We start from the raw sequence: 229,703 nt of genomic DNA on the forward strand, positions 1-229,703 counted from the left end.
GCCAAGGCCGTCAGGTCTTCGCCGTAGATCTTCACCGCCACGTCGCTGCGCACACCACCGATCAGCTCGTTGAAGCGCATCTCGATCGGCTGCGTGGCGTCGTAGTTGTTGCCCACCAGGAACGCGGTCTTCTCGCGGATGCGCTCGATGACCTGCTCTTTGGTCTTCACACCATCAGGCCACTGGTCCTTCGGTTTCAGGATGACGTAGTTGTCCGATGCGTTTGGCGGCATGGGGTCTGCGGCAAGGCTCGCCGTACCCGCCTTGGAGTAGACGGTCTGCACCTCGGGAAGCGTCAGCACAGCCTTCTCCAGGGGAAGATCGATGGCTACCGACTGTTCGATGGAGGTGGAGGGAATACGAACGGAGGACAGGTTCAGGTTCTGCTCGTCCAGTGTCGGCATGAACTCACGTCCGACGAAGGAGAACGCCACCGCGCCGGCCAGCAATACGCCCAATCCGCCGGCAAGATATGGCATCGGTTGCCGGATCGCATTGCGCAGCAACGGCTGGTAACGGCTCTTCGTGGCCGCCACTACACGCACTTCCTTCTCGGAGATGTGGCCCTTCAACATGACCGCGACCATCGCCGGAACGAATGTCAGCGAGAGGACAAAGGCCGATGCAAGCGCCAGCATCAGGGTGATCACCATCGGCGAGAACATCTTGCCTTCCACGCCCTGGAACGTCAGGCACGGAACAAAGACGAGGAAGATGACCGCCTGTCCGTAGATCGTCGGGCGGACCATCTCCTTGGAGGACGCGATGGTCTCGTGCAGGCGCTCGCTCAGAGTGAGGATTCTACCTTCGGCATGCTGACGCTCGGCCAATCGTCGCAGTGAGTTTTCGACAATGATCACAGCACCGTCGATGATCAGTCCAAAATCCAGCGCTCCCAGGCTCATCAGGTTGCCGGAGATGCCCAGCTTGTTCATGCCGATGGCGGTGATGAGCAGGGACAACGGAATTACCAGTGCAGCAATCACTGCCGCACGCCAGTTACCCAGCAACGCGAACAGGATGACCACCACCAGCAGCGCGCCCTCCGTCAGGTTCTTGGCGACGGTCTTGATGGTCGCCACCACCAACTGCGAGCGATCCAGCGTCGGGACGATGCTCACGCCCGGCGGCATGGTCTTGCTGATCTCCTTGAGCTTGTCGCCGACGGCGGCGGCCACGGTGCGGCTGTTGGCGCCCACCAGCATCAGCGCGCTGCCCACTACCGTCTCGTAGCCGTTGCGACTGGCGGCACCTCGCCGCAGCTCGCCGTCGATCACCACCCGCGCAACATCACCCACCGTGACCGGAACACCGTTGCGGTTACCCACCACGGCCCGCGCGATCTCATCCACCGAACGGATACGGGCATCAGCTCGCACCAGATAGGATTCGCCAGAGCGCTGGATGTAGTCCGCACCCACCGAAAGATTTGCATCCTGCAGCGCGTTCGCCAGGTCGGTGTAGGAGAACCCATACTCAGCAAGCTTGGCTGCATTGGGCTCGACCACATACTCCTTCACATAGCCGCCCAGGCTGTCGACGTCAGCCACGCCCGGCGTCGTGCGCAGCTGCGGGCGCACGATCCAGTCCTGTACCGTGCGCAGGTACGCTAGGCGCGCCATGTCATCGGCCAGGCGATCGCCCTGATCGGTCAGGAACGAGCCATCGCTCTGCCATCCGGGCTTGCCATCGTTGCGTGGCGCGTCCTTGCCATCGGGGTGTGTGAACTCGACGCTGTAGTGGAATACCTCGCCCAGGCCAGTGGAAACCGGCCCCATCAGCGGCTCGGCGCCTTCGGGAAGCTGCGGCCGGGCCTGGGTCAAGCGCTCGGTGACCTGCTGGCGCATGAAGTACAGATCGGCACTTTCATCGAAGATGACCGTCACCTGGCTGAAACCGTTGCGCGAGAACGAACGCGTGTTGGCAACGCCGCGCAGGCCCGCCATCGCGGTCTCGATGGGATAGGTCACCCGCTTTTCCACTTCCACCGGGCTGAGCGTGGGGATGACGGTGTTGATCTGCACCTGCTTGTTGGTGATGTCCGGGGTGACATCGATCGGCAGCATGTTCAACTGCCAGGCACCGATGACCGAGATCACCAGCGTGATGAACAACACCAGCCAGCGGTGCCGCACGGCACCTGTAAGCACCTGTTCGATCATCACTCGTCTCCGCCGGACTTGTTCATTTCCGCCTTCACCAGGAAGGCGTTGCGGGTTGCTACGCGGGTTCCTGCGGAAACACCGGAGAGGATCTGCGCCATTCCACCACTACGCACGCCTACGAACACGGGCTGGGCGTTGAACCCCTTCTCCGTGCGCACGAACAGCACGTCTTTGCCATCGATGTTCTGCACGGCTTCTTCGGGAACGGACATGCCACCGGACTGCCCGGCTGACGCCACAAGGCGCACCTGCACGCCGTCACCGACGACAAGTCCGGCGCCAGCGTTTTCCGGCGTAATCACCACGGTTGCAGCTCGAGTCAATCCTCCCACCGCCGTCGCTACAGAACGGACCTTGCCTGATACCACGGTGCCGTCAGAGCGCACGATGGTGGCAGGATCACCGGAGCGGATCCGGCTGGTATCACCCGCGCGCACCGATGCCTGCACCTCCACGCCGTTCGAGCCGGTGACGCGATAGAGGGTGGCCTGTGGTTCAACGAATACACCCAGTGTGGCCTGGGAACTGCTGATGGTCCCGGCGATGGGGCTGACCACCGAAACGCTGCCGCCGCCATCGACGTTGGCGGTGCGAGCCACCAGCGCAGCCCGTTGCGCTTCGGCCTGTGCCGACAGGTAGGCAGCTTGGCTGGCTTCGGCCTCCTGCCGGGCAAGCACCCCCTGCGCCAACAGCGACTGGTCCCGGCTGGCGTTCTTCTGCGCCAGGGAAAGACCGGCATTGGCCACGCGCAGATCTGCTGCAATGCGTGCGCCATCAGGGCTGGCGACCCGTGCAAGGACATCGCCCTTGGCGACCTTGTCGCCCACCTGGCGAAGCACCTCGGTCACGTTGCCTGCGGCCCTGGATACCACCACGGCTTCACCACCCGGAATGGCAACGACGGAGCCTGCTGCGCCAATGTTGGCTGCCACGTCGGCAGAGGTGACAGCCTCAACGGCAATACCGGCTGCTCCAAGATATGCATCGGGAATGGCAACGACCTGCACGCCGCCGTTATCTTCAGCGGCAGTGGGCGCAGCGTCTGCCGGGGCAGGCGCGCTGGAGGACTGCGAAAGGCGGGCGATGCCGAAGCCTGCGCCAAGCGCCAGCGCGGCGACGCCGAGCATGCCCAGAGTATTCACGGAAGGGGTGTTTCGCTTCATTCAACGGTCTCCGAAGACGATCTGGCCATTGGCCATTGCAAGTGATGCGTAGGCACGGACCCGGGCAAGGCGCGCATCGACCACGGTCAGCCGCGCTTCTGTCAACGTGCGGCGGCTGAGCAGCAGTTCCACCAGGGGCGTGCGGCCGGCCTCATACCCCAGACGGCCCATGCGGTAGGCCTCGGCCGCGGCTTTTTCACCCTCGGCAGCTGCCTCGAGGCCGCGTCGCGCCGCAGCCACCTGGGACAACGCGGTAGCGCGATCTGCCTGGCTCTGCAGGCGCGCAGCGTCCAATCGCGCCCTGGCCGCGTCGGTACGGGCACGGGCGGCGCTGATGCCGCCACTGTTGCGGTCGAACAGCGGTACGGACAGCGAAAGGCCCACGACCAGCGCGTCCCCACCTGCTGCAAAGCTGCGACGCCCTGCAGACACGCTCAGGTCCGGCGCACGCTTGAGCCTTTCGATACGCAGTTGGGCTTCGGTAGCGTCCACGTCCGCCTTGGCTGTCAGCACCGCCGTGGCATCGCCTGCGGTTGCGCCCACCGTTGGCCAGTCGCGCTCTAGAAGGGACTGGCCCACACCTGAGTACGTCTCGGTCTGGCCGGCCAGCACCGACAACTGCTCAAGAGCAGCCGTCGTCTCGGCATCGCGACTGGCAGCAGCCGATTGCGCCGCGCTCAGGCCGGCCTGGGCTTGGGCGGAACGAAGGCTGGCCTCTTTGCCAGCTTCCACCAGAGCCTTGGCCGCACGCAGGTCGCCCTCGGCGCGCTCCACATCCTCCTGCGCGATTGCCCGGCGAATCAGGCTGGCCTCGGCAGCGGCGTAGGCCACCGCCAGCGCTGCCGAGAACTCAACCTGCGCTTGGTGTTGCCGAGCTTCGGCCGCCTGCAGGCCCTTCTCGCCCGCCTGGATACGCGCGCTCCGCTGGCCGAAGATCTCCAGCGGCTGGGTCAGGGTGTAGGTCGTCTGGCGCTGGCTGCTGCCATTGCTTAAGGGTGCGTTGAGATTCTCGACAAGGCCGTCGATAGTGGGGTTGCGCAATGCTCTGGCCTGCCGGGCATCGCCGGCGGCCGCTGCGGTGTCGAAGCGCTTTTCCTGCAGGTAAGGCGATTGCGCCCTGCTCTGTTCCAGTAGATCTTCGTAGGTGGGCGCGTCGGCGGCCCACGCCACCGATGTGCCGAACAGCGCCAGCAGTGTCGACAAGGCAAGCAATGAGTACTTCATCCAGGGGTCCAGTGCAGTGATGCCGCATCAGCGGTCGTCTCATGCACTACGCGGCCTGTGTGCCGCTCCCCTCACATCTGGGAGATTTTTTTCTAACGACCCAACGCCGAGGCCAGTTTTGCCCGGGCGCGAAGTACGCGGCCTTCGATCGTTTTCAGGCTGATTCCCAGCGCAGCGGCCGCTTCAACCTGGGACAGACCGACGAATGCCGTCAGCACCAGTGCCTCGCGTAAGGCGGGATCGATGCTGTCGAGCACGCGCATCACGCTGGCGAGTTCAAGGCTGGAACTGGCGCTCTGTTCCGGGCCGGCCTGATCCGATACCAGCGTCCGGCCCTCTTCATCGTCGATGGGCCGGGCCTTGAATAGGAAGTAACGCACGCGGCGGAAACGCTGGGTATCGCGAACCTTGTTGATTCCGATACGCATCAACCACGGAAGCACTGGGCGAGCGGGGTCATACTCAGCCAACGCGCGCCACGCCGACACGAAAGTTTCCTGAACGACGTCGTCCACGTCGGTTTCCGGAACGCCCATGCCTCGCACCATCTGTGTGATGGTCGGCGAGTGCCTGCGCACCAGGCGCGCGAATGCCGCTGGGTCACCCGCAGCAGCTTCGACGGCCCAGTTGTTGTCTTCCTCGATCGTCACGCTCAGGCCATGCTTTCAAGGGGAATCGTTGCGCAGTGCGTCCAGCAGCGCCTTGTCGTAGGCAGCGCGGTGATCGGGCTTCAGCCCTGCACGCATCTCGAAGACGTGCTCCAGCGTGATACGCTGCAGATCACCCGCCGCACGCTCGACCTCCCTGCTTGCCGCCTCTACCTGCGGACTCCAGCGAGGATCGGCCGCAATGGCATCGGCAAGTTGACGGTTGGCGATTCGCAAGCGCGCCTCGATCTCGCCCCTGCGCGTCGCAAAGAGCTGCTCTTTGGCCTGCAGGATGTCCTTCTCCGAATTGTCCAGGGGCACCACGGCGTGCAGCCGTTCATGCAGGTCGCTGTGGCCAGGGTTGAGGTAGTGCCAGCCCCAGCCGATCCCCAGGGCGCAAACCACGCCGATGACCGCGCCGGCCAAGGTCGCCAAAGGCAGGCGCATGGCGGTTCCGATAGCCATCAGCGTTCCACCAGCAGGGCGTAGGGGGACATGGCAGACGGCGCCGCGACCCAAGTGGGCCGCGGGTTGGACTGGGTGACGAGGAATGCAGAGCCCACCCCGCCACAGGTCAGCACCGCAGACAACGCAGCACAGGTCACAGCGCGGCGGAGCTCGCGGCGTCCCGCCCACTTGGCAGGTGGCGGCTCCTGGGCCAGGCGGGCCAGCAGCGCATCGGTTCCCGCGCTGGCATCTGCGCGCGTTGCGTTTGCGGCTTTTGCAAGCCAGTCATCAAGGTTGTTCATCTGCAGATCTCCTCGTCCACATACTTCATACGGCTGCCAGGGCGGCTTCCCCTCGAACACTAGCAGTTGATGAACGTGGTTTCTGAATAGGCCTTCCGGGAGCTCTGCCCCAGCGGGATTCGTCAACGATGTCTGCTTTCGGCCATAAGCGATCGTCTAACCCGGGCTAGACACCGCCCTACTCTGCCAGCGGAGCGAACGATGCTTGGCTTGGCGTCCCCATGACTTTCTGGACAAGCTCGTAACCAGAAACCTCCTCGTACCGTGAGGGTATTCTTGCCTTTAGCCCATGGAGGCGCCGGTTTGCTGTCAATGCGAGCTGGTTGTAAGTGGTCGCTGTTACCCGTCCGCGCTGGGCTCCGTTGTATTCCCGGTTATTGACAGTTGGGATATTGGATGCGACCGAATGGCCGACCACGAAGGCATGGAAGAAAGGCCCACCCTGTATGCCTCCGCTGGAGACAAGTTCATCGACATACTCTGCCGCCTGATTCATTTCTTTGCGACCGATTTCAGAACGCCCTTTTTTCAACTCGATGAGCAGGACATCGCGCATCATCACGAGCTGATCCTTGCCGGTATCAAAACTTTCCGTCCCGACGATTGAGAGAGTGGCATCGGAGAGGACGACGATGTCGGGGCGCTTCGCAGCATTAGCAAAGGTCTGATTCTGCTTTCTCGCTTTGAATAGACTGGTGGCGACTGTTCGCAGGGTGTTGTTCGATGCATACTCCGAACTGTCGAACTCCGGCCCAAATAGCCAACGCGCCTGCGTCACGAGCGGATGAAGGGTATGCAACTCGTCAGCTTCCGGGTCGCCGCTGAGCTTCTCCATGGCGGCAATGATGGACAAACGACTGTCGATCTCATCCAGAACCGTGAGCGCATCCTCCACAGTCCACTGTCCTAGCAATCGATCCAGCCCGTCGATGTCGTGCTCATCCAGCTGCATCAGCTTGTCAAGGAAACTTGAACCGCTTCGTGCCTTCTGAATCTTGATAACCGCTTTGACGACCTTGTTGAGGGTCTCCGGCGGTATCCCTGGCTGGTCATGCACCACGGTCTTTGTGAACTGGGCTACTTCAAGCATGGATCGCCTAGGTAGCGTCCGCAGATCCTCTCGATTCTTGTAGAGCGCGTCTTCTGAGTTCTCCTCGATCAGGTGGGCCGACAACTTCTCGACCATTTCCTGGGCATACCCGTTGGCCGCTTCGAAAAGGTGATCAGTTCGCTCCGTAGTCTTGAACTTCGACCAGTCTGGTTCGATTTCGGAAAGCCACTCCGATCCGCACTCAATCACGAGGGCATAGCGCTTGGCAAAGCGCACCCGCCCATCCAGAACGACCATCGGCCCAACGGTCCAACTCGGCAGCCCGACCAACCGATTGCTCACCCAAAACGCTACGCCTTGGTAGCGGGTGGATTTCGCTGTGCGTGTTGTGTCCACCACATACGCCGTGACATCAAAGCCAGGTTCGACCTGAATCTTGCGTTCCTCCAGAAGGCCCTCATGCTCAGACAGCGGGACGGACTGGCCGTTCACCGAAACGACGAACTGCGGATCGTGCAGGAAGCGTCCTGACAGGACCGTCCTGATCCGATCTGGATCTGGGCGGTGGCGTTCAACCTCCACCAACAACCGGGTGCCATGGCCCGAACGGGTGGCTGTCTCATGGCTTTGGATGTAGAACGGCGACGGCTGATTTCGGGTCCCAATCACGAAGGTAGAAAGAACGCCATTTGTCCAAGTTTCGACCGTGTAATGATCAGAAAAGCACAACAAGCCATGGCGACCAATACCGTTGCGTCCGAAGGCCATGCGTACCCAATCGTCGCGTTCGGAAGGAAACTGGACGTTCGCCCCTTGGCTTCGATGCCTGTTGTATCCCAAGGTCATCCAGCGCTTGCGAAACTGGTCCTCGGTCATCCCGTGGCCATCGTCTTCGACCGACAGCATGCCACTTGTTTCCTCCGGGATGATCACGGCAACCCTGGCAGCCCCTGCATCCCACGTGTTGGCCACCAGCTCAGTGAGCGCCATATCTGGGTCATAGCCAATCCGCCCGAGTGACCGCAGCACGTAGTCTTCCTCAAAGAGAGCTTGGTTGGCTGCCTTGCCCTTCTTGTCCATGGGAATATCCGCAAAGTACTTGATCGGTAATATGTGCAAGACTATGCCGCCTTCCGCCGAGTTTGGCAAAAAGCTAAGCCCAGCCCATCTCACCTGCCGCGACGCCAGCCGACGCGTGTGCTATTGCCGGAGCGCCGTTCAATCCCTCGCCCGCTCCGCTTGACCCACTTGGTAATCTCCGTCAGCACGCCGACCAGGAATGTGCCGTATAGACAGCCACTGAGCTAAGCGTCCGCTTTCGGCCAGAAGCGGATATCAGAGTTTCACGTCAGCAGCCCAGCTGCACCCGCTCAGCTGATGCGCTTTGGACTGGTTCCCGCGGGACGTTGAGCACAATCGGTATCGGCGCCAGCCCAAGCGCTCCTCCGGACTGTCCGGCCTCGCCCCCGCCCAAGCCGCTTTTCCAATGACCTCACCCATCCAAATAGAGTCAAATAGCGCTCCGAGAGCGGTTCGGTTCCGACCAGCAGCGCAACACGCGTGACCGAGCAATGCCTGGCCCAAGGCTCTGGGAACCTATAGCGAAGACGGTGCGGCCGACGATCAAGCACGCTACCGTTGCCCAGAATGCCTGAGCATCCAGCGGAGAGGGCACCGAGGGAAACGAGCTACACGCTCGAAGTACGACGCCAGCGAACAGCACGACCGCCAACGATTGAATTCCGGTCAGTGCAAGGGCGACTCGGAACGCGAACCATGTGCTTTCGGGCACTCACGCGCGCATCCATTATGGCTGTGAGCCCGTGTTGGTGATGCTTCGCTGGGACGCCTGGTGGGACGACCACAAGCGTGTGCATCGCATCCGCAAGGAAGAAGGCGCTTTTTACGGCGTCGCCGGCAACCGATCAAGGTGGTCACGACACCCAATACTCTGTAGGACATTCACTGTCCCCAGTGACGCCCTGTTCGATGGACGTCGCTTCCGGCTACTAGAGGTGCTGGATCGCCCGCACCACACCAACAGCAAAGGGCTCTCACCCATACCACCGGCGCCCCTGCACAAGCAGTTCATCCCAGCCCCATCCCTTGGTGGGCGAGTACACCCAGTTTCGGAGCCTTCTCAAGCTGCGAAGCAAGTGCGCTACGAACTCGGCTAAGCAGGGCTCTCCCTTCGGAGCTTTCTATCGCCGCTTCACCAAAAACCTCCAGTTCCCGGATGAGCTCGCCAATCTCCAAGGTCCCGCGGTTCTCGGCATCCGAGGCCATTTCCTGATAGGCCCAGTCAATGTAGTCCCACATGCTAGTAGGATTGGAGTGGCCGCTTAAAGAAGCCACCTGTGCGAGTACCGTTGCTGCTGCCTCAACGCCAAGAATCCCAATGTTTCGAAGCCTCTTGATCCGATCGATGACCTGAAGAGTTATGTACCTGTGTCGAAGCATATGAGCCGTAGCGCGCTCTGAAACTCCGGCAAGCGCCCGCAGATCCGAGAAAGTCTGGCTCACCGTTGCAGCAGCTAGCCTTGAACCGCTCTGAGAGCAGAAGACCCAACCCTTGTCGCGACTCCCCCGTCCGGACTTGGTATGGCGGCGCATATGCATTTCCCGTTGCACCCTGATGTACTTCATGACCTCCTGCAAAGTTAGTGCGGGAACAGGAACCAGACGTATAGGGTTCCCCCTCCTCTTCGAGGTCCGCACCTTCAGCATGCCATCACCCTTCGATGCATCAAGTACATCGGTGACCCTGATCCAAACAAGCTCTTCGCGCCTGATCCCGGTATCCGCGAGTATCAGGAGCATCGCGCGATTGCGACTCTTTACGAAGGTGCGCTTCGCGCTTCGCTCGCACTGCGCCAGGAGTCGGCGAAATACCTCAAGAGGCATTGGTCGTACGACTCGCTTTGCACCACTTGGAAGCATCGCTGCATGCCTGTCCGAGGACACCCGGTCCAGCCGTTTCGTCCTCACCACGCGCCTTTCAACCGTGATAATCGCCTGCTCACCAAGCCGGCCGATCTGGAAAGGGCCGAGACTGATACATTCGGCCCAGCCAATGAAAGCGAGAACACGTGAGAGGATACGATTGATGTGCCTTGCGCTGGACTCATCCCGAACCACCAGCCAATCAGCAAACTCGATCAGATGATCATCATCGATCTCTCTCAGCTCCAGGCGACGCAAGTACAGAAATCGTACCAGCAGGCTTAGCTCACTCGCATAGGTGGATATCGTACCTACCGTCAGCCCAAGGCGTCGGCAATGAACTAGGTACGCATTCACTTCCCAGCAAGAACGGCCGTTTGGGAAGAACACCACCTTCATGCCTCCTGCCGCGCCCCTATCGAGGAACGAGGTGACGCGTCCAACCCCCGGTAACCGGAATTGATTGCTGGCCCTCCTACACAAACCACCATCAATCTTCACTTCACTACCCGTAGGGAGCTAGAGCCGCGGTACCGATCGAAGTGTCGCTTTAGCTCATCGGCTGCGACCTCCGATCCAAGAGCCAGCCTCTTGAAGCGTTGCACGAGATCACTGTACCTAGCGGTCATGTCCAGAACAGCATCCTCCAGCCAAGCCTCATCTTCCTGCTGTGCAACAGGCTTCCTCGCGGCCCCCAGAAGCTCTCCGATGGCACGCCTAAACGCTTCCATCCCGCCTGGGTACAGCGATTCCACATTGTTCCTGAGTGTTCGAACCGACATCGGAAAGATGCCTCGAGCCTCATCATTCATCCCGGCAAGATCACTCATGCGTCTAAAGAGATCACTATGCTCTTCAAGAAGGGACCCAACTGCCACCGCCTCGTCCAGGATGGCGATGATGCCCCGAACACTCCGTTCAGCACGAAGCTGCTTGTCCCGCACACCCGCAGCTACCTGTCCTTTACTGAGCCTTGGCATCATTCCCCTCTGTGCGAAATGAGGATTGTGAACGTACTACGATCGCCGGTTGTAATCTGAATCGGCTTGACACTGATCTTTCGCTCCTCAGAGAGCATCTCCAGATACTCCAAGACATCATCATGATCGAGAACAGCGAGATCGTCGCTTCCGAAGTGCTCGAGAAGAAGCGCCTTCAATTTTTGGGCAGATTCCGAGCCATCACCTGAGTTCACAGCCGCCATCGCCAAACAGGCTTCTGCATGACTGATCTCCTTGCCCGTCATAGACTCCTTCACGTATCTCCAAGTCTCCTCGACATCATGATGACCCATGAGCCACGCGAGCGCAGGTAGAGATGACTCTTCCCCCTCCGAATGAAAGAATGTCATAGCAAAGCTCCTTCGCAGTTGATGAGGCTCAAGCACCCATCGCTTTCCGTCGGGGCCACGGAGATCAAAGTAGTCACTTATGAGCTGGAGAACGACGCGCGGATGATTCTCACTGAATGGCCTGATGCCCTGCATTCCGACGAAGAACATCACGCGATCATCCAGCAACGAATCCTCCCTGGGCATCACCCGAAGTAGTTGCGTCCTGAGATTGTTCATGATCGATATCGCCATGGCAACGATACGTGGCACAGGCTTGTCAAACCTCGGCCTCTCGTTCCCTTCCCCCCGCTTTGCCTGGTGAATCGTCAAGTGGTAGCGACCATCAGATGTCAGGAGCGCATGCAACCCCATGTCAATGATCTCGGATCTCCTTGCACAAGCAAACAAGGCCACAAGTCCAAAGCAAACACCTAGATGGATTCGGATCAGTCCGAGAACCAAAGGGAACAACCGATAGGGTTCCAAATCACAGTACCTGTCATCCCCTCTCTCCCTGAAACGCTGGGAAACGAACCTCGAACAGCGTACTAGTGGACCGGTTTCAATCAGCGCTTCCGCATCCTTCAACAATGCAGTTGGCGACCGGTGGCCAAGGTCACCACTTTGGGCGATTTCATCAATCAACCCTGCAAGGTGAGCCTCCAATGCAGGCGCCTCCTCAAGCATCCACGCACACGCTGACCTAACAAACTGCCTACAGACGGTCGGTGGCAATGTCGCCGTGCGGCCCGACTGTTCTCTGCGAAAAGGTCGGCAAGCATCGCGAACCTCGCGAACATTGCTCAAAGCCCACGCGCTTAGGGTCTGGACGGAGTGCGAGGCCTGAGCCAGTAGCGGAAAGATATCCGCATAGCCGCTGGTGGTACGAGCGCCGCGGCTTAAGTCGCGTTCTCCTCGGTACCCGTACTGGGTCAGATGGCTCCGAAATGCGGGACTACTGCGCAGCCTCTGCCAGTCCACCGATATAGCCGCGCCAATGGCGACCAAACTCAACTGGTTTGTTTCCGTCAAGCCAAAGTGGTTCCTAACCTCATCCGCGTCTAACCGTTCCAACGGAATCTCAGCCGAAAGGTAAGAGCTAAGGCGCTCAATGAACCGCCCCGTCCCGCAAGACCCCGCCTCAGCATAGGACTCCATGAATGCCTCTACGTCGTCCAGATGAGCGACTAGGAGTCCGTCACGCAGGAACTTCTCTTCGTACTTAAGGGCCAAGAACTCTGCGAAGAGAAACAGTGCGCCATGAACTGATCTGAGCGACCGGGTTGATCCACGTACCTTCGCTACGGCGATGATCAACGCCTTACATTGTTCACAGATAACTGCGTGAGATGATGTGCTCAATCGTCCCGTTGGTAGCAGTAGATCCCATCTCAGAACCTGCCCACCGCGACTCTTCTCACCGACTTGGCGCAGATCTCTCTTTCCCGTCTCAACTCTCCATACAGATTCGTGGACCGCGGATTTCAGCCACCACGGACGCACTAATGGGCTCAAACCGGTTTGGGTCCGACTGAAGAAGGACAGGACCTCCGAGGGAAGTTGAGCCATCACCGGATCTCCGGCAGCCGAATGCGAGAAATGATGACAGTCTTTCTAGCCAATGCACACTCGACAAGATCAGTGATCTCAATCAATGCCGGGGGCAATGGCGCGGTCAGCGCATCCACAAAGTCTCTCCAGAATCGCGGGGCAACTCCGGTCCGGAGATCAGGTCGATCCAGGAAGGTCGCACTGGCGCTTTCCAAGCGATCCCGGTAGAGCATTGCAACCGCCAGCGCATCAGGATCCTTACAGAGGATCAGTCCCGCGCCAGGAGAAGCGGCCTTGTACACACGGCGGGGAACCTGAGCTTCAGCAGCCTCGTCCGCGCTACCCGAGAGGAACAGGTGGAGGTCCTCAACCGTCGAGAAATCCGACACTTCAAGAAGCCGCTCGTGATCAGAAAATGCTTGAACGATCAGTCTGTTCTGGTGCCGCCTAACCTGCCTCTCAAACAAGGCGATGCGAAGGGCATTTGGGACGTAGTGCCCCAAGGTCGTCTTGACCGATCGGTGGCCAAATATCCTCGCCGCTACGACAAGATCACCATCTGCCTCAAGGAACTTTAGCACTCCGGAGTTCATTCGTAGATTCTTGTAGGTGAGCTTCTCTCTCCATGGAGCGAGCTCGGCATGGCGCTCCCCGAAGTTCGTTGCCCGGGTGACCATGCCGGCTCCCCTGACACTGCGCCAAGCTTCAGATGCACCAAGTGCATTCAGGAACGCTTTCTCCGAGAAGGCTTTCAAACGGTAGTCGAGGCTACTGATGCCAATCCAAAGATGGTTTGCATCCTTCCTTCTCCCTTCCTGGATCATCCGAGTACGTACGGGCTCGGTCCACTCGAAGACCTTCACAAGAACTCGCTGGGCAAGAGGCGAAAGCTCCACACTCTTCTCCTCGCCCGCACGCAGCTTCTCCACGCTAAAGCGGATACCCCCTTTTCCGACAAGACCATCGGAGGAGATGTAGGTTCCACCATGACGATCCCTTTCTATCCTGGCCCTGTACAACGCCACTGGGTTAAGAATCGGGTGTTCAATGAGTAGGATCAGTATGCAGACTGCCGCCTGCTTGCTACTCATGATGCCAAGGTATGGCAGGAGCTCGTTCTTTCCGAACGAAGAAACGAAGTCCCAGATTCTGCTAGACCCATCTAAGATGGATGCCTTGCTCGACTTCACATCGAATTTGCGTCGCTGCCTAGGAATCCCGCCCATATCAAAGACGCATATCCCCAAGGCAATCCTGAGACCCTTCTCATATCGCTCTTGATTCAGCAGGTGCCCCCAGTTCTCTCGGGAGAATCCGCCTCGGCGATGCGCCTTAAGCTCATGTAGTGAACCTACGTCGAAACGGCTAATTTCAGCCAAGCCTCTCTCTCGTTGAGCCACGAACTCCTCGAAGTCCTTCACTGCGCAGTGGAGAATCGTGTTTACTGCCTTCCCAAGTTTTTCCTGATAGCGATCTAGGTACTCTGCACTTCCATCAACGATTGAGATCGACTCGAAGAGATTGTCGTTGTATGAGTTCTGTGCCGAGTTCAAAGTCTTTGGGGCGTTGTTCAGGCACACTGGTGAGTTTGCAGCATGCTCCCTATCCGCAATGATGAGCGCGCGAGGCGGAGCGGAGATGGCAGCCAATTTCGATTCGACGAAGTTGATTGCACCGGTCTGAACAAGACAGGGGATGAATCGAACAAAGCTGGTCCACTGATTCGTGATCGTAGTTAGCGCGACTCCAACCGCCGCTCTGGCCGCGTAGAACTCACCCCGAAGATCAGACAGTTGCGCGACCAAGGCAGCGGAACTGATTCGACGACTTGGAGCCGGCCACCCCCTTCTTGCACCGAGGGCCTGCCAGAACTGAAGGACGCAGCGAACCGAGTACGTGTTCTGGGCCGCGACGTAGCGCCTTGATAGCTTGACAATTGCATCGACAAATGCGGCTTGACCGCGAGGTCCGATCCAACTCCGAAGAAATGTGAAGTCAATCGACGCTACTCCATGCGCCCGACCGATCGCCCTTACCGTGATCCAAAGTCCGTCCGGGCCCGTTTGGACCTCGCCGACACCCTTCTTCTTTCTAGTTGCCATGCAATGTGAGCTACCGTGGTGAGCAGAGCTAATTTGCCGCACCTTATCTTTTTTCCCAAGCACTATTCCTCACAAAACATCTGGATGAACCCTTGCCCGTGTGGCTGGGCCGGGGACCGTAGCAACCGCTGCCTGTGCAGCGACGAACGTATCAACCGCTACCGCGCGCGGGTGTCCGGTCCGTTGCTGGACCGTATCGACCTGCATATCAGCGTGGCGCGCATGGACGCGGTGGAGCTGCGGGAGAGCACGCCGCTGGGTGAGCCCAGTGCTGCGGTACGTGCACGAGTGGAAGCCGCCCATGCCCGGCAGCAGGCGCGTGGTGGGCTGAATGCCCATCTGCCACCGGCGGCGCTGCGTGCCTGTACCAAACTGAGCGAGGCTGATCAGGATCTGTTGGAGCAGGCGATTGAGCGTCTGCAACTTTCTGCGCGAGCGATGCACCGGATTCTGCGGGTGGCGCGCACGATTGCTGATCTGGCGGGTTGTGAAACGATCCAGACGGCGCATCTGGCTGAGGCGATCGGTTACCGGCAGTTGGATCGGGGGAAGCCCTAGGAGCACCGTTCGGAGTGGTCGTTGGTTGAGTCGACCGTTGGTCGACTCGCGCGCGAAGAGCAGTCGACTAGCAGTCGACTCTACCAACAGCGGGTCATGGCGACGGATGGTGCGATGGTGCCAGAGCGGGTCATGGCAGCTCGGCACGCCGATAGCAGCCCCCACGCATCACGCCGCGGAATCCACCCGCCCACGCCTCGCCAGCAACGCCACCCGACGGCTGACCAGCGCGTGCAGCTCCGCCAGCTCCGACGCCCGGTCAGCCGTCATGTTCCCGCCGAACAACACCCGCGACAACGCCGCCTCGTCGCTGTCGTCCGGGTGCTGCCACCGGTCCCGGTACACCTTCTGGCACACCAGCCAGGCCCGCCGCAGCCCGCCACCGGGCAACGGACGCACCACGCGCTCGTAGACGTGCCAGAACTGGTACTCGGTCTGCAGGTCGATCACAGGCGCCACGGACAGCGCCTGCCGGGGCCGTCCTGGGCCCCGGATGCCGAACAACGGTGATCGCGGGTTGTTCTGTGCCATGCCAACAGGATGACCCAGCAACATTGTGGGAACCTTGCGTCGCCGCCAGAAAATCGCTGCCCATTGCGCAAGACGGGTTTCTGGATGGGTTTGGGGTCGGATCCCTTTGCACCGCAAAGGGCTCTGACCCCCGCCCTTCGTTACCTCAGAACGCCATCGACGTACTGAACATCAGCTGCCGTGGCGCGCTGCGCTGCAGGGTCTGGTAATCCCCCGAGAACGACGAGCCGGCGATGGTGGCGGTACCGATGTTGTGGCGGTTGAACAGGTTGCTCACGTCCAGCCGCAGCTCCAGGCCGGGTACGGCGCTGTCCGCACCGAAGCGGTAGGCGGCATAGGTGTTGACCTGCCAGAAGGTCGGCACGCGGATGTCATTCTCGTAGGTGAAAGGCTGGCGCAGGTAGGAGGTGCTGGTGGCACCGAAGCGCCAGTCACCGAAATGCGCCGACAGGTCGCTGACCAGCGAGATCTGCGGATAGCCCGGCTGGGCGTTGCCCTTGATCGGGTACACCGTGTCGCCCACCACGAAATCGCTGTCGTAGTACGAACGGGCCACGGCCACGCCTTGGTAGAACTGCAGGTGGTCGGTCAGGTCAGCGGTGATGCCGAGGTCGGCACCGATCACGTGCATCTTCGGCATCAACCGCACGGTATTGATCTGTGCGAACTGGGTGCCGATGGCAGCCGACAGCAGTCGGTTGCGGATGTCGTTGTAGAACACATCGCCGGTGATCGTCAGCCGATCGAAGCGATGCGACGCGCCCACGGTGAGGTTCCAGTTCTTCTCCGGGCGCAGCGTGCCCGCCACGCGGTCGAACTCTTCCTGGTTGGTGATGGTCCATGCCGAGGCGGTGTAGCCGATGTTGCCGCGCTGGGCAACGCGATAGCCGTTCATGGTGTTGGCCAGGTCGATGAAGGCATCGGTGGATTCAGTCGGGCTCCAGAACAGCGAGACATGCGGCAGGAGGTTGCTTTTCGCGCGCAGCGTGCCGTTCACCGGCCGGTCCTTGGCATCGCCGAGGCCGCCGCCGCTGGTGCGGAAGTCCACGGCCTTGAAGCCGACACCCAACTTCAGCGTGTCGTTCAACACGATGTCGTCCTGCAGGTAGAACTGGCGCGAGCGGGTCACCCAGCTCGAAGCGTTGTCGGTCTTGAACGCAGGACCGTACACATCGAACGGACCGGTGGCCTTCAGCGGCGGGCCCTCACCCAGCAGTGGCTGCTGGTACCACTCGGTCTTGGCGGCGGCCTTGCTCTTCTCCCGCCAGAAACCGGCGGTGAAGGTGTGCGCGCCGGTCTCGAACTGCAGGCTGACCATGCCACCCAGCCGATTCACACGCGGCGTCTGCACCTGTTCGGAGAACGGCGCGCCGTTGGGCGACGGTACGGTCGGGTCGGTCAGCGTGGCCTGGGTGTGGCTGTTGGCGTTGTACAGCTGCACGTTGCCACTCAGCGCCGGACTGATCTGGAAACGATGGTTGATCGAGGACACGCGGTCACGGGTGGTCTGGCCGGTGTCGTACGGAATCAGTTCGGACAGCTCACCGCAGGTGTAGGCGCCGCAGGACTTGTCCGCATTCTCCGGCGAGGCCACGTACCACGCCCAGGCATAATCGGGATAGAAGATGTCGGCCTTCCAGCCCAGCTTGCGGATCATGTCGAACGAAATGTTGTTGTAACCCCAGACCTTGGCCTTGCTGTCGGACAGGAACACGGTGAAGTCGCCCCAGGCAACGTCCTGCTGCAGCTTCAGGTCGCCGCGCAGGAAGTTCTGGGTGCCCTCGCCCTGGTACTTGTCGGCGGACACGCGCTGCAGGTCGACCAGCACCTTCGGGCCGTGCTCACCGAGTTGGCCGCTCTGCCCGGACACGGTGGTGACCAACGTGTTGTTGCTGCCCACGCCCTGTTTCACGCGCAGGCTGGGCGTGTCCTGCAGCTCGCGCAGGCGGTATTCCAGGCTGCCGCCGTTGACGCTGCTGGAGAACACGCTGACCGGCGCGCCACCGGGGCTGACCGTGATCGCGCCGATGCCATCGGGCACGCCCACGTTCACCACGCTGGTGCCGGTGAGCGAGAGGAAGCCGTTGTCGTTCAGCGGCACGCCTTCGAAGGTGATGCCCATTTCGTTCATGCGGAAGCCGCGCACGAACAGGCTGGTGGCGGAGATATCCAGGCCAAGTCCGTCGGTGGCGGTGTAGCTGGCGCCCGGCACCTGCTTGAGCATGGCCAGGCCGTTGTTGCCGGTGACCATCGCGTCGAGGTCTTCAGCCTTGATGATGTAGCGGTTGGGGCCAACCACCTGGGTAGGCGCAACGGCCGCGCCGCGTGGCGTGGCGATGACCTGCAGCGCGTTCAAGGTGGTGGGGGTGTCATGTGTGGCATCGTGCGTTTCTGCGGCATACGCAGGTGCGGCGATGGCCGTGATGATGGCCAGTGCGAGGCGCGTCGTGGGTGGGGTGTTCATGGGCAGATCCAGGTGCAGGGAGAGAGCGGCGCAGGCGCACGCCCAGCGCGTTGCAGCACCGGTGTCGGCGCCCTGGCTGGCGATGCGATTGCGTTGAGGGAGTGACGGCGCGGTGCGCGCCGGTCAGCAGACGAGGACGATCATCTGCCGTGGGATTCGGTGGGGTGATTTCGACGTGCGAAATTCTTGCATCGCAGTGCCGCATTCGCCATTGCGCGGTGGTACAGCGCGGATGGCGATGGGGATGGGTGGGCTATACGCGGGTATAGTGCCGGCGTGGTGGGGGCCGACCCCTGGTCGGCGCCTACGGTCTACGTATGCCAACCAAGGTTGGCAACTACCTGGGCAGAGGGAGCCTGGTAGAGGCCGACCTTGGTCGGCGCATACGGTGTGCGTGCGCCAACCAAGGTTGGCACCTACCAGGGCATAGGGGCGCGCGGTTACTGCAGGACGAAACGCTCAATGGCGCGCGCCACGCCTTCGTCTGCATTGCTGGTGGTCTCGAACCCCGCCACCGCCTTTACCGCGTCGATGGCATTGCCCATCGCTACGCTGGTACCGGCGTACTGCAGCATGGTCAGGTCGTTCTCCTGGTCGCCGATGGCCATCACGTTGGCGCGGTCGATGCCCAGGTGTTCGGCCAGCTTCTGCAGGCTCGGCCCCTTGCCGGCGCGGTGGTCGAACACTTCCAGGAAGAACGGTGCGCTCTTCAATACCGCGAAACGCTCGGTCAGTTCGGTGGGCAGGCGCGCGATGGCGGCATCCAGCACGTCGGGTTCGTCGATCATCATCAGCTTGATGAAGGACATGGACGGATCCATGTCGGCCACGCGGCGGTACGACAGTGGCATCCGCGAAAGATGCGAGTCAGCCACGGTGTAGTAGCTGATGTCCTGGTTGGGCGTATACATGCGCTGGCTGTCCAGCGCCTGGAAATGCACGCCCACTTCGCGGGCCACCTGCTCGCAGAACAGGAAGTCGTCGAAGCTGAGCGGATACTCGACCACGGTTTCGCGCGTGCCGATGCGTTGCACCAGGCCGCCATTGCAGGCGATGCAGTAGTCGTCGTCGCCGGCGATGTCCAGCTCGTGCAGGAACGGTGCCAGGCCGGGAACCGGGCGGCCACTGGTCAGCACGATGTGCACGCCCAGCGCGCGCGCCTGCGCGATCGCCTGCTTGGCCCGGACGGTGAGCGTGTGGGTGGGGTCCAGCAGGGTGCCATCCATGTCGATGGCGACCAGTTCGATGGTCGATTGCCTGCGGCCCATATCCATTGCGTTCAACTCGTGCGGGGCACGCCAGTTTACCCCCTCATGCCCGGTTCACCTCGTTGCCCACGTTGGCCGGGATACTGCGGGAGCCTGTGCGTCCCCCACCGCAGGACGGCCCGCTGACCGCCCTTCCCTGGAGAACCTTGCGACGCATGACCTACCGTGCCCCCGAAACCAATGACAGCGCGCCCCTGGCCGAGCAGATCGAGCAGATGATCGACGAGCTGCCCGGTGAGCAGGTCAGTATCGGCACCCTGCTCAGTGCGCTGGGCGATGAAGGCCTGCTGCTGATCGTGATCCTGCTCTCGGCCATCTTCATCATTCCGGTGTCGATTCCCGGGCTGAGTACGGTGTTTGGTGCCTCGATCCTGCTGATCGGCCTGAGCCGCGTACGCAACCGCCCGCTGTGGGTGCCGCAGAAACTGGCGCGCCGCGAGATCGCCGAGCCCAGGCTCGGCTGCTTATGGCCTTCTGTAGAGTCGAGCCATGCTCGACTGCTGCTGGCAAAAGCAGTCGAGCATGGCTCGACTCTACACAGGCCAGTTCAAAGCAGTCGAGCGTGGCTCGACGCTACAGAACTACTTGGCCGACACCCGCCACACCACGTCGCCCACGTCGTCGGCGACCAGCAGTGCGCCTTCGGCATCCATCGCCATGCCTACCGGTGCGCCCATCAAGGTCTTCTCGTCCTTGGAGGCGAAGCCGCTGACGACGGTCTGCGGCCGCCCGGTCGGCTTGCCGTCCTTGAACGGTACGTAGACCACTTCGTAGCCGCTCAATGGTGAGCGATCCCAGCTGCCGTGCTCGCCGATGAAGGCGCCGCCGTGGTACTGCGCCGGCAGTGCCTGGCCGGTGTAGAACAGCAGGCCCAGCGGTGCCACGTGCGAGCCGATGGCGTAGTCCGGCGTGATGGCTTTCGCCACCAGGTCCGGCCGCTGCGGCTGCACGCGCTCGTCCACGTGCTGGCCGTAGTAGCTGTAGGGCCACCCGTAGAAGCCATCTTCCTTCACCGAGGTGAGGTAATCGGGCACCAGATCCGCACCGATTTCATCGCGTTCGTTCGCCACGGCCCACAGCGTGCCGGTGCTCGGCTCCCAGTCCAGTCCGGTCGGGTTGCGGATGCCCGACGCAAAGATGCGGCTGCCACGGGTGGCCACGTCCACTTCCAGCACCACTGCGCGGCGGTATTCAACGGCCAGGCCATTCTCGGTGATGTTGCTGTTGGAGCCCACGCCCACGTACAGCTTGCTGCCATCGCGGCTGGCCAGCAGTTCCTTGGTCCAGTGGTGGTTGATGGTGCTGGGCAGGTCGGTGAACTCGCGGCCCTTGTCGGACATGCGGGTTTCGCCCGGCACGTAGTGGTACTGCATGATGTTGCCGGTGTTGGCCACGTACAGCGTGTCACCGATCAGTTGGATACCGAACGGCGAATGCAGGCCTTCGATGTACACGTGCTGGGTCCAGGTGTTCGTGCCCGGTGTGCGGCGCAGCAGGGTGACCCGGTTGCCGCCCTTGCCGGCCTTGCCCGAGCGTGCCTTCACCTTGCCGGCGATCCACTGCTTGGGCGTGGTGACCGGCTCTTCGCCGGGGCCATTGCCCTCCACCACCAGCACATCGCCGTTGGGCAGAGTCAACAATCGCCGCGGATGCTGCAGGTTGGCGGCGATGCGTTCGATCTTCAGGCCTTCGGCCACCGTGGGTGACTGGCCGTCGGCCCAACCCACGCCTTTGGGCACCTGCATCGGCGGCATCAGGAAGTTCTTCGGTGCCGGCAGCGGCGGCTTCGCACCCGACTGGTCGGTGGGGTGGTATTCGGCCTTGCCGGCACAGGCCGACAGCATCACGGCCAGCGCCAGGGCGCCCACGGTAGGCAGGATGTGCTTAGCCATGACGACCTCCCTGCAGCACCGGCGGCTGCAGCGACAGCAGGATCAGGCCCAGCGCGATCAGGGCCACGGTCAGCGCCGACAGGATCGTGCCCGGCACGGCAACGGCATACGCATCGCGGCTGTGCACGAAGGCGTTCCAGATGGCCAGCAGCACCGCGACCAGGTTGAGGAAGAAGTCGATGCGGTCGATGCGGGTGGCGGTGCCGTTGCGGCGCCAGACCGCGAACAGGTTGATCAGGCGCGGAATGATGGCGATCAGCAGGCCGAAGGTGATCAGCCAGGCGGCGGACTTGCCCCACATCACCTCGGCGCTGTTGAGGTAGATCGCGTCGAAGATCAGCGCGCCGACGAAGAAGCCGAAGGGTATCGGGTTCAACAGGCTGAACAGCGTGGTGCCGAGGCCGCGATGGGCCTGGGCCAGCGGATTGACCATCATCGTGCTCCGATGCGGAAGGGTGCACGGGCTGTAGTAGCACAGCCGGATGTGAGGGCGCGCGATGACACCGGGTAGATCCACGCCATGCGTGTATACGCGTGCCAACCAAGGTTGGCACCTACCAGATGCAGGACACGGCAGTCGTCATTCCCCCACGGCATAAGTGTTTGTGACGCAATCGGCACATCTGCAGATTGGTTCCGTGAAGAGGTAGGGGGTTGTTCGTTGTGTCGCGTTTGGCTCGTTGCGATGGGGCAGTTCCGCCCCGCCGTCCTGCCATGCCGATTCACAACAGAAGGATTCGTGTATGAAGCGACACACGCAACGCTCCGCGCCACCGCGCTCCGCGCGCCTGGCCCTTGCCACTGCCCTGGTGCTGGGCAGCCTGGCCGCCACCGCCCAGGCCCAACAGGCTGATCCGCTGGCCGGGCGTCAGTGGCATCTGCTCAACACCGGACAGGCCGTACTGGGCGATACCCTGCCGGTGGCTGGCAACGATCTGAACGTGGATGGCCTGTTCCGCAATGGCATCCGTGGCCAGGGCGTCACCATCGCCATCGTCGATGACGGCCTGCAGATCGCACACCCGGACCTGGCCGCCAACGTTGCGGCGGTCGCCGGCAAGAACTTCGCCAACCAGAGCAACAACCCTTCACCGTCCAATCCCGACCGCGACAATCACGGCACCATGGTCGGCGGCATCGCCGGTGCGGTCGGTGCCAACAACCTGGGCGTGCGCGGCGTAGCCTCAGCGGCCACACTCAAGGGCTTCAATTTCCTGGCGTCCAATGCCCAGGGCAATTCGAATTCCAACATCGAGTACTCGTGGTGGGACGGCGCCGAAGTGGCCGACGTGGGGGTCTTCAACAACAGCTGGGGCTCCAGCCCGGGCAACCCCAACCTGCCGCTGGCCTACAGCCAGAACGACATCGCCGCCTATGAGCAGGCCATGTCCGGCACCCGTGGCGGCCGCGGTGGCATCTACGTGAAAGCCGCCGGCAACAACCACAACAACGGTGCACGCTCGGATGGCACCGACATCTGCTCGGCAGACACCAAGAACCGCAACACGGGTTGCATTCCGGCCGGCCGCGACCCGCGTAACAACCTGTTCAACGTGATCACCGTTGCCGCCGTGCGCGCCGATGGCGTGCGCTCGTCCTACTCGTCCACCGGCTCGGCGCTGTGGGTGTCCGGCTTCGGCGGTGAGAATGGTTGGCAGCGGCAGGTCGTGCCGGGGCAGCTGGCGATCCGCTACGATCCGGCCATCCTCACCACCGATGTCACCGGCTGCGCGCAGGGCAGCAACAAGAACACGAGCCTGCGCAACACCTTGGACGGCGACCAGTCTGCCATCGACAGCACCTGCAACTACACCGGCAAGATGAACGGCACCTCGGCGGCCACGCCGATGGTGTCGGGCGTGGCGGCACTGCTGCTGGAGACCAACCCGAACCTGTCCTACCGCGATGTGAAGTACATCCTGGCCACCACCGCCACCCGCACCGATCCGAACCGGGCAGCGGTGACCCACTCCGACGGCCGCGTGCTGGTGCCGGGCTGGACGGTGAATGCCGCCGGCCGTGCCTACAGCAACTGGTACGGTTTCGGTGTGGTCAACGCGGCACGCGCGGTACAGGTCGCAGAAGACTTCCAGCCGCTGGGTGCACTGGTGGATAGTGGCTGGCGCAACACGACGCGTACCGTGGCCATCGGCAATACCTCGGCGGCCGCGGCGCGCCTGACCTTCCAGCTGGCCAACGGTGCGCGCAACATCGAGAGCGTGCAGCTCGGCTTCCGCGTCAACCACAGCAACACCCGCCAGCTGCAGTTCGTGCTGATCTCGCCCAGTGGCACCCGCAGCGTGGTGCAGCCGGCATTCACCGCGATCGGCTCTGGCCTCAATGGTGTGCAGCGCAACTTCACCAACTGGGACCTGCTGTCCAGCAATGCCTTCCTGGATGAGAACGCCACGGGCACCTGGACACTGGAAGTAACCGACCTGGGGCAGGCCGCGAACGCTGCATCGCGTGGCAACCTCGAATTCTTCAAGATCCGCGTTCTGGGGCACTGATGATGAAGACGACCATTCTGTTGAGCACCCTCGCCCTCGCGGCGATGACCACCACCGCCTGGGCACAGAGCTCGGGCCAGACACCTCCGGCGAAGACCTTGTCGACCGTAGACACGCAGCAGTTGAAGGCGGAGGCCACCGGCCGTTCGTTCAATGTGGGCGGCTCGCGCTTCCAGCTGGCGCCGTCGGCAACCGTGCAGCAGGCCAGCGGCGGCCAGTTCAGGATCACCACCGGGGCTGATGCCAGCGCGGCGGCCGTCGGCACCCGCAGCAAGCGGTCCACGGATGCGTCTACCGGTGTGGCCGCACGTGCGGATGCCGGTGCCAGCAAATTTGCGGCCGCCGTCTCCAACGATGGCGCACCGGTCGTGGCGACCTCGCGGGTCAAGGTGTTCTTCACCGATGCGGCCTCCGCCCAGCGTGCGGCCACCGCCACCGGCGGCACCGTGGTGAAGGTGTCCAAGGCCTCGGGCCGCGCGATTGTGGAGTACCCGTCGGTGAATGCTGCACTGGATGCGACCACCAAGCTGCTGTCGACCGCCGGCATCAAGGCGGCCGAGCCGGACGTGGTGCAGTGGGAAGAAACCAAGTAAGGCGTTGAGTGGTGCCCCTGGCCGGTTGGCTCTCCTGGCCGGCCGGGGGATTGGTGTGTGGGAGTGTGCCGACCAACGGTCGGCACCCACCAGATTCATTCACTGCGTGTCGACCAAGGTCGCCCCCTACCGGGCGGCGAGCGTATCGCTGTGCTTGAGGTGGCAGCTGGCCAATGCATCGTTGCCGGCGGCCGGGTGGCCCGGCTCCAGCAGCAGGCGCTGCACGTCGGAGAACAGCTTGTCCACCGGCATGCCGTAGGGTGCGAACAGGCGGAGGCGGCCTTGGCGATCAAACACGTAGCCGCCGGCGATGTGGCTCATGGTGTAGGTCTCCGGCACCTGGCCGGGTTCCTTTTCGTAGAACGCCTTGAAGTCGCTGGCCATCGCGGCCAGTTGCGCTTCGTTGCCGACCAGTGCGATCGCCTTGGGGTCGAAGGCTTCCACGTAGGTGCGCGCAACCTCCGGCGTATCACGCGCTGGGTCGACACTGACGAACACTACCTGCAACTGGTCGGCATCCTTGCCCATCAGGTGCTTGACCTGGCTGAGCTCGACCATGGTCGTCGGGCAGACGTCCGGGCAACTGGTGAAGCCGAAGAACAGATAGGTCACCTGCCCCTGCAGGTCCTTCGGGCCGCGCACGGTGCCGTGGCTGTCGGGCATCGACCACTGCTGGCCGAGCTCTTCGCAGGCGATGTCCTTGGAATAGAAGTCCATGCGCGACTGCGAACTGCAGCCGGCCAGCAGGCCGATGGCCAGGCCTGCCAGCAGCGGCAGGCGGAAACGGGGAGAGAACAACGAACGGACAACAGCAGCAGGACGCTTCACGGGTACCACCAACGCAGGTGCGGGCGGGGTCTCGGTCAGGCCTGCCCTTGGGGGGAAAGAGGACGGAGGTGCCGGGGTGATCGTGCGGTCCATGCCGATCACCCCGGCCACGGTCAGTTGATCATCATGTGGTAGTGCATGCTCCAGATGATCCAGACCGACAGTGCGACGACGATGAACAGGATCACCAGGGTGAACACGAAGCTGGCCAGGTTCCAGCCACCTTCGGACTTGCGGTCCATGTGCAGGAAATAGACCAGCTGCACCAGGATCTGCGCCACCGCGAAGCCGACCAGCAGGAACAGCGTGAGCGGCCGCGACAGCACCGGGTTCATCACCAGCGCGAACGGCACCACGGTCAGCAGCGCGCACAGCACGAAGCCGATCAGGTAGGACTTGGTGGAGCCGTGCGCATTGCCGGCGCGCGAGGTTTCGACGTGGGCCATGTCAGAAGGCTCCGATCAGGTAGACGAAGGTGAAGACGCAGATCCACACCAGGTCCAGGAAGTGCCAGAACAGGCTCAGGCACGACACGCGGGTGATGTTGGTCGGGGTCAGGCCGCGGCTGTAGACCTGGTGCATGACCACCGCCATCCAGATCAGGCCGCTGGCCACGTGCAGGCCGTGGGTGGCGACCAGCGCGAAGAACGCCGACAGGTAGGCACTGGTGCTGGGGCCCGCGCCTTCGTGGATCAGGTGCGAGAACTCGTAGATCTCCATGCCGATGAACGAGGCACCGAGCACGAAGGTCACGCCCAGCCAGCGCAGCACCGCCGAGGTGTCGTGGCGATGCATCGCCAGCACGGCCTGGCCGTAGGTGATGCTGGAAACCAGCAGCAGGAAGGTCTCGGCCATCACGAACGGCAGCGAGAACAGGTCCTTGCCGGTGGGGCCGCCGGCGTAGGCGGTGCTGAGCACTGCATACGAGGCGAACAGCGAACCGAACAGCACCAGGTCGGACATGAGGTAGACCCACATACCGAACACCTTCATGCCGCCCTGTTCGTGGCCATGGTCGTGTTCGTGGTGGTCCTCGTGCGCCTGCGTGTCGCTGGCCAGCTCGGGGCGGGTCAACAGGTTCATGCGCGTACCTCCTTCAGCTTGGCAAGGTTGGCCGCTTCGGTGCGCGCCACCTCTTCGGAACTGACGTAGTAGTCCACGTCCTCGTCATAGGACCGCACGATCAGGGTCACGATCATCGCGATGAAGCTGGCCGCGGCCATCCACCAGATGTGCCAGACCAGGGCGAAGCACAGCACCAGGATCCAGATGTTGAGGATCAGCGGTACGCCGGTGTTTTTCGGCATGTGGATAGGCGCGTACTTCTTCGGCGGCGGCGGCAGGCCACGCTTCTTCGCTTCGTGGAAGGCATCCAGCTCATCGGCCTTGGGCACCACGGCGAAGTTGTAGAACGGCGGCGGCGACGGCGTGGCCCATTCCAGCGTGCGTGCATTCCACGGGTCGCCGGTCACGTCCAGGTTGCGCTTGCGGTCGCGCACGCTCACGTAGATCTGCACCAGCATCAGGATGATGCCCGCGAACACGAACAGTGCACCGATGAAGGCAGCGATCAGGTACGGCGTCCACGCCGGGTTGTCGTACTGGTTCATGCGGCGGGTCATGCCCATGAAGCCGAGCATGTACAGCGGCATGAAGGCCAGGTAGAAACCGATCACCCAGCAGGCGAACGACCACTTGCCCAGGCGCTCGTTGAGGGTGAAGCCGAACACCTTCGGGAACCAGTAGGCGAAGCCGGCCAGGTAGCCGAACAGCGCGCCGCCGATGATGGTGTTGTGGAAGTGCGCGACCAGGAACAGGCTGTTGTGCAGCAGGAAGTCCGCGCCCGGGATGGCCAGCAGCACGCCGGTCATGCCACCGATGGTGAAGGTGACCAGGAAGGCGATGGTCCACAGCATCGGCACGCTGAACTCGACGCGGCCGCCGTACATGGTGAACAGCCAGGTGAAGATCTTCACGCCGGTGGGGATGGCGATGATCATCGTCATGATGCCGAAGAAGGCATTGACGCTGGCACCGGAGCCCATGGTGAAGAAGTGGTGCAGCCAGACGATGAACGACAGGATGCCGATCGCCAGCGTGGCACCGACCATCGACTTGTAACCGAACAGCTTCTTTCGCGCGAACGTGGCGGTCACTTCAGAGAAGATGCCGAATGCCGGCAGCACCAGGATGTACACCTCCGGGTGGCCCCAGGCCCACACCAGGTTCACGTACATCATCGGGTTGCCACCCAACGTGTTGGTGTAGAAGTTGAAGTCCAGGTAGCGGTCCAGGGTGAGCGCACCCAGCGCCACGGTCAGGATCGGGAAGGCGGCGATGATGATCACGCTGGTGACCAGCACGGTCCAGGTGAACACCGGCATCTTCATCAGGGTCATGCCCGGCGCACGCATGCGCAGGATGGTGATGAACAGGTTGACGCCGGTCAGCAATGTGCCGATGCCTGAAGCCTGCAACGCCCAGATGTAGTAGTCGACACCGACCCCTGGACTGAACTCGATGCCCGACAGCGGCGGATAGGCGACCCAGCCGGTCATGGCGAACTCGCCAACGCCGAGCGAGATCATCATCAGCGCGGCGCCGACCACGAAGATCCAGAAGCTGAAGGCGTTGAGGAACGGGAACGCCATGTCGCGTGCGCCGATCTGCAGCGGCACGATGATGTTCATCAGGCCGACCACGAACGGGGTGGCCACGAAGAAGATCATGATCACGCCGTGCGCGGTGAAGATCTGGTCGTAGTGCTCAGGTGGCAGGAAGCCGTCACTGCCCGGGCCAGCCGCCGCCAGCTGCGCGCGCATCATCAGCGCATCGGCAAAGCCACGCACCAGCATGACCAGCGCCACCACCACGTACATGATGCCGATCTTCTTGTGGTCCACGGTGGTGAACCAGTCACGCCACAGCGGGCCCCACAGCTTGAAGTACGTTACCGCGCCAAGCAGCGCGAGGCCACCCAGCACCATGGCCGCCAGCGTGATCACCACGATCGGCTCGTGCAGTGGCACGGCCTCCCACGTCAATTTACCCAACATGTTCGTTACTCCTGGGAAACCTGGGCACCGCCAGCAGGACCCGCAGGGGCCGCAGCAGCGGTGTTCTCACCGACACCGATAAACTGGTCGATGACCTTCTTGAACAGCAGCGGTTCGACGCTGGAGAAGTGTTGTACCGGCGCGTTGCGCGACGGCGCGGCCAGCGCCTTGAACTCCGCGAAACTGAGTGCGTCCGGCGCGCTGCGCACCTCGGCCACCCAGCGCTCGAAGTCTTCGTTGCTGCTGGCGGTGGCGATGAACTTCATGTTCGAGAAGCCATGCCCGCTGTAGTTGCCGGACATGCCACGGAACTGGCCAGGCTCGTTGGCGATCAGGTGCAGCTGCGTGCGCATGCCGGCCATCGCGTAGATCTGCCCACCCAGCTGCGGGATGAAGAAGGTATTCATCGTCGAGTTGGAGGTGATGTTGAACGCCAGCGCGCGGTTGGCCGGGAAGTTGAGCTGGTTGACCGTGGCGATGCCCAGGTCCGGATACACGAACACCCACTTCCAGTCAGTGGCGATCACGTCCACATGCAGCGGCTCACCGGCGACGTCCAGCGGCTTGTACGGGTCCAGCTCGTGGGTGGAGGTCCACACGATCACTGCCAGCACCGCGATGATGATCAGCGGCACGCCCCAGACCACGATCTCCACCTTGGTGGAGTGCGACCAGTCAGGCATGTATTTCGCTTTGGTATTGCCGGCGCGGTAGCGCCAGGCGAACACGAAGGTCAGCACGATGGCCGGCACCACCACGATCAGCATCAGGCCGATGCAGATCAGGATCAGGTCGCGCTGGGCGATCCCGACCATGCCTTTCGAATCCAGCAGCACCCAGTCGCAGCCCGTCAGAGCGATGCAAGCCAGGGCGACCAGCGCCAGGCGGATGCGGTTCCAGCAGATATTCATTGGAGGTCAACCCTGTTGAAGAAGCGCGCTTGACCGGCTCGCCTGCGCGCAGCGCCCGGGCGTGGAGCGGCTACACTGTGGGTACGAGGTCGCCTACAAAAAGGTGAACCACTCCAATCAAGCCCATACAAGATACAGCATTGTATGGACTTTTGCATCTGCACGTATGGAAAAAACTGACCGATGACGCCACCTGCCGCCGGCCGCCGCCTGAAACACCCCAATCGCACCTGGGTTCGCCCCTTCCGCGAGGGCGCCGGTCCGCTGTATCTGCAGATTGCCCAGCAGGTGCGCGAGGCGGTGGATGACGGCGTGCTGCGCCCGGGCGACCGCCTGCCGCCGCAGCGCGACCTGGCCCAGCAGGTCGGCGTGGACCTGACCACGGTCACCCGCGCCTTCGCCGAGCTGCGCCAGGCCGGCCTGCTCGACGCCCAGGGCGCCGGCGGCACCTTCATCGCACTGTCGGCCGGCAACCGCAGCACCTCGGTCGACCTGAGCATGAACATCCCGCCGCTGCTGGGCAGCGCGCCGTTCGCACAGGGCATGGAGACCGGCTTCCAGCACGTCGGCCAGCAGCTGGGCCAGGGCGAATTGATGAGCTACCACGTCGGCGCCGGCACCCGCGAGGACCGCGCCGCCGCGGTGCAGTGGCTGGCGCCGATGCTGGGCGCGGTCGGCGCCGACCAGGTGGTGATCTGCCCCGGCGCGCAGACCGCGCTGTGCGCGCTGATCCTGGCCCGCACCCAGCCGGGCGAGCTGATTGCCGCCGAGCAGCTGACCTACCCAGGCCTGTTGGCTGCCGCGCGCGTGCTGCAACGGGGCGTGGTGCCGGTGGCGATGGACGCCGAGGGCATGCTGCCGGAGGCGCTGGAGGAGGCCTGCCAACTGCGCCGCCCGCGCCTGCTGTACCTGGTGCCGACCATCCAGAACCCGACCACGGCGACGATGTCGGCACAACGCCGGCAGGCCCTCCTGGCCGTCGCGAAACGCCACGATCTGACCGTGATCGAAGACGATCCCTACTGGTTGCTGGCCGGGGACGCCGCACCGCCGCTGGCCGCGCACCGCGACGCAGGCTGCCCGGTGTACTACATCTCCACCCTGTCCAAGTGCCTGGCACCGGGCCTGCGCACCGCCTACCTGGTGGTGCCGGCCGGCGAACCGATGGAACCGGTGCTGGACGCCCTGCGTGCGATCGCGCTGATGCCGACCCAGTCGATGGTGGCGGTGGCCTCGCAGTGGATCCGCAGCGGCCAGGCCCAGGACATGGTGCAGCGCTTCCAGCAGGAGCTGCGCGAGCGCCAGGCCATTGCCGCCCGTTACCTGCCGGCCCGCGCCCAGGCGCATCCCGCCGGCCTGCATGTGTGGCTGCCACTGCCGCCGCGGCTGGACCAGTACCGGTTGATCCAGGCCGCACAGGAGCAGGGGCTGGGCATTGCCAGCTCGGACGCCTTCAGCGTGGAAGAGCCGCCACCGGGCAACGCGATCCGCCTGTCGTTGGGTGGCGCGGTTGACCAGGGCGCGCTGGCCGGGGCGCTGGCCAAGCTGAACGAGATTCTGTCCGAAGCCCCCGAGGCCCGGCACAACGCCATCGTCTGAACCGGGTGCATGGCGCTTCATCCATACAAGATGGTATTTTGTATGCAATGTATGGATGAAGGGACGTGCATCGATGCGCGCCGAGAAACTGAAGTTCCACTTGGTGATGGCCGGGTGCGGTGGCTTTGTGGTGCTGATGCTGGCCGCGCTGGCCTGGGTCTGCCTGCAGCCGCAGACCGTGGACGTGCAGGCCGCCGAACGCCACGCCATCGAGCAGTGCGTGCAGCGCAGCGAGGATCCGTCGCGTAGCGAGATCCAGCGCCGCGCGCAGGCCGATTCCTGCCGCGAGATGCGCAAGCAGTACGTGCACAAGTTCGGCCGGGAAGATTCCTGATGGGCGCAGCCGCGCCGCGTCGCCGCTGGCTGCTGCCGACGATGATCGCCCTCGCCTGCCTGTTCATGGCCGGCGTCGCGGCTGCGCTGTGGCAGTACTTCGGCTACAGCGCGCAGTCCACCTTCACCGAACAGGCCATCGTCTTCGACGACTCGCAGCTGCGCCTGCCGGCCGACCTGGCCGGTGATACCGGCCGCATCCGCGTGGTGCATTTCTGGGACCCGGCCTGCGGCGTGTGCAATCGCGAGACCGGTGCGCACCTGAGCTACCTGATCAGCATGTACCGCCGCGCCGGCATCGACTTCTATGCGATCCGCCGCCCGGGTACGCAGGGCGAGCTGCCCGAGCCGCTGCGCAACAAGGTGATCAACCTGCCGACCATTGATGGCATCGAACACATCCCGGCCAGCCCCGCCGTGGCCATCTGGGACCGGCACGGCCACCTGGCGTACGCCGGCCCGTACAGCATCGGCATGGTCTGCAACTCGGCCAACAGCTTCGTCGAACCGCTGCTGGACAGACTGGTGCGCGGCGAGACCGTGCGCCCGAAAGGACTGCTTGCCGTGGGCTGCTACTGCCCCTGGCAGGCCAAGCGCTGAGGACGCGCAATGACATCACTGACGCTGGCCGGCGTGGCCGCCGCAAACAACAACGGCGGTCACCTGTCCGAACCGACCGATGGTTATGGACAGGCTCCCGCCGTTGGAAGCAACGATACGCCCCGACATGCTCCGTACATGCCGCGACCGGATGTCGCAGCCCGCGAATGGGTGCAGGACGTACTCGCGCACAGCGGGCCGATCTACCTGCGCATCGTCAACTCGCTGGAACGCACGGTGCGCCGCGGTGGTCTCGCACCGGGACAGCGCCTGCCTTCGCAGCGCGCGTTGGCGCAGCAGCTCGGTATCGACCTGACCACGGTCACCCGCGCCTTCGATGAAGCACGCAAGCGTGGCCTGATCGAGGCGCGCGGTCCGCAGGGCAGTTTCATCGCACCGCCCAAGGCCGGCTTCGACCAGGTGGTGGACCTGAGCATGAACGTACCGCCAGTGCCCGACGCCGATGCGCTGGCCGAGACCCTGCGCCGCGGTGCCGCCGCCGTGCTTGCACGCAGCAACGCGCCCAACCTGATGACCTATCACCTGGGCGGTGGCAACCCGACCGACCGCCACGCAGCGGCGCGCTGGCTGCAACCGATGCTGGGAAGGGTGGACGACGCCTGCCTGCTGCTGACCGAAGGCGCCCAGGTGGCGCTGGCCGCGATCCTGGTCAGCCAGGGCCGCGACGACGACGCGATCCTGTGCGATGCGCTGGTCTATCCGGGCCTGCTGCAGGCGGCCGCCGCACTGGGGCGGCGCTTGCTGCCGGTGGACAGCGACGAGCACGGCATGTGCCCCGAGGCGCTGGCGCGGTTGGCACGCGAAAGCGGTGCGCGGCTGGTCTATCTCAATCCCACCTGCCAGAACCCGACCGCACTGACCCTGCCGCTGCATCGGCGCGAAGCGCTGGCGCGTGTGCTGGAAAGCGAAGGCCTGCTGGCGATCGAAGACGATCCTTATTGGCATCTCGCCGAAGATGCGCCGACACCGCTGGCAACCCTTGCACCGCGTCAGGTGTTCTACGTGGCGACGCTGTCGAAGGTGATCAGCCCCGGCCTGCGCACCGCCTTCGTGCGTTGTCCGAGCGCGGCGCATGCCGAGGCGATGACGGCTGCACTGCGGGCAACGCGGTTGATGGGCCATCCGCTGGTCTCGGCGCTGGCCAGCCAGCTGCTGCTGGATGGTTCGGCGCAGTCACTGCTGGCGCAGGTGCGCACCGAGGCGCGCGAACGCGTGCGACTGGCGCGATATCTGCTTGCGCCTTCGCTGCTGCAGCGCGCTGAAGGCCTGCATGCCTGGTGCCGGATACCGGCACCGTGGACCGATGCCACCCTGGTGCGTACCGCACAGCTGCAGGGGCTGGCGATCGCGCCGTCATCGGCATTCTGCCCGCCGGGGGTATTGCATCAGAGTGGCGTGCGGCTGTCGCTGGGACTGGCGACGGATCGTCGGCAGCTGGAAAGTGCGCTGCAGAGGATCGACCGGTTGTTGCTGTCGGATGCGTTGCCGGCCATCGAGCGGTAGGCGCAATGCATCCACGCCATGCGTGGATGTGCGCTGGACCTGGTAGTGCCGGCCGCTGGCCGGCAACGGCATGCACGGATCATGAGGTTGCCGGCCAGCGGCCGGCACTACCCCAATGCCGCCAGCGCCTGCACCAGCGCATCCATCTGCTCCGGCCGGGTGAACACCGACGGCGTCACCCGCACGCAGGCGCCGGAGTCCAAACCGTCACGATGCGTGGTGAACACGCGATGCTCATCCAGCAGGCGCTTCTGCAGCGCGATGTTGTCGGCCACGCTGGTACGCCCGCGCAGGCGGACGCTGGCCAGAGCGCTGGCCAGCGCCGGGTCCGGTGAAGACAGCACTTCGATATGCGCCATCTGCCGCACCGGTACCGTCCAACGCTCGCGCAGGTAACGCAGGCGCGCCTGCTTGTTGGCTACGCCGATACGCTGGTGCAGGGAAATCGCTTCCGGCAGCGCCAGGTAGGCGGCGAAGTTGACCGTACCGGTATGCACGCGGCTGCCCACGCGGCCGTCGTCGGTCTCCCCCATGTACGGGTCAAGATCGGCCACACGGCCCTTGCGCACGTACATCGCGCCGACGCCGACCGGCGCACCGATCCACTTGTGCAGATTGATGCCGACGAAATCAGCCTTGAGCTGCGGCACCGCGTAGTCGATCTGCCCGAACCCATGCGCCGCATCGACGATCACGTCGATACCACGTGCACGCGCACGTTCGGCGATCTCGGCCACCGGCAGCACCAGTCCATGGCGATGGCTGACCTGGGTCAGCAGCACCAGCTTCAGACGCGGCAACCGCGCGAATGCGTCCTCATACGCCTGCAGGATCTGCGCGTGGTCCGGCACCGCCGGTAGCGCGATACGCTCGACCTGCACGCCACGGCGCTGTTGCAGCCAGCGCATCGCGCCGATCATGCTGTCGTAGTCGATGTCGGCATACAGCACCTGGTCGCCGGGCTGCAGGCGGTTGTAGCCGCCGATCAGCGCCAGCATCGCCTCGGTGGCACCACGGGTCAGTGCGATTTCATCAACGCCCACGCCCAGCAGCTCGGCCACCTGCCGCTGCACCGCCATGTACTGCGCCGGGAACTCGCGGCGACCATACCAGGCGTTGCTGCGATTCACCTCGGCGGTGTGGCGCTGGTAACTGGCCAGCGTCTCGCGGCCCATCGCACCCCAGTAGCCGTTCTCCAGGTGGTTCACTTCATCGGTGATATCGAAGTGACTGGCCACGGCGGCCCAGTAGCCTTCATCGCGGGCCAGCACGTCCGGCGCCACGGTCGTTGCGGGAATCTGCATGGGCGCAGCGTAACGCGCGGCGGCCATGGCGGGCAGTGAAGACAATGCGGCTGCGGCCGGCAGCAGGGTGCCGGCACGCAGCAGGGAGCGGCGCGTGCGGTCCATCAGAAGCTCAGCCGGTACTGCGCGTACAGGTTGGCGCCGTCGGTGTCGTACGGCGCGTTGCGCGAGTAGACCAGGCCGCGACTGGCCTGGAAGACCGCCTCATCCGGATAGCGGTCCAGCACGTTGTCTGCACCGACGCGCAGGCTGTGGTGCTCATTGATGCGATAGCCCACGGCCAGGTCGAGGAAGCTCATCGCACCGAAACGCTGGTAGATATCGCCCACTGCATTGCCGCTGGAGTCGGTCCAGGCACCGTAGTAGCGCATGCGCGCCATCAACGACCACGCGCCCACATCCCAGCTGCCGGTGAAGCTGCCCTTGTGCTCGGGCAGGCGGTCTTCGAACAGCACGCGCTGGGTTTCGTTGGTGGCCACCGAGGTGCTGCCGTTGTCCACGCGGGTGCGGTTGTAGTTGTAGGCCAGGGTCAGCGTCATGCGGCCGGCGCCAAGATCGCGCAGGTAGTTGCCGACCACGTCCACGCCGGTGGTGGTGGTATCGAAGTCGTTGGTGAAGTAGTTCACCGAGGTATAGCCCAGCGGATTGGGAGTACCAGCCGGAATGGCGAAGCTGGCCGACTGGCTGAAGCGGTCGGTGAGCTTGATCTGGTAGACGTCCACCGAACCGGACAGTCCCAGGTCGGTGCGCCAGGTCAGGCCCAGCGACGCGGTACGCGATTCCTCCGGCTTCAGCGGCCTGGCGCCCAGCAGCTGTGCCAGCGGATCGTTCGGCGACAGGCGGCCACTGGTGAAGATCTGCAGCGTACGCGTGTCCAGGCCCTGGGTGGTGCTGGTGGTGTTGAGCTGCGCGGGTGTCGGCGCACGGAAGCCGGTGGACACCGTGCCACGCAGGGCCAGATCCGGGGTGATCGCGAAACGCGCCGAGAGCTTGCCGTCCAGCGTGCTGCCAAAGCTGGAGAAGTCCTCGTAGCGGCTGGCCGCGCCGATGCTCCAGCGCTCGCCCAGCGGCATTTCCATATCCACGTAGGCCGCCTTGCTGCGCTGGCTCCACTGCCCGGCCTGGCTGGCCGAGAAGCCCGGCGCGCCGTTGGAGTTGGCTTCCAGGCCCGCCGCTGCGCCCGGCCCCACCGCGTACGAAGCCGGATCACCCGCGCGCACCTGGTAGGTCTCCTGGCGGAACTCACCACCGAAGGCGACGTTGATCGGCTTGGACAGCGCGCCCACGTCCCACTCGTAGTTGAAGTCGGCGTTGGCGTTCTTCTCGGTCTGGGTCAGGCGGCCGAGATCGAATGCGGTCGGGCTGGCCGAGCCGAGCGAGGCGTTGATCGAGTTCTTCAGGCTGTAGTCGATGGCGTTGCGGCCATATGAGGCGCTGACATCCCAGCGCAGCTTGGGCGTGATCTCGCCACGCAGGCCACCGGCCAGCTGCAGGTCGTTCTGGACGTTGCCGTACTGCGGGCTGAAGCCCACCGGATAGATCGAACGCAGGTTCCAACCGGGGAAGATCGCCGTGGTGCGATAGGCACCGGTGGTGGTGTCCGGGTTGCGCCAGTTGAAATCGCTGACACCATCGCTGTGGCTGTACAGGCCGAAGGCATAGAGCTCCAGCGTGTCGTTGGCGTTGGCCTTCACGTTGAAGCCGACGCGGCGGCTTTCCAGCTCCGGCTGGCCCCAGCGCTGTACCGGGTTGGGCACGTCCAGCTCCGGATGTGCAGCCTGGAAGGCGATGGCATCGGGGCGCTGGCGGGTGCGGGAGGTGGCGTCGGAGTTGGACGATTCGGCGAACAGCACCAGGCTGCCGTAGTCACCCAGCGACCAGCCGGTGCGCGCACTGAAATCGCGCGAGGTGCCATCGCCCTGTGCGTACTGCGAGTAGCCGGCGGTGATCTCGGTACCGGGTCCATCCTCGAGAATGATGTTGATGACGCCGGCGATGGCGTCCGAGCCGTACTGCGCCGAGGCACCATCGCGCAGCACTTCGATGCGCTTGATCGCACTGGTCGGAATCTGTGCCAGATCGGCCGCCTGCGCGCCACGGTTGCCGAGCAGCGCGCTGCGATGGAAGCGACGACCGTTGACCAGCACCAGGGTCTGGTCCGGCGACAGGCCACGCAGCGTGGCCGGGCGCACGAACACCTGGCCGTCCGCCATCGGCAGGCGCTGCACCACGAACGACGGCACCAGCTGCGCCAGCACGTCCTTCAGATCGGTCGACTCGACGGACTTGATGTCTTCCTTGGTGAACACGTCCACCGGCGCCAGCGTTTCGAACTGGGTGCGGTTGGAGGCGCGGGTGCCGGTGACCAGCATCGCGTCGAGCTGGGTGGGCGCCGCACGGCTGCTGCCCGCGGCATCGACCGCATCGGCCTCCGCTGCGATCGCGCCTCCTGCGCTGGCCATGGAAAGGGCAAGGAGGATGGAACGCGAAAGCTTCGAACGATGCACGGCAGGGCTCCGGGAGGACGCGACAGGGCCAGCACCTGTGCGGACACAACAGGCCTGGACAAGGCGCGCAGTCTCGGCGCGATGTGTGAAGGAGCCATGACGTCAGTACGACAGCTTGATGCTGCAAGGGCGCACGCGCAGGCAGTGGACGCAGCGCTGCGGCGATTTGGCCTGTCCCTGCGGTAGTGGCCGCCGGGCATGGCCCGGCGCTACAGTGGGTTCGTCCACGGAGGATCGATCATGCGCCTGCTGCACCTCACTCTGCCGGTATCCGATGTCGGTACCGTGGCCAGCTACTTCCGCGATGTACTGCAGCAGCGCGTGGTCGGCAATCATGTGCACATCGGCTGGAGCACGATCGAACTGCAGCCGGCCGGTGATCATCCGGTCGGTGGCGTGCACCTGGCCTTCAACGTACCGGACAACCGCTTCAGCGAGGCGATGACCTGGCTGCGCGAACGTACACCCCTGCAGCGCAACCCGGAAGGGTTGGACTACTTCGCGCTGGAAAGCAGCTGGCAGTCGCAGTCCGTTTACTTCACCGGTCCCGACGGCCTGATCCTGGAACTGATCGGCCGCCGCCGCTTGCCGGCCAGCGCGCGCGAAGGCGCGTTCCATGGCAGCGAGCTGACCTGCCTGAGCGAAGTCGGCCTGCCCAGCCACGACGTCGACACCGTGCGGGCACAATCACAACAGCGTTTCGGCCTGCAACCGATCAGTACGCCCTCGCCGCAGTTCGCGCCGATGGGCGACGACGAGGGCCTGCTGATCGTGGTCGCTGCCGATCGCCGCTGGTTCCCCGAACAGAAGGACCTGCCCAATGCACAGGGCCTGCAGCTGCGGGTGGGGGATGTCGCCGGCATCGGCGAACTCTGCGACGACGCACTGGGCTGGCGCGTTGCCTCGACCTGAGGCGACGCGCCAAGCGTGACGCGCTACTGCATGCGCGTGCCCTGCCCCGCCTCGATCTGCGCATGCAGCGCTTGCAGCTGCGCGGCGGTCTGGTTGAACACCTGCAGATCCGCGTCCACCAGGGCCTGCCAATCCGGTGCGTGGCCCAGCAGCTGTGCCACCTGTTCCTGCGGCGCGCGGTCGAAGCCTTCGCCCAGCACGCCGAGATAGCGTTGGCGGAACCCATCGGGGTCGCGCTGGTCCTGCACGTACAGCTGCACCGCCAGCAGCCCCGCATACAGATAGTTCACCAGATAGTTCGGGTCTTCATACATCAGGCGCTTGGCGATCCAACTGTTGCGCAGCTGCGGATAGCGCTCCGGTTGCTGGCCGAAGCGCGCCAGCACCTGCCCGGTCAGCGCGTCCAGGTCATCGGCGGTGCCCAACGTGCCTGCGGCAACGCCGCGATAGATCGACTGCTCCAGCTGCGCTTCCTCGGAAGAGGTGAACAGCTGCAGCACCATGTCGTCCAGCAGTGACTTCAGATAATAAGCTTTGGCACGCGGATCCTGTGCCTGCTGGTAAAGCTGGTCGCGGAAGCGCAGCTCGTTGTAGATCGCGAACGCCTCGGTCAGCCACTGGCTGCCATTGCGCTGCAGCGGCGACGCATGACCGCGCTGCATCCATTCACCATGCACGGCGTGACCGGCTTCATGTGCGATCTCGACATCGCTTTCCAGATCACCGCTACGCACGCCAACGAACAACATCGCCGGCACACCCGGAGCGCTCACCGAGAACGCGTCCTGGCTGCGGTCACCGCGTTCGGTGGCCAGATCCATACGCTGGTTGGCCGGATCGAGCAGCGCGCGCAGTTCGGCGACGTACGCAGGCCCCAGATGCTGCATGGCATCGGCGGCGTTGTCGCGCAGCTGCGCCAGCGTCAGCACCGGTGGCGTATAGCCGGCATCGGGCAGCGTGGTGTCCCAGATCTGCGGCGCGTCGATGCCGGATCGCGCAGCGTGGTGCAGCAGCATGTCCTGATAGGCGCGGCGGTCGCCGGCGTGATGTTCGATCGCTACCAGCGTTGCATCCACTGCGGCGGTGTCCAGGCCCATGCGCTGGTAGCCACGTGCCGGCGCCGAACCATCGCCCTGCAGGCGTGCGGCGGCGTCGTTCACCTGCACCAGCCCCAACATCACCGAGGCCATTGGCTCGCGGCGCGACTGCAGCCCCTGCCAGTAGCCCTTCCAGCCCGCTTCGCGCAATGCGCGATCCGGTTGCAGCGACAGTGCCCGCTTGTCGCGCCCAGCATCCCAGTGCCGACCATCACGCTCGATCTGCGGGTACTCGGCACTTCGCAGGATCTGCCCACGCAGGCGCGCGAAACTGTCCAACGCCGGATCGGCCAGCGCATCCACCGCCTCGTCCAGCGCGGCATTGGCCGGAGCGGCAGCCTCCTTCAGCCCACGCGCGCGCAGGAAACGGTAGGGCACGGCCCACGCCGCGTCCGCAGGCGCCTCGCGCAGGGCGGCGCGACCAGTGCGGGCGATGCGGCTGCACAGCCCCATTGCCTGCTCCATCGCCTGTGCCGGACGATGATCACGTGCGTTGCGGGCGGACTGCAGATGCAGGTAGGCGAGATGACGCAGGCACTGCGCTTCCAATACCTCGGCCTGCTGGAAGCGTTCCACCGGCGCGAGGGTGGAAGCGTGCTGCAGGGCCTCGACGCGCTTGCCCAGCGCATCACGCGCGGTCTGTTCAGCCGCGGCGTTGGCGAAGTAGACGCGATCGTCGGCATGCACCGACTGTGCCTGGGTGCCGCTGAAGGGGGCCATCGCCAATACAGCGGCGATGACGGTGGTGGTGGCGTGCTTCCTGAAAGCCTGCATCGGCGTCTCCCTGCCTGGACCAGGCCTCGAGCCTAGCAGCCGCTGCCCCGCCGTGCCTGTGCCGGATCAGGCCTCAGATCGACTCATCCTCACGCTTGACCAGCAGCCAGCAGGGCGACTGCGCGAAGGTATAGGTCTGCTGGTCGCTGCTGTCCGGCGTGCGGATCTGCACCTGGCGTTGCCCGTCAGCCAGCGTGCTGACCTGCATTTCGCGGCCCTGCCCGGCCAAGGCGGCGGGATCGGGCATCACCGGCCACTCGACATCGGCCCGCGCCAACCGGCTTTCCACCTTGCGCGGTTCCGGCTCGGCCTCGGCATCGATGTAGCTGTCCAGCAGCGGATCGGCGGTGGCCTTTTCCTGCAGGGTGATCTCGTTGCCGAAGTGCTTCAGGAACGCATCGAAGTCCGGGTACGGGCATTCACTGCTGGCAGGCACCGGTGCGGGCTGGATCGCTGCCGCCGTGGACGACGGCGCGGGACGTGCAGGTGCGGTTTCCGTGGGCGTCGATTGCGGAGCAGGTCTGCAGGCGACCAACGCTACGCCAACGGCGAGCACCAGCAGTGCCTGGAAGCGATATCGACGCATGGGCTCATCCTGAATCCGTTTCAGTCGCCCCATGCTACCGCGCGTCCTACAATTCCGGCATTCCGCCTGTCCGAGATGCCCCATGCACCGCCTCCTGCTCCTGATCGGCCTGCTGCTGCCCGCGACGGTGGCGATGGCCGTCGATGTCCGCCAAGGCGATCTGCTGTTCGTCACCGCCGGCCACAGCGGCCTCAGCGCCGCCATCGACGATGCCACCGGCAAGCAGGGCGCGCCCAGCTTCGATCATGTCGCGCTGGTCGCTTCCGCGCCGAAGGACTGGGAGGTATTGCATGCCGACGAGAAGGGATCGCGGCGGCAATCGCTGTCCGAGTTCCGCCAGGACGCGAGAGCAAAGCAGCGGCAGATCGTGGTCTATCGCCTGCGCGCACCGCAGCAGGCAGCAATCAAGGATGCAATCGCCACCGCGCGCACGATGCTCGGCAAGCCGTACAACACGTCGTATGTGTTGAACGAGGACAGCTACTACTGCTCGGACTTCATCGAACGTGCGTTCCGTGCGCACCACGTGTTTGCGCTGCAGCCGATGAACTTCCGCAACCCGCAGACCGGGGAGATTTCCCAGCACTGGATTGACCTGTATCGCGGCATGGGCATGGAGGTGCCGCAGGATCAGCCCGGCAGCAATCCGAACGACATGTCGGCGGCGCCGGTGTTGCAGCGCATTGGCGTGCTCGAATAAGCGAAGCCCCGCGCAAGGCGGGGCTTCACCGGTCACTCCGCATGCGCGGCGCGGTCATTCTTCTTCGTCGTTGCCGCCCTGCTGCTGGTTCTGGTTGCGCTTCTGCTGTTCCTGCTGCTGTTGCTGCTGCTGGTCACGGCCACGACCCTGCTGCTGATCCTGCTGGTTCTGCTGGCCCTGTTGCTTCTGGTTCGGGTTCTGGTTCTGCTGTGCCATGTCCGATCTCCAAAGCCACTCGCGGAATGCGGTGGACGTGGCCATCGTCTGCAGCGAATGGTTAATCACGCGTGGGTGGGCGGCTACATCTGTGTGTACGCCTGTGAATGAACGCGCAGAAGCCCTTGTGGCACAAGCGGCTGAAGGATTCATGCGGGTTCGGCATGTGTTCATGCCATCGTCGACGGTGCGCGCATTCATGGCGTTCGCAGCCGGAAACACGCGCTGAACGAGGCTGGCTTCCCGACCCGCGCAGGGAAGCCAGCCCTGCATTCAGGGCATCACCGGCGGCACATAGGCCAGGGTCATGCCCAGCAGCCACAGCAGGCCCAGCACCAGCGGGATGTGCACCAGCAGCTGGATGAAGGTGAAGCCGACGATGTCGCGCGCCTTCAGGCCCAGCACGCCCAGCAATGGCAGCATCCAGAACGGGTTGATCAGGTTCGGTAGCGCTTCGGCCGCGTTGTAGACCTGCACCGCCCAGCCCAGGTGTGCCTTCAGTTCGTTGGCGGCCTGCATCACGTACGGCGCTTCGATGATCCACTTGCCGCCACCGGAGGGCACGAAGAAGCCCAGCACCGCCGAGTAGACGCCCATCACCAGCGCGAACGTATCGGTGCTGGCTACGTGCACGAACAGGCTCGACAGCCGGTGCGCCAACGTCTGTCCATCGCCGCCGGCAGCGTGGGTGAGAATCATCGCGATACCCCCGTACAGCGGGAACTGGATCAGCACACCGGTGGTGCTCGGTACCGCCTTGGCGACCGCGTTGAGGAAGCTGCGCGGCCGCCAGTGCAGCAGCAGGCCCAGCGAAATGAACAGGAAGTTGTAGGTGTTGAGGTTGGCGATGGCCGTGACCAGCGGCTTGTTGGCGAACTCGTTGAACAGCCAGCCGAACGCCAGCAGTGAGAGCAGCACGGTCAGCAGCGGGCTGTATTCCAGCCATTCGCCCGGGCGCGTGCGGCGCTGCAGTGGTTCCGGCTCGGCCTGCGCGGCGCCGGGGAAGTCTTCAGCGGTGCGCGCACTGCCGGCCGCCGGCGCGGTCAGCCAGGCGATCAACAGCGAGACCAGGATCAACACCGCGGTCAGTGCGATCGACTGCCACAGGAAAATGGTTTCGGTGAACGGCAGGACGCCGGTGATCTCGACCAGCCCCGGCGGCATGCTGGCCGGGTTGGCCTGCAGCTGCGCGGCCGACGAGCTCAATCCCATCGCCCACACCGCACCCAGACCGAGATAAGCCGAAGCACCGGCGGCGCGGTAGTCCATGCGCAGCTCGGTACGGCGGGCCAGCGCGCGCACCAGCAGGCCGCCGAACACCAGCGAGAAGCCCCAGCTGAGCAGCGAGGCCAGCATGCTGACCAGGCCCACGTACACCACCGCACCACGGCCGGTACGCGGCACCCGGGCCAGGAAATCGATGAAGCGTGCGACCACCGGCGCGGTGGCCACGGCATAGCCACCGATGACCACGAAGGCCATCTGCATGGTGAAGGGAATCAGGCTCCAGAAGCCATCACCGAAGGCGCTGGCGGTGGCCTGCGGGGTCGAGCCGAAGCCCATCGCGGCCAGCGCGACGATGACCACGCCCAGCACCGCAAACACGTACGCATCGGGGAACCACTTTTCCGCCCAGGCGGCCGAGCGCAGCGCAGCGCGCGCCATCCAGCCGTCCTGTACTGCTGCCGTCGAGGCCATCGCCTACCCTCCCAGGTTCGATGGATCGATTCTGGGCGGTGAGGTGCAGGCTGTCAGCCACCTATTGGTCGTAGGTGGCGGAATGGTAGTGCCGGCCGCTGGCCGGCAACCTCGGGACCGCATGCGAAGGATCGTCGTAGGTGGCGGAGGCTGGTAGTGCCGGCTGCTGGCCGGCAACCGCGGGATCGCATGCGGGTGCAGCCGGCCAGCGGCCGGCTCTACCAAACTCAAGGATCGTCGTAGGTGGCGGAGGCTGGTAGTGCCGGCCGCTGGCCGGCAACCTCGGGACCGCATGCGGCTGCAGCCGGCCAGCGGCCGGCTCTACCAAACTCAAGGATCGTCGTAGGTGGCGGAGGCTGGTAGTGCCGGCCGCTGGCCGGCAACCTCGGGACCGCATGCGGCTGCAGCCGGCCAGCGGCCGGCTCTACCTCACCCTGGGCTCAGCGCAGCGCGAGGTCCACGGCGATGCCGGCGAACAGCGCGGCACCCACCCAGTTGTTGTGCAGGAACGCCTTGAAGCACGGGCCGCGCTCGCGGTTGCGGCAGATCCAGAACTCGTACACCACCAGCGCGGTGGCGACGGCCACGCCGGCCAGGTAGTACCCACCCAGCCCACCACGCACGCCGACCAGCGCCATGGTGGCCAGGAACAGCGCGTACAACACGCCCTGGATGACCAGGTCGAGGTCACCAAACAGGATCGCGGTGGAGTGCGAGCCCATCTTCAGGTCGTCCTCGCGGTCGACCATGGCGTACCAGGTGTCGTAGGCGGTGGACCACAGGATGTTGCCGGCATACAGCAGCCAGCCCAGCAGCGGCACCTCGCCCTGCACGGCGGCGAACGCCATCGGGATGCCCCAGCCGAACGACATGCCCAGGTAGACCTGCGGCAGATGGGTGTAGCGCTTCAGGTACGGGTAGCTGGCGGCCAGGAACACACCGATGAAGCTGAGGCCAATGGTCAGCCCGTTCAGGGTCAGCACCAGGCCGAACGCCACCAGCATCAGCACGGCGAACAACGCCAGCGCAGCGCGGCCACTGATCGCACCGGTGGCCAGCGGGCGCGCCTTGGTGCGCTCCACGTGCGGATCCAGCCAGCGGTCGGCGTAGTCATTGATGACGCAACCGGCCGAGCGGGTCAGCCACACGCCGGCGGTGAACACGAACAGCGTCCACAGCGGCGGCATGCCGCCCGCAGCCAGCCACAACGCCCACCAGGTGGGCCACAGCAGCAGCAGCGTGCCGATCGGGCGATCAGCGCGCATCAGACTCCAGTAATGCCGCCAACGCGGCGTCGCCGGCGACTGCGGCGAAGTGAGGGGGGTATCAGCCATGGCGATAGGATACTCCTGCCCCTCTGGCAGGGCTTTGCCCATGGGGGGAGATTTGTTCGGCGAAACTGGATAGAATGCCGGTCCCGCACCGCTTCATGGCGCTGCGATGCCCGCTCCGGCACTGGTCGGTGGCGCGGCGGTTCTACAACGCGCCCGTAGCTCAGCCGGATAGAGTAGTGGCTTCCGAAGCCATTGGTCGGGGGTTCGAATCCCTCCGGGCGCGCCATCTTCCCCTGCTCGTACCCGTCACTCCGGGCCTCTCGCTTGCGCTTCCACGTCAACGCGGCTCAGGAGCGAACGGCATCGAGCGATGTGCGCAACCTTGAAGATCGCGCACGACGATGGAAAGCTCCTGCCCTTTCTGCACCGCACCGGGCAGGAAGGCGCCCTTGCCGTCGTACAGGAAGGTTTCAATCTCACCACGTGCAACCACCAGGTCCGCAGCCGGCGGCTTGAGCTCTTCCAGAACAACACTGAAGGGACGCCAGGCCAGACCGTGTTCGTTGCGGATATCGGTCGATACTGCGTGTGCATGCGCCTGCCGATCCACGCTGGCCAGTGGCAGTCGTAGTGCCTGCGATCCCTCCGTACTGATCTGGAACCTGCCAAGGACCACGGCATCCACAGTTTCACTGCCGATGTAGGTGATCGTGGCCTCGGGGCACTGCACGGCATCGGCTGGGTGCGATGCACACGCGGCCAGGCTTGCGGTCAGGAGGGCAATGATCGGCCGGATCATGGGCTGGCACCTGGCACGTCGCTACCCTGCCCAGCGTTTGCAGCAGCGCGCGTAGTGGAAGCACCCGGCCTGCGCGCGTAGCTGTAATCCGGATCGCGGCAGGCGCGCATGATCGGACTTCGTGCGTGCCTGATTACGCCGGGGAACCAGCACAACGCCAGCACCACGGCCCAGATCACAGCCAACCAGAACCATCGGCCCAAGGCATAGGCCCAGATCATGGGCAATGCAGCCAGCAGCACGATGATCTGCGTATACAGCAGGTAGAGCGTGTGCAGGCCCAAGCGGGGATCCGAGCGCAGCATCACGCCACATCCCCTGCATGCCGTCTTCGCCTGCCGTCTCGATGCGGAAAGCAGCGGGAATCGCTGCCCGGCAGCGCCGCAAAGTGGACAGGTGAAGGTCAGCAGGCGCATCAGGCAAGCTCCTCTCTGTCGATTGACATCAACTGCCGGGCACGAAGCCGAGCCTAGCATGGGCCTGTTAGGGGGCGCCGCAAACAGCAACGCCGGGCATGGCCCGGCGTTGTGTTCAAAACAGTCGAGCATGGCTCGACTCTACAAGAGCGAATCAATACTTCCCGTCGAACGCGAAGATCGGCTTGCGCTGCTTCCACGCGCCAGCGGTGAAGTCCGGGAACTCCAGCGTCTGGAAGCTGTTGGCGATGGACTGCTCGCTCAGCGGCGTGATCGCACTCCAGGTCACTGCGTCGTAGATATCGATCGGCATCGGCGCCTTGGCCTTCAATGCTTCCACGAAGGCGTGGATGACGAACCAGTCCATGCCACCATGACCAGCGCTGGCAGCGGTCTCGGCATTCTGCTTCCACAGCGGGTGCTCGTACTCGTCCTGGTACTTCTTGAACTCTTCCCACTGGTGCGGCGGGCTGCGGCCTTCGATGTGGATCGAATGGTTCACATCCATCCACAGGCCCTTGGTGCCCTGCACGCGGAAGCCCATGGAATATGGACGCGGCAGCGAGGTGTCGTGCTGCAGCAGGATGGTCTCGCCGTTCTCGCAGGCCAGCGTGGTGGTCACGATGTCGCCCAGCTTGAACTTCACCTTGGTGCTGGGATGGGTGGTGCCGCCACTCTTTGCCACGGTGTATTCGTGCAGGCCGCGCGCCTTGGTCGCGAATGCATTGATGTGGGTGAAGCGATTACCGCGGTTGATGCCGGTGTACATCGCGCACGGGCCGATGCCGTGGCTGGGGTAGAGCTCACCATTGCGCTCCACCGAATGCTCGGTGCGCCAGCGGGCTTCGCTCCAGCCCTTGGGACCGAACTCCACGCCGCTGTCGTAGGGCTGGTTCGGGTCACCGGAATTGAACTTCACGCCGCGCAGGTCGTGCTGGTAGCCTGCCTGCAGGTGCACCAGCTCACCGAACAGGCCCTGGCGCACCATCTGCAGCGCGGCCATCACGTCGCGGCGGTAGCAGACGTTTTCCAGCAGCATGTACGGGGTGCCGGTGCTGAGCTGGGTCTTCAACACGTCCCAGTGGTCCTGCAGGGTGATGCCGGCCACTACTTCACAGCCCACCGCCACGCCGGCCTGCATCGCGGCGATCGCCATCGGCGCGTGGTACTCCCACGGAGTGGCGATGATCACGCCATCAATGCCCTTCTGTTCCAGCAGGCGCTTCCAGGCATTGGTGTCGCGATCCTGGCCATAGGTCTTCGGCGCCGGCTTGCCGGCCTTGGCCACCATTTCGGTGGCGCGGCCGAGCATGATCGGCTCGATATCGCAGACGGCGACCACCTCGACGTCGTCGCGGCGCACCAGTTCCTTCAGGAGCACCAGGCCACGCATGCCGGTACCGATCATGGCCAGGCGCACCTTGCGCCCGCGTGCCCAGGCCGGGGTCTGCGGCAGCAGACTGCTGGCGGCAACAGCGGCACTGGCCGCGATGAATTCCCTACGCTTCATGGCAAACATCTCTCCTCTTGGCAGCGTGCCGACCGAAGCCGGCACGCCAGGTCACGCAAACGGAATTACTTGAACCGGTAGCCGATGGTCACACTGTAACCACGACCGAAGATCGTTGCGTAGTCACTGGAGTCACCCAGGAAGCTGTTCGGGTCGTAGAACGGCAGGCGGTTGAACAGGTTCTTGACGGTGAAGCTCAGGTTCCACGCATCATCCGGGCGCCAGGTGACGCTCATGTTGGCGGTCCACCACGACGGTGCACCATCACACTTGCTCTTCTGCAGGGCCAGGTAGCCGCCGGTGCAGGTTTCCTTGTTGTTGCTCTTTTCGTCGACCTGGTCGGTGGCCCACTTGGTGCCGCCCACGTAGTTGACGAACATGCTGGTGGTCACCTGCTTGTAGGTCCAGTCGGCGTTGAGCGTGGCACGCAGGCGCGGGTTGTTGTAGTAGCCCACCACGTCGCCGTAGTACCAGCCGCTCGCTTCGTCCATGTAGAAGCGGTTGCGGTTGGCGATGGTGGCAGCCAGACCGATGTTCAGGTTGCCCCAGTCACCCAGCGAGAAGCGGCTGCGCGCATCGATGTCGAAGCCGTCGATCAGGGTCTTGCCGCGGTTCTTGTACTGACCCACCACGCTGGCCACGTTGCCGGCGGAGTAGCCCGGCAGTGCCGACGGGCAGTTCACACCGCTGGCCGGATCGGCACACATCGCCGCCAGCTGCGCCAGGTTGGCCCGGTCGCTGTCGGTGATCGGCGAACGCGACGAGGAGATGATGTCTTCCATGCGGCGGTAGTCCGGCGCGACGATTTCATTGTCGCGGTAGATGAACCAGTAGTCGGCCGACACCGACAGCCAGGTTGCCGGCTCGTAGACGAAGCCGAGGGTGGCGATCTTCGCCTTCTCCGGCTTCAGGTCCTTGTTCGGCTGGGTCATGCGTGCCACGGTGCGACTGCAATCGACGTTCAGCATGGTCTTGCCCAGATCGACATCGCCCGGCCGCTGCGACTTCAGCAGCAGGTTGGCAATGGCGTTGGTCTCGTTGCAGCGCAGCTCGTCACGGTAGCCGCCGAGCTGCGCGAACACGCCGCCGTTGCCGGATTCGGCCAGGCTCGGTGCACGGAAACCGGTCGAGTAGGTACCGCGCAGCATCAGCTGATCGAACGCCTGGTACTTGAAGCCGATCTTCGGCGCGACGTTGGCGCTGAAGTTCGGGTACTTGTCCACGCGTACCGCCGCGTCCAGTTCCAGCTTGTCGGTGATCGGCGCCACGGTCTCGGCGAACAGCGCGTAGGTGTTGCGCTTGCCGTCGAACCAGGAGCCGCCCTGCTGGGTGATCAGGCCGTTGGCCGCATCGGCGTTGCCCGGGGTGTAGAAGGTTTCTCGGCTGGCGTTGAAGCCGAACGCGGCGCGCATCTCACCGGCCGGCAGCTGGAACAACGGGCCTTCGATCTTGCCGTCCAGGGTGTGCAGGCGGGTCCACGACTGGATGTCGAAGGTCGGGAACGCTTCACGGATCAAGGCAGCGTTGGCTTCGCTGATCTCGCCGAACTTGTACGCCGGGTGGTCTGAGATGATCACGCGGCCGGTACCCGGATCGATCGTGTACGGACCGAAGGCCTTCTCGAAGCCCTTGGTGTTGACGTTGATCGTCTGATAGGTGGTGGAGTGGGTACCCGCACTGGCGAACGCGGTCTCCCAGTTCCAGTCACCCCTGCTGCCGCGTGCACCGGCCAGCACGCGGTAGCTCTTGTCGGTGTTGCGCTGGCCGAAGTAGTTGGCGCCGGCATCCTGCAGCAGGTAGTTCAGGCCGACCACGCCGCCCATCATCGCCTTCATCTGCGGGCTGGCGTGGTTGTACTCGTTGTTCGGGCCCAGGAACGGGTACAGGAACTGGTTGACGTTGTTGCCGGTGTTGCGCGAGAACCAGCTGGTCGGGTTGCCGGTGGTGGTGCCGTAGGTGCGCGGCGTGCCGCCATTGGCGCGCAGGTCGATGTCGGTGTAGGTCGCCTCGGCGAAGATCTCGGTGCTGTCACCCACCAGGAAGGTGCCGTTGAGGTAGGCGGTGTTGCGCTCGGACTTGGCGCCGGCATCGATCTCGTTGTTCATCCAGGTTTCCCAGACGCAACGCGGACCGGCCGCTTCACTGGTCAGCACGTTCTTGCAGCCCGGCGCAGCTTCCTGCACGCGGCGGCCAGTGACCGGATCGAAGGCGAAGTAGCTGCCCGGGTTGAACTCGCCCGGCTTGCTGCCCACGCCCAGGCGCAGGTCGTTGAGATAGTTCGGCTTGTTGACGTAGTACTGGTCAGGCCGCTTGTCGTAGAAGTCGCTCAGCGGAATCGCGTCGCGGCGGTACATGTTCACCGCGCCGTAGATGTTGAAGCGGTTCTCGGTCAGGTCGCCGAAGCCGGCGGTGATGCTGGCCTGGCGCTCGCCATAGGAGTCGATGCGCGAGGAGGTATCGTTGGTGAAGCTGACCTCGGCGCCCTGGAAGTTGCGCTTGGTGATCACGTTGATCACGCCGGCCACCGCATCGGTGCCGTACACCGCCGAGGCGCCGTCAGTCAGCACTTCCATGCGCTCGATGGCCGCAGCCGGGATCGCATCGATGTTGACGAACTGGGTCTGGAAGCCTGCCGGCGCACCGTAGTACGACAGGCGACGGCCGTTCAGCAGCACCAGCGTGCCCTGTGCACCGAGGCCACGCAGGTTGGCCTGCGATGCGCCATCGGAGCCGGTGAACAGCGAGCGCGAATCCTGCTGCGCTGGCCGCGCGGCCGGCAGGTTGTCGAGCACCTGCAGCAGCGTGCGCGCACCCATGTTCTGGATGTCCTGCTTGCTGATCACCTGCACCGGCGACGCGGTTTCAACGTCGGTACGGCGGATGTTGGAACCGGTGACCTCGATGCGGGCCAGGTCGGTGGCCTTGTCCTTGCTCTCTTGGGCAACGGCAGGAACGGCGACCGACAGCAGCACGCCGGCGATGGCCAGCGACAGCGGAGCGATCGAACGACAGGGGGGGCGGTGGTGGTGGGCGGGCAACATCGGGGTTCTCTCCTGGCAGGGGTGCGGCGCAACTGAGTGAGCGCGTGGGCGTTCGGCGGGCAAAACGCTCCCGGGCCACGGCCATGAGGGCCGTAGTCGGAATGGGCGGGGGAGGAGCGGTGTTACGTAGGGGTCATGGGGCGACGATGCTGGCGGAGTCGCCCTCCTGGCCGATCAGTACGGCGTTGGCCCAGTTGGCGCAGATCTGGGCGGGTTGGCTGCCCTGCGCACCCAGCGTGCGCAGGCTCAGGGTGGAAAGGCCTCGGATATCCAGCTCCGGCTTGACCACGCCGGGCGCCTTCACCAGGCCGCTGTCGTACAGCAGGCGGTTGTCACCCCAGACCTGGAACTGCAGGCCACCGGCGCTGCGGCAGGCGTCGTCGATGCCGAGATCGGCACGCAGCAGGTGCCAGCCGCCCTGCAGGCGCAGGTCGATGCGGCTGTTGGCGCCGACACCCAGGCCACGGCGGAACTGCAGCCCGTTCATGCGCATGCCGGCGCCGCCACGGAACGACTGGTCGGTGCGCAGCTGGCTGGCCAGCGCGGCCGGCACCGGCAGCTCGGAGAGATAGCGCTGCCGGGCCGGACGCTCCGGTTCCTGGTGTTCGAGGATGTGGAAGGTGGACAGCGCGATCGGGCCGACGTCGCGCGGCTGCAATGCATCGAACGCGCGAGCGCTGCCCTGTGCGGCAGTGACCATCGGGTCGGCGCTGCTGGCGCCGTCGCCTTCGGGGTTCTGCACGCTCAGCACGCGGAAACGCAGCAGGCGGCCGGCGTGGGCCGGGAAGTCGATGCGCTGCATGCCTTCCTTCAGCTGCAGGCGGCCGCGGGCGATCGGCTCGCCCCACTCGCCATTGCTGTCGCCGAGGTAGACCTCGTAGTCGCGTACCTGGCCGTGCTTCCAGTTCTTGTCGTTGCGCGGGGCAAGCTCGATGCCGTCGATCATCCTGCGCTCACCGAAGCCGATCACCCACTCATGTGCACCGGTGCGCACGGCCTGGTTGCGCACGCTGCGGAACCAGGTGCCCGGGTCATCGTCGAAGGCATTTTCCAATGCGTGGCCGGGCTCTTCGGCCGGGCGGTTGACCACCAGCAGGCTGTCGGCCGGCAGTTCGCGGCCCAGCACCGGCGCGGCCGGATAGGCATCGTCGGCAGCAGCGACGGCCACCGCAAAGTCCAGCTGCAGCTGCAGCGGCTGGCGGATGTCCTGCGTAGCGGTGCGCACATGCAGCGTGCCACGGCGCTCCTGGGCATCGAAGTACCAGCCTTCGGGCGCGTTGTTGAACGCAGCGGCGTCGGCCAGCGCCGGCAGCGCGCGGCCACCGGCCTGCACCGCGCGTGGCGCCTGGCGGCTGAGCACGCGCAGGCCATAACGACGCTGCGCCAGCTGGCCGTTGTACTGGCCCTGCACGGCATCAATCTGCACCTGCACCGGGCCGCTGCCCTGCGCCGGCGCCTGCACGCGGATTACCTGCGTGCTCGATTCGCCCTGCTGGTAGCGGCGGGTGTTGCCATCGTCTTCGTACAGCGTGTACTGCGAATCACCCTGCGGGTACAGGTCGAACGTCACTTCATCCAGCGGCTTCTCGCCGTCGAACAGCATCGACGGGTACATCGGCAGGATCGCACCGGCACGCACGAACACCGGCAGCGTGGCCAGGTCCACCTGGCGGTCGAGCTGGCGACCGTCGGCGGCGGCCTGCACGCGGCGGCCATCCCAGTAGTCGATCCAGCCACCAGCCGGCAGATGGATGTCGCGGCGCCAGCCACGGCTGGCCGCCTGGCTGCGGTACACCGGCGCCACCAGCAGGTCGCGGCCGAGCAGGAACTGGTACTTGTAGGTTTCATCCTGCGCATGCGGATCGCGCGGGTTGTCCCACATCAGGCCACGCACCGGCGGTGCACCGGTCTGCGCGGCCTCGTGCACCAGTCCGTACATGTACGGAGTCAGGCGCATCTTCAACTTCAGGTAATCGCGGTTGATGCTGCGGTAGGGCTCGTCGTACCACCACGGGTGCTTGCGCGCGTTCGACGACCAGCCGCTCATGCCCATCAACACCGGGGTGAACGCCTTCCACTGCAGGTCGCGGGTGAAGGTCTCGGCGCTGCCGCCGAAGATCGCATCGACATCGCCGCTGGCGTAGGCCATGCCGGACAGGCCCGAACCGACCAGGGTCGGCACGTGCCAGCGGATGTAATCCCAGCTGCTGCTCTGGTCGCCGGTCCAGGCCACGGCATAGCGCTGGATGCCGGCCCAGCCCATTACCGTCCACAGGAACGGGCGCGAATCGGAATTGTCGAGGATGCCGTTGAACGCCTGGCGGTTGGCATCCATCGCGAACTGGTAGCCCTTGCCGGTCCAGGCCACGTCCAGTTTCTGCACGCGGCTGCCGGCCTTGCCCACTTCCCAGGCGATCTTGTCGACGCCGTTCTCGGTCCACAGGCCGGTGCGGAAACCGTACCCGGCCAGGCCCTTCACCGTCTCCGGCAACTGCGTGTAGCCGCAGCCATAGCCATCATTGGGCAGGATCCAGCCACCGGGCATGTCGTGGGCGCGGTACTGCTTGGCCACGCTGTCGATCACATCCGGGGTGGTGCCGGTCGGGCCGTCGCTCCAGCCTTCGGGCACGGTGCCGGGCTTCTTGCTGTTGTCGCCGTCGTTGTAGCAATCGGCATCGCCGTAGGACAGCGCCCAGCGCGCCACCATGTTCGGGCGGCCGGTCAGCTGGGTATAGCGCTCGATCAGTTTCGGCAGATCGGCGCCGACGAAGTAGTACGCATCGAAGCGGTCTTCGCGGTGCAGCAGCGTGGCCTGGTCAGCCTCGCGCAGGTCGTAGCTGCCATCGCTCCACGTGTTTCGCAGCATGCCCCAGCCGCGGCTGCTCAGCAGCATCGGTGCCGGGCTGGGGCGGTCGCCCTCTTCCCAGCCGCCGGAATAGGACACTTCCAGCTCGCGGCCCTTGAACTGGTAACGGCCATTCTGCTGGCCACCACCGTAATAGCCTTCATCGGCCTGCGAGGACAGCACCTGCACGCTCTGCGTGGCATCCAGGTCCAGCGGCTGCAGTTCCTGCCACAGCGCGGTGGGCTGGCCGTTGTCCAGCCGTTCCAGGCGCATGCGCAGCGGCTGCCGCTGCACATGCAGCACCAGCGCATCGGTGCGCACGCGGATTTCCTGCGCGTCTTCTTCCAGCTGCGCCCGCACGTTCGCCTTGGGCTGCGGCAGTACGATCGGTGCGGCCTTTTCACCTGCACCGGTGAGCTTGCCGTTGCGGCCGGCCTGCACGCGGATGATGTCGGTGGCCGGCAGCTCGATGCGGATGCGCGCGCCCTTGTCGGTCTGCAGGTCCCAGCCCTGCACGCCGTCGCGGCTGTCGCTGGCGCTGACCGAACGCAGGTTGCCGACGGGCTCGGCCCGGGCCGGCATGGACGCCAGCATCAATGCCGGCAACAGGGCCAGCATCAGCGGCGAGCGACGAACGCAGATTTCCACGCGGACTCCCAACCCGTTCACCGGGCGTTTCGAAAGCGATTGGGCCGACTCTAGGGCAGCGATTCGAAAGATGTCAACAAATTGAAAGGAAAAAGGAAGATATATTCCATTGAAACGAAAGTTGTTGCGCCGCAGTACTTTGTGTAAGCGCTTGCAGGCGCCTGTTAAGCATTGTGCGATACGGCATTCGGCTCGTTCTTTCGTTTTTCGGAGCACTCCACGGCGGGAAAAGTCATCACCCCATTTTCTTTCTTTTTACTTTCGCTATTTGACATTTCGAAAGAAAACACAGATGGTGCGCTGGCCCAACTGGAACCTCCGAATGGACGTCACCCTGCTTTCCGATGTGTCCGCCTGGCAGCGCCTTGGCGGAGCCGATACCGCTACCGAAATCGCCCAGCAGCCTGCGCTGTGGGAAGCCCTCGCGCAGGACCTGTCGCGTGCCCGCGACCGCCTGCAGGCCTTCCTCGGCGACAGCCTCAACGATCCCAACCAGCGCGTGCTGTTCACCGGCGCCGGCAGCTCCGGCTTCATCGCCGAAATGGTGGCCGATGCCATCAACGCGCAATGGCCGGCCGATGTGCGCGTGGTGCACACCACCAGCCTGCTGACCCACCCGGGGCTGTACCTGCAGCGCGACCGCCCGACCCTGCTGGTCTCGTTCGGCCGCAGCGGCTCCAGCCCGGAAAGCGTGGCGGCGGTGGACCGCGTGCGCAGCGACGTGGATGACGCGCGCTTCCTCGACATCACCTGCAATGCCGATGGCGAACTGGCCCGTCGTGGCGCCGGCCGTGCCGATACCTGCACCCTGCTGATGCCGTCGGCCAGCTGCGACCGTGCCTTCGCCATGACCAGCAGCCTGACCTGCATGCTGCTGGCCGCACTGACCGTGTTCGATCGTTCGCCGTGGGATGCGCGTGTGGCGCGCTTGAAGCAGATCGCCGCGCTGGCCCGCGAAGGCCTGGCACAGTGGGATGCACCGGTGGCGGCGCTGGCACAGCGCCCGTTCAACCGCATCATCTACCTCGGCAGCGGCCCGCTGGAAGCGCTGGCACGCGAGTGCGCACTGAAGGTGCTGGAGCTGACCGCCGGCCGCGTGCTGGCGCTGGCCAACACGCCGCTGGGCTTCCGCCACGGCCCGAAGTCGACGCTGGACGGCAACACCCTGGTGGTGGTGGTGCGCAGCGTGCAGCCGCTGGCGCGCCGCTTCGAACAGGACCTGCTGGAAGAACTGCGCCGCGATGGCGTGGCCGGGCAGGTACTGGCGATCGGCCCGCATTCGGATATCGGCGCCGATGACGAGTACACCCTTACCGTACCGGCACTGGATGATCCGTGGCTGGCGCCGGTGTGGCTGGGCTTCGCGCAGCTGTTCGCGCTGCAGCGCTCGGCTGCGCTCGGCCTGACCCCCGACAACCCGTTCCCGGACGGCACCGTCAACCGCGTCGTCAAGGGCGTCACCATCCACCATGGCTGAGCTGATCGCCCACGCCTGCTACGGCATCGACATCGGCGGCACCAAGATCGAGCTGGTGGCGTGCGATGCGGCGATGCAGGTCACCTGGCGCCGCCGGGTGGCCACGCCGCAGGGCGACTACGACGGTTTCCTGCAGGCGGTGGTGACCCTGGTCGCCGAGGCCGATGCCGCGCTGGGCCGCAGTGATGCGGCCATCGGCATCGCTCTACCCGGCGTGCGCGACCGCCGCAGCGGCCGCCAGCTCAGCGCGAACGTGCCTGCGTTGACCGGGCACAGTGTGGCCGCCGACCTGCAGGCACGCCTGCAACGTCCGCTGCATTTCGGCAATGACCTGCAGTGCTTTGCCCTGTCTGAAGCACACGGCGGTGCGGCCGACGGCTATCCCAGCATGTTCGGCGCCATCCTCGGCACCGGCGCGGGTGGTGGTTTCTGCCTGCAGGGCCGCCTGCTGTCCGGTTTCAACGGGCTGGCCGGCGAATGGGGCCACTGGAGCGTGCCCGGTCATCTGCTGCAGCGCCACGGCCTGCCGCTGATCGACTGCGCCTGTGGCCTGCAGGGCTGCGTGGAGCGCTATGTGTCCGGCAGCGGCGTGGCGATGATCGAACGCCACCTCGGTGGCAGCGCCGCCGATGCCAGCGCGGTGATTGCATTGGCCGAAGCCGGCGACGCCCGCGCGCGCAAGGCGCTGGACATCCATCGCGACCTGCTCGGCCATAGTCTGGCCGCGCTGGTGCTGGCGCTGGACCCGCACGTGATCGTGCTCGGCGGCGGTCTTTCGCAGTACGCGCCGCTGTACCAGCAACTGCCCGACGCCATCGCCGCCCATCTGTTCAAGGGTGTGCAGGTGCCACCGATCGTGCCACCACGCTTCGGCGATGCCGGTGGCGCACGTGGTGCTGCCCTGCTCGCCTGCCAACCCTCGTTTTCCTGATGTCCGGAGCCTGACCATGTCCCCGTTGCAGACCCTGCTTGCTTCCCACCGCGCCGGCCATAACGTCGGCCTGTACAGCGTCTGCTGCAGCAACGAGCAGGTGCTGCGCGCGGCCATGCACGTGGCGCTGGCACACGGCACCGTGCTGCTGATCGAGGCCACCTCCAACCAGGTCGACCAGTTCGGCGGCTATACCGGCATGACCCCGCCGCAGTACCGCGACTACGTCGGCACCCTGGCCGATGAGGAAGGCTTCCCGCGCGAACGGCTGATCCTGGGCGGTGACCACCTCGGCCCGAATGCCTGGCAGAAGCGCCCGGCTGCCGAAGCGATGACCCACGCGCGCGTGCTGATCGAAGCCTACGTCGCCGCCGGTTTCCACAAGATCCACCTGGACTGCAGCATGTCCTGCGCCGATGACCCGGTGCCGCTGCCCGATGCAATCGTCGCCGCGCGTTCGGCCGAGCTGGCCGAGATCGCCGAACGCACCGCCGCCGAACACAGCCTGCCGCCGCCGGTCTACGTGATCGGTACCGAAGTGCCGATTCCCGGTGGCGAAGCCTCGCTGGCCGAAGGCCTGCAGGTGACCACGCCGGCCGCCGCCGCGCAGACCCTGGCCATCCACCAGCAGGCGTTCGATACGCCGCAGCTGCGCGAGGCGTGGCAGCGCGTGATTGCGATGGTGGTGCAGCCGGGCGTGGACTTCGACCACAGCAGCGTGCACGAGTACGACGCGGCCGCCGCCAGCACGCTGGCCGGCTTCCTCGAACAGCAGCCGCGCATCGTGTTCGAAGCGCATTCCACTGACTACCAGCGCGAAAGCGGCCTGCATGCACTGGTGCGCGACCACTTCGCCATCCTCAAGGTCGGCCCGGCCGCCACCTTCGCCTACCGCGAAGCACTTTTCGCGCTGGCCGCGATCGAGGCTGAACTGCTGCCGGCCGCACAGTGCTCGCGCCTGCCGCAGGTGCTGGACGAGGTGATGGTGGCGCAGCCGAAGTACTGGCAGTCCTATTACCAGGGCGATGAGGCCGCGCTGCGCCTGTTGCGCAGTTACTCCTTCAGCGACCGCTGCCGCTACTACTGGGGCGAGCCGGCGCTGGTGCAGGCGGTGCAGACTCTGTTCGCCAACCTGGAGCAGCATGCGCCGCCGCTGGTGCTGCTTAGCCAGTACCTGCCGGAGCAGTACCGCGCCGTGCGCGAGGGCCGCCGGGCCAACACGCCCACCGCACTGGCGCAGCACCGTATCGGCCTGTGCCTGGGCGAATACGCCCGCGCCTGCAGCGCCAACCAAGCCGGAACCCGCGCGCAGAACGCAGGTTCGGCTGCCGCCGTTGCTACGAACGGCTAATCTCCCCCCTTTCCCCGCGAAACCGAGAATGGCCATGCGCAACACCCGCTCCCGCCGGCAACAGATCCTGCAGCTGCTGATCGAGCACGGCTCGGTGCAGGTGGCCGATCTGGTCGAGCGCTTCGGCGTGTCGGCGGTGACCATCCGTGCCGACCTGACCCACTTCGAGTCGCAGGGCCTTGCCAACCGCACCCACGGCGGCGCCACCCTGGTACGCACGCCGCCACAGGAACAGGACATCCACGAGAAGGACGCGCTGAACCTGCCGCTGAAGGAATCGATCGGTGCGCGCGCCGCGCGCCTGGTACAGCCCGGCGACAACATCATCATCGATTCCGGCTCGACCACGATGACCTTGGCCCGCCACCTGCGCGCGCATCGCGACGTCACGGTGATGACCAACGGCCTGAACATCGCCTGGGAACTGGCCAATGCGGCCGGCATCACCGTGCTGCTGACCGGTGGTCTGCTGCGCCAGCAGTCGCTGTCGCTGCAGGGCAGCCAGGCCGAAGCCAGCCTCAACTCGTACAGCTTCGACACCCTGTTCCTGGGCGTGGATGGCCTGGACCTGCAGTTCGGCCTGACCACCCACGATGAAGCCGAAGCCCGCCTCAACCACCGCATGGTCGAGCGCGCGCGCCGCATCGTGGTGCTGACCGACGCCTCCAAATTCGGCCGCGTCAGCCTGCACCGCATCGCCCTGCTGGATCAGATCCACGCCATCATCACCGACGCCGGCATTGACGACGCAACCCGTGAGGGGCTGCAGCGGCTGGGCATCGAAGTGATCATCGCCGAGCCCACCGCATGACTGACACCCGCACTCTGCATGGCCGCATCCTCACCCCGCTGGGATGGCGGCGTGGCTACGTCCACTTCGATTCGCAGGTGCGCCAGCTGCAGGTGGACGACCACAGCGGTGCTGACGACCTGCAGCTGCCGGTGATCCTGCCCGGCTTCATCGACCTGCATGTGCATGGCGCGGCCGGCGTGGACCTGATGCAGGGTGGCGACGTCGCGCGAACCATCGCCCGCACCCATCTGCGCTTCGGTACCACCACGTTGCTGGCGACCACCATGACCGCCGGGCTGGACGAGATCGAGCACGCGCTGCAGGGCGTGGCCGCCACCATGGCGGCACCCGATGCAGACGCCGCCAGCATCGTCGGTGTGCATCTGGAAGGACCGTTCATCAGCCCGCAGCGTCTGGGTGCGCAGCCCAATCGTACGATCGAGGCGACGCTGGCGCTGGTGCAGCAGCTGCACGCACTGGCTCCGATCCGGGTAATGACGCTGGCACCGGAGATCGGCGAGCACACCGCATTGATTCCCGCGCTTTCGGCAATGGGCATCCGCGTGCAGCTTGGTCACAGCGCCGGCACCTACGAGGAAGGCGTGGCCGCGCTGCAGGCCGGTGCCTCCGGCTTTACCCATCTGTTCAACGGCATGACCGGCGTCGATCACTATCGCCCGGGCATCGCGGCGGCGGCGCTGGCACATGCGCAGTACGCCGAGATCATTCCCGACCTGCAGCACATCCATCCCGGCGTGATCCGGTTGGCCGCGCGCGCGATCCCGCGCCTGTACGCGGTGACCGACGCCACCGCCGCCACCGGCATGCCCGATGGCGAGTATGCGTTGGGCGAGCAGCGCGTGCACAAGTGTGGCGGCTGCGTGCGCCTGGCCACGGGTTCACTGGCCGGTAGCGCGCTGACCATGGACCAGGCGCTGCGCAACCTGGTGCAGGTCGGCCTGGAGCTGGCCGATGCCTCGCAACGTGTCTCCACCTTCCCGGCCGCGTATCTCGGCATGGACGATCGCGGCCGCATTGCGCCCGACGCCCGCGCCGACCTGGTGGTGCTGGATGCCGAACTGCGCCCGCAGCAGGTGGTGGTGGGCGGGCGGGTAGTTGATTTAAACGCCGCAAACGCCTGATATCTGCGTTTTTGTAGAGTCGAGCCATGCTCGACTCACCGCGCAGCGCGCGGTGCAGGGAACCTCGATATCGGAACGAAGAGCAGTCGAGCATGGCTCGACTCTACAGAAAGCAATCTGCGACGAACCGTCGCCGGGCATGGCCCGGCGCTACCACAGGAACTGCCGATGACCGCTTCCACCGCTCCGCGCTGGCCCGTACGCTACCTGCTCTTCATCGGCGGCCTGGGTGGCCTGCTGTACGGCATCGACATCGGCATCATCGCCGGCGCCCTGCCCTATCTTGAAGCCACCGCCAGCCACGCCTGGCAGCTCAGCAGCCAGCAGCTCGGCTTCGTCGTGGCGGCGGTGCTGCTGGGCAGCGTGCTGTCCTCGCTGTTCGCCGGCATGGTCGCCGACCTGATCGGTCGCCGCGGTGCGATGCTGCTGGCCGGCCTGCTGTTCACCGCCTCGATCCCGATCATGGCACTGGCCTCCGGCTACACGCCGCTGCTGCTGGGACGCCTGCTGCAGGGCATCAGTGGCGGTTTGATCGGCGTGGTGATTCCGCTGTACCTGGCTGAAGTGCTCAGCCCCGAGCGACGCGGGCGCGGCGCGGCCATGTTCCAGCTACTGCTGACCGTTGGCCTGGTGCTGGCGGCGCTGATCGGCCTCTATCACGCGCATGCGGTGGATGCCGCCACTGAAGCCGTGCGCTCACTGCCGGTGGCGCAGCAGGCGCAGGAGCTGTTTGCGGTGAAGGACCACGCCTGGCGCACCATCTTCTGGACCTGCCTGGCGCCGGGCCTGCTGTTCTGCGCCGGCATCTTCTGGCTGTCCGAGTCACCGCGCTGGCTGGTGCGCCGCGGCCGCATCGATGACGCACGCCGCAGCCTGCAGCGTGTGCTGCCCGCTTCGGAGGTCGAGCCGACGCTTGCACAGATCCAGGCACCGGAATCGAGCAGCAGCAGCGGAAAGCGCGACCCGCTGCTCAGCCGCCGCTATGTGGTGCCGTTCCTGCTCGCCTGCGTAGTGCTGGCCTGCACCCAGGCCACCGGCATCAACTCGGTGCTGGCCTACGCGGTGAACATCCTCAACCAGGCCGGCCTGTCCGGCTCGGTCGCCAACGGCGCCGACGTGGCGATCAAGCTGCTCAACGCGGTGATGACCGTGGTCGCGCTGCTGCTGGTCGACCGCAAAGGCCGCAAGTTCCTGCTGATGCTTGGCAGTGGCGGCATCTGCGTGGCCCTGCTGGCAGCGGCCACGCTGTTCTTCCAGGCCGAACGCGGTCGCACCGACGTGCAGCCGCAGCTGCAGGCGGCGGTCAGCGGCGATGGCCTGCAGCTGGTACTGGACGATACGCAGTGGCAGCGCTTGGGCGCTGGCATCGACAGCGAAGGCCGGCCGATGCAGCTGACCGTCTCCTACGCCTACGGTGACTTCACCAATGTGCGGTCCCTGCGCAGCGACAACCTGACCGACCGCGAGCTGCGCATCGAGCGCGCCGGTACCGTGCAGCCGGACAGTGTGATCGGCGCGTTCTTCCGCAAACTCCATCTGAACCCGTTCGCCGACCCGGCCGCTGCAGCGCAGGCGCCGCTACGCATCGAACAGGCCCGCATCGGCCCGGTGCCGCCACCGGCACACGGCTGGGCAGTGGCCGCCTGCATCCTGGTGTTCGTCGCGTTCTTCGCGGTCGGCCCCGGCGTATGCGTGTGGCTGGCGCTGTCGGAGCTGATGCCGAACCGCATCCGTTCCAACGGCATGAGCATCGCGCTGCTGATCAACCAGTTCGTGTCGACCACCATCGCCGCGATCTTCCTGCCCACCGTGGGCCACTACGGCTACGCCAGCATGTTCGTGTTCTGGGCGGCGTGCACCTTCGTGTTCTTCCTGGTGGCCGCGTTCTGGCTGCCGGAGACCAAGGGCAAGTCGCTGGAAGAGATCGAAGCGCGGTTCGCCCGGTAGCGGTCGACCTGGGTCGACCTCCGCGCGCAGCGCGGGGGTATTGGCGCGCCCGTCATTCGCCCGTGATGTGCCTGGCCAGCTCCCGCGCTTCGGCAACGCTGGACAACCCGCTCAGCATCATCGATTCACCGAACGGCCCCTGCACCGTCGCCACCATCAGCACGCGGCCATCCACGCTGAGCGCCGCACGCTGGCCCACCAAGGCAGCGGTGCCATCGTGGATGCGCTGATGTGCCTCCGGCCGATAGCGGATCTGCAAGCCGGGCTGCTGGCTGGCGTCCAGCACATAGCGCACATCGGCGATGTCGGCACTGCCGGCAATCGGCGGCTCGCGCAGGGCCAGAGTCTCGCCCTGCCATTGCGCCGGCCTGCCCTTGCCGGCCGCATCGACGGCGCTCAATCGCACATCAACGCCGGGGCGTGGCGCATGATCCTTGCCTGCCAAGGCACCGGGTGTGGCGCCTGGCATGCATCCGGTCAGCACCAGCGCCGCCCCCAGCAGGAACGGACGCGCGCCCCTCACTTCAGCTTCCGCAGCTTGAACGCCACCAGCACCTGCAACAGCCCGTACAGCAGGCTGCCGATGCCGATCCACAGCGTGGTCACCGCCACGCCTGCATACGGATTGGCAGCGAACAGCAGGCCCAGCACCACCGCCAGCACGCCACTGAGAATCAGCAGCCACTCGCCCTGGATCTGCTTGCGTACGCGGATCGCGAACACGATGCGATAGATGCCGGCCACCAGCAGCCATGCCGCCAGGAACAGCACCAGCACGCTGGCGGTGGCCAGCGGATTGATCACCGCCAGGATGCCGAAGCCCAGCGAGGCGATGACATACAGCGCCAGCCAGCCGCGCGAGGCACCACTGCCACCGCTGATCAGTGCGAACAGGCTGATGACGCCCTCGATGATGGCCATCACGCCCAGCGTCCAGGCCAATGCCATGGCCGCCGACAGCGGCCAGCCGATGGCGATGATGCCGAAGCCGAGAGCGACCAAGCCATACAGCAGGAGGATCCACCAGCTACGGCCAACCGCCGACAACAGGGGAGACAAGGGGGAATTCATCGCCACTCCTTCGATCCGTAATCAGGTTCATCGTAGCCCGTTGTGATGATGAGGGGGGTGATGGTGGTTCTGGACGGGATCGTCGTGGATCGGCGCAGCCATGGACGACATTGCGCGGATCTCATCAATGGACACTAGCTGTCGTTATCTTCGTGGCCCTACGCCCCCTTGCGCCAGCAAGGCTGACCCGGGGGTGGGGTGATGCCACTGCCGTTGATCCTGCCGCTGGGTTAGCCGGAGATTTCGACTCTTGAACGAAAGACCCATCAGACGCCAAGCATCCAGCCATGTTGGCTACAAGCGCTCACGCCGGAGTAATTCAAATTCTCCGCAACGCCCAATGGCCTCTTCGAGGCCAGATGCTCTTCGTGTCGAATTCACATACAGCAGGACGGGGTGCTGCGGGAATGCAACCTCCGCCGGCTCCCCATCAAACGGGTCAACGTTGATCTTCAGAACCATATTCTCTGAATCACGCCCCACATATCGGTAGTGCACCCCTCCCTGGTAGGCGCTGTCCCTCTCTTCAAAAATCACGCCAAGCGCAGCCTCCGCCGTGCACCTCGCCGAATAGAGGTCCAAGCCTCCAGCGCCATACAGATCGTACGTATCCTTCATTCTTGAAGTATCCCATCGGGACGAGAGACTGCGATTCCCACGAAGTCACGGGGCATGAAGTTCAGATCACATCGCGCAGCACCACCGCGCCGACAGCGGCGTTCGGATGCATGACCCTGCTGTCGTTCTTCCGCGTAACGCCCAGTCGGTTCAGCCCTGCGTCGGCGGCGGTTGCTCCGTATGCCATCTACGCCTTCACATAAACCGCAGGACCCGAGCAGAAATCGCCGGGTCATTGCACGCCAGCAATATGTACGTTTCGAAATCCAACATCAATACAACCCAGAATCGCTGGAGGGCCAGCACATCAGAGGGCTCTGACCGAAACAATGACGTATACACCCCCACCTCAATCAAGCGTACCCACCCGCTTCCTCCAACCCAGCAAACATATGCATCATGCCATCCTCAATACTAGAGGTATCCCGCCTAAGTATAATATCCCGTGCACGATCACAGAAAACAAACGTGAGCCTGCCACCAAGCCTACCCCCATCCAACTTAAAAATGAAATACGAACCCTCCCCATCAATAAGTCCATTCATAAAATCAACAAAATCAGACAAATAATTCCTATCAATGGGCACACCCACCCGCCCAGAAAAGTCCGCAGCCAATTCATTCTTACTTTTCACTCGAGTCCCCTGAGAGCCTTTGAAATTTCCTCAATTGACTTTAGCTCACCGGTAGAAACACGGTCAACAACTTTCCATACCAGCTCACGTGGCGGGCCCTCAACGGCATTCCTTTCCACAAGAACTTCAAAAACCTCAACCGCAGTCCTCTTATTGCCATTTACAAATCCGTGCCCCCCCGGCAATATCACGAATAAATACGGCACTTTTATTGTAAAACCCTTCGTAATTAGCTGCGTTGGCGACCGTGGTCGAAACATCCCAATACTCGCCCGCTCCACTTATTCTATAGTTTATTCCGCGAATCTCGTCCGCGGTAATTCCATACTTAAATCCAGAGACACCCTTCGCGCCCTCATACGCTCGAGAGACAGCACGGCTTGCACTTATTGTCTCCTCTGCCGCCAACCCGGCTTTCGCAACAACACTAGCCGCAACAGGAACGGAAATCGTATGCCCACCGACAACATCTGCCGCAAGGGCATCCGCCGTTCCCTTTAGCGCATTGGAGCAAGCAATCGGATTGAAGACGCACCAGCCACCGAACTCAACAGCCGCCGCCGCACCGATGCCAAGAGCGGCTGCGCCGGCCTGGACCATGGCAACGCCCTTCTGAGAGCGCGAGGCATCGCCGTAGTAGCGCAGCGGCTCCTGGAACTCGAAGCGCCAGTCCTTGGTTGATCCGGCGGCGTAAGCAGTTCCCGAGATGGCAGTGTAGACGTCTTTGAAATAGCCGGTTTCGCGCCCAAGCTCCTCGCTGAACTTAGAGAAGTTGTCCCGATCGCTGGTGTCGAACGCCGTGCCCCAGTCGTACTTGTTCTGGTTCTTGCGCAGGAAATCAATTGCGGCCGTGCTGTTTTCTACCTCGCTCAGGTCGGACTGTATCTTCTTGTCAACGTATGCAGCTGCTTCCACAAGAAGGATGCGATAGGCCTCTTCCTTCGATATCTTCTGCTCGCGGGCGAATTCCTCCGCATGGAAGCGGATCCACTTCACCTCATCCGGGTGCAGCTGCCGATTGAACCGATCCCCGGTCACCGCAATGTTGGCGCCCGTGCTTCCACCCAGGGCCCCACCCACCATCGCGCTGCCCACTTCCATCAGCGACTGGTAGTCCTCCCAGCTCAGGTTACCCTTGTTGCTCTCGAGGAATTCCGAGATCGCGATCTTGGCCTTCTCCGCACCGGCAGCACTCACCGCGCCCTTCAGCGCATCGGCCCCACCCAGCGCGACCATCGCCGCACCGGCCATACCGTGCAGCAGCGCGCGTCCGTTGCCACCGTCGGCCCAGAACGCCTTGCCTTCTTCGGTCTCCGCCTTCTGGCTCAGGTAGCCGCCCAGGTCACCCACACCCTTGAACAGCAACTGCCCACCCAGCTGCATCACCTCGGCGCGCTCCTGCATCTTGCGCAGGTCAACGGCCGACAGCGCGCTGTCGGTATCAAAGCCGGTGGCCGTGCGATCAAGGCCGGCCAAAGCGCTCTCATTGCCATCGCGCACCACCACCGTGCCGGCGGCGATGTCCGAATGCGTGGTGCTGCTGTCGTTCTTCTTCGTACCGCCCAGCAGGCTCAGCCCTGCGCCGGCCGCGCTGCCCAGCGGGTTGCTGATGCCACCGCCACTGCCCAGCCCGGTGCCGATGCCACCGCCACTGGCCTTGGCGCGGGATTCGTTCTCGATGTCGACAACGGTCAGGCTGCCGGTATCCAGGCGGTTCTTCGAGGCGTCATCCCTCTCCTAGCACAGGCCCGACATCGAATAATAATTATAAGCTCCCATCATTAAGCCTAGAACTCCTTTTCGCAGCATCTCATCGTAAAAATTATTACCATCCCTCACCCCTTCCGGAGCACAAATATCAGGAGCACAAAGTATGCTGATCAAGCAATCATTCAGCCTAGGGGCATCGAGCTGAAAAATTCCATTATCTCGCCCTACCCTCCATAACCCCGCATAGGCCGCTTAGAAAATCTGCGCCAGCCTTTCGACCAAGATCGACTGTGAAAGATTCATTAGAGCATGGATCATCGCCTCATGACCTCAAACTGCGCTGGCCTCAGTGCAATCTGCGCAATTGAGGCGCCATCCCCATCGCAGAACTCAACCTCATAAGCCTCCTCTGGCTCGGAGAATACGGCAACTACCACCCCGATACTGCCACGATAAATTCCCGCCGAAGGAATATCCTCCAACAGCCGTACAACCTCATTTATCCCTAAATTCATAAAAATTACTTCACAAATATTGTTGTCATCTCTGGAGTATCTGAGCCAGGCTTATAGATCCATCCACTTCTAACGACCCCGCTCCCTTTCGGCCCTACAACAGGGATATCGACAGTAAACCGAGCGCCATACTGATCAACCTTCCCTGGAGTTGGTATATTTTTCATCACCCCCTCCTGCAGCTGCTTCATCAGCAGATCAGAATTATCCTTCGTAAAGCCGAGTACCGATTCGAAAACACGAGCCTTGTTACCACCAACCGCATGATCTCGATTCAATGCATAGTCTGTGAGCTTGCGTGGATCAATAACCGCACGATTGGCGCCTACAAGTGAATGAGCCCCTTCGACAAGTTTCGGAACTTCTTTTGTACCCCTCTCTGCAACTGCGTCAACACCGGCATTCTGCACCGACTTCAGGATCTCCTCAGACCGAAGCACACCCTGCTTGGTCGCGGCCCCGGCGATCTCTGCACCCACTTCACCAACGATCTTCGCCCCAGGCAACCGCACCGGGATCAGGAACGTCGCTGCACCGATGGCAGCACCGTTGCCGTCGCCCTTGGCTACGCTGGCGATCACGCTACCAGCGGCGCCAATGTCGCCACTGAAGGTCCCCAGCATCGACCAACCATCTCGACCCAGGATCTTCGTTCCGCGCAGGTTGTTCAGATCGTAGAACTGGAGCTGCAGGGAATCCTTGGATACGCCGGAGGACAGCAGAGATCCGATGACCTGCCCGTACATCGCATCGTTGTTGAGCAGCTCTTTGCCATAGAGGTTGATGTTGTTGTACTCAGCCTCCGTCGCGCCGAACCCGTACGCCCCGCCCATCTTGCTCAGGAATTCAGTGGCTTCGAAATCAACGTTCTCGGCGCCTACCAACCGGTTGACCTTTGCATCCACACGCGCGGCACCTTCCGTGGTCAGCCTGCGTACCGCCTCTGCTTCGCTGATACCTTCCTGGGCGGCGAACGCGGCAGCATTCATGTTGATCCACTTCACCTCATCCGGGTGCAGCTGCCGATTGAACCGATCCCCGGTCACCGCGACGTTGGCGCCCGTGCTTCCACCCAAAGCCCCACCCACCATCGCGCTACCGACTTCCATCAGCGACTGGTAGTCCTCCCAGCTCAGGCTGCCCTTGTTGTTCTCCAGGTAATCCGAGATCGCCTTCTTGGCCTTCTCCGCACCGGCAGCACTCACCGCGCCCGTCACCGCATCGGCACCACCCAGCGCGGCCATTGCTGCACCGGCCATACCGTGCAGCAGCGCGCGTCCGTTGCCACCGTCGGCCCAGAACGCCTTGCCTTCCTCGGTCTCCGCCTTCTGGCTCAGGTAGCCGCCCAGGTCACCCACGCCCTTGAACAGCAACTGCCCACCCAGCTGCATCACCTCGGCGCGCTCCTGCATCTTGCGCAGGTCAACGGCCGACAGCGCGCTGTCGGTATCAAAGCCGGTGGCCGTGCGATCAAGGCCGGCCAAAGCGCTCTCATTGCCATCGCGCACCACCACCGTGCCGGCGGCGATGTCCGAATGCGTGGTGCTGCTGTCGTTCTTCTTCGTACCGCCCAGCAGGCTCAGCCCTGCGCCGGCCGCGCTGCCCAGCGGGCTGCTGATGCCGCCGCCGCTGCCCAGCCCGGTGCCGATGCCACCGCCACTGGTCTTGGCGCGGGATTCGTTCTCGATGTCGACAACGGTCAGGCTGCCGGTATCCAGGCGGTTCTTCGAGGCATCGGCAGTGCTGCCGATCACGCCGCCTTCCAGGTGCGTGTTGCCGCCCACGGTGATGTCGAAGCCACCGGTACCAGCAACAATGCCGCTCTGTTCCTGCACGCTGCGCAGGTGGCTCTCGACCTTCTGCTGGCCGATGTTGACGGTGCCGCCGCTGCCGTAAACGAAGGTGCCACCAGCCTGGGTCTGCTTGCTGGCGTAGTCGTCGGTGTCCTGCTCGCTGATGATAGACAGGTTGCCGCCGATGCTGGCCACCACCTTGTCGCCGCTCAGCTGGGCACCCTGCAGCGTGGTGTCCTTGCCACTGATGACGGTCAGGTTGCGGTCGGCGTCCACCACGGTTTCGACGTGCGTGGTGCCGTTGCCGCTGCCCTTGCCCTTGGCGGTGCTGGCCGACACGTACCAACCGGTCTGCGCGCCGATGCTGAAGCCGATCTCACCGCTGCCGCTCTTGTTCTTCGACGACTGCGTGTGGTCTTCCGCTTCACTGCGCAGGGTGATGTTGTCCCGCGCAGCTAATGCCGGGATGGTGGCCGTGGAATCAATATCGGCCAGAGCATGCTCATTTTCATCAAACAATACCACCGTGCCGGAACAAGGCGCGATGCTGTCGTCGTTCTTGTTCGCGACCTACAGCGACCTCAGGTTCGACCTAGCCAATCCTCCATGGCATTGCAGATGTGACCGTCATTTTCAACTATCGCCCGGCACGGCCTCAATCCACGCCAAAAAGCGCTACCCTGAGGAGGCTCTGGGTTTTCGAAGTTGATTCATCACGGAAAACATCATCAGACGCAACGACCTTATCAACGCCACGAAGCTCATATACTTTCATGCCCGCTTCTTGCAGCATCAACAAGCTGCGACAGCGGGAAGTACCAGCTTTTTCCCAAAAGGCTTCACCTAACCACATGATGTTTCCAACTGCTTCCATATACCCCTGCCTGAATATCTTTCGCCCAGGATTCAGAGACGTATCTATTTCCACCTGATCCAGGGGAGGAGGCAGCCCATTGGATTTCAGTGAGAGACCCGAGAGAGTTCGACCAGCGCTTTCATACTGAAGCGGATCGGTCGCGTTTTGCCAATAGTCATAATCCACGTCGGCGACCCATGCCTGAATCATGCCCTTGACACCAAGAAGTGGATCAAACTTCGAATCCAAATCTACATGATCATGTTCCACCGTCTCTTGCATCAGAACAAAACACTGCCCCCATGCCGGAATCAAGCCGAAACGAAGGTCGAATCCAGCTGACGCCAAACCGCTTGGCCATACCTTCCTCTTTGCTACTTCTCTCTCTATGGCTTTCAGGCCGACTTCATTTCCGCGCAGGAAGAACACAGGCGGATAGCCCATCCCACGCAGCACGTCAATGACCTTTGACAGCGCGCTCAGCCCATCAAAAATCCCGTATTCATAGACAAATCTGTATTTCCTCAACAGGAAACCTCACTTAAATTCTTTAATTATTACCTTGACATTATTTTCAACGCCAAAGTTGATAAGCGACTGCGCATCCAGAAGTCCTCCCGGCTGAACTCTCAAGTCCAGAACCATCTGCGCAGGAGCACCATTCACCGTCGCCCCATTGCTACCTAGATCCACAATGTGATCCTGCATTCTACTCAACCAGGAACTCCCCGAAGTATCCACCGACTTGAGGCTAACCAAAGTGCTGCCATTCTGAAAATCGACAAGAGGGAAATATCCGTTTTTCGATGCCCCGATGTTGTACCAGCCCCCCTGCGATGAATACTCTGTTCTCGCCAAGTATGACTCAATTTCTACGCCGCGCTGGGTTGGCTTCAAGTTCCAGACCGCGGCCAAGTCCGCTTTAAGCTCTGCAGCCGGCTTTGCTGCAGCACTAGCTGCCTTGCGCGCAACGTTTTCAACAATCAACTCGGCAGCCTTCGCAGCGGCACCCGCACCAACCACCAAGCTGGCACCACCCGTTGCCTCGCTTGCGACCGCATCAACCACTCCGGTCAGGATTGCGTCGCAGGAAGCTGGCTTGCTCAGACAGCTACGCGCGGCAGCCAGCGCAACCGGGGACAGTCCCGCGGCTGTGATGACAGCCGTCCCTCCAATGAGCACTTTGCCGTGCGTCTTTCGATCAATTTGATCTTGGATGGCAGCAGCCATCGCCTGCTCTTGCGAGGGCACATCCAGACCGTTCTTGCTATAGAAGTCCGCCCTCAGATTCCATGAGCCGACGTACTGTGTAGCATCCGCCTTCTCACCCGGCGTTGCATAGAACAGTGGGCTGTAACCACTACCCGGCCTGTTCGGATCGGGCTCAAGAAGCCTGCCTGCGCTGACTTGCCTCAGATAGTCACTCGCAGCTTGATCCCATTGCCCCTCAACGCCGAACTGCACTTGCCGATAGGCCTGTTCCGACAAGGACTTCTCGGCTGCATCGATCTGCTCGCGGCTTGGATTGCGGCAACCGCACAGGCGCTGTGCGAATCCAGACGCGGAGCCCTGAATCAAATCAATCTCACTGATGTGCAGCTGCCGATTGAACCGATCCCCGGTCACCGCGACGTTGGCGCCCGTGCTTCCACCCAAAGCCCCACCCACCATCGCGCTACCGACTTCCATCAGCGACTGGTAGTCCTCCCAGCTCAGGCTGCCCTTGTTGTTCTCCAGGTAATCCGAGATCGCCTTCTTGGCCTTCTCCGCACCGGCAGCACTCACCGCGCCCGTCACCGCATCGGCACCACCCAGCGCGGCCATTGCTGCACCGGCCATACCGTGCAGCAGCGCGCGTCCGTTGCCACCGTCGGCCCAGAACGCCTTGCCTTCCTCGGTCTCCGCCTTCTGGCTCAGGTAGCCGCCCAGGTCACCCACGCCCTTGAACAGCAACTGCCCACCCAGCTGCATCACCTCGGCGCGCTCCTGCATCTTGCGCAGGTCAACGGCCGACAGCGCGCTGTCGGTATCAAAGCCGGTGGCCGTGCGATCAAGGCCGGCCAAAGCGCTCTCATTGCCATCGCGCACCACCACCGTGCCGGCGGCGATGTCCGAATGCGTGGTGCTGCTGTCGTTCTTCTTCGTACCGCCCAGCAGGCTCAGCCCTGCGCCGGCCGCGCTGCCCAGCGGGCTGCTGATGCCGCCGCCGCTGCCCAGCCCGGTGCCGATGCCACCGCCACTGGTCTTGGCGCGGGATTCGTTCTCGATGTCGACAACGGTCAGGCTGCCGGTATCCAGGCGGTTCTTCGAGGCATCGGCAGTGCTGCCGATCACGCCGCCTTCCAGGTGCGTGTTGCCGCCCACGGTGATGTCGAAGCCACCGGTACCAGCAACAATGCCGCTCTGTTCCTGCACGCTGCGCAGGTGGCTCTCGACCTTCTGCTGGCCGATGTTGACGGTGCCGCCGCTGCCGTAAACGAAGGTGCCACCAGCCTGGGTCTGCTTGCTGGCGTAGTCGTCGGTGTCCTGCTCGCTGATGATGGACAGGTTGCCGCCGATGCTGGCCACCACCTTGTCGCCGCTCAGCTGGGCACCCTGCAGCGTGGTGTCCTTGCCGCTGATGACGATCAGGTTGCGGTCGGCGTCCACCACGGTTTCGACGTGCGTGGTGCCGTTGCCGCTGCCCTTGCCCTTGGCGGTGCTGGCCGACACGTACCAACCGGTCTGCGCGCCGATGCTGAAGCCGATCTCACCGCTGCCGCTCTTGTTCTTCGACGACTGCGTATGGTCTTCCGCTTCACTGCGCAGGGTGATGTTGTCCCGCGCGGCCAGCGCCACGTTGTCACCCTTCACCTGGCTGCCGATGATGTTCAGGTCACCGGCGGTGGCGACGATGCTGACGTCGCCCTGGCTGCGGATGGTGCTGCCCACCGCCGACTGGTCGTGGCTGGTCTGGCTGGCACTGGAGCTGGAGGCGCCGATGCCGATGCGCAGGCTCACACCGTCGGTGGCGCCGGAAGCACCTTGCTGCATGGCGCCGCCCACGCCAGCGGCGGCATTGGCCGCCTGCACCGCGTACAGCGCCTTCAGGCGATCATCCTGCGCATTGCCGGCGGCCTTGGCCGCACCGTAGGCGGCCAGCGCGGCATCCACCACACCGCCGGTCAGGCCGACGTTGATACCGGCACTCTTCTGCTTGGTGCTCTGGTGTACGTCAGTGGTGCCCTGTGCCGCGTCGATCACCACCTGCCCGCCCACCAGCTGCGTACCGGTCTTCGACAGCACGTCCGAACCGGTGATGTGCAGCGTGTTGCCGGCGCTCAGGCTGACCCGGCCATCGGTTGAGCCGATCAGGCTGCCCTGCGGCGCGCTCTGCTCGATCTCCAGGCCCTTTTCCAGCTTGCTCTGGCCGATGGTCAGGTTGAAGCCACCACCGCCGAACACACCCGAGCGCTTGACGGTCTTGTCGTGCTCTTCGCTGTGCGTGGACGTGGCCGTGCCAATGGTCAGGTCACGGGTGGCGGCCACCACCACATCACCGGTGGCAGCCACCTGCGCCGCCTGCGCGACGACGTCACGTCCGGCGCCGATGGTGACCGTCTCGCCGCTGAGCGTGGTGCCCACCACCAGGCTGTCGCGGGTCGCGTCGTAAGTGGTGGTGGTCTTGCTCGACAGCAGCCCCTTCTTCTTGCGCGTGGTCTCCTGCTCCCAGCTGTGGTCCTCCTGTGCCGCCAGCAGATTCACGTCGCGCGTAGCGGCAATGCTGATGCCGCCGTCGGTGCTGCCGACCTGCGTGGCAGTGAGGTTGGCATCGCGCCCGGCCACCAGCGCGATGTCACCGCCGGCCTGCAGCGAAGTGCTGTGCACGGTCTCGTCCATGCTCTGCGTGGTCTGCGAGAAGCGCTTGCCACGGCTCTGCTGCTGGCTGGTGTTGGTGGTGGTTTCGGCCTGCAGGTTGAGATCACGCCCGGCCACCACGGCCAGGCCGTCGCCGGCCTTCAGTTGCGCGGCCTGCAGGTTCACGTCCTGCCCCGCCTGCATGCCCAGCGAGCCACCGGCCTCGATGCCGCTGGCGTTGAGGGTTTCGCGCACGTAGCGGTTGCTGCCCCAGCCGCCCTGCTCGGTGGTGGTCAGTGCATTGAGGTTGATGTCGTTGCCGGCCGTGGCATGGACGCTGCCGCCGGCCTTGGCGGTCACCGCCGTCAGGTTCAGATCGCGGCCGGCATCCAGCGACAGGCTGCCACCCACATCCAGCGTGGTGCGGCGCAGGCTGCCATCACCCTGCATCTGCGTGGTGAGGTTGAGGTCGCGGCCGGCCTCCAGCGCCGCGTTGCCGCGGGCACTGGTCTGCGAACCGACCAGTGCCAGGTCACGCCCGGCTTCCAGCGCCAGGCTGCCATCGCTGCGGATGCTGGCCACGTCGATGCCGCTGACACTCTTCAGGTCGCGGCCGGCCACCAGGGCCACGTTGCCGCCCTGGATCAGGCCGCTGTTGTTGAGGATGTCCTCCACGGCGGTGATGCGGGCATTGCCACCAGCGGAAATGCCACCGCGATCGTTGAGCAGGCTGCCGGTATCGATGGTCAATCGATCATCGGCGCGGATCATGCCCTGGTTGGATACATTGCCGGCGCGGATCTCCACCGACTCGCCAGCGATGGCGGCGCCGCCCAGCTGCAGGCGATTGGCGGTGGCCTGGGACAGGTACACCACCGGCACCAGCACCTTCTGCCCGTCCACTTCCTGGGCGACCATCCACACGATGTCTTCGTTGAGCGCGGCCACCTGTTCGGCCGACAGCGCAACGCCCACGCTCAGCTGCTGGCGCGCGGCTTCGCTCACGCCGGCATCCATCATGGCGCGGTACTGGCCCATGCCATCGCCCTGGTCGGCATCCAGGTAGCGACGCCCGGTCAGGCCGGTGATCTGTTCCATCACCAGGCGCTGCTCGTAGAAGTCGTCGCCCATCCGGCGCAGCTGCCTGTCAGGGTCCAGGTTCAGGCGCTGGAACATGTAGTCCGAGCCGATCCACTGCCCGAAATTGGCGAAGCGCGGATCGGTTTCCACCAGCCAACGCTGGTTGCCCGGATTGACCGTGTACAGGCCGCCACTGGGCAGCGACAGGCCCGGCAGCGGATTCTGCGGGCTGCCCACCAGCTGCGGCGGCGGCACCGTGGTGACGCGGCCCGGGCCCGGGGTTCCGGTATCACCGGCGGTGCCCGCACCTTGCGCCTGCGCACTGGCAGGCCCGGTGGCTACGCCCTGCTGTGCACCCGGTGCGCCAGCGTTGCCGCCGACCGCGCCGGCGCCCTGCTGCTGGCCCAGTTCGGGTGCGTAGGCGTTGTTGCCCTGCCAACCGGCAACGTCGAGCGGCGTGCCACCGCTGTGCGCGGTGACCACGGCGTTGTTGACCTCGCGCGCTTCGATCTGCACCCTGCGGCCGGCGGTGATGCTGGCATTGCCACCGGCCAGCGTGACCTGCTTGGTGATCGTGTTGGTGCCCAGCGCGCGGCTGCCGCCATAGATCTCGAAGTCGCAGCGGCTGGGGCAAGGGCGGTAGGTGTAGTCAATGGTCGACGTACGCTGGACCACCTTGTAGCCGGCCAGCGCCTCGTTGTTGACCACGCCGGCCCAGTCGTTGGGGTCTTCGCTGTTGGACGAGCCGCGGCCGTTGATCGAGAGGTTGCGACCGGCGGCGATGGCCGAGTTGCGGTTGTCGACCGAGCCGCCGGACATCTGCATGTCGCGACCGGAAATCAGCTGCGATGCCGCGCTGGCGGCGATGACGGTCGTGCCTTCCAGCACCAGGTCCTTGTGCTCGGTCCAGACCTCCAGCACGGCACAGTCACCCGGGCACAGCTTGCCCGGCGGTGCCGGGCCGTCGATGCCATCGACCTTGAACGTGCCGCTGTCCGGATCCGCAGCGCCTTCGTTGCCGCTGTAGACCTTGTGCTGGGTGACCAGCACGCGCCGCTCGTTGGCCACGCCCAGCGCGGCCAGGATCAGGTCGTTCTCGGCCTGGATGCGCCCGGAGCGGTTGCGGATCTGCTGGGCATTGCCGCCGTTCCAGCCCTGCAGGCGGATGTCGCCCAGGCTGAAGAGCTCGCCGTCGAGGTTGTCGATGTAGTTGGCAAACAGGTTGATGCGGCCGGTGGCCGCCATCAGCCCTTCGTTGTAGTCGCGTGCGACCAGGGTGTTGCCCAGGTCGCGGCCGTTGGTGATGCGCGAGGCGCGCAGTTCCAGCGCGTTGCCCATCAGGGTGCCGGTATTGGTGATGTTGGCAGCCGACACCTCCACCGTATCGCCGTCTACGCGACCGGCGTTGCTGAAATCGCCCGCCGTACTCAGCGCGACACGGCCACTGCCATTGCCTGCGGTGGCGTTGATCTGCCCAGCAGCGGTGTTCTCGATCCGATTGGCCGAGATTTCAAGCGTGCCCTTGCTCTCCAGGCGCCCCTGGTTGACCAGGGCGCCGGCCACGTCCAGCTTCAGCAGCCCGTTGCTCTCCAGGCGCTGGCCGCTGCCATGCACGTAGTCCCCAGCCAGCGTCAGCCGCAGCTCGCTGCCGCCGAACAGGCGGCCGATGCCGCTGAAGCTCTGCAGGCGTGCACCCAGCGCTTCATAGGCACTGATTTCGCCACCGCCATTGCCCAGGCTGCCCAGCGTCAGCTGGCTCTGGCGGCTGAGCAGCCGGCCGTTGCTGTTCTCCAGTGCGGCAAGATCCAGGCGCAGCAGGTTGCCTGCACTGAGCTGGCCACCCACGTTGAATACTTGTGCGCCGACACGTTCCAGGTACAGATTGTTGGCGGCGTGGACCAGGCTGCCGGCGTTGTCCAGCGCGCCGGCCTGCAGGCGCAGATCGGTACCGGCCACCAGCTTGGCCTGGCCGCCTTCGGCACGGTTGTCCACGCTGCTCGCGGTCAGCGTCAGCGCACCACCGGTGCTGCCCAGGGTGCCGCCCCGGTTGTCCAGCGCACCCGCGGATTCCAGCGTCAGCTGCTGGGCGCCATTGGCCACGATGCGTCCGCCACGGTTGCCCACCGAAGCAGCGCGGAGGTTCACCGGGCCCTGTGCTTCGATGTTGCCCTGGCTGTTGTCCAGCGCCTGGCGGATCTGCAGATCCAGCACGCTGCCGCCGTGGACCAGGCCACGCTGGTTGGCCAGTGCACCGGCCACATCGAGCGCGAGTTCCTGGCGAGCGTACAGGTTGCCGTCCACGTTGCGCAGGTCGCCCGTGCGGCTGGTCACGCGGGCATTGCCCTCGGCCCCCAGCAGGCCATTGCTGTTGTCCAGCTGGGAGGCCAGCACCTGCAGCTGGCCCGCGCCACGCTGCACGATGGTGCCGGTGCGGTTGTCCAGTGCTCCCGAGGCGTCCACAGTGAGGTTGCCACCGGCATCAAGGCGCCCACCGGTGTTGACGATTTCTGCACCCGTCACGCGCGCACCGGTGCCTGCGGTGAGCGTACCGCCACTGTTGTCGAGGCGACCGACAACGGCCACGTCCACCTCGCCATTGCCGACGATCAGGCCGGCATTGCCGTTGTCCAGCGTGTCGGCCTGGATCTTCAGCGTGCCCGTACCAGCGTGTTCGATGCGGCCACCCTGGTTCAACAGCTGCGCAGCCTGCAGGTGGACGCTGCCAGCGTTGGCGGCGATGCGCCCGCCGGTGTTGCGCAGGGCGCCTGCCAGGCTCAGCTCGAACGGATCGGTACCGGTCTGCAGCAGTTCGCCAGCGCTGTTGTCCAGTGCGGCCGCGAGCAGGCCGATGCGTGCGCCCTGCAGGCTGCCCGCGTTGCGCAGGACATCGGTGGCACGCAGGTCGAGCAGCCCGATCGCGGTCAGGCTGCCGCCGGTATTGCGCCACTCACCGGTGCGCGCCTGCGCAAGGAGATTCCTGCCCGACCAGACCTGGCCTCCTTCCAGCACCAGGCTGTCACCCAGCAGTTGGATCTGCTGGCCAGCGTTGATCTGGCCGGCGTTGCGCAGCTGATGGCGCGCATCAAGAGTGACGCTGCCGGTACTGCCGACTCTGCCGTCGGCCTGCAGGCCCGCCACGACCACGCCGCTGTTGTCGATCTGGCCCGCGCGCACCTCGACGTCACCCGAGGCCAGCATTCGCCCACGATTGCTGGCCTGCGCGGCCTGCAGCGTGACGGTACGCGCCTGCATGTCGGCAGCATTGCGCACGGCCTGCGCGGCCTGCAATGACAACGCGCCGCTGGCGAACAACGCGGCCTGGTTGTCCAGATCGCCTCCGCTGCGCACCTGCAGATCCGCGGCGCTGTCGATCGAGCCCTTCAGCGTCACACCCGCATCGGCGGACAACACCACGCCCTGCTGCGCAAACACCTTGCCGGACTGGTCCAGCGTGCTGCCCGCGTGCGCGGTGAGCGTGCCTGCCGCCAGTGTGCGTCCGCCCAGCACCAATGCCTGGTCACTGCTGAGCTGCACGTTGCCGCGCTCGCTGCCCAGCTCCCCCTGGCTGCGCAGGGTATGGCCCCGCACCTGCAACGTCTGGCCGGACACCAGGCTGCCCTGGTTGTCCAGCGATTCCCGCGCGGTGACATCCACATCGCCGGCACCATAGAGATCGCCACGGTTGTCGATCACATCTGCCGTGGCCGTCAGCGCCCCCTTCGCAAACAGATTGCCTGCGTTGTCCAGCGTCACCGCATCCAGCCGCAGCGACTGTGCACTGGACAGGTTGCCGCTGGCGCGGTTGTGCAGCGTGTCGGTGCGCACATCCAGCGTGCCGTCGCTGGCGATCACGCCCGTGTTGTCCAGCGTGGCGGTGTGCAGCTGCGCACGGTCGCGACCGTAGATCACGCCACCGTTGGCGAGTTCGGTGGCGCGCAAGTCGAGCGACTGCTGGCCATGCAAGCGGCCGTCGTTGGTGACCTTCTGCATGTCCACGGCCACCACGCGCGCAAGTGCCGTGGCGGCGGACTGCTGGCGCAGGGTGGCACCCTGCAGGGTCAGCGTGCCACCCGCTTCAAGCCGGTTGCGGTTGTCGAGGGTGCTCGCGGAAAGACGCGCATCACCTGCACTGCCGACGATGCCCGAGTTGTCCAGTGCATCCGCATCGACCTGCAGGCCCTTGCCTCCCTGGATGCTGCCGGTATCGTCGTTGTCGATGCGTCCGTTGGCCTTCAGCGCCAGCAGATCCACCGCTTGCAGCGTGCCGCTGTTGCGCAGACGGTCGACCGTCAGCGTGGCCTGGCGGGCTTCCACCGTGCCGCGGTTGTCGACGCTGCCGGCGGACAGTTCCAGCGCCTGCTCGGAGAGAATGTGTCCGGCGTTGTCCAGCTGCTGCCGCGCCTGGGCCTTCAGCAGCGCACCCGCCGACAGCTCGGCGCCCTTTGCCTGCGAGAGGCGATCAGCCGCCACCCGCAGGTTCGCACCGGCACCGATCATGCCCTCGTTGTCGACGCTGGCCACGTCGAGATCGACATCGGCGTCGCTATACAGCTGGCCGCTGTTGTGCAGCTGCGCGGCCTGCAGCCGTACACCCTGGTTGCCCAGCAGCAATCCGGCGTTGTTCACCTGGCGGGCCTGTACATCCAGCTGCGCCTGCGCGCCCAGGCGTGCGCCCTTGTCCTGCACCAGCGTATCGGCACGCACGGCAAGCCCGGCGCCTGCGGTCACCTGTGCACGGTTCTGTACCTCTGCAGCGGCCAGCGCGATGCTGCCCGCACTCTTCACCGTGTCAGCCAGCGTCAGCGTGCCACCGGCGTCCAGCTGCATCTGCGCGGCCTGCGTGCTGCCAGCCAGATCCAGATTCTGGATGGCGCGTACCGCCATCGCCCCGCCCGCCGACGTGGAACCGGCAAGCGACGCCTGGCGGGCGCGGATCTGAAGATCCCCCTGCGCGTGCTGTGCACCGTCGGCCTTCAGTTCGCCTTCGGTCTCGATCTGCAGGCGGCCGGCAGCAGCGGTGCGTCCGCTCAGGCGTACATCACCTGCCTGGGTCAGGATGAAGTCCCCGGCGTCGGCCACCATCTGGCCTGCACTGCGCACACCCACACCGGCCTCGGTGCCGACCAGTCGGATCTTGCCTGCGTACATGCCACCGAGGACGGCAACGTCCAGGCCGAACTGCGGGCGTTCGCCTTCGCCGGTGATCGCCTGCGCTGCCAACGTCTGGGCGTCGATCTGGTTGGCACCGGTGACCACGTTCACCTGGCGTGCCCACAGCCCCGCGTTGAGCTGTACCGCGCGGGCCAACAGGTCGACACCTTCCAGGTTGCCCGCATCCAGGCCGTTGCCTTCCAGACGGATCGTTCCGCGTGCCACCCGGAACGCCGAGAGGCTGCCATCGTTGCCGAACACCGGGGTGCCGGTAGTCAGCGTGCCACGGGTGGTGTTGATGAAGCCGCAGCCATCGCAGGTGATGCCATTGGGGTTGGCGACGATCACCGCGGCCGAGCGGCCGGCCACCTCGATATGACCCTGCAGGCGCGACGCGTTGGTGGATGTCACCTCGTTGAGGATCAACCGCGCCGACTGGCCGGGCTGCAGGTTGCCGTTGCCCTGGATATAGCCCCCCAGCTGTGTCTGTACGGTACTCACGCTGTTGTTGAGGATCTGTCCCTCGCGCCCGACGTTGTAGTCCTGGAAGCGGTTGTGCGAGACGCCACCGGCGTTGGGTCGGTTGATCTGGATGACCGGAACGCCGTTCGCCGCCTGGTCGGCCCGTGCCTGCTCACCGGCCTGCACCTGCACCTGGGCGAATGAGCTGCCCGGGGCCAGGAATGCCATCACCAGGGTGGCGCTCGCCATCGCGATGCGCAGGCGTGTGGCCCAACCAGTGCCCGAAGCGGGCAGGGACAAGCCGCGGAATACGTTCTTCATGCCAGGTGCTTCCATCAACCCAGGGGGGAACTGCACACACAACAACCCGATCACATCGCCACCTGGCGACGGTGCTTCCAACCGAATCAGAACTGCCAGGACGCGCGGAAACCGACCACGTGCCCGCGTGCTTCGTGCTTGAGCCAGGCCGGGCGGCTCATCGGCACGCCAACGAAGCCATCCCACGCCAGTCCGCCCAGCTCGCCACGCGCACCCACGTGCGCGCCGCTGAGCGTGCCGCCGCCGATCCCCTGGCGGTCGTCGCGCTCGATGTGGCCGATATCGATGCCTGCATAAGGCGCAATGGCGCGATGTGCCATCCAGCTGATGCTGTTGCGCCAGTAACCACCGCGGCCGCCGCCGAGTGGCACTTCGCCGTCGAAGCCGTTGACGGTGTAGCGGCCACCGACGCTGATGAACTCCGAGCCGTACAGCGTGTCCTCGCTCCACTGGTAGCGGAGCGCGGTGTTCCATGCCAGCGGGCGAGGCCCGGAGGTCAATGCACCGCCGGCGCCGATATCCAGCGTGGTCAGCCCATAGCGGAACGTTGGCGCCAGGCCATCGCGGCCCACGACGTCATCATCGCCCCCCAACCATGGCACGCCACGGCGGTGCGCCAGGCGGATATCGGCCTGGACCCGCCCGAGGTACTGGCGGTGCAACAGCGCCAACTCGACCGAGGTGGTACGGCGGCGCTGGCCTTCGATCTCCACGCCCTCCACGTAGCTGTGCGACGACCGTTGCGCCAGGCGCAGCTCGATACCGCTGCGATAGCTCTGGCCACGCACCAGCAGCCGTTCCACGGCCAGATCGACGTTGCTGGAGGTGCCGGTGCTGGCGAACGTGTCGGCGTTGCTGGCGATGGTCTGCTTGTAGCGCGAGCTGTAGGTGCTGGTACTGAAGCGCCAGTTGCCCAGCGGAACCGACCACGACGCATTGAAGCCGTGGGTACCCCGGCCCTTGTCGGCGCTGCCGTCGCTGCTGACGCCAACGCTGAGCAGGTCGTTGACGCGAGCCAGGTTGTCCACCCACGCGGTCGCGCCGACCTGCTGCTTTCCTGTGGCACGGCTGCCGGCATCATCCAGCGACACCGAGGCACGCCAGCGCTTGCCGTGGCGGATGCTGATGACCACGTCTGACTCGCCGGGCGCCTCGCCCGGCACCAGCTCCATGTTCACGTCCTGCGACGGAACGCGCTTGAGCTGTTCCAGGCCCTGTTCCAGCGCGCGCAGATTGAGCACGTCTCCCGGTCGCGCCGGAAACGCACTCTTCCACATCGAATGGGGTATCTCTTCCGCATTGAAACGGATCTGCCGGATCACGCCTGGCACCAGCTGCAGGCGCAGCGTTCCGCTGCCCAGGCTCTGCTCGGGCAGGCCGATGCGGGTGGTCACGTAGCCCTTGGCCAGCGCCAGGTCCGAGGCGCGGCGCACAATCAGCGCAATGCCCTGCTGGCCTACGCAACGGCCACGGTAGCGGTCGAGATAGCGCTGCAGGAAGGCGAACTGAGCCAGATGCGCGCCGTCGAGCTGCAGCTGCTGCAAGGTGAAACACCGTTCTTCGCCCGGCAGTTCCAGCGAATGCAGATCGGTGGCCGCCACCGGCTGTTCGCGTGATACATCTGGCAATGCCTGCCGCTGCTCACGCTCGCGCGCCTCGCGCTCGGCGCGTTCGCGCAGCTCCTGCTGCTCGACGAACGAGGGGCTGGTCGACTGTGCATGCACCGCACCGGCCAACAGGATCCCCGCGATGCCTAGAACGACACGTACCCGGCATCCTGCTTTTCTGTTACCCATCAACGACTTCCTTGTCCAGCGTTGGTACAGACCTGAAGCTGTGAACAGACATCGTGCAGATAGAACGTGCGGCCGGCACCGACTCGGCCGCCAACCGCTATCGGCGGGAGTGCGCGGAACTTTAGGGCCTTTGCATCCGTGCACCAAGTGCGGCGACGCAGTCGAGCACCGCACGCTGAAGGATGGGCATCCTTCAGCAGCCGTCATACGGTGTCAATCGCTCCCGCCGTCACGGCACCCGTGCGCACACCCATACCCGCACGTCTTTGGCACCCGCCAGCCGCAACGTCTCGGCGATTTCCATCACTGTGCTGCCGGTGGTCATCACGTCGTCCACGACGGTCAGCTGTGCCGGCGGCGACAAGCGCATGCTGAATGCGTCAAAGAGATTTTCCCGGCGCTGCTCGGCGTTACGCTCGGACTGCGGCGCGGTGTGGCGGCGCCGGTAAAGTCCATGCCAGACCGGCATCGGCAGCAGGCGGCACAGTTCGGCGGCCTGGTTGTAGCCGCGCTGGCGCAGGCGCCGCCTATGCAGCGGCACCGGCACCAGCGGCGGGCACCACCAGGGCGGCGGTGCGCGTTGCATCAACTGCGCCAGCAGGCGACCGGCGGCGAGGTCCTGATGAAACTTGTACCGCACCAGCAGTTGGTCGACCGGCGGCAGGTACAACAGGCTTGCATGGGTAGCGGCCTGCGGTGGCGCTTCCTCGCGGCAGCAGCCGCAGACAATCAGGGCGTTGTCGGGCAGCGGCAGCGCGCAGCGCAGGCAGGCACGGCCGGACCACGGAAGTTCTGCATAGCACGCGGCGCACAGATCCAGACCATCGTGGCCGGCATCGTTGCAGACCAGGCAACGCAGTGGTAGCAGAACGCGAAGCAGTGCGTGAGGGACCGTGCTTGCCGTGTGCAGGAAGTTGATGCGCATGCGCCAGCCTTCCATCGCTGCGTCAGCTTCACCATCAGCGGACCACGTGCTGCAGTGTCAGCACTATCTGTTACCGCGCCGCCCTTCAGGGCGCGCGTTCGCGATCCCCGGTATCCGACTGCGCCACCGCGGGCGCCATCAACAGCTCGGCCAATCCCCGATAGATCGGCACGCGGCACACCAGCCCGGACACGCCGCGCGCGATCAGCACCGTGGCCAGGATCGGCAGCAGCAGATCGCCGCTGTCGGTCAGCTCCAGCGAAATCACCGCCGAGGTCAGCGGTGCCTGGGTGACGCCGGTCAGATAGGCGCACATGCCCAACAGCACGAACGCACGCGGATCCACACCCGGCATCAGCACCGCGAGGTTGTGCCCAAGGCCGGCACCGACCGCCAGCGCCGGCGAGAACAGGCCACCGGGGATGCCCGCCACGTAGGACGCCAGATTCGCCAGCAGCTTCATCAGACCGAATTCATGGCCCACCATCGCCTGCCCCTGCACCAGGCTGCGCGCCTGCTCGTAGCCGGTGCCGAACGCGCCTTCGCCGAAGACCAGGGCGAGCAGCACCACCACCAGACCGCAGCCTGCGGCCAACAGAACCGGATGCCGCTGCCGCAGTTGCCCGAGCCAACGCGGGCGGCCCGCCGCACTGGCCAGCACCGCGCGCGCGAACAGGCCTCCCAGCAAGCCCGCCACCACGCCGCATAGCAGGATTGCCAGCCAGCCCTGGCCGAGTGGCAGGCGTGCGCTCACGTGCCCGAAGTAGGTGTAGTTGCCCAGCAGGCCCAGCGACACCACGCCACCAACGATCACTGCGGTCAGCAAGGTGCCGGAAAACCGATGCTCGAAACGGCCGCTGAGCTCCTCGATGGCAAAAACGATACCGGCCAGCGGCGTGTTGAATGCCGCCGCGATGCCTGCCGCGCCACCGGCCAGCAGGAAGTGCGAGAGCTCGCGCGGGTCCTTGAAGCCGAACCAGCGGCCGAACAGGTACATCAGGCTGGCACCCACATGCACGGTGGGCCCTTCGCGCCCGACCGACGCGCCGCCGAGCAGCGACAACGAGGTCAGCAGCAGCTTGCCCGCCGAGACCGCGGGCGAAAGATTGGTCCTGCGGAACGACTCATCCGGCTTGTCCAACGCGGCGATGACCTGCGGAATGCCGCTGCCCCGCGTGGGCTTCAGCACGCCCGCGGTCAACCAGGCCAACAGCGCGAAGATGCCGGGCGTAAGCAGCAGGGCCCACCACGGCGAGTGCGCGGTGATGCGCTGGAACAGATGGAAGGCCGCGTCGCTGGCCTTGGCGAACAGGATGGCCACCAGTGCCACGGCCACGGCGCCGCCCCAGAGCGCGGCGCGGCGACGCCAGGCCTCGCTGAGAACCAGCGCGGTGATGCGGCCGCGGAGGCGGTGGAGATCGGTCATGCGGGGCAGTCTGGACGCTGCGGAGGAAGGCGGACAGCGGGTACTGTGGCCGAAGGCCTTGCAGGATGTGGTGAATACGCTCACGCGCCGGGAACCGCATGCTTTGGCAGCGATGGCACGCCGTCCCACATGCGTGAAGGCCGGCCGATTCCTACCGGGTTCGTCCACCGCGCCTCGTGGAGGTAGCATTGCAGCCGCTGCCCTCTGGGGAGGGGTGCAGCTCCGCCGGCAACGAAAGGCCGCCACCGCTCGTCATCGCGGTAGCGCTTGCCAGCACCTGCGTGCCGACATCTGCGTGAATTGCTTCGTTCTCGACATCCTCAATGACAATGGAGTGTGAGATGAATGCCTACGACCCGCTGGATCACATCATCCATCTTCGTGATGGCACGCTGCAGGAATCAGACCTTCGCCGGATTGTCGGTCGCGCGCTGCAGGCCAGGTCACCTTCCGGAATCGTCATCCATGTACATGGCGGTCGCGTTTCGCAGAAGCGTGGACGGCGCATCGCAGAAACCCTGCATGACCCCTATGTGCGGGCACAGGCCTACCCCTTGTTCTTCGTCTGGGAAACGGGTGACATCGAAGCTCCGTTGAACAACCTGGGCGAGATCCTGGGTGCAGTACTCGCCAAACTGCTCTTCAGGAAAGTCCAGGACAAGATCCTGGAAAAGCTCGGCGGTGAACAGGCATTCACGCCCGGCATGAAGATCCTCAACGCCGCGCCACCCGACGAGGAAAGCCTTTCGGCAGATCTCGCACAGGAGTTCGCTGAAGATCCCGAGGTGAACCAGGCCCTTGCCGAGGCCCGGGAGGATTACAGGGAGGCGACGCTGACGCCCGTAAACAAGATGCTGGCACATGAACCGCCAGCCGAACACGCGGCCATCGTCAACGAGCGCACGGCAATGGAACTGTTTGGCACTCCGTCACCCAACAAGGCCGTAGCATTGAACTGGATCGCGCTGGCCATCAAGGTGGCCAGACTGGTGATACGCGTATGGCAACGCCAGCACAGTGGCCGGGGGCGGCCAGGTGCCGTCTCCGCCGTGATCGTGGAAGAAGTACTGCGAGAGTTCTATCTCGATGACGTGGGGCGCATCGGCTGGTGGAATCCCATGAAGAAGGATGCACAGGATTCATTCGACGGCCCGGCATCGGGTGGCGTCAGATTCCTGCGCGAGCTGCACAGGCAGTTGCAGTCCGAAGCCTCTGTTCCCCGCATCACGCTCGTCGGCCACAGCGCCGGCAGCATCTTCCTGTGCGAGCTGTTGGACCAGGCAGCGCAGATCCTTCCGGATCTGACGTTCGACCTTATTCTCGAAGCGCCTGCGGTGACGTGTCGTCGGTTCGCGCATGCCATCTCGAAGCACGAGAACCGCATCGGGAGGTTCCGGCAATTGGCGATGAGGGATGCCGACGAAGCCAGCGAGCGTTCACTGTTCTTTCCCGGTTCGCTGCTCTACATCGTGTCCAACATCTTCGAAGATGTTGCCGATGAGCCTCTGCTCGGCATGGAACGCTTCTTCACCCGGGAGAGCGTCTATAGCAACTCTGCGGCGTGGGCAGACATCTCGGCCTGCCAGGCGTTCTTCGCCCGGAAAGGAGAAAGCGCGGTGAGCTGGTGGACCCTTGATGACCTCAATGCCGACCAGCGCGAAGGTTGGGGCCACGGCTACTTCGATGACGGTCCCTTCATCCTCGGCAAGGTGACCGCGTTGATCAGCGAAACACCGCACACGCCTTGATGCCGATCACTTTTCGCGCTCGACGACAGAAGCAACGCGCCGGGCGGGATCGCCCGGAGTGCAAACACTGTAAACCATGAGAACATGAATATTGTTGACAGCCTGCGCACGCCCACCCACACTGCCGCCCTCGCTCCACTCGTACCCAGGGTCCCGCCATGGCTGCTGCCATCCGCCACGACTGGCAACACGACGAACTGCAGGCGCTGTTCGATCTGCCGTTCCCCGAGCTGCTGTTCCGCGCCGCAGCGGTCCATCGCGAGCACTTCGACCCAGCCCAGGTGCAGGTCTCCACACTGCTGTCGGTGAAAACCGGTGGTTGCCCGGAAGACTGCGCGTACTGCCCGCAGGCGCAGCGCTACAACACCGGGGTGAACGCGCAGAAACTGATGGAGACCGACGCAGTGCTGGCCAAGGCACGCCAGGCCAAGGCCGCCGGTGCCTCGCGCTTCTGCATGGGTGCCGCGTGGCGTTCGCCGAAGGACCGCGACATCCCGAAGGTGGCGGCGATGATCGCCGGGGTGAAGGCGCTGGGCCTGGAGACCTGCGCCACGCTGGGCATGCTCAGTGGCGGGCAGGCGCGTGCGCTGAAGGATGCGGGACTGGACTACTACAACCACAACCTCGACACCGCGCCGGACTACTACGATTCGATCATCCACACGCGCCAGTACCAGGACCGCCTGGATACGCTGGAGCACGTGCGCGATGCTGGCCTGAAGACCTGCTGCGGCGGCATCGTCGGCATGGGCGAGACGCGCGCGCAGCGTGTCGGCCTGCTGCTGGCGCTGGCCACGTTGCCGGCGCATCCCGATTCGGTACCGATCAACAAGCTGGTGCAGGTGGCGGGCACGCCGCTGCATGGCAGCGCCGAACTGGACCCGTTCGAGTTCGTGCGCATGATCGCGGTGGCACGCATCGTCATGCCGCGCTCGATGGTGCGGCTGTCGGCCGGTCGCGAGGCGATGAGCGATGAACTGCAGGCGCTGTGCTTCGTCGCTGGTGCCAATTCGATCTTCTACGGCGACAAGCTGCTGACCACCGGCAACCCGGAGAGCGAGCGCGACCTGGCGCTGTTCGCGCGGCTGGGACTGCAGCCGATGGCGGTGCAGGTGGATGCCGAGGGCCACGACCACGGCGGTACCGTGCACGCCGATATCAGCGCCGATGCGCCCGGCTGTGGCTGCGCTCACGCGGCCTGAGACGGGACACAGGCAGGCGTCGCGGCAACGCGCTACCCTAGCCGCCCCGTCGTCGCATTCAGCCACCATGGCCCGCCCCGACCTGACCGCCCGCCTCCACGCCCAACGCGCCCTGCGCGATGCCCAAGGCCGTCGCCGCACGCGGCGCACGGTCACCCGTCGTGATGGCGTACGCCTGGAAGTGGACGGCCAGTGGCTGACCGGCTTCTGCAGCAACGACTACCTGGGCCTGGCCCAGCAGTTCAGCGTGGTCAACGCGTTGCAGGACGCCGCCGCACGCGAAGGCGCTGGCGCCGGTGCCTCGCACCTGGTCTGTGGTCACCACGCCATGCACGAAGCGCTGGAACGCGAAGTGGCCGAGTGGCTGGGCTATCCGCGTGCGCTGCTGTTCGGCAGTGGCTTCGCCGCCAACCTGGCGGTTCAGCAGGCACTGCTGAGCGAAGAGAACGACGTCTGCGTGCAGGACAAGCTCAACCACGCCAGCCTGCTCGATGCCACGCGGCTGGCCGGTGCACGCCTGCGCCGCTATCCGCACCTGGATACCGAAGGTGCAATGCGTCAGCTCAAGCACGCGCCCGATGGCGCGGCCATGCTGGCCACCGACGGTGTCTTCAGCATGGATGGCGACATCGCACCGCTGCGCGCTTTGTCGCTTGTGGCACGCCTGCAGCAGGCGCTGTTCTACGTCGATGACGCGCACGGTGTGGGCGTGGTCGGTGATGGTCGCGGCGCCGTCGCGGCCGCTGGCCTGAGCGTGGACGATGTGCCGCTGCAGCTGGTCACGCTGGGCAAGGCACTGGGCGGTTCCGGCGCGCTGGTGCTGGGCCGCGACGACCTGATCGAGCATCTGGCCGAAACCGCACGTCCCTACATCTACACCACCGCCGTGCCACCGGCGATGGCAGCGGCGGCCCTGGAAGCAGTACGCCTGGCGCGCCGCGACCACTGGCGCCGCACCAAGCTGACCGACCTGATCGCGCTGTTCCGCAGTGAAGCGCGTCGCCATGGCCTGGACCTGATGGCTTCGGAAACGCCGATCCAGCCGCTGCTGTGCGGTGATGACCATACCGCCGTGGCGATGTCCACGGCGCTGGAACAGGCCGGCTGGCTGGTCGGTGCGATCCGCCCGCCGACGGTGCCGGAAGGCAAGGCACGCTTGCGCGTGACGCTGTCCGCGCTGCATACGCCGGAACAGGTGCGTGGCCTGGTGGAGGCCATCGCCAACGCGCGCGATCGCGTGACCCTGGCCGTGCGTGAAGCCGCGCCACCGCCGCTGCCCGCCTTTGCCTGAGTTCCGTGTAGTTCCCCATGCATATTGAAGTGACCGGCCGTGGGCCGGACCTGGTACTGATCCATGGCTGGGCCCTGCAGGGCGGTGTGTTCGCGCCGCTGGTGCAGCGCCTGGCGGACCAGTTCACCCTGCACCTGGTCGACCTGCCCGGCCATGGTCACAGCCGCGACGACACCACGCCGCTGCGCCTGCCGTTCGTGGTCAATGCCATTGCCGCGGCCACGCCGCCGGCGGTGTGGTGTGGCTGGTCGCTGGGCGGCCTGTTCGCGCTGCATGCGGCGGCCACCCTGCCGAAGGTGCGCGGGCTGGCGATGATCGCCGCCACGCCGCGCTTCGTGCGTGGCGAAGACTGGCCGCACGCGGTGGAACCGGCGGTGTTCGAACAGTTCGGGCGCGAGCTGGCCAGCGACTTCGGTGGCACCCTGGAGCGCTTCCTGGCGCTGGACGTGATGGGCTCGGCGCACGCCCGCGAGGAGCTGCGCACATTGCGCCAGCGCCTGGTCGAGCGCGGTGCACCCACCGAGCGCGCGCTGCTGGAGGGCCTGCGGCTGCTGGAAAGCACCGACCTGCGTGGCGCGCTGCCGACGCTGGGCAAACCCAGCCTGTGGATCGCCGGCCAACGCGACCGGCTGGTCTCACCGGCAGCGATGCAGGCCGCCGCGGCACTGGCCCCGGGCGGGCAGGCGCTGACCATCGCCCACGGCGGCCATGCGCCCTTCCTCGGCCATGCCGACGAAGTGGCCGCCGCCCTGCAACACTTCGTTGCCGGCCTGTCACCGGCCGATGGCGGACAATGAGCGCCTTCCGAATTCCGCAGGACTGACGCATGGATCTGGGTATCAATGGCCGCTGGGCACTGGTCTGCGGCGCAAGCAAGGGGCTGGGCCTGGGCTGCGCGCGTGCGCTGGTGCGTGAAGGCGTCAACGTGGTGATCGTGGCCCGTGGCGAAGCAGCCCTGCAGGCCGCCGCTGAAGAGCTGCGCGCGCTGGCCGGCGCCGCCGAGGTACGCGCGGTCGTCGCCGACGTCACCACCGAGGCCGGCCGTACCGCAGCGCTGGCCGCGTGCCCGCAGGTGGACATCCTGGTCAACAACGCCGGTGGCCCGCCGCCCGGTGATTTCCGCACCTTCGAGCGTGACGACTGGATTGCCGCGCTGGACGCCAACATGCTGGCGCCGATCGCGCTGATCCGCGCCACCGTCGACGCGATGATCGAACGCGGCTTCGGCCGCATCGTCAACATCACCTCATCGGCGGTGAAAGCCCCGATCGACATCCTGGCGCTGTCCAATGGCGCGCGCAGTGGCCTGACCGGCTTCGTCGCCGGCCTGTCGCGCCGCACCGTGGCCCACAACGTCACCATCAACAACCTGCTGCCCGGCCAGTTCGACACCGACCGCCTGCGTGCCAACTTCGCCCACAGTGCCGGCAAGGACGGCGATGCTGGCGAAGTGGCCGAACGTCGCCGCCAGCAGATCCCCGCCGGCCGCTTCGGCACGCCGGATGAATTCGGCGCCGCCTGCGCGTTCCTTTGCAGCGCACAGGCCGGTTACCTCACCGGGCAGAACCTGCTGATCGATGGCGGCGCCTACCCCGGTACGTTCTAAGAGACTTTCGCAATGCCGTCCCACTTCGATGCCCGCCATGTCCGCCGCGCGTTCGCCCGCGCCGCCAACAGCTATGACGCCGCCGCCGCCCTGCAGCGCGAGGTGCAGTCGCGGCTGATCGAATCGCTGGACTACCTGGAGGCACGCAAGCCCGAGGTGGTGCTGGACATCGGTGCCGGTACCGGACACGCCAGCGCGCTGATGAAGAAGCGCTGGCCGAAGGCGCAGGTGATCGCGCTGGACGTGGCGCTGCCGATGCTGGACCAGGCCAAGCGCCAGGCCGGCTGGTGGAAGCCGTTCCAGCGCCTGTGCGGTGACGCCGCCGCGCTGCCGCTGGCCGACAACAGCGTGGACGTGATCTTCAGCAACCTGTGCCTGCAGTGGGTGGACGACCTGCCGGCGGTGTTCGCCGGGTTCCGTCGCGTACTCAAGCCGGGCGGCCTGCTGGTGTGTTCCACCTTCGGCCCGGAAACGCTGGTCGAGCTCAACGAAGCATTCGCCGCTGCCGATGACCGCCCGCACGTGAGCCGCTTCGCGCAGATCGCCCAGTTCGGCGATGCGCTGATGATGGCCGGCTTCCGCGACCCGGTGCTGGACCGCGATCTGTTCACCCTGACCTACGACGATCTGCCGTCACTGATGCGCGAGCTGCGTGCGATGGGCGCCACCAATGCCCGCGTCGACCGCCGCCACACGCTGACCGGGCGTGGCCGCTTCGCTGCTGCTGCGACCGCCTACGAGCCGATGCGCCGCGCCGACGGCAAGCTTCCGAGCAGTTGGGAGGTGATCTATGCCCACGCCTGGGCACCGGACCCGGGCGCGCCGATCCGCGAAGGTGGGCATGACGTGGCATCGGTGCCGGTGTCGGCGATTCCGATCCGGCGCAAGCAGACCTGATCGTCCGGTAGTGCCGGCCGCTGGCCGGCAACCTAACGATTCCATGGTGGGCATCTGCCGGCCAGCGGCCGGCACTACCGTACTCCGCACCGCACGCGAATCGCTCCGGTAGGTGCCAACCTTGGTTGGCACTCACCCAAAAGCAGTCTTCCGCCTCAGGTATTGGCCGGCGAACTCAGCGGCGGGCGCACCAGATCGCGGTGGAAGAAGTAGATCTCCTGCACCAGGAAGCGCCAGCTGGTGTGGAAGCTGCGGAAGCGCGTGCTGGGCGTGGACGAGGCCAGCGCGTCGATCCCCAGTGCCTTGCTCAGGCGCAGCGCGCGCGCCATGTGCAGCGGGTCACTGACAATGATCACCCGGTGCAGGTCACGCTGCTCCATCAACCGCTTGGCTTCGACCAGATTCTGCACGGTGTTGCGCGAGGCGGTCTCGATCAGGATCGCATCGTCCGGGATGCCGTGCTTGAGCGCGTAACGCCGCGCCACCTGTGATTCGGAAAAGCGTGCACCGGTGCCGCCATAGCCACCGGTGAAGATCAGCAGCGGCGCGTAGCGGGCCTCGTACAGATCCAGGCCGTGGCGGATGCGTTCTTCGAACACCGGTGATGGCTTGGCGTCATAGGCCGCCGCACCCAGCACGATGATGGCGTCGGCCTTGGCGGCCTGGTCGCGTTCACCAACCCACACGATCCACGCGGTCACGCCCAGCAGCCAGATCACCAGCAGGACAAACAGCCGCCACAGCCAGCCCAGCAGGCCGGTGCGATGCCGCTGCCGGTCGCGGCTCACGGCGCCCCCCAGCGCAGCGCTGGCAGGTCGACGTTGCCACCGGACAGCACCAGCCCGACGCGCAGCCCTGCAAAGCGCTCAGGTTGCGCCAGCACTGCGGCCAGCACGGTGGCCGAGGACGGTTCGACCACCTGCTTGAGGACCTCCCACAACAAGCGCATCGCGGCCATTGTCGCCGCGTCGTCGACCACGATCACCTCGGCACCGGCCGCGCGCAGCAGTTTGAAATTGGGCGCGCCGATCAGGGTACGCAGGCCATCACAGATCGTGTCCGGGGTGAACGCGTCCTGGCGCTCGCCAGCGGCCAGCGAGCGCGCGGTATCGTCGGCACCGGCCGGCTCGGCCAGCACCAGACGGGTCTGCGGGCTGGCGTGCTGCAGGGCCAGCGCAGTGCCGCTGGCGAGGCCGCCGCCGCCCACCGGCACCACCAGCACGTCGAACGGGCCGTCGCTGTGCAGCAGTTCCAAGGCAGCGGTGCCTTGTCCGGCCATCACCGCCGGGTCGGTATAGGGATGGACCAGGGTTGCGCCGGTATCAGCCTGCACCTTGGCGCAGGTGGCTTCACGGTCGGCGATGGTCGGCGGGCAGTGCCAGAGCGTGGCGCCATGCCGGGCAATATTGGCCAGCTTGGCCGCCACCGCGCCTTCCGGCACCACCACATGGCAGGGAATGCCCCGGGTGCGCGCGGCCAGCGCCAGCGCGGCGCCATGGTTGCCGGAGGAATGGGTCACCACGCCGGCACCGGCGCGGCCGGCATCCAGCGACCACACCGCATTGCAGGCGCCGCGGAACTTGAACGCGCCACCACGCTGCAGGTGCTCGGCCTTGAAGGCCAGCTGTGCCCCGGCCAGCGCATCGAGCGTGTGCGAGCGCAGCACCGGGGTCACGCTGGCATGCGGGGCGATCCTCGCGGCAGCAAGCAGGACGTCGTCGGCGCGGGGCAACAGTGAATCGCTCATGACGCAAGATTAACGTATGCCCCCGCGCTGGCGACCGGGGCACAGGTCATGCCAGCATGCGGGCCTTCACCTCCATTCATCCTGGCCGGTGGAATTAAGGGTCGATTCAATGCCCGCGCACGAAGCTGACTGCACACCCGTCCTCTGGGGGGACCCACCATGAAAACGCGCTTGATGCTTGCCGGTGGCCTGATGCTGGCCCTGACCGGCTGCACCACCTACGACTACGTCGGCGGTGGCCGCGGTGGCGGCTACTACCACGGTGCGCCGTCGGTGGAATACCGCTACCCGGCCGGCTATCCCTACAACTCCGGCTACCCGTACTACGGCGGCTATGGCGGTTACTACGGTGGCTACGGCAATCCGTACTACTCGCGCCCGATCTACCGCCCGCCGCACAACCACCGCCCGCCGCCGCGTCCGGGCAATGGTGGCGAGAACCGTCCGCCGCCGTCGCGCCCGTCCTACAACGGGGGTTCGCCGTGGCGGAACATGGATTCGATGCGACGCCCGCCGCAGTCCAACGTGCAGCCGTCGGCGCCCCCGCCGCAGGCCCGTCCGGCGCCGGCGCCGAGCGCACCGAGGATGAACGGTTCCCCCTGGCGCAACATGGATCGTGGGACGCAGCGCACAGTTGAGCGCTGAACCGTCTTGCATTTCACACGGTCTAAGCCGCAATCTACGGGGATGGTGACGGCCCGCGTCACAAAGTGACAAAAACGACACGGGCCGCCGCAAAAAGCTCTACGTCGATATCCGACAGGAACATCTGGATCCCCCCTGTTCCGGCCCTGTCGGATGTCGGCACCTCTGAAGGCAGACGGCCCCGCAATGCGGGGCCGTTTGTTTTGGGGCCTTTCCCGGCGACCCCAAAAAACAGGGCCGGACAGTCCCCCGACTGCCGGCCCCCTGCTCCCCCACCGTGCGCCTGTACCGGCCCCTGTTCCAATTCCGGTCACGGGCGCCTACGGCGCCAGCCACGGTGGGTGCTATTGGGTTATCTGCAAAAATCCTGCCAACTTTAGGGCTGATTTCGACGCCGGGCGGCTGGCGACGTCGTCCCGGCCCGGAATGGCGCTAAAATCGCCACCCCGGCGCCGCCCCCGGCCGCGCCCGCCCCCAGCTGAACAGCACCCATGAACCCGTCCTTCCATCGTTACGACGTCATCGTCATCGGCGGTGGCCACGCTGGCACCGAAGCCGCGCTGGCCGCAGCTCGCACCGGCGTGCGCACCCTGCTGCTGACCCACAACATCGAAACGGTGGGCGCGATGAGCTGCAACCCGGCCATCGGTGGCATCGGCAAGGGCCACCTGGTCAAGGAAATCGACGCCCTGGGCGGTGCGATGGCGCATGCCGCCGACCGCGCCGGCATCCAGTGGCGCACGCTCAACGCCTCCAAGGGTCCGGCCGTGCGTGCCACCCGCTGCCAGGCCGACCGCAACCTGTACCGCATGGCGATCCGCGCGATCGTTGAAGGCCAGGCCAACCTGACCGTGTTCCAGGCCGCCGTCGATGACCTGGTCATCGAAGGCGACGCCGTGCGCGGGGTCATCACCCAGACCGGCCTGCGCTTCGACGCCGAGGCCGTGGTGCTGACCGCCGGCACCTTCCTGGCCGGCAAGATCCATGTCGGGCCGACCCAGTACGCCGCCGGCCGCATGGGCGACCCGCCGGCCACCACGCTGGCCGCGCGCCTGCGCGAGCGCCCGTTCCAGGTCGACCGCCTGAAGACCGGCACGCCGCCGCGCATCGATGGCCGCTCGCTGGACTACAGCGTGATGGACGAGCAGCCCGGCGATTCGCCGCGTCCGGTGATGTCCTTCCTCGGCTCTGTGGACGAGCATCCGCAGCAGGTCAGCTGCTGGATCACCCACACCACCGAACAGACCCACCAGATCATCCGCGACGCGCTGCACCGCTCGCCGCTGTACAGCGGCCAGATCGAAGGCATCGGTCCGCGCTACTGCCCGTCCATCGAAGACAAGGTGGTGCGCTTCGCCGAGAAAGCCAGCCACCAGATCTTCGTCGAACCCGAAGGCTTGGGCATCGTCGAGATCTATCCCAACGGCATCTCCACCTCGCTGCCGTTCGACGTGCAGCTGGAGATGGTGCGCAGCATCCGCGGTTTCGAGAACGCGCACATCACCCGTCCCGGCTATGCGATCGAGTACGACTTCTTCGATCCACGCGGGCTGAAGGCCTCGCTGGAAACCAAGCTGGTCAACGGCCTGTTCTTCGCCGGCCAGATCAACGGCACCACCGGCTATGAAGAAGCGGCCGCGCAGGGCCTGCTGGCCGGCCTCAACGCCGCGCGCCAGGTGCGCGGGCTGGACGGCTGGTGCCCGCGCCGCGACGAGGCGTACCTGGGCGTACTGGTGGATGACCTGATCACCCACGGCACCAACGAGCCGTACCGCATGTTCACCAGCCGCGCCGAGTACCGGCTGCAGCTGCGCGAAGACAACGCCGACCAGCGCCTGACCCCGGTCGGCCGCGGGATGGGCCTGGTCGATGATCGTCGCTGGAGCGCGTTTGAGACCAAGCAGGCGGCGGTGGACGCCGAGCGTGCACGCCTGGGTGCACTGTGGGCGACCCCGGCCAATGCACTGGGCCGCGAAGTGAACGAAACACTGGGCGTGGCGGTCAGCCGCGAAACCAACGTGCTGGACCTGATCAAGCGCCCCGAGCTGGATTACGCCGCGCTGATGCAGGTGCCTTCGCTGGGCCCGGCGGTGGCCGATGGCAAGGTGGCCGAGCAGGTGGAGATCGGCGTGAAGTACGCCGGTTACCTGGACCGCCAGCGCGAGGAGATCGAGCGCCAGCAGCGGCACGAAGCCACGCCGATCGCTGAAGCCTTCGATTACGCGACGGTGCGCGGGCTGTCGGCCGAAGCGCTGCAGAAGCTGGAGCGCGTACGCCCGCAGACCATCGGCCAGGCACAGCGCATTCCGGGCATGACCCCGGCAGCGATCTCGCTGCTGCTGGTGCACCTGGAACGCGCACGCCGGGGACGCGTGGCGTAAAGCGTGTGGTAGCGCCGGGGCGTGCCCGGCGAGCGCAGCGGTACGCGAAAATCCGCCGGGCATGGCCCGGCGCTACCGCACGCGTTACTGCGCGTCCGCCCCACCGCCCAGCACCTTGAACAGCGTCACCCGGTTACCCGCTTCCTGCTGCTGCAGGGCGATCAGGTCCTGCTGCGCAGCGTACAGGCTGCGCTGTGCATCCAGCGCCTGCAGGTAGCCGTCCAGCCCGGTGCGGTAACGCGCATCGGCCAGCGTATAGCTGCGCTGGCTGGCGGCGACCAGCGCACGCTGGGCCTCCATCTGCGCGATCAGGTGATCCCGCGTGGCCAGCGCATCGGCCACTTCACTGAAGGCCTGCTGGATTGCCTTCTCATACTGGGCGATGCCGATGTCCTTGCCGATCTTCGAGCCATCCAGCGAGGCCTTCAACGCGCCGGCGTGGAATATCGGTGCGGTGATGCTGGGCGCGAACGACCAGCCGCGGGTGCCGGCCGAGAACAGCGTCGACAACGCGGTGGAGCTGTGGCCGTAGTTGGCGGTCAGCGTCAGCGTCGGGAAGAACGCGGCGCGCGCGGCACCGATATCGGCATTGGCTGCCTGCAACGCGTGTTCGGCGGACAGCACGTCCGGGCGCTGCAGCAGCACGCTTGAGGGAAGGTTGGCCGACAACGGTGCCAGCGCCACGGTGCCATCCAGTGCCTGCGCGCCGGGCAGCAATGCCGCGTCCAGCGGCGCGCCCACCAGCAACTGCAGCGCATCGCGATCCTGCGCCTGCTGGGTCTGCAGCTTGGCCAGCGCAGCGCGCGCGGCTTCCACGCTGGTCTGCACCTGCGACAGGTCCAGGCCCGAGGCCAGGCCCTGTGCATGGCGGGCCTCGGTGCGCTGCAGGGTCTGCTGCTGGCTGTCCAGGGTCTGCCGGGTGAACGCCAGCGACTGCTCGTCCGCCGCCAGCGCCAGCCACGCCGTGGCCACTTCGGCCACCAGGCTGGTGCGCGCGGCGCGCTGGTTCTCGGCGCTGGCCAGCCAGTTCTGCAGGGCCTCGTTGTTCAGGCTGCGGATGCGCCCGAACAGGTCCAGCTCCCAACTGCTGATACCCACCTGCACGGCATCGGATTCGGTGATCTGGGTGGCACCGGTCTCGCTGTTGGCATCACTCACCCGCGAGCGGGTGACACTGCCACTGGCATCCACCGACGGCAGCAGCGCCGCGCGCTGGATGCGGTACTGCGCGCGTTCCTTCTGCACCTGCAGCACCGCCACGCGCAGGTCGCGGTTGTTCTGCAGCGCCAGCGCGATCACCTGCTGCAGGCGCGGTTCCAGGAACACCTCGCGCCACGCCGGCATCGTCAATACCGGCTCGGCCTCGCCCGTGGCGGCATTGCCGATCTGCGCCGGCACCGGCGCCTCGGGGCGCTGGTAGTGCGGGGCCATGCTCACGCAGCCGCCCAGCACGGTGGTCATCGTTGCGGCCGCCAGGGCGCGCAGCAGCATCGGCTTCATGGGCTTGCCTCCGCGGCAGTGGCTTCGGCCGGCGCGCGGCCCGGGAACAGGCGGCGCACCACCAGGTAGAACAACGGCACGAAGAACATGCCCAGCACCATCGAGGCGACCGTACCACCGGCCACGCCCGTACCCAGCGAACGGCGCGCGGCCGAACCGGCGCCGGTGGCGAACACCAGCGGCAGCACGCCCATCAGGAACGCCAGCGAGGTCATCACGATCGGCCGCAGCCGCAGGTACACCGCCTGTAGGATCGCCTCGCGCGTGCTCTTGCCCTGCTGCTCGAGGATACGTGCGAACTCGACGATCAGGATGCCGTTCTTCGCCGCCAGACCAATCGTGGTCAGCAGCCCAACCTGGAAGTACACGTCGTTGTTGAGGCCACGCAGGTTCATCATCAGCACGGCGCCGAACACACCCACCGGCACCGCCAGCATCACCGCGAACGGCACCGCCCAGCTTTCATACAGCGCGGCCAGGCACAGGAACACGAACAGCAGCGAGATGGCATACAGCATCGGCGCCTGGTTGCCCGAGAGCTGCTCCTGGTAGGCCATGTCCGACCACGCGTGGCTGAAGCCTTCCGGCAGTGTGTCGGCCAGGCGCGCGATCTCAGCCATCGCCTCACCGGAACTGACGCCCGCTGCCGGCTGCCCGGTGATTTCCATCGCAGATACGCCGTTGTAGCGCTGCAATGCGGCCGGCGCACTGGTCCAATGCGTGCTGATCAGCGACGACAGCGGCACCATCTGCCCGGCCTGGTTGCGCACGCTCCAGCGCTCGATGTCCTGCGGCTGCATGCGTGCTTCGGCCGTGCCCTGGATGAACACCTTCTTGATGCGGCCCTTGTAGATGAAGTTGTTGACGAAGTCGCCGCCCAACGCCGCGTTCAAGGTGTCATTGATGTCCTGTGGATTCACGCCCATGGCCTGCGCCTTGGCGTCGTCCACCTTCACTGCGTACACCGGCGCGTCTTCCAGGCTGGCGTAGCGCACGTTGACCAGCTTCGGATCCTTGGCGGCCTCCTTCAGCAACGTGTTGCGCACAGCCACGGCGGCGGCATGGCCGGCACCGCCTTCGTCCTGCAGTTCCAGGGTGAAACCGCCCGCGTCGCCCAGGCCGAGGATGGCCGGTGGCGAGGTGATGAATACCTGCGCATCGGGCACGCTGGCCATGGCCGCGGTCAAGCGCGCGGCGATGGTATCGGCATCGTCCTTGCGGTCATCCCAATCCTTGAGCCGGATGAAGGCCTGGCCGACGTTCTGGCCGCTGCCGGTGACACTGAAACCGGCGGTGGCCTGGATCGAGAGCACGCTGTCGTCCTTCACCGCGGCCGCACTGAGGCGATCCATCACTGCACGGGTCTGCTCCAGGGTGGAGCCGGCTGGCAGCTTCACCAGCGCGTTGAGCATGCCCTGGTCCTCATCGGGCAGGAATGCGCCGGGCAGGTGCCACAGCAGCAGGCCTGTGGCCACGCTCAGCACCAGGTAGAACAGCACACCCAACGCGCGCCGGCCGAGGAAACCATCGACGCGATGGCGCAGGCCATTGGAGGTGCGCTCGAAGCGGTGGTTGAACCAGATGAAGAACTTGCCCAGCAGGCTCGGCTCGCCGCCGTGATCGCCATGCGGATGGCCGCCCTTGGGAATCTGGTGCAGGATGCTGCCGCACAGCGCCGGGGTGATGGTCATCGCCACCAGCACCGACAGGATCATCGCGGCGGCAATCGTCACCGAGAACTGGCGATAGATCACGCCGGTGACACCGCTGAAGAACGCCATCGGCAGGAACACCGCGGTCAGCACCAGCACGATACCGACCAGCGCACCGGTGATCTGCCCCATCGCCTTCAGCGTGGCCGGCTTCGGTGCCAGCCCTTCGAAGGTCATCACCCGCTCCACGTTCTCCACCACCACGATGGCATCGTCCACCAGCAGGCCGATGGCCAGCACCAGTGCGAACATGGTCAGCGTGTTGATCGAGTACCCGAACGCCGCCAGCACGCCGAACGTGCCCAGCAGCACCACCGGCACCGCGATGGTCGGGATCAGCGTGGCCCGCCAGTTCTGCAGGAACAGGTACATCACCAGCACGACCAGCGCGATCGCCTCGATCAGGGTGATCACCACTTCCTTCAGCGAGATGGTCACGAACGGCGTGGTGGTGAATGCCACGTGGGCGGTGTAGCCATGCGGCCAGTACTTCTGCAGCTGCTGAAGCCGTGCATCGATGGCCTTGGACACGGCGATGGCGTTCGCACCGGCATTGAGTTCAATGCCCAGCGAGGCCGATGGCTTGCCGTTGAACGTGCTGATGCTGTCGTAGCTTTCCGGGCCCAGGCCGATCGTCGCCACGTCGCCCAGGTGCACCACGCTGCCACCGGCGTCGGCCTTGAGCACCACCTGCGCGAACTGCTCGGGAGTGTGCAGGCGGCTGCGCGCGGTCACGGTCGCGTCCAGCTGCTGGCCCTTCAGCGCCGGCTGGCCACCCAGCTCACCGGCCGACACGTCGGTGTTCTGCGCCTGCAACGCGGTCTCGATGTCCGACGGCATCAACGCGTACTGGCGCATCTTTTCCGGGTCCAGCCAGATACGCATGGCGTATTCCTGGCCGATCGGCTGGATGTTGCCGACGCCGCTGACACGGCTGATCTGGTCGTCGATGCGCGCCTCCATGAAGTTGGCGACATCGAAGTTGTCCATGCTGCCGTCTTCGCTGGTGAACGACAGCACCTCGAAGATCGAACCGCTGGACTTGGTGATGGTCAGCCCATTCTGCTGCACCGCCTGCGGCAGGGTGGCCATGGCCGCCTGCAGCTGGTTCTGTACCTGTACCTGCGCGGTGTCCGGGTTGGTGCCGGTGGCAAACACCAGGTTGACCTGCGCCGAGCCATCGGAGGCGCTGGTGGAGGTCATGTACATCAGGTGGTCCAGGCTCTGCTGGGACTGCTCGATGACCTGGGTGACCGCGTTTTCCACGGTCTGCGACGAGGCACCGGTGTAGGTGGCGCGGATGGTGATGGTGGGCGGGGCGATCTGCGGGTAGCGGTCCACCGGCAGGATCAGGATTGCGAGCAGGCCGAGCAGGCTGACCGCGATGGCGATCACCCAGGCGAAGATCGGCCGGTCGATGAAGAAACGAACCATGCGCGGCAGGCCTCAGTGCGACGTTTCGTCGGTGTTGCCGTTCGGGTCGATCGCCGGCATGGCGGCCAGCTGCGCGGTGGTGGCCGCTATCGCCTTCACCTGCTGGCCGAGCGAAACCGCACTGCCGTTGCTGACGATCACCCGCTCACCGGCCTTCAAGCCCTGCGTGATCTGCCACTGGTTGCCCACCACCTGACCAATGCCGACCCGGCGTTCCACCACATGGTCCCTGGCGTCGAGCAGGCGCAGCAGCGGCTCGCCGCGTTCATTGCGCAGCACCGCCTTCTGCGGCACCAGCAGCGCGCGCGCATCGGTGGCCATCGGCAGCACCGCCTTCAGATACATCCCCGGCAACAGGAGGCCGTCCGGGTTCGGAATGACCGCACGCAGCACCACGTTGCCGGTGCCCGGATCGACCGCACTGCCGACGAACTCCAGGGTCCCTTCATGCGCGTACGTGCTGCCGTCCTCCAGCAGCACCTTCACCTGTGCCTTGCCATCGATGGCCTTCACCAGGCCGGCATCGAGCTGCTTGCGCAGTGCCAGCATCTGCGTGCTGGACTGGGTCACATCCAGGTACACCGGATCCAACCGTTGAATGGTCGCCAGCGCCGCGTCCTGGCCGGCAGCGACCAGCGCGCCGGCAGTGACGCTGGAGGTGCCGATGCGGCCGTCGATCGGTGCGCTGATCCGGGTGTAGCCGAGGTTGATGCGGGCGGCCAGCAGCGCAGCGCGCGCGGCAATCACATTGGCCTGCGCCTGCTTCAGTGCCGAAGTGGCATCGTCGGCATCCTGCTTGCTGGCCGCATCCAGGCCCAGCAGCGTGCGCGTGCGCTCGGCCTTCGGCTGCGCCGACAGCACGGTGGCCTCGGCCTGCGCCAGCTGGCCACGAGCAGTATCGAAGGCGGCCTGGTACGGCGCCGGATCGACCTGGTACAGCAACTGCCCGGCCTTGACCTGCTGGCCTTCGGTGAACAACCGCTGGCGGATCAGCCCGCCGATCTGCGGCCGTACCTCGGACACCTCGAACGGCACCGCCCGACCAGGCAGCGTCTGCTGCAGCGCCAGCGGCTGCGCGCTGGCGGTAATGACGCCGACTTCAGGCGTGGCTGGCGTTTCGGACCTGCCCGCCGAGCAGGCCGCCAGGGACATCAGCAGGGGCAACAGCAGCGGATGGGGGGAGCGGGACAGCGGGCGCGGGAGTGACATGGGGGGCGTGGGGGCCTTGCGTTGACCCGTGCACGCTGCCGTGGAACTGTGCAGAGAATATGGAGAATGTGCGACCGGCTCAGCTGGCGCTTGCTTTCAGCGTCGCATGCGCCGCTAATGGCCTCCGCGATGGTGAAGATTCGACTCAAATTCGGCCTGACCGCGAAGACCTTCCTCGCGATCTTCACCGCCTGCCTGCTGGTGCTGGCAGTGAACGGCATTGCCAGCCGCGTGGCGTTCCAGACCGGCTTCCTGGATTACCTCAACGACCAGGGCGACCTGCGCATGCAGCGCCTGATGCCACACCTGCAGCGCGAGTACAGCGCGCACGGTGGCTGGGAGCATCTGCGCGGTGACAGCGACCGCTGGGCGCGGCTGCTGCGCCCGGACCTGGCCCATGGACATGAAGGACCGGTGCCGCCGCTGTCCGACCAGACCGGCGTACCGTCGCGGCTGGGCCTGTTCGATGCACAGCACCGGTTCGTGGCCGGCAACCCCGATGCCAGCAGTGATGATGAGCCGCATCCGGTGCAGCTGGACGGGCACACCGTCGGCTGGCTGGGCATGGTGCCGTTCCAGACGGTCATCGCCACCAACGATCTGAACTTCTACAACACCCAGGTGCGCGCTTGGTGGGTGATCGGCATCGCCCTGCTGCTGGTGACGGTGCTGCTGGCCTGGCTGGTGTCGCGTGCGCTGCGCCAGCGCCTGGCCAAGCTGGCCGCGGCCACGCACCGGCTCGCCGCCGGTGACTACGCCACACGCATCGAACGCACCAGCGACGACGAACTGGACGCGCTGGTCAACGACTTCAACCGGATGGCACAGGCGCTGGACGATACCGAGCGCAACCGCCGCGCGTTCATCGCCGACATATCGCACGAACTGCGCACGCCGCTGGCGGTGGTGCGCGCCGAGCTGGAAGCGATCGAGGACGGCATCCGTCCATTGGACCGCGCCAACCTCGGTGGCCTGCAGAGCGAGATCCGCCAGCTGGGCAAGCTGGTCGACGACCTGCACGACCTGTCGATGACCCAGTCCGGCGGCCTCGCCTACCGCTTCGCGCCGCTGGACCTGGTGGCGCTGCTGCGCAGCGAACTCAATGGCATGCGCGTGCGCTTCTCCGCGGCGGGGCTGGCCCTGGAAGAAGCGCTGCCCGCCACGCCACTGCAGGTATCCGGCGACGAACGGCGCCTGCAGCAGGTCCTGGCCAACCTGTTGGAAAATGCGCTGCGCTATACCCATACCGGCGGCCGCGTACGTGTGCAGGCAGCGCGCGTACCTGCCGGCGTGCAGGTGATCGTGGAAGACACCGCACCGGGCGTGCCGGCCGACAAGTGCGCGCTGCTGTTCGAGCGCTTCTACCGGGTGGAGAGTTCGCGCAACCGTGCCAGCGGCGGCAGCGGGTTGGGCCTGGCCATCAGCCACAACATCATCCTCGCCCACCACGGCCACATCCACGCCGAGCCCTCACCACTGGGCGGGCTGCGCGTGGTCATCACCCTGCCGGAGCCTGCATGAGCACGTCCCCCGCTGCGTCCGCGAAGATCCTGATCGTCGAGGATGAGCCACGCCTGGCCTCGGTCCTGCGTGACTACCTGGCGGCCGCCGGCATGACCAGCGAATGGGTGGACGATGGCGGCCTGGTGATCGACGCGTTCGCGCGCTACCAGCCTGACCTGGTGCTGCTGGACCTGATGCTGCCGCAGCGCGATGGCGTGGACCTGTGCCGCGAACTGCGCGCAGCCAGCGACGTACCGGTGATCATGGTCACCGCGCGGGTGGAAGAGATCGACCGCCTGCTGGGCCTGGACATCGGTGCCGACGACTACATCTGCAAGCCGTTCAGCCCGCGCGAGGTGGTCGCGCGGGTGGTGGCGGTGCTGCGCCGCTATCGCCCGGACCCCGCTGCACGCGCCAACAGCGGCCTGCACATCGACGAACCGGCGGCACGCGCCACCTGGAACGGCAAGGGCCTGGACCTGACGCCGGTGGAGTACCGCCTGCTGCGCACCCTGCTGGCCACGCCCGGCCGGATCTGGGCACGCGATGAACTGCTCGACCGGCTGTACCTGGACCACCGCGTGGTGGTCGACCGTACCGTCGACAGCCATGTGCGCAACCTGCGCCGCAAGCTGTCCGATGCCGGCATGGAAGGCGAGCCGATCCGCTCGGTATACGGGATGGGTTACAGCTACGAACCGTAGCGGGTAGTGCCGGCCGCTGGCCGGCAACCGCGCGGCACGCCTGGATTTCCGTGGTCGCCGGCCAACGGCCGGCACTACCCGTGCGCACCTGCGTTACAGTCGAGCACGCTCGACATCAACGAATCACGACTGCATGGACGACATTCACCCGATCGCGCCGGACAAGCGCGCCGCCCTCCTTTCCACCCTCGCCGGGATCGAACAGCGCCACGATGTGCGTGTGCTGCTTGCCTGCGAATCGGGCAGCCGCGGCTGGGGCTTCTCCTCGCCGGACAGTGACTACGATGCACGCTTCATCTACGTGCATCGCCAACCGTGGTACCTCAGCGTCAACGAATCGACCGGTCCCGGCGAAGCACAGCGCGATGTGATCGAGCTGCCGATCGACAAGGAGCTCGATGTCAGCGGCTGGGACCTGCGCAAGGCACTGCGGCTGGTCTCCAAGTCCAATCCAACGCTGATCGAGTGGCTGCGTTCGCCGATCGTGTATCGGCAGGAGGACGCTGCGGTGGCGCAACTGTGGGAGGCGGCGAAGGAGTTCTATTCGCCGCTGGGCAGCTGGTCGCACTACATGAGCATGGCGAAGACCACGTACAACCGCCATCTGGGCGAGCCCACCATCAGTACCAAGAAGTACCTGTACGTGCTGCGTGCCCTGCTTGCCTGCCAGTGGATCGAAAGCGAATCCACGCCGCCGCCCATGGCCTTCGAGGACCTGCTGGACCGGCTGCTGCCGGACGGTCCCGTGCGCGACGCCATCGACGCCCTGCTGGTGGTGAAGCGAGCCAGCGCCGAAGTCACGGCCCGTCCGCGCGTCGTCATCATCAGCGACTACATCGACCACGCAATGGCCGTGCGCGCCGCGCAGGCCCCGACGCTGCCGGCTGGACAGGGCGACAGCGCGTGGCTGGACGTGCTGTTCCGGAAGATGCTGGCCGAACATGCGCCTGCATAGGCGACCGTGCCTGCTTCTGGTAGTGCCGGCCGCTGGCCGGCAACCTCATGGCGCGCCTGGATTGCCGTAGTTGCCGGCCAGCGGCCGGCACTACCCCGTGGTCCGCACGCAGCGTGCGGACCACGCGGGTATCATCGTCGCGAACGCCCTGATCTCCGGAGACACGATGAACCCGCTGCGCCCTTTCCGCGACAAGATGCCCGTCCTCGGCGAGCGCGTGTACATCGATCCGGCCTGCACCCTCATCGGTGACGTGGAACTGGCCGACGACGTGTCGGTGTGGCCGGGCACGGTCATCCGCGGCGACGTCAACCATGTGCGCATCGGTGCACGCACCAACGTGCAGGACGGCACCATCATTCACGTCAGCCACCACAGCCCGTACAACAAGGCCGGCTACCCGACCCTGATCGGCGAAGGCGTGACCGTCGGCCACGGCTGCATCATCCATGCCTGCACGATCGGCGATTACAGCCTGATCGGCATGGGTGCCTGCATCCTCGATGGCGCCCGCGTGGAGCGCCATGGCTTCGTCGGTGCCGGTGCGGTGGTCGGCCCCGGCAAGGTAGTGGGTGAAGGTGAGCTGTGGGTGGGCAACCCGGCCCGGCCGGCACGCACGCTGAGCGACAAGGAGATCGAGGCGCTGCATTACTCGGCCGACCACTACGTGCGGCTGAAGGATGAATACCTGGGCTGAGCGGCCAACGCCGCCATGCGGCTCTGCTAAAGTCTGGGCCCGACCAGGACCTGTCGAGACCCCCATGCCTGTGGCTGCCTGCCGGAGAGGACTCCGGCGCCCACAACGAAGGCCATCGCGCTGATGGCCGCACCGATGCTCGATACCTACCGCGAGGTGGTGACGCCGGAGGGTGTGCCGCTGCAGTTGCCGGCGGCCGGTCCGGTGCCGCGGGCGATGGCCTGGCTGGTCGATCTTGGCGTGCGCATCGCGGTGCTGGTGCTGATGTCGTTCCCGCTGGCGCTGCTGGACAAGTTCGGCACCGGGCTCTACCTGGCGCTGATGTTCCTGGTCTACTGGGCCTACCCGATCATCTGCGAAGCGCTGTGGGGCCGCACCCTGGGCAAGCGTGCGCTGGGCCTGCGCGTGCTCGCCCGCGATGGCGCGCCAGTGGGCTGGATGGCCGCGGTCACCCGCAACCTGCTGCGCACCGTGGACATGCTGCCGTTCGGCTATGCACTGGGCCTGATCAGCAGCCTGTTCGATCCGCATGGCCGCCGCCTCGGTGACCTGGTGGCAGGCACCGTGGTGGTGCACGCACCGGCGCTGTACCTGCCGCCACCGCCGACCATCGACAGCGTGCTGGCTCCGCCACAACCGTTGCGGCCGGAAGAGCAGGCCGCGCTGATGGCCTTTGCCGAGCGCGCACCTCGACTGTCGCCGGCGCGCCAGCAGGAGCTGGCCGGCATCGCCGAACCGCTGACCGGTACCCACGGCCAGATCGGTGTGCTGCGCCTGTACGCGATGGCCAACTGGCTGCTGGGACGGCGATGAAGCAGGAACAGTTCGTCGCCCGCTACCAGCAGGAATGGCAGGACCTGGAGCAGTGGCTGCTGCTGCGTGCTGGCGTGTCGCGCCGCACGCGCCGGAAGGCCAGTGGTCTGTCGCTGCACGACACCGCCTTCCCGCAGCGCTACCGGCGCCTGTGCCAGCAGCTGGCGCTGGCCCGTGAGCGCGGCTACAGCCCACAGCTGGTGCAGCGCCTGCAGCAGTTGATGCAGCAGGGCCACAGCGTGCTGTACCGCACACCGCCGACGCGCTGGCGCGCGGCACTGGAATTCCTGGTGGCCGACTTCCCGCTGCTGGTGCGCAGCCAGGCACGCAGCATGTGGGCGGCGCTGGCGATGTTCGCGCTGCCAGCGCTGGCCTGCTTCGTGCTGGTGCAGGTCTATCCGGACCTGATCCACATGCTGATGGACAACCGCCAGATCGCCGAGATGGAGCGCATGTACGATCCCGCCGCCGAGCGCCTTGGCCGTGACAGCGGCACCGACTGGATGATGTTCGGCCACTACATCATGAACAACATCAGCATCGCCCTGCGTACCTTCGCCAGCGGCCTGCTGGCCGGGCTGGGCACGCTGCTGGTGCTGCTGTTCAATGGCGTGACCATTGGTGCGGTGGCCGGCCACCTGCAGCACATCGGCCACGGCGGCCCGTTCTGGCGCTTCGTGGTCGGCCACGGTGCCTTCGAGCTGACCGCGATCGTGATTGCCGGCGGCGCCGGCCTGCAGCTGGGCATGAAGCTGCTGGCACCGGGCCGGCGCAGCCGCCTGGATGCACTGGTCGACGGCGGCCGCATCGGCGCCCGGCTGTGCCTCGGCGTCGCCTTCATGCTGCTGGTCGCGGCCTTCATTGAAGCGTTCTGGTCATCGATCGCCGAAGTACCGGCGTGGGGCAAGTTCAGCGTGGCCGGCGTGCTGTGGGCCGGCGTGCTGCTGTGGCTGTGGCGCGGCGGACGCGGAGGCAGCGATGCGCATTGACCACCTGGACGTGGTGTTGCGGGCGCGCAGCGGCTGGGAAGCCATGGAGCTGGGCAATGCCCTCGCCCGCCGCCACGCGCGTGCGGTGTGGGGCAGCTGGTTGCTGGCCAGCGCACCGCTGTTCGTGATCTTCAACGCGCTGGGCTGGTGGCTGGATGCGTTCGGCTGGGCCTGGCTGGCGATGTGGTGGTGCAAGCCGCTGTTCGAACGCGCACCGCTGTACGTGCTGTCACGCGGCATCTTCGGCGAGCCGGTCGGTACGCTGGCGGCGCTGCGCGTCCAGCGTCACTGGGGCAACAGCGGTTTCTGGGGCTACCTGGGATGGCGCCGCTTCAGCGTGCTGCGCAGCCTGTGCCTGCCGGTGAACCTGCTGGAGGGCAACGCCCCCGCCCAGCGTGGTCCACGTCGGCGCACGGTGGCGGCCGGTGCCGCTGGCGCCGCACTGGTGCTGACCATGGCCTGCATGGCCTTCGAAGCGGCGCTGGTTTCGGGTGCGATCGGCGCGGTGTTCATGTTCATGCCGCTGGAGCTGATGTCCGAATCCTGGCGCGCAGCGTGGGACATGATCGGCCGGGATACACCGGCGTGGGCGCGGCTGGGTTTCAACCTGGCGTGCTGGCTGGCCTCGGTGATGATCGGCCCGTTCTTCGTCGGTGGCGGCTTCGGCCTGTATCTGAACCGGCGCACGCAGATGGAAGCCTGGGACGTGGAAATCGCCCTGCGCCGCCTGCGCGATCGCCTGCTGCCGGCCGCATCGACGCTGGCCCTGCTGCTGTGCCTGGCGCTGCCACTGGTCTCCGCACCGGTGCATGCGCAGGACGCAGATGCCGGGCCGGAGCGTGTGCTGGGCAAACCCAGCGACATCGGCGCCGATGCGGGCGACGACGAAGCCACGATCGACCCGGCCAACACCCCGGCAACGATCTTCGGCACATCGCCGGTGGACACCGCCGGTTTCCGCCAGGCGGTGAATCGTGCCTATGAGGATCCGCTGCAGCGCCCGACCCGTCAGATCACGCACTGGAAGCCGATCGAAAAGGCCGAGGAAAAGAAGAAGGAAGACAAGTCGCTGCAGAGCGACAGCAGCAACAAGGGTGAGCGCAAGCCGCGCAAGGACGGCATCGCCTGGCTGGCACGGTTGGCCGAGTGGGGCCTGTGGGGCCTGCTCGGCGTCCTGCTGCTGGTGCTGCTGCTGACCGCACGGCTGTGGCTGCCGTGGCTGCGCGGCAGCGGGCGGCGCAAGGCCGACGCTGCACCGAAGGTGGTGGAGGAACAGGTGACGTTGCCGGTGGTGCTGCCGTCGGACGTCGCCACCCAGGCTGGCCTGTTGTGGGACCAGGGCCGACCACGCCAGGCACTGGCGCTGCTGTACCGTGCCAGCGTGCGTACCGTCGGCGAGCGCAGCGGCATCGCCTTGCCACCCGGCGCTACCGAAGCACAATGCCTGCGCGCCTCGCGGCGCATGCCCGAAGCGGCCGACCGTGATCTTTTCGCGCGCATCGTGCGCATGTGGCAGTACGCCGCCTACGGTGGCCGCCTGCCCAGCCGCAGCGATTTCGACACGCTGGCCGAGACCCTGCGCCAGCAGTACCGGTGGCAGGCATGAGCCCGCGCCTGTTCTGGTCGTTGCTGCTGGGCGTGCTGGTGCTGTTCGGCGTGCCGCTGACCATCCTCTACCTGCGCACGCACGAGCGGGTCACCGAAACGCTTCCGCTGCCGCCGCAGGGCGAAGCCGCCTACAACCCGCTGTACGTGCTGGGCCAGGCGCTGCGCGCCGACGGCATCGACGTGCACGCGCGGCCGCGGCTTGAGCTGCAGCAGATGGCGCTGGCGCCGCACGACACCGTGGTGCTGTTGCAGGACAGCAGCGAGCTGCCGGCACCCACCGTGAAACAGCTGCTGGACTGGGTCGACCGTGGCGGCCATCTGCTGGTGCGCACGCCGCCGCCGGCCGAAGACGATACCAACAGCACGCAGGGGCCGCTGTTGGACCAGCTGGGCGTGGACAGCCTGTTCCAGCGCAGCGACTGCCAGCCGTTCCACATCGACGACGACACCGGTCACAGCGAATTCTGCGGTGGCCGCCGCTTCACGCTTGGCTTTGCCGCCAAAGCGCAGGCCGAGCGACGCTGGGGCGGTGATCGCGATCTGGTGTTCGCGCGCCTGCGCCACGGACAGGGCAGGGTCAGCGTACTGGCCGACATGGAGTTCATGCGCGGCGATGTCGACTCGCCTGCAGCGCGGCTGGCGGCTGCCGCCGGCAAGGCCAGCGACGGCCTGCATGATCCCGCCCACCGCGACCTGACCCGCTACCTGCTCGATCCGAACTACGGCAAGGGGGCGGTCTGGCTGGTCTATGCCAGTCAACCGCCATCGCTGTGGGCGCGCCTGTTCTACCAAGGCTGGCCGTTATGGGTGCCTCTGCTGCTCGCTTTGCTGGGCTGGTTGTGGGGCCGCTCGCAGCGCTTCGGCAGCCTGCTGCCGTCGCCGGTGCTGGAACGCCGCTCGCTGCTGGAACACGTGCGTGCCAGTGGCGAACTGTTGCTGCGCTTCGGTCACGGCACGCGCCTGTACGAAGCCGTGCTCGCGCTGTTCCTGCATCGCCTGCGCCTGCGCGCGCCGGTTGCCGCCGCACTCGATGGCGCCCCGCGTGACCAGGCCATCGCCGAGCTGTTGAAGTGGCCGCAAAGCCGCGTCGCCAGCGCGCTCTCGCCCCCTCCGCCGCACGATTCCTCCGCCCTGCGCGAGCGCATCCGCTTGCTGCTCCAGATGAGATCCCTGCTATGACCGAAGTCCCCGAGCTGCCGGCGGCCGCCAACGCCCGCCTGATCGAACGCGTCGATGCCATCCGCGACGCCATCGGCCACGCTTTCATCGGCCAGGCCGAGGTGCTGGACCAGATCCTGGTGGCCCTGCTCGCCGGCGGCCACGTGCTGATCGAGGGCGTCCCCGGACTGGGCAAAACCCTGCTGGTGCGCGCACTGGCACAGGCCCTGGAACTGGACTACGGCCGCGTGCAGTTCACCCCCGACCTGATGCCCAGCGACGTCAGCGGCCACGCGGTGTACGACCCGAAGAGCGAGAGCTTCAAGATCCGTCGCGGTCCCGTGTTCACCAACCTGCTGCTGGCCGACGAGATCAACCGTGCGCCGGCCAAGACCCAGTCGGCGCTGCTGGAAGTGATGCAGGAAGGCCAGGTGACCATCGAAGGCAAGGCCTTCACCCTGGCGCCGCCGTTCATGGCGCTGGCCACGCAGAATCCGCTGGAGCAGGAAGGCACCTATCCGCTGCCGGAAGCACAGCTGGACCGCTTCCTGCTGAAGGTGCTGATCGACTATCCGCAGCTGGAGGACGAGAAGCGCATGGTGACCGCGATCACCAGCGGCCGTGCCGCCAGCGATTTCGACCTGAGCCAGGTGCCGCGCGTGCTCGGTGCTGGTGAGCTGCTGGAACTGCAGCGTGCCACCGCCGCGATCACGGTCGATGACGAAGTGGTCGACTACGCGGTGCGGATCGTGGCGGCGACGAGGCAGTGGCCGGGTATCGCGGTCGGCGCCGGCCCGCGTGGCAGCATCGCGCTGGTGCGCGCCTCGCGTGCACAGGCGGTGCTGGCCGGTCGTGATTTCGTCACTCCGGATGACGTGCGCGACATCGCGCGCCCTGCACTGCGCCATCGCATCGCGCTGGCACCGGAACTGCAGATCGAAGGCCAGGACGCCGACGACGTGCTGGGCGCACTGCTGGCCAAGGTGGAAGCGCCGCGCCGATGAGACCGGCACCGCTGCTGCTGTCGCTGCTGCTGGCCTGGGCCGCGCTGGGTGGCCTGGTGCTGGGCGGCGTGCTGCCGCGCTGGAGCTGGGCGCTGGCGGCGCTGGCGATTGCCGTGCCGGCGTTGATGGATCTGTGGCGGCAGTCGCGGCGTCCGTCGCCGCAGGTGCAACGCGAGCTGCCCGAGGCGCTGGCACTGGGCGTGCGTCGCGAAGCCGCGCTGCGCCTGCAGGCCGAACAATCGATGACGGTGCAGGTGTTCGACCTGGTGCCCGGTGGCTGGCCGCTGGAATCACTGCCGCAGCGCGTGCGCCTGCAGGGCGGCAGTGCCTCCACCCTGCACTACCACCTTCAGCCGCTGCAGCGGGGGCACTTCCGCTTCGAAGGCGTGCACCTGCGCATGCGCTCGCCGTGGCGCCTGTGGTGGCAGCAACGCACCCTGCCGCCATCGCTGGACGTGCGGGTCTATCCGAACTTCGTGCCGCTCACCCGCTTCGCCCTGTTCAGTGCCGACCAGGCCTCGCGACTGGTCGGTGCGCACGTGAAGCGCCGCCGCGGTGAAGGCACCGACTTCCACCAGATGCGCGAATACCGCGTGGGTGACAGCCTGCGCCAGCTCGACTGGAAGGCCACCGCACGTGCGCGCAAGCTGATCTCGCGCGAGTACCAGGACGAGAAGAACCAGCAGTTGCTGCTGATGCTCGACAGTGGCCGGCGCATGCTGGCCAGCGAAGGCGGGCTCTCGCACTTCGACCATGCCTTGAACGCCTCGCTGGTGGTGGCCTACCTGGCGCTGCGCCAGGGCGATGCCGCCGGCCTGTTCGCTGCCGGTGGCGAACGCCGCTGGGTGGCGCCGCAGCGTGGCATGGGCACGGTCGAGCACTTGCTGCGCGCCAGCTACGACCTGCAGCCGCGCGCGGTGGCCACCGACTATCTGGCGGCCGCCATCGAAGTATCACTGCGCCAGCGTCGGCGGGCGCTGGTGATGCTGGTCAGCAACGTGCGTGACGAGGATATCGAGGACCTGCTGGCAGCGGTGCGCCTGCTGCAGCGCCGCCATCTGGTGTGCGTGGCCAGCCTGCGCGAACGCGAACTGGACGCTGCGCTGGAAGGTGACGTGCAGACCCTGGAAGACGCGACCCAGGCCGGTGCCGCTGCACTTTACCTGCAGCAGCGCGCGAAGGCGCATGAGGCACTGCGCAGCGAGAAGGTGATGGTGCTGGACGTGACCGCCGATGCCCTGCCCGGCGCGCTGGTGGAGCGCTATCTGGCGGTGAAGCGCGAGGGGTTGCTCTGATCGATGGCGCCGGGCCATGCCCGGCGGCTCTGTCGGGACCGCTGCGCTCGCCGGGCATGGCCCGGCGCTACCGGCACATTGCTCTGGTTCGCAGCCGCTCTGGTAGGTGCCAACCTTGGTTGGCACAAAACCCAACCGCCGACCAAGGTCGGCCACTACCAATTGCGGTTGCCGGCCAGCGGCCGGCACTACCCATGTCGCCCTGCCACCGGCGTCACTCGTCCTCGTCGACCTTGGGGGCGCCGCACCGTCATCAGACGTAGATCCGCGTCGGCGCCTCGTCCACGATCGCATGCGGCACGAAACGCGCACTGTCGCGGGTGATCGCGCTGTCATCCTCGCGGATGCCGATGCCACAGGCGTGGTCACCGATCACCCAGCTGCCGATCAGCGGATAACCGCCCTCGAAGCGGGTAAGCGGGTGCGCACGCTGGATGATCGCCGGGCCGTCGTAGGGCCCGTCGCTGCGTTGGGTGCTGCCATCGGCCAGGTGCATCTCGATGTTGGCGCCTTCGCGCGAGAACAGCGGCTTGCGCACCCAGCCCGAGGCCAGCGTGCTGCCGTCATCGAAATGCGCTTCCAGCAGGTTCGGATGGCCCACGTTGCGCTGCCACAGCAGCGGTAGGATGCCCTTGTTGCTCGGCACCGCCTTCCACGCCGGCTCCAGCAGCTGCACGCCCGAGCGGGGCAGCGCGCGGCCGAACTCTTCGGCCATCAGGTCTTCCAGCGGGTACAGCTTGAACAGCGTGCCGATCACCGAATCGTCCAGCGCGGTGAAGCGACCGTCCTCGGACAGGCCGATATCCTCGATGGCGATAGCCTGGCCATGCAGGCCGGCCTGCGACGCACAGTCGCGCAGGTACTCCACGGTGCCGCGGTCTTCTTCGGAGCTGCCCACGGCGCTGAAATACAGCGGCGGCGGCAACTGCGTGGCCAGTTCGCCGAAGCGTTCGACCAGCGCTTCGTGGATCGCGTTGAACTGGTCGGCATGCTGCGGCAGGCGACCGGCATTGCGCTGGTCTTCCAGCCACTGCCACTGGAAGAAGCTGGCCTCGAACAGCGAGGTCGGCGTGTCGTAGTTCAACTCGTACAGTTTGGCCGGGCCGGTACCGTCGTAGGCCAGGTCCAGGCGACCGTACAGATGCGGCTGGCGCTGGCGCCAGCTGTCGGCGATCCAGTCGCGGTAATGCGACGGAATCGCCAGCTGGTCCATCAGGCGTTCGCTGCCGATGACATCGCCGACCAGGTCCAGCGCCATCTGGTGCAGCTCGGCGCTGGGGTCTTCGATGTCCTGCTCGATCTGGCGCAGGGTGAAGGCGTAGTACGCGCTCTCATCCCAATACGGCTGGCCATCGATGGTGTGGAAGCGGAAACCCGCCTCTTCCGCGCGTGCCCGCCACTGGGCACGCTCGGCAATCCGGATACGCTGCATGGGTCGATCAGCCGCCGTAGCTGCCGCTGGTGCTGCGGCGTGCGCTGGTGTTGCCGAAACCACCACGGCTGGCGGTGACCGCACGGTTCGGCTCGCTGGTGACCGGGGCCAGGCCCGCCTTGCCCGCGCCGATGCCGCTGGCGGTGTTCAGGCCACCGCTGCCGCCCGGGGCCGGACGCGCCCAACCGGCGCTCTTGTCCTGGTAGGCCGGCGCCGACGCCGGCGCCTGCGGAGCCAAGCCGCCGCGGTTGCTCAGCATCTGCGACATGAAGAAGCCCATCATCATCGGGCCGATGAACGAGGTACCGGCCGAGGTGTGCTGCTGCACGCACTGTTCCGGCTTGTAGTCCTTCTCGCAGGCTTCCTTGCTGGCGTACTTCGGCGCGGCATCGGCGGCCTGCTTCTGCGCTTCGGCGAAGGCATTGCGGCACGACGACGGATCGCCGGTGGCCTCGGTGCAGGCCTCGACCGAGGTGTACAGGCCTTCCTGCACCTTCACCTCCGGCTCCTTCTGGCAGGCGGTGAACAGCAGCGGTGCGGCGCTCATCAGCAGCAGCGCGGTGGTGCGGGAACGTTTCATGGCCTCATGCCCTGTCGACGGATCAATGCCCCAATGATGCCAAATCCGGACCAGCAACCGGAATCGGCAAAGTCCGAAAGATGAACGGACTTTCATTTTCGTCGGGCATTGGGGTCAGAGCCCATCGCGCCGCGATGGGATCCGACCCCGGGCGGCGCACCGCTCTGGCAGGTGCCAACCTTGGCTGGCACACACCCCGCGATCCCACGGATAGCCCAGCTGCTGCTGTTGAGGTTGCCGGCCAGCGGCTGGCACTACCGCGGGTGCCGGGCGCAGCCCGGCCAGACCACCTCCGGTGGTTGCAGCAGCAACCGAAAAAATTGTCCATGATCAGGCGACCCCCACGTCGTACGGCCCGCCCGTTCCGCCAGCCATGCCCGAATACCGTTCCCGTACCTCCACCGCCGGCCGCAACATGGCCGGCGCCCGCGCCCTGTGGCGCGCCACCGGCATGAAGGACGGCGACTTCCACAAGCCGATCATCGCCATCGCCAACTCCTTCACCCAGTTCGTGCCCGGCCACGTGCACCTGAAGGACCTCGGCCAACTGGTCGCGCGCGAGATCGAAAAAGTCGGCGGCGTCGCCAAGGAATTCAACACGATCGCCGTGGACGATGGCATCGCCATGGGTCACGACGGCATGCTGTACTCGCTGCCCAGCCGCGAAATCATCGCCGACTCGGTGGAGTACATGGCCAATGCGCACTGCGCCGATGCGCTGGTGTGCATTTCCAACTGCGACAAGATCACCCCCGGCATGCTGATGGCTGCGCTGCGCCTCAACATCCCGGTGGTGTTCGTCTCCGGCGGGCCGATGGAAGCGGGCAAGACCAAACTGTCCGAGCACAAGCTGGACCTGGTCGATGCGATGGTGATCGCCGCCGACGAAAGCGCCAGCGACGAAAAAGTGGCCGAGTTCGAGCGCAGTGCCTGCCCGACCTGCGGTTCCTGCTCGGGCATGTTCACCGCCAACTCGATGAACTGCCTGACCGAAGCACTGGGCCTGTCGTTGCCCGGCAACGGCTCCACGCTGGCCACCCACGCCGACCGCGAGCAGCTGTTCCTGCGCGCCGGCCGCCTGATCGTCGAGCTGTGCCACCGCTGGTATGGCGGCGAAGACCCGACTGCGCTGCCGCGTGGCATCGCCACCCAGGCCGCGTTCGCCAACGCAATGACCCTGGACATCGCCATGGGCGGGTCCACCAATACCATCCTGCACCTGCTGGCGGCCGCGCAGGAAGCGGAGGTGGACTTCGACCTGACCCATATCGACGCGTTGTCGCGGCGCGTACCGCAGCTGTGCAAGGTGGCGCCGAACACGCCCAAGTACCACATGGAAGACGTGCACCGCGCGGGCGGCGTGTACGGCATCCTCGGTGAACTGGCGCGCGGTGGACTGCTGGATACCAGTGTGCCGACCGTGCACAGCCGCAGCCTGGCCGATGCCATCGCACGCTGGGACGTGGCGGTCAGCAGCGACTCGAGCGTGCAGGACTTCTTCCGTGCCGGCCCGGCCGGCATCCCCACCCAGGTGGCCTTCAGCCAGGCCACACGCTGGCCGACGCTGGACGTGGACCGTGCCGAGGGCTGCATCCGCAGCGTCGAGCACGCCTATTCGGCCGAAGGCGGCCTGGCCGTGCTGCGTGGCAACCTGGCGGTGGACGGCTGCGTGGTGAAGACCGCCGGCGTGGACGAGTCGATCCACGTGTTCGAAGGCAACGCGCGCGTCTACGAAAGCCAGGACGCGGCCGTGGCCGGCATCCTCGCCGACGAGGTGAAGGCCGGCGATGTGGTGGTCATCCGCTACGAAGGCCCGAAGGGCGGCCCCGGCATGCAGGAAATGCTGTACCCGACCAGCTACCTGAAATCGAAGGGGCTGGGCAAGCAGTGCGCACTGCTCACCGATGGCCGTTTCTCCGGCGGCACCTCGGGACTGTCGATCGGCCACGCCTCTCCGGAAGCCGCCAGCGGCGGCACGATCGGCCTGGTGGAAGATGGCGACCGCATCCGCATCGACATCCCGGCGCGCCGCATCGATCTGCTGCTGGATGACGCCACGCTGGCCCAGCGCCGCGCCGACGCCGATGCGCGTGGCTGGAAACCGCGTGCACCGCGCCCGCGCAAGGTCACCAGCGCGTTGAAAGCCTACGCCCTGCTCGCCACCAGCGCCGACAAGGGCGCCGTACGCAACACCGCGCTGCTGGGCGATTAGGTAGCGCCGGGCCATGCCCGGCGGCTTTTCGATCCGATGTTCCTGACGCCTGACACAGCCGCGCTTCGCGCTCGCCGGGCATGGCCCGGCGCTACCAGAGGTCAGCCGATCACACGCTTGAACGGCGGCAGTGCGTCGATGATGCGCTTGCCGTAGCGGCGGGTCAGCAGCCGCGAATCGAGGATGACCACGCGCCCGGTGTCGGTGGAGGTGCGGATCAAACGGCCGGCGAACTGGGTCAGCGTGCGCAGCGCGTGCGGAATGGCGATCAGGTTGAAGGCATTGAGCCCGCGCCCTTCGAACCACTCGCTGAGGGTGGCGGTCTGCGGATCGGTCGGCACCGCGAACGGCACCTGGGTGATCACCACCGTGGTGCAGGCTTCGCCGGGCAGGTCGAGGCCTTCGCCGAACGAGTTCAGGCCGAACAGCACCGAACCCTCGCCCGCCGCCACGCGGCGCAGGTGCTCGTCGATCAGCCGGGTCTTGGACATCTCGCCCTGCACCAGCACCTGCTTGCGGCGCGCGGCCGACATCAGCCCGGCCACCTTCTCCATCTTCCAGCGCGAGGTGAACAACACCATCGAGCCCTTGGCCCAGTCCAGTTCGGTGTCGAGGTAGCGCGCCACTTCGCGCGGATGGCCTTCGCGGTCGTCCGGCGTGACCGGGAACTTCGGCACGATCAGCTCGGCCTGGTTGGGCAGGTCGAACGGCGATGACAGCGAGACCATCTCGGCCTCTTCGGGAATGCCGTTGTCGATCGCCAGCGACTGGAAATCGCCACCGCCGGTCAACGTCGCCGAGGTCATCACCACCGAATCCACTTCATCCCACAGCAGCTTGCGCAGCACGTGCGCGGCCGACACCGGCGAGCCGTGCAGCACCAGATCGCCGTCGCGGGTGGCGGTGACCCAGCGTGCCATCGGCGGCGCGCCGTCCTTGTCTTCGCGGCGCCACGCCTGCCACAGGTTGTACTGCTGCTCGATCATTTCCAGCGCCATGCCCAGGTTGCGCTGCAGGCGCTCGCGCGCGGCATCGTCCTGCTTGCCCTTGGCCACCTGCGCGGTGGCGGCATGCGCCCAGTTGTAGAGGCTGCGGGTGTCGTCGGCCAGCGCTTCGATCGGCTCGCGCCAGGCCTCGGGCAGGCGGCCGTTGGCCGCGCGCCACATCGGCTCTTCATCGGCCGGTGCCGGCATCCATACCCGTTCGATGTGGTCGCGGAACGCGCGCAGCTGCTTGGCGACGTTGCTGGCCACGTCGATCGCTTCGTTGGGCAGCAGGTTGCCCAGGCGATCCTTGTCGACCGCGCGGTAGGCGCCGGCAATCAGGATCTGCAGGCGACCGGTGCGCTTGGCCATCTCGTCCAGCGCCAGGCTGGCCGCGCCCTGGTCGATCGCCACGTTGCCGATGTGATGACCTTCGTCCAGCACCAGCAGCATGTCCGACGGCGGCGCGATCAACGGCTGGCCGTTGTCGCTGTCGCCGATCGACAGCGCCGACAGCAGCAGCGCGTGGTTGGTGACCACGATCTGTGCGTCACGCACCGTGTTGCGCGAACGCAGCACCGCGCACTGCGCCGAATAGGCACAGCGGCGCCCGGCACAGCCCGAGGCCGGCGTGGTGATGCGGCTGCGCAGGCCGGGGCTGATGGTCTCCGGCGCGTTGTCGATGTCGCCATCCCAGCTGCCGCCGGTGAAGGCATCGGTCAGGCGCTTGGCGATGTCCATCTCGATCGGCGCCAGCGGCCGGTCGAACAAGGGCGCGTCATCCTCGAACATGCCGCCCTGGGAACCCTCGCCCTGCGCTTCGGCAGCGTTGCGCGTGCACAGGTAGCGGGTACGGCCCTTGGCCAGCGCGACGGTCGCTTCCAGGCCGGTGGCTTTCAGGAAATTCGGAATGTCGCGCTCGACCAGCTGCGACTGCAGCGCCACGGTACCGGTGCTGATCACCAGCTTCTTCTTGCTGGCCAGCGCGATCGGTACGCCTGCGGTGAGGTAGCCCAGGCTCTTGCCGACGCCGGTGGGCGCTTCGACCACACCGACGCCACCGCTTTTCGACAACGCACGCGACACCACGCCGATCATCTGGCTCTGCGAGCGGCGGGTGGAGAAGCCGGGCGTATTGGCCTGCAGCGTCGTGTACGCCTTGCGGATCGCGTCCTTCAAGGGGTCATCGAGCGTGCGCGGAGCGGCGACGGTTTCGGTCACGCCGGGAAGTACCGTGGCTGGATCAGGCCGGTCATTGTCGCATGGCCGGCCACGTTCACCGTCGCTGGCACCCTGAACGGGCCAGCGACGACGCCAGGCGGCGGTCACGGTCCGATGGCCGGACCGCTCATGGGCCAGATACGCCGGGCATGGCCCGGCGCGACCGGTCAGGACGCCGGGATCGTGCGGGTACGCAGCAGGCGCACCAGCGCCCACACCAGCAGCACCACGCCGATGGCCTCGACCATCGCCAGCGCGAAGTGCAGCACGCCAAGGATGGCACTCATGCCCGAGATGGCGTCGAAGTTGCCGCTGTTGATCAACCACATCGGCAGGATGCCGGCGGCCATGCCGCCGAGGCTGGACAGCAGCAACAGCACCAGACCGACCAGGGCGCCTGTGCGGGTGGCATCGCGTGGTGCGCCGACCACCCAGACCAGGCCCACGCACAGTGCGATCAGCACCGGCAGGCGCACGCCCACGATGCTCAGCACCGTCACCATCAGGGTCGTGTTGTCCATCGATCAGTCCTCGCCGGCAAGCACGGCGGCACCCTGCCGCAGCGTCTGGTAGACCTCGTCGGTCTGCGGGCGCACACCGTGCCACTGCAGGAAGCTCTCGGCGGCCTGCTCGACCAGCATGCCCAGGCCGTCCACGGTATTGCGGCAGTTCGCTGCGCGCGCCCAGGCCAGGAAGGCGATGGCGGCCTCGCCGTAGTTCAGGTCGACGGCGGTGGTCATCGAGTTGACCAGCGACAGTGGCAGCTTGAACTCAACGTCGCGGTCGCGGCCGGCCGAGGTGGCGTTGACGATCAGCTCGAAGTCGCCCAGCTCGCGCAGGTCTTCCCAGTAGCGGCTGATCGCGCGGCCCGGCTCGCCCATGGCGTCGATCAGTTCATCGGCGCGTTCCGGCGTACGGTTGACCACCACCAGTTCGGTGATTCCAGCATCGAGGAAGGCCGGAGCGACGCTGCGCGCGGAGCCACCGGCACCGATCAGCAGCATGCGGCGGCCACGCAGGTCCAGGCCGTGGCGGTCGGTCAGGTCGCGCACCAGGCCGATGCCGTCGGTGGTGTCACCGTGCCAGCGGTCGCCCTTGCGCAGCAGCGTGTTGACCGAACCGGCGCGGCGCGCACGTGCGGTCAGCGTGGTGCACACCGAGAACGCGGCTTCCTTGTGCGGCGAGGTGACGTTGGCGCCGACACCACCGTCGGCGGCGAAGGCTTCCAGGCCGGCCAGGAACGCATCCGGGGCCAGGTCGATCGCGCGGTAATCCACCGCGATGCCTTCCTGGCGACCGAACGTGGCATGGATCTGCGGCGACTTCGAGTGGGCAACGGGGTGTCCGAAGACGGCGTAACGGTCGGTCATGGAATCCTCAAGCTGGCTAGACTGGTGCTCTTTCGTGCACGGACCCGGATGATGCGCATCACCCCGCCCCTGCTGGTGCTTGCCGCCAGTCTACTCTCTGCCCCCGTGGCGATGGCGTTGAACGAGTACGGCATCGAAGGCATGGGCGTGGTCTCGACCCGCGCCGACGAGGGCCGCGCCACGATCAGTGCCGATGGCCAGCGCATCGTCTTCGCCCGCCGTGGCGAAGCCGGTTGGGGCCTGTGGGAGGCGCGCGTGGTGGCCGGCCGCTGGCAGCAGGCGCAGGCCTTGCCGGTAGGCGTGGCCGGTGAGGCCCATGATCCCTACTTCAGCCGCGACGGCCGCTGGCTGCTGTTCGCGGCCGGCCGCGAGGGCAAGCTGGCGCTGTATCGGGCCGCTCTCGCCACCGATGGCCGACTGGGTACCGCGCAGCTGCTGGCGGGCGACGCGGGCCGCCGGGAAGAGCGTGGGCCGGCCCTGAGCGCGGATGGCAGGCAGCTGTTGTTTGCCCGCCAGCAGGGCCGTGGCGCCGGCTGGGACCTGTTCGTGGCGACGCTGGATGCGCAGGGACTGCGTGGCCCGGCCAGCGCACTGAGCGCGTTGAACAGCGCCGACGACGAGACCGATGGCGACTGGCTGGGGCATGACGGCGCCGTGGTGTTCAGCCGCGGCAACGGCACGACCACGCAGGTGTGGAGCAGCGGCTGCGCGTGGACCGGTGCGGCGCTGCAGCCATTGGGGCTGTCGTTCAACCAGGCCAGCGGCTGGACCGGCGCGCCGGTGATCGACAACGCCAAGCCGGGCGAGATGATGGTCGCCAGCAGTGCGGCGAAGGCACCGCGTGCCGGTGGCGTGGACGTGTACCGGTTGGCGGTGCCGAAGGTGGTGGCGGTGGCCGGGTGCCTACCGGGCGCACGGTGACGGCGAACGCCAACCAAGGTTGGCACCCACCCGTCAGCGCGACAACACCTTGGCGCGCTGCTGCTCGTACTCCACCTCGCTCAGCTGGCCATTGTCCTTGCGCTGGTTCAACGCGGCCAGTTCGGCCTGCACGCTGTCCGGCAGGGCCTGTTCACGGGCCACGTGGCGGGCGGCGGAGAGCTGCTCCGGCGGGCGCTTGCCGGCCCGCCAGGCAGCGATGAAGACACCGACGATGATGGCGCCGAACACCAGCGTACCGATGCCCCAGATCAGCCATTGCATCCATCCCAGTTCGGGGCCCATCGCGTAATCCTCCGTCTATCGTGGCGCTATTGTCAGCGCTCGCGCAGCCATCGCGCCACCTGCGGCGCGAAATAGGTCAGCACGCCATCGGCGCCGGCCCGCTTGAAGCCCAGCAGCGACTCCAGCACGCAGGCGCGCTCGTCCAGCCAGCCATTGGCGAAGGCGGCTTTCATCATCGCGTACTCGCCGCTCACCTGGTAGGCGAAGGTCGGCACGCCGAACGTTTCCTTCACCCGGCGCACCAGGTCCAGGTACGGCATGCCCGGCTTGACCATCACCATGTCAGCACCCTCTTCCAGGTCCAGCGCGATCTCGCGCAGGGCCTCGTCGCCGTTGGCCGGATCCATCTGGTAGGTCTTCTTGTCGGCCTTGCCGAGGCTGGCCGCACTGCCCACCGCATCGCGGAACGGGCCGTAGAACGCCGAGGCGTACTTGGCCGAGTACGCCATGATGCGCACGTTGATGTGGTTGTCGGCATCCAGCGCACGGCGGATCGCGCCGATGCGGCCGTCCATCATGTCCGAGGGCGAAACGATGTCGACACCGGCTTCGGCGTGCGATACCGACTGCTTGACCAGCGCCTCGACGGTGATGCCGTTCAGCACATAGCCCTTGTCGTCGATGATGCCGTCCTGGCCATGCGTGGTGTACGGGTCCAGCGCCACGTCGGTCATCACCCCCAGCTCCGGGAAGCGCGACTTCAGCGCGCGGATCGCACGCTGTGCCAGGCCGTCCTCGGCCCACGCCGCCGACGCGTCCAGCGACTTCAGCGACGGGTCGATCACCGGGAACAGGTCGATCACCGGAATGCCCAGCTCCAGCGCCTCTTCGGCCACCTTCAGCAGCTCTTCGATGGACAGACGCTCCACGCCCGGCATCGACGGCACTGCGGTGCGGCCAGCCAGTTCGTGCACGAACACCGGGTAGATCAGGTCGTCGGTGGTCAGCGTGTTCTCGCGCATCAGGCGGCGCGAGAACTCGTCGTGGCGCATGCGGCGCGGGCGGTAAAGCGGATGAGACATGGCAGGCTCCGAGGAGTGGCTATTGCAACAGGTAGCCCTGCGGCAGCAGGGGTTCGGGCAAGGGGCGTTCGCCGAGCGCGTCGAGCTGGTCGATCTCGATCGTGCGCACCAGCGCGTCCAGCGGCAGGTCGTTCGGCTCCAGGCCGAACGGGTCTTCCATTTCTTCGCCCAGCTGGTCCAGGCCGAAGAAGGCATAGGCCAACACCGCCGACAGCACCGGCGTGCCCCAGCCCAGCGAACTGGCCAGGCCGAACGGCAGCAGCACGCAGAACATCCACGCACAGCGGTGCAGCAGCAGGGTGTAAGCGAACGGCAGCGGCGTGGTGAGAATGCGCTCGCAGCCGGCCTGGATCGACGACATCGCGTGCAGGCGTTCTTCCAGCTGGGTGTAGAGGATCGGGTCCAGCTCACCGCTGCGCAGTGCCTGCGCCAGCTCGGCGGCGATCATCGACAACAGCGCGTCGGGCACGTTCTCGCGCTGGCCCAGCTGTTCGCGCTGGCGCTTGTCCAGCCACGGCAACGCTACCAGGGCGACGATACGCCCGCGCAGGCGACCGGCCAGGGCATGGGCGAAGGCCGTGGTGAGGTAGGCGATGCGGCGACGACGGCCGGTGTCATCGGCCAGCAGCAGGTTCACCTGGCGGGCCAGCGATCGCGATTCGTAGACCAGCTGGCCCCACAGCTTGCGGCCTTCCCACCAGCGCTCGTAGCAGGCGCTGTTGCGGAAGCTGAGGAAGATCGACAGCACCAGGCCGAGCAGGGTGAACGGCGTGACCGAGACGCGCTCGATGCCGGTCGGCGGTGCCAGTTCCACCACCGCGGCCACGGCGATGGACAGGATCAGGATGGCCAGCACCTTCGGCGCGATCGCTTTGACGATCGAGCCGCGCAGGATGTACAGCAGTTGCCAGCCGTGGGGACGGGGTCGGATGATCATGGGGCAGCCGCGCCGGGCGCGGATTCACAGGCACGCGGGGGGCTCGCGCAGCCATCCATTGTACGCCCCTGCCCGGCCACGGGCCGTGCGCCTGCGACGCCCTGTCGCACCCCGGCCCGGGATCAGACCACGCCGCCGCCCAGGCCCAGGCGCAGGATGCCAACCACCACCACGATGCCGTTCAGCACCAGCCCGGCCCAGGCCCGCCCACGCTTGGTCGGATGGGTGAACAGGATGCCCAGCGCGGCGATCACCGCGCCGACGGCGGCAAACGGGATCAGGAACCAGTTGCCCCAGCCCAGCAGCGGAATCAGCGCCAGGATCATCCACAACAGCGCCAGTACGCCCCACAACAGACTGATCACACCCATGCCGCTCTCCCGCAGTTGGTTCCTGCCCCAACCATAGACGTTCCCGCTGTCGCCGCCTACTGCCATTGGCAGGGCTGTCACCCGCACCGTGCTAGCGTGCTGCCGTGCGTGCCCTGGCCCGGGTGTTGGCGCCGATTCAGAGTGGCCCGCCGATGATCGCAACCAGTCCTACAGGGGTCGTGCCATGAACATCCGTTGGGCCGCGTTGGCGGCCATCCTGCTGGTCGCCGCTGGCTGCGCCAGTACCTCCAAGGTGATGCTGGGCCGCGCCCGCGCCCCGATCGATCCGGCGCTGGTGCAGATCTATTCGACGCCACCGGCCGGCTCGCAGGAAATCGCACAGCTGGAATCAGCGTCTGCGGTGGGCTTCGGCACCCAGGGCCAGACCGATGCCGCCGTGGCCCGCCTGAAACGTGAGGCTGCGGCGCTGGGCGCCAACGGTGTCGTGTTGATGGGCGTGGGCAGCAGCGGTTCGCCGGTGGGCATGTCGGTCGGCGCCGGCACGTTCGGCTCGCATGTCGGCGGAGGCGTCGGCATCGGCATTCCGACCACGCAGAAGCGCGCCGCCGGCGTCGCGATCTGGGTGCCGAATCCGGCACCGCCCGCGCGATTGCCGACACAGGTGATCACACCGCAGCGTTGACGCAGCAGCGTCAACGCGGGTAGCGCCGGGCCATGCCCGGCGAGCGCAGCGGAAAAAACCAGATGTCGCCGGGCATGGCCCGGCGCTACCGTTATTTTTTCTGGTACTTCGGCACGAACACCTTGTTCACCGCGTCGGCCAGCTGGTCCGGCGGCAGCAGGCCCTGGTCGAGCAGGAAGTTGTTGAACGCCAGGCGGTCGAACTTCGCGCCCAGTGCCAGCTCGGTCTGCATGCGCAGTTCCAGGATGCGGGTGTAGCCGTAGAAGTAGCTTCCGGCCTGGCCCGGCATGCGCACCATGTAGCGGTCCAGCTCCTGGGTGGCCATCGCCTTGGACAGGCCGACCTGCTCCATCAGCACGCGCTCGCCATTGGCACGATCGGTCAGGCCAAGGTTGAGCATCGGGTCGAGCATCGCGCGCGCGGCACGCAGCAGGCGGAACTGCAGGGCGATCATCTGACCGTCCAGCGGCTCGTACGGCACCATCTCGGCTTCGGCGTACAGCGCCCAGCCTTCCACGTTCACCGAATTGAACGCGAACATGGTGCGCGCCAGCGAAATGCCGCGCTCGACCATCGCGGTGAACTGCAGTTCGTGGCCGGGACGGCCTTCATGCGCGCTCAGCGTCCACGCCGCCGCACCGAAGTTGAAGTCGTCGTACTGCGCGCCCGGGCCCGCCGCCGGGTTGCCCAGCGGCAGCACGAAGGTGCCCTGCTGCCCGGTGTTGTTGACCAGCGGCGCCGGCAGGAAGTGCGGCGCCGGGCTGGCGGCGCTCTCGGCGGCCGAACCCAGGCGCATCTGCATGGCGCGCTTGGGCACGTCGACGATGGCGTGCTCACGGATCAGCGGATCGATCGCGTCGATCACCTTGCGGTAGTGGCCTTCCAGATGATCGTCGGCGATCTTGTCGGCCTTCAGCGCGCGGATCACCGCCACCGGGTCGCTCGGGTCGGCTACCTTCAGGCCCTTGTCCTTCACCACCAGCGGCGCCAGCTGCTGCATCGCCGAGCGGGTTTCCATGAATTCCAGCTGCGCGCGCTGCATCAGCAGCTTCGGGTCGATGTCGATGCCGACCTGCTTGAGCTGGTACGCGTACAACGGTGCCGGCAGGCGTGCATCGGTACGCGCCTTCGGCAGCACCTCCTTGCGGGTCCAGGCAGCGTAGTCCTTCATCTGCCCGGCCAGGGTCTTCATCGCCTCGTCGGCACCGGCGATCTGGTACTTCTTCAGCAGCGACTCGATGCCGGTGATGTAGGTCTCGACGTTGTCCAGCGACTGCTGCACTTCGATCTTCGTCGGCTGCAGCAGGCTGCTGTCCTTCAAGTGCTCTTCATAGCGCTGGCGCGCCAGCGTGGTGAACGCGGTGCCGCCGGGCTGCAGGCCGGCATAGGCCTTGAGGCGGTCGATCGCCTTGGCCCGGCGCTCGGCCGGCACCTGGTCGGACAGCAGCAGGTTGAGGCCGCTGAACACCGTCTGCGGCGCGTCGCTCCAGGGCAGCAGGTACTTCTCGTTGAGCTCGCTGCCTTCGATGTTCTGGCTGGCGGCGTGGATCATGATCTCCAGGTCCTGGCGGACATTGGGATCCTGCTCGGTGGCCAGCTTCGCCTTCAGTTCGTCGCGGGCCTTGGCCATCGCGGCGCGGTAGCGCTTGCCGTTGTCCGGGCCGAGGTCGGCCACCTTGTCGTCGTAGCCGGGAACGCCGAAGAAGCCGGTTTCCTCCGGCTGGAACGGGCCCTGTGCATCGAGCAGGATCTGCGCCAGTGCATTGCTGCGGGCGACCCAGGCAGGGCTGGCGGGAGTCGCGGCCTTGGCAGCCGGCGCGGCCAGGGCCGGCGGTGCGGACAGCAACGGGGCGGCAGTCAGGGCCAGGGCAACGGCCAACGCGATCGGCTTCATGGGACACTCCAGCAAAGGGTTGCCCGCAAGTTACGCGCTCAGGGCGGCGGCGACAATCGGCGGGAGGTCACGGCGCGGCTGATGGGTAGAGTCGACTGTCAGTCGACTATCGCGCGCAGCGCGGGGTTTTCAGGCGTCTTGTGGAGAGCAGTCGACTAACAGTCGACTCTACATGGTCGCCCTTACCCGGTCGCGTGACCGAAGGTCACAGCACGGCAGTGAGTGGGCAGTCGCCACGCTCGCGGCAGGCCTGCAGTTCGCACTCCTGTGCGGCCTCGTCGTCATCAAGCGCGGTCAGGTCGAAGGTCTGCTTGTCTTCCCCCAGCACGTACATCACCGGGTAATCCCATACGTCATCGCTGCGGGTGCCCTTCACGAACAACCGACCATGCGCATGCGGTCCTTCAAGGGCCACGGTCAGGCCAACATCACGCTGGCCGTTGATCGCGGTCTGCATGCTGCCCAGTGGCATCGATCCGGTGCGCAGCGGCTCGCCGAAGGCTTCCACCAGTTCGATGCTGCAACCGGCGCGGCGCAGTGCTTCGCGCATCGGTGGGCTCTCGCGTGCCGCCTCGCTCCAGCGCAGCACGCTCCAGGTCACCACGCCCCCCACCGCGCCCAGCACCAGCACCACCGTCAACGGCATCGCCCAGCGCCAGTGTCGGCACCACCAGCTGGCAGGCCTCTGGCCATGGGCGGGAATCGGCGGTGGCAGGGTCATCGGCGGGCTCCTTCCCGGCTGGCAATCAAGGCTTCAGGCAACGTCCCAGGAAGGCTTCGGCGACGCGGTAGCGATGCAGCGCATCGGCACCGGACAGGCCATGCTTGGCGCCCGGATAGGTCATCAGTTCGAACGGCTGTGCACGCTTCTGCAGCGCACTCATCAGGCTGGTCGAGTTGGTGAACAGTACGTTGTCATCGGCCATGCCGTGGATCAGCAGCAGCGGCGAGCGCAGGCCTTCGATATGGGTCAGCACGCGCGCTTCGCGGTAACCCGCTTCGTTGCGCGCCGGCAGGTCCATGTAGCGTTCGGTGTAGTGGCTGTCGTACAGGCCCCAGTCGGTCACCGGCGCACCGGCCACGCCACAGGCGTACTGGTTCGAGGCCTTGGCCAGCAGCATCAGGGTCATGTAGCCACCGTTGGACCAACCCTGCACGCCGATGCGCGCCGGGTCCACCCACGATTGCTGCTTCAGCCAGGTCACGCCGCGCAGCTGGTCGGTCACTTCCACCGTGCCCTGCTTGCCGTACAACGCGCCCCCGAAGTCACGGCCACGGCGCGGGGTGCCGCGGTTGTCCAGCGAGAACACCACGTAGCCCTGCTGGGCCAGGTACTGGTTGAACAGGTGGTCACCACGGCCGGGCCAGCTGTCGGTGACGGTCTGGCTGGCCGGGCCACCGTAGACGTACACCGCCACCGGGTAGCGCTTGTTCGGATCGAAGCCGGCCGGCTTGATCAGGCTGTAGTTGAGCGGGGTCTTGCCGTCGGCCGCGGTCAGCGTGCCGAACTCGATCGGGCGCTGTGCATCGCGGTAACGCGCATAGGGATGCTTCGGGTCCGCCAGATCGTTCTCGAGCAGGGTGGCTATCTTCTCGCCATTGGCGCGGAACAGCTCGATCTGCGGCGGCGTGGTGCTGTTGGACCAGCTGTCGACATAGACGCTGGCATTGCGGGCGAAGCTGGCGCTGTGCATGCCCGGCGCCTTGGACAGGCGCTGCGGCTCACCGCCCTGCAGCGACACCGCATAGATCTGGCTTTCGCGCGAGGTCTCGATGCCGGCGCGGAAGTAGGCCTTGCCGGCCTTCTCATCGACCGCCAGCAGTTCGTCCACCGGCCAGTTGCCGTGGGTCAGCGCAGTGGCCTTGCCCTTGCTGTCGATGCGGTACAGATGCTGGAAACCGGTGCGCTCGGACGACCACAGCACGCTGCCGTCATCGAGGAAACGCAGGCTGTTGTGCAGCGGCACCCAGGTCGGGCTGGTCTCGTGGACGAGCACGCGCTGGCGGTTGGAATCGAGCGCCACTTCCACCAGGTCCAGCTGCCTCTGGTCGCGCGACTGGCGCTGGAAGCTCAGGTGCTGCGCATCGCGCCAATCGACACGAGCCAGATAGATGTCCTGTTCCTTGCCCAGGTCGACCCAGCGCGGCTGCGCATCGGCGGCCGGTGCGATCACGCCCAGCTGCACGCGCACGTTGGCGTCGCCCGCGGCCGGGTAACGCTGCTCGATCACGTCGGTGCGGTCGGCGTAGACCTCGTAGCGCTTCTGCACCGGCACCGGTGCCTCGTCGATGCGGGCGAAGGCGATGGCCGAATCGTCCGGCGCCCACCAGTAACCGGTGTGGCGGTCCATCTCCTCGTCGGCGACGAACTCGGCCACGCCGTTGCCGATGGTGGTGCTGCCGTCGCGGGTCAGCTGCAGCTGCTTGCCACTGGCCAGGTCGATCACCCACAGGTTGCGGCCGCGGATGAAGCTGACGAAACCGCCCTTGGGCGACAGCTTGGCGTCGGTGGCGAAACCTTCACCGTGGGTCAGCTGACGTACCGCCGCCTGGCCCTGCTGCTTGAGGTCGTACAGGTACAGCTCGCCGCCGAGCGGAAACAGCAGGCGCTGCGCGTCGGGCGACCACTGGTAATCGACGATGCCGGTCATCGCGGCGATGCGCTGGCGCTCACGACGGGCCTTCTCCTCGTCGCTGAGGGTCTCGGTGCCGGGCAGCACCACCTTCGAATCCACCAGCAGGCGGGTCTGGCCGCTGCCGATGTCGTAGGTCCACAGGTCCAGCTGGTTGCGGTCGCTGTCCTTGCCGCGCAGGAAGCTGACCTGCGAACCGTCGGGAGCGACCTTCGGCTTCATCAGGGTCGGGCCGGACAGCGGCAGCGGGCCGGTGATGGCTTCCAGGGTCAGCTTTTCAGCGTGGGCGGCAGTACTGGTGGCGAGCATGAGGGCGAGCGAAGCGAACAGGTGGCGCATGAAGGGTCCCGGCAAACGGCAGGTCCGCCCCCGGTGGGTGCAGGGCGGTCGTCCCCCATCCTAACCAAGCCCGTGCGGGAAGGCAGCATGACCTTCTGCCCATGCTGCGCTGCTGGGGTCAGAGCCCTTTGGCTGCAAAGGGATCCGACCCCTGGACCACCGTCCTGGGTCAACGCTGGCCGAACAGGTGCTTGCGCTCTTCGTCGCTGAGCGGCTTGCCGGCGTTGGGGTTCACCTGCTCACGCAGGGCATAGGCGCGCTGGGTCGCCGGGCGTGCGGCGATGGCGTCGTGCCAGCGCTTGAGGTTCGGGAACGCGGCGAAATCCACCGGCAGCTTGTCGTAGGCGCCGATCCACGGGTAGCTGGCCATGTCGGCAATGGTGTAGTCATCGCCGGCCAGGAAGGCGTGCTGGGCCAGGCGCTTGTCCATCACCCCGTGCAGGCGGCGTACTTCGTTGTCGTAGCGCTCGACCGCGTAGGGGATCTTTTCCGGCGCGTACACATTGAAGTGGCCCATCTGGCCGCTCATCGGGCCCAGGCCAGCCATCTGCCAGAACAGCCATTCCAGGGTGGTGACGCGGCCGCGCGGGTCGCTGGGCAGGAACCGGCCGGTCTTCTCGGCCAGGTACAGCAGGATCGCGCCGGACTCGAACACGCTCTGCGGGGTGCCGCCATCGGCCGGGGCATGGTCGACGATGGCCGGCATCTTGTTGTTGGGCGAGATGGCGAGGAATTCCGGCTTGAACTGGTCGCCCGAGCCGATGTTGACCGGGTGGATGCGGTATTCCAGGCCGGCTTCTTCCAGCAGCAGGGTCACTTTGTGGCCGTTCGGGGTGGGCCAGTAATACAGGTCGATCATGGCGGCGGCTCGGGGTGCGGAAAGGAACCTGAAGTCTAGTGCGAGAGTTGGGTTGGCACCGTCACGGCGGGCCGGTAACCTCGCCTCTCCCCCGCAACGCAGCATCCTCCGCATGAGTGCAAACCGCCCGCCGCTCTCCCCGCTGTCCACGCTGATCTTCGCCTCGCGCTGGCTGCAGCTGCCGCTGTACCTGGGCCTGATCGTGGCGCAGTGCGTCTATGTGTTCCTGTTCGGCAAGGAACTGTGGCACCTGATCTCGCATTCGGCCTCCATGGGTGAACAGCAGATCATGCTGATCGTGCTGGGCCTGATCGACGTGGTGATGATCTCCAACCTGCTGGTGATGGTGATCGTGGGTGGCTACGAGACCTTCGTCTCGCGCCTGCGCCTGGAAGGCCACCCGGACCAGCCGGAATGGCTGAGCCACGTCAACGCCAGCGTGCTGAAGGTGAAGCTGGCGATGGCGATCATCGGCATCTCCTCGATCCACCTGTTGAAGACCTTCATCGCCAGTGGTGCGCTGGGTGGCATTCCGCTGTGCACGCCGGAGCAGATGAGCGTGGCCGCCGCCAACATCGGTGTCGCCCGCTGCTCGATGCTGACCCCGGACGGCGTGCTGTGGCAGACCATCATCCACTGCGTGTTCATCCTGTCGGCGATCGGCATCGCCTGGACCGACAAGCTGATGTCCAACAGCCACAGCAAGGCGCACGACAAGGCGCACGACCACTGATGTAACGGCCACCAGCGACGCATTGCCGCTGCCCTGTTCCGGCCATCGCCCTTGTACGCGGCGGTGGCCGGGATGCTAGATTGCTCCCTCGCCGTTGTGCCGGCGGTGGCGTCGGGAAACGTCACCCTGCCGCGCCCGGACCGCTGGTCCCGGCCATGCATATCAATGATTTACGTCACGTCGTCTTCTAGAGGGGAGCAGGATGTCGCACGTCTCAACGATCACCGCCGCGCGCCGGTGGCTGCCGGTTGCCCTGGCACTGGCACTGGCCGCCTGCTCGGGCAAGGAAGAAACCCCGGCGCCCGCACCCGCCACGACGCCCGCCGCGGCTACATCGACAGCACCGGTGGTCGCCGCCAAGGTGCAGTCGATGGGCACCGAACAGCTGCGCGAATCGGCCAGCCAGGCGCTGCGCGAGAACCGCATGTATGCACCGGCCGGCGACAACGCCATCGAGTACTATCTGGCGCTGCGCGACAAGACGCCGGACGACGCCTCGGTGAAGAGCGCGCTGACCGATCTGCTGCCCTACACCCTGATCGCCGCCGAGCAGCACCTCGGCCGTGAGGACTACCCCGAAGCGCAGCGCCTGGTGGCGCTGATCGAAAAGGTGGACGCCTCCGCCCCCGCCCTGCCGCGCCTGAAGGAAGGCCTGGCCAAGGGCGTGGAGAACGCGGCCAAGCGCACCGAGACCGAAGCCGAGAAGGCAAAGAAGGACGCCGAAGACCGGACCAAGCAGCAGGCCGAACAGCAGCGCCTGACCGAGCAGCGCGCCAAGGAAGCCGATGCGGCCAAGCAGATTGCCGCGCAACAGGACGCCGCGCGCCGCGACAGCGAGCGCCAGGAAGCCGAGCGCCAGGCCACCGCCCGCCGCGAGGCCGAGCAGAAGCAGCAGCAAGCGGCCGCCCAGCAGGCCAGTGCCGCACGCCAGGCCACGGCAGCGGCGGCACCGAGCCTGCGCCCGGTCAGCACGCCGGCACCGCGCTATCCGGCCGAGGCACTGCGCGCCGGGACCTCCGGCGAAGTGCTGGTGGAGATCACCGTCGGCACCGACGGCTCGGTAGTCAACGCCCGAGTGCTGCGCGCGACACCCGGCCGCGTCTTCGACCGCGAAGCACTGAACGCGGTCAAGCGCTGGCGCTTCGAGCCGGTCAACGCGCCGGTCACCACCCGCCGCACCCTGGTATTCGCACCGGGCGGCTGACCGCAAAAAAGGGACGGAGGGGATTAAGTCGTTTCTGCCACCTCAATGACGCCAAGGCCCGGCATGTCCGGGCCTTGGCCGTTTCAGCAGACGCCGTCGATCAGGCGTTGCAGCCCCGGATCCCGCGCGGCCAGCACCTGGAACAGGCCCAGCGCATGCAGACCCGGCAACAGTGCGCGCAGGTCGGCCTCGGCGGTGGTACGGAGGGTGGGATCACTGGCCGGGTCCTGCCAGTCGCGGACACTGGCCAGGAACGCGCCAACGCTGCCCTTGCGTACGGTGAGGCCGTTCACCTGCACGTCGTTCTGGTGATCGGGGAGGATGTCCTGTGGCTGCATAGGGAAGCGCTCCGTTGAAGTTGGCTCCAGTGTCGGGGCCCGGACGCGACGTTTCTGCCGTATAACTGCCAATCGATATGGCAGATCAGACAACCACCGTATTACTCGACCCCGCGTTGGCCGATGCCGCCGACGGACCGGTGGTGCTGGCGGCCCGGCTGCGCCAGCACGGTATGCGTCGCACGGCCCGCCACCAGCATGCACGCGGCCAGCTGCTGGGTGCACAGCAGGGGCTGCTGCGGATCGCCGCCGACGACCTACACTGGCTGCTGCCCGCAGGTCACGTCGCCTGGATACCGCCCTTGCTGCCTCACGCGCTGCTGAGCGCAGACGGGTTCGATGGCTGGAGCCTGTACTTCAACGCCGAGGCCTGCCTGGGTCTGCCCTCCACACCGCGCATTTTCCAGCCCAATGCACTGCTGCAGGCGGCGACAATACGTGCGCTGCGATGGCCCCATCGGCCGCTGGATGCTGCGCAGGCACGACTGGCCGGTGTGATCGCCGATGAGATTGCCGCCAGCACGCCTCTGCCGCTTGCCCTGCCACAACCACGTGACCGGCGACTGCAGAAGATCGCCGCCGCACTGGCGCGCGCACCGCACGACAACCGCAGCATCGAGGACTGGGCCACCCGCAGCGGTCTGTCCAGCCGCAGCCTGGCGCGCCATTGGCTGGCCGAGACCCACATGACGCTGAGTCAATGGCGGCAACGCCTGCGGGTGCTGCTGGCACTGCCACGCCTGCTGTCCGGCGAGCCGGTGATCAGCGTCGCGCTGTCCATGGGCTACGACACACCCAGTGCCTTCATCGCCGTGTTCAAGCGCGAGATGGGGGTGACGCCTGCAAGGTATGGAAAAGGGGACGGAGGGGATTAAGTCGCTTCTGCCCTACCCCACACCATCTCGCGGCATCGCCTGATGCCCTCCGCAGTTACAGCCGCGGCACGCTGGTTGCTCCTCGGACCCGTGAGCTCCCATGCCTCGACAAGCACGCCTGATGCTGGCCGGCCAGCCTTACCATGTAACCCAGCGCGGAGTGAACAAGGGGGCGATCTTCGTTGACGATATAGACCGCCAGTTGTTTCTGCATCTGTTGCACGGCGCCTTCCTGAAACACCATGTCGCGCTGCACGCATACGTACTGATGGGCAATCACGTCCATCTATTGACCACACCCTCCACTCAGGTCGGCTTGGCCAACGCGATGCGGATGCAGGGCAACAACTATGTCCAGGCGTTCAATCAGCGGCATGAGCGCAGCGGACCTCTCTGGCAGGGCCGATTCCATTCTTCGATGGTGGACAGTGATGCCTACTTGCTCAGCGTCTATCGCTACATCGAACTCAATCCCGTTCGCGCAGGCATGGCAGCCCATGCGGAAGATCACCCATGGTCGAGCGTGCATGGAAACCTGCAGCGCCGCGATGATCCGATGCTGACGGAACATCCCGCCTTTCAGGCACTGGCCCCGACCAAGCGACAGCGGACGACGCTCTATGCGCAGTTCCTGCGGGATCTGAATGCGTCCGCCGACCTGCCTGCAATCCGCGCCCACAGTACTGCGCAACATCCATTGGGAAATGCGACGTACTTGCAAATGGTGGAAGAAACACTGGGGCGACCGGTGGTGCTGCGCAAGCGGGGACGCCCCCGAAAGGCGGGGATGGGAGAGGCAGAAACGACTTAATCCCCTCCGTCCCCTTTTTCCGGTCAGCCGGAGATCGCCAGGCGCTCGTTGTGGTAGCGGCGCACCGCGGCGAACCACAGCAGTGCGGCCAGGCCGAGGCTGGCACCGAGATAGATGGCCCAGACCGACGGCGTGATGGTCTCGTGGCGGATCACCTTCAACAGCATCTGGTTCTGCGACAGGAACGGCACGGCGTACTGCCACAGCTCGCTCTTCAGCGGATAGGCCACCAGCGCGTAGCCGGGCATCATCGGCAACAGCATCAGCCAGGTCATGTGGCTCTGCGCTTCCTTCATGCTTTTGGCCGCGGCCGACAGGAAGGTCAGCAGCGAGGTGCCGATCATCAGCATCGGCAGCATCACCAGCAGCATCTGCAGCATCGAGGCAACGTTCATGTTGAACTGGCGGCCGATGTTGCCAGGCGCGATCTGCGCGCTCACCTTGAACGCCACCAGGGTCAGCAGCAACGACACGAAGCCGACCACGCAGGCAGCCGCGATCTTGCCGCTGACGATCGCGCTGCGCGAGCCGGGCGTGGCCAGCAGCGGTTCCAGTGACTGCCGCTCGCGCTCGCCGGCGGTGGCATCCATCACCAGATAGGCGCCGCCGATGAACGAGGTCAGCGTGAGCAGCACCGGCAGCAGCATCGACAGGATCATGCCGCGCTTGGCCTCGGCACTGGCCAGGTCCTGGCGTGCCACGTCCAGCGGCCGCGCCACCTGCGCGTCGATGCCACGCGCCATCAGGCGCAGCGCGCCGACCTGGCCGTTGTAGGTGACCAGTGCCGCCTCCAGACGTGCGCTGGGCACTTCGGCGGCACGACGGGTACTGTCCTTGATCACCTCCACCAGCGCCGGCTTGCCATCGGCCCAGTCCTTGCCGAAGTCATCGCTGATGCGCAGCGCCACGTCGATCTCCTGGCTGCGGATGGCCTCGGCCAGGTCCTTCGGCGCCGGTGCGGTATTGAGCCCCTGCGCGGCGAGGAAACGCACCAGATTGGGGGCGTTGTCCGCACCGATGGTGGGAATCTGCAGCGGTTGCTCGATCTGGGTGCGTACCCGGCTCTCGGCCAGCTTGCCCATGCCCAGCAGCAGCACCGGGTACAGCAGCGGCCCAAACAGCAGGGTCAGCAGCAGCGTGCGGCGATCACGGGAAAGATCGCGCAGTTCCTTGCGCATCACCGTCATCAGGGTCGACATCATGCTCATGCGTGCAGGCCCTCTTCGCTGCCGATCAGTTTCACGAACGCGTCTTCCAGGTTGGGTTCGCCGGCCTGCGCGCGCAGTTCATCGGCGCTGCCGTCCGCCATCACCGTGCCTTTGGCGATGATCACGATGTGGTCGCACAGCGCGGCGACCTCCTGCATGATGTGGCTGGACAGGATCACGCAGCGGCCCTCTTCGCGCAGGCCCAGCAGGAAACGGCGCAGCGCGCGCGTGGTCATCACGTCCAGGCCGTTGGTGGGTTCATCAAGAATGACGTTGCGCGGGTCGTGCACCAGCGCGCGGGCGATCGCGGTCTTGGTACGCTGGCCCTGCGAGAAGCCATCGGTCTGGCGGTCGAGGATGTCACCCATGTCCAGTGCATGCGACAGCACTTCGATGCGTTCGCGGATGCGCTCGGCCGACAGGCCATGCAGCTCGCCGAAGTAGGCGATGTTCTCGCGCGCGGTCAGGCGCTTGTAGACGCCGCGCGCATCGGGCAGCACGCCAAGGTGGCGGCGTACTTCCACTGGATTGCGCGCCGCGTCGATGCCATCGACGCTGATGCTGCCCTGGTCGGGGGTCATCAGCGTGTACAGCATGCGCATGGTGGTGGTCTTGCCGGCACCATTGGGGCCCAGCAGGCCGGTGATGCGGCCATCCTCGGCGCGGAAGCCGACGTTGGACACCGCCTGGATGCGGCCGGTACGGGTGTCGAAGGCCTTGTGCAGGTTGTCGGCGACGATCATGGTTCCCATCCGTTGAACGAGGTGAACGCCGGCACATAGCTCAGCGTGTCCAGGCAGCCGGCATCCAGCGCCTTGGCATCGGTCTTGTCGATGAACTGGCCGAGCAGGCGCGGCATGCAGCCGGCACTCAGCGTGCCGTGGCCCTGGCCGCGGGCGACCAGTGCACGGCCATTGGGCAGGCCCTTGAGGACCTGCTCGGCGTAGCGCGGCGGTGTCACCGGGTCGAGTTCACCGGACAGCAGCAGCGCCGGTACGTCACTGCGCAGCGGCATGGCATTGGCGGCTGGCGCCGGCTGGTGCGGCCATACCGGGCAGGCCGCGAAGAAGGCACTGGCCACGTCGTTGCCGAACAGTCGCTCCGGGTCCTCGGCAGGCGCCTTATAGCGCGGCGCATCCTCGCTGCAGATCACCGACCACTGCATGCCACGATTGATCTGGAAATCCATGCTGCGGTTCGCACCGCGTGCCAGCGACGCCAGCGGTGCGTAGCGGCCGTGCGCGGCTTCATCGAGAACCAGCGGCAGCAGCGAGGAATACTGCGGCACATAGGAGAAGGCGAACGCCAGGCCGATCACGCTGTCCGGACTCAACACATCCTGTCGGGTCTGGTTGGTGCCGGGGTCGCGATACTCCACCGAGACCGGCGCACGGCGCAGGGTCTCGACCACGCTGCGCAGCTGCGCGCGGGTGTCGGTCGGGAAGCGTTTGCTGCAGGCGGCATCCTTGCGGCACTGCGCCGACTGCAGGGCGATCGCATCCTCGAACGTCGTGGCGAAGTCACCGCCCACCACCAGTTCATTGGGCACTACGCCATCGATGACGATGCTGCGGGTGTGTTGCGGGTAGGCGCCGGCATAGCGCTGGGCCACGCGGGTACCGTAGGAGCCGCCGACCAGGTTGAGCTGGTTCACACCGAGCGCCGCACGCACTGCATCCAGATCAGCAATCGCCTCGGTGGTGGTGTAGAAGCGCGCATCGGCGCGCCCCTGCAGCGAAGCGGCGCAGCGCTCGGCGTAGGCGCGCAGCGACGCTTCAGTGGGTGCGGCATCCTCGTCCATGGCCAGTTCCTTGCCATCCGCGCCAAGGCAGCTGAGGGGGTTGGAGCCGCCGGTGCCGCGCTGGTCGATCAGGAACACATCACGCTGCTTGCGCACCTGGCGCAGCGCGGTATCGACGATGACCGCCACTTCGCTGGCCGCCTGGCCGGGGCCACCGGCCAGGAAGAACACCGGGTCGGGCTGGCTGGAGCCGCTGCTGCCCGATTCCAGCCAGGCAATGCGCAGGCCGATACGTCGGCCATCGGGCTGGGCCCGGTTCTCCGGCACCTGCAGGGCGGCGCACTGCGCTTCCACGTTGGCGCTGGCGCCTTCTGTAGACAGCGTGCAGGGCTGGAAGTCGATCGTGCCGAAATGGCGGCTGGGTGCATCGCTGGCGCCTTCGGCGCCGGGTGATGGTGACTGGCTGCAACCGGCAAGCATCAGGCTGGCCAACGCTGCGGCCAACGCGAGGTGGTGTCTGTGCATCGTGCTCGTTTCCCCTGGAGGACGTTCCTGGCAACCACGACGGGCTGCCGCGGAAGATGTGACTCAACTTACACGGGCACGGCGTCGTCGGCGATGGGCAGACGCGAAATCTCCGCCGGCGTGGCGCAGACCAGGCGATCGCGGCCCGCGGCCTTGGCCCGGTACAACGCGGCATCAGCCGCTGCCAGCAACGTCGACAGGTCACCCTGGCCCTCGTCCATGGCCAGGCCGATGCTGGCGGTGACGCTCACCGGCCCACTGGCCAGCAATGCAGGGTACTGCTGCAGGCGGGTGCGGATTGCCACTGCCCGCTCCATCGCAGCGCGTTGCGTGCGTCCCTGCAGTACCAGCACGAACTCTTCGCCTCCATAGCGGCCCAGCAGGTGATCGTGGCCCTGCACGCAGTGCTGCAGCAGGTCAGCGAAGTGGCGCAGTACCTGGTCTCCGGCCAGGTGGCCGCAGCGGTCATTGACCTGCTTGAAGTGGTCGACGTCGACCAGCAGCAGGGCCAGCGGACGGCCCTGCCGGCGCGACCGCTGCAACTGCACCTGGCCATCGGCCAGCACCGCGCTGCGGTTGAGCAGCCCGGTCAGGCCATCGGTGCGTGCCGCACGCCGCAGATCGACCAGCATGCGCTCGACCAGCAGCAGCACCATCGCGAAGCAGCGCGCCAGTTCCAGCATCACCCCGGCAATGTAGGTGACGAACATCGGCGAGCCGGTACGCATGATGTCCTCGCCCGCATCGGGTGCCACCGGCAGGAACAGGCGCACGGCGTACAGCGCAGCCTCAGCCAGGAACACCGCCGCCGCGAGCCGGCAGCTGGTGCGCTGCTGCGCCGGTGCATGTCGCAGCAGCAGCCATGCGATCCAGCCATCGACGATCAGCGCGAACACACTGAACACCTGCAGGCGCAGGTGCAGGTTCGGCCAGAGCACCAGGAAGGCGAAGATGCCTGCCATGAACGCGGCCGCGATCAGCAGCGGCCGCCACAACGGCAACGGCTGCTCCAGGTGCAGTGCCACGCCGCGCAGCATCATCAGGCCACAGCCGGCCATCGCCGCATTGCCGGCCAGCACGGCCGGGGCCAGCGGCAGGTAGGGGCGCAGCGCCAGCAGGGTCACGCCCAGGGTCAGCAGCCACAGGCTGATGGTCCACTGGCGCAGCACCGGTTGCCCGCGCAGCACGACCAGCAGCAGCGAGAACCCCACGGCGATGCCGATGCAGAGCAGGAAGCCAAGCACGGTGATGGTGGGGAAATCCAGGGACATGCGGCGCTCGTCGGCCGGGGCGGCGCGCGCATCTTAGCGCCTTGTGGTGCAGTCGCCATGGCGCTGTCCGGCCCGACGTGATGCGAGGTCGGAAAACGGCGAGCATCGCCGCCGATGCCCACGCAGACTCCGCGGGAAACCAAAGGAGACACTCATGCACACGTGGTACCTCGGTGGCCTCGACCACCGCCCCTTCCAGCACCTGTTCGAGAAGAGTGACGCCGCGCTGGCTGCGCTGGGGATCCAGCGTCGCTGGGCCGGCGAAACAGGAGGACACCCCTGCCGGATCGGCCTGAGCGATCCGCCCAGTGGCAGCGAACTGCTGCTGTTGTCCCATGTGCACCTGCCGCTGCACTCGCCCTATCACGCCTCGGGCCCGATCTTCGTGCAGCGTGGCGTAACGCGCTGCGTGCTGCCGCCGGGTGAGGTACCCGCCTATGTACAGCGCCGTACGATCTCGTTGCGCGCCTATGACCAGGCTGCATTGATGCTGGCCGCAGAAATCAGCGCGGGCAGTGATGTTGCCGCCCGGCTGGACGCGCTGTTTGCCGACCCTGCCGTGGCCTTCGTGCAGCTGCACAACGCTGCCCACGGCTGCTTCTCGTGCCAGGCAGATCGAGCGGGTATGGCGCTGACGTAGCAGGATATCCACGACGTGATCGATGCCACGCCTGTCGCGTGACCGCCAACGCATACGTTCAGCCCCACGTGAAGCTGGCGGGAAGGGCTTCACACCCACAGTCACGGATCGGCGCTTCCGTGGTTCCTCAGCCTGCATCGCGACTCGATACTCGCCGTGGTGCCGCCGAAAGTCCGCCGTGCAGCGCAGCTCCTGCGGTCACCGTTCTCTTTCGACGACCACAAGGAAGCGCCATGTCATTCCGATCCACACCGCTGTTGCTGGCCACCTCGTTCGCCGCTGCGGGCCTCTGCCTGGCAGGCAGCGCGTTGGCCCACGGCACCATGACCACGCCGATCAGCCGCGTCTATGCCTGTTTCCAGGGCAACCCGGAGAATCCGACCAACCCCGCGTGCGCCGCCGCCAAGGCCGTCGGTGGTTCGCAGGCGTTCTACGACTGGAACGGCATCAATCAGGCCAACGCCAACGGCAACCACCAGGCCGTAGTGCCCGACGGCAAGCTGTGCAGCGGCAACAACCCGACCTTCCGCGGGCTGGATGTGAACCGCAGCGACTGGCAGACCACTCCGATCCAGGCAGACGCCAACGGCAAGTTCACCTTCGTATTCAAGGCAACCGCACCACATGCCACGCGCGACTGGCGCTTCTTCGTCACCCGCGACGGCTGGCAACCGGGCAGCCCATTGCGTTGGGCCGACCTGCAGGAGTTCTGCACGCTGGGCAACACGCCGCTGTCGGCCGATGGCACCTACAAGCTGCAGTGCACGCTGCCGCAGCGCAGCGGCCAGCATGTGATCTACAACACCTGGCAGCGCTCGGATTCGACCGAAGCGTTCTACACCTGCATGGACGTGCGCTTTGAAGGAAGCGGCGGCAGCACCCCGCCGGCAGCGCAGTGGCAGGACGCCGGCCCGGTCACCGCGCGCGGCGAGCTGCCGGTTGGCACGACCCTGGCGCTGCGCGTGTTCAATGCCAACGGCAATGATGTCGAACGCGTGGAAGCGATCCTGGCCAACGGCCAGACCGCGGCCGCGCAATGGCCGTTGGCGCTGGCCCGCAAGGTCAATGCCAGTGCCCAGCATGCGCGCGTGGGCGTGCTCAACAACGGCGTGATCACGCCCTCCGCCTCGGCCACCGACAACCGCGTGTACCTGAAGAACGGCAACCGCTTCCAGCTCGACACCAAGGTGCCGGACCCGGGGACGCCGTCACCGGGCGGCGATTTCGACCACGTATACCCCGCCGGTATCGGCAGCTACGTGCCTGGCCAGACCGTGGTGAAGGGCAGCGATGGCAAGCTGTATGCCTGCCGCCCGTTCCCGGAAGGTGCATGGTGCAACGTCAACGCCGAAGCCTATCGGCCGGGTGCAGGCGCGGCCTGGCGTGATGCGTGGATCGCGTACTGAGGCAGTGATGCGGGAGGCGGTGCACAGTGCACCGCCTTCCGCCCGGAAGGCTGCACAGTGAGCATCGTGTTGCAGATCGAACGCAGCAGTCATCGATTTCAAACTTGTCCGATGTTGCCGGCCCGCCTGCATGTGAAGACTGCGCGAGGTTTCACACACTTCGCAAAGGAATTCCTGCATGCATCTGTCCCATCGGGCGGTCCTCGCACTGTCCGTCGTCGCCGGCCTGGCCCTGTCCGGCAGCGCCCTCGCCCACGGCACCATGTCCAAGCCGCTCAGCCGCGTGAAGCAGTGCCACGAGGGCAATCCGGAAAACCCGACCAACCCGGCCTGTGCCGCGGCCAAGGCCATCGGCGGCGCGCAGCCGTTCTATGACTGGAGCGCGATCGCGCATGGCAACGCCAATGGCAACCACCGCGACCTGGTGCGCGATGGCGAGCTGTGCAGCGCCAGCATCCCCAAGTACCGCGGCCTCGATCTGAACCGCAGCGACTGGCCGACCACGCCGGTGCGCGCCGATTCGCGTGGCCGCTACACCTTCGAGTTCCTGGCGCCGGCGCCGCACGCCACCCGAGAGTGGAAGTTCTACGTGACCCGTGACGGCTGGCAGCCGGGCAGCCCGCTGCGCTGGGCCGACCTGCAGGAATTCTGCACCCTGGGCAACGTGCCGCTGTCCGAAGGCGGTGTCTACAAGCTGGACTGCCCGCTGCCCAAGCGCAGTGGCCAGCACATCATCTACAACACCTGGCAGCGCTCGGATTCGCAGGAAGCGTTCTACACCTGCATGGACGTGCGCTTCGAAGGTGGCGGTGGCGTGGTTCCGCCGCCGCAGTGGCAGGATGCCGGCGCGGTGACCGCCAATGGCGCACTGGACGTGGACAGCACCGTGACCCTGCGTGTGTTCAATGCCAACGGCAACGACCTGGAGCGCGTGGAAACCAAGCTGGCCGCTGGCCAGACCAGCCCGACGCAGTGGCCGCTGGCCCTGGCCCGCAAGGTCAACGCCAGCGCACAGCACGCGCGCGTGGGTGTGATGAAGAACGGCGTGATCACGCCGGTCGCCTCGGCCACCGACAACCGCGTGTACCTGAAGCCGGGCAACCGCTTCCAGCTGGAAACCCAGGTACCCGGTCCGGGCCCGATCGATCCGGTCGATCCGCCGGGCGGCGACTTCGACTTCGTGTATCCGGCCGGCCTCGGCAGCTACAAGCCGGGCGAGACCGTGGTGAAGGGCACCGACGGCAAGCTGTATGCCTGCCGCCCGTTCCCGGAAGGTGCATGGTGCAACATCAACGCCGATGCCTACCGCCCGGGTACCGGCTTTGCCTGGCGCGACGCCTGGATCGCGTACTGAGGCAGGGCACCGGGGGCGGCGTGATGCCGCCTCCGGTGAGCATTTCAAGGCGCCATGGGGTTGCCGGCCAGCGGCCGGCACTACCCTGGCTTACTTGCTGCTGACGTACTTCTCGCGGCGGATCTGCGGGTTGCCCAGGCCCGCGGCCTTGAGCAGCTCGGCACAGGCATCGACCATGTCCGGGTTGCCGCACAGATAGGCGATGTCAGTGGCCGGGTCCGGGGTGAAGCCGGACAGCGCCTGCTGGACGTAGCCGTGCTGCACGTCCGGGTGCGGATCGGCCGGCAGTTCGCGCGACAGGCACGGCACATAGCGGAAGTTCGGATGCTTTTCGGCGAAGCTGTAGAAGTCTTCGCTGTACAGCAGCTCACCCGGGCTGCGCGCGCCCTGCAGCAGCACGATCTGCACACCGCGCTCGGCCATGGCCTTTTCCAGCAGCGGTAGCATGGAGCGGTACGGGGTGACGCCGGTACCGGTGGCAATCAGCAGGTAACGGGCGTTGTGGTCACCGGGATTCAGGCAGAAGCGGCCGTAGGGGCCGGACGCGCTGATCTGGCCGCCCTGCTGCAGTGCCTCGAACAGGGCCGTGGCGGCGCCGCCGGGTACGAAACTGACCGCGATATCCACCGCCTCGCCCGGGCCCAGCGCGTGGTCGTGGATGGTCGCCAGCGAGTAGCTGCGCTTGGTTTCGGTGCCGTCGGCGTAGCTGAAATGGACCTGGATGAACTGGCCGGGCTGGAAATCCAGCGGCTGCCCATCGTCACGCACGAACTGGTAGTGGCCGACGGTCGGGGCCAGCATGCGGCAGCCGACCAGCTTGAGGGGGAATTGAACAGGCACGACTTTTCGGGACAGTGTGTAGCCGGGGCAAGCCCTCGGGGTCTTCTATAATAGCCCCTCCCCGCCCCTCTCCAGCGCCAGCCCATGGGCGCGAAGGCTTCGAGCTTGGCTTCCCTGAACGATACGGCGCCCGCCCTGCGCGTGCGCGACCTGCGCAAGACCTATGACAACGGCACCCAGGCCCTGAAGGGGGTTTCCCTGGAAGTGGCCCCGGGCGACTTCTTCGCCCTGCTCGGCCCCAACGGTGCCGGCAAGTCCACCCTGATCGGCATCATCAGCTCCCTGGTCAACCTCAGCGAGGGCCAGGTGGAAGTGTTCGGCAGCGACCTGGTGCGCAACCGCAGCGCCACCATGCGCCTGATCGGGCTGGTGCCGCAGGAAATCAACTTCAACCTGTTCGAAAAGCCCTTCGACATCCTGGTGAACTACGCCGGTTTCTATGGCGTGCCGCGCGAGGAAGCCGAGCAGCGTGCCGAAGAGGAACTCAAGCGCGCCCACCTGTGGGAAAAGGCGCAGGTGATGAGCCGCACGCTGTCCGGCGGTATGAAGCGCCGGCTGATGATCGCCCGCGCGATGATGACCCGCCCGCGCCTGCTGATCCTGGACGAGCCGACCGCCGGCGTGGACATCGAGATCCGCCGCGACATGTGGCGCGTGCTGAAGGAGATCAATGCCGCCGGCACCACGATCATCCTCACCACGCACTATCTGGAAGAAGCCGAGTACCTGTGCCGCCACCTGGCGATCATCAACCACGGCCAGATCGTCGAGCAGGGACCGATGCGCACCCTGCTGGCCAAGCTGGACGTGGAAGGCTTCCTGCTGGACATCGACGGTGACCTGCCGGCGCAGCTGCCGGTGATCGAGGGCGCGACGCTGACCGCGCCGGACCCGCACACGCTGGACATCGACATGCCGCGCGCGATGGACCTCAACCGCGTGTTCGCCACGCTCAACGAGGCCGGTATCCGCGTGCGTTCGATGCGTACCAAGAGCAACCGCCTGGAGGAGCTGTTCGTGCGCCTCACCGGCAACCTGGAGAAACCCGCATGAGCACCACCGAGCTGACCGACGGCCAGCGCAACCGCGTCGCACTGATGACCATCGTGCGCCGCGAAGTCGCCCGCATCATGCGCATCTGGGGCCAGACCCTGGTACCGCCTGCGATCACCATGACCCTGTACTTCCTGATCTTCGGCGGCCTGATCGGCTCGCGCGTGGGTGACATGGGCGGCTACAGCTACATGCAGTTCATCGTGCCGGGCCTGGTGATGATGAGCGTGATCCAGAACAGCTACGGCAACATCAGCTCCTCGTTCTTCGGCGCCAAGTTCGGCCGCCACGTGGAAGAGCTGCTGGTCAGCCCGATGCCGAACTGGGTGATCCTGTGGGGCTATGTGGCCGGTGCGGTGCTGCGAGGCCTGATGGTGGGCGTGATCGTGCTGATCATCGCGATGTTCTTCACCCCGGTGCGCATTCCGCATCCGCTGGTGACGCTGACCACGGTGATCCTGGGTGCGACGATCTTCTCGCTGGCCGGCTTCATCAATGCGGTGTACGCGAAGAAGTTCGATGACGTGGCGATCGTGCCGACCTTCATCCTGACCCCGCTGACCTATCTGGGTGGCGTGTTCTATTCGGTGAAGCTGCTGCCGGGCTGGGCCGAGGCGGCGACGCATGCGAATCCGATCTTCTACATGGTCAATGCGTTCCGCTATGGCCTGCTGGGCAGCAGCGATGTGCCGGTGGTGGTGGCGTATGCGCTGATGATCGGCTTCGTGGTGGTGCTGACGGCGCTGGCGCTGTGGCTGCTGCGTCGCGGCGTGGGCATGCGCAGCTGAGGGTTGCCTGCAGGGCCTGCGGCCCTGCACCCGCCGAATCAACGTCAACGTCAACTTCTACGGCAACGTCAAAAGCTGGCATTCCGTGGGTTGGCGGGGTGGATCCGGTTGCGGGGGACGCTGCAAGTACGTCCATGTAAGCTCGGTCGCCGCATCCATGCGGCTCACGCCCCCGCAACCGGACCCACCCCGCCTTCGACAGGTTTCTGCGATCTGTCGGGACAGCGTTCTCCGCTGCTGCTGGTAGGTGTCGACCTTGGTCGACACGGTAGATCCATGCCATGCGTGGATGAAGCGTTCCCTGTAGAGCCAAGCCGATGCTTGGCTCTTTTCGTTTCGGATTACGGCTAGGCTGTGGCGATGAAGATCACTTCCATTCCGTTGGACAAGGCCGTGTCGGATGGTCCGATCGATGCGTTCAGCCACGTCCTGCTGAGCGATTCGCCTACGCTGGATGAGGTGCTGGGTTGCCTGGCCTCGCTGCAGGCGGCTGATCCCCTTCATCGTTATCTATGCACGCTCGACGATGTCGGCCAGTGCCGCTACACCAGCATGCACGCGTCCGACGACGAGCGCATCGCGCTGTACGAGGACGAAGACCCGGCGACGCCGGAAGATGCGCTGGCGGCACGCGGGCGGTTGCTGGCGCACGTCGTCGCGCAGCTTGAGCATTCCACGCATCGGCTGCAGTGGACAGCGCTGGCGGGTACGTTGATGTGCAGCGACGAAGACATCGAGGCGCTGGTCGCCGCCAATGCGAAGCCGGATCTCATCATCGATGACGTGGTCTGCGTGCAGCAGGTACCCGTGGCCCGCGATGACCTGCTGATTGCCGCCCTGCCCAACGGCTACTTCAGCGCGGACTGGGACCTCTTCCAGAACCACGCCCTGATCCGGCACCTTCAGCAGCGATACGGCTACCGCCTGTTCGGACTCGGTGCGTCGTGGCTCGGCTTCCAGCGCGACCGCGCACCGTCACTTGCAGAAACGGACGCGTTGGTCGCTGACCTTCAGCGCGTCTACGCTGCCGGAACGCACGACACGTGGGCACAACTGGCTGCAACGCTGGCCACCCGCACCACACTGCTATTGGGCTACACCGAAGACTTCAGCGAACAGCTGCCCTGAGCACCGCTCCACACGAGCGAGCGCAGCGAGCGACCCGCTTCCGCCTTCGCTTTTGATCTGTTTTCCGTGGTGGCCGCGCCCGGAACATGTCCGTGGCCGGGCGGGTAGGTTGCGCAGGGGCGTGAGCCGCATGGATGCGGCGACCGAGCTTACAGGGACGTACTTGCAGCGTCCCCTGCGCGGCCTACCCGCCCGGCCTACCCCAATGAACAGTGCTTTCCGCGAACCACCACGAGGGGCTCCGCCGTTGGCCGCAATCTCCGGCACAATCGCACTCCTGATTCCCCAGAAAACGGTGAACGTGCAATGCGCATCCTGATCCTCGGCGCCGGCGGTACCGGCGGTTACTTCGGCGGTCGCCTGGCTCAGGCTGGCGTGGACGTGACCTTCCTGGTGCGCCCCGCACGCGCCGCCCAGCTGGACCGCGACGGCCTGGTCATCCGCAGTCCGCTCGGCGACGCCAGCTTCCCGGTGCAGCACGTCACCGCCGACGCCCTGCCCGCGCTTGCCGCACAGAAGCCGTTCGATCTGGTCATCCTCAGCTGCAAGGCCTACGACCTGGACAGCTCGATCGATGCCATCGCGCCGGCAGTCGGTGCGAACACCACCGTGCTGCCGATCCTCAACGGCCTGCATCACTACAACGCGCTGGACCTGCGCTTCGGCCGCGACGCCGTGCTCGGCGGCCTGTGCTTCATCAGTGCCACCAAGGCCCCCGACGGCGCCGTGCTGCACTTGGGCAAGCCGGCCAAGCTCACCTTCGGCGAACGCGATGGCGGTGCGATCTCCACGCGCGTGCGTGCCTTCGCCGCCGCCTGTGCGCAGGCCAACCTCGATCACCTGGCCAGCGAGCATATCGGCCAGGAACAGTGGATCAAGTACACCTTCCTGACCGCACTGGCCGCCGCTACCTGCCTGCTGCGTGCGGATATCGGCACCATCGTCGCCACCGATGATGGCGAAGCCATCGTGCGTGGCCTGTACGACGAGTGCCTGGCCGTGGCCGAAGCCGCCGGTGAGCCGATTCCCGATGCCGCGCAGGACACCGCCCGCGGCACCCTGACCCAGGCCGGTTCGGCGTTGAAGGCCTCGATGCTGCGTGATCTGGAAGCCGGCCAGCAGGTAGAGGCCGAACAGATCGTCGGCGACATGCTGGCGCGCGCGCGCAAGGCCGACCAGGAAGGCCTGTTGCTGCAGGTCGCCTACAGCAGCCTGCAGGCCTACCAGGCACTGCGCGGCGCGTGAGCGATACGACGCAGGCCAACGCCCTGCCCGCGCGGGTGCTGATCCTCGGCATGGGCTGGAGCGGGTGCGTGCTGGCCACGCATCTGCGGGCGTTGGGCGTACGCGTGGTCGGGACGGTGCGCGACCCGGCGTCGGCACCGCACGATGGCCTGCTGCGCCATCAGCTACGTGCCGACGCCACGCCATCGACGGCCCTGCTCGATGAGATCGCGCAGGCCGAGGCCGTGCTGTGCAGCGTGCCACCCGACGCCGAGGGTGACCCGGCGCTGAGTCTGCTGCTGCCGGCACTGCAGGAAAGTCCGCCACTTCGCTGGGTGGGCTATCTGTCATCCACGTCGGTCTATGCCGATCGGGCCGGCGGCTGGATCAACGAAACCAGCGTGGCCGATGCTACTGAAACGACCGGCATGCAACGCAGACGCGCCGAGGACCAGTGGCGTGCGCTGGCGGAGCAGCGCGGTATCGCCTCGGCGGTATTCCGCCTGCCCGGACTGTATGGACCGGGGCGCAATGCCCTGCTGCAGCTGGCACAGGGACGTGCGCGCCACGTGGTGCGTCCTGGATTGGTGTTCAACCGCCTGCACGTGCAGGATCTGGCGGCGGTGATCATCGCCGCGATGCGGCGACCCGCCTTGAATGGCCTGTACCTGCCCAGCGACGACGAACCCGCACCGCCGCAGGATGTGCTCGCATATGCCGCGCAGCTGGGCGGCTTCGCGATGCCGCCTGCAATGGCGTGGGATGACCCGGCAGTAAGCCCGACGCTGCGGCGCTTCTACGAGAGCAGCAAGCGCATCGACAGCACCGGTACGCGCGGGGCACTGGGCTGGGAGCCGAGCTTCCCGACGTATCGGGAAGGGCTGCGGGCGCTGGCCGCTTCGCAACCTTGCGGCATCTGATGCGGTAGTGCCGGCCGCTGGCCGGCAATCAAGATGTGCTGCCGGCCAGCGGCCGGCACTACCCGATCAACCCGCGTCGGGCAGGTGGAAGAACGTACGCGTCGCCGCAGTCGCATTGGCTGCGGTTACCACCACCTCTTCGCCACGGTCGCGCGCCAGTTCCTCGACGATGTGCGAGAGGAACATCGGTTCGTTGCGGCGGTCCTTCGGCATCGGCTTCAACGTGCGCGGCAGCAGGTACGGTGCGTCGGTCTCGATCATCAACCTGTTGGCCGGGATGTTCTTCACTAGTTCGCGCAGGTGCGCGCCACGGCGTTCGTCGCACAACCAGCCGGTGATACCGATGTACCAATCCTGGTCCAGGTAGTCGAACAGCTCGTCACGCTCACCGGTGAAGCAATGCACCACCGCCGGGCCGATGCGACCTTCGAAGTTCTTCATCTGTGCCATGAAATCGGCATGCGCGTCGCGCTGGTGCAGGAACAGGGGCTTGCCATTGTCCGCGGCCAGCTGCAGCTGGCGCTCGAACGCACGGTGCTGGGCCGGGCGCGGCGAGAAGTCACGGAAGTAGTCCAGCCCGCACTCGCCCACCGCCACCACTTCCGGGTGCGCATGCAGCGCGCGCATCTCGGCATCGCATTCCTCGGTGTATTCCACAGCGTGGTGCGGGTGCACGCCGGCGGTGGCATACAGGAAACCAGGATGCTGCTGCGCCAGCTGCACGGCCAGCGGCGAGTGCTCGCGGCTGGCGCCGGTAATGACCATCTGCACCACGCCGGCCTGCCGTGCGCGGTCCAGCACGGCGTCGCGGTCACGGTCGAAGGAGTCGTGGGTCAGGTTGGCGCCGATATCGATCAGGTGCATGGTCATCGCGGGGGAAAAGTGCCCGCGCATTGTACCTGCGGCTGCCGTGGCCCTTTATCCTTTGCACATGAACGCCCCGCTCTTCCCGATTTCCCCGCTGTTGCCGCAGATCCAGCAGCACCTGGCCACGCAGCCGCGGCTGGTGCTGGAGGCCCCGCCCGGCGCCGGCAAGACCACCCAGGTGCCACTGGCCCTGCTCGGTGCGCCGTGGCTGCAGGACCGGAAGATCATCATGCTGGAACCGCGCCGGGTGGCAGCGCGCAGCGCCGCACTGTTCATGGCGCGGCAGCTGGGCGAAGAGGTGGGCGGCACCGTCGGTTACCGCATCCGCTTCGAGAACAAGGTCTCCGCGCGTACGCGGATTGAAGTCGTCACCGAGGGCATCCTGACCCGCATGCTGCAGGACGACCCGATGCTGGAAACGGTCGGCGCGATCCTGTTCGATGAATTCCACGAGCGCCACCTCAGTGGCGACCTCGGCCTGGCCCTGGCGCTGGACGTGCAGGCGCAGCTACGCGAGGACCTGCGCCTGGTGGTGATGTCGGCCACGCTGGATGGCGAGCGACTTGCCCGCTTCCTTGATGCGCCGCGCCTGAGCAGCGAAGGCCGCAGCTACCCGGTGGCGGTCAGTCACTTCCCGGCGCGCCGCGATGAAGCGCTGGAACTGCAGGTGCGCCGCGCGGTGCAGCAGGCATTGGCCGAGCACCCGGGTGACCTGCTGGTATTCCTGCCCGGCCAGCGCGAGATCGCGCGGGTGCAGGCCGGGCTGCAGGAATCGCTGGATGCCGGCGTGGAAGTGCTGGCCCTGCACGGCGAGTTGCCGGTGGAACAGCAGGCGCGGGTATTGCAGGCGTCCAGTGATGGCCGCCGCCGCGTGGTGCTGGCCACCAACGTCGCCGAGTCCTCGGTGACGCTGCCCGGCGTGCGCGTGGTGATCGACAGCGGCCAGGCACGCGAGCCGCGCTACGACCCCAACAGCGGCTTCACCCGGCTGGACGTGGTGGCCATCGCGCAGGCATCGGCCGACCAGCGCGCGGGCCGCGCCGGCCGTGTCGCCGAGGGCGTGGCGTGGCGGCTGTGGCCGCAGTCGCAGCGGCTGGAGCCGCAGCGCCGCGCCGAAATCGATCAGGTCGAGCTGGCCGGACTGGCGCTGGAACTGGCCGCCTGGGGCAGCAGCGACCTGCGCTTCCTCGATCCGCCACCGGCCGGCCCGATGGGTGCCGCCCGCGAACTGCTGCAGCGGCTCGGCGCGCTGTCCAGCAGCGGCGCGATCACCGCACTCGGCCGCCGCGTGCTGGCGTTGGGTACGCATCCGCGGATGGCGGCGATGCTGCTGGCCGCGCCCGATGCACGTGCGCAAGCCCTGGCCGCTGACCTGGCCGCCTTGCTGGAGGCGCGCGACCCGCTGCGCCAGGGCGGTGACGCGCTGGCGGCACGTTGGCGTGCGCTGGCGGCGTTCCGCAATGGCCGCGCACCGGGCGACGCCAACCGCAGCGGCCTGGCCGCGATTGATGCCGCCGCCAAACAGTGGCGACGTCGCCTGCGCTGCGATACCGCACCGCCGGCCAGCATCGAAGCCCATGAACTCGGTGACCTGCTCGCACACGCCTTCCCCGACCGCATCGGTGTCCAGCACCCCAGCGACCCACTGCGCTACCTGCTGGCCAATGGCCGCAGCACGCGCCTGCACGAATTGAGTGACCTGCGCGGCGAACCGTGGCTGGTGGCCAGCGAGCTTCGCTTTGAGGCACGCGATGCGCTGCTGCTGCGTGCCGCACCGGTGGATGAAGGCCAGCTGCGCAAGGCGTGGCCGGAGCGCTTCGTCACAGAAGACGTGGTGCGCTGGGACAGCGAGCGCCGCGCCCTGGTGGCACTGCGCGAGACCCGTTTCGACCGCATCGTGCTGGACAGCCGCTCGGCCGGCCGGGTCGATCCGCAGCACGCCGCACAGGCACTGACCGACGCGGTCGCCGAACTTGGCCTGCAGGCGCTGCCGTGGACCGAGGGCCTGCGCCAGTGGCAGGCACGGGTGGAATCGCTGCGGCGCTGGATGCCCGAGCTCGGCCTGCCCGATTGCAGCGACGACGCCCTGCTGGCCACGCGCGCGCAATGGCTGCAGCCTGCGTTCGCCGGCAAAACGCGACTGGATGCGCTGGATGAATCCAGCTTCGGCGAAGCGCTGAAGTCGCCTCTGGAGTGGTCACAGCGTCAGCTGGTCGAGCGTCATGTGCCGACCCGCATCACCGTGCCGTCCGGGCTGGAGCGGCCGATCACCTATGCGCTGGACAGCGAGAGCGGCGAACCGCTGCCTCCGGTGCTGGCGGTGAAGCTGCAGGAACTGTTCGGCCTGGCTGACACCCCGCGCATCGCCGACGGCCGCGTGCCGCTCACCCTGCACCTGCTCTCGCCCGGTGGCCGCCCGCTGCAGGTCACCCAGGACCTGCGCAACTTCTGGGAAAACACCTATGCCGAAGTGAAGAAGGAAATGAAGGGCCGCTACCCGCGCCATCCGTGGCCGGATGATCCGTGGACGGCGACGGCCACGCACCGGGCCAAGCCGCGCGGCACCTGACCGGTAGTGCCGGCCGCTGGCCGGCAATGCTCTCCACATGGTGCTCCGAGGTTGCCGGCCAGCGGCCGACACTACCGGCTGTGGACCCTGCCTGATCCTGAATGGCTGCGGTAGAGTCACACCACGTGCGACCCCGACTGACATACCGTTTACGGGCAACGCGCGACACTGGACTTCGACCCGAGGCAAAGGACCCCCCGCATGAGCAAGCTGACCGTAATCACCGACCGCGCTCTGGAGCGCGCCCTGGAGCTGGCCCACACCGCCGGCGACGGCCTCAAGAGCGCCGGTGGCAGCCTGCGCAGTGCCGACTGGATCAAGACCGGTGCCGCCATTGGCGCGGTGAAGACTGGCGGCAAGGCCGCGACCAGGTTCGCGCGCCGCAACCCGGCAGTCGCCGTGGCTGCCGCAGCCGTTGGCGTCGGCCTGCTTGGCTATGCGCTGTACCGCAAGCAGCAGAAGAAGAAGGCCGCGCAGGGCCATGTGGTGAACGGCCAGGCCCAGCGCATCAATGCGCGCGACCGCCGCAACGACACCGTGGTCGACGAGCACAGCGACATCGGCAGCGACGCCTGAGTCTGCCGGGGTCAGAGCCCTTCCTGCGGAAGGGATCTGACCCTTGAAGCTGCAGGTCCACCGGGGTCGGATCCCTTCCGCAGGAAGGGCTCTGACCCATCAGCTACATGAGGGCCGGACACCGGAAGGTATCCGGCCCTTTCTGCATCAACCGATCTGCCGCCACTGCCCCGGCTGCAGGTCGTCCAGCCGGTACGGCCCCATCGACACGCGTACCAGCCGCAGCGTCGGCAGGTTCACCGCCGCAGTCATCCGCCGCACCTGGCGGTTGCGGCCCTCGCGGATCGTGATCGCCAGCCAGCTGTCGGGTACGGTCTTGCGGAAGCGAACCGGCGGATCACGCGTCCACAGCGACGGCGCCGGATCGAGGCGCTCGATCTTCGCCGGCAGGGTCGGCCCGTCATTGAGCACCACGCCCGTGCGAAGCTGCTGCAGCTGTTCGTCGCTGGGCATGCCTTCCACCTGCACCCAGTAGGTCTTGTCCGCCTTGTGCTTCGGGTCGGTCAGTTTGTGCGCCAGCGTGCCATTGTCGGTCAGCAGCAGCAGGCCTTCGCTGTCATGGTCCAGGCGACCGGCGGCATACACGCGCGGCGGCAGGCCGAACCCGGCCAGGGTCGGCCGCGGCGGCACGCTGCGGTCGGTGAACTGGCAGAGCACGTTGAAGGGCTTGTTGAAGGCAATCAGCATTGCGGGCACGGCGGGCGGCAGGTGGGGCATTGTCCCATTCCCGCATCGCCGCCGCGATCACCGGCTGCTCAGCCGAAGACCTTCCTTTCCATCAACAGCGCAACGAGCACCAGCACGACGCCGCACGTGGCGGCAGCGTTGGCGCGGTACCGCAGCCGCGCTACCGGTGGGCAGGTCCTGCGCGCGCGTTCGTCCAGCAGGCAACCAACCAGCAGCACCGCAAAACCTGCCGCCGCCACGAGGTCATGCACGTGACCAGCATGGAAGACGAAGTCGTACAACCGCGGCAGCGCCATCAATGCGAAGGCGAAGTACAGCACTTTCTTCAACAGGACACTCCATTGACGGCAGCGCCGGGCATTGCCCGGCAGCCACCCATTCCGTCCAACTCCGCGCTGCGTGCTCACCGGGCTGCGGCCCAGCCCCCCCCTTACGGCTTGATGAAGCGCAGGGTCATGCGGTCGCTTTCGCCAATGGCCTGGTACTTCGCATCATCGGCCTTGTCATGCTGGTTGGTCGGCGGCAGCGTCCACACGCCGTTCGGGTGGTCCTTGGTATCGCGCGGGTTGGCGTTGACCTCGCTGCGCGCGTCCAGCTTGAAGCCGGCGGCCTCGGCCATCGCGATTACCTGCTGCTGGCCGACGTAGCCGGTGTCATCGTCGTCGGCCACATCGGCCTTGGCGCGATGCTCGACCACGCCCAGCACGCCGCCTGGCTTGAGCACGTTGAAGAAGCCCTGGAACATGCCCTGCGCCTGGCCGGCCTTGCGCCAGTTGTGCACGTTGCGGAAGGTCAGCACCACATCGGCTGAACCGGCCGGGCCAAACACCGGCTTGGCCGGGTCGTAGGCGACCACGGCGGTCTTGTCGAACTGCGCCGGGGTGCCGGCGTACTTCTTCTCCAGGCTGTCGCGGCTGCGCTGCTGGTAGTCACGGCCGCGGCCTTCGGCAACGGCCATCGGGTCGACTACGGCAGCGACGTAATGGCCCTTGTCACGCAACAGCGGCGCCAGTATTTCCGAGTACCAGCCGTTTCCGGGGGTGATCTCGATGACGGTCTTTTCCGGCGCCACCTTGAAGAACGACAGCGTCTGCGCCGGATGACGATAGCCATCGCGCTTGACGTTGTTGGCATCACGGGTCGACGCCTTCACCGCCGCATCGATGGCCGGTGACACCTGGATCTTCGCCGGCGCCACCGTGGCCGGTGCGGCGAACGCGGGAACAGCGGCAAGCAGGGCCGAAGCAAGCAGCAGGCGGCAACCACGCAGGGAAGAGGCAGCAATCATCAGGGCGACTCCAGCGGAAGATGCGGCGAGACTAGCAGTCGCAGCGTCCCAGGTGTTCACAAAACGTTAGCTGCGTGCGCGTCGCGGAACACTGTTTTGTGGTCGCCGCCGCAGCGCGGTCACACAACGCGTTCTATTCTGGAGCACTTCCCCCCAAGGAGTCCGTGCCCATGACGGCAACCCGCGAACTGGGCCGTTCCGGCCTGCATGTACGTCCGCTCGCCTTCGGTGGCAACGTGTTCGGCTGGAGCGCCGATGAGAAGGCCAGCTTCGCCCTGCTCGATGCCTTCGTCGACGCCGGTTTCAACCTGGTCGACACCGCCGATGTGTATTCGGCGTGGGTGCCGGGCAATGCCGGCGGCGAATCGGAAACGCTTATCGGCAAGTGGTTCGCCCGCAGCGGCAAGCGCGACCAGGTGGTGCTGGCGACCAAGGTGGCCAAGTGGGCCGAGCGCCCCGGCCTGACCCCGGACAACATCAATGCCGCCGTCGAGGATTCGCTGCGCCGCCTGCAGACCGATGTCATCGATCTTTACCAGGCCCACGAGGATGATGAGTCGACGCCGCTGGAAGCAACCCTGGCCGCGTTCGGCCGCCTGATCGAAGCCGGCAAGGTGCGCGCCATCGGCGCCTCCAACTACAGCGCCACGCGCCTGGCCGATGCGCTGAAGGTGTCCACCGACTATAAGCTGCCGCGTTACGAAACCCTTCAGCCCGAATACAACCTGTACGACCGCGCCGGCTACGAGACCGAACTGGAACCGCTGGTGCAGCGCGAACAGATCGGCGTGATCGGCTACTACGCACTGGCCAGCGGCTTCCTCAGCGGCAAATACCGCACGCCGGCCGATGCGGCCAAGAGCCCGGCACGTGGCGAGACGGTGGTGAAGCGCTATCTGAACCCGCGTGGCCTGCGCATCCTGCAGGCACTGGATGACGTGGCCAGCAAGCACAACGCCAGCGCTGCGCAGATCGCACTGGCGTGGCAGATCGCGCGACCATCGATCACCGCGCCGATCGTCAGCGCCACCAGCGTCGAGCAGCTGCACGATCTGTTGGCCGCAGCCAACGTGTCGCTGAGCGTGCAGGATGTCGCACAGCTGGATGCCGCCAGCGCGGAAGGCTGAGTTGTAGTGCCGGCTGCTGGCCGGCATTGCACAACAGCGAAGAAAATAATTGAACAAAATGGTTGCACGCGACTAAATCGTGGTTTATCGTGCGCACCTCGTTTCAACAACCACTGGAAACTTCCCTTGAACGCGTATTCCGTCGCCATCGCCAAACTGCTGCCATGCCTGCGCATGGACGTGCTGGCGCGCGCGTTCGGCAAGGAAGACCAGCTGACAACGGCCTGATACCCGCCCTGCGGAGATCGGCCACCCCGATCTCCGAGGCTTGACGACGCCCTCGGAACGCAAGTCCCGGGGGCGTTTTCGTTTGCGTCGGCACAAGGACCCGCGATGCCAGAACTGCACCCCGCGCGGCAACCCGCCGCTCACTGACCCAGGTTTTTCCCGTTCCGCCGAAAGATTTACTTCGCGCGAGTGGCGGCGCCTGTACATTATCTGCATCGCACCCAAACATTATCGCTCGCGATAATGTCGGTGGCCTGCACCCTCGATTCTCCAACGGTCCCGTTTCCACCACGGGCTGGTGCGCGCGGCGCTGCCGTGGCGTATGCCGGAGGTCGCGGACATGCCATCGCCTGGATCGCCTGCTGGAGGCAGGCGCCGGTTCACCGGTACGCGGTTCGATTCCGCGCGGTCCCCAACTGGATAGCTCAGCTTGGTCAGAGCAACGGATCCTGATTCCGTCTGTCGTGGGTTCGATTCCCACTCCAACCACATGACCTGTCACGTCATGACTTGAAGCAACACCCGGGGCGCAAGCCCCAGCGGCCATCGTCGCCGTCCACGGACATCGCCTTCGGGCAGGAACGTGGAAGGCAACGGACCGCACGCCGGGCCCAGGCCCGCCGCCACTGCCAGCCACGTTCCGCACCGGTGCTGCTTGCCGAGAATGACGATGGCAGCAGTGCCGGTGCACCGAAGGCTCCGCGTGCGGACCGTTCCCCGATGGCCGCCCTCTTCCGCCAGCTGCACAAGGTGTGCAGCCAGCCCTGCCACGACCTGATCGACCCGGGTCATGGCATTCATTCCATCGGGTCGAACCACCAGAGCCATACAAGGAGAGACTCCCATGTTCTGGACCATCAAGGTCGTGATCGGCGACGGCGAGCGCGGCCTGGTGTATCGCAACCGTCGTTTCCAGCAGATTCTGCTGCCGGGCGTGCACCGCCTGTCGCCGTTCGGCGGCCGCCCGCACGTGGACATCCACACTGCATCGAAGGGCGCGGCCTACACCGGCAGCGACCAGGACAGCCTGATCGAGGCGCTGGGCGCCCAGCTGGACACGCACTTCGTGCTGGCCAATGTCGGCGCCACCGAGGTCGGTCTGTTGCTGCGCAACGGCCGTATCGATGAAGTGCTGCCACCGGGCAGCCGCCGACTGTACTGGCGGGGCTCGGTCGACACCCGGGTGCGCGTGATGGCGCTGGGTGACGAGCCGCGCATCCCGGCGGACGTGCAGCAGCGCCTGGGCCAGTTGGGCGTGCTGCCGCGTGTGGCGGTGATCAGCGCCGTGCCGAGCGAATCGGTCGGCCTGCTGTTCATCGATGGCACGCTGCGGCAGACGCTGGACGCCGGCCTGCACGCGTTCTGGAACTTCAACGGCAACGTGTCGGTGGAGCGTGTGGAGCTGCGGGCGCGTTCGCTGGACGTGTCCGGCCAGGAACTGCTCAGCCGCGACAAGGTGACCCTGCGGGTGAACCTGGCCGCGACCGTGCAGGTGGTCGACCCGGTGCGTGCACACCGCACGCTCAGCAATGCCGACGAGTTCGTCTACCGGCAGCTGCAGTTCGGCCTGCGCCAGGCGATTGCCGCGCGCAGCCTGGACGAGCTGCTGGGCGACAAGGCCGCACTGGACGGCGAGATCGCCGCGCATGTGCAGGCCGCGATCGAGGGCCACGGCGTGCGCTTGCTCGGCGTGGGCATCAAGGACGTGATCCTGCCGGGCGAGATGAAGGAGATCCTCAACGGCGTGGTGCTGGCCGAGAAGCAGGCCCAGGCCAGCGTGATCCGTCGCCGCGAGGAGGCCAACGCCACGCGTTCGCAGCTCAACACCGCAAAGCTGATCGAGGACAACCCGGTGCTGATGCGCTTGAAGGAGCTGGAGGCACTGGAGAAGGTCACCGAGAAGATCGACAAGCTCACCGTGTTCGGCGGCCTGGATGGCGTGCTGAAGCAGCTGGTGACGATCAGGTAGGGGGTAGCGGCGGCGCAGGGACGCGCCGCCGGCCCATCAAGGACATACACGAAGACATGGACACTCAACACAATTATCAATGGCTGCACGCCGAGGGCACCACGCCGATCAAGGGCTGGGTCAACGGTGTGCCGCTGGAAGCGCAGGCGCATGAACAGCTGCGCAACATCGCCGCGATCCCGTTCGTCGGGCCGTGGGTGGCGGTAATGCCGGACGTGCACCTGGGCAAGGGCGCGACCGTGGGCTCGGTAATCCCGACCCAGGGCGCGATCATCCCGGCCGCGGTCGGCGTCGACATCGGCTGCGGCATGGCCGCGGTGCGCACTACGCTGCGCGCCAGCGACCTGCCCGATGACCTGCGTCAGCTGCGCAACAGCATCGAGCGCAGCATCCCGGTCGGCAACGGTCGCGGCGGCGAGCACCACCGCATGCCCGACAGCATCCACACCCGGCTGGTGCAGTCCGGGCTGGCTGCCGGCCTGGAGAAGATCAAGGACAAGCACCGCCGGATCCGCACTGACAAGCTGGACCGCCAGCTGGGTACGCTGGGCGGTGGCAATCACTTCATCGAACTGTGCCTGGACGAGACGGACACGGTGTGGGTGATGCTGCACAGCGGTTCTCGCGGTACCGGCAACCTGATCGGCACCTACTTCATCGAGAAGGCGCGCGAAGAGCTTGCGCGCCGTGTGCTCGGCTTCCACCTGCCGGACAAGGACCTGGCGTTCTTCATGGAAGGCGAGCCGCTGTTCGATGACTACGTTGAAGCGGTGTCGTGGGCGCAGGACTACGCCCGGCACAACCGCGAGGCGATGATGTCGCGGGTGCTGGCCGAGATGCGCCATCGCCTGCCGAAGTTCCAGCTGGCAACGATGGCGGTGAACTGCCACCACAACTACGTGCAGAAGGAGACGCACCACGGCCAGGAGCTGCTGGTGACGCGCAAGGGCGCGGTCAGTGCGCGCGAGGGCGAGCTGGGCATCATTCCCGGCAGCATGGGCACGCGCAGCTACATCGTGCGTGGCAAGGGCAACGCGGACAGCTTCCACAGCTGTAGCCACGGTGCCGGCCGGGCGATGAGCCGTGGCACTGCGCGGCAGCAGATCACGCTGGCCCAGCACCGCGAGGCCACCGCACACGTGGAATGCCGCAAGGACAGCGGCGTGCTGGACGAGTCGCCGGCGGCGTACAAGTCGATCGACGATGTGATGGCCGCGCAGCTCGACCTGGTCGACGTGGTGCACACCCTGCGCCAGGTGCTGTGCGTGAAGGGGTGATGGAACGGTGCCGGCCTCGGCCGGCACCTGCTCGACGGGCACGGGCGAATGGATGCCCGGGATCCGTAGCGTCGAGCTTGCTCGACTGCTCTTCCACGCCATGCGTGGATGCAAAGGCGCCGACCAAGGTCGGCGGCTACCTGTGCAGCGATCAGCGCGGCACGCTGTCCTCGGCCACCAGCGCATGATGCACGCCGATCCCCGCGCGCACGCCCTCGGCAGCGGCCAACGTGATGTTGCCGACGGTGGTTGCATCGCCTGCGGCGTATACGTTCGGCACCGAGGTCTGCTTCATCATGTCGACCTCGATCAACACGCCCAGCGGGCTCTCGACCAATCTGCAGCCCAGCTGCTGCACCAGCGGCGTGGCCATCGCCTGGGTAGCCGGCACGAACAACGCTCGCTGTGCGATACGGCGGCCGTCAGCCAGCTCCACTTCCAGCCAGGTCGGCTGGTCGCCGTGTACGCCCAGCACCGGCGAGGTCTCGATCCGCACACCGCGCTGCTGCATGGCGGCGTGTTCCTCATCGCTGATCGGCAGGCCCTGGCTGAAGAAGGTGACATTGCCCCAGTCGGCAAACAGCGGCGCTTTGCTGGCCGACATCGGATGTCCGCCAAGCAGGCCGATGGCACCACCACCGACTTCGTAGCCGTGGCAGTACGGGCAGTGCAGCACGGTGCTGCCCCAGCGCTCGGCCAGGCCGGGCAGTTCCGGCAGCTGGTCGGCGATGCCGCTGGCCAGCAGCAGCTTGCGCGCGGCCAACACCTGGCCATCGGCGGTACGCACTTCCACGCCTTCGGTGGTGGTGCGGGCGTGCTCCACTTCGGCATGCATCCAGCGCACCGTGGGGTAGTCGAGCAGCTGCTGGCGCGCGGTCTTCAGCAGCTCGGCACCACTGATGCCATCCAGGCCCAGCATGCCGTGCGAATGGCTGGCGAAGCGGTTGCGCGGTGAACCGGCGTCGATGATCGTGACCGGACGACGCGCGCGCGCCAAGATCAGGCCGGCGGCAATGCCGGCGTAGCTGCCGCCGACGATGAGCACATCAGGATTCATGGTGAGCTTCCAGGGGACGGTGATGGGCGAGATGGCGGGCGAAGTCGGCGCCGAGCTGGTCCAGCGTGGTCGCCTGCAGGCGCTGCTCAAGCAGCCGCTGCGCCTCGCGCGCACCTTCCAGCAATGCACTGTTGACCAGTTGCTGGATCGGGCAGCCGCCACCGGAATCGCGGGCACCGACCAGCACCAGCGGCGGTGCACCCACGGCCAGGTAGATGTCATGCAGGGTGATCGCTGCGGCGTCGCGGGCCAGCACGCTGCCGCCACCATGGCCGCGCGTGCTGCGCACCAGGCCGGCCCTGTGCAGCTGCGCCAGCAGGCGGCGGATCACCACCGGATGGGTCGGCAGGCACGACGCCAGCTGTTCGGACGTGCGCGGTGCGGCGTGGCCGACCAGGTGCGCCATCACGTGCAGAGCGTCGGAAAGCGGGTTCGCGGATTTCATGTAACAACAATAGTTACATTTAATTCCCCTGTCGAGGGTCTGCTTTCGTTCCATATGGACACATCTGTCCTATGAAATAGTTTCTTCACATCACTAAACGAAACGCGAATGTGATGCGCATCCCACTTCAGCACGTGCACAACGGGTCGATACCGCATTGCCCCTTCCCGAGAGTCCTTCCACATGAATGCGTCTGTCCGTGCACCGCGCCTGCAGTCCAAGCTGCTCGGCGCGGTTTCCGTTGGTCTGGCCGTGGTCCTGCTGTGTGCTCTGGCCGGCCTCGCCTCCGCCTGGTTGAAACTGTCCACCGAGGTTCCGCCCGAAGTCGCCCACAGCCGCGACGCCGAGCGCCTGCAACGCGAGTTCCGCGGGCAGGTGCAGGAATGGAAGAACGTACTGCTGCGTGGCCACGACGACGCGTTGCGCCAGCGCCACCTGGACGCCTTCGACAGCGAAGGCCGTCTGGTCGAGCAGCTGGCCAAGGGCCTGGTCAGCAGCCCGGATGCGCGCACGCGTGAACTGGCGCAGGCATTCATCGGCCTGCACGCGCAGCTGCAGCAGGACTACCACGCGGCGCTGCAGGCGTTTGCCGAGGCCAGCTACGATCCTGCCGCCGGCGACAATCTGGTGCGCGGCAAGGATCGCCCGGTGGCGACGGCACTGGATGCGCTGAGCACGCACGCTACTCAGGTGGCCGAAGCGGCGGTGGCGGCACGCTCACAGCAGGCGCGGCAGACGCTGCTGCTGTGTGCTGCACTGACCGTGCTGGCCGCCGCGCTGCTGCTGATGGGCCTGGCCTGGTGGCTGCGGCGTGCGGTGGTACAGCCGGTACTGGCGGTGGAAGCCGCTGCGCGCGCAGTAGCTGCCGGTGATCTGCAGCATGTGGTGCAGGTGCGCAGCCGCGATGAGATCGGTCGCCTTGCACAGGCCATGCAAGCCGTACAGTCCACGCTGCGCGGCGTGCTCGATGCGCAGGCCGCGATGGCACAGGCGCATGAAGCCGGCACCATCAGCCACCGCATGGATGCCAGTGCCTTCCCCGGCGCGTTCGGCACGATGGTGGCCGACAGCAACGCGCTGGTCGATGCGCACATCCAGGTAAAGCTGCGCGCGATTGCGATCATGGGCCGTTACGCCATCGGTGACCTCAGCCAGGACATGGAACGCCTGCCCGGCGAGAAGGCGGTGATCACCGACGCACTGGATACCGCCAAGGCCAATCTCGGCATGATCAATGGCGAGATCCGCCGCCTGGCCGAAGCCGCTGCCATGGGTGACTTCAGCCAGCGTGGCGACAGCGCGCGCTTCGAGCATGACTTCCGCGCGATGGTCGACGGCCTGAACCGATTGATGCAGACCACCGAACAGAACCTCGGCGAGGTCTCCAGCACGCTGCGCGCGATTGCCGATGGCCGCCTCGGCGCGCGCATGCACGGCGATTTCCAGGGCGTGTTCGCGCGTATCGCCGGCGATGCCAACACCACCGCCGCGCAGCTGGCCACCATCGTCACCGACATCAAGCACGCCTCCGGCAACATCCACACTGCGGCAGCGGAGATCGCCGCCGGCAACAACGACCTGTCGCGCCGTACCGAGCAGCAGGCCGCCAATCTGGAAGAAACCGCCGCGTCGATGGAAGAACTGACCTCCACCGTGCGCCAGAACGCCGAGCATGCACGCCAGGCCAACCAGCTGGCGATCGGCGCGCACACGGTCGCCTCGCAGGGTGGCAGCGTGGTCGGCCAGGTGGTGGCGACGATGGGTGCGATCGAGACCTCGTCGCGGCAGATCGCCGAGATCATCAGCGTGATCGATGGCATCGCGTTCCAGACCAACATCCTGGCGCTGAACGCGGCAGTGGAAGCCGCGCGGGCCGGCGAACAGGGCCGCGGCTTCGCGGTGGTCGCCAGTGAAGTGCGCACGCTGGCGCAGCGCTCGGCGGCGGCCGCGAAGGAGATCAAGGCGTTGATCGAAGCCTCGGTTGAGCAGGTCGGCCACGGCGCGCAGCGCGTGCGCGAGGCCGGTGACACCATGGCCGAGATCGTAGCATCGGTGCAGCGCGTGACCGACATCATGGCCGAGATTTCGGCGGCCTCGCAGGAGCAGAGCGCGGGTATCGAGCAGGTCAGCCAGACCGTGATCCAGATGGATGGCACCACCCAGCAGAACGCCGCGCTGGTGGAGGAAGCCAGTGCCGCCGCACGCAGCCTGGAACAACAGGCGAACCGACTGATCGACGCGGTGGATGTGTTCGATCTGTCAACCACGGCGGTAGCGAAGGACGCGTTGGCGCGCGCGGCCTGAGGGATCCGGTTGCCGGCCAGCGGCCGGCACTACCCGTGCGATGTGCCGGCCGCTGGCCGGCAGCGTCCGCCGCCACATGGGTAGCGCCCGACCGTTGGTCGGGCGACGGCAGGATCAGTGCGGACCAACGGTCCGCACCCACCAGAGCGGCCGCGCCCACCGGCGCGTGCGGTAGTGCCGGCCGCTGGCCGGCAACCTCAGCGCACGTAGTCGCTCTGCGCCATCGCGTCGGCCAGGTAATCCACGAACGAGCTGATCCGCGACGACACGGCGGTGTTGCGGTAGTACACCGCATGGATCGGCTGGTACACATCCAGCGTCTGCCCCGCCAGCACCTGCACCAGGGTGCCGGCGCTGCGGTCGCGATCGGTGACGAAGTCAGACAGGCAGGTGATGCCCACGCCTTCCACCGCCAGCCGGCGCAACGTCTCGCCACTGGACACGGCGATATCCGGCCGCACCAGCAGCAGCCCATCCGATTCTCCGGGCAGCGGCCAACGGTTGAGTGATTCCGGCTCGTTGAAGCTGAGCAGCGTGTGCTGGCCCAGCGCGGCGACGCTGGCCGGTTCGCCGTGCCTGGCCAGGTAGGCCGGGCTGGCCACCAGCCGCAGCTGGCAGCGGCCCAGCAGCCGCGCATGCAGGGTGGAGTCGGCCAGCGGGCCGATCCGGATCGCCAGATCGGTGCGCCGTTCGAGCAGGTCGATGTAGCGGTCGGAACTGTTCAACTCCAGCTGCACTTCCGGGTAACGCGCGCGATAGCCGGCCACCAGCGGCGCGATCACGTGCAGCACGAACGGCATCGCCGCATCCACGCGCAGGCGCCCCGCCGGGCGCTCGCGGCGCGCCGCCATCTGTTCCTCGGCCGATTCCACCGCATCGATGATCGCGCGCGCATGGCGCAGGAACGCCTCGCCCTCGGCGGTCAGGTGCAGGCGGCGTGTGGTACGGGTCAGCAGGGTGATCCCCAACTTGTCCTCCAGCCGCCCCAGCGCGCGGCTCACGCCCGAGGGTGTCTGCCCCAGCTGCTCGGCGGCAGCACTGATCGAGCCGCTGTCGATCACCGAAAGGAACGCCTGCATTTCATCTAGAGTGGTCTTCATGTCCCTATTATTGACTGCACGGCAATAGTGATTGGCGTGAAGACCGGTTTTTCGGCAAAGGTCGGCGGCGCAGACTGCGCAGCCTCTTCCTCCTGCTGGACCCTGTCATGACCCGTGGCATTCCCCTCGCCCTGCTGGCGTTGACCCTCGGTGCCTTCGCCATCGGCACCACCGAATTCGTCATCGTCGGCCTGATCCCGACCATCGCCGGAGACCTGCAGGTCAGCCTGCCCTCGGCCGGCCTGCTGGTCTCGCTGTACGCGCTGGGCGTGGCCATCGGCGCGCCGGTGCTGACTGCGCTGACCGGACGCGTACCGCGCAAGCAACTGCTGGTGGCGCTGATGGTGTTGTTCACGCTCGGCAATGTCGTCGCCTGGATGGCACCCGGGTATACCTCGCTGATCATCGCCCGCATCCTCACCGGCCTGGCGCACGGCGTGTTCTTCTCGATCGGCGCGATCATCGCCACCGCCGTGGTGCCGAAGGAGAAGGCGGCCAGTGCGATCGCCATCATGTTCACCGGCCTGACCGTGGCACTGGTGACCGGCGTGCCGCTGGGCACCTTCATCGGCCAGCATCTGGGCTGGCGCGCGACCTTTCTGGCGGTGGCCGGCCTTGGCGTGGTCGCACTGATCGGCGCGCTGTTGTTCGTTCCGCGCAACCTGCCGCAGAGTGCGCCGGCCAGCCTCCGTCAACAGCTGGCCGTGCTCGGCCAGCCACGCCTGCTGCTGGTCTATGCGATGACCGCGCTGGGCTACGGTGGCACCTTCCTGGCCTTCACCTATCTGGCGCCGATCCTGCAGGACGTCACCGGCCTTCCGGCCAACGCCGTGAGCCTGGTGCTGCTGGTGTACGGCGTGTCGGTGGCGATCGGCAACCTGTGGGGCGGGCGCATGGCCGACCGCTTGGGTCCGGTGCCCGCGCTGAAGCGCATCTTCGGACTGCTGGCATTGGTGCTGTTCGTGCTCACGTTCACTGCCTACAACACCTGGTTGATGCTGCTGACGGTGCTGGCGCTGGGTGCGGTAGCGTTCGGCAACGTGCCCGGCCTGCAGGTCTACGTGGTCAAGCAGGCGCAGCGCTATGCACCGCAGGCCACCGACGTGGCCTCAGGCCTGAACATCGCCGCGTTCAACGTCGGCATCGCCATGGGCGCCTCGCTGGGCGGCCTGGTGGTGGAGCACATCGGCCTGATGCATACCCCATGGCTGGGCGCGCTGGTGGTCGTGCTGGCCTACGCGCTGACCGTGCTCAGTGGCCGCCTCGACCGCCGCGATGGCGTCGACCACCGCGCCGACGGCATTGCCGCCACCGCGCATTGATCCATGCAATGCACCGTTGCCGGCATGCATACGGTGCCTGTCCTACCCTCTTCCCTCTGCTACTCCCTTCCCCCCGTTGGAGCTTCCCATGACTGTCCCCGCTTTTGGTCTCGGCACCTTCCGCCTGAAGGACCAGACCGTGATCGACTCGGTGCGCAATGCGCTGGAGGTCGGCTACCGCGCCATCGATACCGCGCAGATCTACGGCAACGAAGCCGAAGTCGGCCAGGCCATCGCCGAGTCCGGCGTGTCGCGTGATGATCTGTACCTGACCACCAAGGTGTGGATCACCGAGTTCAAGCGCGATGCGCTGCTGGCCAGCCTGCGTACCAGCCTGGAGAAGCTGCGCACCGACCGCGTCGACCTGGCGCTGATCCACTGGCCGTCACCGAATGGCAAGGTCGATGTGCCGATGGAGGAATACCTGCCGGCACTGGCCGAAGCCAAGGCGAAGGGGCTGACCAAGGCGATCGGCATCTCCAATTTCACCATCGCGCAGACCCGCAAGGCGATCGAGATCCTCGGTGCCGAAGCCATCGCCACCAACCAGATCGAGATCCACCCGTACCTGCAGAACCGCCTGCTGGTGAAGTTCCTGCAGGACAACGGCATCCACATCACCGCCTACATGAGCCTGGCTTATGGCGAAGTGCTGAAGGACCCGGTGATCCAGGCCATTGCCGGCCGTCACCAGGCCACCCCGGCGCAGGTTGCGCTGGCCTGGGCGCTGCAGCAGGGCTTCTCGGTGATCCCGTCGTCGACGAAGCGCGAGAACCTGGCAGCCAACCTGGAAGCAGCGGCCGTGCGCCTGACCGACGAAGACATGGCACAGATCGCCAAGCTGGACCGTGGCCATCGCCTGGCGAATCCGGAAGGGATTGCCCCGGCCTGGGATTGAGGCCAACCGCGGTTACGGATCGGAATCGGTCGGTGCCGACCTTGGTCGGTACCGACCTCTGGTCAGTCGATGACACATCGTGCCGACCAAGGTCGGCACCTACCAAAGGCAGAGCTATCCCTCGCCTTGCAGCAACCACCCACGCATCGCCGCACTGACCTCGTCCGGCTTTTCCATCGGTGCCAGGTGCCCGCAATCGGGCACCACCACCAGCTGCGAGTGCGGCACCAGGGCGTGCATCTCCTCGCTCACCGCCAGCGGCGTGATGCGGTCGTTTGCGCCGCAGACGATCAGCAGCGGATCGCGGTACCCGGCCAGCACATCGTGGCCATCGCCGCGCTCCAGCGCGCTCTGGCGCAGGAACACTTCCGCCCCCAGGCGAGCGGTCATGTCGCGCACACGCTGCACCAGCACGTAGTCATCCAGCCGCGAGGCATCGATGTAGCTTCGCATCAGCGCGTCACCGAAGCCGTGGAATTTTCCCGGCAGGCGCACGCTGGCACGTTGGCTGCGGCGCTGCTCGGCACGTTCCGGCGAATCGGCATGGATCGAGGTATCGATCAACGCCAGCTGCAGCACGCGCTCAGGCGCGATGCGCAGGATCTGCTGAGCGACGAAGCCGCCGAGCGAGAAACCTGCCAGCGCAAAGCGCTCCGGCGCCTGAGCCAGTACATCCTGGGCCACGGCCTGCAGGGTTTCACCGCGGGTCTGGTCGCCCACCGTGCAATCGGCGATGTCGGCAAGATCAGCCAACTGTGAGCGCCACAGCTCGGCGTCGTTGAGAAGGCCGGGCAGCAGCAACAGGGGAGTACGGTCAGTCATGGGGCTATTGTCGCGCCATCACGGTGACGGAGCCATGCTGCAACGGGCGGTTGCATTGTAGAGTCGAGCCATGCTCGACTGCTCCACCGCCAGTCGAGCATGGCTCGACTCTACAGAAAGCAACGACACGGACGCGACCATGGCAGACCCCTACAACAGCGGCTCCCCTTCCCCGCCCGCGCTGCGCTTCGACGATGCGCTGGTCACCACCGCCTTCGAGCTGCCCGGCCATCGCATCGTGCGCAATCTGGGCGTGGTACGCGGCATCACCGTGCGCTCGCGCTCGATCGTCGGCAATTTCCTTGGCGGTATACAGACGATCTTCGGCGGCAACATCACCATCTACACCGAACTGTGCGAACAGGCTCGCGAGGAAACCTACCGCGACATGGTCAAGCACGCGCGGCAGCTGGGCGCCAACGCCATCATCGGCATGCGCTACGACGCCACCGATGTGATGACCGGGCTGACCGAGGTGCTGTGCTATGGCACGGCGGTAGTGGTGGAACCGCTGCGTTGAATCCGACGTTCCGCCGGGCATGGCCCGGCGCTACCGATGTGGTAACGATCACGCCGCCGGCGGGGGTGCGGGCACCTCTACCTGCTGCACCGGCAGGGTCACCATCATCACCGTCGGGTCGTCCGGGTCCAGCCGGGTCTTGAAGCCCAGGCTCTGGCACATTGCCAGCATGGTGCTGTTCTCGCGCAGCACCTGGCCTTCAACCACGTCCAGGCCCAGCCACTTGGCGTACTCGATCATGATCGCCATCAGCCGCCAGCCGATGCCGTGGCCCTTCAGATCCGAGCGGATCAGGATGCCGTACTCGCCACGGTGGTAATCGGCATCGGCGTGCAGGCGCACCGCGCCCAGCATTTCGCCGCTGCGTGGCTCGATCGCCACCAGCGCTATCGAGCGCGCGTAATCGAGCTGGGTCAGGCGCGCGATGAACTCGTGGCTGAAGTGCTTCACCGACTGGAAGAAACGCAGGCGCAGATCCTCGTCACTGACGCGGGCGAAGAACGCACGGAACAGCGCATCGTCCTCTGGCCGCACCGGGCGCACGAAGGCACGGCCACCATCGGACAGCTCGATGGTGCGCTCCCATTCCTTCGGGTACGGGAATACCGAGAAGCGCGGATGGCCACGGCCCTTGTGCAGGATGCGCGACGGTGCCACCGCCACGCGGGCGTCGAGGGCGAGGATGCCCTTGCTGTCGACCAGCAGCGGGTTGATGTCCAACGTACGCACTTCGGGGATATCGGCGGCCAGCTGCGCCAGCTTCACCAGCGCCAGCGCCAGTGCGCGCTCGTCGGCGGCGGGCACATCGCCGTAGGCCTTGAGGATGCGCGAGGCGCGGGTCTGGCCGATCAGTTCATGGGCCAGGCGCAGGTCCAATGGCGGCAGCGCCAGTGCCTTGTCGTTGATCACTTCGACCGCAGTACCACCACGGCCGACCACGATCACCGGGCCGAACGTCGCGTCATCAGCGATACCGACGATGATCTCGCGTGCCTTCGGGCGGACGATGGTCGGCTGCACCAGCAGGCCATCGATGCGGGCGTCGGGACGCAGTTGGCGCGCGCGCGACAGGATCGCATGGGCCGCGCTCTGCACCGCCGGCAGCGTCGCCAGGTTCAGTCGCACACCATCCACTTCGGATTTGTGCGGAATATCCGGCGACAGGATCTTCAGTGCGACCGTAGCACCGCGTTCCAGCAGCGGCTGCGCCAGGTCCATGGCCTCGTGCGCATCGCGCGCATGCATCACCGGCGCGGACGGAATGCCATAGGCCTTGAGCAGTTCATGCGTGGCCAGCGGGTCCAGCCACTGCTGGCCGTTGGCCAGCGCGGCGTCGACCAGTGCACGCGCGGCCGCCGCGTCCACGCTGAAGTCCTGCGGCAGGCTGGGCGGCGTTTCCATCAGCGCGTTCTGCGCTTCGCGGTAGCGCACCAGATGCTGGAAGCCGCGCACCGCCTCGGCTTCGGTCGGATAGGTCGGCACGCGTGCCGCATTGAGCGTCGCGGTGGCCTGATCGTCGTTGCCCAGCCACACCGCGAACACCGGCTTGTCGCGGTGATGGCGCGGGCGCAGGCCGAGTGTGCGGGTGAGCGCCTGCGCCGCGTCCGCCGATGAGGTGAACGCGGTCGGCACGTTCACCACCATCACCGCGTCATTCTCGTTGTCGGCCAGCAGCGCTTCGATGGCCGCGGCATAGCGCTCACCATCGGCGTCGACCACGATGTCGACCGGATTGCTGCGCGACCAGCCCTGCGGCAGCACCGCGTCAAGCTTCTCCACCGTGCTGTCGGACAGGTTGGCCAGCGTGCCACGCAATGCGATCAGCTGGTCCACCGCAAGGCGGCCAACGCCGCCACCGTTGCTGAGGATGGCCAGGCGTCGGCCGGGGAACGTCCCCAGCCGTCCCAGCGACTCGGCGGCGGTGAACAGCTCATCCAGCGCGCTCACGCGCAGCAGGCCGGCACGGTTGAACGCCGCACCGTAGACATCGTCGGCGCGGGCCAGCGCCTGCACATGGGTATCGCGGCTGCCCGGCTGCACGCGCTCGGCGCGACCGGACTTCACCACCACCACCGGCTTGGCGCGCGCGGCGGCACGCGCGGCCGACATGAACTTGCGCGCATCCTTGATCTGCTCGACGTAGAGCAGGATGGCGCGGGTGCGGTAGTCGGTGGCGAAGTAGTCGAGCAGGTCGCCGAAGTCGACATCCATCGTATCGCCCAGCGAGACCACGGCGGAGAAGCCAACCGAGCGCGCCACACCCCATTCCACCAGCGCCGCCGCAATCGCCGAAGATTCGGAGATCAGCGCGAGGTCACCGGCCTGCGGGAAGTGCGCGGCGATGCTGGCATTGAGCCGCGCATGCGGTGCGATCACGCCCAGGCAGTGCGGGCCAAGGATGCGCAGGCCATGCTTGCGCGCCACCGCTTCCACCTGCGCCGACAACGAGCCGGGGCCTTCGCCCAGGTGTGCGGTCAGGATGATCGCCGACTGCACGCCCCGCTCGGCGGCGGTGCGTACCACCTGTGGCACGATCGCCGCCGGGGCGGTGATCACCACCAGCTCGGGCACCCAGTCCAGGTCCTTCAACCGCTTGACCGTGCGGATGCCATCGATCTCGGCGTGTCGCGGGTTGATCCACGCCACCTTGCCGGGGAAGCCGGTGCCGCGCAGGTTGCGCATCACCGCGCGGCCGGCCGAGCGTTCACGCGGGCTGCCGCCGATCACCGCGACCGACTGCGGACGAAACACGGACTGCAGGTGGTAGGTACTCATGCGCCTACGGTACCCAAAAAAGGGGACGGAGGGGATTAAGTCGTTTGTGGCACAAACGACTTAATCCCCTCCGTCCCCTTTTTGTTACAGCAGCGTGCCGTGCAGGATCATCGCGGCGATGCTGAAATAGATCACCAGCCCGGTCACGTCCACCAGGGTGGCCACGAACGGGGCCGAGGCACTTGCGGGATCGAAGCCCAGCCGCTTGAGGATGAAGGGCAGCATCGAGCCGGACAGCGAGCCGAAGGTGACGATGCCGACCAGCGCCGCACCGATGGTGATCGCCAGCAGGATCCAGTGCTCGCCGTAGTCGTGCAGGCCACCCAGCTGCCAGATCACGATGCGTACGATGGCCAGGCAGCCGAGGATGGCGCCCAGCACCATGCCGGTCGGAACCTCGCGCAGAGCCACTTTCCACCAGTCGCGCAGGCGCAGCTCGCGCAATGCCAGGCTGCGGATCAGCAGCGAGGTGGCCTGCGAACCGGAGTTGCCGCCCGAACTCATGATCAGCGGAATGAACAGGGTCAGCACCACCGCGCGCGCCAGTTCATCCTCGTAATGCTGCATCGCGCTGGCGGTCAGCATTTCGCCCAGGAACAGCACGCTCAGCCAGCCGGCGCGCTTGCGCAGCATCTCGAAGAAGCCGATCTGCATGTACGGCTTGTCCAGTGCTTCCATACCGCCGAACTTGTGCGCGTCTTCGGTGGACTCTTCGATCAGCGCATCGAGCACGTCGTCGACGGTGACGATGCCAAGCATCTGCTGCTGCGCGTCGACCACCGGAATCGCCAGCAGATCGTGGCGGCGGATCAGCCGCGCCACTTCCTCCTGGTCCATCAGTGCATCCACGGTCACCGGCGGATTGACCTGGGCCACGTCCAGGATCGACTCCTCGGGCAGGCCGGTGATCAGCCGGCGCATGGTCACCACCTGCTGCAGTTGCTGGCTGGCCGGGTCCAGCACGTAGATCGCGTACACCGTCTCGCGGGTACGCTCGACCTGGCGGATGTGCTGCAGGGTCTGCGCAACGGTCCAGCTGGCGGGTACCGCCACGTACTCGGTGGTCATCAGCGCGCCGGCGGTGTTCGGCGGGTAGCTGAGCAGCTTCTGGATGGCCTGGCGGGCATCGGTGCCGAGCAGCGGGATCAGCCGCGCGCGTTCTTCTTCGTCCAGCTCGTGGACGATGTCGGTGGCACGGTCGTCGGCCATCAGCCCCAGCAGGGCCGCGGCGCGTGCCGGCGGCAGCGCGGCCACCAGCTCGCCGCTGCGGTGCAGCTCCGGTGCTTCGAGCATCTTCACCGCGCGCGGCAATGACAGCGCCGCCAGCGTTTCCGCGGCGCGCGTCAGTTCCAGCGTATTGAGGAATTCCACCGCGTCGGCGGTGTTGTAGTTCGCCAGGGGTGCGGCCAGTGTGGCGGCATCGGCCACCGGGCGCAGCAATTGCTTCTGGTTCATCGGATTGCCTTGTGGGGGTGCGACCTCGCGCAACGCCAACGCAGGCAAACCGTCCCGATGTCAGGCGGTGGCCATCGCTGGCGTCGAACGAGGTCGACTTCTACTGTCGCTGGACATGGGTTGGGGACTCCGGGATGCGTGTGCTGGCGGACGCGCCGCCAGCGGCGGGCAGTCTGGACCCGGCGACATTGCAGGTCAACCCGCGCCGCGCGGCGTGGCCCGGCCCCGCAGGTCGTTCTCGTGCCTGCACGGAGCGGCGCGCATAATGGCCGGGTGGCGCTCGCCACGCTTTTCCTACCCGAACGGACGCGCAGCGGCTTCCCGATGACCAGGTATTCCCATGCATAGCGGCGGTCTGGAACTGGCCCTGGTGCTGCTGCTGGCGGCGGTCATCGCCGTGCCGGTGTTCAAGAAATTCGGCTTCGGCGCGGTGCTGGGCTACCTGGCGGCCGGCGTGGTACTGGGCCCGGACGGGTTGGGCTTCGTGCAGGACGCCGATCGCATCCTCGGCGCCGCCGAGATCGGCGTGGTGATGCTGCTGTTCGTGATCGGGCTGGAGCTGTCGCCCGCGCGCCTGAAGGTAATGCGACGCTCGGTATTCGGTGCCGGTGCGGCGCAGGTGGCGCTGTCCGGGCTGGTGCTGGGCGGCCTGCTGCTGCTCGACCACTTCCAATGGAAAAGTGCGCTGGTGGTGGGCGTGGCGCTGGCGCTGTCATCCACTGCGGTGGGCCTGCAGCTGCTGTCAGAACACAAGGCGATCAACAGCGACCATGGCCGGCTCGGGTTCGCCATCCTGCTGTTCCAGGACCTGATCGCGATTCCACTGCTGGCGGCCATCCCGCTGCTGGGCGGGGTGAAGAACGAGACGCTGCGCTGGGAAGATGCGGCCGTGGCGCTGGGTGCGCTGGCGGTGGTGATCCTGTGCGGGCGGCCGGTACTGCGCAGGGTGTTCAGCATCATCGCGCGCACCCGCAGCCCGGAAGTTTTCACTGCCACTGCCCTGCTGGTGGTGCTCGGCACCGCTTGGTTCATGCAGGAAGCCGGCCTCAGCCCCAGCCTGGGCGCGTTCCTGGCCGGCGTACTGCTGTCCGACTCGGAGTTCCGGCACGAACTGGAAGCGCAGATCGAGCCGTTCAAGGGGCTGCTGCTGGGCCTGTTCTTCATTGCGGTGGGCATGGGCATCGACCTCGACCGCATCGTTGCCGAGCCGTGGCTCATCGCCGCCGGCGTGGCGATCCTGCTGGTGGTCAAATTCAGCCTGCTGTACGTGATCGGGCGCATCGCAAAGCTCAGTTCACGGCACTCGCTGCTACTGGGCAGCGTGCTGTGGCTGGGCGGCGAGTTCGCCTTCGTGGTGTTCAACGAAGCGCAGCGCGCGCACCTGCTGGGCAGCGCCAACCATGACCGTCTGGTGGCGATCGTCGGCCTGTCGATGGCGATCACGCCACTGCTGATGATCGCGCTGCTCAAGCTGCTCGGCCAGGAGAAGGCAACGCCGCGCGAGGCAGCCGAGGCCGACAAGGTGGCGCCGGACAACCGGCCGAAAGTGCTGATTGCCGGCATGGGCCGCTTCGGCCAGGTCATCGCGCGCCTGTTGACCGCGCAGAAGGTGCCGTTCGTGGCACTGGAAGCGAACCCCGATACCGTGGCCGACCTGCGCCGCTTCGGCAACCAGCTGTATTACGGCGACCCGACCCGGCCGGAGATGCTGCGCGCTGCGGGCGGCGAACACATCGATGTGTTCGTGATCACCGTGGACGACCCGGAGACCAACCTGCGTGCAGTGCGCATGGTGCGCCGGCTGTACCCGGACGCGAAGGTGCTGGCGCGTGCACGCAACCGCCAGCATGCGTGGCGCCTGATGGACATGTCGGCCGAACCGTTCCGCGAAGTGTTCGGCACCAGCCTGGAAATGAGCGGGCGCGTGCTGACCGCATTGGGTGTTGCACCTGAAGTGGCCGAACGCCACGTGCAGCGCTTCCGTGAGCACGACGAGCAGCTGCTGCGCGACCAGTATCTGGTGTACGACGACGAGGCCGCGGTGATCCAGACCTCGCGCGATGCACGCAACGACCTGATGCACCTGTTTGAAGCCGACGCGGAAAGTGACGGCGACAAGGAGCGGTGACAGCCAGCCAGTGTGCCGACCAACGGTCGGCACCCACCCGATGGATGGTGGACCCGGTAGTGCCGGCCGCTGGCCGGCAGCCTCGGGATCCCGGAGGTTTCATGAGGTTGCCGGCCAGCGGCCGGCACTACCCACTACAGATTCCCGCAGCGCGGTGTTGGGGTCAGAGCCCTTTCCGTTGGAAAGGGATCCGACCCCGGCCTGTCAGCCGTTGTCGCGCAGGAACCGGGCCATCGACGAGACGCCCGGCACGCGCGGTTCAAACTCGCCGGCCACGTCGATGAAGCCACGCATCACCGCGATCTCGCGCGGGCTGCGGTTGAGGCTGTCGCGCACTTCCGGATCGGCACCGGCGCGCAACAGGCGCTGCACCAGCAGCGGCAGGCCGTGCAGGGCAGCCAGATGCAGCGGGCCGAAGCCACGAGGATCACGCACCTCCAGGCTCACCTCCTCGTCCAGCAGGCGCTCCACTGCGGCCATCACCACCTGCTCGTCGCAGGCGGTACCCGGTTCGGCGCGTGCACCCAGCAGCAGCAGCAGCGGCGTGACCGAGCCCGCGGCGGCCTGGTCCGGTTCGGCACCGGCCAGCAACAGGGTATCGAGCAGGGCCAGCAGGCGCGAGCGGTCGCGGGCACTGAAGCCGTACAGCGCGGCGCAGTGCAGCGGGCCCAGCTGCTGCGCGTCACCGGCATGCACATCGGCACCGGCAGTGAGCAGGCGCGCGACGATGTCCGGCAGGCCCAGCGCCGAGGCCAGCATCAGCACGGTCACCCCGCCCGGCAGGCGGTGTTCCAGCTTGGCGCCGGCGTCGAGCAGGGCCGAAACGATGTCCACCTGGCGCATGCTGACCGCGGCCGACAGTGGCGTCGCACCGCTGGCAGCGGCGTGCTGCGGATCGGCGCCGCGTGCCAGCAGCAGGTCGGTTACTGCCAGATGACCACCGCCGGCCGCACGCAGCAGCGCGGTGCAGCCCTGTGCATCGACCGCGTCGACGGCAAATCCCAGATCGATCAGGCGGCGCACCGCATCGACGTCACCGGCCATCGCAGCGGCCGGCAGATCGGCCTCGCGCAGGGTGCGGCGCGGCAACGGCCACACCCGCCAGTCCAGCCAGTCGGCCAGGTCACGGCGACCGATCGACAGCGCCACGCCCAGCGGTGTCTGCCCATCGGCAGCGCGTGCTTCCGGCGAGGCGCCGTGCTGCACCAGCAGCTTCAGCGCACCTTCACGGGCCAGTGCGGTAGCCAGATGCAGGGCGGTCATGCCGTGGCTGTCGCGCGCTTCGCGGTCGACCCCGGCCTTGAGCAGGGCCTGCTGCAGGCGCAGCCAGCCCAGGCGCACCGCCAGCGACAACGGCGGATCGCCCGCCGGCGAAGCCGCGAACGGATCGGCGCCACGTTCCAGCAGTTCCAGTGCCAGCTGTTCCAGGCCACGGGCGGCCTGGTCGTGCTGTGCGCAGGCGGCAAGGAAGCGCGCCAGGCCACCGCGGCCGGCCGGTGACAGGCCACGCTGCAGCATCACCTGCAGCGCAGGCACTGCATCGATGCCGCGCGACAGCAGCGCGAACATCGGCGTATCGGAGCAAGCGTCGCGCACATAGGGATCCGCACCGTGGGCCAGCAGCCAATCGACCGCGGCCGGCTCCAGCGCCAGTTCGGGGTCGAGCAGCAGCCCGCCCAGCTCTTCCGGCTGGCACAGCTTGGCCAGCGCGGCCATGCCGTCGGTGTTGCCGAAGCCCAGCGCCTCGCGCAGCAGGGTCAACGGCGGGCGGTCCGGCAGCAGGCCACTGGCGCTGGCGGCTTCGCCGCGCTCGGCCAGGCCATCACTGACGGCGGCCGGCAACGGATAGGACGGGTCCAGCAGGGCCACGATCGCCCAGCGGCCGGCTTCGGCGGCGTAGTCCACCGCACGGCGGCCGACCGGATCGGTGGCATCGGCGGCAATGCCCAGATCGACCAGGCGCTTGATCAGCAGCGGCGAGACATCCTCGGCCATGACGGCCAGCTGCACCGCATTGCGGCCTTCACCATCCACCGCGACCAGGTCGGGCTTGTGCGGCAGCAGGTGTTCCATCACACCGGCGCGGCCGGCGCGGGCCGCTTCCAGCCACGGCGTGCGACCGAGCGCATCGCGCGCTTCCAGGTTGGCGCCAGCGCCGAGCAGCACGCCGATGATCTCGACGTGGCCGGCCAGTGCCGCCTCATGCAGCGCGCTGCGGCGCTGGCGGTCACGGGCATCGGCCCGGGCCTTGTGCTTGAGCAGCAGCTGCACGCCGGCCGGATCATCGTCTTCGGTGGCGGCGGCGGCCAGCAGCACCGGCGTACCCTCGGCCGGTTCGCTGCGCGCACCGCGCTCCAGCAGGAAGCGGGCCAGGCGCCAGTTACCGACCTGGCAGGCCACCGCCAGCGGCGACCAGCCGTCGCTGTTCAGTGCATCCACTTCGGCAGCGGCATCGCGCAGCAGCGCGGCCACGCCCGGGTCGGAACTGCGCGCGGCATGGTGCAGCGGGGTATTGCCATCGCTGTCGGTGGCACGTGAATCGGCACCGTTGGCGAGCAGGGTCATCACCGCTTCCGGGCGGCCGTGCCAGCTGTCGCGGGTGGCGGCCAGCAGCGGGGTCATGCCCCGGTGCGGCGCGTTCACGTCGACGCCGCGGCCAATCAGTTCGCGCAGCAGGCGCAGGTCCGGCAGCACCGCGGCCAGCACCGCCAGGCTGCGCTGGTCGCGCCAGTTCGGGTCCGGCAGCGCATAGGGATCGGCGCCGGCCTGCAGCAGCTGCAGGCCACGGTCGATGCGGCCATGGCGCGCGGCTTCATACAGCGCCGGAGTCAGCTCCTGCGGCGCCATCGCCTCAAGCGGCACGGTTTCGACCGCGGCGGAGAACATCGGTTCGTGCTCGCTGCTGGCCGTGGCCAACGGGCTCGCACGCAGTGACACCAACGGCGCCGGCGCCACCCGTTGCAACAACAGGTGCAGCAGCGGCGACAGCACCAGCACTGCCAATGTGGCGGGCCAACGCGCGCCTTCCGGCAGCAGGTCCGGCCAGGCCGGCAGTACCACCAGTGCCGCCAGGGCAATCACCAGCGCGGCCACACCGAGGCCACGCCAGGCGGTCAGGTCGCGCCCGGCCAGCGCCTGCCAATGCTGGGCCAGGCTGCCATCAAGCCGTTCAACATCGTTCCACAACGGCCAGGTGCGCCAGGCTGCCAGCAGGCCGGCACTGACCAGCACGCTCAGGCCCAGCACCGCAGCCAGGCTGCCGCTGTCGCGCAGCGCCGCCAGCGGCCAGGCCAGCAGCAGCGCCAGCAGCAGCGGTGCGGCGGCCCACAGCGCCAACAGCGCGGGCAGGTCCTGGCGCGCGACCACCTTCAGTGGCAGCAGCGCGCGGCTGCGCCGCCACCAGGACACGCCCAGCGCGAACGCCGGTTGCGCCAGTGCGGCAAGGATGGCCCCTGGAATGCCGCCCACAGCGGCACCCAGCGCCAGCACGGCACCCACGGCAAAGGCGATCGACAGGACGCGCGGACGGGAGGCGTCAGTCATAGTGTCGCGGCATCAGGCTGGACACCGATGGCGGTACCTGCAGGTAGAAACCACGTTCATTCATTTCGCTGCGGACCTTGTCCGGATCAGCCTGGGCCAGGCGGCGCCGGGCCTCCAGGGCCACGTCCAGGACGAAGGTAAGCGCCCCCAGCGAGGTGAGCAGCGGCGCGGGCAGCGCGCTGAAATCATCGCGTCGGGGAACGTAGACGTAGGTGTCTGGCTTGAGTTGGCTTTTATAGACGTAGGCGTGCATGTCCGCGGGACGATAACCCGGGAAGAGCCATGATTGTGTCGGAAAGCCGACACCGGGGAAAGCCGTCAGCCGACGATGGCGGCGTGATCGGCGGCGTTTCCCCGGCGGGATTCAGCAATGTGGCGGCGGCGTTCAGCCAACGCCGCCGCCGCACGGGCGCTTACTTGACCTTGGCGTAGGTGCCCTTCAGCGCGACACCGGCGAGGATGGTGCCGGCGTAGCACTCGTAATTGGTGCTGCTCTTGAACTCGTTCTTCTTGTAGTAACTGACGATGTCGACCACGGCGTTGGCACCGCGCGACTTGGCACCGTCCTGCAGCGCGCGCAGCGCCGACAGCGCAACCCAGCGGCAGGCCTCGGCGTCGCTCTTGTTGGCGGCGTTGGTCTTCTTGTTGGTCACGTCTTCGCCGAGGCGCTGCTGCACGCTGACCGGCTGGCCGGCCAGGTAGAAGCGGACGCTGCCGTCGATGCCGGCGTCCTTGGCAGCCTGCGAGCTGACCAGTTCCTGCAGGGACTGCTCCACGCGGGTGTCGCGGGCGGAGGCGGTGGAGGTCAGGGCCAGCAGCGCGGTGGCCGTGGCGATCATCAGGGTGCGGCGCATCGGAACATCTCCTTGTCGAGGGTGCGGGTAGGTTGCGGGAACAGCGGCGGTGGGGCGGTGGATCACTCGCTCCAGCGGCGGAACACCAGCGAGGTGTTGATGCCGCCGAAGGCGAAGTTGTTGCTCATCACGTACTCGGCCTGCAGTTCGCGGCCTTGGCCGGTGATGAAGTCGAGCTGGCCGCAGCGTGGATCGACCTCGGCCAGGTTCAGGGTGGGCGCGAACCAGCCGGCGCGCATCATCTCGATGCTCATCCAGGCCTCGAACGCACCGCAGGCACCCAGCATGTGGCCGACGTAGCTCTTCAGCGAGCTGATCGGCATGCGGCTGCCGAACACCTGCGCGGTCGCCTGGGTCTCGGCGATGTCGCCGTGATCGGTGGCGGTGCCGTGGGCGTTGACGTAGTCGATCTGTGCCGCGTCCAGGCCGGCATCCTCCAGCGCCAGGCACATGGCCTGGGCCATGGTGTCGGCGCTGGGCTGGGTGACGTGCTGGCCATCGCTGTTGGTGCCGTAGCCGACCACTTCGGCAAGGATGGTGGCACCGCGCGCCTGCGCGTGCTCCAGGTCTTCCAGGATCAGCGTGCAGGCACCCTCGCCCAGCACCAGGCCATCACGGCCGGCATCGAACGGGCGCGGCGTGGTCTGCGGCGCATCGTTGCGCACGCTGGTGGCAAACAGGGTGTCGAACACCGCCGCAGCGGTGGCATCGAGCTGCTCGGCACCGCCGGCCACCATCACCGTCTGCTTGCCGCTGCGGATGGCCTCGTAGGCCGCGCCCACGCCCTGGCTGCCCGAGGTGCAGGCACTGGAGGTGGTGTAGACGCGCCCGGACAAACCAAAGAACACACCGATGTTGACCGGCGCGGTGTGGCTCATCATCTTCAGGTAGGTGGTGGCACTGATGCCGTCGGTGGTGAATTCGTTGAGCATGCGGCCGAATTCGCCGGTGGCCTCATGGCTGCCCGAGGACGAGCCGTAGGCCACGCCGGTACGGCCGCTGCGCAGCACCGGGTGTTCATGCAGGCCGGCCCGGCGCAGCGCCATCTCGGTGGCGCGCACCGACATGATCGCGACCTTGCCCATCGAGCGGGTGGTCTTGCGGTTGTAGTTCGGCGGCAGCTCGAAGTCCTGCGCCGGCGCGGCCAGCTTGGTGTTCAGGCCAGCGTAGACATCCCATTCGGGCATCGTGCGCACGGCATTGCGGCAGCTGCGCAGGTGCGCAGGTGCGCTTCGATGGTGGGCCAGTCGTGGCCGAGCGGACTGATGGCGGCCGCACCGGTGACCACCACGCGACGATCGGCAGCCATCAGAGCATGCCTCCGTTCACCGAGATCACCTGGCGGGTGATGTAGCCAGCCGGTTCGGACAGCAGGAACGCCACCGTGGCCGCCACTTCGTCGGGACGACCGACGCGGCCGGCGGGAATCAGCTTGAGCGCGTGTTCGATCACTTCATCGTTGAGCATTTCGGTCTCGATCAGGCCCGGGGCTACGCAGTTGACGGTGATCTGGCGGCTGGCCAGTTCCAGTGCCAGCGCCTTGGTGGCACCGATGATGCCGGCCTTGGCGGCACTGTAATTGACCTGGCCGCGGTTGCCGGCCAGCCCGGACACCGACGACAGGGTGACGATGCGGCCCGGCTTGCGCCGCCTCACCATCGGCATGATCAGCGGATGCAGCACGTTGTAGAAGCCATCCAGGTTGGTGTGGATGACCTGGTCCCAATCCTCCGCCGACAGCGCCGGGAAGGCGCCATCACGGGCAATACCGGCATTGCAGACCACGCCGTAGTACGCGCCATGCGCTTCGACATCGGCCTCCAGCGCGGCGCGTGCGGCCTCGCGGTCGGCTACGTCGAACGCCAGCACGCGGGCCTGCCGGCCCAAGGCCTGGATCTCGGCCACCACGGCCTGTGCTTCTTCCAGGCGGCTGCGGCAATGCACCACCACGTCGAAGCCATCACGCGCGATGCGCAGCGCGATGGCCCGGCCGATGCCCCGGCTGGCGCCGGTCACCAGCACGCTTCGATTCCCTGTCATGCCTGTCCACTCTCCAGATAGGCCATCGCGTCGGCCGGTTCGAACACCGACACGTTGGCTGTCGCCCATTCGTCCTCGCCCGCCAGGATGCGGCAGGCGAACATCCCCAATCCATTGTCACCCAACAGCTCGCAGCGCGCCTGTACGCGCAGCCGCGATCCGCTGGGGAAGCTGCTGCGCGCGCTGCTGTAGCGGCGGCTGCCGAGCAGGAAGCCCAGCTGCGGCGGCTTGCCGGCCGCACGCGCACGGCAGCCGGCCCAGGCCGCGATGGCCTGCGCCATGTATTCGATGCCGACCCACGCCGGCACTTCGCCGTTCTCCACGAACAGGCCGGATGCGGGCACCACCAGTTCAGCCTCGAGGGTGTCCTGGTCCCACTGCGTGATGCGCTCCAGCAGGCACATGTCCTGGCGGTGCGGCACCACGTCCTCGATCGCGTACAGCGTGTTCATCGACGCTCCAGTGCCAGCACGGCATTGCTGCCGCCGAAGGCGAACGAATTGCTCAGCACCCGCCGCGGCGCCTGCGCCAGGCGGGAGCCCGGCGCGACCAGCGGCAGCACCGGCAGTGCGGGGTCGGGCACGCCGTCCCACCAGTGCGGTGGCAGCTGCTGCTGCGGGTTCTCGGCCAGCAGGATCCAGCACAGCGCCGCCTCGATCGCGCCCGAGGCACCCAGCGTATGGCCGGTCAGCGGCTTGGTCGAACTGGCCGGCACGCCATTGCCCAGCACCTGCGAGACCGCCAGGCTTTCCATCGCATCGTTGTGCCCGGTGGCGGTGCCATGCAGGTTCACGTAATCCACTTCGTCGGCGCCCCAGCCGGCGCGCAGCAGCGCCTGCTGCAGGGCGTCGATGGCACCCAGCCCCTGCGGATCGGGGGCGGACATGTGATGGGCATCGGCCGATTCGCCCCACCCGGCCAGGCACACCGGACCCGGCTCGCGGGTAAGCAGGAACAGCGCGGCGCCCTCGCCGATGTTGATGCCGGCGCGGTGCTGCGAGAACGGATTGCAGCGCAGTGCCGACACCGATTCCAACGCGCTGAAGCCGGCCACGGTAAAGCGGCACAGCGAATCAGCACCGCCGGCAATCACCGCATCGACGATGCCGGCGCGCAGCATCCGGGCGGCCGACATCAGCGCCTTGGCGCTGGACGAGCAGGCGGTGGACAGGGTCCATGCCGGCCCCTGTGCACCACTGCGCTGGCGCACGAACTGCGCGGCGGTGCCCATTTCCTGCTGGGCGTAATCGAAGCCCTGCGGCCACTGGCCCTGTTCGGCGTGGCTGCGCAGGGCCTGCTCGGATTCACCAATGCCCGAGGTGCTGGTGCCCAGCACCACCGCCACGCGCTCGGCACCATGGCGGGCGATCGCGGCGGCCACCGCCGGTGCGATCTGCGCCAGTGCCACGTCCAGCAGGGCGTTGTTGCGCCCGCGCAGGGCCACCGGCAGGTCCTCCAGCGCCGGCAGCGGCGTGCGCACCTCTCCCAGCGCCAGGGTGCGCCCCGGCAGCAGGCTGTCGTTGTCGCTGAGCCCGCCCGGCACATCGGCGAACATCGCCGACGCGACCGCGGCGCGGCCATCGCCGAGCGCGCAGACTACGCCCAGGTCGTTCAGGTAGATCGGTGCACTCATCGGTCCTGCCCGGCCATGTCGATCGATTCGATGCGCAGCGCATAGCCTTCGGCGCGGTTGTCCAACTGCACGCTGCCATCGTCCAGGCGCTGCAGCTGCAGCCACACCGTGCCGTCGCGCGACAGGCTGCGCTGCCGGCCGTCATCGCTCACCTGCCAACCGGCCGGCAACGCGGCGGCAATGGCCGCGGTCGGCCACAGCGCGAACTGCAGGTCATCCAGCACGCGCTCGGCACGCACCTGCGGCGGCAGCCACGGTGCGCGCTGCTGGGTCAGCTGCTGGCCGTCCCACTGCAGGCGCACGCCGGTCTGGCCCATCGCCTGCACCGCCAGCTGCACCTGCTGCGCATCGGCTTCCAGCAGAGCATCCAGATCGCGCTCATGCGTGCCGAAGCGGAAATGCAGCTGCTGCTGCAGCGCCAACGGCGCCGACAGGCTGGCCGGCGACAGGCGCAGCGGCGGCAGTTCCACCAATGGCTTGGGCATGCGGCCGGCACAGGCGGCCAGCAGCAGGCACAGCAGCACGGCCGCGGTACGGGCGATCAGGCGCTGCACAGCTGCTCCAGCACGCGCATGCGGCGGCCGCTTTCGTCGGCCACATACGGGTTGTTGGTGTCCCAGGCGTAGCCGGCCAGGATGGAACTGATCATGTCGCGTACTTCGGGCTGCTGCTGCGGGTGGTAGATGATCTTCTGGAAGCCGCCCTCGTACCAGCTTTCGACGAAGCGGCGGAAGGTCTTCACGCCGGCACGCAGCGGGATCGAGAATTCAGCTTCCCAGTCGACGGTTTCGCCGGCATAGCGGCGCGCCAGGCATTCGCTGGCCAGCTGCGCGGACTTGAAGGCGATGGTGACGCCGGAGGAGAACACCGGGTCAAGGAACTCGCCGGCATTGCCCAGCAGGGCGTAGCCCGGGCCCCACAACGAGCTGACATTGGCCGAGTAACCGGTGATGCGACGCACCGGCAGCACCGCCCATTCGGCGTTGGCCAGCAGCCGGGTCAGGTTGGGGTCCTCGCCAACGATGGCCTGCAGCTTCTGCAGGTCGTCGCCTTCGTAGCGTTCGAAGAACGACGGCTCGGCGACCACGCCCAGCGAGCAGCAGCCGTTGGAGAACGGGATCGTCCAGTACCAGACGTCGATGTGCTCGGGATGGGTGGTGATCAGGATCTTGTTGCGGTCGAAGTCCGCTTCGGCCGGAATGTTGTCGCGCACGTGGCAGAAGATCGCCCCGCGCACCGGGAAGTTGGACGGCGATTCCAGCTGCAGCAGGCGCGGCAGCAAGCGCGCGAAACCGGATGCATCGAGGATGAAATCGGCCTCGATGCGGCACTCGCTGCCATCCGGACGACGCACGGTCACCGCCGGCTGCTCGCCCGGCTCGACCGCAAGCACTTCATCGCCGAAGCGCAGCGTAGTGCCCATGCGCTCGGCACCGCGCGCCAGCACGTTGTCGAAGTCGGCGCGCTGCACCTGGTAGGTGGTGCCCCAGCCTGGCGAGAACTTCTTCCTGAAGTCGAACGCGGTGCGCGCCTCGCCATGCACGAAGGCGGCGCCGTTCTTGTGCTGGAAGCCCGCTTCGACCACGTCCTGCAGCAGGCCTGCCGCTTCGATGTACTCCATGCTCTGCGGCAGCAGGCTTTCACCGATCGAGAAGCGCGGGAACTGCTGGCGCTCCAGCATCAGCACCTGGCGGCCCTGCTGGCGCAGCATCGCCGCGGCCACCGAGCCGGCCGGGCCCGCACCGATGATCAGGATTTCAGTACGTTCGACAGCATCCACAGCAGTATTCATCGGTGCGTCCTTGTTGCTCGATCAGGTGGAAAGAAGGAAGTCAGAAGACAGGTTCAAGCTGGCGGCAGGTCATGTGGCGGCGGCCGGAACAGCGGCGAGATCAACCAGACCAGGCCGATGCCGAACAGCAGCGTCAGGCCGAACGCGCGCAGCGCCGGGGTCTGCGACAGGCCCAGCAGGCCGAACGACAGCCAGGTGCTGGCCGCGCCCACGCACACTGCCAGCCAGGCGCTGGCATCGCCACGGTGCTCGATCAGGAAGATGCCGTAGTCGATGCCCATGCCCAGCAGCAGCATCAGTGCCAGCACGTTGAACAGCTGCAGCGGCTGGCCGAACAGACCCAGCAGGCCCAGGGTCAAGGCACCGGCAATCAGGGTCGGCGCGAACACGCGCCAGGCCTGGCCGCGGTAGCGCAGCCACAGCGCGCCGAACACCAGCGCGATGCCGACCAGCAGCAGCCCACCCATCAGCTTGCGGTAGTGGCCCAGCAGCGTGGAGAAGTCGGCAGTACGGTCCACCCAGCGCACACCCGGCAGGCCTTCGGCCGCGCCCTGCAGGGTGGCCAGCGCATCGGCGCGCGACAGGTCATCGACCATCACCACGCTGATCATCTGCCCACCGACCTCGCCCACCCACAGGTGGCGGAACGGCTGCGACGCCGGCGAGGCCAGGAAGGCTTCGGCGCTGAGTGGTGCGGCCGCGAACTGCGGTCGCTGCAGCGGCTCGCCCACGGCCTCGGACACGGCCGACAGCACGCTGGGTTCCACCCTCGCGGTCAGCGCGGCATCGGCCTGCTGGCGCGACGGCGACGGCAGCCAATCGCTGATCGCGCGATAGCCACCAATGCGCTTGTCGTTGGCCAATACACGCAGGCGTTCGGTCAGCGCTTCTTCGCGCTGCAGCAGCTGCGCGGCATCGGCACCCTGCACCAGGTAGAACTGCGCCGGGCTGGGCATGCCCAGCAACTGGCTCAGGCGGATCTGCTGCGCCATCAATGCCGGCGGCGACGACTGCAGGCTGCGCAGGTCGTCGTTGCTCTGCAGGCGCGCGATGCCGACGGCAGACAGTGCCAGCGTGATCACCACGAACATCGTCACCGCGCGGCGGCCATGCAGGCGCGGGAAACGCTCCAGCGTGTTGCCCAGCCACTGCGAGAAGCGGGTCTGGCGGATCTCGCCACCATCCAGCCACGGGAACCAGAAGATCACCGTGAGGAAGGCGGCAGCCAGACCCACCACCGAGAACAGCGCCATCTGGCGCAGGCCCGGGAACGGGGCCAGGCCCAATGCCAGGTAGGCCAGCGCACTGGTCAGCAGGGCCAGCCACAGGCCAGGCAGCAGATGCCGCAGCAGTTTCCAGCGACGATCGGCCGGCTCGGCCTGGCGCGAGGCGAACCAGTGAATGCCGTAGTCCTCGGCCACGCCCACCAGCGACGCACCAAATACCAGAGTCAGCACGTGCACCTTGCCAAACACCAGCACGGTCACCGCCAGCGCCACACCACAGCCGATCAGCAGCGAGGCGGCCACCAGCAGGATCGGCCGCAGCGAGCAGAATGCCAGCCACACCAGCAGCAGCACCGCCGCCAGCGACCCCCAACCGATGGTGTTGATCTCCTGGTTGGCCTGCACCGCGGCCGCTTCGGCGTGCAGTGGCACGCCGGCATGCAGGATCTCCAGATCCGGAGCGGCCGCTTTTGCTGCCTGCCCGGCACGTTCCAGCAGGCCATCGAGATGGCGTTCGCCGTCGAGCTGGAACGCCGAACCCGGCGTGTCGAACTGCAGCGCGGCCCAGTGCCTGCCCTCGGCTTCAAGCAGGCCGTCATCGCCCAACCGCAGCCCCGACCCCTGCGCCTGCTGCTGCCACCATTGCGGCCACAGCGACAACGGGTCCTGCCGCCAGTCGGTCAGGCGCGGCGCGCCCATCGGGCCGTACAGCGCGGCCAACGCCTGTTCAGCCAGCGCGCCCGGCTCGCTGCCCTGCAGCTGCTCGCGCTGGGCCGGGGTCAGCAGGCGGTCACGGTACGGCGCGTAGAACGCGCGCGCCTCATCGAACCAGCCTTCGATCGAGCCGCTGGGTACCAGCAGGGCGTGATCGGCGTCCTTGGCCATGGCTGCAGCAAATGCGGCCTGCGCACGCTTGGCGGCAGCGCCGTCCTTGCTGCCCAGCAGCACCACCACCTGCCGCGAACTGCCATCGGCAATGCGCCGGGTGACATCGCTCAACAGGCGGTCGTGTGCATCCTGCGGCAGCAGGGCGAGGATGTCGGTGTCGATCCGCGATTGCTGGCTCCACAGGTGCCACTGCTGCGCGCCCAGTACCACCAGCACCAGCAGCCAGGCGATGCCCAGCCAGTGCCACCAGCGCCGCAACCGGTCCGGTGCGTTCGATGCCGCGGCCTCACTCAAAGCGGCGGGCCTCGTCGGCATTGAGCGTGGCCGGCGTCTCGCTCAACGCGCTGAACTGGATCTGCGTGCGGTCCTTGTTGGCCTCCACGATCTCGACCTGGCGCACGTAGCGGTCGCCCTGCAGGGTCAGCGATTCGAAAGCCTTGGCCAGCATCGCCGACTTCGGCGTCAGGCGCAGCCGCCAGCCTTGTCCTTCACGGCTGGCCGCCACGTTGAACTGGCTGGACAGCGCCTGCACGTCGCCACTCATCAGCGCGAACATGATCGCGTTCACCGAACGCATCGCCGGTTGCTGCCGTGCATCGAGTTCGACGCGGGCGCTGCCATCGCGCTGGCGGCTGAGGATGCGGTCGGCGGTGACCACCACCTCGGAGGGGAACGGCTTGAGCGTGGACCAGATCACGCCGTGCTGGCGCGCGACCACGAACCGGCCCTGAGAACGCAGCGGGTTCTTGAAGCCGCTGACCTGCTTTTCCTGGCTGAACTGGCCACGCAGCACGTCCGGCCGCGCCACCGCCTGGGTGATCGCATCGATGGCGAGGTCGGCCGCCTGCACCAGCGGTGCGGCCAGCAGCAGCAACGCGCACAGCAGTGCGCGCGCAAAACGGTTCGCTCGGTTCATGGCGCGGGCACTCCCAGGCGTTCCCACAGTACCGGCGGGCACTGGTACAACATTTCCTTGCTGGCCGCGTCCACCGCAACCTGGATGGTCATCGCACGGGTCAGCACCTGGCCGCTCTGCGCATCGAGAATTTCGTACTCGATCTTCAGCCGGTTCTCCCATTCCACGATGCGCGCGATCACGCGCAGGGCCTGGTTGAACAGCAGCGGGCGCACATATTTCACCCGCGCATCGACCACCGGCCACAGGTAGCCAGATTCGAGCATCTGCGGGTAGTCGTAGTCGTAGCGCCCGAGCAGCGCGCAGCGCGCGATCTCGAAGTACTTGAAGTAGTTGCCATGCCAGACCACGTTCATCGGATCGCAGTCATGGAAGGCCGGGGTCAGCGCAATCTCGCCGGCCCGTTCGATTGCTTCATTCACCGGCATACAGCTCCCAACGTTGCGCGCGGATCTCCACCAGCAGCTCCCGCAGTTCGCGATCCAGCGCGCGGTCTTCTTCAACCAGGGCGATGCGCTGCCCCAGGTCGGCGTACATGTCGGCCAGACTGCCATGCAGCTGCGCGTTCAGGCCAACCCGTTCGCGCAGCGCCAAGCCCTGGCGGGCAGCGACCAGCATCGCGGCCACAACCTGTTCAGTCAGCTCGATCACGCGCAGGCAATCGCGCGCGGCAATGGTGCCCATGCTGACCTTGTCCTGGTTGTGGCATTCGGTGGAACGCGAGAACACGCTGGCCGGCATGGTCTGCTTCAACGCTTCGGCGGTCCAGGCCGAAACGCTGATCTGCAGCGCCTTCAGGCCATGGTTGATGGCTGCGCGCGGGCCGGTGGCCGCCGACAGGTTGGCCGGCAGGCCATGGTTGTAGCGGGCGTCGACCACCAGCGCCAGCTGCCGGTCGAGCAGATCGGCGACGTTGGCCACGGTGTTCTTCAGGGTGTCCATCGCCAGCGCGATGTGGCCGCCGTAGAAGTGGCCGCCGTGCAGGATGCGCTCGCCATCGGCGTCGATCAGCGGGTTGTCGTTGGCGCTGTTCAGCTCGGTTTCGATCAGCTGGCGCAGGAACGGCAGGCTGTCTTCCAGCACGCCGATCACATGCGGCGCGCAGCGCAGCGAGTAGCGGTCCTGCAGGCGCTGTTCATTGCGCGGCGGACGCTCGCTGTGCAGGTCGCTGCGCAGGCGCGCGGCGATGCGGCCCTGGCCCGGGTGCGGCTTGGCGGCGAACAGGGTTTCGTCGAAGTGATGCGCGTTGCCGTCGCTGGCCAGCACGTTGAACGCAGTCAGCCGCGTGGCCATGCGCGCAAGGTAATCGGCGCGCTGCCAGGCCAGGCATGCCAGGCCGGTCATCACCGCGGTGCCGTTCATGATCGCCAGGCCTTCCTTCGGTCGCAGCTTCAGCGGGGTCATGCCGATCTTCGCCAGCACATCCGCCGCCGGCTGCACGCGGCCGTCGTGCAGCACCTCGCGCTCGCCGCACAGCACAGCGGCCACGTACGACAGCGGGGTCAGGTCGCCACTGGCACCGACCGAGCCTTCGGCCGGAATCATCGGCAGTACATCGTGCTGCAGCAGCGTGGCCAGGCCTTCCAGCAGCGGCACACTGACACCGGACATGCCGCGCACCAGCGACGCCAGGCGCGCGGCCAGTACCGCACGGGTCTCGACCGGGTCCAGGTAACGGCCCAGGCCACAGCCGTGGTAGGTGTACAGGTGGTGCGGCAGCTCAGCCACCAGCGCCGGCGGGATGTTCACCGTGCACGAGTCACCGTAGCCGGTGGTCACGCCATAGATCACGCCGTCCTCGCGCAGCAGGCGGTCGAGGAAGTCGGCACCGCGCTGGATGTGCGCGCGGAACACCGGCGCGTCGCTCAGGGCGGCGTCGCACTGGCGCTGGGCCAGGGCAACCACGTCTTCAATGGTCAACGGTGCATCGCCAAAGCGGCACACGGGTACGGCGTCAGTCGTCATGCGGAGCCTGATCCCAGAAGGGGAAGAAATTGAACCAGTCCAACGGGGACTGGATGACCTGGAGTTCCAGCCAGCGCGCGAAGCGCTGTGCCTGTTCGGCCAGCGCGGCATCGCGCGAGCCACGCGGCAGCACGATGCGTTCGGCAAACTGTTCAAACGCCACGCGATAGCCCTCACCCTGGTGCAGGCAGGCCATCGTGTAGACCGGGCAGCCCAGCGCGGCAGCGAGCACGTAGGCGCCGATCGGGAACGGCGCACGGTGGCCAAGGAAATCGGCGGTGACGCTGCGGCCGCCCTGCACCGGCGTGCGGTCGCCGACGATAGCGACGAAGCCACCGGCCGCCACGCGCTCGGCCAGCATCATTGCCGTGGCCGGGCCCATTTCGGTTACCTGCACCAGCTCCACCGCCGCCAGCGGGTCCAGCCGCTGCAGCAGGCGGTTGAAGCGCTGTGCATGCGCGGTGTGCACCAGCACGGTGATGCGGAAACCCGGCACCTGTTCGGCCAGCACCTGGCACAGTTCCAGGCAGCCGATGTGCGCGGTGAGGATCAGCCCGCCTTCGCGGCGCGCGATCTTCTCCAGCACCAGGTCGCGATGCAGATGGATGCGTTCGGCCGGATAGCGCCCGCCCAGGCCGAGGATCTTGTCCAGCATCGTGTCGGCGAAGGCGAAGAAGTGGCGCAGGCTGTCGCGCCGGGTCGGCGCACGGCCCAGCACGCCGCTGTGCGCCTGCAGCCGCTGCAGGTACTGCATCGAGGCCTGGCGACCGACACGGTTGCCCAGCCAATGGCAGGCCACCACCGGCCACACGCACAGGCGGAATGGCCAGCGCCCGAACCAGCGGTGCACCCAGCACAGGAACAGCACGCCGGCCACCGAGGTGGATTCGCCGATGTCGGCCCAGTGCGGGGCACCCTGCGCGGCCGCCATCTCAGTGCTGTCCCCGCAGGCGGCGCCACAGCAGGCGCGGTGCGCGCCAGAGCATGCCGAAGAACAGGCGGGTGTGCATGCGGCTGATGCGCACGTTGTCGCGCCACACATCGAAGTGCGACACGCCATCGGATGGATAGGTCACGCGCGTGGCCAGGTGCTCGACCGGCAGTTGCCGCCAGTACAGGCGCACCATCACTTCGGTATCGAAATCCATGCGCCGGCCGATGGTCTCTTCGCCGACCAGGCGCAGCACTGGCGGCAGTGGATACACTCGGAAGCCGCACATGGTGTCGCGCAGGTGCAGCGACAGCGTGTTGATCCAGACCCAGATGTGGGTGGCGTAGCGGCCGTACAAACGCGCCTTGGGAACGCTGGCGTCGTAGGCCGGAATGCCACAGATCACCGCCTCGGGATGGGCGCGCGCCGCTTCGATGAAGCGTGGCAGGTCAGCGGTATCGTGCTGGCCGTCGGCATCGATCTGCAGCACGTGGCTGTAGCCACGCGCGCCGGCTTCGGCGAAACCGGCCAGCATCGCCCCGCCCTTGCCCTGGTTGACGTCCAGGCGCAGCAGGTCGACGCCCTGGCGCTGCGCCAGTGAACGCAGTGCAGTCGCGCACGCCTCATGCGAGCCATCGTCGACCAGCAGGCACGGCAGGCCGGCGGCCTGCACGCCGTCGACCACCGCCGCGATGGCATGCTCGTGGTCGTAGACGGGAATCACCACCAGTGGCGCGAACGCGGCACCGGCAACGGCCGGATCAGTCCGCATCGGCGAAGACCACCTTGCCGCTGGCATGCACACCGTGGCTGGAGGTGTAACGGAAGGCCAGCACGCTGCGTGTGGCATCCCAGTCCAGCTGCAGGGTCAGCTCATCACCCGGGCGGGCCACGTGCTGGAACTTCACCGCATCCATGCGCAGAAACGCTGCCGGCATCGGGAACACCTGGCGGCCGAAACGCACCGCCCAGTCCAGCTGCGCCACGCCGGGCAGGATCGCTGCCTGCGGGAAGTGGCCCTGGAATGGCCGCAGCGCCGGGTCGAGGGTCATGCGCAACGTTGCGCTGGCCGCATCGCGGTGATCCCAGACCGGCACCGGCATCAGCGGCTGGAACAACGCTGCCAGTGCCGCCTGGGTGACCTTGCCCTGTGCGTTGATCGGCAGCGCCGGCACCAGCCGCCAGCGGCGCGGCCGGGTGACCGCGTCATGTGCCTGCGCCAGGCGCGCGCCAAGGCGCTGGCCCAGCGCGCGGCGCGCGGCCTCACCGCCCTCCAGCAGCGTCGTATCGGCCGGTACCACCACCGCGGCCAGCTGCTCGCGCTGCCCGGGCAGCACCAGCACGCGCACGTCATCCACTTCGGCGTCTTCGCGCAACGCACGTTCCAGTGCATCCAGCGAAACGCGGCGCTCTTCGATCTTGACGATGCGGTCGGCGCGGCCCAGCAGGCGGAAGCGGCCATCGGCCAACGCTTCAACGCGGTCCTGGGTACGCCACCAATCCGGGGTTTCCAGATGTGCGGAGGCCACCGCCAGGCAGCCCTCCTCGATGCGCCACTGCACGCCGGGCAGCGGCTGCCACGGCGGCAGGTCGGTGTCCCAGCGGCGCCAGGCGATGCCGCCGGTCTCGCTGCTGCCATAGACCTCGGTCGGTGCCACGCCGAGCCACTGCCGCACCTGGCGTGCGGCTTCTTCCGGCAGCGGGCCGCCAGAGGAGAATACCGCGCGCAGGCGGCCATGCAGGCTGGCCCAGTCGAGCTGCTCGGGCAGGCGCTTGAGGTGGGCCGGGGTCGCGACCAGCACCGTATCGGTACCGGCCAGCGCACCCACCAGATCTTCGTGGAAGAACCGGCGTGGATGGATCAGGCGGCCGGCAGCCAGCGGCCACAGCACGCGGAACAGCAGGCCATAGATGTGCTGGTGCGACACCGTGCCATGCACCTGCACGCCTTCCAGCTGCGTGCCGAACGCAGCCTGCAGTGCGTCCACCTCGCGCGTCAGCTGGTCCATGCGCTTGTTGATCGCACTGGGCTGTCCGGTGCTGCCGGAGGTGAACACGCACAGCTCGCAGGCGCGCTCGTCCAGCGCCTGAAGACCCTCGTCCGGTGAGGCGTCCAGCGCCGCCAGCGGACGATAATCGGCGGACACGTCGCCTGCGAAACCACTCACTTGCGGCTGCAGCGCCTGCAGCGTGGCCGGCAGATTGTCGGCAGCCAGGAACACCCGCTTGCCGGCATGCCAGGCACCGAACAACGCAGCGGCAAAGGCCACCGCATCATCGAAATACAAGGCCCAGTCACGGCCTTCGGCCGCCGCAAACGCGGCGCGCCAGGCCAGTACGCGCTGGCGGAAGCAGGCGTGGTCGATCACCTCGCCATCGCAGACGCCAACGCTTCGATGCGGCCGCGCCTCCAGCAGCAGCCGGTCCAGAGCAATCCACTCAGCCATGCGCGTGCGCCGCCTTCACCCGCCGCCGCACCAGCCACTCACCTGCGAACAACACGCCCATCATCACGTACGCCAACAATCCGTTGTAGAGCATCCAGACCCGGTCCGACGCGTACAGCGCGGTCAGCAGGGCCAGGCTGCCGTTGAGAACGAAGAAGCCGCACCACACCTGGGTGACGCGGCGGGTATAGGCCACCGCGAACGGGGGCAGGTCCGGTTCCTGCAGCCGAGCCAGGCGTTCCACCAGCGGCGGGCCGAAACGCAGGCTGGTGCCGAATACCGCCAGCATCACTGCGTTGACCAGCGCCGGGTACAGCTTCAGCGGCAGGGCCTGGTTGAGCACGGTGGCCAGCACCGCCAGCAGGCCGGTGCCGGCGGCCGCGGCCCACCACAGCGGCTGGCGCGTACTCAGCGCGCGCAGCAGGGCCAGAGTGAACAGCAGCAGCGACAGCCAGCGTGGCTCGAAGCGGCCCATCGCCAGGTACACCAGCACCGGGTAGGCCAGCGAGATCGCAGCCACCACGACCGTGCGTGCGCGTGCCATGGTGGAGCCGCCGGCGCTGCGGTCAGGCGGCTGCCTGGTCCGGCAGCAGCCTGTGCACCACATCGACGATGTCCTGCACGGTACGCACGGCCTTGAACGCTTCCGGCTGCAGGTTGCGGCCGAGCAACGGCTTCAGCTGCACGATCAGGTCGACCGCGTCGATGCTGTCGATGTCCAGGTCGTCGTACAGGCGGGCCTCCGGGGTGATCCGGGCGGTTTCGATCTCGAAGCTGTCGGTCAGGATGCTGACGATGCGTTCGAACAGTTCATTCTTGGTCATGGCAGGTCCTGGCACCGTTACGACTGGCGGGCGGCGACGAACTCGCCGAGCGCGCGCACGCTGGAGAAATGGCGACGGGTTTCTTCCGAATCGGCCGAGAGGCTCACACCGTACTTCTTCTGCAGCGCCAGGCCCAGCTCCAGCGCGTCGATCGAATCCAGGCCGAGACCCTCGACGAACAGTGGGGCGGTCGGATCGATGTCCTCCGGCGTGATGTCCTCCAGCGAAAGGGAGGAAATGATCAATTCCTTGATCTCGTGCTCAAGTGCTTGCACGGTTCGGATCTCCAGACAGGTCGAAATAACGAGAAAGGTGCTCGGTGACGCGACGGGCTGCCAAGGCATCCCCCCTTGGCGAGTCGTCTTCGGCCAGAAATGGCGCGATCGGGATATCTTCGCCGATCTGCAGCCGAACGTGAAAGCGACGTGAGGGGACACGATACCACTTCTGCCCCTTGGTCAGCGTTGGCGGGCTGCAGGTGATCCGCACCGGGGTGACGTCCAGGCGGCCCCGCACGGCGATGTTGGCGGCCCCGCGCTGCAGCCGTGGTGGCTGCCCTGGCACGCTGCGGGTGCCCTCCGGGAAGATGACCAGGGTGCCGCCGGCATGCACCGCGGCCACGCAGTCATCGACCAGGCCGGCGCCGTCGTCATTGGAGATGTAGCCGGCGGCCCGTACCGGACCGCGCATGAACGGGTTGCAGGCCACGGCCCGCTTGACCACGCAGTCGGCGTTGGGCAGCAGCGAGATCAGGCAGACCACGTCGATCAGGGTCGGGTGGTTGGCCAGCACCAGCAGGCCGTCGCGCTGCAGGCGTTCACCGCCCTCGATCTCGTAGGTCATCACCCCCAGCCCGCGCATCAGCCGCAGATGGCTGGCGAAGGCGGCCTGGACCACGCGGCGGGCCCGGCGGCGGCGGACCACCGGGTCGCGCATCAGCAGCAGCACCGGCATCACCAGCACGCCCAGCAGCAGGCCGCCGAGGCCAAATGCGACAAAGCTCAGGCCGGTGCCAAACACCCGCCAGGCATGGTCGAGGCGGCGCAGCAGCTCAGCCACGGCGGCTCCAGCGCCAGCGCTGGCCGTGGGCCACGTGTTCCAGCGCCGGCGCGCCGGTCAACAGGAACCGGTGCAGGTCCAGCGCATGCGGCAGCAGGCCGGGCGCAGTGCTGGCCTGGGCGTCGGCCGGCTGCCACTGCAGCGACAGCGTCGGTCGGCCCTCTGCCGGGGCGGTCAGGCGCCAGCACCAGGCAAAGAACGGGTCGGGTTCGTCGGCGAACGTCGCGTAAATTTCCGGAAGTGGCGACTCATAGACCACCACCCGCACCTCGCGGGCACCGTCGGCCAGCAGGCCGACGGCCTCCAGGCAAGCCGACTCCACCGTGGCCTGGCCCGCCGCCAGCGCCAGGTAGTTGCCGCGGTGGCCGCGGGCGATCGAGTACAGCGCGGCGATCGCGTTGTGCACGGACAGACCGAATCCGGTCGGCGACAACGGCTCGTCGGCGGCCAACGCACCCAACAGGTCCATCGAACGGGCCACGTCACCGTGGCGGCTGGCGAACACCAGCGGCACGTCACTGTCGGCGCCCTGCCCGTCCTCGCACCAGCACGCGGCCTGGATCGCCATCCGGCCCAGCCGCTCGATGCGGCGGCGCTGCATCGCCGGCACTTCGGCCAGCGCCGGCGTGTCCGCGCCGTGCGGCGGGTACGGCGCATCGGCCCAGCCCAGCCACTGGCTACGCTCACTCAGGCCGGGCGCCCAGGCGGCCCAGTCGACGATGGAGAATTCGATCATTTAGCGATGGTGCTTCAACGGGAGAACGATAGGCACGAGCCATTACGGCGACGCGCGGCGGCCCCCCGTTCCTGCAGCCGTGCGTCCGTCCAGGACGTCGCCGGCTGCCCCCCTGGCCGCCGGAAAGGAGCGCACGCTAGCACGTCCCGCGCAGGGTGTGCAGGTTTCACATTCCCCAACACGGGGCCCGGCAACGGCAGGCCCCGTGTTCAATCGATCAGTGGTAACCGGTGTCGGCGTGCACCTTGCCGCGGAATACCCGGTAGGACCACGCCGTATAGCCGAGGATGACCGGCAGCAATATGACCAGCCCGACCAGCGTGAAGCCCAGCGACGACGCCGGCGCGGCGGCCTGCCACAGGGTCATCGACGGTGGCAGCAGATAAGGCCACATGCCCAGCACCAGGCCGAGGAAGCCGAGCACGAACAGGGCCAGGCTGAGCAGGAACGGCGGCAGGTCACGGCGCGGGTGGGTGGCACTGCGCCACAGCGCGGCGGCTACCGCCAGGGTCAGCAGCGGCACCGGCGACAGCCACCAGAAGTTGCCGTCGCTGAACCAGCGATCCATCAACCGCGAATCGAGGAACGGCAGCCAGCTGCTCACAAGGCCCATCGCCGCGATCACCGCCACCACCAGCGGCCGGGTCATCTGCCGCGCCAGCGCCTGCACGCGCCCCTCGGTCTTCAGGATCAGCCAGGTGCTGCCCAGCAGCGCATAGCCGGCCACCAGCGCGGCACCGGTCAGCATCGCGAACGGGCTGAACCAGGCAAACGGCCCGCCCTGATAGACACCGTCCACCAGCGGGATGCCCTGCACCAGGGTGCCGAGGATCACGCCCTGGGCAAACGTGGCCAGCAGCGAACCGAGGCCGAACGCCACGCTCCACAACCGGCGCGATCGATGCGCCTTGAAGCGGAACTCGAAGGCCACGCCGCGGAATACCAGCGCCACCACCAGCAGCAGCACTGGCAGGTACAGCGCCGACAGCAGCACCGCATAGGCCTTGGGGAAGGCCGCCAGCAGGCCTGCGCCACCGAGCACCAGCCAGGTCTCGTTGCCGTCCCAGATCGGCGCGGCGGTGTTCATCATCAGGTCCAGTTGTTCCTCGTCCTCGGCGAACGGGGCAAGGATGCCGATGCCGAGCACGAAGCCGTCCAGCACCACGTACATCAGCACGCCGAAGCCGATCACCGCGAACCACGCCACCGGCAGCCAGGTCATCAGGTCCATGTCAGCGCTCCTCCAGCGGTTCATCGGCCGCCGACAACGGACGCGCCGGGGTATGGCTGCCATGGTCCAGCGACGGCCCCTCGGCATACGGCTGCGGCCCGTGGCGCAGGATCTTCACCAGGTACCAGATGCCCCAGCCGAACACGAAGGCATAGCCAACCACATAGACACCCAGCGACAACGCCGTCATCCACGCACTCTGCGGGCCGACCGCATCAGCGGTGCGCAGCACGCCATACACCACCCACGGCTGGCGCCCCATCTCGGTGACGAACCAACCCGACAGCAGTGCGATGAAACCGCTGGGCAGCATCCAGTTCCAGCCGCGCAGCAGCCACGGCGAATCCAGCAGCTTCCTGCGCCACAGCTGGAACGCTGACACCCAGGCCAGCAGCAGCATCAGCGTGCCCAGCCCAACCATGATGCGGAAGGCGAAGAACACCGGCGTCACCGGCGGCCGCTCGCTGGCCGGCACCGAGGTGAGCGGATCGAAGGTGCCGTCCAGGCTGTGGGTGAGGATCACGCTGCCCAGCTTCGGAATCGCCACTTCGAAGTCGTTGCGCTCTTCCTTTTCGTTCGGCAGCGCGAACACCACCAGCGGCACGCCCTCGCCTTCCTGGGTTTCATGCCAGTGCGCTTCCATCGCCGCGATCTTCATCGGCTGATGCTTGAGCGTGTTCAGGCCATGCATGTCGCCGACGAAGATCTGTACCGGCACCGTCAGCGCCGCGAACGCCACCGCCGCGATCAGCATGCGCCGTCCGGCCTCGACATGTGTGCCCTTGCGCAGGTACCACGCGCCCACGCCACCGATCACGAAACAGGTGGTGATGAACGAGCCCAGCGCCATGTGCGCCAGGCGATAGGGGAACGAGGGGTTGAACACCACCTGCCACCAGTCCACCGGATGCACGATGCCGTTGACCATCTCGTAGCCGGCCGGTGTATGCAGCCAGCTGTTGGACGACAGGATCCAGAACGTGGAGAACAGCGTGCCCAGCGCCACCATGCAGGTGGAGAAGAAATGCAGGCGCGGCGAGACCCGGCCCCAGCCGAACATCATCACGCCGAGGAAGCTGGCTTCCAGGAAGAACGCGGTCAGCACCTCATAGGTCAGCAACGGACCGATCACCGTGCCGGCGACCTCGCTCAGCCGCGGCCAGTTTGTGCCGAACTGGAAGGCCATGACGATGCCGCTGACCACGCCCATGCCGAACGACACCGCGAAGATCTTCTGCCAGAAGAAATACAGCTCGCGCCACACGGGCAACTTCGTGCGCAGCCACCGCCATTCGATGAAGGCCAGCCAGCTGGCCGTACCGATGGTGAAGGCGGGGAACAGCACGTGGAAACTGATGACGAATCCGAACTGGATCCGGGACAACAACAACGCGTCCAAGGGACGCCTCCTGCCAGCTGCCGGTGGGATACCGCACCACTTTAGGTGGATATTGTTAAAACGGGATGCGACCGGGTGACGCGCTGCTTCACTTTGTCGCAGGTGGAGGGGAAGGCCGCCTGGCGTGGCCCGGTGCTATCGGCTCACCGCTCTGGCAACTGCCAACCTTGGTTGGCACACACACCCGAGCGCCGACCAAGGTCGGCACCTACCAACAGCGGGACGCAGGCCTCAGTGCCAGAAATACCAGACAGCCGCCGCCACCAACGCCCCCAGCAACACCACCTGCACCACCACATAGCCCACGCCACTGTCACGCGACTCTGCGGCAATGCGCTTCTGCAGCGCCTCGCTCACATCCGGCGTTTCTTCCTGTTGCGTCTGCTCACGCAACGCCTGCGCCAGCGCGCGTTCTTCCGCATCGCGAGGGTCAGTCGATTGGCTCACAGCAGTTCTCCGGCGGCGGCATGCCGCGTCAGTTCCTGCTTCAGGACCTGGCGCGCGCGGTGCAGGTGGCTCTTGATGGTACCGCGTGCCAGCCCGGTCACCTGCTCGATCTCGGCCAGGTCGAAGTCCTCCAGATAGTGCAGGCCGACAATCAATCGTTGCGGTGCACTCAACCGCTCCAGCGCGATGCCAAGATGGCGGCCGGCCTGCAGCGCCTCGCTGAATTCGGCCGGCCCCGGGCCTTCATCGCCGATTCCCAGTTCCTCCGGCACCTCCACCGCCACCATCCATTGCGCCTCCAGCCGCCGCCGGCGCAGAGTGCTGCAGCGCGGTGGTGTAGGCCACCCGGGAAACCCAGGTGCGCAGCGAGGATTCAAAGCGAAACCGGTGCAGCTGGCGGAACACGGCCAGGAAGGTCTCCTGCAGCAGGTCGGCCACCTGGTCGCGGTCGCCGACCATGCGCCCGATCACATGCGCGCAGGTGCGCTGATGGGTCTCGACCAGCTGCGAAAACGCCGCCTGCGAGCCATCGATGATGGCCCGTACCAGGGCCTGGTCCGCGTCCAGCGGCTCGGCGGGCGGTGCCGCCGCTGCTGCATCATCGCGACGACGGCCCCGCAGTGCCGACAATGCTTCGCCGAGCAGGCTCATCTGCGGGGCGCCCCCTGTGCCCGTGGCATGTCCTGGCTCAGCCCTTGCGCGCGACGGGACGGGTGAAGTGCCAGGCCAGCAGCTGGCCGAGGCCGGCACTGCCCACCATTGCGGCAGCGGCACCGAAGGTCAGGTCACGGGCACCGATGACTTCCAGCAGGGCCATGGCCAGCGCCAGGCAGACCAGGCTGATGCCCCAGCGCAATGCGCCCTGGCGGCGGCGCTCTTCCTCCAGCATGGCCAGCGAGCGGATCACTTCCTCCGGCACATGGGGAGCGACCAGTTTGCTGCGGGCGCGGGCATCGGCAATGGCGTGGATCGCGTAGGCGATGCAGATGAAGAGGGTGATCGGGATCAGTTCCTGCATGGTCGGCTCCTGTTCGGTGGATGATGCGGGTTCAGAAGGATGGATGCGCAAGCCCGGCAACCGGTTGCACCACTTTGCCAATCCCGCTGCCATGACCTGTGGCCCCCTCCCCCGGCCCGGGCGGCTGCTACCCTTGCCCGGTTTCCTCTACTGGTGCTGTCCGCCCATGTCCCGAGTGCTGCCCCTGTCCCTCCTGCTGTCGGCCGTGCTGGCCGCACCGGCTGCGCATGCCGCGCCGACGCCGATCACCATCGAACAGGCCATGGCCGACCCGGACTGGATCGGTCCGCCGGTCGAGAAGGCCTGGTGGTCGTGGAACAGCCAGCAGGTGGAGTACCAGCTCAAGCGCAGCGGCAGCCCGGTGCGCGATACCTTCCGCCAGCCGGTGGCCGGCGGTGTGGCCGCGCAGGTGGCCGATGACCAGCGCGGCACCCTCGACGTGGCCGAGCCGGCCTACGACCGCAGCCGCAGCCGCAGCGCCTTCGTCCGAAATGGCGACGTATTCGTGCGCGACCTGCGCAGCGGCGCGCTGACCCAGCTGACCCGCAGCAACGAGCGCGCGGGCAACGTGAACTTCGCTGCCGACAATGGCGTGATCTGGCGTGTCGGCCAGAACTGGTTCCACTGGACCGCCGCCAGCGGCGTGCAGCAGGTGGCCAGCCTGAAGGCCGAGAAGGACCCGCGTACGGCGCCGAAGGCCGATGTGCTGCGCGACCAGCAGCTGCGCACGCTGGAAACCCTGCGCCGCGACCGCGACCAGCGCGAAGCACTGAAGGACCAGGACCAGCGCTGGCGCCAGGCCGACCCGACCCGCGCGCCGGGTCCGGTGTACCTGGGTGCCGACGTGGAGATCGGTGACAGCGTGCTGTCGCCGGACCTGACCCACCTGATCGTGGTGACCAAGCCGAAGGACTTCGACGACGGCCGTGGCGGCAAGATGCCGCTGTACGTGACCGAGTCGGGTTACGAGGAAACCGAAGACACCCGCACCCGCGTCGGCCGTAATGGCTTCGAACCGCACACCCTGTGGTATGTGGACGTGCGCACCGGCAAGGCCGAGAAGGTCTCGCTGTCCAGCCTGCCCGGTATCGCCACCGACCCGCTGGCCGAGCTGCGCCGCAAGGCCGGCAAGGATGCGCTGAAGGGCGACCGCAGCGTGCAGGTGATGAGCGACTTCATGGGCGGTGGCATCCGCTGGAGCGCCGACGGCCAGCAGGCCGCGGTGATGCTGCGTGCCAACGACAACAAGGACCGCTGGATCATCAGCGTCAACGCTACCGATGGCCGCGTGCAGAACCGCCATCGCCTGACCGACAGCGGCTGGATCAACTGGGGCTTCAACGATTTCGGCTGGATGGCCGATGGCCGCACGCTGTGGCTGCTGTCCGAGGAATCGGGCTTCTCGCACCTGTACACCCAGGCCGGCACAGCCAAGCCGCAGGCGCTGACCAGCGGCAAGTGGGAAACCTCGGCGCCGGTGCCGTCGGCCGATGGCAAGGGCTTCTATTTCCTGTGCAACCAGCAGGCACCGCATGACTACGAAGTCTGCGCGGTGGACACCGGCAACCGCCAGGTGCGCGAGCTGACCAGCCTCAACGGCGTGGAAGACTTCTCGTTGTCTCCGGACGGCCAGCAGCTGCTGGTGCGCTATTCCGGTGCCTACCTGCCGCCGCAGCTGGCCGTGCTGCCGAGCACCGGTGGCCAGGCCCGCGTACTGACCGACACCCGCACTGCCGACTACAAGGCGCGCCAGTGGATCCAGCCGAAGCTGGTGGCGGTGCCGTCCAAGCACGGTGCCGGCGTGGTCTGGGCCAAGTACTACGAACCGGAAAACAAGGAACCCGGCAAAAAGTACCCGATCGTGATGTTCGTGCACGGCGCCGGCTACCTGCAGAACGTGCACCAGCGCTACCCGGCCTACTTCCGCGAGCAGATGTTCCACAACCTGCTGGTGCAGAAGGGCTACATCGTGCTGGACATGGATTACCGCGGCAGCGAGGGCTACGGCCGCGACTGGCGTACGGCGATCTACCGCAACATGGGCCACCCGGAACTGGAAGACTACAAGGACGGCCTGGACTGGCTGGTCGATACCCAGCAGGGTGACCGCGATCATGCCGGCATCTACGGCGGTTCCTACGGCGGCTTCATGACCTTCATGGCCCTGTTCCGCTCGCCGGGCACGTTCAAGGCCGGCGCCGCGCTGCGCCCGGTGGTCGACTGGCACCAGTACAACCACGGCTATACCAGCAACATCCTCAACACCCCGGACATCGATCCGGAGGCGTACCGCGTGTCCTCGCCGATCGAGTACGCGCAGAACCTGCAGGACAACCTGCTGATCGCCCACGGCATGATGGATGACAACGTGTTCTTCCAGGACTCGGTGAACCTCACCCAGCGCCTGATCGAACTGCACAAGGACAACTGGTCGATCGCACCGTACCCGCTGGAGCGCCACGGCTACGTGCGCGCCGATTCCTGGCTGGACCAGTACAAGCGCATCCTCAAGCTGTTCGAGCAGAACCTGAAGTGAGCAACGCCGCGGCCACGATCCACATCGTGGCCGCGGTCATCCTGGATGACCGCGGCCGGGCGCTGGTGGTGCGCAAGCACGGCGCCAGCCGCTTCATCCAGCCGGGCGGCAAGCCCGAACCCGGCGAAGCACCGCTGCAGGCGCTGGCCCGCGAGCTGGACGAGGAACTCGCCGTGCAGCTGCGCACCGATGCCTCCATCGCGCTGGGCCACTTCGAGGACTGGGCGGTGAACGAACCCGGTCACCGCGTGCAGGCACAGGCATGGTGGGTGCGGGTGGACGGCATGCCACAGGCACGCGCGGAGATCGCCGAACTGGCCTGGGTACCGCTGCAGCCGCCGCACGGCCTGCCCTTGGCACCGCTGAGCGAACACCATATCCTGCCGGCCGTCGCCACCCGGGTGACGGCCCGCTGATCGCGCGGGTGACGACTGCAAGGACACCGGATGTCAGTGCCGATCCCGCCGCTTCCCTCGCCTGCCGCTCCAGCCTATTACGCCTGGGTGCGCCCGATCGGACAGGCTTCGTTCTGGCTGTCACTGCTGCTGACGGTCTACTTCGTGCTGCAGGGCCTGCTGCTCTGGCCGCTGCACAATCTCCCGCTCTGGCAACTGCTGGCCAATGAAGCGCAGCACCAACAGGTGCACAGCCTGACCTGGCTGCTGGCGCACCCGGTGGGCGCGTCGATGATCGCCGCACTGCTGTGCCTGGCCTCGACCCTGGCCAGCTGGGGACTGCTGCGCGAGCGTCGCTGGGGCCTGTGGAGCTTCGTGGCGATACTGCTGCTGAGCGCATTGACCAACTTCGCGATCGCCGGGTGGCTGGACGTGTTCATGCGCGACCTCATCCCGTTTCTGACCGATGAACCGGGGCTGGTGCAGGAACTGCAGGTGAAGCGCTGGCTGATCACGTTGACCGTGGTCGGCACCTCAATCCTGTTCCTCGGCCTGCAGGGCTGGCTGGCCTGGCGCCTGCTGCGAGCAGACATCCGCTCGCGCTTCCACTGAGCCCCTCCCCTCCTCTGCTCGACAAGGACCGTCGCATGCGCTTGCTGACCCTTCTCCCCGCGCTGCTGCTGTTCGCCGCGCTGCCTGCCGCCGCCGATGCGCTGCGCTGTGGCGAGTACCGCAGCACCGACGGCGGCATGGCGCTGGTGTTCACATCACCCAGCACCGGCTACCGCCACGACGACGGCAGCGAGCCGGAGCCGCTGTGGGTCGATCGCAGTGCGGCGCAGACCCGCCTGGTCATGCTCGACGATGGCGTGGCGCTGCCGGTCCGGATCAGTGCCGATGGGCAGCGCATCGAAGACGAGGTTGTGGTGGTCTACACGTTGCGCCAGTCCCGGGACTGCGCCAGCGAACCCGCCGCGATTGCCGGCAGCTGCCGCGCCGCCGGCAGCCACTGCATTGCGCAGCTGCCCGCGGCTTCGCCCGGCCAGATCCAGCGCGCGTGCGACGAAGGCGTTGGCGCGGGCTGCTCGGCGCTGCTGCGACAACTGCGGGATGGCAGCCCAGCAAAGGCCACCGACGACGTCGGTGCCACGGGCTTTGAACGCCCGCCTGCCTGCCGCGAACACACGCCCGGGCATGACCCGCAGGCCTGCGAGGCGCTGACGAATGATGCATTGGCTGCCGCCATGCAGCGGGTGAATCAACGCCTGCAGCAGGAAGACGAAGACACGCTGGGTTCGCCGCTTCAGGCCGCTGCTCGCGATCAGCTGCAGCAGCGGTGCCTGCAGCACCGCAATGGCCGCTTCTGCGTGGAAGTGGCCGCGCAGCAATTGAACGCGCTGGAACCTGCGTTGGCAGTGCAGGCCCTGCAGGTGGTCTGCGATGCGGGACGCGTTACTGCCTGCGAACGTACCGCACCGCTGCGTGAACTCGGCACCGACCTGCGCCTGGTTCCGCTGCAGCAGGTGCCGTGCGGCCGTTACCAGGCCGACGGTGGCGTGATCGACATGCTCGACTTCGGTGATGGCGCGCATGCCCGCCTGCATGAAGGCGCCGTCCAGCTGCAGCAGAACGGCGAAACCCTTGTGCTGCGCCAGCTCGGCAACGGCGACCTGCTCGGCATGGACAACCAGACGGCCTACCAGCGTTACCAGCTCGTGCCCGGCACGGCACAATGCACGCCCCCGCGCGAGGGCCAGGGTTCGCCGTAGCGCCAGGAGCTTCCCGTTCGATCGTCAAGGAGACGACATGCATTCACCCGCACCGCGCCGCCGCTGGCTGGCCTGGGCCCTGCTGCTGGCCGCGCCGATGGCCGCCGCACAGTCGCCACAATGCGGCCTGTTCAAGGCCGACGAAGGCAGCGGCACGCTGCGCATCAGCTCACCGAACCGCGGCGAGCAGAAGCACTTCGGCAGTGCGCCGTCTCCGGTCGCGTTCCAGCAGATCGACGGCAAGCTGCAACTGGTGAGCCTGGAGTACGGCCTGCCCAGCGCGCTGCAGGTGCGCGATCGTGGCCGCACGGTCGAGGTGGATGGCACGGTCTACCTCCTGCAGGCGCCCGCACAGTGCGCCGCAGCCGCCACGCCGGCTGCAGGCAGCTGCCTGGCTGATGCGGCGGCGTGCCTGGACAACCGTCGCGAAGCGACCCCGGCCGCCCTGGAAGCGGGGTGTCGGGAAGGCGTGCCCGGCATGTGCCTGCAACTGGCTGATCGTTGGCACGAGGAGGCCAAACCCTCGGTCGAGGCCGATCCCGCCCTGGCAAAGGCAGCGCTCGACGCCGCCCTGTCCGGCATCAAACTCCCCGCTGCCTGTGACAACGGTGGCTTCGAACAGGGAACCCCGGCGTGTGCCGCCGCACTCGAGGCCAACCCGGCAGTGCAGGAGCAGCTGGTCAAGGCCGCGATGACGGCCGCCATGACCGAAGCCATGGTGACGATGACGGCGCCGACCGTGCCGGTGATCATTCCGGCTGAGCGGCGGCAACAGTTATTGCAGCTATGCCGCGAGGCACCGCACGGCGGCTTCTGCACCCGCGTGGCTGAGCTGTCCTGGGACGCGGGAGATCCCCAGCAGGCGGTGCAGGCCCTGGCTGCAGCCTGCACCCCCGGCAATGACACCGCCACCTGCGAGCGCCTGCCGGCGTTGCAGGCGGTGGGCGCATCGCTGCGACCGCATCCCGCAACTGCATTGCCCTGCGGCAATTACCGGTCCGACGGCGGCCTGATGGACACGCTGGACTTCGGCGATGCCGGCCTGGTTGGCGTTGGCTGGAGCAGCCATCTTCGCGCACGCGTCGAAGCGGGCGACATCCGCATCCACCACGACCGGGACGGCGACTTCGTGCTGCGCCCGCTGCCCGGCGGCCAGTTGCTGGGCCTGGATAACTGGACCCGCTTCCAGGTGTTCGTCCCCACCGGCGAGGGCCCGACCCGGTGCAGTGCACCGAAGCAGTTCAAGGTGCTGCCACTGCCGCAGGATTGCCCGCTGGCGCTGGCCAACGAGGGCGGTGCCGAAGCCTGCTGCGCGCAGGGCAAGCTGCAGGGCTGCAACATTCTCGGCAACCGCCTTGCGCTGTCCGGGAACTGGCTGCAGGCCGCCGGGCACTACACCACGGTCTGCCGCGCCGGCGTGCGCGAAGGGTGCGAGAACCTGGTTACCGCGCAGGGCAACGGCGCGGAACTGGACGCACGGGCAACCCTGGAGCAGCTGTGCAAGGCCGACCGTAGTGGCCTGCATGTGGCCTGCGACGTGCTCGGAACCCAGAACTGGGAGCTGATCACGCTGGGCGGTGCCCTGCAGAAGGCGGTTGACGAGGCGGCCGAGGACGACACTCCGCCGCCGCGCAATTCCAACCGCAAGCGCTGAGCCCGCCAGGGCCTGTCCGCAGCTTCGGGCGGGCCCTGCGGTAAAGTACGCGCCATGAACGAATTCGAGCGCGTGCGCGCCTACCTCACCGACCTGCAGGACCGCATCTGTGCGGCGATCGAGGCCGCCGATGGCCAGGCCCGCTTCCAGGAAGACCTGTGGCAGCGTGCCGAGGGCGGTGGCGGGCGCACCCGCGTGCTGCGCGACGGTGCGGTGTTCGAACAGGCCGGCATCGGCTTCTCCGACGTGGCCGGCAGCCGCCTGCCGCCCTCGGCCTCGGCCAACCGTCCGGAACTGGCTGGCGCCTCCTGGCGCGCCACCGGCGTGTCGCTGGTGTTCCACCCGCTGAACCCCTACGTGCCGACCACCCATGCCAACGTGCGCTTCTTCCAGGCGCAGCGCGACGGCGAGGTGGTGGCCAGCTGGTTCGGCGGCGGCTTCGACCTGACCCCGTTCTATCCGTTCGACGAGGACGTGCAGCACTGGCACCGGGTTGCGCGCGACCTGTGCGCACCGTTCGGCGATGAGCGCTACGCTGCGCACAAGCGCTGGTGCGACGAGTATTTCTTCCTGCGCCATCGCAACGAGACACGCGGTGTCGGCGGCCTGTTCTTCGACGACCTGCACGGCGACTTCGAGCGTGATTTCGATTATCTGCGTGCGGTCGGCGATGGCTTCCTTGATGCGTACCTGCCGATCGTGCAGCAGCGCAAGGACACCGCCTACGGCGAGCGCGAGCGAGAGTTCCAGCTGTACCGACGCGGCCGCTATGTGGAATTCAACCTGGTCTACGACCGCGGCACCCTGTTTGGCCTGCAGAGTGGTGGCCGCAGCGAAAGCATCCTGATGAGCCTGCCGCCGCGGGTGCGCTGGGAGTACGGCTTCACCCCGGAAGCGGGCAGCGCCGAGGCACGCCTGGCCGATTACCTGGTGCCGCGCGACTGGCTCTGATCTTCGCGTGCCACGCCTGAGGCGTGGTGCTTTCTCCTGCCTGGTCCGTCCTGTACCGGACGGGTTGTGTTTTTCTTCTTCAAGGATGACGTCATGCCTACTGCTGTTCCCCTCCGTCCCCGCACTGCGGGCTGGCGCTCCCTGCTGTTGCTCGCGCTGGCCTCGGCCAGTCTGCCGGCTGCCGCGCAGTCGATGGCCTGCGGCACCTACAAGGACAGCGGCGGCAATATCACGCTGACCATCGAGAGCGAAGGCCACGCCTTCCTGTCCGGCCCCTACCAGGCCACCGAGGAGCTGCGCATCGCCCGCCAGGAAGACGTGCTCGGCACCGGCAACCTGTCCACGGGACGCCTGGAAAACTGGTTCTTCTCGGACAACGACCGCACGATCAACACGCCCTATCGCGAGTTCACCCGTGAGCACGCCGCCGCCTGCAAGACGATGCCCGAGCCCATCGAAGATGGTTGCGTGATGAACACCTCCGAGTGCCTGGAGGCGCTGCCGGAGGCCGCACCGGTGAAGCTGCACGCCTGGTGTGCCGAGGGCGTGGGCGCGGCCTGCTCCCAGCTGTTGGAGACCTACCAGCAGCAGGCCAAGGACGCTGCCCCGGCGCCTGCACGGACCGAGCCGCCGAAGCCGGAGATCTGCAAGGAGGATTCCGCGTCCTTCAACGCCGAGGGCTGCAGGGCGATCGCCGAGGTGGTCGGGCTGGAGATGATCGGCAAGTCCCTGCTCGGGCTGCAGCATTCGGTTGATCCCGTGTTGCCGTCCGCGCAGCTCGATGAGCTGGCCGCACTGTGCCGGCAGCAGCACGGCGAGACCTTCTGCGCCGACGTTGCCGAGGTGCTGTGGAGTGGCGGGCGCCTGTTGCAGGCCCACGAAGCGCTGCAGCTGTCGTGCGCGCAGCGCGCGGACGGCGTGGCCCGCGGCCGCGCCAAGGCGCTTGCCAGCCTGGCCGCTGCGCCGGTCGCTTCACTGGCTCCGGTGCCGGCCACTGCGCTGCCGTGTGGGAGCTATGAAGCCGAGTACGGTGTGCTCTCGCCGCTGCGCTTCATTGATGGTGGCCTGATCGAAGTGGAGGGCCTCGACCAGCGCCTGCGCGCGAGCGTGCAGGACGGCCGGATTCTGGTCCGTCGCGATGTCGGCAGCGACTTCGTGCTGCAGCCGCTGCACAACGGCAACCTGGTCGGCATCGATGGCGGCAGCCTCTTCGCCTATTACGAGCGCAAGCCTGCGGCGGGTACTGCCAGCTGCAAGCCGCCGGTGGCGTTCGTGGAAATTCCGATGCCGCTGGATTGCCCGACCCTGGGCCGCAAGGATGGCGCCAAGGCCTGCTGCACCGATGGCAAGCTGCTGGGCTGCAAGGTTGCCGGCGAAGCGCTGTTCAAGGCTGAGAAATGGGCCGCGTCGCTGCCCTACTTCGAGACGCTGTGCGGCGCCGGTGTCCGCGAAGGGTGTCTGGCATTGGCAGCGGTGTATTCGCATACCGCCGACCCGAAGATCCCGCAGGCCATGGCGGCGCTCTGCGCGAAGGATGGCAAGGGCACGCATGTGGCCTGTGATGTGGACGCCACCCGCAACTGGCCGGCGCTGAAGGCCGAAGCCGCGCCCTGAGGCTCATGCACCTGTAGAGCCGGGCGCAAGGCAGCCGAGCATGGGCTCGGCTCTACAGGGTCAGGTGCTCTTCCTGGGGATGATGGTGATGTGCCCGTTGATCTCCAGCAGGGCCAGCTCGACATCCTCCACGCCCAGGCAGCCCTGCTGACGCATCGCGGCCTCGAAATCGGCACGGGTGACCTGCTCGCGTCGCAGAACGGCGTCGAACAGGCGCCCATCGCGCGCGAGCACCACCGGTTCCCCCTCGACCAGGCGCTCGATGCGACGGCTGCGGGTACTCACCCAGCCTACGCCGTAGTTGAGCAGGATCAGGGTCGCGGCCAGCAACAAGCCACCGCCCAGCGAGGTATCGGTGCCGAGCAGTGCGTTCTGCACGGCATTGCCCAGCAGCACCACCAGCAGCACGTCGAAGGGGGTGATCTGCCCCAGCGGACGTTTGCCACTGAGCCGGACCATGCCCAGCACCACGACGTAGACCACCACCGCGCGCAGGATGAACTCCCACCACGGCATCGCCAGTGAGAACAGATCGGGCATTGCGGGTTCCCCTGCGGAGCGGTGGCCCAGCGTGGCGCAGGCCACGTCATCTGGCAACGGCACAAATAAAAAGCCCCGCTGACCAGGGGGAGGTCAACGGGGCCGGGGAACGGGCACTTGGGGAGGAGTCCCCGTTCCGAGATCTGCTCCAGGGGATGGGAGAGATCCACAACAGGCGTTGCGCCTGTCGAGAGTTATAGAAGCACTCCGAACACTAACGGTTCGTGAAGGGGCCCAATTTAATGAACCTCCATCAGGGCAACATTCATGATCGAGTCAGAAACCTCTGACGAATGAACGAATTCACGTCGTTTTCGGCCTGAAACACCCTCAGTGTGCTTCGTCCCAGTTGTTGCCGATGCCGGTATCGACCACCAGCGGCACCCGCAGTTTGGCCGCTTGCGACATGCGCTCGACCACCTGCAAACGCAACTCCTCGACGAAACTGCTTTCGGTTTCGAACACCAGTTCATCGTGCACCTGCAGGATCATCCGTGCCGGCGCGCCGCTGTCACGCAGCCACTGGTCCACGTCCACCATCGCACGCTTGATGATGTCGGCGGCGGTGCCCTGCATCGGCGCGTTGATCGCGGCGCGCTCGGCACCGGCGCGCAGGCCCTGGTTACGTGCATGAATGTCGTTCAGGTACAGGCGGCGGCCGAACAGGGTTTCCACATAGCCCTGGTCGCGGGCCTGCTGGCGCATCCGCTCCATGAAATCACGCACGCCCGGGTAGCGGCTGAAGTACAGCGCCACGTAGTCCTGCGCCTGGCCACGGTCGATGCCCAGGTTGCGGGCCAGGCCGAAGGCGCTCATGCCGTACATCAGGCCGAAGTTGATCGCCTTGGCCGCGCGGCGCTCGTTCGGAGTCACCTCTTCCAGCGTGCGCCCGAACACCTCGGCGGCGGTGGCGCGGTGGACGTCGGCGCCCTGCTCGAAGGCGCCCACCAGGCCCGGATCTTCCGACAGATGGGCCATGATCCGCAGCTCGATCTGCGAATAGTCGGCCGCCAGCAGCTGGAAGCCCTCCGGGGCGATGAATGCGCGTCGGATACGGCGGCCATCCTCGGTGCGGATCGGGATGTTCTGCAGGTTGGGGTCCGACGAGGACAGGCGGCCGGTGGCGGCGCCGGACTGGTGGTAGCTGGTATGCACGCGGCCGGTGTCCGGGTTGACCATCTCCGGCAGCTTGTCGGTATAGGTGCTGCGCAGCTTGGCCAGGCCGCGGTACTCCAGGATCACCCGCGGCAGCTCGTGCTGATCGGCAATCGCCTCCAGTGCCTCTTCGTTGGTGCTGGGCTGGCCCTTCGGGGTCTTCACCACCGCCGGCAGCTTCAGCTCATCGAACAGCACCGCCTGCAGCTGCTTGGGCGAATCCAGGTTGAAGCTGCGGCCGGCCAGCTCGGTGGCCTTCTGCTGCGCGGCCAGCATGCGCGAGGACAGGTCCTGGCTCTGCCGGCGCAGCTCGACGGTATCGATCCGCACGCCATTGGCTTCGATGCTGGTGAGCACCGGCACCAGCGGCATCTCGATGTCGCGGTACACGCTGTCCAGCGCCGGCTCGGCCAGCAGCTGCGGTTGCAGCGCGCGGTGCAGGCGCAGGGTGATGTCGGCGTCCTCGGCCGCGTAGCGGCTGGCTTCGTCGATGCCCACCTGCGAGAACGGAATCTGCTTGGCGCCCTTGCCGGCCACGTCCTCGAACTTGATGGTGTTGTAGCCCAGGTAACGCAGGGCCAGCGAATCCATGTCGTGGCGGGTGGCGGTGGAATTGAGCACGAAGCTCTCGAGCATGGTGTCGTCGTGGTAGCCCTGCACCTCCACGCCGTGGCGGTGCAGTACGTGCAGGTCGTACTTGCCGTGCTGGCCCAGCTTCTTCTTCGCCGGGTCCTGCAACACCGGGCGCAGTGCGTCCAGCACCTGCTGCATCGGCAGCTGCGGCGGCGCGCCCGGGTAATCGTGGCCGACCGGAATATAGGCGGCCTTGCCCGGCTCTACCGCCAGGCTGATGCCCACCAGGCGCGCACGCATCGCGTCCAGCGCATCGGTTTCGGTATCGAAACTGATCAGGTCCGCCTGCTGCAGGCGCTCGACCCAGGCCTGCAGCTGCTCGGCGGTCAGCACGGTCTCGTATTCACCCGGCGCGGCCAGGGCCGGATCCAGCGTGCCGGCAGCCGGTGCCTCGGCGCTGCCACGGGCGAAGCCGGCGGCGGTGCCACGCAGGCTCGGCGTTGCTTCGCTGGCGGCCGTCGGCGCCGGCAGCGGTGCACCCAGCTCCTTCAGCGCCTGGGTGAAGCCATAGCGCGCATACAGCTCGGTCAGCTCCGGCACGTCCTGCTCGCGCAGGGCCAGCGTGGTCGGGCTGGCCTCCAGCTCCACGTCGGTGCGGATGGTCACCAGCTCGCGGTTCAGCGGCAGGCGCTCCAGCGCGGCGCGCAGGTTTTCGCCGATCTTGCCCTTCATGGTCGGCGCGGCCGCCATCACCCCATCCAGGTGCTGGTACTCGGCCAGCCACTTGGCGGCGGTCTTCGGCCCACATTTCTCCACGCCCGGCACGTTGTCGACGGTGTCGCCCATCAGCGCCAGCAGGTCGATGATCTGGTCGGCGCGCACGCCGAACTTCTCCATCACCGCCGCATCGGAATCCATGCGGCTGCCGGTCATGGTGTTGACCAGTTCGATGCCCGGGCGCACCAGCTGGGCAAAGTCCTTGTCGCCGGTGGAGATGGTCACCTTCAGGTCCTGCGCCACGCCCTGCAGGGCCAGCGTGCCGATCACATCATCGGCCTCCACGCCAGGGATGCGCAGGATGCTGATGCCCAGCGCTTCGACGATGCGGCACATCGGTTCAACCTGGCTGCGCAGCTCGTCCGGCATCGGCGGGCGGTTGGCCTTGTACTGCTCGTACAGGTCATCGCGGAAGGTCTTGCCGGGCGCATCGACCACGAACGCCACGTAGGCCGGGCGCTCCTTCAGGGTCGAGCGCAGCATGTTGACCACGCCGAACAGCGCGCCGGTGGGTTCGCCCTGTGCATTGGACAGGGGCGGCAGCGCGTGGAACGCGCGGTACAGGTAACTGGACCCGTCGATCAGGACTAATCTGCTCATGGGTCGATTCTACGCGCCCGTGCCTGCACTGCGACGACACGGCACAGCCGCGGCGATGGGGCATAATCAAGGCTCTTTCCAGGCAAAGGCCCCCGCCGATGAAGACCCTGATGCTGGCTTCCGTGCTCCTGCTTGCTGGCTGCGCCAGCCTGGGCGGCGCCGGCGCTCCCCCGGTGGACGTCAAGGGCGCGGATGTGTCCAAGCGCACCATGGACAACGGCGACACGATCGAGGAATACCGTGTGTCCGGCCAGCTGCGCATGGTCAAGGTGACCCCGTCGCGCGGCGCACCGTTCTACATGTACGACAAGAACGGCGATGGCCGTTTCGACAACGACAAGGACGGCGTGTCGCCGGTGTACTGGAAGCTGTACAGCTGGTGAGGTGACCGGGGGTCAGAGCCCTTTCCTGCGGAAAGGGATCCGACCCCAACAAGGCAATCGCCACGGCCCACAAAAGATGACGCCGGCGCGCATCCTGCGGCCGGCGTCGGGTCCCCTCCCCGGGAACGCTTGTATCAGCGGATGACCAGCACCGGCAGCGTGCTGCGTGCCAGCACTTCGGCGGTCTGGCTGCCCAGCAGCACACGGGTCACGCCACGGCGGCCATGCGAGGTCATCACGATCAGGTCGCTGTTGCGCTCACCCGCCGTCTCGATGATGCCGTCGGCCGCGTAGCGGTCCAGTACGTGCACCGGGTTGGCGGTAATGCCCTGCTCGGCGGCCTTGGCCAGCGCCGGCTGCAGCACCTTCTGCGCGCCTTCCTCGCGGTCGGCCTTGTATTCAGGGCTGTTCATGTAGCCCACGCTCCAGCCCATGGCGTCGTACATGCCGACGGCCCACGGCTCGGAAACAGTCACGATATCGACCTCGGCATTGAGGTCCTTGGCCAGCTCCAGACCCTTGGCCAGGCCCTTGTCGGCCAGCTCGGATCCGTCGGTGGCAATCAGGATGCGCTTGTACATGGTGGGGCTCCGTGGCGGTCTGCCAGATGGGAACAACACCATTGCACACCGGATGTGCAGGGCGCGCCTTGAGCAGGATCAATCCGGCGCGGCGCAGCGGCGTGTGCGCATCGCCGGCTTGCGTACACGGACACTGCAGCGCAAGCTGGGTGGGCGGCGGCGCGCCGCCTTGGGAGGACCCGCATGCAGGACAGCAAGCCGACACCACGAAGCCCCCTCAGGATCATCCTTTGGAGCCTCATCGCCGCCTTCGTGCTGTTCTACGGCGGCTATCATCTGGGCAAGGACATGGCACTGCGTGACAACGCCCGGCAGTCAGCCGGCCGATAACGCTCTTCTGTAGAGCCGAGCCATGCTCGGCTGCTTTTCCCGCCAGAAGCAGCCGCGCATGTCTCGGCTCTACATTTTCTGCCCTCAGGCGATCTGCACCACGCGTGCGTTCTGGCACAGCGGATAACTGGCCACGAATTCGGCAATCGCATCACGCATCGCCTCGAACGATTCGCCGTACATGTACAGCGCGGTCTCGGTCGGGCCCTGCCACCAGCTGCAGATCTCGCCCAGGCCATCGATGCGCTCGGACAACTGCTCGAACACGTGGTTGGAATCGCACTGCTCGTAGACCTCGTCCGGCAGGGTCAGGCCATCCAGGTAGATGCCCAGGCCCTCGGTCACGCCGAAGCCTCGATCAGCGTCGCCCGCACCCTGCAGTTGCGAACCCTTCGGCGCGCCCAGCTGCTCCAGCAGGTCGATCAGCTTCGGCACGCCCGCAGCGTCCACCAGCGCCACTTCGATATCGCCGTACTCGACCTCGCCGTCGTCGGACATCGCGGTGCCACCGCCAGTGATTCCGCCGACCTCGGCCGCCTGCAGCAGCGCGTCGAGCGGATCCTCGAACAGCTCATGGCGATGCTCGGGCTGCAGCTTGGCGTTCAACATCACGGTGACGTGCAGCGTGGGTTCGGTCATGGGGGCGTTCCTGGAAGATGTCAGGCCCCATTGTAGAGTCGAAGGTAGCGGCAGGAGCCGCTGCCAACGTCGCCTGCGACGGCCCGAAGGGTGCCGGTCAGGACGACCGGCATAGCCGTGCTCGGCTGTTCTTCCAGCCAGAAGCAGCCGAGCATGGGCTCGGCTCTACAACAGCCCGTCAACGCAGGAACGGCGCCACCTTGCGCTTCAGCAGCTCCACCAGCACCGGGTCCATGTAGTCGTAGTCGTCCGGGATATCCAGGCAGATCACCCGCTTGCCGTTCAACCAGGCCTTGTAACGGCTGGACAGACGGTTGCGGTGCGCCTTTTCCATCACAAAGACCAGATCGGCCCACTGCAGCAGCTCCGGGCTGAGCACTTCCTCGGCGTCAGCCAGCAGCCCGGCCGAGGCCGTCTCGATGCCCGGCCAATCGGCGAATACCTGCTCGGCCGTGGGGCTGCGCAGGCGGTTCTGGCTGCAGAGGAAGAGCACGTTGCGGGTCATGAGTACTCGCCCTTGTAGAGCCGAGCCATGCTCGGCAGCGTTTTTCCGCACCAGGGTCAGAGCCCTCCCTGTGGGAGGGATCCGACCCCTGACGTTGATCAGATCACCGTCAGGTTGGCATACGCCATCACCAGCCACTTGCTGCCGGCATCGGCGAACTCGACCTGCACGCGGGCGTGGGCACCGTTGCCTTCGTAGTCGGTCACCATGCCTTCGCCGAACTTGGGATGGGTGACCAGTGCGCCGAGCTTCAGCGGCGGTGCCTCGATCGAGGCATGGCCCATCACCCGGCTGGCGCCCATCGAGGCCGGCCGCGAGACCTGCACCTTCGGGCGCACTTCGTGCAGCAGCTCGCGCGGAATCTCGCGCAGGAAGCGCGACGGCAGGCTGTAGTTGTCCTGGCCATGGATGCGGCGCGATTCGGCGTAGCTCAGCACCAGTTTCTGGCGTGCGCGGGTGATGCCCACGTAGGCCAGGCGGCGCTCTTCTTCCAGCCGCCCGCTTTCCTCCAGCGAACGTGCGCTGGGGAACAAGCCTTCTTCCAGGCCGGCCAGGAACACCAGCGGGAATTCCAGGCCCTTGGCCGAGTGCAGGGTCATCAGCTGCACGCCTTCCTCGCCCGACTGCGCCTGGCCCTCGCCAGCCTCCAGCGCGGCATAGGCCAGGAATGCGACCAGCTCGTCCATGTCCTCGCCCACTTCCTCGATGTCGTCGGCGCGGCGCACGAAGCGAGAGGCCACCGAGACCAGTTCGTCGAGGTTGTCGGTGCGCGATTCCGAATCGAGCGCGTTGCGGCTTTCCTTGCTCCAGTGCTCGCGCAGCTGCGAGCGCACCAGCACGTGGTCCACGCGCTCGGCCAGGGTCATGTGCAGAGTCTGCGCCTGCAGCTCGTTGACCAGCACCAGGAAGCCGGCCAGTGCATTGCGCGCACGTGCGGCCAGCGCGCTGCCCTGGGTGACCAGCATGGTCGCTTCCCACAGCGAAATACCCTGCGCGCGCGCCTCGCGGCGCACTTCGTCCAGCGTGCGGTCGCCGATGCCACGCGTCGGCGTATTGACCGCGCGTTCGAAGGCGGCGTCATCGTTGCGGTTGGACAGCAGGCGCAGGTAGGCCAGCGCGTCCTTGATTTCGGCACGTTCGAAGAAGCGCATGCCGCCATACACGCGGTACGGCACCTGCTCGCTCAGCAGTGCTTCTTCCAGCGCGCGCGACTGCGCGTTGCTGCGGTAGAGCACGGCCACTTCGGTGTAGCTGCCACCATCGCGCACCCACTGGCGGGCACGCTCGACGATGTAGCGCGCTTCGTCCATCTCGTTGTACGCCGCGTACAGGTCGATCGGCTCGCCGTCGCCGCTGTCGGTCCACAGTTCCTTGCCGATGCGATCCGGGTTGTGCGCGATCACCGCGTTGGCGGCACCGAGGATGTTGGCGGTGGAGCGGTAGTTCTGTTCGAGGCGGATGGTCTGCGCGCCCGGGAAATCGCGCAGGAAGCCCTGCACGTTCTCGACCTTGGCACCGCGCCAGCCGTAGATGGCCTGGTCATCGTCGCCGACCACGAACACGTGGCCGGAATCGCCGGCCAGCACGCGCACGAAGGCGTACTGGATGGCATTGGTGTCCTGGAACTCGTCCACCAGGATTTCGCGGAAACGGGCGCGGTAGTGCGACAGCAACGCCGGGTTGTCGCGCAGCAGCTCATGCGCGCGCAGCAGCAGCTCGGCGAAGTCGACCAGGCCGGCGCGGTCGCAACGCGCCTGGTACTCGATGTAGGCCTGGCGCATGGTTTCCAGCCACGCGTCGTGCGGTTCGGGCTGGATGTGCTGAGGGCGGCGGCCTTCGTCCTTCTGCGCGTTGATCCACCACGCGATCTGTTTGGCCGGGTACTTGCCGTCATCCAGTTCCAGCGCCTGCACCACGCGCTTGACCAGTCGCAGCTGGTCGTCCGAATCCATGACCTGGAAGCCTTCGGGCAGCTTCGCGTCCTGCCAGTGCAGGCGCAGCAGGCGGTTGGCCAGGCCGTGGAAGGTGCCGATCCACATGCCACGGCTGCCATTGGGCAGCTGTGCGTCGATGCGGTGGCGCATTTCGCCGGCCGCCTTGTTGGTGAAGGTCACCGCGAAAATGCCGTGGGTCGGCACGCCATCGACTTCATGCAGCCAGGCGATGCGGTGGGTGAGTACGCGGGTCTTGCCGGAACCGGCACCGGCCAGCACCAGGTGGTGGCCGGGGGGAGCGGAGACGGCTTCGCGCTGGGCCGGGTTCAGGCCATCAAGCAGGTGGGAGACATCCATGCCCCCATTTTACGGCATCGCCGTCGCGGCTCCTGCGACCACCTGGGTTGCCAGTGCCTGCGCCTGCTGACGCAGTTCAGGCACCGCCAGGCTTTCCCACAGGCTGCCGATGCGCAGGCTGCCGAGCACGCCCAGCCGTGCCTGCGGCTGGCCACCGGCGGCACACAGGCGATCGCCCGGCACCGTGCTGTCCAGGCCCAGCCCGTGCGGGCCGGGGCGCGCCAGCCCATCGGCCTGCAGCTGCTGCAGCAACGGATTGCGCAGCGCGCTGGCGCGGGTCTCCACGCCGGTGGCGTTGATCACCCCGCTGATCGTCCACTGCTGTTCATTGCCCGAGGCATCGCGGCCGGACAGCTGCAGCGCATTGCCGTCGCGCCAGACGCGTTGCAGGCGGGACCGGTGGATACGCAGCTGGCCGCTGTCCTGCAGGGACTGCAGCTGCGCATCCACTTCTTCGGCGATGCGGTGGCGATGCACGTCCCAATAGCGCACCACATGGCGCAGGAAGCGACGCTGGTCCGCCCCATCGAGGCTGCACCACAGCGCCTGCCCGTGCGGACGGATGCGGTCCATCACGCCCTGCCACGGCAGGCCGTCGGCCTGTGCCTGGCGTGCGAACCCACGCAACGCGCGCAGGCGCTGGCGCAGGTTCATCGGCAGCAGCGTGGCCGGGTCGAACGTGGGCAGGCCACCATGCGCGTGCGGCAACGGCAGCAGGCCATGGCGCGAGATCACATGCAGCGGTCCGCTGTGGCCGGCGGCGACCAGCGCCAGCACGGTGTCGGCCATGCTCAGGCCGGAGCCGACAATGGCTACAGCCTGTTCGCCGGCCAGGGTGCGCACGCCGTCGTAGTCCCAGGCCTCGATCACGTCATCCGCAGGCAGTGCCTCGGCACCGGCTACCGGCAGCGGCCGCATGCTGTTGCCGGTGGCCAGCACGGCCTGTGCGGCGTGCAGCGTCTGGCCATCGCCGAGTGTCAGCTGGTAACCGTGGTCATCCGGCTGCAGGCCCAGCACCGGCTGCGCGATCACCTGCAGCTGTGCCGGGCTGGTCGCAGCGGCCTCCTGCAGGCGCTGCTGCAGGTAGGCAGCAAAGTAGTGGCGGCACACATAGCGCTCGCCCAGCACCTCGCGCGCCTCGCCCGGGTAGGCATTGGCGGCCATCAGGTAGTCGAGGAAATCGCCGGGCTGGTCGGCAAACGCACTCATCTTCGCCGCCGGCACGTTCAGCAGGTGCTCCGGCCACGGCGTGGCATAGGCGATACCCTGGGCCAGCTGCGAGGCGGGTTCGAAGATGGCCAGCGCCAGCGGCGCCTTGGCCTGGCGCAGTACCTGGATCGCCACCAGCACCCCGGCCGCACCACCACCGATGATTGCCAGGTCCAGTTCGCCATTACGCGGTGAATCAGTCATGTGCCGATTGTAGGCCATCGGCGATGACAGGCCGGATTGCCGAAATGGGCGGCCGGCATTGCCTTACATCAACGCATCGGCCAAGCGTGCGATGCCCTCGCGGCTACGCCGCCACGTGGGGCGGCTGCGCCACTGCTGCAGATCCAGCTGTCGCGACTCACGCAGATAGCCATCCTCGATCTCGCACAACTGCTTCACCAGCGCGTGGTCGTAGCAGATCAGGCCGATCTCGGCATTCAGCGCGAACGAGCGGATATCCATGTTGATCGAGCCCAGCACGGCGATGTCCTCGTCCACGCTCATGTGCTTGGCGTGCAGGAACTGTGGTTCGTACAGGGCGATGCGTACACCACAACGCAGCAGTTCGTCGTAGTACGCCTCCTGCGCCCACGAGGTCAGCCGCTGGTTGTTGCTGGCCGACAGGATCAGCTGCACGTCCACGCCGGACAACGCCGCGATGCGCAGCGCGCTCAGCGTGGCTTCGTCGGGCACGAAGTACGGGGTGACCATCACCAGCCGGCGCCGTGCGAGGTGGATCAGCGCCGCCACCGCGTCGCGTGCGTTGCTGTACGGGTAGGCCGGGCCGCTGGGCAGCAGCTGGGTGGCGATGTCGTCGCTGCACTCGGGCACGTCGGCGATCACGTCCAGGCGCTGGCCGGTTTCCATGTACCAGTCGCTGGCGAACACGGCTTCCAGATGCGCCACCGCCGGGCCGCGCACGCGCGCCACCAGCTCGCGGTTCGGGTGGCCGGGCACGAACCCGGGGCCGGCCAGGTTCTGCGAACCGACGTAGGCCACTTCGTTGTCGATCACCGCGATCTTGCGGTGATTGCGCAGGTCCATGCGCCCGCTGCGGCGCCAGCGCAGGCCGCCGGGCAGCATCGCGCGCACCTCGATGTCACGCGCTTCAAGGCGCTTGCGATAGGCGCGCAGACCGCGCTTGGCACCCACCGCGTCGAGCAGCACACGGCATTGCACGCCACGCGCGGCGGCACGCTGCAGCGCCTCGACCATCGCCTCGCCCACCGCGTCATCGAACATCAGGTAGTACAGCAGGTGCACGCGGTCTTCGGCCTGGTCGATGTCGGCGATCAGCGTGTGCAGCGATTCGTCGTAGTCGGTCAGCAGGTCCACCGCGTTGCCGTGCACCGGCATGAAGTCGCCCTGGCGCTGCACCAGCGGCACGATCTCGGCGCAGGCAGTGTCCGGCTGCGGGGTCCAGCGCAGGCGATGCTGCAGCGCCTGTTCCTCGCGGATGACTTGCGAGGCCTCGGCCTGGCGGCGGATGCGCTCGCGCGACAGCCACGGGTGGCCGAACAACAGGTACAGCGGCAGGCCCAGCAGCGGCACGAAGCCGACCAGCAGCAGCCAGCTGCGCGCCGCACCCGGCGTGGTGCGGGTGGGAATCCAGCACAGCGCGACCAGCCGGATCAGCCAGTCGATCAGCAGCAGGTAGGAACCCAGCAACCACTCGAACAGCATCGCGTCGCCCGTCGGGAGGTGATGGGCCATTCTGCCCAGCGGGGTGTGTAGAGTCGAGCCGCGCTCGACTGCTTTGAAGCAGTGTGCCAACCAAGGTTGGCACCTACCGGGTGAGGGGACAGCGTGTCGACCAAGGTCGACACCTACCGGGGGTGGGATAAGTGTGCCAACCAAGGTTGGCACCTACCGGGGGAGTGTGCCGACCAACGGTCGGCACCCACAGGCACCCACCGGCCCCACCGTCGGGCATGAAAAAACCCGCCACAAGGGCGGGTTTCTTCGCGGGGATCAGCAATCCTTGCGGATTACTTGATCTTGCCTTCCTTGTACGGGACGTGCTTGCGCACGACCGGATCGTACTTGGAGAATTCCATCTTCCCCGGGGTGTTCTTCTTGTTCTTGTCGGTCGTGTAGAAGTGACCGGTACCAGCGGTCGAAATCATACGGACCTTATCGCGCTTGCCTGCCATGATCGTCTACTCCTCAGACCTTTTCGCCGCGCGCACGCAGCTCAGCCAGAACGGAATCGATACCGTTCTTGTCGATGGTGCGCAGTGCATGCGCGGAAACACGAAGCTTCACCCAGCGGTTTTCGCTGGCAACCCAGAAGCGGCGCTCGTGCAGATTCGGCAGGAAACGACGACGGGTCTTATTGTTGGCGTGCGAGACGTTGTTACCCGTCTGCACTCGCTTGCCGGAAACCTGGCATACGCGGGACATGGCGCACCTCGATAGTAAGTTGTGTCAGCCCGTAGCCCGGGAGACGGCGGCCTCGATGGTTGCCCACCACACGTCAAGAGAATCAAAGGGTTACGCTGGCGTTGGGCGGCCGGGGACGTGCTCCCGGGGACGCCGCCCGGTAGAAAACCGGACACAGCGAGCCGCGCATTATGCACGGGTTCAAGCACTTGCGCAAGTTACCCACAGGCTGGGGCTGAACGCGACGGCCACTCCCCCTGTAGAACCGAGCGCATGCTCGGCTCGGTCCTTCCGGGGCGCAGCAGCCGAGCATGGGCTCGGCTCTACAGCTACCAGGCCAGCTCAACGCAGGTGCGGAATCACCTGGGCCAGCAGATGGGCATCCTTCAACGCGCCGTGCAGGCCACGGTTACCCGGGATGCGCAGGCGCTGCAGCACATCGTCCAGCTTGTTGCCCTGGCCCGGCCAACGCCCACGCGCCAGCTTCAAGCTGCAGGTAATGCGGCAATGCTGGGCCAGCGTGCCGGGGATGCCCGCCAGGCGCAGCTCGTTGTCCAGGAAGCCGACATCGAAGGTGGCGTTGTGCGCGACCATCTCGCTGCCGCGCAGGAAATCCAGCAGTTCGGCAGCCTTGCTGGAGAACAGCGGCTTGCCCACCAGCATCGCGTCGCTGATGCCGTGCACGCGCTGCGCGCCCCAGTCCACCTTGCGCTGCGGCTGCAGGTAGGTGTGGAACTGGCGACCGGTCAGCTGGCCATCGATCAGTTCGACGGCACCGATTTCGATGACCCGGTGCCCCAGGCGGTGGGAGATGCCGGTGGTTTCGGTATCCAGTGCGACGATGCGGCTCATGCGTGTTGCTGTTTCCTGTTGCGTGCTGTGGTGATTTTCGCATGCCTGCAGCAGGAAGCCCCCTGTAGAGCCGAGCCCGCGCTCGGCTCACGCGCGAAGCGCGGGCCTTGAACGTTGCAGCCAGAAGCAGCCGAGCCTGGGCTCGGCTCTACAGATAAGCGGATTTCACCCCAATACCTCCACCACCCAGTCGATGAACACCCGCAGACGCTGGCTCTTGTGCCGGTTAGGCGGGAACATCACGTGCATCGGCATCGGCGGCAGCTGCCAGTCCTGCAACACCGGCAGCAGCTCGCCGCGCGCCAGGTGCGGCTCGGCCATGTAGCTGGGCAGCGCGACCACGCCCAGCCCTGCCAATGCAGCCGCCAGATAGGCGTTGCCGTCGTCGAAGCCGACCGTATAGCGGCCCTGCACCTCAACGCGCTCATCGCCACGCTGTGCAGTGAACACGCGGGCGCGGCCACTGCGCGGGCTGAGGAAACCGACCATGTGGTGATCCGGACCTTCCAGCGCGCGCGGGTCGGCTGGCAGCCCGAAACGCTGCACATAGCCCGGGCTGGCATGGAAGCCGATCGGCAGCGCGCCGAGCGGCCTCGCCACCAGCGCCGGGTCGGCCGGGGTGCCACCACGGATCACGCAATCGACGTTGTCGGCGATGACGTCGACCTCGCGGTCACTCACGCCGATGTCCAACTGGATCTCCGGGTAGCGCGCCTGGAAATCCGGCAGCGCCGGTACCAGCCGCAGCCGCGCGTAGGGCCCCGGCACATCCACGCGCAGTCGCCCACGCGGCTGCGTGGCGGCATCGCCCAGTCCGCCCTCCACCTCTTCCAGCTCAGCCAGCAGGCGGGCGATGCGCGGGTAGTAGGCCGCGCCATCGGCGGTGACGCTGACCCGGCGCGTGGTGCGGTTGAGCAACCGCAGCCGCAGGTGCGCCTCCAGCTGCTGCACCAGCTGGGTGGCCGTGGTGCGGCTGATCTGCAGGGTCTGCGCGGCGCGGGTGAAGCTGCCGGTTTCCACTACCCGGGCAAAGGCGCGCATCGCCTCGAAACGGTCCATGGCTGGCCATGATTGTTTGGAATTGGCAATCAATCTAGGCCGATCATCGCGGTTTATCCAGACAGCGCTGGCGGGGAGGATGGCGTTCTTTCCCACGGGTTCCTTCCCATGTCACAGCGCGATGTCGTTTTCCCCGCCGGCCGCCAGGCCCTGTACGAGCGCAACCGCTACTCGCCGGCGATCCGTTCCAATGGCTTCCTGTTCGTCTCCGGCCAGGTCGGCAGCCGCGAGGATGGTTCGCCTGAGCCGGACTTCGAAGCGCAGGTGCGCCGCGCCTTCGAAAATCTCAATGCGGTACTGGCTGCCGCCGGCTGCAGCTTCGATGACGTGGTCGACGTGACCGTGTTCCTGGTCGACCCCGAGAAGAACTTCGAGAAGGCCTGGGCGATCGTGCCCGAGTACTGGGGCGAGGCGCCGCACCCGACCCTGACCGGCATCGGCGTGACCTGGCTGTACGGATTCCAGTTCGAGATCAAGGTGATCGCGAAGCTGCCGTGATACGGGTAGTGCCGGCCGCTGGCCGGCAATGTGTCGGGGGTCGAAAAGCGTGTCGACCAAGGTCGACACCTACCAGGGCAGTCGGCGTGACCTGGCTATACGGGTTCCAGTTCGAGATCAAGGTGATCGCGAAGCTGCCCGCAGACCGGTAGTGCCGGCCGCTGGCCGCTGGCCGGCAATGTGTCGGGGGCCGAAAAGCGTGTCGACCAAGGTCGACACCTACCAAGGCAGTCGGCGTGACCTGGCTGTATGGGTTCCAGTTCGAGATCAAGGTGATCGCGAAGCTGCCTGCAGACCGGTAGTGCCGGCCGCTGGCCGGCAGCAATGTGCCGGGGCCAGCCCGTTCCAGAGGAACGGGATCCGACCCCACGCCCGGCGCACCTGAACGGGAGGTTCCGACGAATTCCCGAGGTCACCATTGATATTGTATCCGGCGAAAACCGCTTGCTAGCCTCCCCTCCATGCGCCGGATCACCCGCCAACTGCGTACGTACCTGATGATGCTGCTGATGGCGGCATTCGTGGTCGTGCCGGTGGCCGACGCACTGGTGTGTGCGGTGGAACCGCATGCCAGCAGCGCCCATGTCGAATCCCTCGCGGACGACGCAGGCGGTGACAGCGACAGCAAGCACACCGGTGCCTGCACGCATAACCACTGCCACCACTCCACGCTGAGCCTGCCGGCGAACGATTTCGCCGCCTTCGGTACGCCGCTGCCGGCGCGCTGGATGAATGCCGGCGACGTTGCGACCTATGCGGTCGCCCAGGATGAATTGACGCGTCCCCCCCGGGCGTGAGTTGAGCGCGTCCCGCAATCGCGGGCTCCCGTTTCACTCACAACCGGAATCCCCCTATGTCGATCCTGACACCTCGGTCGCCGCGCGCGGCCGGGCTGGTCGTCGCTGTACTGCTGGGCCTTGCCCCGGCAATGCAGGCGTCGGCGCAAGCCGCCCCTTCCTACGACACCCTGCTTGAACGCCTCGACCAGTTGCCCGGCACCCGTGTCGGCGCGGCGCTGGCCGAAGCCGCCGATGCCCGTGCCGACCAGGCCCGTGCGTTGCCCAATCCTTCCCTCTCCTACTCCGCCGAGAACGCGTGGGGCACCGGCTCCTATGGCGGCATGGGCAAGGCCGATACCGTGCTCACCCTGTCCCAGCCCCTGGAGGTATGGGGCCAGCGCGGCGCGCGCGTCCGTGCCGCCCGCGCCGAGGCACAGGCGGCCAACCTGCGTGGCGCCCAAAGCCGCAGCGATGTGGCCAGCCAGTTGGCGGTGGTCTATGCACAGGCGGAAAGTGCATTGCGCCGCTACAGCCTGGCCGAAGAGGCACTGACCCTCACCCGCGACGACGCCAACGCCGTCAACGCGATGGTCAAGCAGGGCCGCGAGCCGCAGCTGCGTGCGGTGCAGGCGCAGAGCGAAGTGGCCAACGCCAGCGCCGCGCTGGATGAGGCACAGGCCTTCCGCGACGCCGCACTGGCCCGCCTGGCTGGCGCCGCGCTGCTGGATGCACCGGTGCAGTCGATCGACAACAGCCTGCTCGACCGTGCTCCGCCGCTGCCGCGTGGCGCCACCGATGCCGCGCTGGCGGTGCGCATCGCCGAGGCCGAAGCCGATGCAGCGGGCAAGCTGGTCGATGTGGAGCGCAAGCGCGCCCTGCCCGACCTCAGCGTCACTGCCGCACAGACACGCTTCCGCGAGGGCGGCGAGCGCGCCTACAACCTCGGGGTCAGCCTCAGCATCCCGCTGTTCGACCGTAACCGCGGTGGCATCCGCGCCGCCAATGCCGACCAGCGCGCGGCCGAAGCCCGTCTGGACCAGCAACGCCGTGACAGCGAGGCCGCGCGCCTCTCCGCCGTGGCTGGACTGAAGGCCGCCGGCAGCCGCACCCGTGCCTCCGACGAAAGCGTGGTCGCTGCCGAGGAGGCGTATCGGCTGGCCCGGGTCGGCTTCGACGCAGGACGCATCTCGCAGCTGGAACTGCGCAGCACGCGCAGCGCCCTCATCGCCGCCCGCGGCACCGCCGTGGACGCACGCCTGTCGCGCGTCGGCGCCGAAATCGATCTTGCGCGCCTTGAAGGGCGCGCCCCCTTTGTGGAGGCCCCATGACTCTCTCCCGTACTTTTCCGCTGATCGGCGGCGTCCTGCTGGCCGTGTTCCTGGCCGGCTGCGCCGGCAACGCGCAGACGCCGGAAACGGTGGATGCGACCACCGCCAAGGCAGGCAACGATGATGGCCACGGCCATGCTGCCGACAGCAAGGAAGCCAAGGCGGAAACCGCCAAGGCTCCCGCCGACGCCGATGAAGGCGTGGTGCAGCTGACCCAGGAACAGATCAAGGCGTCCGGTATCGAGGTGGTCGCCATCGGCCGTGGTGGCGGTGGCTCCACGCGCCTGTCCGGCCGGGTCGAACCGTCGGTGGGCGCACGTGCCTCGGTGGCATCCACGGTGACCGGCCGGGTCGAACGCGTGCTGGTCGCGCCGGGCACGGCGGTGAAGCAGAACCAGGCACTGGCCATCGTGGTCAGTGGCGAGGCAGCGGTGTTCCGCGCCAATGCGCTGGCCGCATCGGCTGAAGCCGAGGCCGCACGCCTGGCCTACGGTCGCGACAAGGCGCTGGTCGACCAGGGCGTGGTCGCCCGCCAGGAGCTGGAAACCTCGCGCGCGCGTTCGCTGGCGGCACAGGCCCAGGCGGCCGCCGCGCAGGCCCAGGCCGCCGCCAACGGTGCGCCCGATGCCAGTGGCCGCGTACGCATCACCAGCCCGGTGGCCGGCATCGTCGGCAACGTGCAGGTCACACCGGGCGGCGTGGTCGCTGCCGGTAGTGCCGTGGCTGACGTCGCCGATCCGAGCATGAACGAACTGGTGTTCACCGCGCCGCCGGCGCTGGCCGCGCAGGTCACGCCCGGCATGAAGCTGGAAGTGAGCGTGCCGGGTGGCAGCTTCACCGCCACCGTCACCGGTTCGGCCGCCGATGTCCGCCAGCAGGGCGGCGTGGCGGTGATCCGTGCCACGCCGGTGGACGCCTCCTTGCCGCCGGCCGGTTCGCCGGTATCGGCGGTGGTGGTCACCGAAGGCCAGGACGGTTCGCTCAGCGTGCCGGCCGATGCGGTGCAGAACGTCGACGGCAGCAGTGCAGTGTTCGTCGCCGTCGAAGGCGGTTTCAAGGCGCAGCCGGTGCTGGCCGGACGCCGTGCCGGCGACCGCATCGAGATCCTCGGTGGGCTGACCGGCAGCGAGCGCATCGTTGGCAGCAATGCCTTCCTGCTCAAGGCCGAACTGGCCAAGGGCGAAGCCGAGCACGGCCACTGAGGAGGCGATCATGTTCAAGCTGATCATTGAAACAGCGGTACGCCACCGCTGGCTGGTGGTGTTCATGGCGGCGCTGATCGCCGCCATGGGCCTGTTCCAGCTGGGCAAGCTGCCGATCGACGCAGTGCCGGACATCACCAACCGCCAGGTGCAGATCAACACGGTGGCACCGGCGCTGACGCCGGAGCAGATCGAACGGCAGGTGACCTACCCGCTGGAAACCGCGCTGGCCGGCATTCCCGGCCTGACCACCACCCGTTCGCTGTCGCGCAATGGTTTCTCGCAGGTCACCGGGATCTTCACCGATGCCACCGACATCTACTTCGCCCGCCAGCAGGTGGCCGAACGCATGCGCGAGGCATCGGAAGACCTGCCCGATGGCGCGTCGCCGATGCTGTCGCCGGTCACCACCGGCCTCGGCGAGGTACTGATGTGGACGGTGGACTTCACCGCGTTCGATCCGGCCAAGCTGGCCAAGCCCGGTGAAGCGGGTTGGCAGGCCGGCGAGGTCTACCGCACGCCGGAAGGCAACCTGCTTCGCACGCCGGAAGAACGTGCCACCTACCTGCGCACCGTGCAGGACTGGATCATCGCGCCGCAGATGCGTTCCAGCCCGGGGCTGGCCGGCGTCGATACGGTCGGCGGCTACGTCAAGGAATACGGCGTGCATCCGGACAGTGCCAAGCTGGCCGCGCACGGCCTCGGCCTGGCCGACCTGGTCACTGCCCTGCAGCGTTCCAACGTGCAGGCCGGTGCCGGTTTCGTGCAGCGTGCCGGCGAGGGCCTGGTGGTACGTGCTGACGGCCTGGCGCTGACCACCGAGGATCTGGCACAGGCCCCGGTGGCCACCCGCAATGGCGTGGTGGTGCGCGTGGCCGATGTGGCCGATGTCGACCTGAGCCGCGCACCGCGCCTGGGTGCGGCCAGCCGCAACGGCCATGAGGCCGTGCTGGGCACCGCGCTGATGATTGCCGGTGGCAACAGCCGCACCGTGGCGCAGGCAGCTGCGGCGCGCCTGGAACAGGTGAACAAATCGCTGCCGGCCGACATCGTGGCGGCACCGGTGCTGGACCGCAGCGTGCTGGTCAATTCCACCATCAAGACCGTGGCCAAGAACCTCACCGAGGGTGCGCTGCTGGTGGTGGTGGTGCTGTTCCTGCTGCTGGGCAACCTGCGTGCAGCGACGATCACCGCGCTGGTGATTCCGCTGTCGTTCCTGTTCGCAGTGATCGGCATGAACCGCTTCGGCATCAGCGGCAACCTGATGAGCCTGGGTGCACTGGACTTCGGCATCCTGGTGGACGGTGCGGTGATCGTGGTCGAATCGACGCTGCTGATGCTGGGCCAGCGCCGCGCCGAACTGGGTCGTGCGTTGACCGCGATGGAACGCCTGCGCGTGGCCGCCGATTCGGCGATGAAGATGGCACGCCCGGCGGCCTTCGGCCAGTTGATCATCCTGCTGGTGTTCGCGCCGATCCTCACCCTGGAAGGCGTGGAGGGCAAGACGTTCCACCCGATGGCGGCCACGTTCATGCTGGCCCTGATCGGTGCCTTCATCTTCTCCTTCACCTTCGTGCCGGCGATGGCCGCACTGCTGGTGCGCGAGCCGAAGGTGAAGGAAGGCGATGCGCATGCCGATGATGGCGAGCACGAAACCAAGCTGATCCGCGTGTTGCGCGCGCGCATCGAACCGGTGATCCGCAAGGCCGTGGACCATCCGCGCACGATGGCAGTCGGCGCGGTGATGATGGTGGTGGTGGGTATCGGTTCGTTCTCGCTGCTGGGCCGCGAGTTCATGCCGACGCTGGACGAAGGCAACGTGGCGATGCAGGCCCTGCGCGTGCCGTCGACGTCGCTGGAGCAGTCGCTGGCGATGCAGCTGGCGCTGGAGAAGGCGATTGCCAAGCAGCCGGAAGTGGAGACCGTGTTCTCGCGCACCGGTACCGCCGAGGCGGCGATCGACCCGATGCCGACCAACATCTCCGACAGCGTGATCGTGCTCAAGCCGCGCAAGGACTGGCCGGATCCGAAGCTGGGCAAGGATGCACTGGTGGCACGCTTAGAGAAGCTGGCCGGGCAGCAGCTGGGCAACAGCTTCGAGTTCAGCCAGCCGATCGAGCTGCGCTTCAACGAGCTGATTTCCGGCGTGCGTACCGACCTGGCGGTAATGATCTTCGGCGATGACTTCAGCCAGCTGCAGAAAGTGGCCGACCAGGTGGCGCTGAAGCTGCGCGCGGTGGAGGGCGCGGCCGATGTGCGGGTCGAACAGATCTCCGGCCTGCCCACGCTCAATGTGGCCATCGACCACGTGGCGGCGGCGCAGTACGGCCTGACCGCGGCGGATGTGAGTGACGCGCTGGCCACCGGCATCGGTGGTACCGCCGCCGGCAAGATCTTCGAAGGCGACCGTCGCTTCAACGTGGTGGTGCGCCTGGACGATGCCTCGCGCAACGATCCGGACCAGCTGGCCTCGCTGCCGATCGCCACGCCCGCGGGGCTGGTGATTCCGCTGTCGTCGGTCGCGCGCATCACGGTCAGCGAAGGACCGAACCAGATCAGCCGCAACAACGGCAGCCGCCGCGTGGTGGTGCAGGCCAACGTGCGTGGCCGGGATCTGGGCGGCTTCGTCGGCGAGGCACAGGCGGCGGTGGCTGATGTTGCGTTGCCGCCGGGCGCCTACCTGACCTGGGGTGGCCAGTTCGAGAACCTGCAGCGTGCGGAGAAGCGGCTGGCGACGGTGGTGCCGGTGGTGTTCCTGCTGATCGGCAGCCTGCTGTTCATGGCCCTGCGCAGCGGCAAGGAAGCCGTGCTGGTGTTCAGCTGCGTACCGTTGGCGCTGGTCGGCGGCATTCTTGCGCTGCTGCTGCGGGGCATGCCGTTCTCGGTGTCGGCGGCGGTTGGTTTCATCGCCGTCTCCGGCGTGGCCACCTTGAACGGCCTGGTGCTGATGCAGGCGATCCGCGAGCGCCTGGATGCCGGTGACCTACCGATGATGGCGGCGATCAACGGTGCGTCCAGCCGCATCCGCGCGGTGCTGACCACCGCGCTGGTGGCGATCGTCGGCTTCATTCCGATGGCGATTGCCAGTGGTTCCGGTGCGGAGGTGCAGAAGCCGCTGGCCACGGTGGTGATCGGCGGGTTGATCACCGCCACCGTGCTGACCTTGCTGGTGCTGCCGACCTTCGCTGCGCGGGTGGCCAAGCCAAGGGCGGTGAGGTGATGTGAGGTTGCGGGTCGGATCCCTTTCCACGGGAAAGGGATCCGACCCCGTCCACCGCGCTTCGCGCTCGCCGGGCATGGCCCGGCGCTACCACCGTACGTTCCGGTAGCGCCGGGCCATGCCCGGCGACGCGTCGGGTCAGGCCTTCTTGCGTTCGGCGATGTACGCCTGGATCTGCTGTTCCAGCACCGGCAGCGGCACCGAGCCCTGCTTGAGCAGGGTGTCGTGGAAACCCTTGATGTCGAACTTGTCGCCCAGCTCCTTCTCGGCCTGCGCACGCAGGCGCACGATGGCGATCTCGCCCAGCTTGTAGCTCAGGGCCTGGCCCGGCCAGGAAATGTAGCGGTCCACTTCGGTGGTCACTTCATGCTCGCTCAGCGCGGTGTGGTCGCGCAGGTAGGCCAAGGCCTGCTCGCGGGTCCAGCCCTTGCTGTGCACGCCGGTATCGATCACCAGACGCGTGGCGCGCCACATCTCGTAGGTCAGGCGCCCGAAATCCTCGTACGGGGTTTCGTAGATGCCCATCTCCACGCCCAGCTTCTCGCAGTACAGCGCCCAGCCTTCGCCGTAGGCGGAGATGTAGGCGTTGCGGCGGAACTCGGGCAGGTTCTTCTGCTCGGCGGCGATGGCACCCTGCAGTGCGTGGCCCGGATCGGATTCATGCAGGGTCAGCGCCGGCAGGTTGTACAGCGGGCGCGACGGCAGGTTGTAGGTGTTGAGCCAATAGGTGCCCATGCCACCGCGGCCGGCGGTCCAGAACGGTGCGATGTCCGGCGGCACCGGCACGATGGTGAAGCGCGCGCGCGGCAACGTCATGTACTTGCCGAGCTGACCATCGGCCCGCTTGGAGATCCATGCGGCGCGCGACAGCAGCTCTTCCGGCGTCTTCGCATAGAACTGCGGATCGGTGCGCAGGAAGGTCAGGAACTCGGCGAAGCTGCCCTTGAACTTCACCTGCTTGATGATGTCGTTCATTTCCTTCTGGATGCGTGCGACTTCATCCAGGCCGATGCGGTGGATCTCGTCCGGCGACAGGTCCAGCGTGGTGTATTCGTGGATCTGCTGCTTGTAGTACGCCTTGCCGCCCGGCATCGCTTCGGCGGCCAGGGTGGTGCGCGCCTGCGGCACGTACTCGTTGACGAAGAAGGTGCGCAGCTGCTGGAACGCCGGCACGACCTTGCCACTGATCGCTTCCCGCGCCTGCGCCTGCAGCCTGGTCTGTTCGGCGGCCGGGATGCTGTTGGGCAGCTTCTTGAACGGGGCGTACAGCGGCGATTCGGTCGGGTCTTTCAGCTCGGCGACGGTGGCGATCGACACCTCGCGGCCATCGAGCACCGCGCGCGGCACGCTGAAACCTCGCTTCAGGCCGGCGCGCATGTTTTCGGTCTGCTGGCCGAAATAACGCGGCACATCATTCAGGCGGGCGATGTAGTTCTGGTAGTCCTGCACGGTCTTCATCTCGCGCCGGGCCATGAAGGACAGGTTGGACCAGAACGACGAGTCGGCGTTGAACGGCATCTCGTAGCCACGCAGACGCGTTTCTTCGGCCAGGTTGAACACCTGGTCACGGTAGATCGCGTAGTTGACCTGGTTGTCGGGCGACAGAGTCTTCGGGTCGATTTTCTTCAGCGCAGCGAGGGTTTCATCCCACACCTTCAGGCGCGCCTGCTGCGCGGCCGGGCCGACGTCGGGCATGCGGGTGGCGTTGGCCGGGGCGTCTTCGTCCTCGCTGGCCTCACCACCGCCTTGCTGGCGCCACTTCCATTCCTTTTCGTACAGCGCGCGGAAGGCGGTATCGGCGGGCGATTCGGTGGCCACGCTGGCCGGTGCGGCGGCGGCGGTCGGTGCGGCCAGGGCCACGGCGGGGGTGGACAGGGCG

At 66.6% G+C, this 229,703-nt stretch carries 190 protein-coding genes, 2 tRNA genes and 4 pseudogenes (2 of these 196 running past the window's edge); 76 read left to right on the forward strand and 120 right to left on the reverse strand.

What is annotated here, in order from left to right:
* From AC3ITW_RS20820 to AC3ITW_RS20870, 11 genes are all read right to left on the reverse strand, one after another.
* On the reverse strand, positions 1–2,162 hold the 5' portion of the coding sequence (locus tag AC3ITW_RS20820; protein ID WP_046984173.1) for a CusA/CzcA family heavy metal efflux RND transporter. Its footprint begins 1,084 nt before the window's first position; the window shows 2,162 of its 3,246 coding nt (coding positions 1–2,162); the start codon lies at positions 2,160–2,162; its stop codon lies off the left edge, out of view.
* Complete coding sequence (locus tag AC3ITW_RS20825) at positions 2,162–3,328, reverse strand: efflux RND transporter periplasmic adaptor subunit (protein ID WP_046984172.1); 1,167 nt, start codon at positions 3,326–3,328, stop codon at positions 2,162–2,164. Before AC3ITW_RS20825 ends, AC3ITW_RS20820 begins: the two co-directional genes overlap by 1 nt.
* Positions 3,329–4,531, reverse strand: a complete 1,203-nt coding sequence (locus AC3ITW_RS20830; protein ID WP_160314165.1) for a TolC family protein — start codon at positions 4,529–4,531, stop codon at positions 3,329–3,331.
* Between the two features lie 113 nt (positions 4,532–4,644).
* Complete coding sequence (locus AC3ITW_RS20835; RefSeq protein WP_049444363.1) at positions 4,645–5,202, reverse strand: RNA polymerase sigma factor; 558 nt, start codon at positions 5,200–5,202, stop codon at positions 4,645–4,647.
* Positions 5,203–5,217: 15 nt separating this feature from the next.
* Positions 5,218–5,664, reverse strand: coding sequence for a periplasmic heavy metal sensor (locus AC3ITW_RS20840; RefSeq protein ID WP_046984169.1), 447 nt, complete (start codon positions 5,662–5,664; stop codon positions 5,218–5,220).
* On the reverse strand, positions 5,664–5,948 hold the full coding sequence (locus tag AC3ITW_RS20845) for a CnrY/NccY family anti-sigma factor (RefSeq protein ID WP_046984168.1): 285 nt from the start codon (positions 5,946–5,948) through the stop codon (positions 5,664–5,666). Before AC3ITW_RS20845 ends, AC3ITW_RS20840 begins: the two co-directional genes overlap by 1 nt.
* 178 nt (positions 5,949–6,126) lie before the next feature.
* Entirely contained in the window at positions 6,127–8,079 is a 1,953-nt protein-coding gene (locus AC3ITW_RS20850; RefSeq protein ID WP_046984209.1) for an ATP-binding protein, read from the reverse strand.
* A 1,008-nt stretch (positions 8,080–9,087) separates the two neighbouring features.
* On the reverse strand, positions 9,088–10,200 hold the full coding sequence (locus tag AC3ITW_RS20855; protein ID WP_160314166.1) for a tyrosine-type recombinase/integrase: 1,113 nt from the start codon (positions 10,198–10,200) through the stop codon (positions 9,088–9,090).
* Positions 10,201–10,439: 239 nt separating this feature from the next.
* Positions 10,440–10,922 (reverse strand): hypothetical protein, encoded by a 483-nt coding sequence (locus AC3ITW_RS20860; protein WP_152906995.1) that lies wholly within the window; start codon positions 10,920–10,922, stop codon positions 10,440–10,442.
* Positions 10,922–11,962, reverse strand: a complete 1,041-nt coding sequence (locus AC3ITW_RS20865) for a site-specific integrase (protein ID WP_160314167.1) — start codon at positions 11,960–11,962, stop codon at positions 10,922–10,924. Before AC3ITW_RS20865 ends, AC3ITW_RS20860 begins: the two co-directional genes overlap by 1 nt.
* 881 nt (positions 11,963–12,843) lie before the next feature.
* Positions 12,844–14,928 (reverse strand): hypothetical protein, encoded by a 2,085-nt coding sequence (locus AC3ITW_RS20870; protein ID WP_152906641.1) that lies wholly within the window; start codon positions 14,926–14,928, stop codon positions 12,844–12,846.
* Between the two features lie 84 nt (positions 14,929–15,012).
* Between AC3ITW_RS20870 and AC3ITW_RS20875 the strand changes: the two are divergent.
* Positions 15,013–15,486: pseudogene (locus AC3ITW_RS20875) on the forward strand (magnesium chelatase subunit ChlI family protein); the annotation flags it as partial.
* A gap of 168 nt (positions 15,487–15,654) precedes the next feature.
* Here the strand turns inward: AC3ITW_RS20875 and AC3ITW_RS20880 are convergent.
* From AC3ITW_RS20880 to yidA, 3 genes are all read right to left on the reverse strand, one after another.
* Positions 15,655–16,041, reverse strand: a complete 387-nt coding sequence (locus tag AC3ITW_RS20880; RefSeq protein ID WP_100435389.1) for a hypothetical protein — start codon at positions 16,039–16,041, stop codon at positions 15,655–15,657.
* A 121-nt stretch (positions 16,042–16,162) separates the two neighbouring features.
* Positions 16,163–18,481 carry a TonB-dependent receptor gene (locus AC3ITW_RS20885; RefSeq protein WP_100435390.1) on the reverse strand — a complete coding sequence of 773 codons (2,319 nt, stop codon included), beginning with the start codon at positions 18,479–18,481 and terminating at the stop codon, positions 16,163–16,165.
* Between the two features lie 440 nt (positions 18,482–18,921).
* Positions 18,922–19,755: a sugar-phosphatase gene (gene yidA, locus AC3ITW_RS20890; protein ID WP_153676138.1), complete on the reverse strand. Its 834-nt coding sequence runs from the start codon at positions 19,753–19,755 to the stop codon at positions 18,922–18,924.
* 149 nt (positions 19,756–19,904) lie between these two features.
* On the opposite strand from yidA, the pseudogene AC3ITW_RS20895 reads away from it, so the two are divergent.
* Positions 19,905–20,207: pseudogene (locus tag AC3ITW_RS20895) on the forward strand (exopolysaccharide biosynthesis protein); the annotation flags it as partial.
* A gap of 123 nt (positions 20,208–20,330) precedes the next feature.
* Here AC3ITW_RS20895 and AC3ITW_RS20900 read toward each other — a convergent pair.
* Together AC3ITW_RS20900 and AC3ITW_RS20905 are read right to left on the reverse strand one after the other, a co-directional pair.
* Positions 20,331–21,641, reverse strand: coding sequence for a PQQ-dependent sugar dehydrogenase (locus AC3ITW_RS20900; protein ID WP_121504204.1), 1,311 nt, complete (start codon positions 21,639–21,641; stop codon positions 20,331–20,333).
* On the reverse strand, positions 21,634–22,074 hold the full coding sequence (locus tag AC3ITW_RS20905; protein ID WP_012512368.1) for a DUF2231 domain-containing protein: 441 nt from the start codon (positions 22,072–22,074) through the stop codon (positions 21,634–21,636). The genes AC3ITW_RS20900 and AC3ITW_RS20905 overlap by 8 nt, the downstream gene beginning before the upstream one ends.
* Positions 22,075–22,384: 310 nt before the next feature.
* Between AC3ITW_RS20905 and AC3ITW_RS20910 the strand changes: the two genes are divergently transcribed.
* The gene (locus AC3ITW_RS20910; RefSeq protein ID WP_100435394.1) at positions 22,385–24,151 is read left to right on the forward strand and encodes a S8 family serine peptidase; all 1,767 of its coding nucleotides are present in this window, start codon (positions 22,385–22,387) and stop codon (positions 24,149–24,151) included.
* On the forward strand, positions 24,151–24,744 hold the full coding sequence (locus AC3ITW_RS20915; protein ID WP_006399785.1) for a S8 family serine peptidase: 594 nt from the start codon (positions 24,151–24,153) through the stop codon (positions 24,742–24,744). Before AC3ITW_RS20910 ends, AC3ITW_RS20915 begins: the two co-directional genes overlap by 1 nt.
* A 126-nt stretch (positions 24,745–24,870) precedes the next feature.
* Here the strand turns inward: AC3ITW_RS20915 and AC3ITW_RS20920 are convergent, their stop codons facing one another.
* The 5 genes from AC3ITW_RS20920 to cyoA all read right to left on the reverse strand — a co-directional run bounded on the left by AC3ITW_RS20920 (position 24,871) and on the right by cyoA (position 29,539).
* The gene (locus AC3ITW_RS20920) at positions 24,871–25,542 is read right to left on the reverse strand and encodes an SCO family protein (RefSeq protein WP_100435395.1); all 672 of its coding nucleotides are present in this window, start codon (positions 25,540–25,542) and stop codon (positions 24,871–24,873) included.
* 143 nt (positions 25,543–25,685) lie between these two features.
* Positions 25,686–26,018 carry a cytochrome o ubiquinol oxidase subunit IV gene (cyoD, locus tag AC3ITW_RS20925; protein ID WP_006399830.1) on the reverse strand — a complete coding sequence of 111 codons (333 nt, stop codon included), beginning with the start codon at positions 26,016–26,018 and terminating at the stop codon, positions 25,686–25,688.
* A 1-nt stretch (position 26,019) separates the two neighbouring features.
* Positions 26,020–26,655 (reverse strand): cytochrome o ubiquinol oxidase subunit III, encoded by a 636-nt coding sequence (gene cyoC / locus AC3ITW_RS20930; protein WP_012512371.1) that lies wholly within the window; start codon positions 26,653–26,655, stop codon positions 26,020–26,022.
* Positions 26,652–28,628: a cytochrome o ubiquinol oxidase subunit I gene (gene cyoB, locus AC3ITW_RS20935; protein ID WP_180837690.1), complete on the reverse strand. Its 1,977-nt coding sequence runs from the start codon at positions 28,626–28,628 to the stop codon at positions 26,652–26,654. Before cyoB ends, cyoC begins: the two co-directional genes overlap by 4 nt.
* Before the next feature lie 5 nt (positions 28,629–28,633).
* A complete protein-coding gene (gene cyoA / locus AC3ITW_RS20940) occupies positions 28,634–29,539 on the reverse strand; it encodes a ubiquinol oxidase subunit II (protein ID WP_006399836.1) in 906 nt (301 codons plus the stop codon).
* A gap of 183 nt (positions 29,540–29,722) precedes the next feature.
* Here cyoA and AC3ITW_RS20945 point away from each other — a divergent pair, with 183 nt between their 5' ends.
* From AC3ITW_RS20945 to AC3ITW_RS20960, 4 genes are read left to right on the forward strand one after another with little or no spacing between them, the layout of a single operon-like run.
* A complete protein-coding gene (locus AC3ITW_RS20945) occupies positions 29,723–31,138 on the forward strand; it encodes an aminotransferase-like domain-containing protein (RefSeq protein ID WP_489389900.1) in 1,416 nt (471 codons plus the stop codon).
* A 55-nt stretch (positions 31,139–31,193) separates the two neighbouring features.
* Positions 31,194–31,472 (forward strand): hypothetical protein, encoded by a 279-nt coding sequence (locus tag AC3ITW_RS20950; RefSeq protein WP_005414763.1) that lies wholly within the window; start codon positions 31,194–31,196, stop codon positions 31,470–31,472.
* Positions 31,472–32,071 carry a DUF6436 domain-containing protein gene (locus AC3ITW_RS20955; RefSeq protein ID WP_006399841.1) on the forward strand — a complete coding sequence of 200 codons (600 nt, stop codon included), beginning with the start codon at positions 31,472–31,474 and terminating at the stop codon, positions 32,069–32,071. The genes AC3ITW_RS20950 and AC3ITW_RS20955 overlap by 1 nt, the downstream gene beginning before the upstream one ends.
* Before the next feature lie 9 nt (positions 32,072–32,080).
* Positions 32,081–33,595 (forward strand): aminotransferase-like domain-containing protein, encoded by a 1,515-nt coding sequence (locus AC3ITW_RS20960; RefSeq protein WP_100435397.1) that lies wholly within the window; start codon positions 32,081–32,083, stop codon positions 33,593–33,595.
* Between the two features lie 107 nt (positions 33,596–33,702).
* Here the strand turns inward: AC3ITW_RS20960 and AC3ITW_RS20965 are convergent, their stop codons facing one another.
* The gene (locus AC3ITW_RS20965; protein ID WP_100435398.1) at positions 33,703–35,004 is read right to left on the reverse strand and encodes an aminotransferase class V-fold PLP-dependent enzyme; all 1,302 of its coding nucleotides are present in this window, start codon (positions 35,002–35,004) and stop codon (positions 33,703–33,705) included.
* Positions 35,004–37,406 carry a TonB-dependent receptor plug domain-containing protein gene (locus tag AC3ITW_RS20970; protein WP_100435399.1) on the reverse strand — a complete coding sequence of 801 codons (2,403 nt, stop codon included), beginning with the start codon at positions 37,404–37,406 and terminating at the stop codon, positions 35,004–35,006. Before AC3ITW_RS20970 ends, AC3ITW_RS20965 begins: the two co-directional genes overlap by 1 nt.
* A 240-nt stretch (positions 37,407–37,646) precedes the next feature.
* Between AC3ITW_RS20970 and AC3ITW_RS20975 the strand changes: the two genes are divergently transcribed.
* A complete protein-coding gene (locus tag AC3ITW_RS20975) occupies positions 37,647–38,318 on the forward strand; it encodes a VOC family protein (RefSeq protein ID WP_012512376.1) in 672 nt (223 codons plus the stop codon).
* Positions 38,319–38,341: 23 nt separating this feature from the next.
* Here the strand turns inward: AC3ITW_RS20975 and AC3ITW_RS20980 are convergent, their stop codons facing one another.
* On the reverse strand, positions 38,342–40,189 hold the full coding sequence (locus AC3ITW_RS20980) for a M3 family metallopeptidase (protein ID WP_100435400.1): 1,848 nt from the start codon (positions 40,187–40,189) through the stop codon (positions 38,342–38,344).
* A 73-nt stretch (positions 40,190–40,262) separates the two neighbouring features.
* Positions 40,263–40,775 carry a hypothetical protein gene (locus AC3ITW_RS20985; RefSeq protein ID WP_100435401.1) on the reverse strand — a complete coding sequence of 171 codons (513 nt, stop codon included), beginning with the start codon at positions 40,773–40,775 and terminating at the stop codon, positions 40,263–40,265.
* A gap of 82 nt (positions 40,776–40,857) precedes the next feature.
* Here AC3ITW_RS20985 and AC3ITW_RS20990 point away from each other — a divergent pair, with 82 nt between their 5' ends.
* Positions 40,858–41,475 carry a YiiX/YebB-like N1pC/P60 family cysteine hydrolase gene (locus AC3ITW_RS20990; RefSeq protein ID WP_100435402.1) on the forward strand — a complete coding sequence of 206 codons (618 nt, stop codon included), beginning with the start codon at positions 40,858–40,860 and terminating at the stop codon, positions 41,473–41,475.
* 54 nt (positions 41,476–41,529) lie between these two features.
* Here the strand turns inward: AC3ITW_RS20990 and AC3ITW_RS20995 are convergent, their stop codons facing one another.
* The 3 genes from AC3ITW_RS20995 to ubiA all read right to left on the reverse strand — a co-directional run bounded on the left by AC3ITW_RS20995 (position 41,530) and on the right by ubiA (position 44,723).
* Positions 41,530–41,691, reverse strand: a complete 162-nt coding sequence (locus AC3ITW_RS20995) for a hypothetical protein (RefSeq protein ID WP_167796845.1) — start codon at positions 41,689–41,691, stop codon at positions 41,530–41,532.
* 273 nt (positions 41,692–41,964) lie between these two features.
* On the reverse strand, positions 41,965–43,389 hold the full coding sequence (locus tag AC3ITW_RS21000) for a short-chain fatty acid transporter (RefSeq protein ID WP_012512380.1): 1,425 nt from the start codon (positions 43,387–43,389) through the stop codon (positions 41,965–41,967).
* A gap of 440 nt (positions 43,390–43,829) precedes the next feature.
* Entirely contained in the window at positions 43,830–44,723 is an 894-nt protein-coding gene (gene ubiA / locus AC3ITW_RS21005; protein ID WP_006399917.1) for a 4-hydroxybenzoate octaprenyltransferase, read from the reverse strand.
* A 149-nt stretch (positions 44,724–44,872) separates the two neighbouring features.
* On the opposite strand from ubiA, the gene AC3ITW_RS21010 reads away from it, so the two are divergent.
* Positions 44,873–44,949: transfer RNA gene (locus AC3ITW_RS21010), tRNA-Arg, on the forward strand.
* A 51-nt stretch (positions 44,950–45,000) separates the two neighbouring features.
* On the opposite strand, the gene AC3ITW_RS21015 is transcribed toward AC3ITW_RS21010, so the two are convergent.
* The 5 genes from AC3ITW_RS21015 to AC3ITW_RS21035 all read right to left on the reverse strand — a co-directional run bounded on the left by AC3ITW_RS21015 (position 45,001) and on the right by AC3ITW_RS21035 (position 53,922).
* Positions 45,001–45,462 (reverse strand): hypothetical protein, encoded by a 462-nt coding sequence (locus AC3ITW_RS21015; RefSeq protein ID WP_006399918.1) that lies wholly within the window; start codon positions 45,460–45,462, stop codon positions 45,001–45,003.
* Positions 45,459–45,878, reverse strand: coding sequence for a hypothetical protein (locus AC3ITW_RS21020; RefSeq protein WP_006399919.1), 420 nt, complete (start codon positions 45,876–45,878; stop codon positions 45,459–45,461). Before AC3ITW_RS21020 ends, AC3ITW_RS21015 begins: the two co-directional genes overlap by 4 nt.
* Before the next feature lie 154 nt (positions 45,879–46,032).
* Positions 46,033–47,388 carry a Gfo/Idh/MocA family protein gene (locus tag AC3ITW_RS21025; protein WP_065723767.1) on the reverse strand — a complete coding sequence of 452 codons (1,356 nt, stop codon included), beginning with the start codon at positions 47,386–47,388 and terminating at the stop codon, positions 46,033–46,035.
* 65 nt (positions 47,389–47,453) lie between these two features.
* The gene (locus tag AC3ITW_RS21030; RefSeq protein ID WP_006399921.1) at positions 47,454–50,429 is read right to left on the reverse strand and encodes a TonB-dependent receptor domain-containing protein; all 2,976 of its coding nucleotides are present in this window, start codon (positions 50,427–50,429) and stop codon (positions 47,454–47,456) included.
* 133 nt (positions 50,430–50,562) lie between these two features.
* Complete coding sequence (locus tag AC3ITW_RS21035; protein ID WP_489389901.1) at positions 50,563–53,922, reverse strand: TIM-barrel domain-containing protein; 3,360 nt, start codon at positions 53,920–53,922, stop codon at positions 50,563–50,565.
* Between the two features lie 322 nt (positions 53,923–54,244).
* On the opposite strand from AC3ITW_RS21035, the gene AC3ITW_RS21040 reads away from it, so the two are divergent.
* From AC3ITW_RS21040 to AC3ITW_RS21065, 6 genes are all read left to right on the forward strand, one after another.
* On the forward strand, positions 54,245–55,399 hold the full coding sequence (locus AC3ITW_RS21040) for an SIS domain-containing protein (protein ID WP_100435405.1): 1,155 nt from the start codon (positions 54,245–54,247) through the stop codon (positions 55,397–55,399).
* Positions 55,392–56,330, forward strand: a complete 939-nt coding sequence (locus AC3ITW_RS21045) for an ROK family protein (RefSeq protein ID WP_006399924.1) — start codon at positions 55,392–55,394, stop codon at positions 56,328–56,330. Before AC3ITW_RS21040 ends, AC3ITW_RS21045 begins: the two co-directional genes overlap by 8 nt.
* Before the next feature lie 16 nt (positions 56,331–56,346).
* Positions 56,347–57,681, forward strand: a complete 1,335-nt coding sequence (locus AC3ITW_RS21050; protein WP_489389902.1) for a D-tagatose-bisphosphate aldolase, class II, non-catalytic subunit — start codon at positions 56,347–56,349, stop codon at positions 57,679–57,681.
* A 34-nt stretch (positions 57,682–57,715) separates the two neighbouring features.
* Entirely contained in the window at positions 57,716–58,492 is a 777-nt protein-coding gene (locus tag AC3ITW_RS21055; protein WP_014038836.1) for a DeoR family transcriptional regulator, read from the forward strand.
* A complete protein-coding gene (gene nagA / locus AC3ITW_RS21060) occupies positions 58,489–59,616 on the forward strand; it encodes an N-acetylglucosamine-6-phosphate deacetylase (RefSeq protein ID WP_489389903.1) in 1,128 nt (375 codons plus the stop codon). Before AC3ITW_RS21055 ends, nagA begins: the two co-directional genes overlap by 4 nt.
* Positions 59,617–59,784: 168 nt before the next feature.
* Positions 59,785–61,563: an MFS transporter gene (locus AC3ITW_RS21065; protein WP_489389904.1), complete on the forward strand. Its 1,779-nt coding sequence runs from the start codon at positions 59,785–59,787 to the stop codon at positions 61,561–61,563.
* Between the two features lie 52 nt (positions 61,564–61,615).
* On the opposite strand, the gene AC3ITW_RS21070 is transcribed toward AC3ITW_RS21065, so the two are convergent.
* The 6 genes from AC3ITW_RS21070 to AC3ITW_RS21095 form a co-directional block, all read right to left on the reverse strand.
* The gene (locus AC3ITW_RS21070) at positions 61,616–62,086 is read right to left on the reverse strand and encodes a SecDF P1 head subdomain-containing protein (RefSeq protein WP_100435408.1); all 471 of its coding nucleotides are present in this window, start codon (positions 62,084–62,086) and stop codon (positions 61,616–61,618) included.
* A complete protein-coding gene (locus AC3ITW_RS21075) occupies positions 62,083–62,634 on the reverse strand; it encodes an HdeD family acid-resistance protein (RefSeq protein WP_100435409.1) in 552 nt (183 codons plus the stop codon). The genes AC3ITW_RS21070 and AC3ITW_RS21075 overlap by 4 nt, the downstream gene beginning before the upstream one ends.
* Positions 62,635–62,928: 294 nt before the next feature.
* Entirely contained in the window at positions 62,929–63,252 is a 324-nt protein-coding gene (locus AC3ITW_RS21080) for a hypothetical protein (protein WP_032973586.1), read from the reverse strand.
* 61 nt (positions 63,253–63,313) lie between these two features.
* The gene (locus tag AC3ITW_RS21085; RefSeq protein ID WP_255303535.1) at positions 63,314–63,439 is read right to left on the reverse strand and encodes a hypothetical protein; all 126 of its coding nucleotides are present in this window, start codon (positions 63,437–63,439) and stop codon (positions 63,314–63,316) included.
* A gap of 166 nt (positions 63,440–63,605) precedes the next feature.
* On the reverse strand, positions 63,606–63,887 hold the full coding sequence (locus tag AC3ITW_RS21090) for a hypothetical protein (protein ID WP_157804798.1): 282 nt from the start codon (positions 63,885–63,887) through the stop codon (positions 63,606–63,608).
* A 150-nt stretch (positions 63,888–64,037) separates the two neighbouring features.
* Complete coding sequence (locus tag AC3ITW_RS21095) at positions 64,038–65,363, reverse strand: hypothetical protein (protein WP_489389905.1); 1,326 nt, start codon at positions 65,361–65,363, stop codon at positions 64,038–64,040.
* A 10-nt stretch (positions 65,364–65,373) separates the two neighbouring features.
* Here AC3ITW_RS21095 and AC3ITW_RS21100 point away from each other — a divergent pair, with 10 nt between their 5' ends.
* Positions 65,374–65,628: a hypothetical protein gene (locus AC3ITW_RS21100; protein WP_229298163.1), complete on the forward strand. Its 255-nt coding sequence runs from the start codon at positions 65,374–65,376 to the stop codon at positions 65,626–65,628.
* A 283-nt stretch (positions 65,629–65,911) separates the two neighbouring features.
* Here AC3ITW_RS21100 and AC3ITW_RS21105 read toward each other — a convergent pair whose 3' ends face one another.
* From AC3ITW_RS21105 to AC3ITW_RS21135, 7 genes are all read right to left on the reverse strand, one after another.
* The gene (locus tag AC3ITW_RS21105; RefSeq protein ID WP_006404884.1) at positions 65,912–66,112 is read right to left on the reverse strand and encodes a DUF4926 domain-containing protein; all 201 of its coding nucleotides are present in this window, start codon (positions 66,110–66,112) and stop codon (positions 65,912–65,914) included.
* Positions 66,113–66,117: 5 nt separating this feature from the next.
* On the reverse strand, positions 66,118–68,430 hold the full coding sequence (locus tag AC3ITW_RS21110) for a hemagglutinin repeat-containing protein (RefSeq protein ID WP_229298164.1): 2,313 nt from the start codon (positions 68,428–68,430) through the stop codon (positions 66,118–66,120).
* A 130-nt stretch (positions 68,431–68,560) separates the two neighbouring features.
* Complete coding sequence (locus AC3ITW_RS21115; RefSeq protein ID WP_489389906.1) at positions 68,561–69,289, reverse strand: hypothetical protein; 729 nt, start codon at positions 69,287–69,289, stop codon at positions 68,561–68,563.
* A gap of 9 nt (positions 69,290–69,298) precedes the next feature.
* Positions 69,299–79,612, reverse strand: coding sequence for a hemagglutinin repeat-containing protein (locus AC3ITW_RS21120; protein ID WP_489389907.1), 10,314 nt, complete (start codon positions 79,610–79,612; stop codon positions 69,299–69,301).
* A gap of 86 nt (positions 79,613–79,698) precedes the next feature.
* Positions 79,699–81,408, reverse strand: a complete 1,710-nt coding sequence (locus AC3ITW_RS21125; RefSeq protein ID WP_489389908.1) for a ShlB/FhaC/HecB family hemolysin secretion/activation protein — start codon at positions 81,406–81,408, stop codon at positions 79,699–79,701.
* Positions 81,409–81,637: 229 nt separating this feature from the next.
* Positions 81,638–82,333, reverse strand: coding sequence for a ComF family protein (locus AC3ITW_RS21130; RefSeq protein WP_032973604.1), 696 nt, complete (start codon positions 82,331–82,333; stop codon positions 81,638–81,640).
* Positions 82,334–82,418: 85 nt separating this feature from the next.
* Positions 82,419–83,759: a chloride channel protein gene (locus tag AC3ITW_RS21135; protein WP_032973599.1), complete on the reverse strand. Its 1,341-nt coding sequence runs from the start codon at positions 83,757–83,759 to the stop codon at positions 82,419–82,421.
* Between the two features lie 341 nt (positions 83,760–84,100).
* On the opposite strand from AC3ITW_RS21135, the gene AC3ITW_RS21140 reads away from it, so the two are divergent.
* The 6 genes from AC3ITW_RS21140 to bioC all read left to right on the forward strand — a co-directional run bounded on the left by AC3ITW_RS21140 (position 84,101) and on the right by bioC (position 90,503).
* Positions 84,101–85,507, forward strand: a complete 1,407-nt coding sequence (locus tag AC3ITW_RS21140; RefSeq protein WP_100435413.1) for a hypothetical protein — start codon at positions 84,101–84,103, stop codon at positions 85,505–85,507.
* Between the two features lie 158 nt (positions 85,508–85,665).
* A complete protein-coding gene (bioB, locus tag AC3ITW_RS21145) occupies positions 85,666–86,709 on the forward strand; it encodes a biotin synthase BioB (protein ID WP_006400133.1) in 1,044 nt (347 codons plus the stop codon).
* 67 nt (positions 86,710–86,776) lie between these two features.
* A complete protein-coding gene (bioF, locus tag AC3ITW_RS21150) occupies positions 86,777–88,000 on the forward strand; it encodes an 8-amino-7-oxononanoate synthase (RefSeq protein ID WP_012512399.1) in 1,224 nt (407 codons plus the stop codon).
* A 17-nt stretch (positions 88,001–88,017) separates the two neighbouring features.
* Positions 88,018–88,797: a pimeloyl-ACP methyl ester esterase BioH gene (gene bioH, locus AC3ITW_RS21155; protein ID WP_006400184.1), complete on the forward strand. Its 780-nt coding sequence runs from the start codon at positions 88,018–88,020 to the stop codon at positions 88,795–88,797.
* 29 nt (positions 88,798–88,826) lie between these two features.
* Entirely contained in the window at positions 88,827–89,606 is a 780-nt protein-coding gene (locus tag AC3ITW_RS21160; RefSeq protein WP_489389909.1) for an SDR family oxidoreductase, read from the forward strand.
* Positions 89,607–89,618: 12 nt separating this feature from the next.
* Positions 89,619–90,503, forward strand: coding sequence for a malonyl-ACP O-methyltransferase BioC (bioC, locus tag AC3ITW_RS21165; protein ID WP_006400186.1), 885 nt, complete (start codon positions 89,619–89,621; stop codon positions 90,501–90,503).
* Between the two features lie 155 nt (positions 90,504–90,658).
* On the opposite strand, the gene AC3ITW_RS21170 is transcribed toward bioC, so the two are convergent.
* Both AC3ITW_RS21170 and AC3ITW_RS21175 read right to left on the reverse strand, forming a co-directional pair.
* Positions 90,659–91,303 carry a YdcF family protein gene (locus AC3ITW_RS21170; RefSeq protein WP_041864602.1) on the reverse strand — a complete coding sequence of 215 codons (645 nt, stop codon included), beginning with the start codon at positions 91,301–91,303 and terminating at the stop codon, positions 90,659–90,661.
* Entirely contained in the window at positions 91,288–92,250 is a 963-nt protein-coding gene (locus tag AC3ITW_RS21175) for a pyridoxal-phosphate dependent enzyme (RefSeq protein WP_489389910.1), read from the reverse strand. The genes AC3ITW_RS21170 and AC3ITW_RS21175 overlap by 16 nt, the downstream gene beginning before the upstream one ends.
* Positions 92,251–92,409: 159 nt before the next feature.
* Between AC3ITW_RS21175 and AC3ITW_RS21180 the strand changes: the two genes are divergently transcribed.
* Positions 92,410–92,895, forward strand: coding sequence for a hypothetical protein (locus AC3ITW_RS21180; protein ID WP_012512405.1), 486 nt, complete (start codon positions 92,410–92,412; stop codon positions 92,893–92,895).
* A 491-nt stretch (positions 92,896–93,386) separates the two neighbouring features.
* Positions 93,387–95,276 carry a tRNA uridine-5-carboxymethylaminomethyl(34) synthesis enzyme MnmG gene (gene mnmG, locus AC3ITW_RS21185; RefSeq protein WP_100435417.1) on the forward strand — a complete coding sequence of 630 codons (1,890 nt, stop codon included), beginning with the start codon at positions 93,387–93,389 and terminating at the stop codon, positions 95,274–95,276.
* A gap of 84 nt (positions 95,277–95,360) precedes the next feature.
* Here the strand turns inward: mnmG and smeC are convergent, their stop codons facing one another.
* The 3 genes from smeC to smeA are packed head-to-tail and all read right to left on the reverse strand — an operon-like array spanning position 95,361 to position 101,131.
* Positions 95,361–96,776, reverse strand: coding sequence for a multidrug efflux transporter outer membrane subunit SmeC (gene smeC / locus AC3ITW_RS21190; protein WP_489389911.1), 1,416 nt, complete (start codon positions 96,774–96,776; stop codon positions 95,361–95,363).
* A complete protein-coding gene (gene smeB / locus AC3ITW_RS21195) occupies positions 96,773–99,922 on the reverse strand; it encodes a multidrug efflux RND transporter permease subunit SmeB (RefSeq protein WP_489389912.1) in 3,150 nt (1,049 codons plus the stop codon). The genes smeC and smeB overlap by 4 nt, the downstream gene beginning before the upstream one ends.
* A gap of 12 nt (positions 99,923–99,934) precedes the next feature.
* The gene (gene smeA / locus AC3ITW_RS21200) at positions 99,935–101,131 is read right to left on the reverse strand and encodes a multidrug efflux RND transporter periplasmic adaptor subunit SmeA (protein WP_006400304.1); all 1,197 of its coding nucleotides are present in this window, start codon (positions 101,129–101,131) and stop codon (positions 99,935–99,937) included.
* 117 nt (positions 101,132–101,248) lie between these two features.
* Here smeA and baeS point away from each other — a divergent pair, with 117 nt between their 5' ends.
* From baeS to AC3ITW_RS21250, 10 genes are all read left to right on the forward strand, one after another.
* On the forward strand, positions 101,249–102,652 hold the full coding sequence (gene baeS, locus AC3ITW_RS21205) for a sensor histidine kinase efflux regulator BaeS (RefSeq protein WP_032973616.1): 1,404 nt from the start codon (positions 101,249–101,251) through the stop codon (positions 102,650–102,652).
* Complete coding sequence (locus AC3ITW_RS21210) at positions 102,649–103,338, forward strand: response regulator (protein ID WP_012512411.1); 690 nt, start codon at positions 102,649–102,651, stop codon at positions 103,336–103,338. The genes baeS and AC3ITW_RS21210 overlap by 4 nt, the downstream gene beginning before the upstream one ends.
* A gap of 133 nt (positions 103,339–103,471) precedes the next feature.
* A complete protein-coding gene (locus AC3ITW_RS21215) occupies positions 103,472–104,293 on the forward strand; it encodes a nucleotidyltransferase domain-containing protein (protein ID WP_489389913.1) in 822 nt (273 codons plus the stop codon).
* A gap of 166 nt (positions 104,294–104,459) precedes the next feature.
* Positions 104,460–104,990, forward strand: coding sequence for a gamma carbonic anhydrase family protein (locus AC3ITW_RS21220; RefSeq protein ID WP_006400490.1), 531 nt, complete (start codon positions 104,460–104,462; stop codon positions 104,988–104,990).
* Positions 104,991–105,113: 123 nt separating this feature from the next.
* A complete protein-coding gene (locus AC3ITW_RS21225; protein WP_006400492.1) occupies positions 105,114–105,803 on the forward strand; it encodes an RDD family protein in 690 nt (229 codons plus the stop codon).
* Positions 105,800–106,792, forward strand: coding sequence for a stage II sporulation protein M (locus tag AC3ITW_RS21230; protein ID WP_006400495.1), 993 nt, complete (start codon positions 105,800–105,802; stop codon positions 106,790–106,792). The genes AC3ITW_RS21225 and AC3ITW_RS21230 overlap by 4 nt, the downstream gene beginning before the upstream one ends.
* Positions 106,782–108,398 carry a DUF4129 domain-containing protein gene (locus AC3ITW_RS21235; protein ID WP_489389914.1) on the forward strand — a complete coding sequence of 539 codons (1,617 nt, stop codon included), beginning with the start codon at positions 106,782–106,784 and terminating at the stop codon, positions 108,396–108,398. The genes AC3ITW_RS21230 and AC3ITW_RS21235 overlap by 11 nt, the downstream gene beginning before the upstream one ends.
* Positions 108,395–109,579: a DUF4350 domain-containing protein gene (locus AC3ITW_RS21240; protein WP_065723668.1), complete on the forward strand. Its 1,185-nt coding sequence runs from the start codon at positions 108,395–108,397 to the stop codon at positions 109,577–109,579. Before AC3ITW_RS21235 ends, AC3ITW_RS21240 begins: the two co-directional genes overlap by 4 nt.
* The gene (locus tag AC3ITW_RS21245) at positions 109,576–110,562 is read left to right on the forward strand and encodes an AAA family ATPase (RefSeq protein WP_065723669.1); all 987 of its coding nucleotides are present in this window, start codon (positions 109,576–109,578) and stop codon (positions 110,560–110,562) included. Before AC3ITW_RS21240 ends, AC3ITW_RS21245 begins: the two co-directional genes overlap by 4 nt.
* Positions 110,559–111,857, forward strand: coding sequence for a DUF58 domain-containing protein (locus tag AC3ITW_RS21250; protein ID WP_489389915.1), 1,299 nt, complete (start codon positions 110,559–110,561; stop codon positions 111,855–111,857). The genes AC3ITW_RS21245 and AC3ITW_RS21250 overlap by 4 nt, the downstream gene beginning before the upstream one ends.
* A gap of 253 nt (positions 111,858–112,110) precedes the next feature.
* On the opposite strand, the gene AC3ITW_RS21255 is transcribed toward AC3ITW_RS21250, so the two are convergent.
* The gene (locus AC3ITW_RS21255; RefSeq protein WP_489389916.1) at positions 112,111–113,289 is read right to left on the reverse strand and encodes a glutathionylspermidine synthase family protein; all 1,179 of its coding nucleotides are present in this window, start codon (positions 113,287–113,289) and stop codon (positions 112,111–112,113) included.
* Between the two features lie 7 nt (positions 113,290–113,296).
* Complete coding sequence (locus tag AC3ITW_RS21260) at positions 113,297–113,869, reverse strand: DUF1190 domain-containing protein (RefSeq protein ID WP_032973640.1); 573 nt, start codon at positions 113,867–113,869, stop codon at positions 113,297–113,299.
* Positions 113,870–114,242: 373 nt separating this feature from the next.
* On the opposite strand from AC3ITW_RS21260, the gene ilvD reads away from it, so the two are divergent.
* Positions 114,243–116,081: a dihydroxy-acid dehydratase gene (gene ilvD / locus AC3ITW_RS21265; RefSeq protein ID WP_154354865.1), complete on the forward strand. Its 1,839-nt coding sequence runs from the start codon at positions 114,243–114,245 to the stop codon at positions 116,079–116,081.
* Between the two features lie 101 nt (positions 116,082–116,182).
* Here ilvD and dinG read toward each other — a convergent pair whose 3' ends face one another.
* The 3 genes from dinG to aroE form a co-directional block, all read right to left on the reverse strand.
* Positions 116,183–118,285, reverse strand: coding sequence for an ATP-dependent DNA helicase DinG (gene dinG / locus AC3ITW_RS21270; RefSeq protein ID WP_065723672.1), 2,103 nt, complete (start codon positions 118,283–118,285; stop codon positions 116,183–116,185).
* Positions 118,286–118,452: 167 nt separating this feature from the next.
* Entirely contained in the window at positions 118,453–118,806 is a 354-nt protein-coding gene (locus tag AC3ITW_RS21275; RefSeq protein ID WP_006400655.1) for a hypothetical protein, read from the reverse strand.
* 3 nt (positions 118,807–118,809) lie between these two features.
* Entirely contained in the window at positions 118,810–119,655 is an 846-nt protein-coding gene (gene aroE / locus AC3ITW_RS21280; RefSeq protein ID WP_006400656.1) for a shikimate dehydrogenase, read from the reverse strand.
* A gap of 48 nt (positions 119,656–119,703) precedes the next feature.
* Between aroE and AC3ITW_RS21285 the strand changes: the two genes are divergently transcribed.
* Entirely contained in the window at positions 119,704–120,576 is an 873-nt protein-coding gene (locus tag AC3ITW_RS21285) for a TolB family protein (protein ID WP_154354866.1), read from the forward strand.
* Between the two features lie 33 nt (positions 120,577–120,609).
* On the opposite strand, the gene AC3ITW_RS21290 is transcribed toward AC3ITW_RS21285, so the two are convergent.
* The 4 genes from AC3ITW_RS21290 to AC3ITW_RS21305 all read right to left on the reverse strand — a co-directional run bounded on the left by AC3ITW_RS21290 (position 120,610) and on the right by AC3ITW_RS21305 (position 123,209).
* Positions 120,610–120,879, reverse strand: coding sequence for a hypothetical protein (locus AC3ITW_RS21290; protein ID WP_006400667.1), 270 nt, complete (start codon positions 120,877–120,879; stop codon positions 120,610–120,612).
* Positions 120,880–120,911: 32 nt separating this feature from the next.
* Positions 120,912–121,901: a porphobilinogen synthase gene (gene hemB / locus AC3ITW_RS21295; protein WP_489389917.1), complete on the reverse strand. Its 990-nt coding sequence runs from the start codon at positions 121,899–121,901 to the stop codon at positions 120,912–120,914.
* Positions 121,902–121,920: 19 nt separating this feature from the next.
* Entirely contained in the window at positions 121,921–122,838 is a 918-nt protein-coding gene (locus tag AC3ITW_RS21300; protein WP_012512425.1) for a bestrophin family protein, read from the reverse strand.
* A gap of 122 nt (positions 122,839–122,960) precedes the next feature.
* On the reverse strand, positions 122,961–123,209 hold the full coding sequence (locus AC3ITW_RS21305; protein ID WP_012512426.1) for a hypothetical protein: 249 nt from the start codon (positions 123,207–123,209) through the stop codon (positions 122,961–122,963).
* 184 nt (positions 123,210–123,393) lie between these two features.
* Here AC3ITW_RS21305 and AC3ITW_RS21310 point away from each other — a divergent pair, with 184 nt between their 5' ends.
* A complete protein-coding gene (locus AC3ITW_RS21310) occupies positions 123,394–123,852 on the forward strand; it encodes a hypothetical protein (RefSeq protein ID WP_010482223.1) in 459 nt (152 codons plus the stop codon).
* A gap of 91 nt (positions 123,853–123,943) precedes the next feature.
* Here the strand turns inward: AC3ITW_RS21310 and AC3ITW_RS21315 are convergent, their stop codons facing one another.
* From AC3ITW_RS21315 to AC3ITW_RS21330, 4 genes are all read right to left on the reverse strand, one after another.
* On the reverse strand, positions 123,944–125,746 hold the full coding sequence (locus AC3ITW_RS21315) for a DUF885 domain-containing protein (RefSeq protein ID WP_489389918.1): 1,803 nt from the start codon (positions 125,744–125,746) through the stop codon (positions 123,944–123,946).
* Between the two features lie 205 nt (positions 125,747–125,951).
* Complete coding sequence (locus tag AC3ITW_RS21320) at positions 125,952–126,467, reverse strand: cytochrome c oxidase assembly factor Coa1 family protein (RefSeq protein ID WP_006400851.1); 516 nt, start codon at positions 126,465–126,467, stop codon at positions 125,952–125,954.
* A gap of 25 nt (positions 126,468–126,492) precedes the next feature.
* Complete coding sequence (locus AC3ITW_RS21325; RefSeq protein ID WP_489389919.1) at positions 126,493–128,718, reverse strand: S9 family peptidase; 2,226 nt, start codon at positions 128,716–128,718, stop codon at positions 126,493–126,495.
* A 169-nt stretch (positions 128,719–128,887) separates the two neighbouring features.
* Complete coding sequence (locus AC3ITW_RS21330; RefSeq protein WP_489389920.1) at positions 128,888–129,577, reverse strand: glutathione binding-like protein; 690 nt, start codon at positions 129,575–129,577, stop codon at positions 128,888–128,890.
* Between the two features lie 112 nt (positions 129,578–129,689).
* Between AC3ITW_RS21330 and AC3ITW_RS21335 the strand changes: the two genes are divergently transcribed.
* Both AC3ITW_RS21335 and AC3ITW_RS21340 read left to right on the forward strand, forming a co-directional pair.
* Positions 129,690–130,310, forward strand: a complete 621-nt coding sequence (locus AC3ITW_RS21335) for a TIGR00645 family protein (RefSeq protein ID WP_006400856.1) — start codon at positions 129,690–129,692, stop codon at positions 130,308–130,310.
* 202 nt (positions 130,311–130,512) lie between these two features.
* Entirely contained in the window at positions 130,513–131,514 is a 1,002-nt protein-coding gene (locus AC3ITW_RS21340; RefSeq protein WP_100435427.1) for an energy transducer TonB, read from the forward strand.
* Positions 131,515–131,597: 83 nt separating this feature from the next.
* Here AC3ITW_RS21340 and AC3ITW_RS21345 read toward each other — a convergent pair whose 3' ends face one another.
* Positions 131,598–131,852 (reverse strand): hypothetical protein, encoded by a 255-nt coding sequence (locus AC3ITW_RS21345; RefSeq protein WP_100435428.1) that lies wholly within the window; start codon positions 131,850–131,852, stop codon positions 131,598–131,600.
* A 77-nt stretch (positions 131,853–131,929) separates the two neighbouring features.
* Between AC3ITW_RS21345 and AC3ITW_RS21350 the strand changes: the two genes are divergently transcribed.
* Both AC3ITW_RS21350 and AC3ITW_RS21355 read left to right on the forward strand, forming a co-directional pair.
* Complete coding sequence (locus AC3ITW_RS21350; protein ID WP_012512431.1) at positions 131,930–132,727, forward strand: AraC family transcriptional regulator; 798 nt, start codon at positions 131,930–131,932, stop codon at positions 132,725–132,727.
* A 100-nt stretch (positions 132,728–132,827) separates the two neighbouring features.
* Positions 132,828–133,538 carry a transposase gene (locus tag AC3ITW_RS21355; RefSeq protein WP_100435429.1) on the forward strand — a complete coding sequence of 237 codons (711 nt, stop codon included), beginning with the start codon at positions 132,828–132,830 and terminating at the stop codon, positions 133,536–133,538.
* Positions 133,539–133,561: 23 nt separating this feature from the next.
* Here AC3ITW_RS21355 and AC3ITW_RS21360 read toward each other — a convergent pair whose 3' ends face one another.
* The 4 genes from AC3ITW_RS21360 to AC3ITW_RS21375 all read right to left on the reverse strand — a co-directional run bounded on the left by AC3ITW_RS21360 (position 133,562) and on the right by AC3ITW_RS21375 (position 138,283).
* Entirely contained in the window at positions 133,562–134,746 is a 1,185-nt protein-coding gene (locus AC3ITW_RS21360) for an ABC transporter permease (RefSeq protein ID WP_100435430.1), read from the reverse strand.
* Complete coding sequence (locus AC3ITW_RS21365) at positions 134,743–135,489, reverse strand: ABC transporter ATP-binding protein (protein WP_100435431.1); 747 nt, start codon at positions 135,487–135,489, stop codon at positions 134,743–134,745. Before AC3ITW_RS21365 ends, AC3ITW_RS21360 begins: the two co-directional genes overlap by 4 nt.
* Positions 135,486–137,012, reverse strand: a complete 1,527-nt coding sequence (locus tag AC3ITW_RS21370; RefSeq protein WP_100435432.1) for an alpha/beta hydrolase — start codon at positions 137,010–137,012, stop codon at positions 135,486–135,488. The genes AC3ITW_RS21365 and AC3ITW_RS21370 overlap by 4 nt, the downstream gene beginning before the upstream one ends.
* Before the next feature lie 68 nt (positions 137,013–137,080).
* On the reverse strand, positions 137,081–138,283 hold the full coding sequence (locus tag AC3ITW_RS21375) for a GGDEF domain-containing protein (RefSeq protein WP_153676172.1): 1,203 nt from the start codon (positions 138,281–138,283) through the stop codon (positions 137,081–137,083).
* Between the two features lie 154 nt (positions 138,284–138,437).
* Between AC3ITW_RS21375 and AC3ITW_RS21380 the strand changes: the two genes are divergently transcribed.
* From AC3ITW_RS21380 to AC3ITW_RS21390, 3 genes are all read left to right on the forward strand, one after another.
* Complete coding sequence (locus AC3ITW_RS21380; protein ID WP_100435434.1) at positions 138,438–138,923, forward strand: DUF1203 domain-containing protein; 486 nt, start codon at positions 138,438–138,440, stop codon at positions 138,921–138,923.
* A gap of 233 nt (positions 138,924–139,156) precedes the next feature.
* Positions 139,157–140,329, forward strand: coding sequence for a lytic polysaccharide monooxygenase (locus tag AC3ITW_RS21385; protein ID WP_100435435.1), 1,173 nt, complete (start codon positions 139,157–139,159; stop codon positions 140,327–140,329).
* Positions 140,330–140,507: 178 nt separating this feature from the next.
* Positions 140,508–141,683: a lytic polysaccharide monooxygenase gene (locus tag AC3ITW_RS21390; RefSeq protein WP_006401059.1), complete on the forward strand. Its 1,176-nt coding sequence runs from the start codon at positions 140,508–140,510 to the stop codon at positions 141,681–141,683.
* 90 nt (positions 141,684–141,773) lie between these two features.
* On the opposite strand, the gene AC3ITW_RS21395 is transcribed toward AC3ITW_RS21390, so the two are convergent.
* Positions 141,774–142,523 (reverse strand): ferredoxin--NADP reductase, encoded by a 750-nt coding sequence (locus tag AC3ITW_RS21395; protein ID WP_006401061.1) that lies wholly within the window; start codon positions 142,521–142,523, stop codon positions 141,774–141,776.
* A gap of 84 nt (positions 142,524–142,607) precedes the next feature.
* Between AC3ITW_RS21395 and AC3ITW_RS21400 the strand changes: the two genes are divergently transcribed.
* From AC3ITW_RS21400 to AC3ITW_RS21420, 5 genes are all read left to right on the forward strand, one after another.
* On the forward strand, positions 142,608–143,576 hold the full coding sequence (locus AC3ITW_RS21400) for an ABC transporter ATP-binding protein (protein WP_006401063.1): 969 nt from the start codon (positions 142,608–142,610) through the stop codon (positions 143,574–143,576).
* Positions 143,573–144,364: an ABC transporter permease gene (locus AC3ITW_RS21405; RefSeq protein ID WP_006401065.1), complete on the forward strand. Its 792-nt coding sequence runs from the start codon at positions 143,573–143,575 to the stop codon at positions 144,362–144,364. The genes AC3ITW_RS21400 and AC3ITW_RS21405 overlap by 4 nt, the downstream gene beginning before the upstream one ends.
* Before the next feature lie 360 nt (positions 144,365–144,724).
* On the forward strand, positions 144,725–145,492 hold the full coding sequence (locus AC3ITW_RS21410) for a hypothetical protein (protein WP_100435436.1): 768 nt from the start codon (positions 144,725–144,727) through the stop codon (positions 145,490–145,492).
* A 306-nt stretch (positions 145,493–145,798) separates the two neighbouring features.
* On the forward strand, positions 145,799–146,737 hold the full coding sequence (gene panE / locus AC3ITW_RS21415) for a 2-dehydropantoate 2-reductase (protein WP_100435437.1): 939 nt from the start codon (positions 145,799–145,801) through the stop codon (positions 146,735–146,737).
* 50 nt (positions 146,738–146,787) lie between these two features.
* The gene (locus AC3ITW_RS21420) at positions 146,788–147,636 is read left to right on the forward strand and encodes an NAD-dependent epimerase/dehydratase family protein (RefSeq protein ID WP_202908201.1); all 849 of its coding nucleotides are present in this window, start codon (positions 146,788–146,790) and stop codon (positions 147,634–147,636) included.
* Between the two features lie 66 nt (positions 147,637–147,702).
* Here AC3ITW_RS21420 and AC3ITW_RS21425 read toward each other — a convergent pair whose 3' ends face one another.
* Positions 147,703–148,500 carry a TatD family hydrolase gene (locus tag AC3ITW_RS21425; protein ID WP_100435481.1) on the reverse strand — a complete coding sequence of 266 codons (798 nt, stop codon included), beginning with the start codon at positions 148,498–148,500 and terminating at the stop codon, positions 147,703–147,705.
* 67 nt (positions 148,501–148,567) lie between these two features.
* Here AC3ITW_RS21425 and hrpB point away from each other — a divergent pair, with 67 nt between their 5' ends.
* A complete protein-coding gene (gene hrpB / locus AC3ITW_RS21430) occupies positions 148,568–151,072 on the forward strand; it encodes an ATP-dependent helicase HrpB (protein WP_489389921.1) in 2,505 nt (834 codons plus the stop codon).
* Between the two features lie 201 nt (positions 151,073–151,273).
* Complete coding sequence (locus AC3ITW_RS21435) at positions 151,274–151,648, forward strand: hypothetical protein (protein ID WP_006401326.1); 375 nt, start codon at positions 151,274–151,276, stop codon at positions 151,646–151,648.
* A gap of 147 nt (positions 151,649–151,795) precedes the next feature.
* Here AC3ITW_RS21435 and AC3ITW_RS21440 read toward each other — a convergent pair whose 3' ends face one another.
* From AC3ITW_RS21440 to AC3ITW_RS21450, 3 genes are all read right to left on the reverse strand, one after another.
* Positions 151,796–152,335, reverse strand: coding sequence for a pseudouridine synthase (locus AC3ITW_RS21440; RefSeq protein ID WP_041864699.1), 540 nt, complete (start codon positions 152,333–152,335; stop codon positions 151,796–151,798).
* A 68-nt stretch (positions 152,336–152,403) separates the two neighbouring features.
* A complete protein-coding gene (locus AC3ITW_RS21445; RefSeq protein WP_229298234.1) occupies positions 152,404–152,655 on the reverse strand; it encodes a hypothetical protein in 252 nt (83 codons plus the stop codon).
* 110 nt (positions 152,656–152,765) lie between these two features.
* Entirely contained in the window at positions 152,766–153,623 is an 858-nt protein-coding gene (locus AC3ITW_RS21450; RefSeq protein ID WP_489389922.1) for a class I SAM-dependent methyltransferase, read from the reverse strand.
* Positions 153,624–153,793: 170 nt separating this feature from the next.
* Here AC3ITW_RS21450 and AC3ITW_RS21455 point away from each other — a divergent pair, with 170 nt between their 5' ends.
* Complete coding sequence (locus AC3ITW_RS21455) at positions 153,794–154,750, forward strand: aldo/keto reductase (RefSeq protein WP_006401335.1); 957 nt, start codon at positions 153,794–153,796, stop codon at positions 154,748–154,750.
* 645 nt (positions 154,751–155,395) lie between these two features.
* Positions 155,396–155,467: transfer RNA gene (locus AC3ITW_RS21460), tRNA-Gln, on the forward strand.
* 9 nt (positions 155,468–155,476) lie between these two features.
* Here the strand turns inward: AC3ITW_RS21460 and AC3ITW_RS21465 are convergent.
* Positions 155,477–155,770 carry a hypothetical protein gene (locus tag AC3ITW_RS21465; protein WP_153676179.1) on the reverse strand — a complete coding sequence of 98 codons (294 nt, stop codon included), beginning with the start codon at positions 155,768–155,770 and terminating at the stop codon, positions 155,477–155,479.
* 52 nt (positions 155,771–155,822) lie between these two features.
* Here AC3ITW_RS21465 and AC3ITW_RS21470 point away from each other — a divergent pair, with 52 nt between their 5' ends.
* Both AC3ITW_RS21470 and AC3ITW_RS21475 read left to right on the forward strand, forming a co-directional pair.
* On the forward strand, positions 155,823–156,947 hold the full coding sequence (locus tag AC3ITW_RS21470) for a slipin family protein (protein ID WP_489389923.1): 1,125 nt from the start codon (positions 155,823–155,825) through the stop codon (positions 156,945–156,947).
* 56 nt (positions 156,948–157,003) lie between these two features.
* Positions 157,004–158,224, forward strand: coding sequence for an RtcB family protein (locus AC3ITW_RS21475; protein ID WP_489389924.1), 1,221 nt, complete (start codon positions 157,004–157,006; stop codon positions 158,222–158,224).
* Between the two features lie 151 nt (positions 158,225–158,375).
* Here the strand turns inward: AC3ITW_RS21475 and AC3ITW_RS21480 are convergent, their stop codons facing one another.
* Positions 158,376–159,281 (reverse strand): NAD(P)/FAD-dependent oxidoreductase, encoded by a 906-nt coding sequence (locus AC3ITW_RS21480; protein ID WP_489389925.1) that lies wholly within the window; start codon positions 159,279–159,281, stop codon positions 158,376–158,378.
* Positions 159,271–159,726, reverse strand: a complete 456-nt coding sequence (locus AC3ITW_RS21485; protein WP_100435445.1) for an Rrf2 family transcriptional regulator — start codon at positions 159,724–159,726, stop codon at positions 159,271–159,273. Before AC3ITW_RS21485 ends, AC3ITW_RS21480 begins: the two co-directional genes overlap by 11 nt.
* Before the next feature lie 183 nt (positions 159,727–159,909).
* On the opposite strand from AC3ITW_RS21485, the gene AC3ITW_RS21490 reads away from it, so the two are divergent.
* Complete coding sequence (locus AC3ITW_RS21490; RefSeq protein ID WP_489389926.1) at positions 159,910–162,030, forward strand: methyl-accepting chemotaxis protein; 2,121 nt, start codon at positions 159,910–159,912, stop codon at positions 162,028–162,030.
* Between the two features lie 197 nt (positions 162,031–162,227).
* On the opposite strand, the gene AC3ITW_RS21495 is transcribed toward AC3ITW_RS21490, so the two are convergent.
* Positions 162,228–163,130: a LysR family transcriptional regulator gene (locus AC3ITW_RS21495; RefSeq protein WP_100469913.1), complete on the reverse strand. Its 903-nt coding sequence runs from the start codon at positions 163,128–163,130 to the stop codon at positions 162,228–162,230.
* Positions 163,131–163,237: 107 nt separating this feature from the next.
* Here AC3ITW_RS21495 and AC3ITW_RS21500 point away from each other — a divergent pair, with 107 nt between their 5' ends.
* Positions 163,238–164,452 (forward strand): MFS transporter, encoded by a 1,215-nt coding sequence (locus tag AC3ITW_RS21500; protein ID WP_012512451.1) that lies wholly within the window; start codon positions 163,238–163,240, stop codon positions 164,450–164,452.
* Between the two features lie 88 nt (positions 164,453–164,540).
* Positions 164,541–165,350, forward strand: coding sequence for a 2,5-didehydrogluconate reductase DkgB (gene dkgB / locus AC3ITW_RS21505; RefSeq protein ID WP_100469916.1), 810 nt, complete (start codon positions 164,541–164,543; stop codon positions 165,348–165,350).
* A gap of 114 nt (positions 165,351–165,464) precedes the next feature.
* On the opposite strand, the gene AC3ITW_RS21510 is transcribed toward dkgB, so the two are convergent.
* Complete coding sequence (locus AC3ITW_RS21510; protein ID WP_100435449.1) at positions 165,465–166,172, reverse strand: alpha/beta fold hydrolase; 708 nt, start codon at positions 166,170–166,172, stop codon at positions 165,465–165,467.
* Positions 166,173–166,311: 139 nt separating this feature from the next.
* On the opposite strand from AC3ITW_RS21510, the gene AC3ITW_RS21515 reads away from it, so the two are divergent.
* Positions 166,312–166,692 (forward strand): YbjQ family protein, encoded by a 381-nt coding sequence (locus AC3ITW_RS21515; protein WP_032129162.1) that lies wholly within the window; start codon positions 166,312–166,314, stop codon positions 166,690–166,692.
* 48 nt (positions 166,693–166,740) lie between these two features.
* On the opposite strand, the gene AC3ITW_RS21520 is transcribed toward AC3ITW_RS21515, so the two are convergent.
* Positions 166,741–169,467 (reverse strand): bifunctional acetate--CoA ligase family protein/GNAT family N-acetyltransferase, encoded by a 2,727-nt coding sequence (locus AC3ITW_RS21520; protein ID WP_100435450.1) that lies wholly within the window; start codon positions 169,465–169,467, stop codon positions 166,741–166,743.
* An 84-nt stretch (positions 169,468–169,551) separates the two neighbouring features.
* Positions 169,552–170,922: a magnesium transporter gene (gene mgtE / locus AC3ITW_RS21525; protein ID WP_012512456.1), complete on the reverse strand. Its 1,371-nt coding sequence runs from the start codon at positions 170,920–170,922 to the stop codon at positions 169,552–169,554.
* Between the two features lie 340 nt (positions 170,923–171,262).
* Between mgtE and AC3ITW_RS21530 the strand changes: the two genes are divergently transcribed.
* The gene (locus AC3ITW_RS21530) at positions 171,263–173,050 is read left to right on the forward strand and encodes a monovalent cation:proton antiporter-2 (CPA2) family protein (RefSeq protein WP_012512457.1); all 1,788 of its coding nucleotides are present in this window, start codon (positions 171,263–171,265) and stop codon (positions 173,048–173,050) included.
* A gap of 204 nt (positions 173,051–173,254) precedes the next feature.
* On the opposite strand, the gene AC3ITW_RS21535 is transcribed toward AC3ITW_RS21530, so the two are convergent.
* From AC3ITW_RS21535 to AC3ITW_RS21660, 26 genes and pseudogenes are all read right to left on the reverse strand, one after another.
* The gene (locus tag AC3ITW_RS21535) at positions 173,255–176,593 is read right to left on the reverse strand and encodes an ankyrin repeat domain-containing protein (RefSeq protein WP_153676183.1); all 3,339 of its coding nucleotides are present in this window, start codon (positions 176,591–176,593) and stop codon (positions 173,255–173,257) included.
* Positions 176,586–176,846 (reverse strand): YcgL domain-containing protein, encoded by a 261-nt coding sequence (locus AC3ITW_RS21540; RefSeq protein WP_012512459.1) that lies wholly within the window; start codon positions 176,844–176,846, stop codon positions 176,586–176,588. Before AC3ITW_RS21540 ends, AC3ITW_RS21535 begins: the two co-directional genes overlap by 8 nt.
* A 160-nt stretch (positions 176,847–177,006) precedes the next feature.
* On the reverse strand, positions 177,007–177,447 hold the full coding sequence (locus tag AC3ITW_RS21545) for a hypothetical protein (protein ID WP_006401882.1): 441 nt from the start codon (positions 177,445–177,447) through the stop codon (positions 177,007–177,009).
* A gap of 62 nt (positions 177,448–177,509) precedes the next feature.
* Positions 177,510–178,756 (reverse strand): annotated as a pseudogene (locus AC3ITW_RS21550) (beta-ketoacyl-ACP synthase).
* Complete coding sequence (locus tag AC3ITW_RS21555; RefSeq protein WP_032129168.1) at positions 178,756–179,487, reverse strand: 3-ketoacyl-ACP reductase FabG2; 732 nt, start codon at positions 179,485–179,487, stop codon at positions 178,756–178,758. Before AC3ITW_RS21555 ends, AC3ITW_RS21550 begins: the two are co-directional and overlap by 1 nt.
* The gene (locus AC3ITW_RS21560) at positions 179,484–179,939 is read right to left on the reverse strand and encodes a hotdog family protein (RefSeq protein ID WP_065723707.1); all 456 of its coding nucleotides are present in this window, start codon (positions 179,937–179,939) and stop codon (positions 179,484–179,486) included. Before AC3ITW_RS21560 ends, AC3ITW_RS21555 begins: the two co-directional genes overlap by 4 nt.
* The gene (locus AC3ITW_RS21565; protein WP_153676185.1) at positions 179,936–181,120 is read right to left on the reverse strand and encodes a beta-ketoacyl-[acyl-carrier-protein] synthase family protein; all 1,185 of its coding nucleotides are present in this window, start codon (positions 181,118–181,120) and stop codon (positions 179,936–179,938) included. The genes AC3ITW_RS21560 and AC3ITW_RS21565 overlap by 4 nt, the downstream gene beginning before the upstream one ends.
* Positions 181,117–181,674 (reverse strand): DUF3261 domain-containing protein, encoded by a 558-nt coding sequence (locus tag AC3ITW_RS21570; protein ID WP_153676186.1) that lies wholly within the window; start codon positions 181,672–181,674, stop codon positions 181,117–181,119. Before AC3ITW_RS21570 ends, AC3ITW_RS21565 begins: the two co-directional genes overlap by 4 nt.
* Positions 181,662–182,912: an NAD(P)/FAD-dependent oxidoreductase gene (locus AC3ITW_RS21575; RefSeq protein WP_153676187.1), complete on the reverse strand. Its 1,251-nt coding sequence runs from the start codon at positions 182,910–182,912 to the stop codon at positions 181,662–181,664. Before AC3ITW_RS21575 ends, AC3ITW_RS21570 begins: the two co-directional genes overlap by 13 nt.
* Before the next feature lie 53 nt (positions 182,913–182,965).
* Positions 182,966–185,341, reverse strand: coding sequence for an MMPL family transporter (locus AC3ITW_RS21580; RefSeq protein WP_153676188.1), 2,376 nt, complete (start codon positions 185,339–185,341; stop codon positions 182,966–182,968).
* Positions 185,313–185,942: an outer membrane lipoprotein carrier protein LolA gene (locus AC3ITW_RS21585; RefSeq protein ID WP_153676189.1), complete on the reverse strand. Its 630-nt coding sequence runs from the start codon at positions 185,940–185,942 to the stop codon at positions 185,313–185,315. The genes AC3ITW_RS21580 and AC3ITW_RS21585 overlap by 29 nt, the downstream gene beginning before the upstream one ends.
* Positions 185,939–186,370 (reverse strand): acyl-CoA thioesterase, encoded by a 432-nt coding sequence (locus AC3ITW_RS21590; RefSeq protein WP_100435456.1) that lies wholly within the window; start codon positions 186,368–186,370, stop codon positions 185,939–185,941. Before AC3ITW_RS21590 ends, AC3ITW_RS21585 begins: the two co-directional genes overlap by 4 nt.
* Positions 186,357–187,907: an HAL/PAL/TAL family ammonia-lyase gene (locus tag AC3ITW_RS21595; protein WP_012512469.1), complete on the reverse strand. Its 1,551-nt coding sequence runs from the start codon at positions 187,905–187,907 to the stop codon at positions 186,357–186,359. The genes AC3ITW_RS21590 and AC3ITW_RS21595 overlap by 14 nt, the downstream gene beginning before the upstream one ends.
* Positions 187,897–188,838 carry a lysophospholipid acyltransferase family protein gene (locus AC3ITW_RS21600; protein ID WP_006402023.1) on the reverse strand — a complete coding sequence of 314 codons (942 nt, stop codon included), beginning with the start codon at positions 188,836–188,838 and terminating at the stop codon, positions 187,897–187,899. Before AC3ITW_RS21600 ends, AC3ITW_RS21595 begins: the two co-directional genes overlap by 11 nt.
* Before the next feature lies 1 nt (position 188,839).
* On the reverse strand, positions 188,840–189,610 hold the full coding sequence (locus AC3ITW_RS21605; RefSeq protein WP_100469927.1) for a glycosyltransferase family 2 protein: 771 nt from the start codon (positions 189,608–189,610) through the stop codon (positions 188,840–188,842).
* A complete protein-coding gene (locus AC3ITW_RS21610) occupies positions 189,600–191,285 on the reverse strand; it encodes an ApeI family dehydratase (RefSeq protein ID WP_153676190.1) in 1,686 nt (561 codons plus the stop codon). Before AC3ITW_RS21610 ends, AC3ITW_RS21605 begins: the two co-directional genes overlap by 11 nt.
* Positions 191,278–191,829: a COG4648 family protein gene (locus tag AC3ITW_RS21615; RefSeq protein ID WP_012512473.1), complete on the reverse strand. Its 552-nt coding sequence runs from the start codon at positions 191,827–191,829 to the stop codon at positions 191,278–191,280. Before AC3ITW_RS21615 ends, AC3ITW_RS21610 begins: the two co-directional genes overlap by 8 nt.
* A gap of 22 nt (positions 191,830–191,851) precedes the next feature.
* Positions 191,852–192,109, reverse strand: coding sequence for an acyl carrier protein (locus tag AC3ITW_RS21620; RefSeq protein WP_006402206.1), 258 nt, complete (start codon positions 192,107–192,109; stop codon positions 191,852–191,854).
* 17 nt (positions 192,110–192,126) lie between these two features.
* Complete coding sequence (locus tag AC3ITW_RS21625) at positions 192,127–192,384, reverse strand: phosphopantetheine-binding protein (RefSeq protein ID WP_005411610.1); 258 nt, start codon at positions 192,382–192,384, stop codon at positions 192,127–192,129.
* A complete protein-coding gene (locus AC3ITW_RS21630; protein WP_006402207.1) occupies positions 192,371–193,168 on the reverse strand; it encodes a lysophospholipid acyltransferase family protein in 798 nt (265 codons plus the stop codon). The genes AC3ITW_RS21625 and AC3ITW_RS21630 overlap by 14 nt, the downstream gene beginning before the upstream one ends.
* Positions 193,161–193,904 carry a beta-ketoacyl synthase chain length factor gene (locus AC3ITW_RS21635; RefSeq protein WP_153676191.1) on the reverse strand — a complete coding sequence of 248 codons (744 nt, stop codon included), beginning with the start codon at positions 193,902–193,904 and terminating at the stop codon, positions 193,161–193,163. The genes AC3ITW_RS21630 and AC3ITW_RS21635 overlap by 8 nt, the downstream gene beginning before the upstream one ends.
* 217 nt (positions 193,905–194,121) lie before the next feature.
* A complete protein-coding gene (cydB, locus tag AC3ITW_RS21640; protein WP_010482330.1) occupies positions 194,122–195,135 on the reverse strand; it encodes a cytochrome d ubiquinol oxidase subunit II in 1,014 nt (337 codons plus the stop codon).
* A gap of 1 nt (position 195,136) precedes the next feature.
* Positions 195,137–196,534 (reverse strand): cytochrome ubiquinol oxidase subunit I, encoded by a 1,398-nt coding sequence (locus AC3ITW_RS21645; protein WP_049462287.1) that lies wholly within the window; start codon positions 196,532–196,534, stop codon positions 195,137–195,139.
* A 231-nt stretch (positions 196,535–196,765) separates the two neighbouring features.
* Entirely contained in the window at positions 196,766–196,981 is a 216-nt protein-coding gene (locus AC3ITW_RS21650; RefSeq protein ID WP_153676192.1) for a hypothetical protein, read from the reverse strand.
* Positions 196,978–197,632 (reverse strand): annotated as a pseudogene (locus AC3ITW_RS21655) (RNA polymerase sigma factor). Before AC3ITW_RS21655 ends, AC3ITW_RS21650 begins: the two are co-directional and overlap by 4 nt.
* Before the next feature lie 37 nt (positions 197,633–197,669).
* Positions 197,670–197,999, reverse strand: coding sequence for a hypothetical protein (locus tag AC3ITW_RS21660; RefSeq protein ID WP_006402341.1), 330 nt, complete (start codon positions 197,997–197,999; stop codon positions 197,670–197,672).
* Positions 198,000–198,165: 166 nt separating this feature from the next.
* Here AC3ITW_RS21660 and AC3ITW_RS21665 point away from each other — a divergent pair, with 166 nt between their 5' ends.
* The 7 genes from AC3ITW_RS21665 (at position 198,166) to AC3ITW_RS21695 (ending at position 206,918) form a co-directional block, all read left to right on the forward strand.
* Positions 198,166–200,535 carry a S9 family peptidase gene (locus tag AC3ITW_RS21665; protein WP_032973805.1) on the forward strand — a complete coding sequence of 790 codons (2,370 nt, stop codon included), beginning with the start codon at positions 198,166–198,168 and terminating at the stop codon, positions 200,533–200,535.
* A complete protein-coding gene (locus tag AC3ITW_RS21670) occupies positions 200,532–200,951 on the forward strand; it encodes an NUDIX hydrolase (RefSeq protein ID WP_012512483.1) in 420 nt (139 codons plus the stop codon). The genes AC3ITW_RS21665 and AC3ITW_RS21670 overlap by 4 nt, the downstream gene beginning before the upstream one ends.
* A gap of 30 nt (positions 200,952–200,981) precedes the next feature.
* The gene (locus AC3ITW_RS21675) at positions 200,982–201,542 is read left to right on the forward strand and encodes a hypothetical protein (protein WP_100435463.1); all 561 of its coding nucleotides are present in this window, start codon (positions 200,982–200,984) and stop codon (positions 201,540–201,542) included.
* A 35-nt stretch (positions 201,543–201,577) separates the two neighbouring features.
* Complete coding sequence (locus AC3ITW_RS21680; protein ID WP_100469935.1) at positions 201,578–202,699, forward strand: hypothetical protein; 1,122 nt, start codon at positions 201,578–201,580, stop codon at positions 202,697–202,699.
* Positions 202,700–202,736: 37 nt separating this feature from the next.
* A complete protein-coding gene (locus tag AC3ITW_RS21685) occupies positions 202,737–204,353 on the forward strand; it encodes a hypothetical protein (RefSeq protein WP_100469937.1) in 1,617 nt (538 codons plus the stop codon).
* Positions 204,354–204,407: 54 nt separating this feature from the next.
* On the forward strand, positions 204,408–205,304 hold the full coding sequence (gene hemF, locus AC3ITW_RS21690; RefSeq protein ID WP_006402399.1) for an oxygen-dependent coproporphyrinogen oxidase: 897 nt from the start codon (positions 204,408–204,410) through the stop codon (positions 205,302–205,304).
* 93 nt (positions 205,305–205,397) lie between these two features.
* Complete coding sequence (locus AC3ITW_RS21695) at positions 205,398–206,918, forward strand: hypothetical protein (RefSeq protein ID WP_489389927.1); 1,521 nt, start codon at positions 205,398–205,400, stop codon at positions 206,916–206,918.
* A 60-nt stretch (positions 206,919–206,978) separates the two neighbouring features.
* On the opposite strand, the gene AC3ITW_RS21700 is transcribed toward AC3ITW_RS21695, so the two are convergent.
* Both AC3ITW_RS21700 and polA read right to left on the reverse strand, forming a co-directional pair.
* Positions 206,979–207,458 (reverse strand): DUF421 domain-containing protein, encoded by a 480-nt coding sequence (locus AC3ITW_RS21700; protein ID WP_012512489.1) that lies wholly within the window; start codon positions 207,456–207,458, stop codon positions 206,979–206,981.
* A 330-nt stretch (positions 207,459–207,788) separates the two neighbouring features.
* Positions 207,789–210,563 carry a DNA polymerase I gene (polA, locus tag AC3ITW_RS21705; RefSeq protein ID WP_489389928.1) on the reverse strand — a complete coding sequence of 925 codons (2,775 nt, stop codon included), beginning with the start codon at positions 210,561–210,563 and terminating at the stop codon, positions 207,789–207,791.
* A gap of 98 nt (positions 210,564–210,661) precedes the next feature.
* Here polA and AC3ITW_RS21710 point away from each other — a divergent pair, with 98 nt between their 5' ends.
* Entirely contained in the window at positions 210,662–210,946 is a 285-nt protein-coding gene (locus AC3ITW_RS21710) for a DUF2782 domain-containing protein (protein ID WP_012512491.1), read from the forward strand.
* 134 nt (positions 210,947–211,080) lie between these two features.
* Here AC3ITW_RS21710 and AC3ITW_RS21715 read toward each other — a convergent pair whose 3' ends face one another.
* Positions 211,081–211,527, reverse strand: a complete 447-nt coding sequence (locus AC3ITW_RS21715; protein ID WP_005411629.1) for a universal stress protein — start codon at positions 211,525–211,527, stop codon at positions 211,081–211,083.
* Between the two features lie 183 nt (positions 211,528–211,710).
* Between AC3ITW_RS21715 and AC3ITW_RS21720 the strand changes: the two genes are divergently transcribed.
* Positions 211,711–211,857, forward strand: coding sequence for a hypothetical protein (locus tag AC3ITW_RS21720; protein ID WP_006402488.1), 147 nt, complete (start codon positions 211,711–211,713; stop codon positions 211,855–211,857).
* An 84-nt stretch (positions 211,858–211,941) separates the two neighbouring features.
* Here the strand turns inward: AC3ITW_RS21720 and AC3ITW_RS21725 are convergent, their stop codons facing one another.
* From AC3ITW_RS21725 to AC3ITW_RS21765, 9 genes are all read right to left on the reverse strand, one after another.
* The gene (locus AC3ITW_RS21725; protein ID WP_100469943.1) at positions 211,942–212,496 is read right to left on the reverse strand and encodes a hypothetical protein; all 555 of its coding nucleotides are present in this window, start codon (positions 212,494–212,496) and stop codon (positions 211,942–211,944) included.
* A gap of 178 nt (positions 212,497–212,674) precedes the next feature.
* On the reverse strand, positions 212,675–213,001 hold the full coding sequence (locus tag AC3ITW_RS21730) for a low molecular weight protein tyrosine phosphatase family protein (RefSeq protein ID WP_053498324.1): 327 nt from the start codon (positions 212,999–213,001) through the stop codon (positions 212,675–212,677).
* Between the two features lie 98 nt (positions 213,002–213,099).
* Positions 213,100–215,292 carry a DNA helicase II gene (uvrD, locus tag AC3ITW_RS21735; RefSeq protein WP_489389929.1) on the reverse strand — a complete coding sequence of 731 codons (2,193 nt, stop codon included), beginning with the start codon at positions 215,290–215,292 and terminating at the stop codon, positions 213,100–213,102.
* Between the two features lie 9 nt (positions 215,293–215,301).
* The gene (locus tag AC3ITW_RS21740; RefSeq protein ID WP_012512493.1) at positions 215,302–216,723 is read right to left on the reverse strand and encodes an FAD/NAD(P)-binding protein; all 1,422 of its coding nucleotides are present in this window, start codon (positions 216,721–216,723) and stop codon (positions 215,302–215,304) included.
* A gap of 45 nt (positions 216,724–216,768) precedes the next feature.
* Positions 216,769–218,187, reverse strand: a complete 1,419-nt coding sequence (gene cls, locus AC3ITW_RS21745; RefSeq protein WP_489390374.1) for a cardiolipin synthase — start codon at positions 218,185–218,187, stop codon at positions 216,769–216,771.
* Positions 218,188–218,492: 305 nt separating this feature from the next.
* Positions 218,493–218,660 carry a 50S ribosomal protein L33 gene (gene rpmG, locus AC3ITW_RS21750; RefSeq protein WP_170272460.1) on the reverse strand — a complete coding sequence of 56 codons (168 nt, stop codon included), beginning with the start codon at positions 218,658–218,660 and terminating at the stop codon, positions 218,493–218,495.
* A gap of 10 nt (positions 218,661–218,670) precedes the next feature.
* Positions 218,671–218,907, reverse strand: coding sequence for a 50S ribosomal protein L28 (gene rpmB, locus AC3ITW_RS21755; RefSeq protein ID WP_005411638.1), 237 nt, complete (start codon positions 218,905–218,907; stop codon positions 218,671–218,673).
* Between the two features lie 321 nt (positions 218,908–219,228).
* The gene (gene dnaQ / locus AC3ITW_RS21760; RefSeq protein ID WP_006402525.1) at positions 219,229–219,738 is read right to left on the reverse strand and encodes a DNA polymerase III subunit epsilon; all 510 of its coding nucleotides are present in this window, start codon (positions 219,736–219,738) and stop codon (positions 219,229–219,231) included.
* A gap of 165 nt (positions 219,739–219,903) precedes the next feature.
* Complete coding sequence (locus AC3ITW_RS21765; RefSeq protein WP_012512495.1) at positions 219,904–220,797, reverse strand: LysR family transcriptional regulator; 894 nt, start codon at positions 220,795–220,797, stop codon at positions 219,904–219,906.
* Between the two features lie 108 nt (positions 220,798–220,905).
* On the opposite strand from AC3ITW_RS21765, the gene AC3ITW_RS21770 reads away from it, so the two are divergent.
* The 5 genes from AC3ITW_RS21770 to AC3ITW_RS21790 all read left to right on the forward strand — a co-directional run bounded on the left by AC3ITW_RS21770 (position 220,906) and on the right by AC3ITW_RS21790 (position 227,824).
* On the forward strand, positions 220,906–221,295 hold the full coding sequence (locus AC3ITW_RS21770) for a RidA family protein (RefSeq protein ID WP_012512496.1): 390 nt from the start codon (positions 220,906–220,908) through the stop codon (positions 221,293–221,295).
* A 461-nt stretch (positions 221,296–221,756) separates the two neighbouring features.
* Positions 221,757–222,092: a hypothetical protein gene (locus tag AC3ITW_RS21775; RefSeq protein ID WP_006402574.1), complete on the forward strand. Its 336-nt coding sequence runs from the start codon at positions 221,757–221,759 to the stop codon at positions 222,090–222,092.
* A gap of 56 nt (positions 222,093–222,148) precedes the next feature.
* Positions 222,149–223,402 carry a TolC family protein gene (locus tag AC3ITW_RS21780; protein WP_012512497.1) on the forward strand — a complete coding sequence of 418 codons (1,254 nt, stop codon included), beginning with the start codon at positions 222,149–222,151 and terminating at the stop codon, positions 223,400–223,402.
* The gene (locus tag AC3ITW_RS21785; RefSeq protein ID WP_012512498.1) at positions 223,399–224,604 is read left to right on the forward strand and encodes an efflux RND transporter periplasmic adaptor subunit; all 1,206 of its coding nucleotides are present in this window, start codon (positions 223,399–223,401) and stop codon (positions 224,602–224,604) included. The genes AC3ITW_RS21780 and AC3ITW_RS21785 overlap by 4 nt, the downstream gene beginning before the upstream one ends.
* A 10-nt stretch (positions 224,605–224,614) precedes the next feature.
* The gene (locus AC3ITW_RS21790; RefSeq protein WP_489389930.1) at positions 224,615–227,824 is read left to right on the forward strand and encodes an efflux RND transporter permease subunit; all 3,210 of its coding nucleotides are present in this window, start codon (positions 224,615–224,617) and stop codon (positions 227,822–227,824) included.
* A 138-nt stretch (positions 227,825–227,962) separates the two neighbouring features.
* Here AC3ITW_RS21790 and AC3ITW_RS21795 read toward each other — a convergent pair whose 3' ends face one another.
* On the reverse strand, positions 227,963–229,703 hold the 3' portion of the coding sequence (locus AC3ITW_RS21795; protein ID WP_489389931.1) for a DUF885 domain-containing protein. It continues 32 nt past the right edge of the window; only the last 1,741 of its 1,773 coding nucleotides appear in the window; its start codon lies off the right edge, out of view — the gene reads right to left on this strand; its stop codon occupies positions 227,963–227,965.

This window comes from Stenotrophomonas sp. KH_052, assembly GCF_057838755.1.

Excerpts from the sequence above, each read along its gene's own strand:
- uvrD (WP_489389929.1), bottom strand. The coding sequence starts at position 215,292 with ATGGATGTCTCCCACCTGCTTGATGGCCTGAACCCGGCCCAGCGCGAA.
- dkgB (WP_100469916.1), top strand. The coding sequence starts at position 164,541 with ATGACTGTCCCCGCTTTTGGTCTCGGCACCTTCCGCCTGAAGGACCAG.
- AC3ITW_RS20945 (WP_489389900.1), top strand. The coding sequence starts at position 29,723 with ATGACGCCACCTGCCGCCGGCCGCCGCCTGAAACACCCCAATCGCACC.
- AC3ITW_RS21530 (WP_012512457.1), top strand. The coding sequence starts at position 171,263 with ATGCATAGCGGCGGTCTGGAACTGGCCCTGGTGCTGCTGCTGGCGGCG.
- AC3ITW_RS21260 (WP_032973640.1), bottom strand. The coding sequence starts at position 113,869 with ATGAAACGTTCCCGCACCACCGCGCTGCTGCTGATGAGCGCCGCACCG.
- AC3ITW_RS21365 (WP_100435431.1), bottom strand. The coding sequence starts at position 135,489 with ATGATCGTCGCCGACAACCTGCACAAGGCCTTCGACACCCGTACCGGC.
- AC3ITW_RS20865 (WP_160314167.1), bottom strand. The coding sequence starts at position 11,962 with ATGCTTGAGGAGGCGCCTGCATTGGAGGCTCACCTTGCAGGGTTGATT.
- AC3ITW_RS21590 (WP_100435456.1), bottom strand. The coding sequence starts at position 186,370 with ATGCCGGTGAATGAAGCAATCGAACGGGCCGGCGAGATTGCGCTGACC.
- AC3ITW_RS21695 (WP_489389927.1), top strand. The coding sequence starts at position 205,398 with ATGCCTACTGCTGTTCCCCTCCGTCCCCGCACTGCGGGCTGGCGCTCC.
- AC3ITW_RS21535 (WP_153676183.1), bottom strand. The coding sequence starts at position 176,593 with ATGACTGACGCCTCCCGTCCGCGCGTCCTGTCGATCGCCTTTGCCGTG.
- cyoA (WP_006399836.1), bottom strand. The coding sequence starts at position 29,539 with ATGAATATCTGCTGGAACCGCATCCGCCTGGCGCTGGTCGCCCTGGCT.
- AC3ITW_RS21425 (WP_100435481.1), bottom strand. The coding sequence starts at position 148,500 with ATGCACCTGATCGATATCGGCGCCAACCTGACCCACGACTCCTTCGAC.
- AC3ITW_RS21345 (WP_100435428.1), bottom strand. The coding sequence starts at position 131,852 with ATGCAGCCACAGGACATCCTCCCCGATCACCAGAACGACGTGCAGGTG.
- aroE (WP_006400656.1), bottom strand. The coding sequence starts at position 119,655 with ATGACCGACCGTTACGCCGTCTTCGGACACCCCGTTGCCCACTCGAAG.
- smeA (WP_006400304.1), bottom strand. The coding sequence starts at position 101,131 with ATGTCACTCCCGCGCCCGCTGTCCCGCTCCCCCCATCCGCTGCTGTTG.
- AC3ITW_RS21685 (WP_100469937.1), top strand. The coding sequence starts at position 202,737 with ATGCATTCACCCGCACCGCGCCGCCGCTGGCTGGCCTGGGCCCTGCTG.
- AC3ITW_RS21720 (WP_006402488.1), top strand. The coding sequence starts at position 211,711 with ATGCAGGACAGCAAGCCGACACCACGAAGCCCCCTCAGGATCATCCTT.
- AC3ITW_RS21465 (WP_153676179.1), bottom strand. The coding sequence starts at position 155,770 with ATGACCCGGGTCGATCAGGTCGTGGCAGGGCTGGCTGCACACCTTGTG.
- bioB (WP_006400133.1), top strand. The coding sequence starts at position 85,666 with ATGGCTGCTGCCATCCGCCACGACTGGCAACACGACGAACTGCAGGCG.
- dnaQ (WP_006402525.1), bottom strand. The coding sequence starts at position 219,738 with ATGAGCCGCATCGTCGCACTGGATACCGAAACCACCGGCATCTCCCAC.
- AC3ITW_RS21635 (WP_153676191.1), bottom strand. The coding sequence starts at position 193,904 with ATGATCGAATTCTCCATCGTCGACTGGGCCGCCTGGGCGCCCGGCCTG.
- AC3ITW_RS21075 (WP_100435409.1), bottom strand. The coding sequence starts at position 62,634 with ATGAATTCCCCCTTGTCTCCCCTGTTGTCGGCGGTTGGCCGTAGCTGG.
- AC3ITW_RS21420 (WP_202908201.1), top strand. The coding sequence starts at position 146,788 with ATGGGCTGGAGCGGGTGCGTGCTGGCCACGCATCTGCGGGCGTTGGGC.
- AC3ITW_RS20955 (WP_006399841.1), top strand. The coding sequence starts at position 31,472 with ATGGGCGCAGCCGCGCCGCGTCGCCGCTGGCTGCTGCCGACGATGATC.
- AC3ITW_RS21220 (WP_006400490.1), top strand. The coding sequence starts at position 104,460 with ATGAACCCGCTGCGCCCTTTCCGCGACAAGATGCCCGTCCTCGGCGAG.
- AC3ITW_RS21510 (WP_100435449.1), bottom strand. The coding sequence starts at position 166,172 with ATGACTGACCGTACTCCCCTGTTGCTGCTGCCCGGCCTTCTCAACGAC.
- cyoC (WP_012512371.1), bottom strand. The coding sequence starts at position 26,655 with ATGAACCTGTTGACCCGCCCCGAGCTGGCCAGCGACACGCAGGCGCAC.
- AC3ITW_RS21660 (WP_006402341.1), bottom strand. The coding sequence starts at position 197,999 with ATGCAGGAACTGATCCCGATCACCCTCTTCATCTGCATCGCCTACGCG.
- AC3ITW_RS21700 (WP_012512489.1), bottom strand. The coding sequence starts at position 207,458 with ATGCCCGATCTGTTCTCACTGGCGATGCCGTGGTGGGAGTTCATCCTG.
- AC3ITW_RS21315 (WP_489389918.1), bottom strand. The coding sequence starts at position 125,746 with ATGAAGCCGATCGCGTTGGCCGTTGCCCTGGCCCTGACTGCCGCCCCG.
- AC3ITW_RS21175 (WP_489389910.1), bottom strand. The coding sequence starts at position 92,250 with ATGAGCGATTCACTGTTGCCCCGCGCCGACGACGTCCTGCTTGCTGCC.
- AC3ITW_RS21675 (WP_100435463.1), top strand. The coding sequence starts at position 200,982 with ATGTCAGTGCCGATCCCGCCGCTTCCCTCGCCTGCCGCTCCAGCCTAT.
- AC3ITW_RS21595 (WP_012512469.1), bottom strand. The coding sequence starts at position 187,907 with ATGACGACTGACGCCGTACCCGTGTGCCGCTTTGGCGATGCACCGTTG.
- AC3ITW_RS21025 (WP_065723767.1), bottom strand. The coding sequence starts at position 47,388 with ATGAAGCGTAGGGAATTCATCGCGGCCAGTGCCGCTGTTGCCGCCAGC.
- AC3ITW_RS20985 (WP_100435401.1), bottom strand. The coding sequence starts at position 40,775 with ATGCGTCGATATCGCTTCCAGGCACTGCTGGTGCTCGCCGTTGGCGTA.
- AC3ITW_RS21105 (WP_006404884.1), bottom strand. The coding sequence starts at position 66,112 with ATGAATTTAGGGATAAATGAGGTTGTACGGCTGTTGGAGGATATTCCT.
- AC3ITW_RS21435 (WP_006401326.1), top strand. The coding sequence starts at position 151,274 with ATGAGCAAGCTGACCGTAATCACCGACCGCGCTCTGGAGCGCGCCCTG.
- AC3ITW_RS20900 (WP_121504204.1), bottom strand. The coding sequence starts at position 21,641 with ATGGCTAAGCACATCCTGCCTACCGTGGGCGCCCTGGCGCTGGCCGTG.
- AC3ITW_RS21405 (WP_006401065.1), top strand. The coding sequence starts at position 143,573 with ATGAGCACCACCGAGCTGACCGACGGCCAGCGCAACCGCGTCGCACTG.
- AC3ITW_RS21310 (WP_010482223.1), top strand. The coding sequence starts at position 123,394 with ATGAACATCCGTTGGGCCGCGTTGGCGGCCATCCTGCTGGTCGCCGCT.
- AC3ITW_RS20885 (WP_100435390.1), bottom strand. The coding sequence starts at position 18,481 with ATGAACACCCCACCCACGACGCGCCTCGCACTGGCCATCATCACGGCC.
- AC3ITW_RS21540 (WP_012512459.1), bottom strand. The coding sequence starts at position 176,846 with ATGCACGCCTACGTCTATAAAAGCCAACTCAAGCCAGACACCTACGTC.
- AC3ITW_RS21605 (WP_100469927.1), bottom strand. The coding sequence starts at position 189,610 with ATGCGGACTGATCCGGCCGTTGCCGGTGCCGCGTTCGCGCCACTGGTG.
- AC3ITW_RS20950 (WP_005414763.1), top strand. The coding sequence starts at position 31,194 with ATGAAGGGACGTGCATCGATGCGCGCCGAGAAACTGAAGTTCCACTTG.
- bioH (WP_006400184.1), top strand. The coding sequence starts at position 88,018 with ATGCATATTGAAGTGACCGGCCGTGGGCCGGACCTGGTACTGATCCAT.
- AC3ITW_RS20960 (WP_100435397.1), top strand. The coding sequence starts at position 32,081 with ATGACATCACTGACGCTGGCCGGCGTGGCCGCCGCAAACAACAACGGC.
- ilvD (WP_154354865.1), top strand. The coding sequence starts at position 114,243 with ATGCCCGAATACCGTTCCCGTACCTCCACCGCCGGCCGCAACATGGCC.
- AC3ITW_RS21240 (WP_065723668.1), top strand. The coding sequence starts at position 108,395 with ATGAGCCCGCGCCTGTTCTGGTCGTTGCTGCTGGGCGTGCTGGTGCTG.
- AC3ITW_RS21385 (WP_100435435.1), top strand. The coding sequence starts at position 139,157 with ATGTCATTCCGATCCACACCGCTGTTGCTGGCCACCTCGTTCGCCGCT.
- AC3ITW_RS21600 (WP_006402023.1), bottom strand. The coding sequence starts at position 188,838 with ATGGCGGCCGCGCAGGGTGCCCCGCACTGGGCCGACATCGGCGAATCC.
- AC3ITW_RS21575 (WP_153676187.1), bottom strand. The coding sequence starts at position 182,912 with ATGAATACTGCTGTGGATGCTGTCGAACGTACTGAAATCCTGATCATC.
- AC3ITW_RS21495 (WP_100469913.1), bottom strand. The coding sequence starts at position 163,130 with ATGAAGACCACTCTAGATGAAATGCAGGCGTTCCTTTCGGTGATCGAC.
- AC3ITW_RS21580 (WP_153676188.1), bottom strand. The coding sequence starts at position 185,341 with ATGCCGACGAGGCCCGCCGCTTTGAGTGAGGCCGCGGCATCGAACGCA.
- AC3ITW_RS21555 (WP_032129168.1), bottom strand. The coding sequence starts at position 179,487 with ATGACAGGGAATCGAAGCGTGCTGGTGACCGGCGCCAGCCGGGGCATC.
- AC3ITW_RS20845 (WP_046984168.1), bottom strand. The coding sequence starts at position 5,948 with ATGAACAACCTTGATGACTGGCTTGCAAAAGCCGCAAACGCAACGCGC.
- AC3ITW_RS21340 (WP_100435427.1), top strand. The coding sequence starts at position 130,513 with ATGTCGCACGTCTCAACGATCACCGCCGCGCGCCGGTGGCTGCCGGTT.
- AC3ITW_RS21390 (WP_006401059.1), top strand. The coding sequence starts at position 140,508 with ATGCATCTGTCCCATCGGGCGGTCCTCGCACTGTCCGTCGTCGCCGGC.
- AC3ITW_RS21455 (WP_006401335.1), top strand. The coding sequence starts at position 153,794 with ATGACGGCAACCCGCGAACTGGGCCGTTCCGGCCTGCATGTACGTCCG.
- AC3ITW_RS21475 (WP_489389924.1), top strand. The coding sequence starts at position 157,004 with ATGGACACTCAACACAATTATCAATGGCTGCACGCCGAGGGCACCACG.
- AC3ITW_RS21040 (WP_100435405.1), top strand. The coding sequence starts at position 54,245 with ATGGACGTCACCCTGCTTTCCGATGTGTCCGCCTGGCAGCGCCTTGGC.
- AC3ITW_RS21290 (WP_006400667.1), bottom strand. The coding sequence starts at position 120,879 with ATGGGCCCCGAACTGGGATGGATGCAATGGCTGATCTGGGGCATCGGT.
- AC3ITW_RS21210 (WP_012512411.1), top strand. The coding sequence starts at position 102,649 with ATGAGCACGTCCCCCGCTGCGTCCGCGAAGATCCTGATCGTCGAGGAT.
- AC3ITW_RS21080 (WP_032973586.1), bottom strand. The coding sequence starts at position 63,252 with ATGAAGGATACGTACGATCTGTATGGCGCTGGAGGCTTGGACCTCTAT.
- AC3ITW_RS21015 (WP_006399918.1), bottom strand. The coding sequence starts at position 45,462 with ATGATCCGGCCGATCATTGCCCTCCTGACCGCAAGCCTGGCCGCGTGT.
- AC3ITW_RS21350 (WP_012512431.1), top strand. The coding sequence starts at position 131,930 with ATGGCAGATCAGACAACCACCGTATTACTCGACCCCGCGTTGGCCGAT.
- AC3ITW_RS21490 (WP_489389926.1), top strand. The coding sequence starts at position 159,910 with ATGAATGCGTCTGTCCGTGCACCGCGCCTGCAGTCCAAGCTGCTCGGC.
- AC3ITW_RS21775 (WP_006402574.1), top strand. The coding sequence starts at position 221,757 with ATGCGCCGGATCACCCGCCAACTGCGTACGTACCTGATGATGCTGCTG.
- AC3ITW_RS21740 (WP_012512493.1), bottom strand. The coding sequence starts at position 216,723 with ATGGCCTACAATCGGCACATGACTGATTCACCGCGTAATGGCGAACTG.
- AC3ITW_RS21545 (WP_006401882.1), bottom strand. The coding sequence starts at position 177,447 with ATGCGCCGCACCCTGATGATCGCCACGGCCACCGCGCTGCTGGCCCTG.
- AC3ITW_RS21790 (WP_489389930.1), top strand. The coding sequence starts at position 224,615 with ATGTTCAAGCTGATCATTGAAACAGCGGTACGCCACCGCTGGCTGGTG.
- nagA (WP_489389903.1), top strand. The coding sequence starts at position 58,489 with ATGACTGACACCCGCACTCTGCATGGCCGCATCCTCACCCCGCTGGGA.
- AC3ITW_RS21770 (WP_012512496.1), top strand. The coding sequence starts at position 220,906 with ATGTCACAGCGCGATGTCGTTTTCCCCGCCGGCCGCCAGGCCCTGTAC.
- AC3ITW_RS21715 (WP_005411629.1), bottom strand. The coding sequence starts at position 211,527 with ATGTACAAGCGCATCCTGATTGCCACCGACGGATCCGAGCTGGCCGAC.
- AC3ITW_RS21480 (WP_489389925.1), bottom strand. The coding sequence starts at position 159,281 with ATGAATCCTGATGTGCTCATCGTCGGCGGCAGCTACGCCGGCATTGCC.
- AC3ITW_RS21045 (WP_006399924.1), top strand. The coding sequence starts at position 55,392 with ATGGCTGAGCTGATCGCCCACGCCTGCTACGGCATCGACATCGGCGGC.
- AC3ITW_RS21330 (WP_489389920.1), bottom strand. The coding sequence starts at position 129,577 with ATGATCGACCTGTATTACTGGCCCACCCCGAACGGCCACAAAGTGACC.
- AC3ITW_RS21305 (WP_012512426.1), bottom strand. The coding sequence starts at position 123,209 with ATGGGTGTGATCAGTCTGTTGTGGGGCGTACTGGCGCTGTTGTGGATG.
- polA (WP_489389928.1), bottom strand. The coding sequence starts at position 210,563 with ATGAGCAGATTAGTCCTGATCGACGGGTCCAGTTACCTGTACCGCGCG.
- AC3ITW_RS21285 (WP_154354866.1), top strand. The coding sequence starts at position 119,704 with ATGATGCGCATCACCCCGCCCCTGCTGGTGCTTGCCGCCAGTCTACTC.
- AC3ITW_RS21275 (WP_006400655.1), bottom strand. The coding sequence starts at position 118,806 with ATGGACAACACGACCCTGATGGTGACGGTGCTGAGCATCGTGGGCGTG.
- AC3ITW_RS21400 (WP_006401063.1), top strand. The coding sequence starts at position 142,608 with ATGGGCGCGAAGGCTTCGAGCTTGGCTTCCCTGAACGATACGGCGCCC.
- AC3ITW_RS21725 (WP_100469943.1), bottom strand. The coding sequence starts at position 212,496 with ATGACCGAACCCACGCTGCACGTCACCGTGATGTTGAACGCCAAGCTG.
- AC3ITW_RS21500 (WP_012512451.1), top strand. The coding sequence starts at position 163,238 with ATGACCCGTGGCATTCCCCTCGCCCTGCTGGCGTTGACCCTCGGTGCC.
- AC3ITW_RS21020 (WP_006399919.1), bottom strand. The coding sequence starts at position 45,878 with ATGCGCCTGCTGACCTTCACCTGTCCACTTTGCGGCGCTGCCGGGCAG.
- smeB (WP_489389912.1), bottom strand. The coding sequence starts at position 99,922 with ATGGTTCGTTTCTTCATCGACCGGCCGATCTTCGCCTGGGTGATCGCC.
- AC3ITW_RS20915 (WP_006399785.1), top strand. The coding sequence starts at position 24,151 with ATGATGAAGACGACCATTCTGTTGAGCACCCTCGCCCTCGCGGCGATG.
- AC3ITW_RS21355 (WP_100435429.1), top strand. The coding sequence starts at position 132,828 with ATGCCTCGACAAGCACGCCTGATGCTGGCCGGCCAGCCTTACCATGTA.
- cls (WP_489390374.1), bottom strand. The coding sequence starts at position 218,187 with ATGCTGTTCGAGTGGTTGCTGGGTTCCTACCTGCTGCTGATCGACTGG.
- AC3ITW_RS21730 (WP_053498324.1), bottom strand. The coding sequence starts at position 213,001 with ATGACCCGCAACGTGCTCTTCCTCTGCAGCCAGAACCGCCTGCGCAGC.
- AC3ITW_RS21130 (WP_032973604.1), bottom strand. The coding sequence starts at position 82,333 with ATGCGCATCAACTTCCTGCACACGGCAAGCACGGTCCCTCACGCACTG.
- AC3ITW_RS21610 (WP_153676190.1), bottom strand. The coding sequence starts at position 191,285 with ATGGCTGAGTGGATTGCTCTGGACCGGCTGCTGCTGGAGGCGCGGCCG.
- AC3ITW_RS21665 (WP_032973805.1), top strand. The coding sequence starts at position 198,166 with ATGTCCCGAGTGCTGCCCCTGTCCCTCCTGCTGTCGGCCGTGCTGGCC.
- AC3ITW_RS21615 (WP_012512473.1), bottom strand. The coding sequence starts at position 191,829 with ATGGCACGCGCACGCACGGTCGTGGTGGCTGCGATCTCGCTGGCCTAC.
- AC3ITW_RS21215 (WP_489389913.1), top strand. The coding sequence starts at position 103,472 with ATGGACGACATTCACCCGATCGCGCCGGACAAGCGCGCCGCCCTCCTT.
- AC3ITW_RS21325 (WP_489389919.1), bottom strand. The coding sequence starts at position 128,718 with ATGCGCCACCTGTTCGCTTCGCTCGCCCTCATGCTCGCCACCAGTACT.
- AC3ITW_RS21780 (WP_012512497.1), top strand. The coding sequence starts at position 222,149 with ATGTCGATCCTGACACCTCGGTCGCCGCGCGCGGCCGGGCTGGTCGTC.
- AC3ITW_RS21360 (WP_100435430.1), bottom strand. The coding sequence starts at position 134,746 with ATGAGCATGATGTCGACCCTGATGACGGTGATGCGCAAGGAACTGCGC.
- AC3ITW_RS20880 (WP_100435389.1), bottom strand. The coding sequence starts at position 16,041 with ATGTTGCTGGGTCATCCTGTTGGCATGGCACAGAACAACCCGCGATCA.
- hemB (WP_489389917.1), bottom strand. The coding sequence starts at position 121,901 with ATGTCTCATCCGCTTTACCGCCCGCGCCGCATGCGCCACGACGAGTTC.
- cydB (WP_010482330.1), bottom strand. The coding sequence starts at position 195,135 with ATGGACCTGATGACCTGGCTGCCGGTGGCGTGGTTCGCGGTGATCGGC.
- smeC (WP_489389911.1), bottom strand. The coding sequence starts at position 96,776 with ATGAAGCCGATGCTGCTGCGCGCCCTGGCGGCCGCAACGATGACCACC.
- rpmB (WP_005411638.1), bottom strand. The coding sequence starts at position 218,907 with ATGTCCCGCGTATGCCAGGTTTCCGGCAAGCGAGTGCAGACGGGTAAC.
- AC3ITW_RS21765 (WP_012512495.1), bottom strand. The coding sequence starts at position 220,797 with ATGGACCGTTTCGAGGCGATGCGCGCCTTTGCCCGGGTAGTGGAAACC.
- AC3ITW_RS21300 (WP_012512425.1), bottom strand. The coding sequence starts at position 122,838 with ATGATCATCCGACCCCGTCCCCACGGCTGGCAACTGCTGTACATCCTG.
- ubiA (WP_006399917.1), bottom strand. The coding sequence starts at position 44,723 with ATGGCTGATACCCCCCTCACTTCGCCGCAGTCGCCGGCGACGCCGCGT.
- AC3ITW_RS21565 (WP_153676185.1), bottom strand. The coding sequence starts at position 181,120 with ATGAGTGCACCGATCTACCTGAACGACCTGGGCGTAGTCTGCGCGCTC.
- AC3ITW_RS20840 (WP_046984169.1), bottom strand. The coding sequence starts at position 5,664 with ATGGCTATCGGAACCGCCATGCGCCTGCCTTTGGCGACCTTGGCCGGC.
- AC3ITW_RS21120 (WP_489389907.1), bottom strand. The coding sequence starts at position 79,612 with ATGAAGAACGTATTCCGCGGCTTGTCCCTGCCCGCTTCGGGCACTGGT.
- bioF (WP_012512399.1), top strand. The coding sequence starts at position 86,777 with ATGGCCCGCCCCGACCTGACCGCCCGCCTCCACGCCCAACGCGCCCTG.
- AC3ITW_RS21140 (WP_100435413.1), top strand. The coding sequence starts at position 84,101 with ATGAATGCCTACGACCCGCTGGATCACATCATCCATCTTCGTGATGGC.
- AC3ITW_RS21440 (WP_041864699.1), bottom strand. The coding sequence starts at position 152,335 with ATGCTGATTGCCTTCAACAAGCCCTTCAACGTGCTCTGCCAGTTCACC.
- AC3ITW_RS21160 (WP_489389909.1), top strand. The coding sequence starts at position 88,827 with ATGGATCTGGGTATCAATGGCCGCTGGGCACTGGTCTGCGGCGCAAGC.
- AC3ITW_RS20860 (WP_152906995.1), bottom strand. The coding sequence starts at position 10,922 with ATGCCAAGGCTCAGTAAAGGACAGGTAGCTGCGGGTGTGCGGGACAAG.
- AC3ITW_RS21515 (WP_032129162.1), top strand. The coding sequence starts at position 166,312 with ATGGCAGACCCCTACAACAGCGGCTCCCCTTCCCCGCCCGCGCTGCGC.
- AC3ITW_RS21235 (WP_489389914.1), top strand. The coding sequence starts at position 106,782 with ATGCGCATTGACCACCTGGACGTGGTGTTGCGGGCGCGCAGCGGCTGG.
- AC3ITW_RS20975 (WP_012512376.1), top strand. The coding sequence starts at position 37,647 with ATGCGCCTGCTGCACCTCACTCTGCCGGTATCCGATGTCGGTACCGTG.
- AC3ITW_RS21000 (WP_012512380.1), bottom strand. The coding sequence starts at position 43,389 with ATGGCCTCGACGGCAGCAGTACAGGACGGCTGGATGGCGCGCGCTGCG.
- AC3ITW_RS20870 (WP_152906641.1), bottom strand. The coding sequence starts at position 14,928 with ATGGCAACTAGAAAGAAGAAGGGTGTCGGCGAGGTCCAAACGGGCCCG.
- panE (WP_100435437.1), top strand. The coding sequence starts at position 145,799 with ATGCGCATCCTGATCCTCGGCGCCGGCGGTACCGGCGGTTACTTCGGC.
- AC3ITW_RS21180 (WP_012512405.1), top strand. The coding sequence starts at position 92,410 with ATGAAAACGCGCTTGATGCTTGCCGGTGGCCTGATGCTGGCCCTGACC.
- AC3ITW_RS21125 (WP_489389908.1), bottom strand. The coding sequence starts at position 81,408 with ATGGGTAACAGAAAAGCAGGATGCCGGGTACGTGTCGTTCTAGGCATC.
- AC3ITW_RS21710 (WP_012512491.1), top strand. The coding sequence starts at position 210,662 with ATGAAGACCCTGATGCTGGCTTCCGTGCTCCTGCTTGCTGGCTGCGCC.
- AC3ITW_RS20905 (WP_012512368.1), bottom strand. The coding sequence starts at position 22,074 with ATGGTCAATCCGCTGGCCCAGGCCCATCGCGGCCTCGGCACCACGCTG.
- AC3ITW_RS21450 (WP_489389922.1), bottom strand. The coding sequence starts at position 153,623 with ATGATTGCTGCCTCTTCCCTGCGTGGTTGCCGCCTGCTGCTTGCTTCG.
- AC3ITW_RS21250 (WP_489389915.1), top strand. The coding sequence starts at position 110,559 with ATGAGACCGGCACCGCTGCTGCTGTCGCTGCTGCTGGCCTGGGCCGCG.
- mnmG (WP_100435417.1), top strand. The coding sequence starts at position 93,387 with ATGAACCCGTCCTTCCATCGTTACGACGTCATCGTCATCGGCGGTGGC.
- AC3ITW_RS21230 (WP_006400495.1), top strand. The coding sequence starts at position 105,800 with ATGAAGCAGGAACAGTTCGTCGCCCGCTACCAGCAGGAATGGCAGGAC.
- baeS (WP_032973616.1), top strand. The coding sequence starts at position 101,249 with ATGGCCTCCGCGATGGTGAAGATTCGACTCAAATTCGGCCTGACCGCG.
- AC3ITW_RS21620 (WP_006402206.1), bottom strand. The coding sequence starts at position 192,109 with ATGACCAAGAATGAACTGTTCGAACGCATCGTCAGCATCCTGACCGAC.
- AC3ITW_RS20995 (WP_167796845.1), bottom strand. The coding sequence starts at position 41,691 with ATGGCACAGCAGAACCAGAACCCGAACCAGAAGCAACAGGGCCAGCAG.
- mgtE (WP_012512456.1), bottom strand. The coding sequence starts at position 170,922 with ATGAACCAGAAGCAATTGCTGCGCCCGGTGGCCGATGCCGCCACACTG.
- AC3ITW_RS21245 (WP_065723669.1), top strand. The coding sequence starts at position 109,576 with ATGACCGAAGTCCCCGAGCTGCCGGCGGCCGCCAACGCCCGCCTGATC.
- AC3ITW_RS21065 (WP_489389904.1), top strand. The coding sequence starts at position 59,785 with ATGACCGCTTCCACCGCTCCGCGCTGGCCCGTACGCTACCTGCTCTTC.
- AC3ITW_RS20825 (WP_046984172.1), bottom strand. The coding sequence starts at position 3,328 with ATGAAGCGAAACACCCCTTCCGTGAATACTCTGGGCATGCTCGGCGTC.
- AC3ITW_RS21085 (WP_255303535.1), bottom strand. The coding sequence starts at position 63,439 with ATGGCATACGGAGCAACCGCCGCCGACGCAGGGCTGAACCGACTGGGC.
- AC3ITW_RS21785 (WP_012512498.1), top strand. The coding sequence starts at position 223,399 with ATGACTCTCTCCCGTACTTTTCCGCTGATCGGCGGCGTCCTGCTGGCC.
- AC3ITW_RS21030 (WP_006399921.1), bottom strand. The coding sequence starts at position 50,429 with ATGTTGCCCGCCCACCACCACCGCCCCCCCTGTCGTTCGATCGCTCCG.
- hrpB (WP_489389921.1), top strand. The coding sequence starts at position 148,568 with ATGAACGCCCCGCTCTTCCCGATTTCCCCGCTGTTGCCGCAGATCCAG.
- AC3ITW_RS21375 (WP_153676172.1), bottom strand. The coding sequence starts at position 138,283 with ATGTCCCTGGATTTCCCCACCATCACCGTGCTTGGCTTCCTGCTCTGC.
- AC3ITW_RS20910 (WP_100435394.1), top strand. The coding sequence starts at position 22,385 with ATGAAGCGACACACGCAACGCTCCGCGCCACCGCGCTCCGCGCGCCTG.
- yidA (WP_153676138.1), bottom strand. The coding sequence starts at position 19,755 with ATGGATATGGGCCGCAGGCAATCGACCATCGAACTGGTCGCCATCGAC.
- AC3ITW_RS20850 (WP_046984209.1), bottom strand. The coding sequence starts at position 8,079 with ATGGACAAGAAGGGCAAGGCAGCCAACCAAGCTCTCTTTGAGGAAGAC.
- AC3ITW_RS21255 (WP_489389916.1), bottom strand. The coding sequence starts at position 113,289 with ATGCAGCGTATCCGGATTGCCGAGCGTGCCCAGTGGCGGGCACGCGCG.
- AC3ITW_RS21320 (WP_006400851.1), bottom strand. The coding sequence starts at position 126,467 with ATGACCCTGCCACCGCCGATTCCCGCCCATGGCCAGAGGCCTGCCAGC.
- AC3ITW_RS21135 (WP_032973599.1), bottom strand. The coding sequence starts at position 83,759 with ATGACCGATCTCCACCGCCTCCGCGGCCGCATCACCGCGCTGGTTCTC.
- AC3ITW_RS20980 (WP_100435400.1), bottom strand. The coding sequence starts at position 40,189 with ATGCAGGCTTTCAGGAAGCACGCCACCACCACCGTCATCGCCGCTGTA.
- AC3ITW_RS21520 (WP_100435450.1), bottom strand. The coding sequence starts at position 169,467 with ATGAGTACCTACCACCTGCAGTCCGTGTTTCGTCCGCAGTCGGTCGCG.
- hemF (WP_006402399.1), top strand. The coding sequence starts at position 204,408 with ATGAACGAATTCGAGCGCGTGCGCGCCTACCTCACCGACCTGCAGGAC.
- AC3ITW_RS21560 (WP_065723707.1), bottom strand. The coding sequence starts at position 179,939 with ATGAACACGCTGTACGCGATCGAGGACGTGGTGCCGCACCGCCAGGAC.
- AC3ITW_RS21380 (WP_100435434.1), top strand. The coding sequence starts at position 138,438 with ATGCACACGTGGTACCTCGGTGGCCTCGACCACCGCCCCTTCCAGCAC.
- cyoD (WP_006399830.1), bottom strand. The coding sequence starts at position 26,018 with ATGGCCCACGTCGAAACCTCGCGCGCCGGCAATGCGCACGGCTCCACC.
- AC3ITW_RS21485 (WP_100435445.1), bottom strand. The coding sequence starts at position 159,726 with ATGAAATCCGCGAACCCGCTTTCCGACGCTCTGCACGTGATGGCGCAC.
- AC3ITW_RS21050 (WP_489389902.1), top strand. The coding sequence starts at position 56,347 with ATGTCCCCGTTGCAGACCCTGCTTGCTTCCCACCGCGCCGGCCATAAC.
- AC3ITW_RS21680 (WP_100469935.1), top strand. The coding sequence starts at position 201,578 with ATGCGCTTGCTGACCCTTCTCCCCGCGCTGCTGCTGTTCGCCGCGCTG.
- AC3ITW_RS21470 (WP_489389923.1), top strand. The coding sequence starts at position 155,823 with ATGTTCTGGACCATCAAGGTCGTGATCGGCGACGGCGAGCGCGGCCTG.
- cyoB (WP_180837690.1), bottom strand. The coding sequence starts at position 28,628 with ATGTTGGGTAAATTGACGTGGGAGGCCGTGCCACTGCACGAGCCGATC.
- bioC (WP_006400186.1), top strand. The coding sequence starts at position 89,619 with ATGCCGTCCCACTTCGATGCCCGCCATGTCCGCCGCGCGTTCGCCCGC.
- AC3ITW_RS20990 (WP_100435402.1), top strand. The coding sequence starts at position 40,858 with ATGCACCGCCTCCTGCTCCTGATCGGCCTGCTGCTGCCCGCGACGGTG.
- AC3ITW_RS21335 (WP_006400856.1), top strand. The coding sequence starts at position 129,690 with ATGAGTGCAAACCGCCCGCCGCTCTCCCCGCTGTCCACGCTGATCTTC.
- AC3ITW_RS20965 (WP_100435398.1), bottom strand. The coding sequence starts at position 35,004 with ATGGACCGCACGCGCCGCTCCCTGCTGCGTGCCGGCACCCTGCTGCCG.
- AC3ITW_RS21225 (WP_006400492.1), top strand. The coding sequence starts at position 105,114 with ATGGCCGCACCGATGCTCGATACCTACCGCGAGGTGGTGACGCCGGAG.
- AC3ITW_RS21585 (WP_153676189.1), bottom strand. The coding sequence starts at position 185,942 with ATGAACCGAGCGAACCGTTTTGCGCGCGCACTGCTGTGCGCGTTGCTG.
- AC3ITW_RS21370 (WP_100435432.1), bottom strand. The coding sequence starts at position 137,012 with ATGCACAGACACCACCTCGCGTTGGCCGCAGCGTTGGCCAGCCTGATG.
- AC3ITW_RS21410 (WP_100435436.1), top strand. The coding sequence starts at position 144,725 with ATGAAGATCACTTCCATTCCGTTGGACAAGGCCGTGTCGGATGGTCCG.
- AC3ITW_RS21055 (WP_014038836.1), top strand. The coding sequence starts at position 57,716 with ATGCGCAACACCCGCTCCCGCCGGCAACAGATCCTGCAGCTGCTGATC.